Genomic DNA, 230,686 nt, shown 5'->3' with positions numbered 1-230,686 from the left:
GGGCAGGGCTTCCCGCCACTCGCCGTCCTCGCCGTCCTTCAGGGACACCGATGCCCAGCCGGCGCTGTTGCCCTTGAGGTACGCCGTGTCGATCTCCAGGGCCCGGACCTGGGCCTGGGCGGTCAGCCGGTAGCGGATCCAGTCGTGGCCGCGGTCGCGGCGGCGGCGGGTCTCCCAGCCGTCGTCCATCTTGTGGGAGCGGCCCGGCTGGATGGTGTTGGCGGCCGGGGAGTAGAAGCGGTCGGAGGCGTCCTCGACCCGGCCGCCGTTCTCCAGGGCGACCACGTCGAAGGTGCCCAGGACCTCCAGCCACCGCGGGTCCGGGACGACCTCGCCGTACACGCGCAGGCGCGCGATGCCGCCGTCGGGATGCTGGTTGACCCGCAGGTGGGTGATGCGCTGCTCCACCGACACGGAGAAACCATTCGCCGCGTGGCCGCCGACCGGCGTGCGCGGGACCAGCGTCGTCCACTTCACGTCGCCGGACAGCAGGTCCTCGGGGGACGGGGAGCCCGGCACCGAGGCGCCCTCGATCGACACGGCCTGCGGGTGGTTGCCGCGGAAGTGGGCGGTGTCGACGACGATGCCGCGGATCACGCCCGGCGCGCCGAGGCGGACCAGCGCCCAGTCGTGGTCCTCCGCCGTGGGCCAGGGTTGCTCGGCCGAGGCGCCGCGCCGGCGGCGGGTCTCCCAGCCGTCCATGATCTTGCCCTTGTGCCCGAAGCGTTCGGGGTCGAACTCGGCCCGGCCGGGGCGCAGCAGGTTCTCGCGCTCGGCGAAGAACTCGTCGTTGGCGGCGATGACACCGGCGCCGAGCCGCCGGTCGGCGAGGTCGGTGTGGTGGGTGAAGGGGAAGTCCGCGGTGCGGTAGTCCGCGTACGGGTCACCGCCTCCGTAGGGGTTCGCGTCGCCGGTGAAGCTCTCGATCGCCGTCACGTCGATCAGGGGTTCCTTTCGGGTCTCGGCCACTGCGGGTGCGGAGGCGGGTGTCAGGGGGTCCGGGTGAGCAGGCGGCCCTTCGGCTCGGTGAACTCGCCGTCCGCCACGATGCGTTCGCCGCGCAGCCAGGTGGACTTCACGACGCCGGTGAGGGTGCGGCCCGCGTACGCCGTGACCCGGTTGCGGTGCTGGAGCGCCGCCGGGTCCACGGTGAACGTCTCGTCCGGCGCGAGGACCGCGAAGTCGGCGTCGCGGCCCGGTGCGATGGCGCCCTTGCGGTCGAGCCCGGCCAGCTCCGCCGTGCGCTCGGACATCCAGCGGACCACGTCCTCCAGGCCGTGCCCGCGCCTGCGGGCCTCGGTCCACACGGCGGCCAGGCTCAGCTGGAGGCCGGAGATGCCGCCCCAGGCGGTGGCGAAGTCGTCGGTCTTGAGGTCGGCGGTGGAGGGCGAGTGGTCGGTCACCACGCAGTCGATGGTGCCGTCGGCCAGCGCCTGCCACAGCAGGTCCTGGTTGGCGGCCTCGCGGATCGGCGGGCAGCACTTGAACTCGCTGGCGCCGTCCGGGACCTCCTCGGCGGTCAGCGTGAGGTAGTGCGGGCAGGTCTCGACCGTGACGCGGACGCCGTCCGCCTTCGCGGCGGCGATCAGCGGCAGCGCGTCGCTGGAGGACAGGTGCAGTACGTGCACGCGCGCGTGCAGGCGCCTGGCCTGGTCGATCAGGCTCGCGATGGCCGTGTCCTCGGCGTGGCGCGGCCGGGAGGCGAGGAAGTCGGCGTAGCGGGGGCCGCCCTGCCGGGGGGCCGCGTCCAGGTGGTGGGGGTCCTCGGCGTGCACGATCAGCAGGCCGCCGAAGCCGGCGATCTCGGCCAGGGACCGGGCCAGCCGTTCCTGGTCGAGGTGCGGGAACTCGTCCACTCCGGACGGGGACAGGAAGGCTTTGAAGCCGAAGACGCCGGCCTCGTGCAGCGGGCGCAGGTCCTTGACGTTGTCGGGCAGGGCACCGCCCCAGAAGCCGACGTCGACGTGGGCCTTGCCGGCGGCGGCCTCCCGCTTGGTGCGGAGGTGGTCGACCGTCGTGGTCGGCGGGAGGGAGTTGAGCGGCATGTCGACGAGGGTGGTGATGCCGCCGGCCGCCGCCGCACGCGTGGCGGTCCAGAAGCCTTCCCACTCGGTGCGGCCGGGGTCGTTGACGTGGACGTGGGTGTCGACCAGGCCGGGCAGCAGCACGTGGTCGCCCAGGTCCTCCAGGCGGGCGTCCCCGGGTACGGGCTCGTCGTACGGCAGGACGGCCGTGATCGTCCCGGCGGACACCGCGACCGAGGCCGGGCGGGTCCCTTCCGGGGTGATGACCCGCGTCGAGCGCAGTACCCGTTCAGCCTCGGACACCCCGGACCCCTTTCCGTCGCCGTTCACTCGCGTGAAACGGGATTTACACCCACGTAACGGAATTCAACTTTCTGTTGAAGGAGTCTTCACTCCCACTTCCCCGCAGTCAAGAGGCACACTGCTCCCCGGTGCCGTCGAGGCGCCGCAATGGACTTTTCCGCAGAGCGGAATTAAGCTTCCGAAGAACAGAATACCCTTCGGAAGGGGAAACGCGCCGTGCCGACGTCCCGCGCCAGCACCACCGAGTCCGCCCGGTCCGCGGGCGGCGGTGGGGTCCAGTCCCTCGAGCGCGCCTTCGACCTGCTCGAACGGATGGCGGACGCGGGCGGCGAGGTCGGCCTCAGCGAGCTCTCGGCGAGCAGCGGGCTGCCGCTGCCCACCATCCACCGCCTGATGCGCACGCTCGTGTCCTGCGGATACGTGCGCCAGCAGCCCAACCGGCGCTACGCCCTCGGCCCCCGCCTGATCCGCCTGGGCGAGTCGGCCTCCCGGCTGCTCGGCACCTGGGCCCGCCCCCACCTCGCCCGCCTGGTCGAGGAGACCGGCGAGACGGCGAACATGGCGTTGCTCGACGGGGACGAGGTCGTGTACGTGGCGCAGGTCCCGTCCAAGCACTCCATGCGGATGTTCACCGAGGTCGGCCGGCGCGTCCTGCCGCACTCGACCGGCGTGGGCAAGGCGCTGCTCGCGACCACCCCGGACGAGGAGGTGCGCGCGCTGCTGGCCCGCACCGGCATGCCGGCCGCGACCGACAAGACGATCACCACGCCGGAGGGCTTCCTGGCGGCCCTGGCGGACGTGCGCCGGCAGGGCTACGCGGTCGACGACAACGAGCAGGAGATAGGCGTCCGCTGCCTCGCGGTGTCCGTCCCCGACTCCCCCACCGCCGCCGCCATCTCGATCTCCGGCCCGGCCGGACGGGTCACCGAGACGGCCACGGAGCGGATCGTGCCGGTCCTTCAGCAGGTGGCGGCGGAACTGTCCCAGGCACTGTCATCCTGAGCCGGTGCACCGGCACTGCGACCCGAACGTCAGCCGCGCGGCGGCTCGCCGAACAGGTCCACGGCGTCACGGACGTCCGACAGGCCCCGCGAGAGGGCGCTGACGGAGCCGATCGCGCTCGCGATCAGTAAAAGGGAGCGGCGCAGCCGCGGTATCTCGGGGATGCCGCCGGCCGTCATCGCGGCCAGCGCGGCGAGTTCGTCCTCGGCGATCCCCCGGTCGGGGAACTCGGCCGGGTGCGCGGCCAGTTCCCGGCGCAGGCGGGAGACCGCTGTCCGCAGTTCCGCCACTCTCGGATCCTCGTCGCTGCCGGTCACTGGCCTCTGCCCCAAGCTCCGCAACACAGCCCTCCCCCTCACACTCCGTCGCGCGCCCACACTCCCCGTCTCCCCCCGGCGCACGCCCCCCATGGCACTGGCCGGGCGTCGGGGACGCGGGCCAGTAAACGCCACCCGGTGCGGGGTGCGCCAGCGTGCGGACGGAAATTCAGTCCACGGAAACCGGCCGCTCCGCCCGGCGTCGGGTATGCAGGACGCATGACGGACAACCAGCACCGGATCGCCGGGCTGCTCCTCGCCGCGGGGGGCGGAAGACGGCTCGGCGGACGACCCAAGGCACTGCTCGAACACCGCGGCCGGCCCCTGGTGGAGCACGCGGCCGGGGTACTGCGCGCGGCCGGCTGCGAGCGGGTGCACGTGGTCCTCGGGGCCGGCGCGGACGTCGTACGGGAGCGGGTGCGGCTGGCCGGATGCGTGCTCGTCGAAAACCCGGGGTGGGAGGCGGGCATGGGCACATCGCTGCGGGCGGGGCTGGACTCGCTGGCCGGCACCGGCGCCCCGGCCGCGCTGGTCTCGCTCGTCGACCAGCCGGGCATCGGACCGGAGGCGGTGGCGCGGGTGCTCGCCGCGTACCGGGACGAGCGGTCCCTGGTCTCGGCGGCCTACGACGGGGTGCGCGGCCACCCCGTGCTGCTCGGCGCCGCGCACTGGGCGGGCATCGCGGCGACCGCGACGGGCGACCGCGGGGCACGCGCGTATCTGAGGGAGAACGCCGGGGCGATCACGCTCGTCGAGTGCGGGGACGTGGCCCGGCCCTACGACATCGACACCGAGGCCGACCTCGCACACCTGGAATGAGCGGGCGGCCGAGAGAGGTGGCTTCAACATCAACAAACGATTGAAGTTCCACGATGAGGAAACTACTATCCACTGACACCCGGTGCCACCGCTGAAGGAAGTGACAGCTCATGTCCGCACCAGCGCCGTCTCCGCTGGCCATCGTCGACGCCGAGCCCCTGCCCCGGCAGGAGGAGGTCCTGACCGACGCGGCACTCGCCTTCGTGGCCGAGCTGCACCGGCGGTTCACCCCGCGCCGTGACGAACTCCTCGTGCGCCGCGCCGAGCGCCGCGCCGAGATCGCCCGCACCTGCACGCTCGACTTCCTCCCCGAGACGGCCGCGATCCGCGCCGACGACTCCTGGCGGGTGGCCCCGGCCCCGGCCGCCCTGAACGACCGCCGGGTGGAGATCACCGGTCCCACCGACCGCAAGATGACCATCAACGCGCTCAACTCGGGCGCCCGGATCTGGCTCGCCGACTTCGAGGACGCCTCCGCGCCCACCTGGGAGAACGTGGTCCTCGGCCAGCTCAACCTGATCGACGCCTACACCCGGAACATCGACTTCACCGACCCGGCCTCCGGCAAGTCGTACGCCCTGCGCCCGGACGAGGAGCTGGCGACCGTCGTCACGCGCCCACGCGGCTGGCACCTGAACGAGCGCCACCTCGTCGACGCCGACGGCCGCCAGGTTCCCGGCGCCCTCGTCGACTTCGGCCTGTACTTCTTCCACAACGCCCAGCGCCTCCTCGACCTCGGCAAGGGCCCCTACTTCTACCTGCCGAAGACCGAGTCGCACCTCGAGGCACGCCTGTGGAACGAGGTGTTCGTGTTCGCGCAGGAGTATGTCGGCCTCCCGCAGGGCACCGTCCGCGCCACCGTCCTGATCGAGACGATCACCGCCGCGTACGAGATGGAGGAGATCCTCTACGAACTCCGCGACCACGCCTCCGGGTTGAACGCGGGCCGCTGGGACTACCTGTTCTCCATCGTCAAGAACTTCCGTGACGGCGGCGCGAAGTTCGTCCTGCCGGACCGCAACGCGGTCACGATGACCGCTCCGTTCATGCGGGCGTACACCGAACTCCTCGTCCGCACCTGCCACAAGCGCGGCGCGCACGCGATCGGCGGCATGGCGGCGTTCATCCCCTCGCGCCGGGACGCGGAGGTCAACAAGGTCGCCTTCGAGAAGGTCCGCGCCGACAAGGACCGTGAGGCGAACGACGGTTTCGACGGTTCCTGGGTCGCCCACCCGGACCTCGTGCCGATCGCCATGGAATCCTTCGACCGGGTGCTCGGCGACCGGCCGAACCAGAAGGACCGCCTGCGCGAGGACGTCCACGTGACGGCGGCCGACCTGATCGCCATCGACTCCCTGGACGCCCGGCCCACGTACGACGGGCTCGTCAACGCCGTCCAGGTGGGCATCCGCTACATCGAGGCGTGGCTGCGCGGCCTCGGCGCGGTCGCCATCTTCAACCTGATGGAGGACGCGGCCACCGCCGAGATCTCCCGCTCGCAGATCTGGCAGTGGATCAACGCGGGCGTCGAGTTCGAGCACCACGGGTCCATGGTGAAGGCCACCCCGGAGCTGGCGCGGGACGTGGCCGCCGGGGAACTGGACGGCATCCGGAAGGAGATCGGCGAGGAGGCCTTCGCCGCCGGACACTGGCAGCAGGCCCACGACCTGCTGCTGAAGGTCGCCCTCGACGAGGACTACGCCGACTTCCTGACGCTGCCGGCGTACGAGCAGCTCAAGGGCTGACGCTCACGCGGGCGTGTCCGAGTGGCCCAGGGACCTGCCCGGGGCCACTCGGTCGCGTACGGCCCGCTTCACCGCCGTCGGCTCCGGAAAGCCCTGCTCCCGCCGGTCCCACACCACCTCGTCGCCGACGCGGACCGTGAAGACCCCGCCCTTGCCGGGCTTCAGGGACAGCTCGGTCAGCTCGTCCTCGAAGGTCGTCAGCAGCTCCTGCGCCAGCCAGGCCGCGCGGGGCAGCCAGCGGCACTGGGTGCAGTACTCGATCTCCACACGGTGGCTCATCCCAGGTGCACCGACCAGTCCTGCTCCGCGGCCGGTTTGCCGTGCAGGTCGGGGACCCGCTTGAGCCAGTTCGGCCGGCCCTGCTGTGTCCGCGCCGCGCGCCGGGCCTCCTCGGCGGCGAGTTCGTCCCGGCCGGGGAAGTCGGTGGGCAGCCAGGTCCCGGAGGCCCGCACGCGCGTGTGGAGGTAGTCCACGTACGCGCCGCGGATGTCGTCCGGCGTGGCGAAGCCCTCCTCGCCGGCCAGCCAGGCGTCCGGGACCTCGGCCACGATGTCCCGCAGCAGTTCCCGGGTGACCATGGGGGCGAGCTCGGCGTCGGCGGCCCGTACGTCGGGGGCGTAGTGGCCGAGCGCGTGGTGACGGAAGTCGTACGCCTTCGTGGGGTCGGAGGCGTCCCAGCGGTGGTGGAAGATCAGGGCGGCACCGTGGTCGATGAGCCACAGGCGTGGCGGGACCGTCCCGAAGGTGGGCCAGATCATCAGGTTCGAGCTGTGGACCGTGCGGTCGACGTTCACGGTCAGGGCGTCGAGCCAGACGATCCTGCCCGCCTCCAGCGGGTCCACCGCGAAGGTCTTGGCGATCTCCGGGGTGAAGTCCTCGGCGCCCGGCAGGTAGTCCATGCCGAGGTTGACTCCGGCGCTGGCGCCGTGCAGCTCCCGTACCTCCTGGTGGGGCTCGTGGGCGGCGATCGCCGGGTCGAAGTGCACCAGGACCAGTTCGGGGAAGCGCAGGCCCAGCGCACGGGCCAGTTCACCCACGATCACCTCGGCGACCAGCGCCTTGCGGCCCTGCGCGGAGCCGGTGAACTTCACGACGTACGTGCCGAGGTCGTCGGCCTCGACGACCCCGGGGACGGAGCCGCCGGAGTGCAGAGGGGTCACGTATCGAACAGCAGTCACGTCGCGCAGCACACCGGCCAGGGTAATTCAGATCATGTACGGGGCCAGTGGGTTCGGCAGTGGCAGGTAGCGGGCGTCGGCGCCGTCCGCGCCGGTCCAGCGCAGCAGCAGGTTCGTCTTGCCGGGCAGGGTGGGCGAGGCGAGCAGGGCCGGGATCTCCGGGAGGGGGTGGGCCGCGAGGGCGCGGCGGGCGGCGGGCCAGGGGTCGAGGCCCGGGTGGTGCTCGGCCAGGGCGGCGGCGATCTCGGTGAGGTGGTTGACGACGAGGCAGTACACCAGTCGTTCCCAGCCGGCCGCGCGGGAGACGTCCGGCAGCAGCTTGACGCCCTCGGCGTCCCGGAACAGCGCCTGGACGGGCATGCCGGACGCGTCGACGGCGACCAGGGTGTTCTGGAGGTGCGCCTCCAGCACCACGCCGTGGTCGGCGAAGGCGGTCAGGGCCGGGGGGACGACCTGGCGCAGGTACGCCTCCCACCAGGCCGCCGGGTCGGTGGCGTGGGCGAGGGGGTTGCCGTCGAAGCCTTCCACGAGTCCGGCGGCGAGCAGGGGGGTGGCGCCGGGCAGCAGGTGGCCGCGCAGGCCGTCGCGGACCAGGACGGCCAGTTCCTCGAAGGCGAAGGCGGCGGTGCGGTAGCCGCGGTCGCCGAGCCAGGCCGCCGGGCCGTCGCCCGCGGCGAGGGCCCGGGCCGCAGCCGTGTCGTTGCGGCGCAGTTTCACCAGGTCGTGGCGCCACAGGCGGCGGATGTCGTTGGTGATGCGCACGTCCAGGCTGAACTTCAGGTGCAGGTCGCGGCGAGGCTCGTACAGGGTGCGTACCGCCGCCGTCGGCCAGGCGACGAACGCGGTCGTGCCCAGACGGACCAGGCGGCCGTCGGCGAAGGCGGGGGCGAGGGCGGGTCCGGCGAGGTCGAGCTGCCAGGGGTGGGCGGGCAGCAGCCGGTAGCCGGGCGGGGCGGTGCCGAGGGCGTCGAGGGCGGAGGTGTCGCCCTCCTCGGCCACCTCGTCCTCGCGCACCCCGAGCAGTACCAGCGGGAAGCGGGCGTGTGCCTCGGGGGCGTACGGCAGCCAGCCGGTGACGGGGCCGCCGCCGCGTGCCTTGGGCGCCGGGTGGTGAGGATGTCCGGTGATGAGGGACTGTTCGGAGCGCAGGTACGGGTCGTCGGGCGGCGTCGCCAGGGCGCGCGCGGTGAGCAGCGCGGCGACCGCGTCCCGGCTGTCGGTCATCTCGACGGGCAGGTCGTCGTTGGAGATCCCGGTGTGCCGGCGCAGTTCCTCGGCGACCAGCTTCACCAGCTCGGGGTGGCCGACACGCTGCCAGACGCCCGCCGTGCGCACCTCGGGTTCGGCGGGCCGCCGCCGGCCGCGCACCCGCAGCAGGCGGTCGGTGCCGGGCAGCCGGTACGTCCGCCGTTCCCCGGACACGGTGAGCGGCTCGGCCACCTCCCGCAGCAGACAGTTGAGCAGGGGGGCGGCCGCGTACGCGTCGGCGCGGTCCGCGTCGCGGTCGCTCGGGGGCATGTGGTCCACGCGATCCATTCGTTCTTCGTCCGGGATCCGATCGCGATCAGTATGTCTGTCGTGCCTGGCAATCGTGCCCGTCAACCACTGCGTACCCGAGGAGCCGACCGTGTACCGCCCTCCCGTCTCCGACCACCACCCTTCCAAGGAAGGCCCTGCGGGCCCCTCCACTGCCGACGCCGAGGTCGAGGTCGCGGAGGAGCTGGCCGCCGTCCGGCCCGACCTGGTACCCCGGTACACGGCCGCGCTGCCGGGTGCGCGGGCGGCCGTGCTGACCCGTCTGTGGCGGGCGCTCGCCCATGAGCCGCTGCCGTGGATCACCGGCAGGACGGCCGGGCCGGGGGGCCTGCTCCTGCGGCTCGCCGACGGCCGGGTGCTGCGCGGCCCGCACCCGGATCCGTACGCGACCGACGCCTACGTCACCGCCGTCCACCTCGACGCCACGGCCCACGACGATCCGGCCCGGCTGATGACGGACCTCGCGGTGGAGCACGCCACGGCCTTCGCCGCCGAGCTCGGGCACAGTGTGGCCTCGCTGGCGCTCTCGCGCGCCGGGCAGCCGGATCAGCTTGATCATCCGAAAGAGTGGCCGGACCGGGACTGGGAGTGGGAGCAGCGGGTGGTCGACGGACACCCCTTCCACCCCAACTGCCGTTCCCGGCCCGGGTTCTCGGTGGCCGAGCAGCTCGCCTACGGGCCGGAGCACCGGCCGGTGGTGCGGCTGGGGACGGCCCCGGTCCCGGCGCGGGAGTGCCTGGTCACCGGGGACTGGCCGGACGAACTGCGAGAGGGGGAGCACCTGTTGGTCCCCGTGCACCCGTGGCAGACGGCGCACGTGCTCACCCGCCCCTGCGACGCATGGTCGGACGCCCATCCCCTGATGTCGCTGCGCACCCTCGCGCTGCCCGGCGGACCCCACGTCAAGACCGCGCTGAGCGCCCGGCTGACCTCCTCGGTGCGGGACATCTCGGCGTACTCGGTGGGCGCCTCGGCGACGCTGTCGGCGTTCGCGGAGGAGCTGGCGGCCCGCACGGACGGTCTGCTGCACGTCACGCGCACCCTCGGCGCGGTGTCGGCCGGCTCCCCCGATCTGGCGGCCCTGCTGCGCGAGTCACCGCGGCTGTACGTCTCCGGTGACGAGCACGTCCTGCCCGTGGCCGCCCTCGCCACCACCGACCTGCCCCGCTCCCCCGCCTGGCTGGCCGACTTCACCCGGCTCGCCCTCCAAGTGGGCCTGCGCCTGCTGGAGCTTGGTGTCGCCCTGGAGGCCCACGGCCAGAACCTCCTGGTGGTCCTGGCGCAGGACGGCACCCCCCGCCGGCTGGTCTACCGCGACCTCGCCGACATCCGGATCAGTCCCGCCCGCCTCACCCGTCACGGCATCAAGCCCCCCGACCTGACCGGCCGCCTCATCACCGATGACGAACTCGCCCTGCGCCGCAAGCTGTTCGGCTCCCTGGTGGCCGGCGCCCTGGCCGCGACGGCCGGTTCCGGACCGGCCCTCGCCACGGCCCTGGAGACGGCCGTACGGGATCTGCGGCCGGGCCCCGACCTGACGGCCCTGCGCGAATACCCCCTGCCGACGAAGGCGTTGACGCTGATGCGGCTGTCGCCGGGGACACCGGGCGACCAGTGGACCACCCTGCCCAACCCGCTCGTTTTGGAGCCCGGCACCCGAGATCAATAAGATCCGCCGATGATCAGAAGACAACGGCTGGCGGCGGGGGTCTGTGCCCTGCTCGCCGCGCTGACGGCAGGGCTCGCGTTCCCCGCCGGGGCGGTCGCCGACGAGACGGACGGCAAAGCCGCTCCCAAGGTGGAACTCGTGCTGGACGTCAGCGGTTCCATGCGGGCGCGGGACATAGACGGCGGGTCGCGGATGGCCGCGGCGAAGCAGGCGTTCAACGAGGTGCTCGACGCGACGCCCGAGGAGGTCCAGCTCGGCATCCGCACCCTCGGTGCCAACTACCACGGCAACGACCGGAAGACGGGCTGCAAGGACACCGCGCAGCTCTACCCGGTCAGCACGCTGGACCGCACCGAGGCCAAGACCGCGGTCGCCACGCTGACGCCGACCGGCTGGACCCCCATCGGTCCCGCGCTGCTGAAGGCGGCCGACGACCTCGACGGCGGTGACGGCACCCGCCGGATCGTCCTGATCAGCGACGGCGAGGACACCTGCCAGCCGCTGGACCCCTGCGAGGTGGCCCGCGAGATAGCCGCCAAGGGCATCGGGCTGACCATCGACACCCTCGGCCTGGTGCCGGACGCCAAGACCCGCGACCAGCTCAGCTGCATCGCGGACGCGACGGGCGGGACCTACACCGACGTCCGGCACAAGGAGGAACTCAGCGACCGGGTGGGCCAGTTGGTCGACCGGGCCGCCGATCCGGTGGTGACGCCGGTGGCCACGCAGGGCGCGACGCAGTGCTCGGACGCGCCCGCGCTGAAGTCCGGCCTCTACACGGACCGTGAGGAGTTCGGGCAGCAGCGCTGGTACAAGGTGGACGTCAAGCCCGGTCAGGAAGTGCGTGCTTCGGTGAGCGTGGCGGCCGACCGGGCCGTGGGCCCGGACTACGGGGTGCTGCTGCGGGCCGTGACGGTGCACGACCGGGAGATCGTGCGCGGTGAGGCCGCGGGCGACGGCCGTACGGACGTCATCTCGACGGGTCTGCGCTACCCGAGGCCGGAGAGCGACGACGACAACGCCCCCGCCGAGACCGTGTGCCTCCAGGTCACCAACTCCTTCTCGCCGGCCTCCGGGGTGAAGACCACGCCCGGTCTGCCGCTGGAGCTGACCGTGGACGTCGTGGACGGACCGGACAAGGCGAGCGACGTGGCCTCCTTCGGCCTCGGGCGCGGCTGGTGGCTGCTCGGCGCGCTGGTGCTGACCGGCTTCCTCGCGGGTCTGCTGTGGGGCTGGGTGTCACGCTGGCGGGTCGCGGTCTGGAGGACCAACTGATGCGTATCACACGTGCGTTCGGCGCCGCGCTGCTGGCGCTCGGGGCCGCCCTCGGGCCGGCCGCGGGTCCGGCCGTCGCCGACTCCTCGCCGTCCCCGAGCGCCTCGGACGACAGCAAGGCGCCCACCCAGGCGGGCACTTCGTTCCGCACGGCGACCGAGATCGACCAGGGCGAGCAGGCCACGGCCAGCGGTTCCACCGGCGACTACATGTACTGGTCGTTCCCGGCGGACTCCGGCCAGCGCCCCACGGTGAAGGCGACCGTGAAGCTGCCGGGCTCGCACGCCACCCAGACCTGGCAGATCGACGTGTACGACGGTCTGCGGCGCCGCCAGTCCTGCCAGTACGGCGCCCAGACCCGCACCGCCGCCCAGGGCACGACCTCGGTGGACCTGGCCTGCGTCCTGCGCACGGTCCGCGCCTGGTCGGAGCCGTGGGCCAACGACCCGCTGCCGGGCACGTACTACATCCGGCTGACGGTCCTCGACCTGACCTCGGCCGACCTCGGCAAGCCCGTCAGCGCCGAGGTCCGGGTCGACTCCAAGGACATCGGCGGCGCGGCCGCGGTGGACGGCTCGCTGGCGAAGCCGCTGGTCCCCGGGATCGCCGTCAAGTCCCAGAACGGCGAGGACGGTACGGGCAAGTCGGCCGTGCTGTCCGCGATCGAACCGGACGACGGCTGGTCCTCCGGCTGGTGGACAGACCGCTGGGTGTGGACCGCGGTCGGCGGTGTGCTGGCCGCGCTCGCCGGCATCGGCGGGTACGCGCTGACCCGCGGGTCGGGACGCCCGCGAGGGGTGCCGCCGAACGCCTGACGTGACAGAAGGCCCGCCGGATTCGACGCCCGGCGGGCCTTCGCCTTTTCCCGCCCCTTCTCACGTCTCCCGCAGCGCCTTGGCCACGGCCCCGTCCCCGGTGACCTCGACCCGCCCGTCCCGCACCGCCTCCCGCAGCCCCAGTTCGCCGCATGCGAGGGCCGTGCTCGTCCCGGCGTCCGTCACGAGCCGGGCGTCGGGCTCACCAGGAGCCGGTCCGTCGCCGTACACCGGCCCGTCCCCGGCACCGAGACACAGGTGGAAGTCACCTTCTTCCAGCCGGACTTCGACAACCCCTGTCTCCCCCTCAAGCTCCCGCAGCAGCGGCAGCGCGAACCAGTGGGCGCGCACCGCGTCGGTGGGCCGCCGCTCCCCCAGCTCGGGCCGGCCCCACTCGCCCAGCGCCTGGAGCACCGGCAGCAGTTCCTGTCCCCTGGCGGTGAGTTCGTACACGAACGCGGCCCCGGGCGGAGGCAGCCTGCGCCGGGTCGCCAGCCCGTCCCTCTCCATGTCCTTCAGCCGCGAAGCGAGTACGTCGGTGCTCACGCCGGGCAGGTCCGCGTGCAGGTCCGTGTAGCGGCGCGCGCCGGCGAGCAACTCCCTGACGATCAGCAGGGTCCAGCGGTCGCCCACCAGGTCGAGGGCGCGGGCGGCGGAGCAGTACTGGTCGTAGCTTCGGCGAGGTGACATGCCCCGCAGTCTAGACATGTCGTTGGACTTTCCAAGCTCGAACTTGGTAAAACCAAGCAACACATCGAACCGGAGGGGCGAGCGCGCATGGAGTTCCGGCAGTCGAACAAGCTCAGCGAGGTCTGCTACGAGATCCGCGGCCCGGTGATCGAGCACGCCGACGCACTGGAGGCGGCGGGCCACAGCGTGCTGCGCCTGAACACCGGCAACCCCGCCGCCTTCGGTTTCGAGGCGCCGGAGGAGATCCTCCAGGACATGATCCGGATGCTCCCGCAGGCGCACGGCTACACCGACTCGCGCGGCATCCTCTCCGCCCGCCGGGCGGTGGCCGGGCGCTACCAGTCGCGGGGCCTGGAGGTCGGCGTCGACGACGTGTTCCTCGGCAACGGCGTGTCCGAGCTGGTCTCGATGGCCGTACAGGCGCTGGTGGAGGACGGCGACGAGATCCTCATCCCGGCCCCGGACTTCCCCCTCTGGACGGCGGTGACCACGCTCGCCGGCGGCAAGGCGGTTCATTACCTCTGCGACGAACAGGCCGACTGGTACCCGGACCTGGACGACATGGCGGCGAAGATCACCGACCGCACCAAGGCCGTCGTCATCATCAACCCCAACAACCCCACCGGCGCGGTGTACCCGAAGGAGATCATCGAGGGCATCCTCGACCTGGCCCGCCGGCACGGCCTGATGGTGTTCGCCGACGAGATCTACGACCAGATCCTCTACGACGACGCCGTGCACCACTCGGCCGCCGCCCTCGCCCCCGACCTGGTCGTCCTCACCTTCTGCGGCCTGTCGAAGACCTACCGCGTGGCGGGCTTCCGCTCCGGCTGGCTGGTGGTGACCGGCCCCAAGCAGCACGCCAAGGACTACCTGGAGGGCCTGACCATGCTGGCCTCCATGCGGCTGTGCGCCAACGCGCCCGCGCAGTACGCCATCCAGGCCGCGCTCGGCGGCCGCCAGTCCATCCGCGAACTGACCCTGCCCGGCGGGAGGTTGTACGAGCAGCGCAACGTGGCCTGGGAGAAGCTCAACGAGATCCCGGGCGTGTCCTGCGTGAAGCCCAAGGGCGCCCTCTACGCCTTCGCCCGCATCGACCCCAAGGTTCACCCCATCCACGACGACGAGAAGTTCGTCCTCGACCTGCTCCTCCGCGAGAAGATCCAGGTCGTCCAGGGCACCGGCTTCAACTGGCCGACCCCCGACCACTTCCGCATCCTGACCCTGCCGTACGCGGAGGACCTGGAGGCGGCGATCGGGCGGATCGGGCGGTTCCTGAGCGGGTACCGGCAGTAGCCACGACGGTCACGTCAGGACGACCTCGCACCAGACCGTCTTGGTGTACGGGTCCTGGCAGGTCGTCCCCCAGTGGGTGGACAACGCCTCGACGAGGAGGAGGCCCCGGCCGGACTCGCTTTCGGACGCGGCCGGCGAAAGGGTGCCAGGAGCGGGTGGACGGCGATCGGCTCGGGCGTCGGTCACTTCGATGCGGAGCGTGGGGTCCTGCGGGTACAGGGTGAGGCGGAGGCGGAAGTCCCGGCCCTGCACCCGGCCGTACAGCACCGCGTTCGTCGCGAGTTCGGCCACCAGCAGCGTCGCCGTGCGATTGGCCTCGCCGTCATACGGCCAGCCCCGTGGAGCCGCTCGGCCGCGAGGTGCCGGGCGAGGCGGGCGCCCTTGGGGGTGGCCGAGAGACGGATCGTGAAGTGGTCCGTGGGAGCGGGGCGTTCACCCGTCGCGGTGGCGATATCGGCGTTCATGTCACTCAGCGTGCTCGGCTGTCCCTACTGTGAACAGCAACGACGACAGTACGCAGCGTCACCGTACGGTCACCGTCCGGGCCTGTCCGGAGGGTGCCGCGTGACGCGGCGGGCCGGTGGGGCGTTGGGCACCGGCGGCACGTGGAGGTGGGCGGATGGAGTCATACGGCGGCGAGGACGAGGAGTCGGCGGCCGTACTGCGGACGGTCGGCAAGGTCGTCAAGATGTGCCGGGAACGGAAGGCACTCACCCAGGCCGAGTTGGGGACGGCCATCGGTTACAGCGAGGAGCAGGTGTCCTCGGTCGAGCGGGGGCGACGGGCGCCGAAGGCGCAGTTCCTTGAGGCGGCCGACCGGGTGCTGGACGCGGGCGGGATGATCGCCGGGCTGACGAAGGACGTGGAGGAGGCCCGGTATCCGAAGAAGGTGCGGGATCTGGCGAAGTTGGAGGGGGAGGCGGTTGAGATCTGCGCCTACGACAACTCCGTCGTCAACGGCCTCCTACAGACGGAGGAGTACTTGAGGGCCGTGTTCGGTTCACGGCGGCCCGCCTTCTCCGAGGAGGAGGTGGAACAGCGTGTCGCCGCGCGGCTGGCACGGCAGACGATCGTCGATGCAAAGCGGATGATCCCCGCCTTCAGCTTCGTTCATGATGAGGCTGCCCTGCGGAGGCGGGTCGGGGGCAGAATGGTGCTACGCCGACAGCTCGAACGGCTGTTGGACATCGGGCAAAGGCGAAACGTGGAGATCCAGGTACTGCCCATGGATCGCGAGGACAACGCCGGTCTCGGTGGACCTTTCCACCTGCTGCGGCTCAGGGAGGGCACCACGGTGGGGCACAACGAGGTACAGCGCACGAGCCGACTGATCTCGGAGCCCAAGGAGGTCCAGATCCTGGAGTTGCGCTATGGAGTCATCCGAGCCCAAGCGCTTCCGCCGCGAGAGTCGCTGGCCTTCATCGAGAAAGTCCTTGGAGAGACATGAGCGTGAAGCCCTCGGCCGGTCACGGCTCCGAGTTGCAATGGTTCAAGAGCAGCTACAGCACCGACGACGGGCCCGCCTGCGTCGAGGTCGCAACAGCCCCCGGCACCATCCACGTACGCGACTCGAAGCACAACCACGGCCCCCAACTCGCCTTCGGGACACAAGGATGGACCGCCTTCATCTCGTACGCCGCCGATCACTGACGTACAACATGCTGGCGCCCCGCGTCTGGTCCCGCACCGGGCGCGGCCGTAGTCAGCAACGGCTCGATCTGGTCCCATGAGACACGCCTCGGCCGTCCATGGCCCGGACGTTGATCAACTACGGCCCGCCTGACCGCATGTCGAGAAGCCGGAGCCGTCTGGCTCGAAGATGTGGCCCCACACCATCGATGATCCTGCCGGCCGCAGACTTCGAGATCCCAAACAGCGGCGCCAGCTGCCGCAGCGTCAGATTCGTTCGTCAGTACGCTGCCACCAACAAGACCCGGTCCTCCAACGGCAGGCCCCACGGTCGACCTCGCTGAACGCCATCAACCCCTTGCCTGCGAACAGTCGTGACCAACTTGCTGAAGCTGCGAGGGCTCAACCCGGTAAACGGGCCTATCCAAGACGGCTGCGACTGCGACGCCGTGATCACTCCAGCCACGAAGAGATCATCCCAGGACCGTCACAGGCGTGGGCCGACTCCCACCGTCACAGCTCCCACCACAAGTCCATGTTCGAGTGGACGCGCTCGCGCAAACAGCTTGAGTTGGAGTACACAAGCTGCCCCACGTTGCTGGAGTGTGCGGGACCAAGCCGGAGCTCATTCGCATCGTCGTCCTGCTCGAGATCGACGACGAGCCAGCAGAAGCAACAGGTGGGGTTCCGATCCAACGACGCACTCCCTCGTGGTCCCGCCAACGGCGCAGAGCACGTCACACCTTACGTCCCGAGCGACACGCCAAAGCGGGACAGCCTTTAGACAGACGCTCGGCTGAGGTTCCCCAGCCGAGCGTCTTGCGGGGGCGGACGTTGCGCCACTCACGGCCGATCCAAAGGTTGACCCCGACTCGTCTGGACGCCTCAAAATTGCCGAACCCGAGCTGCATGAGCCGGAAGTATTCCTCTCCCTCCCGTTGCAGCTTGCGGGGCCTTTGCTCCTTGCGCCTCTTCCGGATCTCGAAGTCCATCGCATCCCCTGAACTGGGGTGTTGCGAAGACCACTAGAACGGAAGTACCACCTGATGGGGTTTCACTCTGCAGGGCGGAATGACGCAGGAAGGTCGATGTACCGCCCAGCGGAACGCCGACCTCATGCCACGTGCGAGAAACTGGCGAAATACACGAATAGATCCTCGCCCGTTCCTTCAAGCGTTAAGAAACCACTTTCCCCTCTTCCCGCAACAAGATCTGCACCTTCGACGGAAATTGCGGATCATCCACCATTACCGAGCAGATCACAGAATCGCGGAACCCCACGAATTGCATTCGGGCATAGTCGTTCGGGTCGTGCAATACGAGCCACCCAGACGGACAGGGGCGCATCAGCGCAGGCGGGCTCACCACGCTCCCCACCAAGACCCGGGCCTCCGAACGCCGCATCGCCCTGCCTACCCGCTGTGCCCAGTCGCTGAAGCTCCACCGCGAGCAGCAGCAACGCGAACGGGAGGCCGCAGGCACCACGCGGCAGGACAGCGGGCACGTGTTCACCACCGCGCAGGGCGGAGCGATCGACCCGACCAACCTCACCCGCGCGTTCACCGCGCTCCTCCGCCGCGCCGGCCTCCGCCGAATCCGCTTCCACGACCTCCGGCACTCGACCGCGACCCTGCTCCTGGAGCAGGGCGTCGAGCTCGTCGTCATCAAGGAACTCCTCGGCCACGCCCACATCGGCGTCACCGCCACTGTCTACGCCCACGTCCGACTCCGCCTCCAGCGCGACGCCATCGACACCCTCAGCACCGCGCTCGGCAGCCGGGAGACCACCGAGACGGCACGTTCCGGCGGCGCTGAACCGCCACCCTGCGCCGCCCCCGTCCGCTGACGTTGCCGTCAACTACTGCCGTCATGGCCCACGGGAGCCCCATCCACGGGGCTCCCGTTTTGCTACAGCACTTTGCAGATCAACCCACGTCGACGCCTGGCGTATAGCGCATAATGTCTCACATGAGCTCTCTCACCCCCACGGACAATCAGGGCCTGCTGCGATTTCTGCGGAGATGGTATGGCGCCCCGAAAGCACCTAATGCGAGACTGGAAGAATCCCCCGAAACGCCCAAGGAGCTTGTTGAGTGGCATGAAATCTCCGCCCAGTGGGGTGAGATGATCACGTCGCACAACTACGCCATTCCCCTCCCGGAACTCGCGACAGAAGACGGAAAGATTCCATTCTGGGTCGAGAATCAGGGAACTTGGGTCTGGGCATTCGACCCGAATGATGAAGATCACCCCGTGTACGAGCGAGAGCCATCTGACGAACCGTCCCCCTGGAAGCGGACTGGCGAGCGGCTCTCAGAATTTCTGATTCACGCCACAGTCCTGGAAGCCATACTGGGTGCTCCTATAACGAAAGTCGCGCAAGAAGTCCAAGCGGATTGGCTCTGGTCTCAGGAAGGAAGTCGCGAGTCCCCCTTCACTGCATGGAACTGGCCGACCCGCGATTCACGCATCGTCTCCGGTGAGAACTGGCTGGCTCTCGTCCACCCGAGCGATGATCCCGAGGCAGGCCATGACATCACACTGGCGGCGATCACCCCAGAGGATCTCGCCTGGGCGGAGAAAATTCCGGGAATAAAGTGGCGCACGTACTCTGGCGTTCAGGACTACACAACCGATGAGCCACTCCCTTGGTAGGTAGCCAAAACATGAATCGGCGGCCGATCCCTCCGGATCGGCCGCCGATTCCGTTCCTGAATCAGTCAGGAAGCCCGACGAATTTCTCAGTTTTCCGTGGCGATATCACCCACAATTGAGCGCCCTCGGGCAGCATGTCAGGCAGGGTGCTTCTACATGTCCCACATGCCCCAGTCGGATAGTCGATATAGAGCACGGCCTTTCTGACACCTGGATTCATGCGCAAGAATGCTGCTGCATGCGTCTCCACGTGCTCTGCGTTGGCCTTGGTTCTACCCGGAAGATTCTTGAGGAGCCCGGACTGGCCGCCAGGACCACTGATCATCGGAAGCTGATCGCCGCCGACATCAAGAATCCCCACTGTGCGCCGTGGGTAGTCCTTCTGCAAATCCTTCAGAGACGGGCCGCAATTTGCATTGTGAACGAGGACCGGAGTCCTACCCGCCAGCACATAGTACGTGTGGAGTTCGCTGACGGTCAGGTTGTACATGTCGGCGGCGCCGGCAATGACCTTGACCTCGGCGAGGACGACGTGTCCGTCGGTGGCCGTGCTGAGGGTGTGCCCTGGGGTCAACTCGCCTGCGCTGATCCAGGCGTGTTCGGTGTCGTCCCAGACGGGATGGAGGGAAGTCGTGTGCAGAGTGCCGTTCTTGCCGTCCTTTTTGCGAATTTTGAGATCGATGAGATCGTCGTCGTGGTTAACGAAGCGGGCTGTGACTCGACGAGCGCCCCGGTGCTTCCCTGTTTCCGGGTCAGCCGCTTCGACTTTGTCGCCAGGCTTGATCTTTCCGATCTTCTTGGTTTTGCCGTCTTCCAGTAGAACTTGAGTATCAGGGCTGAAGCTGCACGGCGAGCCCATGCCCAGCCGTTCTTCAGCAGCCGCCGCAGTACCTCCGCGGAAACGGAGCTCAAGCGACGCTTCGAGGGGCATCAGGAGCTTGGCAGCGTCCGCCATCCGCCGGGCGAATGACTGCTGACCGCTGCACACGACTCCGGGGATATTGCAAATGGTGCGGAAGATCACCGTCTGGGCAGTGTCATCCCAAGGGATCTTGGCGCAGCCCGATGCCCCCATCTCGCAAGTGGGCAGGTTCCTCCACACGTTGTAGAGGCCCTTTTCTCGCCTCTCGAGGGCCTTTGCCGCCTTCCAGTAGGCCTCCGGGGTGTCGAAGAGTGCCTGGCCCGTTCCCACTGGGGCGGTGAACGGTGTTGAGCCGCCGTAGTAAGTCGGGTTGACACCCCCGGTTCCTGTGTTCCTCTTGTTCCGGGAGATGACCTCGGGAGCTTTATCGGGGGCGGCTTCGGTCCAGCCGGTGTTGTCTCCTTCGTAGTACTTCAGTCCGGTCGGGTCGGAGAAAGTGAGGGGGTTGTTTCCCGCGTAGCTGTAGGCGTTGAGCGAGTTCGGCTGATCGGGGGTGAGGAGCGGGTCGACGCTGAGGAACTGGCCGGTGGCGGGGTCGTATTCGCGGGCGCCCAAGTGGGTCAGGCCGGTCGACTTCGTGTCGTCGGTGCCGCCGACGAAGCCCTTGGTTCCCGGCCAGGCGGTCGGCTTGGTTCCTCGTATGTCGCCGAAGGGCAGGGTGCGGCGCTGGGTGAGCTTCTGTGTGCCTGCGTTGACGGCGAGTTGGGTCGTGCCGTGGTGATCGGCGAGGGTGAAGGTGACAGTGCCGTCGTCCTGTTGGACGGCCAGGTTGCCGCCGCCGAGGTCGAAGTAGCGGGTGGCCTTGGGCGTGGTGGTGCCCTTGGGCAGAGTGATCTCGGTGGGGCCGAGGTAGAGGGTGGTCTCGGTGGGGGTGCGGGCGATCAGGCGGTTGCCGTCGGTGTCGTACAGGTACTCGGTGGTCTTGCCTGCCGCGGTCACCTTGGCGAGGTGCCCTTCCGGGTCCCAGGTGAGGTTCTGGGCGTCGCCGTTCAGGGTGCGGGTCGTGGTGTTTCCGGTCTCGTCGTACTTGTAGCTGTCCTGGATGGTGCTGGTGGGACCGGTGGTTGTCACCGAGGACAGGGCGTGCGGGTGAGCCTTTCCGGGATCGGGGTAGGCATAGGTCCGCTTGGTGTCCTTGGAGGTGTCGCCGGCGGGGTTGTGGAGAGTCTCGGTGCGGCGGTTGCCGACCAGGTCGTAGGTGTACGACTGCCAGTAGGGGGCGGGACCGCCCGCGATGCCGCTGCTGGGGGTGGTGGCGCAGGCGGTCGTGTTCTGGGCCCAGGCTTCGGTCAGGCGGCGCAGGTAGTCGTAGGTGAAGCACTGGGCGTCGGTGCCGTCGCGGGAGACGTCCGCTACGGACAGGACGTTGCCCGCGTCGTCGTAGTGGTAGGTGCTGTTCTGGTCGACGCCCGCGATGTTCTCGCGGTCCACGCGAGAGCTGGCCAGGCGCTGGGTGCCCCACTCATAGGTGTTAGTGGCCCAGGTCTTCTTGCCGCCGCTGTTGGACAGTTCGAACTGCAGGGGCTTGCCGGTGAGGCTGTAGCTGGTGGTCGCCTTGATGCCCTGACTGCCGTCGAGGACCGTAGGACGCAGGGTCTCGTCGTCGTAGGTGTAGGCGACGGTCGCCGCAGGCAGGGCGCCGGCCTTGGGATAGCCGGTGCCGGCTGTGAGCCCCGATGTCTTGTACGACGTTGTGGAGTCGTAGGTGCCGGCCAGTTCCTTCTCTACGGCCGGAATGGTGACCGATGTGCGCAGCGGCCGGTAGAGCCGGTCGTAGGAGACGACCTTGCTGGTGTAGGCATTAGTGCCGACGTAGCGGGTGGACTCCGCGAGCTGGCCCTTGGCCCCGCTCACGGTGTCGTACACCCATGCGGCGCGGAGGGTTCCGGTGGAGGACTTCTCTCTCACCTCGGTCTTGCGGCCGAGGTTGTCGTAGCCGTTCCAGAGCAGCGGCGTGTCGGGGCGGGCGTCGTCGATGGTGGTCAGCTGACCGCGGTCGTCGTAGGTGCTGAGGGTGGTGCCCTTGTCGGGGTCGGTCGTCCTGGTCTGCCGTCCGAGAAGGTCGTAGGTGTACGTCCAGGCGTTGCCCGCCGGGTCGGTGACCTTTTTCAGTTCGCCGCGAGGTGTGTAGTCGTAGGTGGTGGTGTCGTAGGCGGCGTCGACGTTGCGCGCGTGGAGCTGGTGCAGTGCGGTGGTACGGCCCCGGGCGTCGACAAGGGTGGTGGTGGCGGTGCCGCCCTCGGGTGGGATCACGGTGGTGCGGTCGCCGCCGTAGACGGTCCTGGTGGTGGACAGTACGGCTCCGCCATCGCCATTGCCGGCGATCTGCCTGGCTTCGGTCTGTCGTCCGAGGCCGTCGTAGCTGTAGCGGTTCTGGGTCTCGACGTTGAGGGCGTCTGCCGGCTTGGACAGAGCGGTCGTCGGCGGCTTCTCCGCGTAGTACGTCGCGAATTCCTTGGCTACCAGGCCTCGTTCGTCGTAGAAGGTGTCGGCCAGCAGGCTGCCGCCCTTCGGCCCGGGGGCCTGGGTCTGGCGTGGCCGCAGAAAGCCGTCGTAGAGGGCGTAGGAGGTGCGCTGCCCACCGCTGTTGCCCAGCGTCTTCGTGCCGACCGCGACCGGCTGGTTGTCGCTCTGGCTGTAGGTGAACTCATAGGTGGGTGTCTGGCTGGTGCGCCGATCGGCCAGCCAGACCTTGGCGGAGCGGCCCAGCGCGTCGTAGGCGAAGCTGGTTACCTTGCCGTTGGTGTCGGTCTGGGTCTGCGGCAGGTCGCGCAGGACGTCGTACGTGACGCTCGTAGTCTGAGCGGTGGTCGAGTCACCTGCCTTGGCCGGCGGTGTGGTGATGCTGACCTTGGTCGCGAAGCCGGTGGTGGGGTCCGGTGCAGTGGTGGTGGTCCTGCCGTCGGAGCGCGTGGTGCGAGTGAGTGCACCGGCCGCCGTTACCTTGACGTCCGCGGTCAGGTCAGTGCTGGTGCGCTGGCGCCCGTAGCTGTCGTAGGTGGCGCCGGATTCCAGGTAGAGGGCGGTCGTGCCGTCGTACTGCTTGAGCGTCGCGGTGCCGGTCGGGTCTCCCTTGGTGGGAGCTACCTCGTAGGCGCCGCCGTCGTAAGCGGTGCGCGCGTCTGAGATCACGTCGTCAGGCCGGCTGGGGGTGTCGGAACAGGACGTCGCCACAGTCTCGACGCGGGAGGGGAGGATGAGGATGTTGTCCTTGGTGTTGGTGGCGTAGGTGGTGCGGGTGCAGGTGTTGTCGGCCTTCGTGCTGTTGTCACCGAAGTCGTCGACCTGCGTGACGCGTCCAGCGACGGTGTCGTAGGTCGTGTCCGTGGAGGTCGTGCGCCAGGACGTGCCGGCACCGTCGTCGAGGGAGGTCCAGGTCTTGGAGCTGGACGTGCCGGTGAAGTTGGCGGTGACGGTGCCCCAGGCTCTTTCCTTCTTCGCCGTCTCGTGGTGCCAGGGCCGGCTGACGGTCTTTGCGAGGACCTTGCCGTCGGGGCCGGAGTAGGTGGCCGTCTTGTAGGTGAAGCCGGCCGCCGAAGGGTCATCGGTGATCGGGTCGCCTTCGCCGTCGCCGAGGGTGGCGGAAACGGTCTTGGTCCCGCCGCTGGTGTTCTTTCGGTCGCCGTCCATGCCGCGCAGGAAGTAGCTGTCCTGCTGGCTCTTCATGGCGGAGGCGCCGCCCTGGCCGCCCGTGCGAACCCGGACGTGCCCGTAGCCACGCCACTGGGACCAGGTCTTGGACTTTTCCTTGGTCAGTCCGTCGTCATCGTCGTAGTGCCAGGCAGCGCCGTCGAGGTAGTCGTAGGCGGTGACCTGGTCGGGGGCTCCACCGGTGCGGTCGGTTGCGGTGACCGAGTCAACGACGTACTTGTTGAACCATTTCAGCTCAGGGTCGTCTGTTGAGTCACCCCCGATGTACTGCGGGAAGCAGCGGGTGGTGTTTGTCTCAGGTGTAGGCAGCGCGTCCCAGTCGCAGGCCGGCTTTGAGTAGTTGACGTCGATCTGGCCGCCGGACTCGTCGGCGACCGTGGACAGGCGGTCCTTGACGAAGGGCGGGTAGCCGTCGCCGGTCCGGTCCAGCCGGTTGGCCAACTGGGTGTAGACGAAGGTTGTCTTCGGCAGGCTGATCGCCGGGGTGGCGCTTCTTCCGGTGTGCTGGACCGAGTCGAGGAGCAACTGGTAATCGGTGTCGGCCTTGCCCCAGCTGTGGGTCAGCTTCCAGGAGTCGACGTCGTGGGTGGTGCCGTCGTAGACCTGGGTGGTGACGTCAGTCAGCCGCTTACGGGTGAAAAATGCCGGCGAGAAACGGCCCTTGTCGCAGTCCTTACCGGTGTCACAGTTCAGGTCCCACGGTGTGTCGTACCAGTAGGCGGCGTCGGCCGAGATGTCCGAGCAGGTGGTGTGATCGTCCGGCAGGCACCGCTCGCTGCTGGTGAAGTTCACCTTGGCCAGGGCCTTGGTGCTGTACATGGAGGTGGACTTCAGCCCGTATTCGATGCGGTCCAGGGTGCCGCCGCGGACGTAGCGGGTGTTGTCCTTTGCCTCGAGGTTGCGGCCGTAGGAGTTGGTCTCTTTGTCGTAGTAGTAGGCGATGGCGTTGCCGTGGACGTCGACCGCGTAGTCGAGGTTCCAGCGCCATCCTTGTTGGCACCATGAGTCGGCGAAGGTAGAGGCGTGGCAGTACTCGTCGGCATCGTCGCCGAAGACGGGGACGGTCCAGGTCGAGTCGGTGGTTTCCTTGCCGTCCGTCCATCCGGGCAGGCGGTTGTAACCGAAGTAGTACTGGGTGCCGTCCGGCGTGGTCACCACCCAGTACTCGCCGTTGTCGTCACCGTTTCCGCGGTCACTGGACGTCAGGTGGTCGATCTTCGTGCCGTCGTCGTCCTTGAGCTTCCAGGAGTCCTTGCCGTTGGGGACGAGTTCACCGGCCTTGCCGTTGAAGGAGATGTAGGCGTTGTCGTAGCCCCAGCACAGGTCACCCGGCTTGCCGCCGTCCGCATGCTTGACGCCGTCGTCGGAACATGGCTTGTAGCGGCGCTCGATGAACCCGGACCACAGGTCGAAGCCGTCTCCCACCCAGGATGCCTGGTTGTTGGTGTTGGCTGTACGCCCGTCGATCGATCCGGAGGAGTAGGACAGGCCTACCTTGGGAGTCATCCCTCCGGGGACGTCGGGCACCGGCATGTCGTACGACCAATTGAAGTCACCGGTGTTGAGGTTCGTGTTCCAGGTCCCCGAAGGGGACAGAGAGGTCGCCTTGTAGTCGCTCTTCGCACTCTGCGTGTCCGACACGGCCGCGAGCACCGTGGCGGAGCCGGCGTTCAACGCCACGTTCTGCGCGGTCAGAGTCTGCTTTTCGCCGTCATTGACGGTTGTGACCGGCTTGCTGGAGCGGCACGATGCCTTTCCAGGGGTGGTGAGCGCGCAGGCGGGGAGTTCGACGATTCTCAGGCGGGAGGCGTAGCCGCCGCCGTAGGCGCCGGCGAAGCCGGAGTAGTCCAGATGGGCACGTACGTGGCCCTCGTCTCCGGACTTCTCCTTCGCCGTGGATCGCAGGGTGAACAGCAGGCCGTCTATGCCAGCCTGCTGCGCCGCTTTGCGGCTCAGCACCCGTGCCTCGACTCGCCCGTGGGCAGGACTCTTCCCCGCCTTGCCCTGAATATCGAGCGTCAGCGGCAGGCCCCTGGCATGGACAACGGCCTTGGGGCTTTTGGCGCCGGCCGCAGGCAGCTCGAGCACCGCGGTTGCTGCCTTGGGCCAGGCGGTATGGGGCGCTGCCTCGGGGGTGCGGGGCCCCTTCCTCACAGGGCGCGGCCTCACCTTGGCTGTTGTGACGGAGACCGGTCGCTCGGAACGGGGCAGGGCTGGTCGGCCCTTGCCGTTGTCCGCGGCGAGGGCCGGTTGCGTTGCTCCTTGCAGAAGGGTGCCGATCATGACTGCGGCGGAGGCCAGCGCAAGGCGTCGCCGCTGCCTTCCGAGTCCCCTGCTCGATCTGCCGTTCATCCTGTCCTTGGTCCTTCGCTGCGTTGCTCCGCCGCGCGCGTCTGGACGCGGGGCGGGCAGAAGTGTGAGTACCGGGCGGCGGGGCCTGGCGGGTCTCGCGGACGGGACCCGCCAGGGTGGTCAGTCGGCGCCGGGGACGGCGGTTTCCATGCCGCGCTGCCCGACCGCCAGCAGCTCGACCTGAGCGTCTGTCAACGCTCCCTGAAAGGCCCATACGTCGGAGACCTGACCGGGCCAGTACTCGCCCCAGGTGCTCGTTCCGGTCTTGCACCTGCCGAGTTGCATCGGCTGCGCCGACTTGAACGCCAGGACGTCGTCCGCCCACGAGAACCTGTCCGTGCAGGTCGAGTCGTCTGATGTCCCGTCGCCGTCCGTGTCCTTGCAGGCGACGATTTCCGGTTCACCGTTGACATACAGCGTCAGGTGCTTGGAGAAGCCGTCGTAGACCAGTGCCAGATGTGTCCAGTCCGTGGGGGTGTAGAACTGGCCGTTGTCCACTTGCGTGACAGTGGCGCTGCCGCTGTCCGCCGAGGACATCACTATCTGCCACCTGCCCGGGTCCGTGTCCGGGTTGGAGCTGGGCTCGTAGCGGACCGTGAACGCGTTCTTCGTCGTTCCGGGCACGCTCAGCAGGGTCACACCCTTTTTCGGTATCGCCGACGCCTGAGCCCAGGCGGTGACGGTGAAGCTGGCGCTGGTGTCCACCGGCACGGTCGACGTCTCCCCGTAGTCGTTCACCCCGTCCAGAACCACACTGCCGTCGACCCCGTCGGAGTTGAGGCGGGCATCGCCCTTGAGCGCCATGCTGTTGCCCGACGTTGATGCGTCAGGGGTGCTGGGTGGGGTGCCGGGCGCCATGGGGAAGGTCCAGCGTCCCTTGACCACCGGCCGCTGCCGGAACATCTGCTGAACCTCTTGCGCAGACACCGGCCGATCGAAGAGCCGGACATCGTCGATCTGCCCGGCGAAGAACGAGCCCGGCTGGGCGTCATAGGAGCTTGCGCCGATCTGAACGGCGCCGCCCGCGTACCAGTTGGCCTGCAGATCCGTCTCGCCGGCCTTGACCCCGTTGACATACAGGATCAGCTTGTTGGCGACCGTGTCGTGTACACCGACCAGGTGCGTCCAGGTGTCGCCGTAGGCGATCTGGCCGTCGGCCTGCATCGCCCGCATCGGAGTGGCATCCGAGGAGTCGGCCGAGTACTCGTTGACCGCCCACCGGTCGAACGCCTTCGAGTAGTACAGCTCCAGACCCGCGCGATGCGTGCCCGTCTGAGCGGCGACGACAGCCGTATGGTCCGGCTTGGTCTTGGGCAGTTTCGCCCAGGCCGAGATGGCGAAGCTGCTCTGGTTGTTCAGCAGCGGCCGCCCCACAGTGGCGTAGTCGTCGACTCCGTCGAATTTCAGTGCCCTGCCTGCGATTCCAGGCTGTCCCGCACTGACGCCGCCGACGAAGGTGGCATTCGGGACCTCTGCGTGGCCGGTCAGCTGCCTGGTGACGTTGCCGTCGGCGTCGGTGGCGGGATCGTCCATCGGGAACGCCGCCCGAGCGGGACGGCCGGCAGTGAGCGACTGCTTCCCGTACAACTGGGTGACCTCGCCCGCCGAGAGCGGCTTGTCGAAGATCTGCACCTCGTCGATCACGCCGGGGAAGTAGTTCGTCCTGTTCCCGTTCAGGCTTGCCGCGCCGAACTGCAGGCCGCGCCGGGCGTCCCACGGGGTGCTGTAACTGGCTGTTCCTGCAAGCTCATTGTCGATGTACAGCTTCAGCTCGTCACTGCCGGAGCTGTACGTGCCCACCAGGTGTGTCCACTGGCCGACCTTGACGCCGCCCGCCGAGGGGGCCATGGCCTTGACACTGCTCGCATCGGGCGTGTCGGAGGTGTGCTGGCTGAACACCCACCGTTCGTAGCCTTTGGAGTAATAGATCTCGAAACCAGGGGAGTTGTTGCCAGGCTGTGTCACCACGACGGCCGTATGGTCGGGCAGGGCGGGCAGCTTGACCCAAGCCGAGACGGAGAAACTCCCCGAGGTGTCGATGACGGGTATGTCTGTGGCCGCGTAGTCGTCGACGCCGTCGAACGAGACAGCCTTACCCTTCACCCCTTCCGCACCAAGGGTAGGGCCGTGCAGGTCAGCGGTGCGGTCGGGTGCAGTCCCCCGTGCCGCGCCTGCGCCGGCGGCGTCGTCCATCTGCCACATCGCCCTCTCGGGCTGCCCGGACTTGACCCTGAACCTGTATCCGGCGGGCGCGGAGACATTGCCGGCCGCGTCGACAGATGACACGTACAGGGTGTTCACACCGACGATCGGTGGCAGCACCTTGAGTGCCTTGGATGCCCCGCCTGAGGTGGTGATGGCGTTGTTCGTCGACGGGTTGACGTTGATGCCCCAGAGGTACTTCACCGTCTGAGAGTCGTTGCCGCCGACCGTGAACGTGCCGTACTTGCCGATGCCGTCGTACCAGGGGTCGTCGGGGTTCTCGTCGTCCGCGCGGGGGTAGTCCCCGGAGGAGATTGTGGGCTCCGCCGGTGCGTGCTTGTCGTAGGTGAAGTAGCAGGCGGTTGCGTTCCCGGCCCATGACCATGGCGAATACTGGGCGCCGTCGTAGGCACGGACGAACCAGTGGATCTGCTTGCCCTCAGGGAGTGACGACGGCAAGCCGATCGAGAACTTGGAGCCTGACCCCTTGAATTTGGTCAGGTCCGGCTTCCACGCCCCTCCATCCCATTCCGCCCGGAACTGGACGGCGACAGCCTCGTCGTCCGGGTCGGTGACATCATCGGCGTGAATCTGGCCAAGACTGCGCACCCTGGGCGCGGCCTCCGGTTTGTGGCAGGTGCCGCCGTAGTCCATGCTCAGCTGCGACATACGGATCTGCGACGGAGGCCGGTTGTACGTCACCCGCAGGAAGGCGTCGTCCGAGAACCGCTTCCAGCCGTACGCGTCGGACTCGTCGCCGGCGCGCAGGCCGAACGTCATCGTCGACCACTTCTTGTCCGCCGCCTGCTGCACGGCCGACTTCACATTGAACTCGGCGTCCTTGGACGCGCACCCGTCGAAACCGTAGGCGAAGGAGTCGGTCGCAAGGTGGTCGATCCAGAAGCCGGAGTCGTTCTGAGAGTTCCATGTCGTGGACGTCGAGATGCCTTTGGTCCGCCACAGCTGCACGCTCCTGGCACTGCAGGACGCGGACCACGTGTTGCGGACGACGAACTCCGCTTTCAGGATGTCCTTGCCCGCGTACTTCGAGACCGGGAACTGGTAGAAGAGCCGCTTGGTGTCATAGGGCTTGCAGTAGTACCAGGCGCAGTCGCCCAGGCCGGCGTCCGGATCGCCGTTGAACTTCCACTGCGGTGAGGACGCCCAGTACTTCGACGCCACCGTCCACGATGTCGCCTTGGGTGTGTCGAACTTCGGGTCGATGAACACCGGATACACCGTGTCCTCGCCGTGGAGGATATTGCTGTCCGGGGTCAGGACCAGTTCGTCCTGGCCGGCCGGAACATCCACCCCGACCGGTGCCAGCTTGCCCGACTCCGCCGCGCCCGGCTCGCTGTCGGCCCTGGGGCTGTTCGCCGCCTTCGCGGCCGAGGGCTTTCCGCTCGCCGCCTTCTGCGCCGAAGCTCCCGTGCTGGAATCCCACATGAGCGGCTGCGGCGCCTCGAACACCGCACCGCCGGCGCCTTTGTCCACGGCTTGCAGACCGCCGCCGTCGGTCTCTTTCACGTCCATGCCGTCGGCATCGAGCTTCAGGCGCAGCTGGGCCAGTTCCTTGCTGGCAGCGGCCTGGGCCGACTTCACGACCAGCAGTTGCGTGAAGCCGTCCTGCTGTGCGCCCAACCGGAGGTCGACGCCTGGCAGGACGTCGGGATAGGTCGCGGTGGCACCCTGAAGCTGCGGAGCAGGCAGCTTTCCAGGCCATGACAAGGCCAGTTCCCGTCCGGCCTTCGTCATGCGCACCATCGGCGCGTCCCCGCCGCCCGAGAACTCCAGTCCGATGGCGGCGGCCTTCGGGGCCACCATCCCGTCTCCCGACTGGGCCAGGTCGGTGTCGATGGCCTTCCAAACGCCATCCACACGCGCCCGTACCGGACGCAGGTGCTCCCGCGCCTCCAGTCTGCCGTCAGGATTCGCGAAGACCTCGCTGCTCTCCCCTCGCAAGGAGGTGATCTCCACGGGGTGGCCCGACCGCTTTGCCAGGGCTATCGCCTCTGCATCGGTCCCGGCGGTCCCCGTACCGGCATCCGGCGAGCCTTTGATGTCCGATGCCGCACCAGCCGAGGTCCCGCTACGTGCAGCTCCCAGCGCGTGCGTCGACGGAAGCACACTCAGAGCGATCGCGGCACAAGCGGCCACACCCGCGAAACGCCATTGTCTGCCCACAGGCATGACACGTCCTCCCCCACGAGGTCTCCCCAGACCCCGCCCACTGTGATCGGTCATTCACAGGTCGTGCACATGACGTAAACATGAGATCAAGGAGAGGTCTAGGCCTGCACAAACGGACATCGCGGCCCGGAAAAGCCAAATAGACCCATAACTTTAAGTGATATGCACCACAAGCGTTTCGAGAGTCACGTCAGCTCCGAAGGCAGCAGCACGGCCATGACATCCCTGACCACCGAAATCAACGCGCCCGTAGCCGAGTTGGCTGCGGAGACAGATGAGGCCGGGCGGCGACTGGTGGCGTGCGACCGCCGTCGACGGCCCCGCACGGTGACAGCACCGCCGCAGGTCCCGTCGAGTTCACGATCCCGCGCGCGGATGACATCCATCCAGTCCGTGGGCAAGCGGATCCGCGTCAACCCGACGTCCATCGCCGGAGTTTCTCGGGGTTGCGTACCACCCAGATGTGCTTGATCCGGTCGTCCGCGACCTCGAACGCGAACACCGTAACGGTGACGCCGTCCAACTGAGCCACCAGGCCTGGCTGGCCGTTCACCGTGCGTTCCAGGAGCGTCATGTCGGCGGGGCGGCGGCGGGCGAGTTCGATCCAGGCGTGGGCGATCTGCTCGCCGCCTTCGATCGGGTGCAGGAAGGTGACGGCGAGGCCGCCGCCGTCGGCGGTCGCCGTGGCGTCGGGGTCGAGCAGGCCGATGAGGGCGTCGATGTCCTTGGCTTCCCATGCCTGCTTGAAGTCCCTGACGATGTCGGCGCGCTGGACCGCCGGGGTGGCGGGAGGCTGCGCGGCCCGGATGCGGCGGCGGGCCGAGGAGGCCAGCTGGCGGCAGGCCGCCGGGGTGCGGCCGACGATCTCGGCCACTTCGGCGAAGGTGTGGCAGAAGACGTCGTGGAGGACGAACGCGACGCGCTCGGCCGGGGTCATCGATTCGAGCACGACCAGGAAGGCCAGGCTGACCGACTCGTCCAGGGTGACCCGGTCGGCCGGGTCGGCGGCCGCACCGCCCGGCCGTCCGCTGATCCACTCCGTACGCTCGGGCAGCGGCTCGGGGATCCATTCGCCCACGTAGGTCTCCCGCCGGACCCGTGCGGAGCCGAGCAGGTTGAGGCAGACGCGGCCGGCGACCGTCGTCAGCCAGGCGCCGGGAGACTCGATGGCGTCCTGCTGCTGCCGGGACATGGCGTACCAGCGGGCGTAGGTCTCCTGGACGGCGTCCTCGGCCTCGGCCAGGGAGCCCAGGAGCCGGTAGGCGAGGTTGATCAGCCGACGCCGCTCGCTCATGATCGCGTCCAGGCCCGGATCGGGCCGGTCCTGCTCTGACTCGGATCGGGTGGTCATGGTGCCGACTGCTCCCTCGGTCGCATCCGCTCTCACCGGTTCGACAGGACAGCGCACCGGAATGTGAGGCCGGGGCGTCGCCTCACATTCCCGGGGTCTGTGTTGTCGAACCGCTGGGAGCAACACATCGTCCAGCGAACAGGGAGCTCAGAGACATCATGACCACCCCACTTCCGGCGACGCCGTTCGCCGACCCGGCGCCCGCACGGTCACTGGAGCGGGCGGCCGCCGCGCTGACCGCACACGGTTTCGCCGTGGAGATCCTCGACGACGTCGCCGCCGCGCGTACCCGCGTCAAAGAGCTGATACCGGAGGGCGCCGGTGTGTTCACCGGGGCCAGCGAGACGCTTCGCCTGTCCGGCATCGACGAGGACATCAACACCGGTGGGCGGTACCGGGCCATCAAGCCACGCGCCCTGGCCATGGACCGCGCCACCCAGATGGATGAGATCCGGCGGCTGCTCGCCGGCCCGGACGTCGTCGTGGGAAGCGTCGCCGCGGTCACCGAGACCGGGTCCCTCGTGGTGGCCTCGGGCAGTGGAAGCCAACTGCCAAGCTATTCCGGCGGCGCCGCCCGCGCGATCTGGATCGTCGGGGCGCAGAAGGTCGTAGCCGACCTGCCCGCCGCACTGCGCCGCGTCGAAGAGCACTGCCTCCCCCTGGAAAGCGCCCGCACCCAGGCAGCGCACGGGTGGCCCAGCGCCGTCAACCGCCTCCTCATCCTCAACGCGGAGCACCAGCCCGGACGCGGCACCGTCCTGCTGCTCCGCGAAGCCATCGGATTCTGAAGAATCTCAACCACCAGACGCGCCCTGCCGAGACCGCACCGGCGTCGTGCGTGTGATGCCGCCGAGTGTGAGCATCCCGCCCCTAGCCTGTCCGCATGGGTGATCTCTTTCTCGTCCGGCACGGTGAGACCGAGTGGTCGCGGTCCGGGCGGCACACCGGCTGGACGGACGTGCCGCTGACCGAGCACGGGCGGGCGCAGGCGCGCTCGCTGGTGCCGTTGGTCCGGGAGCAGCGGATCGGGGTGGCCTTCGTCAGTCCGTTGCGGCGGGCGCGGGAGACCGCCGAACTCATCGGGGCGGATGACGCCCGCGTCGATGCCGATCTGCGGGAATGGGACTACGGCGGCTACGAGGGGGTGACGACCCCGGAGATCCACGAGACCCGCCCGGGCTGGTTCCTGTTCACCGACGGGGTGGCGCCGGGGCCGCCCGAGCATCCCGGGGAGACCCCGGAAGAGGTCGGCGAGCGCGCCGACCGGATGCTGGCCAAGGTGGACGCCGCCGACACCCAGGCCGGCGTCCTGCTGGTGGCGCACGGTCACTTCCTGCGGGTGCTCACCGCCCGCCGGCTGGGGCTGCCGCCGCGGGACGGGGCGCTGTTCCAGTTGGCGACCGGGACACTGTGCCGGCTGGGCACGGAGCACGGGCGGCCGGTGATCGCGGGGTGGAACCTCCGGGCTCAGGCGTAGGGGCGGTCGGGGCGCGGCCCGTTGTCAGTGCCCGGTCGTAGTCTTCGAAGCATGCCGACCGTCAGGGCCATCAGGGAGGAGCACGCCGTGAGCCGACCGCCGACCGCCGCGCAGCGGCGTGTGATCGATGCCGCCGACCCCGTCACCGGACGGCTGAGGGGGACGGAGGCCCAGTTGGCGGCGCTGGTCAGGCGGGGGCTGGCGTTCCGGCATCCGCGTCCGCCGCACGACCACTTCCTGACGCCGGCCGGGCACCGGATACGGGAGGCGGTGCCGGGGGCGACCGACGAGCCGGGAGCGACCGCCGAGCCGGTGGTTCGGCCCGTGACCGGTGGCGTCTTCGCGGCGCGCGTCGGAGGTGACGACGAGGAGGCCGCCGGGCCGTCCCGGGCGCGCGAGGTGCAGAGCGCCTGGCAGGGGCTCCTGGAGCTGCGCCGGATGACCAACCCGGACGGTGCCACGGACCGGCCGTGCTCCTGGGAGCGGACGCATCTGGTGCGGGCGGCCGCGCTCGCGCTGGAGGCGGCGGGGCACCGCCCCGAGGGCGGGGGCGCCGACGGCTACCGGGTGCGCGCGACCCCGCAGCCGGAGGCGGTCGCCGTGTACGCGCCGGACGGGGCGGCGCTGCGGGCCTGCGCGGCCACGCTGGAGGGGGCGGGCTGGCAGGCCGGGGAGTACACCGAACCCAGGTCGAGAGCGCGGTATCTGCTGGCATCGCCACGACGGGTGTGAGGCGCGTGCCAAGATCGGGGATCCCAGAGAAATCGCTGAGAAACCGAACGCGAGAAGGGAAAGCAGTGGCCGAACCGTTTTCCGTCCGGGTGACCGTCCGCGGCTACGAGACCGACGTACAGGGTCACCTCAATCAGGCGGTGTACCTCAACTACGCGGAGCACGCCCGCTGGACGCTGCTGAAGGCGGCCGGGATCAGCCAGGCCGAGCTGATCGGCCGGGGTGTGGGCCCGGTGGCGCTGGAGACCACCATCCGCTACCGGCACGAGCTGCTCGCCGGTGACGAGGTCGACGTGACCTGCGAGTTCGAGTGGGGTGGCGGCAAGACCTTCCGGATACGGCAGGAGATACGCAAGACCGACGGCACGGTGGCCGCCGAGGTCGTGGGGGTGGGCGGAATACTGGACCTCCAGGAGCGGAAGCTGGTCGCGGATCCGCGGGAGATCTTCAAGGAACTCGCCTCCGACCTCAGCCTGTTCGGGCTGTAGGACGCCCGCGCCCCGCGCCGCCTACGCGTCGAGCAGCTCCGGCTGGTGCTCGGCGTCGTAGGTCGCCCGTGACTCGGCGATGTACACGCGGTTGCGCTCGGCCCAGTCGGTCAGCCGTTGCAGGGTCTCGTGCAACTCGCGTGCGACCGGGGTGAGTTCGTACTCCACCCGCGGTGGCACCGTCGGATGCACCGTGCGCGTCACCAGGCCGTCCCGCTCCAGGTTGCGCAGGGTGAGGGTGAGCATGCGACGGCTGATGCCCTCGATGCTGCGTTCCAGTTCGGTGAAGCGGATCGGCCCGTGCGCGGCTGCCACGAGGATCTGCACGCTCCACTTCCCGGAGACCCTGTCAAGAACTTCCCGGACCGGGCACGCGTGCGCGTTCACGACCTGGGCGGTAACACCGGTGTTCCTCTGGGACATCGGACTGCCTCCTTACGCCGTCGCCCAAGGTTACTCACGATGGACCCCGTTACAAGTCGTGCACCAAGGGGCCGAGAGGCCAAGGGGAGGCCTGAAGAGCATGTCGACCATGCCGACCACGATCGAGTCACCGCCACGGGTGACACCGTCCCGAACCCACTCCCGCTGGGCGTCCCTCGTCGTCCTGTGCGCGGGCACGCTGATGACGATCCTGGACGGCAACATCGTCACGGTGGCGATGCCCGCCATCCAGAGCGACCTCGGCTTCAGCGGGCCGGGGCTCGCCTGGGTGGTCAACGCGTATCTGATCCCCTTCGGCGGGCTGCTCCTGCTGGTCGGCCGGCTCGGGGACCTGGTGGGCCGCAAGCGGATGTTCACCGCGGGGCTCGCCGTGTTCACGGCCGCCTCCGTCCTGGCCGGGGCAGCCACGAGCCAGGGGGTGCTGATCGCGGCGCGGGCCGTGCAGGGCGTGGGTGGCGCCATGGCGTCGGCGGTGGTGCTGGGGATGCTGGTCGCGCTCTTCCCCGAACCCCGTGAACAGGCCCGAGCCATCGCGGTGTTCAGCGCGGTCGGGGCGGCGGGCGGGGCGCTCGGCACGTTCCTCGGCGGGGCGCTGACGCAGGCCGTCGGCTGGCACTGGATCTTCCTGATCAACCTGCCGATCGGCATCGCCGCCTGGCTGGCGGCCGTCCGGGTCCTCGCCCCGGAGCGCGGGGCCGGGCTCGGCAGGGGCGCCGACTACCCCGGTGCCGCGCTGGTGACGGGCGCGCTGATGCTGACGGTGTACGTCATCGTGGGCGCCGGCGACCGGAGCCTCACCGCCACCCTCCTGCTCGCCGGCGCCACCCTCGCCCTGTTCGCGGCGTTCACCGTCCGTCAGGCGCGGACCGCACGGCCGCTGCTGCGGCTGCGGCTGTTCCGCTCCCGGCTGCTGGCCGGCGCCAACGCCGTGCAGGTGCTGATGATCGGGACGATGTACGGCTTCCAGTTCATCGGCGCGCTGTATCTGCAACGTGTCCTCCGCTTCAGCGAGTTGGCGACCGGTACGGCGTTCCTTCCGGCGCCGGTCGCGATCGGGCTGCTGATGATGGGCCTGTCCGCGCGGGTCGTCGGCCGGTTCGGCCCGTACCGGGTGCTGCTGGCCGGGCTGGTGCTGATCGTCGGCGGCATGGCGCTGCTGAGCCGCGCCCCGGCCGACGGCTCGTACGCCGCCGACGTCCTGCCCGCGCTGCTCCTGCTGTCCGCCGGTTTCGCCGCCGCGATGCCGGCCCTGACCGGGACGGCCATGTCGGCGGCGCGGGAGGAGGACGCGGGCCTTGCCTCCGGGTTGTTCAACACCACGCAGGTCGTGGGCGGTTCGCTGGGGCTGGCGGTGCTGTCGACACTCGCGGCGGGCCGGACGGAGGGCCTTGTCGGCCGGGGCGCGGAGCTGATACCGGCCACGGCCGAGGGCTACCGGCTGGCGTTCCGGGTGGCGACGGGGATCGCGCTGGGCGCGCTGGCGCTGGCTGCGGTCGTGCTGCGAACGCGGCGCCAGGAAGGGAACCGGTAACGGCGGGTCGGGGCGGTAGCGGCGGGTCGGGGCGGTAGCGGCGGGGCGAGGCGGGGCGGTCCGGCCAGGATGCCCGCCGCCCCGCCCCGGGCGTCAGGCCGGCCGCCCGAGGCCACGCCCTGCGCGATGCCCCGCCGCGGACGGTGACCGGCGCCCGGGGCGCGCGAGTCCACGCGCGCCCCGGGGTACCGCCGCCGTGGACCGCGTCGGGTCCACGGCCGCCGGCCGGGAGCCGTCCCTCCCGGCCGGAGTCCATCCGCTGCTCAGCCCTCGAACGCTCAGCCCGCCGGCGCGGCCCTCGGCAGCTCAGCCCCCGGCGGTGATCCGTGCCAGGCGCTGGGCCTCCTGACGCGTCGAGCGGGCGATCTCGTCCTCGTCGACGGTGAGCAGCCGGCCGTCCTCCACGATCTGCCGGCCGTTCACGAACGACGCGGTGACCGGGGCCGCCGCGCCGAGGACCAGCGCGGTCACCGGGTCGGCGATGGAGGCGTGGGCGAGGGTGTCCAGCTTCCACAGCACCAGGTCGGCCAGCTTGCCCGGCTCCAGCGAGCCGATCTGAGCGGCGCGGCCGAGGATCTGTGCGCCGCCGTACGTGCCGAGCCGCAGCGCCTGCCGGGCGCTCAGCGCGGCCTCGCGGTGGGCGCCGAGGCGGTTGATGAGCAGGGCGTTGCGCAGTTCGGTGTGCAGTTCGCCCGACTCGTTGGACGCCGTGCCGTCGACGCCGAGGCCGACGGGGACGCCGGCCGCGAGCATGTCGGGGACCCGGGCGATGCCGGCCGCGAGGCGGGCGTTGGAGGACGGGCAGTGCGCGACACCCGTCCTCGTACGGGCGAAGGCGGCGATGTCGGAGTCGTTCATGTGGACGCAGTGCGCCATCCACACGTCCTCGCCGAGCCAGCCGGTGGACTCGAAGTAGTCGGTCGGGCCCATGCCGAACAGCTCGTGGCAGAACTTCTCCTCCTCCACGGTCTCCGAGCCGTGGGTGTGCAGGCGCACGCCGAGGCGGCGGGCCAGTTCGGCGCCCTGCCGGAGCAGTTCGGTGGAGACGGAGAAGGGCGAGCAGGGGGCGACGGCGACCTGTGTCATCGCGTCGAAGGAGGCGTCGTGGTGCCGCTCGACGGTCTCCTCGGTCGCGGCGAGGGCGCCGTCGAGGGTCTCGACGGCGAAGTCCGGGGGCAGGCCGCCGTCCTTCTCGCTGCGGTCCATGGAGCCGCGGGCGAGGGTGAAGCGTACGCCCGTCTCCTGGGCGGCGCGGATGATCGCGCCGGAGAGGTCGCCGGAGCCCTCCGGGAAGACGTAGTGGTGGTCCATGGCGGTCGTGACGCCGCCGCGGGCCATCATCGCCAGCGAGCCCCGGGCCGCCGCGCGGACCATCGGTTCGTCGATGCGCGCCCAGGTCGGGTACAGCGCGACCAGCCAGTCGAAGAGGTTGTGGTCCGTGGCCAGGCCCCGGGTGATCCACTGGTAGAAGTGGTGGTGGGTGTTGACCAGGCCGGGGGTGACCAGGTGCCCGGAGGCGTCGATGCGGCGTACGACGTTCTCCAGGCCCTCGGGGGCGCGGCCGGGGCCGAGCGACTCGATGCGGTTGCCGGCGATGACGAGGTGTCCGGAGGCGTACTCGGTGTCCTCCGCGTCCACGGTCGCGATCGCCACGTTCTCGATGACGGTGCGCTGGGCTGCTGCCATGGTTCGTCCTTCAGAGGTTGGTGAGGTCCGCCGGGATCTTCGCCTCGCACCCTTCCCGCAGAACGGTGGCCTCGATCAGGCCGTAGGGCCGGTCGGCGGCGAAGTACACCGCTCCGTCGGCGGTGTCGTTCTTGAGCCCGAAGGGCTCCAGGTCGACGAGGAAGTGGTGCTTGTTGGGGAGGGAGAAGCGGATCTCGTCGATCTCGGGCCGGTGGTCGATGACGCGGGCGCCCATTGCGTACAGCGTCTGCTGGAGCGAGAGCGAGTAGGTCTCGGCGAAGGCTTGGAGCAGGTGCCGCCTGGTCTGTGCGTACGACTCCTCCCAGTCGGGCTTCGGCTGCCCGTCGTCGCTCCAGCCGAACCGCCAGCGGCCGGAGACCTCGGTGGCCAGGACGCGGTCGTGGGCCTCGGGGAGGGTCGTGTACTTGTCCTTGACGTAGCCCCAGAACTCGGAGTCCGTCGAGTTCATCACGACGAGGTCCTTCAGGCCGGAGACGGCCTCCCAGGTCGCACCGTCGTACGTGATCTGCGTCAGCCGGGTCTCCTGGCCCTTGCGGACGAAGGAGTGCGCGCCCTCCCCCGCGTGCTCGATCCGCTCCCAGGCGTACTCCTCGATGCGGATGCGCGCCCGGTGGATGGGCTCCTGCGAGGTCACGAAGTGCCGGGCGAGGTGGATGCCGAACTGCTCGGGCGACTCGATGCCGTGCTCCTTGGCGAACGCGTACACCGTGTTCTTGGTGGTGTCGGTCGGCAGGACGTTGGCGTTGGAGCCGGAGTAGTGGACGTCGTCCATGTCGCCGGAGAGCGACACGGACACGTTCAGGTCCCTGATGTGGTGGACGGCGCCGTCCCGCGTGATCTTGACGACCCGGTTCTCGGCCTTGCCGTACTGGTTCTGTCCCAGGATGGGCATGTGTCTGCTAGCTCCCTCGGTAAACGGAGTAGCCGAACGGGTTGAGCAGCAGCGGTACGTGGTAGTGCTCGCCCGGCACGACGGCGAACGTGACCGCCACCTCCGGGAAGAACACACCGGGGCCGCTGTCCCGATTCGCGGGGGCGTCCTGCTGCGCCTCGGCTTGCCTCTTCGCGGACTTCTCGAAGTACGCCTCGACCGCGAAGTCGAGCCGTACGTGGGTCGTTCCCTCCGGCAGGTCCGGGAGGTCCTTGCACCGCCCGTCCGCGTCGGTCGCGGAGCCGCCGAGTGCCTGCCATGCGGCGTCCCTGCCGCCGCGGGCCGCGAGGTGGACGGTCACCGAGCCGGCGGGGCGGCCGGCGCTGGTGTCCAGGATGTGCGTGGACACGGAGGCGGTGGTGCGGGTGCTCATGGTGTCAGGCGTCCTCTTCGACGAGTCGGGCCAGGCGGATGCGGTTGATCCTGCCCAGCTCGGTGCGGACGATCTCCCGCTCCTGCTCCGGCGGGTTCCCGATCCGCGCCTGAAGGGCGTCCCGCATCTGCTCGCCGGTCCGGCCGGTGGCGCAGATGAGGAAGACGTGGCCGAACTTCTCCTGGTAGGCCAGGTTGAGTTCGAGCATCTCCGCCCTGAGCTCCGCGGAGGCGCCGGCCATGCCGCGCTGCTCCCGGGCCGAGGCGGGGTCGCCCGGCTTCGGCCGGCCGATCGGCGGGTGCCCGGCCATCGCCTCGTCGAGGTCCTCGGTGGCCAGCTCCGCCATGGCGGCGTCGCTCGCGGCGTAGAGGTCGTCGGCGGTGGCGTAGGGGCGGGCGGCGAGCAGGCGCCCGGCCCACACGGTGGAGGCGCACGCGTCGTGGAGGGCGGCGAAGGCCGCGTGCTCCTCCAGGGCGTTGAACCGGGCCAGGCCCGGGGGCGGGGAAGTCGACGTCACGGGAGCCTCCGTGGCCGCGGACGGCCTTCGTGCTGAACGGGCTGCCGCCAGCTAACGCCCTGCGCGACACCGCGTCAACACTTTGTTGAAAATTCCGCCCCGGAGGAACACTCAGGGATGCTTCTCGCGGTTGAGGTAGTTGTAGACGGTGAAGCGGCTGACGCCGAGCGCGCCGGCCACGGTCTCCACGCCGTGCCGGACGGCGAAGGCGCCGCGCGCCTCCAGCATCCGTACGACCTCCTGCTTGGCCTTGCGGTCCAGGTCGGCCAGCGGCTTGCCCTGCTTGCGCTCCATGGCGGCGAGGATGTGGTCGAGGGAGTCGGCGAGCTGGGGCAGGCGTACGGCGACGACGGCGACGCCCGCCCAGGCGAGCACGACGTCGTCGGGGCCGGCCTCGTCCGGCGGCAGCATCTCCCCGCCCATGGCGTCGACCAGCGGCTTGACCGCCGTGATGAAGGGCTCGTCGCCGTTGCCGCTCACTCGCCCTCCCCGATGACGTTGACCTGGAGCGTGATCCGGGTGGCACCGGCCTCCAGAGTCCTGCGCAGCAGCGCGTCGACGGCCGCGAGCACCGTGCCGACGTCCCCCTCCGCCGTGTTGCCGAACGGGCCGACGTCCACGGCGTCCAGTTCGGCGGACTCGACGACCTCCCGTGCCACCAGGGCGTGCGCGGGCGCCTCGTCCAGGTCGAAGGGTTCGGTCGTGAACTCCACTCTCAATCGCACAGTGCCCCCAAAACACGCGTCCGACCTGCAGTTCTACCTCGATCACCCACCGCGAGGGCACATCAGGGCACAACGGGGAGCGTCACCCGTCACGAGGCGACCCTAGCCGAACAGGCCTTGACTCCACAGTGCATTTCAGCCGAATGTAAATCAAGCCGAGTTTTGTATTACTATCCATGAGGCGGGTTTGTCTATCTTCTCGCGCGGCAAGGAAAATTCTGGCCGCAGGACGGGAGGGGGTAGAAAAAATGGGGGCACTCGGCCTGCAGGAAAGCATGCACGAACACACCTACTAAGCGCATTTCAGTCGTTCGATCATTGGTGACGTGCATGCAACCATCTGACAATTCCTCCTGGCGCGATGTGATCCAGCATCGTGAGCGCCTTATCCGCCTGGTGCGCCGTCGGCTGCCCAATCTCCATGACGCCGAGGACTGCGTCCAGGAGACGCTGCTGCGCGCGGCGGCCCACCGCGATCTGGACCCCGACCGGCTGGGGGCGTTCCTGACCTCGGTCGCCCTTCGGCTGTGCGTCGACTATCACCGGGACCGCGAGCGATGGTCGCGCCTGCTGCAACGCACCGCCGCCGCCCGGGAGCCGGAGATGGTGGAGGAAGCCGTCTGTGACCGGGAGTTCGGCCGCTGGCTGCTCGGGCAGGTCCATCAGCTCCGCGGCAGGGAGCGGCAGGTCATACTCGCGCGGGCCGACGGGATCTCCGTCGCGGAGTTCGCCCGCATCAACCAGATCTCCGTAAAGGCCGCCGAGGGTGCTTTCACACGTGGCAGGGCGAGGCTCCGTCATATGTGCAGCAAAACCCTGGGCTAACCCTGCGGACAACCGGAGGAAAAGGTTCGGCATCCTGGGCGACACCATGATGCCAATTCAGGAAGGAAATCCGTAAGAATGGCCGACAAGCCGAGCACGCAGGACACCATCAAGAATTTCCTCAGCGACATCGCCGACAGCTCCAACAGGGCCTTCAACGAAATTCTGGATCCGCCGAGCAAATCCAGGAAGTCCGACCTCCCGGACTGGTTCCCCGCCGGCCTTCCCCTGGCGGCCCTGGCCGGGACGCCGGTCGGTGCGCTCCAGGCGCTGGCGGCGTTCGGCGGCGCCGCGAACCCCATGGCCGCGCTCGCGGGTGCCAACCCGTTCGCCGCCCTGGCCGACACCTCGGACCGCAACTCCGGGGCGGTGAACCCCCTGGCGGCGGCCCTCGCCGGGGCGGCCAACCCGCTCGCCGCCCTGGCGGGCGCCGTCAATCCCGTGGCGGCCCTCAGCGGGTCGTCCGCCCCGGCCAATCCGCTCGCGGCCTTCGGTCAGCTCGCCGGCGCGGCAGCGGCTCTGCCCGCCTCCGCGGGGGAGTTGGGCGGCCTGGCCGAGTCCCTGACCAAGCTGCCCCAGCAGATCGCCAGGCTGACGGAACTGCTCGCCACGCTCGTCGGGGCCCTGGACGCCGTCCAGGAGATCGCGGAGACCACCACGGTCCGCCCGCCGGCCAAGAAGGTGTGACCGCCGCCGTTCCTGCCGCTGTGTTGTCGCCCCACTGACCGCTGACCGTGCCCGGTACGCCGGGCCGGCCACCGCAGAACCCGAGGAGTGAGCCCGCGTCGTGAGGGCCTTGGTCGGCGACCGGCTCCGGCTGGTCGTGAAGGTGCTGGGCAGTCTGATCGCCGACGAGGTCGGTCGTACGGCGCGGGAACGCGGCAGATCCAGAAGGGACGGCTGGTCCCCGGCGGAGGCCGACGAAGCCTCCGCCGGGGACGCGCGGCGGCGTGCCCGAGCCGTACGGCACGCTCTGGAGAGCCTCGGGCCGTTCTACGTGAAGCTGGGCCAGATCCTCTCCACCCGGCCGGACATGGTCCCGCCGTCGATGATCGCCGAGTTCCAGAACCTGCACGACCAGGTCGACGTGCAGCCGTTCGCCACGTTCGAGCCCGTCCTGGAGCGTGATCTCGGCGCCGACTGGAAGCTCAGATTCGACGACATCGACACCGAGCGGCCCCTGGGAGCGGCGTCGCTGGCCCAGGTCTACCGGGTCACCCTCCCCGGGGGACGGCCGGCGGTCGTGAAGATCCAGCGGCCCGCGATCCGTGAGGCGGTGCGGGCGGACATGGCTCTGCTGCGCAGGGCGGCCCGGATCGTGGCACGTGTGGCACCGCGGTTCAACGAGGTCATCGACGTCGAGGCGATGCTGGGCTCGATCTTCGACGCCATGGAGCCCGAACTGGACTTCACCGGTGAGGCGCGCAACATGGAGGAGGCCCGGGAGGCCGTCCGGGACTTCCGCACGCTGGCGGTCCCCGAAGTGCTGTCGGCCACGCCCAGGGTGCTGGTGCAGTCGATGGCTCCCGGCATGTCCGTGCGGCATCTGGAGCGGACGGCGTTCAGCGACAGCGAACGCACCGACATCGGCAAGGACCTGCTGCGGTTCATGTACCGCGGTTACTTCGTCCAGCGGACGTTCCACGCGGATCCGCACGCGGGCAATGTCTTCGCCCTGCCCGGCGGGCAGGCGACCCTGATCGACTGGGGCATGGTGGGGCGCCTGGACAAGCGGACCAGCCTGCAACTGCTTCCGCTGCTGATGGCGCTGGCACAGAACGACGGACACGGCCTCGCCCGCGCCTGGGCCGACATGGGGAAACTCACCGCCTGGGCGAACCTCCCGGCGTTCGCCGCCGACATGGCGGCGCTGGTCCCCAAGATCGCCAACGCCTCGCTGGACGAGCTCAATTTCGGCGTGTCACTGACCACCGTGCTGGAGAAGGCCACCAAACGGGGCATCGGCTCCGCGCCCGCGATCTCGTTGCTGGGCAAGTCCTTCGCCAATCTGGAGGGCTCGGTCCGCTGCCTGGCGCCCGAGTTGTCGCTGGCGGAGATCTTCAAGGGCGAGGTCCGGGGCATCGTGCTGTCGCTGCTCGGCGAGTTCCTCTCGCTGGAGCAGCTGGCCCGTACCACGATGGACCTGATGGTCACCGCCAGCACCAGCCCCGAGCAGCTGCGCGGACTGCTGGCCGACACCGCCAACCGGCGGTTCGCGCTCCAGGTCCACCAGCCGAGGACGCCGCCCTCTCTTGGAGGCGAGCGCCGATCCCACCGGGGCCTGCTCGCCCTGGGCGCCATGGCTCTGCTGCTGGATCACCGCCGCCGCAGACCCCGGTGAGACGCCGCCGGACCCGGCGCCCGGTCCGCACCCGTCTCAGCCGCCGCTCTCCAGGGCCGCCCGGAGCCCGGCGAGTGTCGTCCTCATCGTCGCCCGGTTGCGCTCACGACGCCGGACCACGCCCGTGACCAAGGGCGCGACCGCCGTGAGCAGTCGTCCGGCGGCTCCCGACCGCAGATCCAGCCACTCCTCCGTCACCTCGCATCCCCCGGGTACCTCCGTGAACCGGTACGTCCACCGGGAGAGGGCCACTCCCGGAAAACCGGCCTCGAAGGAGAAGCGGACTCCCGGCTGGGCGGAGACCACGGTGCACAGGGTGGCCCAGGGCAGCCACGAAGCGCGGTTGATGCCCACGAAGCGGGTTCCGACGCGGGCGGGCCCGCGGCCGCCCGGCACCCAGGCGCCGCGCGCCTCGGGACTCCACCGGCCCATCCGGGTCACGTCGCTCACGGCGGTGTACGCGGTGAGCGGCGGGACCCGGACCGTGATGCGCTCGGTGAGCGGAGCCGGGCCGGTCACGCGCGGATGGTGATGCCGTGCTCACGGTCGTCCGTGAGGATCTCCAGCAGAGCCCGGTCGTCGGTCCTGAGTTCGGTCCGCTTGCCGGTCATCCGGTTGGCCACCGTCACCGTGCAGGAGCCGATCTTCGTGTTGAGGCAGTGTTTGATCCCGCCGGGCGGGTTGTAGTAGTTCAGACCGACGAACCGCTCCGCCGGGGCCGTCATCCGCCCGCGGATGTCGACGGTCTCGTCGGACGTGGCGAAGTCCCAGTAGAAGTAGCCGAAGTCCGCCTTGGCGGTCAGCGCCTGCCGCAGCGACACCAGGGAGTACTCGCGGTCCTGGTGGCGCAGGACGAGGAAGGTGACCTGCGGAACGCGCAGCGGACCGATCCTGGCGCGCGCGGTGACGACCTCCAGGAAGCTGTCGGGTTCCCCGTCGAAGCCGGCGACCTGCCCGAACGCGTAGTGGTCGGTGTGCCGGCTGCCCCAGTTGTGGTTCTGGCTGCCGGTCCAGCCGTCGACGGCGATGGTCTCGCCGCCCACGTGCAGGCTGCCGCTGTACCGGGCGAGCGGCGTGCCGACCAGGCTCTTGGCCTTGGGGAACCCGCCCGTGTACATCCTCGGCGGCAGCAGGAGGAGCGGCGGGTGGTCCCCGGTGTACGTCAGGTCCCAGCCGATGGCGCCGTCCGGGCCGGTCGCCTCACCCTTGAGGCGCCCGGGCTCCAGCAGCCGGTCGCCGATCCGGGCGCCGAACGAGTCGGGGCTGAAGTGGCAGTCGGCGATGGGGTGTTCCTCCTTGGCCACGACATGCCGTCCGGTCACCCCGTCGAACCAGACGGCCCAGAGCTCGCCGATGGCGGCCTCGGGCATCTTCGCGGGGCTGAACACGGTGTACCTGATCCAGAAGGCGCGGGGCTCCGTGGGGTGGTTGCCGCGCTGGTAGAAGCTCTCGTAGTGGCCGGCTCGCCGGCCGGGCCGGTACCGGGTCCAGTTGAGGCGCTCGGGGTCCAGGATCCCAGGGTCAGCGTTCATGAGGTCCGTTCTTCGTGACGAGGTCGGCCGAGGACGTCCGCTGATGCATCGTCATCAGCATCCCGTACCGCGGCCTCAGAGTGATGGTGGCGTGGTTCACCACCCGGTGTGAGGGGACATGCCGGAACTCCCAGCGGCGCACCAGGGCGGTCAGCAGCAGATGCGCCTCCATGAGCGCGAAGTGCTTCCCGATGCACAGATGGGGCCCCGCGCCGAACGGCAGGTAGGCGAACCGGTGGCGCTCCTTGCTGGCGTCCGGCAGGAAGCGGTCCGGGTCGAAGCGTTCGGGGTCCGGCCAGTGGCGTGGGTGGCGGTGGACGTCGTACAGGTTGACCAGGACCCGTGACCCGGCCGGTACCCGGTAGCCGCCCAGTCCGGTGTCCCGCTGTACCAGCCGGGGGACGATCGGCGCCGACGGGTACAGCCGCAGGGCCTCCTCGAAGACCCGCAGGGTGTACGGCATGGCCGCCAGGTCGTCGGGGGTCGGCAGTTCGTCCCCCAGCACGCCGTCCACTTCGCGCTGCACCCGCCGCAGCACCTCGCGGTGCCGGGACAGCAGGTAGAAGGCCCAGGTGAGGGTGATCGCGGTGGTCTCGTGCCCGGCGGCGAAGGTGGTGATCACCTCGTCCCGCAGCTCCCGGTCGGTCATCCCCCTGCCGGTGTCGGCGTCGCGGGCGGCCAGCAGCATGTCCAGCAGGTCCCCGCCGCCGGCGGGGCTGCCGGACCGCCGGCGCTCCGCGATGATCCGGTGGATGAGGTCGTCGAGTCCCCGCATGACCTGGTGGAAGCGCCGGTTGCGCGGGGTCGGCCAGTGGGTGGGCGGGCTGAACGGGTTCTGGAGCCGGTCGAAGGCGTAGTTGATCGCGACGTCCACCGCGTCGGGCCCGAGCCCGGCCAGGGTGCGGCTCACATCGGTGCTGAACATGCAGCGGCTGACGATGTCGAGGGTGACCCGCATCATCTCCTTGTGCAGGTCCAGGGCCGCGCCCGTCCGGTAGCGGGCGGACATGTGCGCGATCTGCTCGGCCGCCGCGACACCCATCATGGCGTACATGCCGGAGAGGGACTGCTTGGTGTAGATCGGCTGCATCATCCGGCGGTTGCGCAGCCAGCTCTTGTGGTCGTCGCTGGTCAGCAGGCCCTCGCCGAGGACCAGCCGCAGCGGGTTGTCCGGCCCGAGTTTGCCGAACCGGTCGGTGTCGGTGAGTACTTCGGCGGCCAGCTCCGGGCTGGACACGCCGTGCACCGTCACCGGGCCGAGCCGGTAGCGGACCAGGTCGCCGTGGGCGGCGCGCCCGCGGCCCATGGCCCGGAGGATGTCGCGGCGGAAGTCCAGGACGTTGCCCAGCACCGGGAGGCCCTCCGCCCTGGGGGCGGGCATCGCCGCGTGGGCGCGTGCCTCGGTCATCGGCCCGCCCTCACTTCCGGGCCAGGGCGCAGACCCAGCCCAGCGACCGGCGGGGCTCCGACACGAACCGGGCGTCCCGGAAGCCGGCTTTGGTGAGGCTGTCCACCAGGTCGTCGCCGGAGAGGATGTGCAGCCCCGCACGCTCCGAGCGCTCCGTGAAACGCCGGCCGAAGACCCGCTGCACCAGTGACGGATCGTCATCGGCCTCCCGGCTCATCTCCAGCGTGATCGACACCTGGCCGCCCGGTTTGAGCACACGGTGCGCCTCGGCGAGGCCGAGCACGGGGTCCGGCCAGAAGTAGTAGGTCTCGATCGCGCAGACCTGGTCGAAGGAGGAGTCCGCGTACGGCAGGTGCGCGCAGTCGCCGTGCCGGATCTCGACCCGGCTCCGCGCGATGCCCGCCTGGTTGCGGCGTACCGCCTGCTCGACCATCTCCATCGAGTGGTCCACCCCGGCGGTGAATCCCTGGCCGGCCCGCCGGGACAGCAGCTTCACCGCCATGCCGCCGCCGCAGCCGACGTCCAGTACCCGCTGGCGGGCGCGCACGTCCATGTGCTCGATCGCCCACACGGTGAGACTCCGGTGCTGTACGGCCATGAGGTTGCCGAAGAACCGCCCGGCCCGCCCGGTCGGCCTGCGGAAGTTCGCCTCCATGAGTTCCAGCGGCTTCGCCAGCAGCGTGCCGATCATCGTGGTGCCCCTTTCCCGGTCAGTACTGCGTCCGTGCTGCATGTGCGTCCCCTACCGCCGTGGACCGAGCTCGGGCCATGCCGCACGGCGTACGGTCCGGTCCGTCGAGGCCAGACAGGCCCGCAGCAGCGGCCGGGTGACCCGCGACACCGGCAGCCGCGGTGCCCGGGAGCGGTGCCAGGGCAGCGGCTCCGGCGTGTCCTCGGCACCCAGCAGGGCCGCGGCGAGGTGGGCGCCGTGCGCCACCGACATCGCCAGCCCGTGCCCGTTGCAGCCGCCCGCGTACCAGACGCCGCAGAAGCCCCGGACCGGCCCCACCACCGGAAGTCCGTCCGCCGTCACCGCGATCCGGCCCGCCCAGCGGTGCGTGACCTCGACCTCGGCCAGGGCCGGGTGCAGGGTCCGCAGCCACCGCTCCAGCCGGTCCCAGGCGAAGACCCGCAGCTCCGCGATGCGGCGGGGGGCGGTCCCGTCCGGGTGGAGGGCGGTGCCGCCCCCCACGACCAGCCGGCCGTCGCCGGTGAGGCGGAAGTACGGGGCCAGCGGCACGGCGTCGATCACCGCCGGGCCGCCCCCGCCGAGGAGTGCGCGCGCCTCGGGGCCCAGCGGCCCGGTCGCCACCGCGTGCACCTCCAGCGCGAGCACGGTGCCCACCGGCAGCCCGAGCCCGGCCACCCCGGCGTTCACCGCCAGCACCGCCTGCGGCGCCCGTACCGTGCCGTGCGGGAACACCAGCTCGGACATCCGTCCGTCCCGGTCGTGGACCTCCCGCAGCGGGCTGCCGCCGTACAGCCGCACGCCCTTGGCCGCGCAGGCCGTCGCCAGGGCCCGCGTCAGCGCGGCCGGGTCGAGGGTCGCGGCGTGCCGGTGCAGCAGACCCGCCTGGTACGGCACGTCCACCCGCCGCCGGATGTCGGCGGCGCTGAGCACCGGCACGTCCAGGCCCAGGGCGCGATAGGCGGTGGCCTGCCGTGCCAGCGACACCAGGCCGGCACGGGAGCGCGCGGCGACGATCTGCTCCCCGTCCGTGCAGGGGACGCCGAGCCGGGCACACAGGTCCACGGTGTGCCGTACCGCCTCGACGCCGGCCTGGTGCATCCGGTGCGCGGTGGCCGGACCGTGGCGGCGCACCGCCCGGTCGAGCGGCGGGCCCACCCGAGGGCCCAGCAGCCCGGTGCCGCGCCCGCTCGCGCCCGCCGCCGGCCGCCGCGCGTCCATCACGGCGATGTCCAGCGAGGGCCGGCGCTGCGCCAGGTGGTACGCCGTGGACAGCCCCACCAGGCCGGCGCCCACCACCGCGACATCGGCGCCGAGCCGGCCGCGCACCTCGGGCAGCGGGGTCTCGTCGCCCTGCCCGGCCGGGTCACCGGGCGCCCAGCAGGGCGTGCCCCCCGCGAACAGGCTCACCGGGGCGCTCCTTCCCCGGCCGTCGGCTCACCCGGCTCCGACAGAGCGCAGAATCCCCGGTCGTGCCAGAGCAGCGGCCGTCCCGAGGCGACCTGGACCGCGGCCACCCGCCCCACCACCGCGCAGTGGTCGCCGTACCGGCGGATGTCCTCGACCAGGCAGACCGACCAGCCCAGCGCGTCACCGAACACCGGCACCCCGAGGACCCGGCGGACCGGGACCTCGCGGAACCGCTGCTCCGACGAGGCCGCCGGATCCGCGAAGCGGGCCGCCCGCGGTCGTTGCTCCTCCCGCAGCAGGTTCACCGCGAACACGCCCCGCGCCCGGACCGCCGTCAACGTGTGCGAGCCGTCGCGCAGACAGGCGAGCAGCAGTGGGGGGCTGGCCGACAGCGAGGTGAGGGAGGAGACGGTCATCCCGGTGGGTCCGCCCGCGTTCTGTGCGGTGACCACGGTGACGCCCGAGGCGAGTTTCGCGTACAGGCGCAGGCAGTGCGCGGTGTCCGGGCCTGGTTCGTCCGGTAGCTGCCGTAGCTGCCCGCCGGGGCGGAGCGACTGTGCCAGGGCGAGGTCAGCCATGCTCGGCGTCCACGGTTTCGGCCGGCGTCACCGTGCCGAGCAGGCCCTGGAGGATCTGCCGGATGTTGGTGCGCAGGGTCGACTCGGCCACCGGGTCGAGGATCTCCGCCAGTGTGGGGATCCCCAGGTCGAACGCGGCGCGGAAGGTGACGGCGGTGCCGTCCTCGTGGTCCTCGCAGGTCCAGCTGCCCTCGAAGGTCTCGAAGTCGCCGCTGAGCTGTTCGAAGGTGATGGAGCGGGTGAGCGGCGAGAAGGCGTCACGTTCCGTCCAGCACATCAGCCCGTTGCGGAAGGAGACCGTCCAGTCGGAGACCAGCGAGCCGTCGGGGCGGGGAGGGTGCACGTTGACCTCGCGCACCGTTGTGGTGAGTTCGGGGTACCGGCGGAAGTCGCTGATTCTCCGGTAGGCGCTCTCGGGGTCGATGTCGTGGGCCGTCATACGTACTGTCACTTGGCGCATGGTGTTCGTCCAGACGGTCAGCCGAGGCGTGCGTGCACGGCCCGCAGGGCTTCGGCGAGGGTGGCGAGGAAGAGTGCGGTCTCGTCGGGTCCGGCGATCGCCGGGGGCGTCAGCCGGAGCACGCGCGTGGAGTTCAGCGAGTGGTTCACCAGGACGCCGCGGGCCACGAGTTCCAGCAGCGTCTCGCCGACGGCCTGCGCCCGGCCGAACTCGACGCCGATCAGCAGTCCGCGGCCGCGGACGTCGTGCACGAGGCGGCCCCGGTAGGGGGCGCAGGCGTCGCGGACGCCGGCGAGCAGTCGCCGGCCGAGCGAGGCGGCCCGGCCCACGATGTCCTCGCGGTCCATGGTCTCCACCGCCGCCAGGGCCGCGGCGCAGGCGATCGGCGAGGCGCCGAAGGTGGAGGTGTGGAGGTAGGGGTCGCGGGAGAACGGGCCGTAGGCGTGCTCGGTGGCCACCATCGCGGCCACCGGCACGACGCCGCCGCTCAGCCCCTTTCCGACGAGGAGGACGTCCGGCACCACGCGCTCGGCGTCCACGCCCCACCAGGTGCCGAGCCGGCCCAGGCCGGTCTGCACCTCGTCCACGATCAGGAAGGCCCCGTGGGCGCGGCACAGCCGGGCCGCCTCCGCCAGGTATCCGGGAGGCGGAACGCGTACCCCTCCCTCGCCCTGCACCGGCTCCAGGATCACGCACGCGCGGTCGCGGCGCTCGGCGAGCACGGCCTCCAGCCCGGCCAGGTCCCCGTAGGCGACCTGTGCGGTGTCCGGGAGCAGCGGCTCGAAGGGCGCCTGGTACGTGGTGTTGGCGGTGGCGCTCAGCGCCCCCAGGGTCTTCCCGTGGTAGCCGGACACGGTGGTCACCAGGGCGTTGCGGCCGTGGGCGCGGGCCAGTTTCAGGCCCGCCTCGGTGGCCTCGGCGCCGGAGTTGACGAAGTGGACGTGGTCCAGCCCGGCGGGTGTGCGGGCGGCGAGCGCGGCGGCGGCCCGGGCGGCGACGGGTTCCAGGAACACCCGGGTGGCCAGGGGGTGCGCGTCGAGCTGCCGGTGCACGGCCTCGACCACCGCGGGGTGGCGGTGGCCCAGGATGAAGACGCCGTAGCCCCCGAAGTCCAGGTAGCGGCGTCCGTCGTCGGTGTGCACCCAGGCGCCCTCGGAGTACGTCTCGACCATGCCGCCCAGCACCGTGCCCATGATGGCCCGGCCGGAGCCCAGATGGCGTCGGCAGAGTTCGGCGGTGTCCCCCGGTGACCCCACGGCCGCGTGCCGGGCGGCCGGTACGGCGGTCATGACGCCAGCTCCGCCGGGGCCGGCGCCGTCGGCAGCCGGCGCAGCCGGCGCAGGCCTTGGCGGCCGACCGCCCAGCACTCCACGTTGCGCACCAGCGCCGACCGGATCGCGGCGCGCGTGGGGGCCGTGCCGCAGTGCGGCGTCCCCAGGTGGGACACGAAAGGCAGCTCCCGCTGGAAGACCAGCAGCAGCTCCGCGTAGTCCTGGAGCCGGCGCCGCACCGACTCGGGGAAGGACGGTCCTTCGAGAAGCGGGAGCAGCAGCCGGTGCACCGCCTCCAGGGGGATCAGCCGCGGCGGGTGCGGGCGCTCGCCGTGGCGTTCGGCGAACTCCAGGCAGACGTCGACCACTTCCCGCTGGAGGATGGCCGCGGCCCCGGCGGTCAGCCAGTACTCGCCCTCGGTGACGCCGGCCCTGACCAGGTCGCCCACCGCGCGGGCCACCACGTCCTGCGGCACCATGTCGATCCTCGTCCCGGCCGAGCCCGGGAGCACCGGGACCTGCCCCTTGACGATCCCTCCCAGCGCCCGGGTCAGGCCCTGCACCCGGGCGATCCGGCCGGTGGCGGAGTCGCCCATGACCACGGACGGACGCAGGACGACTCCGGGGACCGGAGCCGACCGCACGGCTTCCTCGGCCGCCGCCTTGGAGGCGAGGTAGGCCGCCGCCCCGGGAAAACGCTGCCGTTCCTCGGCTCCGACCGGGTTCGCCACGAAGGCCGTGCTCATGTAGAAGAAGGGGGCTTCGGCGCGGGCCGCCAGGTCGAGCATCGAGCGGGTGCCGTCCAGGTTGGTCCGCCAGATGTCGGCCGGTGCCGCCCGCCAGTTGGTGGCCGCGGCGCAGTGCACCACCACGTCCACGGCGGCGGTGAGGCCGGACCGCTCGGTGGCCGGGAGTCCCAGGCCGGGGGTGTTCAGGTCCGCCGTCACCTCCCGTACCCGGGGGTCGTCCAGCGATGTCCGGTGGCGCAGGCAGATCACGTCGTAATCGTCGCAGAGCTCGTCGACCAGGGCCCGGCCGAGTACGCCCGCGGCGCCGGTGAGCAGCAGGGTCGGGCGTTGGTTTCGGGGGCGGGGCTGGTCGCTGGGTTCGGGCGGCATGGTCGGGTGACTCCCATCGGGCGCGATGTGGTGCGGTGCGGTGCGGCCTGCTGAGTGCGGGGACCGGGTCGGGTCAGGCGATGGTGAGCGGCTCGCCGGCCAGGTGGGCGGCGAGCGGGCCGGTCATCCGGGACCGTGCGGGCGGGTGCAGGGACAGCCCGCTCGCCGAGGCGGCGAGATGGCCGACCTCGTCGGAGCTCATGAAGTTGAGGCCGCCGAGCAGTTCCACCGCCCGTGGGACCATGCGTGCGAGGGCGTCCTGCACGCAGTAGCGGACGCACAGCGAGTCGGCCAGCGCGGACTCGTCCGGGCGGCCCTCGTCGATCCGGCGGGCGACGCCCTCGGCGGCGGACATCGCGCCCTCGGCCTCCACCAGCAGCCGCACCCGCTCGGACTCGGGCACCCGCTCGTTGCACAGCACCCGTTCCACCAGCGCGCTGGCGACCCCCAGGTAGCTGCCCGTCATCAGCAGCTCGAACCAGACGAAGCCCGCGGTCTGGAGTTCGTCCAGCCCGCCGGCCGGGGCCGAGGTGCGCAGCAGCAGCTCCGGCGGTACCAGGACGTCCGTGAGGGTGACCTGGTCGCTCTCCGCGCCCGCCAGGAACGAACTGGACCAGAAACCGCTGACGCTGAGGCCCTCGCTCTCGGCGGGCACCAGCGCGACGGCCAGTTCCTCGCCCGTCCCGTCCGCGCGGGGCACCAGGACGCTCGCGGTGAGCAGGTCCATCGACCGGGCCAGACTGCACGGGCGTTTCACCCCGCTGATCCGCACCCCGTCGGGCCCCACCGTGGCGGTCATCGACGGGGACAGGATGCCAGCGCCGGGGCGTCCCTCGGCGAAGCCGGAGGCCACCAGGCGGTTGGCGGAGGCCACGCCTTCGACGAGCATCCACTCCAGGCCCTCGCCGCCGTCGATCAGGCCGACCAGGGTGGCCATGGAGAAGTGGTGCATGGTGGTGGCCACCGCCAAGGACGGCGACCTGCTGCCCAGGGCGCGCTGCACCCGCAGGGCTTCCAGGGCGGTGGCGCCCCTGCCCTGGCAGGACTCCGGCGCCACCAGGCCGGGGCCGCCGCTGTCGCGGAAGAGCCGGATGCCGGGGCCGCCCGGGCCCTCCAGCTCCATGAGGGGCACCGCCCGCAGGCTCTCGTCCAGCCCCGGCAACAGCTTGGCCAGAATGGCGCGTTCGCGCTCCAGAAACCTCATGTCCTCCCCTGTTCTGAACAACCCGGTCGGGGGCCTCTGACCTCCGGCCGGCTTACAACGCCCGCGTGGCGCGCAGCAGTTGCCACACCGCCTTCGGTCCCGGCCGCCCCTGGAAGGCGATGTACTCGGGAAGCACCGCGTGGGGCGCCCATTTCTGCTTGTAGTCGAGCTGTGAGGCGGCTGGGTAGATCCGTTCGCCGTGCTCGGCGAGCAGGCGGACACAGCGCGCGAACGCATGGCTGGCGCACGGCAGTTCGTGCTCGTCGGAGAGTCCGGTGAAGGGGGTGAAGCCGAAGTGCAGCCAGCCCTCGCCGTCGGCCGACATCCGCTCCATCGCGGTCGCGTTGAGCGCTTCCATCACTCCTGGCGGGGCGTCCGGGGAGCGCCGGCTCAGGTCGTGGAGCCAGCCCGGCCGCCTGCCGAACACGGGCGAGTAGCTGATGTACCCGACGGCCACCCCGCCGATCCGCCCCAGGAACAGTCGTCGGTACCGCTGGGCCGCTCCGCTCCGCTCTCCCACCAGGAACCGCAGCTCCTTGGTACGGCGGCCCTTGCCACGGAGCCAGGCCCGGTCGACCGAGTCCAGTTCCCGCTCGGTGGCCGGGTCGACGGGGCCCGTCTCGACCACCTCCAGGCCTGCGCGGCGGGCCCTGGAGATCTTGTTCCGCAGCCGGACGAAACGTGAGCCGCGGAGCGTGAACCGGGCCAGTTCGACCGCGTACGACGCCCCCAGCTGATTGACCGTGAAACCGTGCGCCGCGTACAGCTCGGCGTCCGACCGCTGCAACTGCACCGCCACCACCCGGCGTGGACGGGCGTGCCCCACGAAGGCGTCGAGCAGATCCGCACGCTGCTCGGCCACCGCGAAGGGGCCCGCGAACTGCAGGAGGTGGCGTCCGGACCGGCGGAAGACGCAGGCGCCGTCGAAACGCGGGTCCTGGAAGTATTCATTTCCCTGGTTGAGAGCGAGAAAAGAGCTCGGATTGTCACTGTGGCGAACCAGGGCATCAAAGACGGACGGCGTCCGCGTCCCTTCGGGAGGCATCGCATCTCCTTCCGGTCGAAGTGGAATACTTCCTCTCGAAATCGGCGTATTCCGGATGCGATTCCGGTTCGAAACTCACACCGAACGGCTTGAGCGAATTACCGAACAGGGCGCGGTCCCCCAGCAGGTGCAGAGGAAGCGCCAGCAGCGCCCATTCCGGTTTCACCAGCACCGCCCACAGCCCGGCGACCACACCCGCGGTCACCAGGCTGTGCATGGTGTTGTACGCCACGAAGTACCAGCGCGAGATACGCCCGTCGCGGCTCCGCCGGAAGGCCACCGCTCCGGGGATGTAGCCGATGACGTCGATGACGGCGAACAGCCCGGCGAAGACCGCCCAGCGCATCTCCGAGAAGTGCCGAACGGTGAGCGCGGCGCATATCGCCAGACCGCCCAGCCATTCCAGCCGCAGCAGGAAGAAGGTGGTCCTTGTTTCGAACCTGTTCTTCGCGTCCATGTGCCTCCGCCCTTCACCCTTGTTTACGGGGGATGCGCAGGAAACCCTCGCGAGAAAAACGATGTGTCCGCGACGGACGCGCCGCCCTCCCGCGTAGAGCGGACGACAGCAGCCCACAGGGAGGGATCACGACGTGGCAGGGCACAGAGTCAGGGGCGTGCGGGGTACGGCGGTCGCGGCGGCGGCGATGGCGGCGCTGACCGCGTCACAGGCGCCGGGTGCGGTGCCGGCGCGGGCCGACGCACCGGTGGAGCGGCCGGCCGGGCCCGGACCGGGCGTGTCCGGTGACAGCCCGTACCGCACGGACCTGCCGCCGCTCACGCGGAAGCACCCGGGCGGCGCGTCGGTGCCGGGCGCCGTGCTGCCCGCGACCGTCTTCGCCGCCTACCGGCACGCAGAGTCGGAGCTTGCCCGGACCGCGCCCGGCTGCCGGCTCAGGTGGCAGTTGCCGGCGGCGATCGGCCAGGTGGAGTCGGGGCAGGCGGACGGCGGCCGGGTGACCGCGGACGGCACGAGCGTGACACCGATCCTGGGCCCGCGGCTGGACGGCGGCGCCTTCGCCGTCGTACGGGACACGGACGGCGGGGTGTACGACGGGGACCGGGTGTACGACCGCGCGGTCGGGCCGATGCAGTTCATCCCGTCGACATGGGACCGCTGGGGCGCCGACGGGAACGGCGACGGTCGGGCCGACCCGGACAACGTGTTCGACGCGGCGCTGGCCGCCGGGCGCTATCTGTGCGCCGGCGGGAGGGACCTGTCCGACCCGGCCGGGCTGGACGCGGCGATCCTCGCCTACAACCACTCGGAGGCGTATCTGCGGACGGTGCGGGCCTGGTACGCGTACTTCCTGAACGGTCACCGGGTGGTTCCGGACGGCCCCGCCACGGCGTCGTCCCGGCCCGCGGGCCGCCCCGGCACCCCTCGGCCGAAATCCACCCCGAAACCGGCGCCGGCACCGCGACCGAGGGACACTCCGACCCCGTCCCCACCGCCGCCCACGCCCGCCTCGCCGACCCCCTCCAACTCCCTTCCGCCCACCGGGAAATCGGCGGAACCGCTGGTCCCGGTACCCGACCCGGCGACCGCTCTGCCCACCGCCGACCTGCTGCCCAGCGGCGGTCCGCCGCCAGTAACGGCGGGGACTCGATGACCTCCACCCCCTCCACAACCGCGACTACCGGGCGGTAATGTCGCCACCCGCCGGACGGGACGACACCGGCGGGAGAGCGTGAAGGGGCCCTCATGGCGAGTGACGTGCCTGCGGAGACACCGGCCGCCGACGAGCGCTGGCAGCGCATGTGGAGCCACCGCGAGCAGCTGCTCAAGGTGGCCCGGCGCCGGTCGATGAGCCAGGAGGACGCCGAGGACGCGGTGCACGAGGCGATGCTGCGCGCGGCGGAGCGGCCCGACCTGGACGACGAGCGGCTCGCCGCCTGGCTGACGACGGTCACGATGCGGCTGTGCGTGGACCGCTACCGGCAGGTCAACCGCGAGGCCGAGGTCCGCACCCGCCCGACCCTTCTCGCGCCCGCACCGGTGCCGGTCGAGGAGGCCGTGTGCGACCGGGCCGAGGCGAGGTGGCTGGCCGTGCGCAGCGGGGAGCTGCCCGCCCGGCAGGCGGAGGCGCTGCGGCTGAAGTCCGAGGACCTGGACGTGAGTCAGGTCGCCGTCCGGATGGGCCTGAGCTACCGGACCGTCGAATCGCTCCTCGCCCGGGCCCGGCGAACGCTTCGGAGCTCGCTGGCCGCGACCCTCGGGTTCGCCGCGTTCCTCGTCGGGCGGCTGCGGGCCGGCGGCAAGGCACAGGCGGTGGCGGCCGCGTCGACGGCGGCGACCGTGGCGGTGGCGGGGCTCGTGCTGCCGTACGCGCTGGACCGGGGACGGCCGGACGCGGCGCCCGTGCCCTCCGCCACCGCCGTGTCCGGGACCACCGCCGGGACCGTACGGCCCGACCGCACGGACCGGCTGTCCGCCCCTGCCCCGGCCGTCCGCGAACTGTCGGCCACCTCGTCCGGCGGGGCGGCGCCGTCGGCCGGCGCCCACGACCGGTCGCTGCTGCCGCTGTCGGTGCCGCCCCTGCCCGCGGCCTCGCTGTCGCCGGTGCCGACGGTCCCCGAGGTGCCGTCGGAGGTCCCGAGCGTGTCGAAGCTGCCGGGCGTGCCGAGCCTGCCCGCTCTGCCGGATCCCTCCACGACCCCGACGGCGTTGCCGTCCATCACCGGAGCTCCGGTCGGCGTACCGACCCTGAGCCCGCTGCCGTAGGCCCTCGAAAAAAGTTCCCCTCCCCCGCGACGGACCCCCGCCCTCCCCCCGTAGAGCAGATGTCGGAGCTGCTCCACGGGCCGAAAGGTGAACCGGATGGGTGTGGAGATCTGTGTGGAAGGGCTGACCAAGTCCTTCGGCCACCAGGTCGTCTGGCAGGACGTCTCGCTGACGCTGCCGGCCGGGGAGGTCTCGGTCATGCTCGGCCCCTCGGGCACGGGCAAGTCGGTCTTCCTCAAGACGCTCGTGGGACTGCTGAAGCCGGACCGGGGATCGGTGAAGATCGCGGGGCGGGACATCACCAGGCTCCGCGAGCACGAGCTGTACGAGGTGCGCAAGCTCTTCGGCGTGCTGTTCCAGGACGGCGCCCTGTTCGGCTCGATGAACCTGTACGACAACATCGCCTTCCCGCTGCGCGAGCACACCCGCAGGTCCGAGAGCGAGATCCGGCGCATCGTGCTGGAGAAGATGGACATGGTCGGGCTGATCGGCTCCGAGGGGAAGCTGCCCGGTGAGATCTCCGGCGGGATGCGCAAGCGGGCCGGTCTCGCCCGCGCCCTCGTCCTCGACCCCGAGGTCATCCTGTTCGACGAACCCGACTCCGGCCTCGACCCGGTACGCGTCGCCTATCTCAACCAGCTCATCGTCGACCTCAACGCCCAGATCGACGCGACCTTCCTGATCGTCACGCACGACATCGCCTCGGCCCGCCAGGTGCCGGACAACATCGGCCTGCTGTTCCGGCGCGAGCTGGTCATGTTCGGGCCGCGCGAGGAACTGCTGACCAGTGACGAGCCGGTGGTCCGGCAGTTCCTGAACGGCCGGATGCAGGGCCCCATCGGCATGGCGGAGGAGAAGGACGCGGCCCAGGTCGAACAGGAACTGGCCGCGCTCGGCGACGGGAACACCGCACAGACCCTCGGCAGCCAGGCGCTGACTCCCCGCCTGCTGCCGGGACCGGGCATCATCCGGCCGCCCCGCTGGGATGCGATCGCACTGCACGAGGCCGAGCTTCGCCGCCGGAAGGCGGTGGCCGGCGCATGAGACTGTCACCGACCGGAGCGCTGCGGCACTCGGGGAACCTGTTCGCGATGGCCCTGGACGTCGTTCGGACGGTGCCCCGACGGCCCTTCCAGGCACGGGAGTTCATCCAGCAGGCCTGGTTCGTCGCGAGCGTCACCATCCTCCCCACGGCCCTGGTGTCCATCCCGTTCGGCGCGGTGATCGCGCTCCAGATCGGCAGCCTGACCCGGCAGCTCGGCGCCCAGTCCTTCTCCGGGGCCGCCTCGGTGCTGGCGGTGCTGCGGGAGGCGTCGCCGATCGTCACCGCGCTGCTGATCGCGGGCGCCGGCGGCACGGCGATCTGCGCGGATCTGGGGGCGCGGAAGATCCGCGAGGAGATCGACGCGATGCGGGTGCTGGGCATCGACCCGATCCACCGGCTGGTCGTGCCGCGCGTGCTGGCCTCGATGGTGGTGGCGGTGCTGCTCAACGGCCTGGTGTCGGTGGTCGGTGTGGCAGGCGGCTACTTCTTCAACGTCGTGCTCCAGCACGGCACGCCCGGCGCCTACCTGGCGTCCTTCACCACCCTCGCCCAGCTCTCCGACCTGTGGGCGGCGGAGATCAAGGCGCTGGTGTTCGGGGCGATCGCGGCCGTCGTCGCCTCGTACAAGGGGCTTGACGCGAAGGGCGGGCCGAAGGGTGTGGGCGACGCCGTGAACCAGTCGGTGGTGATCACCTTCATGTTGCTGTTCGTGACGAACTTCGTGATGACCGCCGTGTACTTCCAGATCGTCCCGCAGAGGGGCTGAGTCATGGCACTGCTGAAAGAGCTGGAGGAACTGGGCGAACAGCTCTCCTTCTACGGCCGCTCGCTCGCGTGGACCGGCCGGACGGTGCGCCGCTACAAGAAGGAGGTCCTGCGGCTGCTCGCCGAGGTGAGCTTCGGCCGGGGCGCCCTCGCCGTCGTCGGCGGCACGGTCGGTGTGATCGCCTTCCTGTCGTTCTTCACCGGCACGGAGGTGGGCCTCCAGGGGTATGCCGCGCTCAACCAGCTCGGCACCTCCAACTTCGTGGCGTTCCTGTCGGCGTACTTCAACACCCGGGAGATCGCCCCGCTGGTGGCCGGACTCGCGCTGTCCGCGACCGTCGGCGCGGGGTTCACCGCCCAGCTCGGCGCGATGCGGATCAGCGAGGAGACGGACGCCCTGGAAGTGATGGGCGTGCCCTCGCTGCCGTTCCTGGTGACCACCCGGATGATCGCCGGCTTCGTCGCGGTGATCCCGCTGTACGTGATCGGGCTGCTGTCCTCGTACCTCGCCGCCCGCACCATCACCACCGGCTACTACGGGCAGTCGGCGGGCACCTACGACCACTACTTCCAGCAGTACCTGCCGCCGGTCGACGTGCTGTGGTCCTTCGGGAAGGTCCTGGTCTTCGCCGTCCTGATCATCCTGGTCCACTGCTACTACGGCTACTCGGCGAGCGGCGGCCCGGCGGGCGTCGGCGTCGCGGTGGGGCGCGCCGTGCGCACCTCGATCGTCGCGATCAACGTCCTGGACTTCTTCCTGTCGCTGGCGATCTGGGGCGCCAACACGACCGTGCGGATCGCGGGGTGAGCCGGGTGAGCCGTAGAAGAGCGCTGAGGCTGCGGTTGTACGGCGTGCTGTTCATCGCCGTACTGGCCCTGCTGCTGTCGCTGTCGGTCGCCGTCTACCGGCAGGTGTTCACCCCGGCCGTGCGGATCGAGCTGGAGGCCGACAGCCTCGGCAACCAGCTCGACCCGATGGCCGACGTCAAGCTGCGCGGGCTGCTGGTCGGCGAGGTGCGCGCGGTGCACGCCGACGGGCGGAAGGCGACGCTCGACATCGCTCTGAAGCCGGAGTACGTCGCCGGCATCCCCTCCGACGTGCATGCGCGCCTGCTGCCCAAGACGCTGTTCGGTGAGAAGTACGTCGATCTGGTCGTGCCCGCGCACACCGATGCCTCGGCCGTTCCTCCCATTCGTGCCGGTGACGTCATCACCCAGGACCGCACCCGCGTCGGCATCGAGGTGCAGCGGCTGATGAACGACCTGCTGCCGCTGCTGCGGACCGTGCAGCCCGGCAAGCTCAACGCCACGCTCTCCGCCTTCGCCACCGCCCTGGAGGGGCGCGGCGACCGTATCGGCGACAACCTCACGCGAGTGGAGGCCTATCTGCACCGCCTCAATCCTCATCTGCCCACCCTCACCGAGGACTTCGCCCGTCTCGCCGATGTCGCCGAGGTCTACGGCGACGCGGCACCGGACCTGATGGCGATCCTGCGGAACACCGTCACCACCAGCCGCACCCTGGTCGAGCAGCGGGAGCACATCGCCTCCGCGCTGACCACGACGGCCGGCGTGGCCGGCACCGCGCAGGGCTTCCTCGACGCGAACGGCGACCGGCTGATCACCCTCGGCCGGGTCTCCCGCCCCACGCTGGAACTCTTCGCCCGCTACTCGCCCGAGTACCCCTGCCTCCTCGCCGGCCTGGTTCACGAGGAGCAGGCCTCCGAACAGGCGTTCCGCGGCGGCACGATGCACATCACGCTGGAGGTGGTGCGCCCGCAGGAGGCGTACCAGCCCGGTGAGGAGCCCCGCTACGCCGACCGGTCGGGGCCCGACTGCCGTGATCTGCCGCATCCGTCCGTGCCCGCGCCGGGTGTCCGTCTCGACGACGGTTCGAGGAGCCCGGGTTCGTCCGCGCCGCCCGGCGTCTCCGCCACCCGGGCCGAGCAGCACGCCGTCGGCTCGCTCGTGTCGCCCGTGCTGGGTGTGCCCGCCGACGAGGTACCGCCGGTCGCGACGCTGCTGTTCGGGCCGATGGCACGCGGAACGGCGGTGAGCGTCGCATGAGAACGTCGGGAGCCCGGCGGACCGCCGCACCACTGATCAAGTTCAGCCTCTTCGCGCTGGTGACGATCCTGGCGACGGCGCTGCTCGCCGCGACCATCGCCGGCTTCTCCCACACCCCCGAGCACACCTACCGCGCGGTGTTCAGCGACGTCACCGGCCTGGAGACGGGCGACGACATCCGGGTGGCGGGGGTGCGGGTCGGCGAGGTCGAGGGCATCCGGATCAAGGACCGGACGCTGGCGGAGATCACCTTCAGCGTCGGCGCGGACCGGCCGCTGCTCACCAGCACACACGCGGTCATCCGGTACCGGAACCTGGTCGGGCAGCGGTACGTCGCCCTGACCGAGGGCGCGGGCGACGGCACCCGGCTGAGGCCCGGCGCCACCATCCCGCTGAAGCGCACCCGGCCCGCCCTGGACCTCAACGCACTGCTCAACGGCTTCAAACCGCTGTTCGCCGCGCTCAGCCCCGGGGACGTCAACCAGCTGGCCACCGAGATCATCAAGACGCTCCAGGGCGAGGGCGGCACCGTCGACAGCCTTCTGGTGCACACCGCCTCGCTCACCACGACCCTGGCCGACCGCGACAAGCTGATCGGCTCGGTGATCGACAACCTCAACACGGTGCTGAAGACGCTGGACAGGCGTGGCACCCGCTTCTCCCAGCTACTCAGGGAGCTGCGCCGGGTGGTCTCGGGGCTGTCCGCCGACCGCGAGCCCATCGGTCGGTCGCTGGTGGGCATCGGCGACCTGACGGATGCCACCTCCGGGCTGCTGAAGGACGCGCGGCCGCCGCTGAAGGACGACATCGCCGGGCTGGCCGGTCTCACCGGAACGCTCAACGACAACGAGAAGACCGTGGAGGGTGTGCTGAAGCGGCTGCCGAACAAGCTCAACGCACTGACGGGGGCCGCGTCCTACGGCTCGTGGTTCAACTTCTACCTCTGCGACTTCGACGGCCGGATCGTGCTGCCGAAGACGAAGCAGGTGCTCACCCCCGATCTGCACGTGGCGAGGGCGAGGTGCGGCGCATGACCCGCCGGAACCGCCCGGAACCGCTGTTCACGGTGCGTATCGACCCGCCGAGGCTGCCGAGGCCACGGCTGCCCCGCAGAGCGGTCCGCCCCCGGAAACCGCAGCCGCTGGTGAAGGTGCGCATCGAGCCGCCCCGGATCAGGCTTCCGCGGATCCGGCGTCCCCGCCCGGTCCCGTTCCGCGACCGCAACCCCGTGGTGATCGGTGCCGTCGGCCTCACCGTCCTCGCGCTGCTGACCGTGGCCGCGTTCAACGCCGACAGCCTGCCGTTCATCGGCGGCGGCAGGACGTACAGCGCGGCCTTCTCGGAGGCGGGCGGCCTCAGGCCCGGGGACGAGGTGCGGATCGCCGGGGTGAAGGTCGGCAAGGTCGAGGACGTCGACCTGGACGGCGACCACGTCAAGGTCACCTTCGAGGTCAAGGGTGATCCGCGGTTCGGCACGCGGACCGGCGCGTCGGTCCGGGTCAAGACGATCCTCGGCGCCAAGTACCTCGCGCTGTCCCCCAAGGGGCCGGGGCAGTTGCAGCCCGGCAGCGAGATCCCGCTGGGGCGGACCGTCGCGGCGTACGACGTCGTGCAGGCGTTCAGCGACCTGACCACCACCTCGGAGAAGGTCGACACCGGCCGGCTGGCGAAGGCTTTGGACACGATCTCCACCACCTTCCAGGACTCGCCCGCCGAGGTGCGGGCGTCCATCAAGGGCCTGTCGCGGATCTCCCGCACGGTGGCCTCGCGGGACAAGGCGCTGAGCGAACTCCTCCGCCACGCGAAGGGCACCACGGGCGTACTGGCCGACCGCTCCGCGGACTTCACCGCACTGGTCGACGACGGCGACAAGCTGTTCCAGGAGATCAGCAAGCGGCGCAAGGCGATCCACAACCTGCTCAAGACCTCCGCCGCGCTCGGCATCGAGCTCTCCGGACTGGTCGAGGACAACGACAAGGAGATCGGGCCCGCGTTGGGGGGCCTGAACCACGTGGTGCAGATGCTCGAACGCAACCAGGCCAGTCTCGACCGCAGCGTCAAGCTGCTCGCCCCCTATGTGCGGGTCTTCACCAACACCCTCGGCAACGGCCGTTGGTTCGACTCCTACGTCCAGAATCTCGTCGCCGTTCCGGTGGCGCCCCGGACGGGAGGTGCGCGATGAGGACCGTGCACAGACGCCTGGCCCTGCTCATCGCGCCGGTCCTGGTCGCCGCTCTCGGCTACGTGCTGTGGCCGCGCCCCGAGCCGGTGCGTGTCACCGCGTACTTCCCGCGCACCGTGGGCATCTACCCCGGCTCGGACGTCCGCGTCCTCGGCGTGCGGATCGGCGAGGTCGAGAAGATCACGCCTGAAGGCGGCCGGGTCCGGGTGGAGCTGGAGTACGACGCGGGGCGCAGGGTCCCCGCGGACGCCAAGGCCGCGATCATCAACTCCTCGGTGGTCAGCGACCGTTACGTGCAGCTGCTGCCGGTGTACCGGAAGGGCCCGGTGCTGCGGGACGGCGCCGTCATCCCCGAGTCGCGCACCGCCGTACCCGTCGAACTCGACCGCGTCTTCGACAGCCTGCACACGACCGCCGACGCGCTCGGTCCCCGGGGCGCCAACAAGGACGGCGCCCTGTCGCGGCTGCTCGGGGTGAGCGCCGACAATCTCCACGGGCAGGGCCAGAACCTCAACCGGACGGTCCATGACCTCTCACTGGCGGTCACCACCCTGTCCGACGGCCGCACCGACCTGTTCGGCACGGTGCGCAACCTCCAGGTGTTCACGGCGGCGCTCGCCGCCGACGACAAGGACGTGCGGTCCTTCGACACCAGCCTCGCCGGCGTCGCGAAGCAGCTCGCGGGCGAGCGCAAGGACCTCGCGGCGGCGCTCACCGACCTGGGAACGGCCCTCGGCGATGTCGCCGCCTTCGTGAAGAAGAACAAGAAGTCGCTGACCTCCGACGTGCAGGGCCTCAGCAAGGTGACGAAGGTGCTCGTCACCCAACGGGCCGCGCTGGACGAGCTGCTGCGGGTCGCACCCACGGGCCTGTCGAACCTGAACAACGCCTACAACCCCTCCTCCGGCACCCTCGACACCCGCGACAACGCCCAGCGGGCGCAGGACCCGGCGTCGCTGCTGTGCTCCGTGCTGAAGACCACCGGCGACGAGGGCGGCAAGAACCCCGACTGCAAGGAGCTGAGGGAACTCTTCGACTCCCTGCCCGAGCTGCCCGCGTCCTCCGCGGTGACGGGCACGACCGACCGGACGCTCGGCGGGATCCTGGGGGCGAGCGCATGAACCTGCGACGCGAGGGCGGGGCGATCGCCTGGGCGGCGGTCGGTGCGCTGCTGCTGTCCGGCTGCGAGTTCCACGGCTGGTACGACATCCCGCTGCCCGGGGGCGCCGCCTCGGACGGCGACGCGTACCACGTCACCGTCGAGTTCCGTGACGTCCTCGACCTGGTGCCGCAGTCGGCGGTGAAGGTCGACGACGTCACCGTGGGCGCGGTCGAGAAGGTGCGGCTGGACGGCTGGCACGCGCGCGTGCGGCTGCGGGTCGCCGGCTCGGTGAAGCTGCCCGCCAACGCGGTCGCCGAGCTGCGGCAGTCCAGTCTGCTCGGCGAGAAGTACGTGGCGCTCGCCGCCCCGGCCGGCGCCGCCGCGGTGGGCCGGCTCCGCGACGGCGACCGCATCCCACTGTCCCGCAGCGGCCGCGACCCGGAGGTCGAGGAGGTGCTGTCCGCGCTGTCCGCCCTGCTCAACGGTGGTGGCGTGGCCCAGCTCAAGACGATCACGGTCGAGCTGAACAAGGCGCTGGACGGCCGGGAGAACCGGGTGCGGTTGCTGCTGAAGGAGCTGAACACCTTCATCGGCGGCCTGGACGACCAGCGCAGGGACATCGTCCACGCGATCCAGGCCGTCGACCGGCTCGCGGGGCGGCTCGGGAAGGAGAAGAAGACCATCGCCGAGGCCGTCGACACGATGCCACCCGCGCTGAAGGTCCTCGCCGGGCAGCGGCGCGATCTGACGAAGATGCTCACCGCCCTGGGCAAGCTCGGCACGACGGGCTCCAAGGTGGTCACCGCCTCGCACGACGACACGGTGGCCGACCTGGAGCAGCTCCGCCCGATCCTGCGGCAGCTGAACAAGGCGGGCGCCGACCTGCCAAACTCACTTGAGCTGCTGACCACTTACCCGTTCCCACGCAACGCCGCGGACGCGACCAAGGGCGACTACGTCAACCTCCACATCACCGCCGACCTCGACCTGGCCGACCTCTACGGCAACGAGACCGGCGGCAACCCCGGGAAGAGCAAGGGAGGTTCCAAGACCCCAGGTGCCCCCGGTGTGCCGGATCTCCCCCATGTTCCGGACCTGCCGAGCGTCCCGGCGCCGACCGCGCTGCCGAGCGCACCGGGCCTGCCGTCGTCACCCTCCGTGCCGTCGGCCCCCTCGGGTGGCGGCGGGCCACTGTGCCCGCCGGTGTGCACCAGCGCCTACACCAACGGCGCGAAGGCGCCCGAAGGGATCGACCTCGCGCTGGCCGAACTTATGCTGAAGGGGGTCCAGCCGTGATCACCCGTACGGTCAAGGCGCAGTTGCTCGCCTTCGCCACCATCACCGCCGTCGGGGTGTCGTACGTCGGCGCCGAGTACACCGGCCTGGTGGACGACGTCCTGGACCGCGGGTACACGGTGCGGGCCGACTTCGCCGACTCCGGCGGGATCTTCCCCGGCGCCGAGGTCACCTACCGCGGGGTGCCCGTCGGCCGCGTCGGCGCCCTGCGGCTGACCGGCGCCGACGGCGTCTCGGTCGCCCTCGACATCGACGACGGGGCGCCGCGCATCCCCGCGGACACCCTCGCGGTGGTGGCGGACCGTTCGGCGGTGGGCGAGCAGTACGTCGACCTCCAGCCGCGTACGTCCCAGGGCCCGTACCTCCTCGACGGCAGCACCATCCCGCGCCGCAGCACCCGCGTGCCCCTGCCCGCCACGGACCTCGTACTCAGCCTGGACCGGCTGGTGAACTCGGTCGGCAAGGACGATCTGCGGGTCACCGTCGACGAGTTGGGCAAGGCGTTCTCCGGCACCGGGCCGGACCTGAGCCGGCTGGTGGACTCGGGCGACGCGCTCGTCGAGTCGGCGTCGAAGTCACTGCCGCAGACGGTCTCGCTGATCGACGACTCGCGGAAGGTCCTGAAGACACAGGCCGACCAGGGCTCGTCGATCAAGTCGTTCGCACACGACCTTTCCCTGCTCACCGCGCAGTTGAAGTCGAGCGACGGCGACCTGCGCAAGCTGATCGGCAACGCCACGCCGGCCGCGCAGCAGGTCGACTCGCTGCTGCGGTCGACCGGGCCCCGGCTGTCGGTCCTGCTGGCCAACCTGATCAGCGGCGGCCAGGTCACGCTGGCCCGCCTGCCCGGTGTGGAGCAGGCCCTCGTCACCTTCCCGGCGCTGGTGTCGGGCAGCTACACGGTCGTACCGGGCGACGGCACCACCCACTTCGGGCTGGTGGTGAACGCCGACGACCCGCCGCCGTGCACCCAGGGGTACGGCACGAGCCGGCGGGATCCCTCCGACACGAGCACCCGCGAGGCGAACACCGATGCGCGCTGCACGGCCCCGCGCGGTGGCAGGACGTCGGTGCGGGGCGCGCAGAACGCCCCCGGGGCGGGGGACGCGTCCGGCGGTGCGAACCAGGCGGCGTACGTCACGCCGTACGACCCGGAGACCGGCACCGCGACCGGTCCGGACGGAAGGCCCGTCGAGATCGGCTCGGCGGGCGGCCAGCAGACGGTGTTCGGAAAGGAGTCGTGGCAATGGCTGCTCGTTGGACCGATGGAATGAGCAGGGCCCTGTCGGGCAGAGCGGTGCAGGTGGGGCTCGCCCTCGCGGCCGTGCTCACGACCGCGCTGACGGTCTGGCTGGGTCTGCGCCTGGACCAGCAGCACGAGACGGCACAGCGGCGCCAGGACGTCCTGGCCGCGGCCCGCCAGTCGGCGCTGAACTTCACCTCGCTCGACTACCGGCACTACGCCCGGGACAGCGCGAACGTCCTCGAGGGCGCCACCGGCGACTTCAAGAAGCAGTTCACCGCGCAGACGGCACAGCTGACCAGGCTCGTCGCCGAGAACAGGTCCGTGTCCCAGGGGCAGGTCCTCGACGCCGGCATCGTCCGGTCGGACACCCGCTCGGCACGCGTCCTGGTGGTCGCCGACAGCAAGGTGACCAACACCGCCGTGCCCAAGGGGGAGGCCCGCACCTATCGGCTCCAGCTCGACCTGGTGCGGCAGGGCGGGCGCTGGCTGACGTCCGACGTCGAGTTCGTGGGCTGACAGGCACCACCGGATAAGGAGTACGACCATGGCGAACCCGACCGCCCGCAGCCGCGGCGCGGGCGCCCCCGCCCGCCGGAGGATGACCGCGGCCGCCCGTGCGGCGGCCAAGCGGGTGGAGCACCTCAAACAGCCCGAGGAACAGCGCCCCGCGGCGGAACCGCCCGCCGGGCGGACGCTGGTGATCGAGAACCCGGACGGCTGGGACGACCCGCCGGAGCCGTCGCCGGAGTCCCCCGAGGACGGGACACCCCCGCCTCCGTCCCGACGGTGGCTGCCCGGTGCGGTGCTCGGCGCCCTCCTCGTGGTGGGCCTGGTCGCGGCCTTGCTGCTCGGGTGGCAGTACCGGGAGGGGCGGCGTGCGGAGGCCGCGCGCGGCGCGGCGCTCACGGCCGCGCGCAAGGCCGCGCCGGTCGTGCTGTCGTACGACTACCGGCATCTGGACCGGGATTTCGCCCGGGCCCGGGCGCGTTTGACCGGGCACTTCCGTGACGAGTACCGCAGGACCACGGCGAGCGTGGTCGGGCCGACGGCCAGGAAGTACCACGGGGTGGTGAAGGCGACGGTCGCCGGACCCGCGAGCGGTGGCGTCCCCGCGGCCTCCGTCGTGTCGGCCTCACCGGACCGGGCCGTGGTGCTGCTCTTCGTCAACCAGGTCACGCAGAGCACGCAGGTCTCGGGTTCCCGCCTGGATCTGAACCGGGTGCGGATGACGATGACCCGTACCTCCGAGGGCTGGAAGGTGAGCGCCGTCGACGCACTCTGATCAGCGACTTTCCCATGCCCCCGCGCATTCCGCGCGGGGGTTTCGCTGTGCGGGCGGTCTTGACAGCGCTCCCCGACCCCGGGCAGTCTTCCGTCTAGCAGAAATGAGTTTCCACAATACGAAATACATGAGCCAGTGTCGCCACGGAAGGGAGCGTCGGCCCCGATGGGATTCGCAGAGGAGCGCTACAACGTCAACCTGTCGATCCTCTTCACGGAGCTCCCGCTCCTGGAACGCCCCGCGGCCGCCGCCGCGGCCGGCTTCACCGCGGTCGAGCTGTGGTGGCCCTGGGTCGGCTCCCCCACCCCCGAGCGCTCCGAACTCGACGCCCTGAAGCAGGCGATCGAGGATGCGGCCGTGCGGCTGACGGGCCTGAACTTCTACGCCGGACAGCTGCCAGGACCCGACCGCGGCGCCCTGTCCGTCCCCGGCGAGGAGTCGGAGAGGTTCCGCGCCAACATCGACGTGGCCGCCGGCTTCGCCGAGTCCCTGGGCTGCAAGGCGCTCAACGCGCTGTACGGCAACCGTGTCGAGGGCGTCGACCCGGCCGAACAGGACGCGCTCGCGCTGGAGAACCTGGTCCTCGCCGCCCGGGCCGCCGACCGCGTCGGCGCGATCCTGCTGATCGAGACGCTCAACAACCGGGAGTCCCCGCTGTACCCGCTGGTGTCCGCCCCGGCGGGCGTCGGCGTCGTCGACAAGGTCAACGAGGCGACCGGTCTCGGCAACGCGCGGTTCCTCATGGACCTCTACCACCTGTCCATGAACGGCGAGGACCTGCCGTCGGTGATCGAGCGGTACGCGGCGAAGACCGGTCATGTGCAGATCGCCGACAACCCCGGCCGCGGTGCACCGGGAACGGGCTCGCTGCCCCTCGAGGACCTCCTCGACCGGCTGAGGAAGGCGGGCTACGACGGCTGGGTCGGCCTGGAGTACAAGCCGGGCGACCGGCCGAGCACCGAGGCCTTCGACTGGCTGTCCCGCTGACCCACCTCACCGAAAGGCACCACACCATGAACACCATGCCCAAGATCGCCTGGATAGGGCTCGGCATCATGGGCTCCCCCATGTCCGAGAACCTCATCAAGGCCGGCTACGACGTCACCGGCTTCACCCTCGAACAGGAGAAGCTGGACCGCCTGGCCGCCGCCGGCGGTACCGCGGCCGGTTCGATCGCCGAGGCCGTCCGGGACGCCGACGTGATCATCACGATGGTGCCCGCCTCCCCGCAGGTCGAGGCGATCGCCTACGGCCCGGACGGCATCCTGGAGAACGCCAGGTCCGGCGCCCTGCTGATCGACATGTCCTCGATCACCCCGCGGACCTCGGTCGACCTCGCGAGGGCCGCCGGCAAGAAGGGCATCCGCGTGCTGGACGCGCCCGTCTCCGGTGGTGAGGCGGGTGCGACCGAGGCCGTGCTGTCCATCATGGCCGGCGGCGAGCAGGCCGACTTCGACCTCGCGAAGCCGGTCTTCGACGCGCTGGGCACGACCGTCGTGCTGTGCGGCCCGCACGGCGCCGGCCAGACCGTGAAGGCCGCCAACCAGCTGATCGTCGCCGTGAACATCCAGGCGTGCGCCGAGGCCGTGGTCTTCCTGGAGAAGTCGGGCGTGAACCTCCAGGCCGCACTGGAGGTGCTGGACGGCGGCCTCGCCGGCTCGACCGTGCTGACCCGCAAGAAGGACAACTTCCTGCGGCGCGACTTCCGGCCGGGCTTCCGCGTCGACCTGCACCACAAGGACATGGGCATCGTCACGGACGCCGCCCGCGCCGTCGGCGCGGCCCTGCCGGCCGGTGCCGTGGTCGCCCAGCTGGTCGCCTCGCTGCGCGCACAGGGCGACGGCGGCCTGGACCACTCGGCCCTGCTGCGGGCCGTGGAGCGCCTGTCGGGCGCGCGGGTCTGAGCGTCCCCCGTCTCCTACGGACACACCCGGAGACTTCCGGGCCGTGGCGCCGCCGACATCTGTCCTGTCGCGCCCAGGCGGCGCCGCGGCCCGGAACCGAGGAGGAGTGCGCGGCGGTCCTCGTCGTTTAACCGGTTGAGCCCACCGGCCCGAGGCATGTTGGCTGGCCCGCATGGTGCTCGGAGAACTGGTGAGACTGCGGCCGCTGGAACCGTCGGACGCGGAGGCGATGTGGCGGTGGCAGAACGACCCCGACGTGATGCGCTGGATGAGCGACGGTTACACCCCGTCACTGGCCCAGGTCAGGAAGCGGATGGAGGAGCGGCCGCCCAACGGGTACGGCCAGGTGCTCTTCGGGGTCGAGGTGCCCCCCGACGGGAAACTCATCGGCGTGGTCCGGCTGCGGGACGCCGAACCGGAGACCGGGTGCGCCGAGCTCGACCTCTACCTCGGTGAGAAGGACTACTGGGGGCGCGGCTACGCCACGGACACGATGCGGACGATCTGCCGCTACGGCTTCCAGAAGATGCGGCTGCACAAGATCAGACTGACCGTCGTCACCGAGAACCACGCGGCCCACCGCGTCTACCAGAAGGTCGGCTTCGTCGACGAGGGCAGGCTGCGGCAGGAGTTCCGGCGCGACGGCCAGTGGTACGACATGTTCACGATGGGCCTGCTGGAGGACGAACTGCGCTGACGCCCGCGGCGCTCCCGTTCCCCGGGGTGCGGATCGGTGCCGGCCGCAGCAGCCTGAAGGCATGACACATCCACCGACGCGGCATCCGCACATCGTGGTGCACTCCCCGGCCCTGGACGGCTCCCGGCGGGTCACTGAGGGTGAGGTGACCCTGGGCATCGCCTCCCATCTGGACGACGTGATCGAGATCCTGCGGCTGGCCGACCTGGACCGGATCGAGGTCGAGGAGAGCGACCTCATCGACTGGCAGGGCGGCGGACCGGACGACTGGCCGGGGCTGTCCGAGCACACGGAGCCGTGAGGGCGCGTACGGCTCGTGTACCGCGCCGGGCGTATCCCGGGTACGCAAGCCTCAAATGAAGCTCTGAACAGCGCCCCACAGGCTTCGACCGCCCCCGGAGGTGGGCACATACCCCTCACGCGGGGCCCGCCGGCACGGGGGCGGCTGGCCCCGCACGGGGGTGTGGCATGAGCGCTACGACGACGATCCCGCTGCGACCGCACGAGATGGCGCTGATCCGGGGCGGGCCCCGCGCGGCGCTGACGGTCGCCGTGCTGGACCTGCATCTGCGGAGCGCCGCGGAGGCGGGCCGGGCCGGCACGATGCGTGCCTGCGGCCCGGCCGAGCGGGCGGACCTGCCGCCGCTGCCTGCGCTCACCAAGGCCGTGCACGGGGCGCTGTACCGCGCCGCCGGCATGCGGCAGTTGCTGGACCGCCAGGGCGTGCGCCGGGCGCTCGCCGACCTGCGCGGCGACCTCACGGCCGCGGGCCTGCTGCGCGCCTTCCCGCCGGGCCGCCCGCGGGCCGCCCGACGTGCGCTGAAGGACCTGCGTGCCCGGCATCCGCTGCCCGTCCGCCGCTCGGGCCTGTCGGCCGAGGACAAACTCCTCCTGGTCGCGCTGTACGGCGACGAGGCGCTGACCCTGCTGGCACGGCGCTTCGCCCAGGAGGCCGGCCTGATGGGCCGGGGCGGCACCACGGAGCTGGAGCTCAGGCAGTCCTGGGGCGGCTCGGGCGGCGGGGGCTTCAGCTGCGGGACGGTGTGAGGGCGGGGCGGCTCGCCGGGGTGCCGGGGCCGGTCGGCTTCGGCACCGTGTGTCAGACCTTGAGCGGACGGATCGCCGTCGGCGCGTGGCCCGGCTCGGTCGCCGGCTCCTCGAACTCGGTCACGTCGCCGATGTCGTTGGTGACGGACATCGCGATGTCGGTGACGCGTTCGAGGATCACCTCCACCACGACCGGCACCCGGAACTCGGCGGCGAGCTTCTTGGCCTGCTCGAAGGCCGCGCCCAGTGCGGCCGGGTCGGTGACGCGGAGCGCCTTGCAGCCCAGGCCCTCGGCGACCTTGACGTGGTCGACGCCGTAGCCGCCCGGCTCGGGCGAGTTGACGTTCTCGAAGTCCAGCCTGACCTGGAAGTCGATGCCGAAGGCCCGCTGTGCCTGGCGGATGAGGCCCAGGTAGGAGTTGTTCACCAGGACGTGGATGTAGGGGATCTTGTGCTGCGCGCCGACCGCCAGCTCCTCGATCAGGAACTGGAAGTCGTAGTCGCCGGAGAGGGCGACGACCTGTGCCTCGGGATCGGCCCTGGCCACGCCGAGCGCGGCCGGGACGGTCCAGCCCAGCGGGCCCGCCTGGCCGCAGTTGATCCAGTGCCGTGGCCGGAAGACGTGCAGCAGCTGGGCGCCGGCGATCTGTGAGAGGCCGATGGTGGAGACGTACCGGGTCTCGGGGCCGAAGGCCTTGTTCATCTCCTCGTAGACCCGCTGCGGCTTGATCGGGACGTCGTCGAAGTGTGTCCGGCGCTGGAGCGTGGCCTTCTTCTCCCGCGCGGCGGCGGCCCAGTGGGAGCGATCGGGCAGGGCGCCGCGTGCCTCGAGTTCGCGGGCCGCCTCGACGAGGAGTTCCAGTGCCGCCCCGGCGTCGGAGGCGATGCCGTGGTCGGGTGCGAAGATCCTGCCGATCTGGGTGGGCTCGATGTCGATGTGGACGAAGGTCCGGCCGGCCGTGTAGACGTCCAGCCGGCCGGTGTGGCGGTTGGCCCAGCGGTTGCCGATGCCGAGGACGAAGTCGGACTCCAGGAAGGTCGCGTTGCCGTAGCGGTGCGAGGTCTGGAGGCCGACCATGCCGGCGTTCAGCTCGTGGTCGTCGGGGATGGCTCCCCAGCCCATCAGCGTCGGGATGACCGGGACTCCGGTCAATTCGGCGAACTCGACGAGCAGTTGGGAGGCGTCCGCGTTGATGACCCCGCCGCCCGCCACGATCAGCGGTCGCTCGGCGGCGTCGAGGAGGGCGATCGCCTTCTCGATCTGGGCGCGGGTGGCGGCCGGTCTGTGGACCGGGAGCGGCTCGTACGTCTCCGGGTCGAACTCGATCTCGGTGAGCTGGACGTCGACCGGCAGGTCGATCAGCACCGGGCCGGGGCGGCCGGAGCGCATCAGGTGGAAGGCCTGCTGGAAGACGCCGGGGACCTGGGCGGCCTCCAGGACGGTGACGGCCATCTTGGTCACCGGCTTGACGATGGAGGTGATGTCGACGGCCTGGAAGTCCTCCTTGTGGATCACGGCGGTCGGCGCCTGGCCGGTGATGCACAGGATCGGGATCGAGTCGCCGATGGCCGAGTACAGGCCGGTGACCATGTCGGTGCCGGCCGGGCCGGAGGTGCCGACGCAGACGCCGATGTTGCCGGGGCGCGCGCGGGTGTAGCCCTCGGCCATGTGCGAGGCGCCCTCGACGTGCCGGGCGAGGGTGTGGGTGATGCCACCGGAGGCCTGGAGGGCCGCGTAGAAGGGGTTGATCGCGGCGCCCGGCACACCGAACGCGTCGGTGACGCCCTCGCGCCTGAGGATCTCGACTGCCGCGCGGGCAGCGGTCATACGAGCCATCGAGTACTCCTTCGAAGGTCGGACTCGCACTCCCGTCGCGCCCCGCGGGTGAGCAGCCATTCCGTTGATTCCGCATAGTGGAATATTTCTTCTGCTATACAGAAGCAATCTAAGCGGGTGCGCGAAAGCCGTCAAGACAGGGGCAAGTGAGGGACAAGGAGGGTCCGCCTGGACGACGATGGGGGGCATGCCCGAGAGCGTGCCGGTGCGCTGCCCGGCCTGTCGGCGTGAGCACGTCTACACCGCGCCGTCGTATCCCTGTGCCTGCGGAGCCCCGGTGAGCCCGCCGCTGGACCGCAGGACCGCGCCCACCGCCGTCGTGCACCGGGCCTGGGACGAGGACTGGGTCACCGTGGCGTGCGCCTTGTGCGGCCGCCGCGACCAGTGGCCGCACCCCGAACTGGGCTGCTCGTGCGGGACGGTGCTGCGGCTGCCGGTCCGCGGGGCACCACCGGCGGCCCGCCCCGCCGCCGGCCCCGGGCCGGTCCCGCGCCCGGCGCGCCGTCCGCCCTTCCACCCGGTGACCATCCGCACCGCGCGCGACGCGGTCACCGCCGCCGCGCTCTACCTGCGCTGGCTCGGCTACCGGGACATCCGCCGCGCCGACCAGCGGCCCCCGTCCGGTATCGGCCTGGCCGCGCGCGGACTGCTGGCCCAGGTCGACCCCTCCGTACGGCCGGCCTCGCTGCGGGACGTGGAGTGCCTGTGGCTGACGGCCATGACGGAGTCCGCGGGGTGTGTCTACTTCTCGCTCGCCGGGTACGCCGAGGCCGCCCGCGTCCGCGCCGACGGCCTCGGCATACCCCTGTTCGTGCTGGACCTCACGGGCACCCCGCAGCCGGTGAACGCCGTCGCCGACGACCTGGACGCCACCGGCGCCTGAGCACGCGGGGACCCCTAACGCCCGTACTTCTCCCGCAGTTCCACCTTGCGGACCTTCCCGGACACCGTCATCGGAAAGGCGTCGAGGATCTCCATCCGGCTCGGCACCTTGTAGTGCGCGAGCCGTCCGGCGCAGAAGCCGCGCACGTCCTGAAGCGTCGGCGGGTCGGCCGGGTCGCGCGGCACGACGCAGGCCAGGACCTCCTCGCCGTACGTCTCGTGCGGCACGCCGACGACCTGGACGTCGCGGATCTTCGGATGGCCGTAGAGGAACTCCTCGATCTCACGCGGGTAGACGTTCTCCCCGCCCCGGATGACCATGTCCTTGATGCGGCCGACGATCTCGACGTACCCGTCCTCCCGCATCACCGCCAGGTCACCGGTGTGCATCCAGCGCCCCGCGTCGATCGCCTCGGCGGTCTTCTCCGGCTCGTTCCAGTAGCCGAGCATCACGCTGTAGCCGCGGGTGCACAACTCCCCCGCCGTGCCGCGCGGTCGGGTCACGCCGCTCGCCGGGTCGACGATCTTCACCTCCAGGTGCGGCAGCACCCGGCCGACCGTGCCCGTGCGGTGCTCCAGGTCGTCGTCGATCCGGGTCTGGAGCGACACCGGGGAGGTCTCGGTCATGCCGTAGCAGATGGAGACCTCCGCCATGTGCATCTCGGCGACCACCCGTTTCATCACCTCCACCGGGCACGGCGAGCCCGCCATGATGCCGGTGCGCAGCGACGACAGGTCGTAGCCGGCGAAGTCGGGGAGGTTCAGCTCCGCGATGAACATCGTGGGCACGCCGTACAGCGAGGTGCAGCGCTCCCGCTGGACCGCCTCCAGCGTGTCCCGCGGGTCGAAGGACGGCGCCGGGATCACCATGCAGGCGCCGTGCGAGGTGGCCGCGAGGTTGCCCATCACCATGCCGAAGCAGTGGTAGAAGGGCACCGGGATGCAGATCCGGTCCTGCTCGCCGTAGGCGACGGCCTCCCCCACGAAGTAGCCGTTGTTGAGGATGTTGTGGTGGGAGAGGGTGGCCCCCTTGGGGAAGCCCGTCGTGCCCGAGGTGTACTGGATGTTGATGGGGTCGTCGCAGGACAACTCGGCTGCCCGCGCGACCAGTTCCGCGTGCCGGTCCGGGGTGCCGCGTCCGAGCAGCGCGTCCCAGCTCGGGTCGCCGATGTAGACGGTCTCCCGCAACAGCGGGCACCTGCCCCGCACTTCCTCGACCATCGCCCGGTAGTCGCTCGCCTTGTGGCTGAGGGAGGCGAACAGCAGGGAGATCCCGGCCTGGTTGAGTACGTACTCGACCTCGTGCGTGCGGTAGGCGGGGTTGATGTTCACCATGACCGCGCCGATGCGGGCGGTGGCGTACTGGACCAGCACCCACTCCGCGCAGTTGACCGCCCAGATGCCCACCCGGTCGCCCTTCGCGACCCCGCTCGCCAGCAGCGCGTACGCCAGCCGGTCGACGTCGGCGGCGAATTCGGTGTACGTCCAGCGCCGCCCGGACGGCACGTCCACGAGTGCCTCGCGGTCCGGCCAGGCCGCGACCGCCCGGTCCAGGTTGGCCCCGACGGTGTCACCGAGCAGCGCGGTGGCGCCGGTCCCGTGCGTGTACGACAGTTCGCTCACCGGAAGTCCTCCTCGCGGTACTCCTTCTGCGAGCCCGCCGCCGTGGCCTCGCGCAGCTCGATCCGGCGGATCTTGCCGGAGACGGTCTTGGGCAGCTCGCCGAACTCCAGCCGGCGGATGCGCTTGTAGGGGGCGAGGACCTCGCGGGAGTGCTCGAAGAGCACCTTGGCGGTGTCGGGGCCGGGCTGCCAGCCCTCGGCGAGGACGACGTACGCCTTGGGCACGGCCAGGCGCAGCTCGTCCGGCGCGGGCACGACGGCCGCCTCGGCCACGGCCTCGTGCTCCAGCAGGGCGCTCTCCAGCTCGAACGGGCTGATCTTGTAGTCCGAGGCCTTGAAGACGTCGTCGCTGCGCCCGATGTACGTCAGATATCCGTCCTCGTCCCGGGCGGCGACGTCTCCGGTGCGGTAGTAGCCGCCCGCCATCGCCTCCGCCGTGCGGTCCGCGTCACCGTGGTACCCGGCCATCAGTCCCACCGGCCGGGCGGACAGATCGAGCGCGATCTCGCCCTCGGCCGCGCCGGGGGCGCCGGAGACCGGGTCCAGCAGTTCGACCCTGTAGCCGGGGCTGGGCCGCCCCATGGAGCCGGTCTTCAGCGGCTGTCCGGGGCTGTTGGAGACCTGCACGGCGGTCTCCGTCTGGCCGAAGCCGTCCCTGATGGTGACGCCCCAGGCGCGCCGCACCTGCTCGATGACCTCGGGGTTGAGCGGCTCACCGGCGGCGAGGGCCTCGCGGGGCGGGGTGGCGAGGCCGCTCAGGTCGGCCTGGATGAGCATGCGCCACACGGTCGGCGGGGCGCAGAACGTGGTCACCCCGGCCCGGTCCATCTCGGCCATCAGCCGGGCCGGGTCGAAGCGGGTGTAGTTGTGGATGAAGACGGTCGCCTCCGCGTTCCACGGGGCGAAGAGGTTGGACCAGGCGTGCTTGGCCCAGCCGGGCGAGGAGATGTTCAGGTGCACGTCGCCGGGCCTGAGCCCGATCCAGTACATGGTGGCCAGGTGCCCGATCGGGTACGAGGTGTGGGTGTGCTCGACCAGCTTGGGGCGGGCGGTGGTGCCCGAGGTGAAGTAGAGCATCAGCGGGTCGTCGGCCAGGGTGGGGCCGTCGGGGAGGAACTCGGCGGGTGCGGTGTACGCGTCCTCGTACGGCTCCCAGCCCTCCTCGGGCAGGCCGCCGACGGCGATCCGGGTGTAGGCGCCGGGCACCTCGGCGAACTTGGCGGTGTCCTCCGCGCGCGCGATCACATGCCTGACCCGGCCCCGTTCGACGCGGTCGCGCAGATCGGCGGGGCCGAGCAGCGGGGTGGCGGGGATGACGACCGCGCGCAGCTTCATCGCGGCCAGCGCCGTCTCCCACAGCTCGGCCTGGTTGCCGAGCATGACCAGCACCCGGTCCTCGGCCTCGACCCCGCGTTCCCGCAGCCGGTTCGCGACCCGGCCCGAGCGTTCGGCGAGCTCCGCGAAGGACAGCCGGGTCTCGGTGCCGTCCTCCTCGACGATGTGCAGGGCGGTGCGGTCGTTGCCGTCCGCGATGACGTCGAACCAGTCCAGCGCCCAGTTGAAGTGCTGGGGGCGCGGCCAGTCGAAGCCCTCGTACGCCGTGGCGTAGTCCTCGCGGTGTTCCAGCAGGAAGTCCCGCGCGCTGCGGAAGAGCTCCGTCGCCGTCGTCATCTGTCCTCCTAGGTGCCGGACCATTGCCGGGCGGCTCTCTGGCATCGTGTAATCCGTGATGCAGGTCTCACTACCCCCGAACGGGGGTGTGGGCAGCACGAAGCCGGGATGAAGGGGCGAAGAGGTGACAGCAGACGCCGCCGGGGTGGTGGAGATACGCAGTGCGCTGGCCCGGCTGCGACGCACGACCGGGCTCCCGGTCGCCTTCGGCGGCCTGGTCGAGGCCGGCCGGCCGCAGATGCGGATCAGCGAACTGAGCGGCACCGCGACCGTGGCGCTGCGCTCGCTCGCGGTGACCTCCGGCAACGGGCTGGGCGGCAAGGCGGTGGCGCTGGCCCGGCCGTGCGCGGTGACGGACTACTCCGCCTCCCGGCAGATCAGCCACGAGTACGACGTCCCGGTGGCCGCGGAGGGCCTGCGCTCGGTGGTGGCCGTGCCGGTGGTGGTACGGCGCCGGGTGCGGGGCGTGCTGTACGGCGCGCTGCGCTCGGCCCAGCCGCTGGGTGACCGCACCCTGAGCGCGGCGGTGGCGGCGGCGCGGGACGTGGAACAGGCGCTGGTGGTCCGGGAGGAGGCACGGGGCCTGCTCACCGCGGTCCGGCCGGAGCCCGCCCCGGGTGCGGTGGCCGCGGGCCGGGAACGGGTGCGCGAGGCGCACGCCGCGCTGCTCGCGCTGGCCCCGCGGATCGGCGACCCGGCACTGCGGGCCGAGCTGCTGGCGGCCTGCGGCCTGCTGACCGGCCCGGGCCCGGCCGAGGGCCCGAGCCTGGCCCCTCGTGAACTGGACGTCCTGGCCTGCGTGGCGGACGGCGCGACCAACGCGGCGGTGGCCCGGCGACTGGGTCTGCGCCCGGAGACGGTCAAGGGGTACCTGCGCTCGGCGATGCGGAAGCTGGGCGCGCACACCCGGGGGGAGGCGGTCTCCTCGGCGCGCCGCGCGGGCCTGTTGCCTTGAACGCCTTTCATTCATGCGGCCGCGCTTTGAATTTGCATATGCACGTGTCCCTGTTATTTCCCTCACCACGGCTTCCGTCCGAATTTCGGTCTTCATTGCCTAGAATTTGGCCCGGACACGACACAGGAGGGGAGCGGTGACCGTGCGACGGGACTTCCAGGAGCCTGCGAGATGCCGCCCCGACCTGGTCATCGGCCGGGAGGAGCTGTTCACGGCCGCCCACGAGCAGCTCACCCGAGGCGGCAGCGTCCTGCTGCACGGCCCCGCCGGAATAGGGAAATCCACCGTACTGCGGGCATTGGCAGCGGAATACGCCGGTGCCGCCCACACCGTGTTGCGCTGCTCGGCCACCGAGTCCGAATCGCACCTCCCCTTCCTCGCGCTCGCCGACCTCCTCGGCCTGGTGCTCGACCGGGTGTCCGCCCGGCTGCCCTCCGCCCAGGCCACCGCCCTGGAGTCGGCGCTCACCGGCCGCGGCGAGTCCAGCCTCCAGCGCGACGGGCTCGCGCTGCGCCTCGCCGTGCTGTCCGCGCTGCGCGCGCTGGCCACCGAGGGCACCGTCCTCGTCGTCGCCGACGACCTTCAGTGGCTGGACCCGGCCAGCGCCGAACTCCTCGGCTTCGCCGCCCGCCGCCTGGGTGACACCCCCGTCCAACTGCTGTGCGCGGTGCGCACCGAGCACCAGGAGTACGACCGCCATCTACGCGCGTCCCCGCCCGACACCCTCGCCGTCCGGCTCGGCCCCCTGACCCGCACCCAGGTCTCCGCCCTGCTCGACCACCGCGGCCACACCGGCCTGACCCGCTCCACGGTCCGCGAGATCCACCGCACCAGCGGCGGCAACCCGCTCTTCGCGCTGGAACTCGGCCGTGCCCTCACCGAGAGCCCCACCCCGCCGCGCCCCGGCGAGCCGCTGCCGGTGCCCACCTCGCTGCGGGCGCTGGTGCTCAGCCGCCTGGACATGCTCTCCGTCGAGGCCCGCCGCACCCTCCTGGTGGCCAGCGCGGGCGCCCGCCCCACCCCGGCGCTGCTGCACGCGGCCGGCCGGGAGAACGCCGAGGCCGAGTGCGCACAGGCCGCCGAACTCGGGCTGCTGGCCACCGAGCCGGAGGGTCCCGCCGTACGGTTCGCGCACCCGCTGATCTCCGCCGCCCTGTACGCCGAGGCCCCCGTCCACGAACGGCGGGCCGCGCACGCCGCGCTGTCCACCGCCGCCCCCGACCCGATAGAGCGGGCCCGCCACCTCGCGCTGGCCACCACCGGCACCGACCCGGAGGCCGCCGCCCGGCTCGCCGAGGCCGCCGCGCTGGCCCGGGACCGCGGGGCGCCGTCCGTGGCCGCGCAGCTCGGACTGCTCGCCGCCCGGCACACCCCGGCCGGCAGCGTGCCCGGCCCTGACGAACGCCGGCTCCAGGCCGCCGAGGACGCCATCACCGCCGGGGAGGTCGACCTCGCCCGGGACATCGCCCGCGAGGTGCTGACCCGGGCGACCGTGCCCGCCGAGCGGGTGCGGGCCTGGATGGCCGTGATCGAGACGGCCGGCCACACCATGACCGAGGTCGACGCCGTCTTCCCGCAGGCCCTCGCCGACGCCGGCGACGACCCGCGGCTGCTCGCCCTCGTCCACTACCAGATGGCGTGGCGTGCGCTGATCGTGGAGGGTGACTTCACCGAGGCGCGCGAGGCCGCCGCGCACACGGCGGAGCTCGCCGAACGCGGCGGCGACCGGCGCACCGAGCTCCTGGCGCTGGCCTTCCTGGCCCAGATCGAGACCCTGATGGGTCATCCGGCGGCCCCCGCCACCATCAAGCGCGCGATGAAGGAGCCGCAGGACCCGAGGGTGGCGTGCCATCACAACGGCGCGGGCAGCGCCCGGTTCCGCTGGCTGGTCATGGGCGACCAGCTGGCCGAGGCACGGGCCACCGTCACCGCCCTGCTGCGCGAGGTGCGTCGGCGCGGCTCGGTGGAGAGCGAGGTGCACTTCCTGCGCGGCCTCGCCGAGACCGAACTGCGCTCCGGGCACTGCGGCCGGGCGCTGGAGCTGGCCCGCGAGAGCCTCGCCCTGGCCCGGGACTCCGGGATCGGCGAGACGGCCTCCGGCATGCTCACCTCCCTCGCGGAGGCATCCGGCGGCGACGTGGACCGGGCGCTCGCGCTGGCCCGGGAGGCGGTCGAGCACGCCGAGCAGGACGGGGACCAGATGTACCTCTCCCGGGCCCTGGGCGCGCTGGGCTACGCCCAGTTGGTGGCCGGGGACCCGGCGGGCGCGGTGCGCTCGCTGCGCCGGGTGCGGGAACTGGAGCAGCACCTGGGCATCACCGACCCGGCGCGCGGCCGCTGGCACGGAGACCTCGCCGAGGCCCTCGTCAGGGTCGGCGCGCCGGACGAGGCGCAGGACGTCATCGACGTCACCCGTGAGCACGCGCTGCGGCTCGGCCGGGAGAGTGTGCTCGCGGTCCTGGACCGCGCCGAGGCCCTGGTCCGCGCCGCCCGCGGGCAACTGGAGGCGGCCGTATCCCAGTTGACGTCGGCCCAGGACCGGCTCGCCAAACTCGGCTACGGCCTGGAGGAGGCCCGCGCCGCCTTCGCGCTGGCCCAGCTGCACACCGAACGCCCGGGACCGACGGCGTACGACGAGGCGGCCCGGCTGTTCCGCCGCTGCCGGGCGCTGCCCTGGCTGCGTCAGGTGGAGGCGGCCGTCACGGCACCGGAGCCCGACCCGGAGCCGGTGGTCACCGCGCCCGCCGCCCTGGACGCGCTGGAGGGACTGGCCTCGATGGAGCGTCAGGTGGCCGCGCTGGTCATGGAGGGCGCCACCAACCGGGAGATCGCCGCCCGTCTGTTCATCAGCGTCAAGACGGTCGAGGCGACCCTGACCCGGGTCTACCGCAAGCTCGGGATCCGCTCGCGGGTGGACATCGTCCGATTGGCGGCAGGCCGCCGCGCACACTGAGCAACGCTCTTGTTTACTGGGCCGGACCGAGGGTTTTCCCTGCCCCACTCCACTAGGGGGTTCCCTCATTGGGAGGAGGCCGATCCGGGTCCTAGCTTGAACCCATGCCGCTCGCCCGGGCATACGGGGGTCGGTCCCGCGATCCCCGTGCTTCACCCCCACACCCGCGCGTCCCCCCACCGGCAACCCCACTGAGGAGACTCATGTTCGGGCCAAACCGCGCAAAGAGAACCGCCGCCGCCGTCGCGGCGACCGCTGCCGCCGCCGCGACCGCACTGCTCGGCTCCCCCACCGCGCAGGCCGCCCCCCAGCCCATCGTCGGCGGCACGACGACCACGACGACCGCGTACCCGTTCATGATGCAGATCACGGACGCCTCCGGTAACCAGTTCTGCGGCGGCACCCTGGTGGCGGCGAAGAAGGTGGTGACCGCGGCCCACTGCATGGTCGGCGAATCCACCAGCGGTGTCCGGGTGGTCGGCGGCCGGACCTACCTGAACGGCACCAACGGCACGGTCAGCAAGGTCAGCAAGATCTGGATCAACCCGGACTACACCGACGCCACCAACGGTGACGACGTCGCCGTGCTGACCCTGTCGTCGTCGATGTCGTACACCCCGGCGTCGTACGTCTCCTCCTCGCAGACGAGCGTGTACGCGGCCGGCACCACGGCCCGCATCCTCGGCTGGGGCACCACCTCGGAGAACGGCAGCTCCTCCAACCAGCTGCGGACCGCGACCGTACCGATCGTGTCCGACTCCAGCTGCAAGAGCTCCTACGGTTCGGACTTCGTCCAGACCGACATGGTTTGCGCCGGATACACCTCCGGCGGCGTAGACACCTGCCAGGGCGACAGCGGCGGTCCCCTGCTCATCGGGGGCGTCCTGGCAGGGATCACTTCCTGGGGAGAGGGGTGCGCGGAGGCCGGTTACCCGGGTGTGTACACCCGGCTGACCACCTTCTCGAACCTGGTGACCACGCAGGTCAACTCGTAACCGGCGAAGCCTCCCGAGCATCCCTCGGGTAGATGCCAGGGGGGCGTTGCGGGCCTCCACGAGCGGCCCGCAGCGCCTCCCTTTCCATGTTTCCGGTCGTCCTCACCGCCGTACGACGCTGCCGAACCGGATGTCGTACGACGCCCCGGGGTGCATCGTCTCCAGCATCCGCCGTCCCTCTTCCCGCACTTCCTCCCGCTGGGCCGGGGTCAGCCGGGTGAAGGTCTCCACGACCAGCGCCTCATCCTCCAGCTTCCAGACACCCGCCAGGAAGCCGTCGACGAGGAGCGTGCGGTGGGCCTGGTTGCCCTGCCAGCTGCGGCCCCAGTACTCGGGGGGTATGACGCGGGCGCGGTCGGCGTGGGACAGGAGCAGGTTGTCGAACTCGGGCAGGAAGCGGGGCGGGGCCGGGGTGTCCGGGTCGGGGCGGGGCGCGTCGGGCAGGTCGAACAGCTCGACGCCGTTGCCGTCCCGGAAGGTGACGAGTCGTGGGCGCAGGCGTTCGAAGGCCGCGCGCAGCCGGGTGAGGCCCGCCCAGATCTGCATGTCCTTGACGGAGGCCGGGCCGAAGGCGGCGAGGTAGCGCAGCACGACGGCGTCCGGTGCAGGGGCCGGCTCGGCGGGGCGGCCCAGCCACCGCTCGGCGGTGGTCAGGGCGACCTGGCCGCCGCGGTCCCAGAGCCCGCGCGGGGTGACCTGGACCAGCGGCAGTCGGCAGCGGGCGGCGACCGCGAGGGCCTGCGGATCGGCCTCCGGCCACTTGACGGACAGCTCCTGACGCAACTGCGCCATGGTGCGCGGCTCGGCCTCCACGAGCTCACGGGTGAGCGCGGCGAGCCGGTCGAGGTCGACGCCGGTGAGCCCCTTGCGGAAGGCGTTCAGCTCCCGGTCCCTGGCGGGCTGGACGAACGGGCGCAGGGTGAGGCAGTCGTCGGCCGTGTGGGTGTGGATGGTCGAACGCATCGTGACGATACGGACGGCCGTGCGGTCGGCCATGAGCCGGGACAGATCCTGCGGCACGAAGCGGTCGAGGCGGGCGGCGAGCGCGTAGTACGGCGGCTTCACGTTCTGCGCCTGGAGCCCGACCAGATGCTCGACGGCGGCCTTGGCCGACATCGCCGAGCGGCGCAGCAGCAGCTGCCGGCCGAGGGTCGCCCGGTTCAGGGCCCGGAGCGAAAGCACCGGCGCGCAGGCCGCGCCGGGGCGAGAACTCCTGGCTCCGGGGCTCTGCTTGCGGGGGTTCGTCGCGCGGGAGTGTTCCGGGCGGGGGTCTGCCGACTGCGAGCCTTCCGGGCGGGGGCCGGAGCCCGCCGGGCGCCTGATCATCGCGACGGGATCCTGGGGGCTCGGGCTGCCCGGGTCACCGCCGTCCGTGCTCCGCACGCCGCGCGTCCGCTCCCCACGCTCTTCAGCGCCACGGCTCTCCCGCCGATCGCTGCCCGCGCGTGAACCCACCGCCCCACCGCCTTGCCCTCCGCGGCTCCCCGCACCCCGATCCGCCACGCCACCGCTCCCCATCCCGGTCCTCACGCCTCGGTCCACGAGCCCCGGTCCCCACCCCTCGGTCGCCACACCGGTGCCGGCCGGCCGAACTCCCGCCTGGGTGTTCCTTGTGCGGGCGTCGGCGCGCGACGGATCCGAGCTGTCATGACCGCACGCTAGTGCCGCTTGCGGACATCTTCGGTCCGCAACTCTCACCGGATCCCGGTCCGCGCACCCGGGACGGGCCGGGTATGCCCCGTATATCCTGCGGGTGATCATGCCGACGCCGGCCGACCGAGAGGCAGCACTCGATGCCCGAGCGACGCGCCCTCCCCGCCTCCAGGAAGAACCTCCGCGAATCCGTCTGGCGGCGCACCCTGCCCCCGGCGCAGCCGCCCGCGGCCGAGCCCTCCGCGCCGCCCGCGGAACCGCCCGCCGCGGCAGCGGCCGAGGCCGCGAGCATCGTCCAGGCGGCCCTGTACCGCGACGGGGTGCGCGTCGCCGACCCCGCCACGCTCGCCGACACCTACCGGGAGCTGCGCGAGCAGTCGGCCGGCATGGCGTGGATCGGTCTGGCCCGGCCCACGGAAGGTGAACTCCTCTCCCTCGCGGCGGAGTTCGGTCTGCATCCGCTGGCCGTCGAGGACGCGATGGAGGCGCACCAGCGTCCGAAGCTGGAGCGGTACGGCGACACCCTCTTCGTCGTGCTGCGCGCCGCCCGCTACCTGGACGCGCCCGAGGAGGTCGACTTCGGCGAGCTGCACGTGTTCGTCGGAACCGACTTCGTCATCACCGTCCGGCACGGCGCCGCCCCCGACCTCTCCGCAGTTCGCCGCCGCATGGAGGACTCCCCCGAGCTGCTCAAACTGGGCCCGGAAGCGGTCCTCTACGCGATACTCGACGCGGTCGTGGACGGCTACGCGCCCGTCGTCGCGGGCGTCCAGAACGACATCGACGAGATCGAGACGGAGGTCTTCCGCGGCGACCCCGAGGTCTCCCGCCGTATCTACGAACTCTCCCGCGAGATGGTCGAGTTCCAGCGCGCCACCCGCCCCCTGGTCGGCATGCTGCACGCCCTGATGGCCGGCTTCGCCAAGTACGAGACGGACGAGGAACTCCAGCGCTACCTCCGCGACGTCGCCGACCACGTCACCCACACCAGCGAACGCGTCGACGGGTTCCGCCAGGCCCTCACCGAGATCCTCACGGTGAACGCGACCCTGGTCACGCAGCAGCAGAACGCGGAGATGCGGGCACTGGCGGAAGCGGGCTTCGAACAGAACGAGGAGGTCAAGAAGATCTCCTCGTGGGCGGCGATCCTGTTCGCGCCGACGCTGGTCGGGACGATCTACGGGATGAACTTCTCCCATATGCCCGAGCTGCACTGGACGTTCGGATACCCCTTCGCGATCGGGCTGATGGGGGTGGTCTGTGTGAGCCTGTACCTCATCTTCAAGCGGCGGGACTGGCTCTAGGGAGCCTTGCGGCCCAGGCGGACAGCCGAACCGGGGAAGGTGTACCGGCCGTACGACTGTGCGCACGGGAGATTGCGCCGTCCGCGTGATCCGGCGGTGGGCGTGCCGATCCTCCGGCCCGCTTCCCTACGATCGTGCTGTGGTCAACTTCCTCCTCGAACGTACGGCACCGCTTCCCATCGACGAGGCGTGGCGCCGGCTCACGGACTGGTCCCGGCATGCCGACGCCGTCCCGCTGACCCGGATCACCGTGGTCACGGACCCGCCGACCCGTCAGGGCACGGTGGTCGTGGCCCGTTCGGGGATCGGGCCGCTCGCTTTCGACGACCGCATGGAGGTCACCGTCTGGCGCCCGCCGCGAGACGGCGAGCCCGGACTGTGCCGCCTGGTCAAGCGGGGCCGCGTGGTGCTCGGCTGGGCCGAACTGGAGGTACGGCCGGGACCGGGCGGCCGTACCCGCGTGGTGTGGCGGGAGGAGTTGCGGGTGCGCCGGCTGCCCTCGGCCTTCGACCGCCCCCTGGCCGCGACGGCCCGGACGGTGTTCGGACGGGCCGTCAACACACTGCTGCGCAGCCCCTGACCGGTCGGCCGCGACGGCAGAGGAGAGCCGCGCCTCCCAGCCCACCCGCACGGGTGGTGGGTACGCCCGCCGCCCGCCGGTCCGCGGTGGCGCTCAGGCCACCGAGTCGATGCGTCCCGGCGGGGCGGGGTCGTGGTGGATCGGGGTGTGCGCGCCGGTCAGGGGGACGCCGCTGCCGCCGCGACGGTCGGCGACGATCTCCGCGGCGATGGACAGGGCGGTCTCCTCGGGGGTGCGGGCGCCGAGGTCGAGGCCGATCGGCGAGCGCAGGCGGGCCAGTTCCAGCTCGGTGACGCCTGCTTGGCGCAGGCGTTCGTTGCGGTCGAGGTGGGTGCGGCGGGAGCCCATCGCGCCGACGTACGCGACCGGCAGGCGCAGCGCCAGCTTCAGCAGCGGTACGTCGAACTTGGCGTCGTGGGTCAGCACGCACAGGACCGTCCGGGCGTCCACGGACGTGCGCTCCAGGTACCGGTGGGGCCAGTCGACGACGACCTCGTCGGCCTCGGGGAAGCGGGCCGGTGTCGCGAAGACGGCACGGGCGTCGCACACGGTCACGTGGTGGCCCAGGAACTTGCCGACGCGGACCAGCGCCGAGGCGAAGTCGATCGCGCCGAAGACGATCATCCGGGGCGGCGGGACCGACGACTCGACCAGCACCGTCAGCGGAGCCCCGCAGCGGGAGCCCTGTTCGCCGATCTCCAGGGTGCCGGTACGGCCCGCGTCCAGGAAGGCCGCCGCCTCGGCGGCCACCGTGCGGTCCAGCCCGGGATGTCCGCCGAAGCCGCCCTCGGACGAGCCGTCGGCGCGCACCAGGAGGGCCCGGCCCAGCAGTCCGGCCGGTCCGGAGACGATCCGCGCCACCGCCGCCGCCTCCCCTCGCGCGGCGGCGGCGAGCGCGGCGGCGGCCACCGGACGGACGGGGTCGCCCGCCCGTACCGGCACGACGAGGATGTCGATGACGCCGCCGCAGGTCAGGCCGACGGCGAAGGCGTCCTCATCGCTGTACCCGAAGCGCTCCAGGACGGTTTCGCCGTCCCTGAGGGCCTGCCGGCACAGCTCGTACACCGCGCCCTCCACGCAGCCGCCGGAGACCGAGCCGATCGCCGTTCCGTCGGCGTCCACCGCGAGGGCGGCGCCGGGCCGGCGCGGGGCGCTGCCGCCGACGGCCACCACGGTGGCGACGGCGAAGTCACGGCCCTGCTCGACCCACCGGTCCAACTCCTCGGCGATGTCCAGCATCTCTCGGTCTCCTTAGAACGCTCGTGCGGCGGGTGCCCCGACGGACCGGCTAGTGCACGCCCAGCCGGCCCTCGATGGGATGGAGGGCGAAATAGACCAGGAAGATGCCTGTCAGGCCCCACATGAATGCCCCGATCTCCCGGGCCTTGCCCTGGGCGGCCCTGATGGCCGTCCAGGAGACGACGCCGGCGGCCACGCCCGTGGTGATCGTGTAGGTGAACGGCATCAGCACGACCGTCAGGAACACCGGGACGGCGGTCGCCCGGTCGGCCCAGTCCACGTGCCGGGCGTTCATCAGCATCATCGCTCCGATGACGACCAGGGCGGCGGAGGCGACCTCCTGCGGCACGATCGCGGTGAGCGGGGTGAAGAACAGGCAGGCGGCGAAGAGCAGCCCGGTGACGGCGGAGGCCAGTCCCGTGCGGGCCCCCTCACCGACCCCGGTCGCGGACTCGATGAAGACGGTCTGGCCGGAACCGCCCGCCGCACCGCCGATCGCGCCGCCCGCGCCGTCGATGAACAACGCCTTGGACAGGCCCGGCATACGGCCCTCTGCGTCGGCCAGCCCGGCCTCGGTGCCGACGCCGATGATGGTGGCCATGGCGTCGAAGAACCCGGCGAGGACGAGGGTGAAGACGATCATGCCGACCGTCATCGCGCCGACCTGGCCCCAGCCGCCGAAGTCGACGTGCCCGAAGAGCGAGAAGTTGGGCATCGACACCGCGCTGCCGTGGAGTTCGGGGGCGCCGCCCGCCCACTGTCCGGGGGCGATGACGCCCAGGCCGCCCAGGACGGCGGCGACGACCGTGCCGCTGACGATGCCGATGAGGATGGCGCCGGGAACGTTCCGGGCCTGGAGCATGAAGATCAGCAGCAGCGTGCCGGCGAAGAGCAGCACGGGCCGGCCCGCCAGCTCACCCGCGGGTCCGAGGGTGAGCGGGGTGGCCTTGCCCTGGTGCACGAAGCCCGACTTGTAGAAGCCGATGAGGGCGATGAACAGGCCGATGCCCATGGTGATCCCGTGCTTGAGCGCCAACGGGATCGCGTTCATGATCATCTCGCGCAGTCCGGTGACGACCAGCAGCATGATGACCGCGCCGTACACCACGCACATCCCCATGGCCTGCGGCCAGGTCATCCGCGGCACGACCTGCGAGGACAGGACACCGGAGACGGAGAGGCCGGCGGCGAGCGCGAGCGGCACCCTGCCGACGAACCCCATCAGCAGCGTGGTGCAGGCCGCGGCGAACGCCGTCGCGGTGATCAGCGCGTGCTGCCCGAGCGTGTTCCCCGCCGCGTCCTTGCCGGACAGGATCAGCGGGTTGAGCAGCAGGATGTACGCCATCGCCATGAAGGTGGTGACGCCGCCGCGGACCTCGCGCGCGACGGTGGATCCGCGCCGGGATATGTGGAAGTACCGGTCGAGCCACGACCTGCCGGCCGGTACGCGGATTCCCGCGCCCGCGTCCTCGGCGGTGGTCGTCGGCTCCAGTGACCGCTGGGCCATGGGTCATCTCCCAAGGTTCATAGGGGCACCCGCGAAGCCTCCCGGGATCACGGGATTTGGGATGTGGACGACCCGGGGGACGGCCCGAGGCGAACAAAGGGGCCCGGGGGGACGAAGCCCCCCGGGGGTCACGCGGTTCCGGTGAGGTGCTCGGGCCGGACCGGTGTGCGGTTCAGCTCCAGCCCGGTCGCGTTCCGGATCGCCGCGAGGACGGCCGGGGTCGACGACAGGGTCGGGGCTTCGCCGACGCCGCGCAGCCCGTACGGGGCGTGGTCGTCGGCGAGTTCGAGGACGTCGACCGGGATGGTCGGCGTGTCGAGGATGGTCGGGATCAGGTAGTCCGTGAAGGAGGGGTTTGTGACCTTCGCCGTCTTCGGGTCGACGATGATCTCCTCCATCACCGCGATGCCCAGGCCCTGCGTGGTGCCGCCCTGGATCTGGCCGATGACCGACAGCGGGTTGAGCGCCTTGCCGACGTCCTGCGCGCAGGCCAGCTCGACGACCTTGACAAGGCCGAGCTCGATGTCGACCTCGACGACGGCGCGGTGCGCGGCGAAGGAGTACTGGACGTGGCCGTTGCCCTGGCCGGTGCGCGGGTCGAAGGGCTCGGTCGGGCGGTGCCGCCATTCGGCCTCGACCTCGACGGCCTCCCCCTCCAGCACGTCCACCAGGTCGGCGAGGACCTCGCCCGCGTCGGTGACGACCTTGCCGCCCTCCAGGAGCAGTTCGGCGGTGGCCCAGGCGGGGTGGTACGAGCCGAACCTGCGGCGGCCGAGTTCCAGCACCTTCTCGCGCACCAGCTCGCAGGAGTTCCTGACGGCGCCGCCGGTGACGTACGTCTGGCGGGACGCGGAGGTCGAACCGGCGCTGCCCACCTGCGTGTCGGCCGGGTGGATGGTCACCTGGGCGACGCCCAGCTCGGTGCGGGCGATCTGCGCGTGGACGGTGACGCCGCCCTGGCCGACCTCCGCCATCGCCGTGTGCACGACGGCGACCGGCTCGCCCGCGACGACCTCCAGGCGGACCTTCGCGGTGGAGTAGTCGTCGAAGCCCTCGGAGAAACCGACGTTCTTGATGCCGACCGCGTAGCCCACACCGCGTACGACGCCCTCCCCGTGCGTGGTGTTGGACAGACCGCCGGGCAGCTGCCGTACGTCGGCGCCCTCGCTGCTCTCCCACTGGCGCTCCGGCGGCATGGGCATCGCCTTGACCCGGCGCAGGAGTTCGGCGACGGGGGCGGGCGAGTCCACCCGCTGCCCCGTGGGCATGATCGTGCCCTGCTCCATGGCGTTGAGCTGTCGCAGCTCCACCGGGTCCATGCCGAGCTTCTTCGCCAGTTTGTCCATCTGCGCCTCGTAGGCGAAGCACGCCTGGACCGCGCCGAAGCCGCGCATGGCGCCGCAGGGCGGGTTGTTGGTGTAGAGGGCGATGGCCTCGATGTCGACGTCGTCGACCCGGTACGGGCCGATGCCGAGGGAGGAGGCGTTGCCGACCACGGCCGGGGAGGATGACGCGTACGCGCCGCCGTCGAGGACGATCCGGGCTTTGACGTGCGTCAGCCTGCCGTCCTTCGTGGCGCCGTGCTCGTAGTACAGCTTCGCCGGATGGCGGTGGACGTGCCCGAAGAAGGACTCGAAGCGGTTGTAGACGATCTTGACCGGTTTCCCGGTGCGCAGGGCCAGCAGGCAGGCGTGGATCTGCATCGACAAGTCCTCGCGGCCGCCGAAGGCACCGCCGACGCCCGACAGGGTCATCCGGACCTTGTCCTCGGGCAGACCCAGCACGGGTGCGATCTGGCGGAGGTCCGCGTGCAGCCACTGGGTCGCGATGTAGAGGTGGACGCCACCGTCCTCCTCAGGCACGGCGAGGCCGGACTCGGGGCCGAGGAAGGCCTGGTCCTGCATGCCGAAGCGGTACTCGCCCCTGACGATCACGTCCGCCCGCCCGGCGGCCCGAGCCGCGTCGCCGCGCACGATCGGCTGACGGTGGACGATGTTCGGGTGCGGGACGTGGCCGATGTGGTGGTCGGTGCGGTTCTCGTGGACGAGGACCGCGTCCGGGGCGGTCGCGGAGGCCTCGTCGGTGATGACGGGCAGCTCGCGGTACTCGACCCTGATCTTGGCGGCGGCGCGGCGGGCGGTCTCCGGGTGGTCGGCGGCGACGATGGCTACGGGCTCGCCGTGGTGGCGGACCTTGCCGTGGGCGAGTACCGGGGTGTCCTGGATCTCCAAGCCGTAGTTCTTCACGTCGGTCGGCAGGTCGTCGTACGTCATGACGGCGTACACGCCCGGCGTCGCGAGGGCCTCGCCCGTGTCGATGGAGACGATCTCGGCGTGGGCGACCGTGGAGCGCAGGATCTGGCCCCAGAGCATGTCCTCGTGCCACATGTCGGACGAGTACGCGAACTCGCCGGTGACCTTGAGGGTGCCGTCGGGGCGGAGGGTCGACTCGCCGATACCGCCCTTGGTCGGGGTGCCCTGGGTGAGCTTGGTGGGAGCGCCGTTGGTGGGCATCAGACCGCCTCTCCCTGCCGGGCGGCCGCCAGGCGGACCGCGTCCATGATCTTCTCGTAGCCCGTGCAGCGGCACAGGTTCCCCGACAGGGCCTCTCGGATGTCCTCGTCGGTCGGGTCCGGGTTGCGCTCCAGCATCTCGTCGGCGGCGACCAGCAGGCCCGGGGTGCAGAAGCCGCACTGGACGGCGCCGGCGTCGATGAAGGCCTGCTGGATCGGGGAGAGCGCCGCGCGCGGGGACGAGCCCGTGCCCTCGCCGGCCTCGGAGTCGGTGCCCTCGGCCCGTGACGTACCGCGGGCACGCTGCCCGGCGTGGTCGGCCAGTCCCTCGACCGTGACGACGTCCCGGCCCTCCACCTGACCCGCCGCCACCAGGCAGGAGCACACGGGCACACCGTCGAGCCGGACCGTGCAGGACCCGCACTCTCCCTGTTCGCAGGCGTTCTTGGACCCGGGCAGGCCGAGCCGCTCGCGCAGCACGTACAGCAGGGACTCGCCCTCCCACACGTCGTCGGCCTCCTGCGGGCGTCCGTTGACGGTGAAGTTGACACGCATTACGCGACTCCCTCCGAGGTGCGGCGGGTGCCGCGGTACGACTCCCAGGTCCAGGTGAGCGTCCGGCGGGCCATCACGCCGACCGCGTGGCGGCGGTAACTCGCGGTGCCCCGGACGTCGTCGATCGGGTTGCAGGCGGCGGCGCACAGGTCCGCGAACCGCTTGGCGACCGACGGGGTGATGATCTTTCCGTTGTCCCAGAAGCCGCCCTCGTCGAGCGCCGCGTTCAGGAACTCCTCGGCGGTCTTCGCGCGCACCGGGGTGGGCGCGGCCGAGCCGATGCCGGTGCGGACCGTGCGGGTCCCGGGGTGCAGGGCGAGCCCGAAGGCGCAGACCGCGATGACCATGGCGTTGCGGGTGCCGACCTTCGAGTACTGCTGCGGGCCGTCGGCCTTCTTGACGTGGATCGCGCGGATCAGCTCGTCGGGCGCCAGGGCGTTGCGCTTCACGCCGGTGTAGAACTCGTCGATCGGGATCAGCCGGGAGCCGCGCACGGACTCGGCCTCGACCTCGGCGCCCGCCGCGAGCAGCGCGGGGTGGGCGTCGCCGGCCGGGGAGGCGGTGCCGAGGTTGCCGCCGACGCCGCCGCGGTTGCGGATCTGCGGGGAGGCGACCGTGTGCGAGGCGAGGGCCAGGCCGGGCAGCTCGGCGCGCAGGTTCTCCATGATCTTCGTGTAGGGCACCGAGGCACCCAGCCGCACGCTGTCCTCGCCGACCTCCCATTCGTAGAGATCACCGATGCGGTTGAGGTCGAGGAGGTACTCGGGCCGGCGGTGGTCGAAGTTGATCTCGACCATCACATCGGTGCCGCCCGCGATCGGCACAGCGGTGGGGTGCTCGGCCTTCGCGGCGAGCGCCTCCTCCCAGCTGGCGGGGCGAAGGAAGTCCATGACCGGCTCTCTTCCTGGTCTCGAGGTCATACGGGTTCGAGCCAGATCGGGTGCGGCGGGCCCGGCTCGTTCATGTGGTGTTCACGCTGAACGCGCCCAGTACACAGCGCTGTGCTCCGACGGGGTCAGTCACGGAAACCATGAAGGAGTTACCTGGCCACGGCGGGCATCTTGTAGATTCGTATGAACGGAGGCTCTCGGTAACCTCTTCGTTTTTCCGAGGAAACGCCAGGGGAGCCGCGCCCTACGGGACGCTCCGGGATTCATCGTAGATTTCGAGACAGAGAACGGCGGACGAGAATGCGGCTGCGCGCACTGCTGGACACCGATGCGCTGGGCCTGCGGCTGCTCGGCGGCGAGGACGAGCTGGACCGCACCGTCCGGGGCGTGATGACCACCGACCTGCGCGACCCCAGCCGCTACCTCTCCGGCGGCGAGCTGGTGCTGACCGGGCTGGCCTGGCGCCGGGACGCCGCGGACTCCGAGCCGTTCGTACGGATCCTGGTGCAGGCCGGCGTGGCCGCGCTCGCCGCCGGCGAGGCCGAGCTCGGGGACGTCCCGGACGACCTGGTCGTGGCCTGCGCGCGGCACCGGATGCCGCTGTTCGCCGTCCACGAGTCGGTGGCGTTCGCCACCATCACCGAGCACGTCGTGCGGCAGGTCTCCGGCGAGCGGGCCGGAGATCTCGCGGCCGTGGTGGACCGGCACCGCCGGATGATGACCGCCGGCCCGGCCGGCGGCGGCCCGGACGTCGTCCTGGACCTGCTCGGCTCGGACCTCGACCTGCGGGCCTGGGTGCTGTCGCCGGCCGGGCGCCTCATCGCCGGCCCCAAGACCGCGGGCCCGGCGCTGCCCGCCGAGACGTGCGGCCGGCTGGCCGCCGAGCACCTGGCCGCCGTGCGCACCGGCCGCCGGGGGCCGCACCGGCTCACGCTGGGCTCCACGACGTACTCCCTCTTCCCGATCCGCAGCAGCAGCCGCTCGCCGCAGGCCGCCCGGGACGTACGCGAGACGGTGCTGTCGGACTGGCTGCTGGCCGTCGAGGCCGACGCCGGGGACTGGCCCGGGGAGCGTCTGGACCTGTTGCAGGGCGTCACCCAGCTGATCGCCGTGGAACGGGACCGGCGGGACGCGGCCCGCACGGTACGGCGCAGGCTCGCCCAGGAGGTCCTGGAGCTGGTGCAGACGGGTGCGGCACCCGCCGAGATCGCCGCCCGGCTGAGGGTCGCGGCGCCCGTCCTGCTGCCCGGCCTCGGCGCCGCCCCGCACTGGCAGGTGGTGGTGGCCCGGGTCGAGTGGGAGGGCGGGGACGTCGAGGGCGGGCCGGTGGCCCAGTCGCTGCTGGAGGAGATCCTGGTGGACCCCCAGGCGACCGGCCCCGAGCCCTCCGACCGGATCGCCGTCGCGCACACCGGTGACGAGGCGATCGCGCTGGTGCCGTTCCCGGCCGTGTCCGCCGAGCACGACGGCTCCGAGGCGGGGATACTCGCCGACGCGCTGCTGGAGTCCGTACGGGCCCCGCTGTCGGCCGGGCTCGAGGACGACGGGCGGGTCACGCTCGGCGTCAGCGCGGCCGTGCACTCGGCGGAGGGGCTGCGCGGGGCGCTGGAGGAGGCGCGGCACGCGCGGCGGGTGGCGGCGGCCCGGCCGGGCCGGGTGTGCGCGGCGGGCCACCAGGAACTGGCCTCCCATGTGCTGCTGCTCCCCTTCGTCCCGGACGACGTCCGCCGGGCTTTCACCGCGCGGCTGCTGGACCCGCTGCGGGACTACGACCGCCGGCACCGGGCCGAGCTGATCCCGACGCTGGAGGCCTTCCTCGACTGCGACGGCTCCTGGACGCGCTGCGCGACGCGGCTGCACCTGCACGTCAACACGCTGCGGTACCGGGTGGGCCGGATCGAGCAGTTGACGGGGCGTGACCTGTCCCGGCTGGAGGACAAGCTCGACTTCTTCCTGGCACTGCGGATGAGCTGAGTGCGGGAAGCGGTCGCGGAGGAGATCACTCCCGTCACTTTGTGAAAAGTTTCACCCAGCCCCTTGGCCCGGCACGCCGATCGGTGCTGGAATGCGGCCACCACTCACAAGCTCGATGGCGTGCTCGGGGAGGGCAACGTGGCGCATTCCGCCATGTCTGGTAACGGAACGACCGCCGGTGACGATCCCCTCCAGACCGCGGTATGGCGGTTGCGCTCGCGGGCCTGCTGGGCCGACGCGGCGGCCCTGCTCCCGCCGGACAGCGCGACCGCCGCGCTCCAGCGGGCCGGGCTGTTCGTCGAACGGTGCCTGTACACCGAGCGGGGGTGGGAGGAGGCCGAGGACGCGCTGCGCACCGCCGAGGCGCTGGCGGGTGGCGACGAGGAACGCGGGGCCGCCGCCTGCGAGCGCGGGCAGCTCGCCTACGCGGCCACGCTGCACGGGGTGCGCGACCGGGCCGACGAGGCGCGGGCCGCGCTCGGGCGGGCCGCCGCGCTGATCGCGCCGGACGCTCCCGGGCGGGCCCTGCTGGACTTCCGGCGGGGGCTGCTCGCCGAGAACCTGGCCCGCTCCCCGCAGGCGGCCCGCGCCGCGTACCGCCGCGCCCACGCGGGCGCCGCCGCGCACTCCGATCCGCTGCTGCTGTCCTTCACCTGGCGGCACCTGGCCGGACTCGCCCTGCGGGAGGGGGAGCTGGCGGAGGCCCGGCACGGCTTCGCCGAATCCCTGCGTATCCGTGAGGAGCTCGGCTACCTGGTCGGCACCGCCCCGGCGCTGGCCTCCCTGGCCGACACGGAGACCGAGCCGGAGGCAACGCGTCTGCGGGACGAGGCCCGGCGGTTGTTCCGGCTGCTCGGTGGTGTGCCGACGTGGCTGGCGCGACAGCTGGCCCCGCCCACGCCGGGGGCGGCCACGGCGTAGGCGCCTTCGGTGTGAACGGCCTCGTCCTCGGACTCCCCGGCAGGGGGCGCCCCGGACGGGCCGCACCTCGACGCGCCGTGCCGTTGGCGCCGGGCGGCCGCGGCCTGAGCGGCAACCCAGAGGAAACTGAGAGGTTCCTGTGCCAGGCTGGCGCGCCCGACCGGCGGAGGAACCCCCCGATGAGCCTTGTCAACGGCCTGCCCGCGCACGTCCTGCTCGTCCATGTCGTCGTCGTACTGGTCCCGCTGACCGCGCTGGCCCTGGTGGCCTGCGCGGTATGGCCACGGGCCGCCCGGCGCCTCGGCCCGCTGCTGCCGCTGCTCGCCCTCGTCTCGCTCGTCGGCGTGCCGCTGACCACGCAGGCCGGCGAGTGGCTGGAGCGGCACGTCGACAGCAACGCCCTGGTACGGCGACACGCCGAACTGGGCGACGGGCTGCTGCCCTGGGCGCTGGGCCTCTTCGTCCTGGCGACGGCCGTGTGGTGGGCGGCCCGAAGCTCGACCCCCGCGGCCGGGACCGGCACGCCGGAAACCGCCTCGGCGGGCACCGGCCGCTGGTCCGCCCTGCCCGTGCGGACAGCCGTGGCGGTGCTGTCCCTGGCCGTGGCCGCGGGCGCGGTCGTGGACGTCTACCGCATCGGAGACTCCGGCGCGAAGGCGGCCTGGCACGACGGCTTCTCGAAGACGGCCAGCGACGGCAACTGACCGACCGGCCCCGCTCGCGACCGACGACACTTCGGCCCACACCGACCGCCGGCCGGCCCTGCCCGTCCGGATCGCCGTGGCCATACCGTCGCCGGCCACGGGCGACGGCCCTGCCGGACCAGGGCCCGCCCTCATAACCCCGCCCGCGACCGACGACGCTCCGGCCCACACCGACCGGCGGCCGGGCCTCCGGGCGGATCGCCGTGGCGGTGCTGTCGCCGGCCACGGTCGTCGGCGTCCACCGCATCGGAGGTCCCGGCGCGAAGGCGGCCTGGCACGACGGCTTCTCGAAGACGACCAGCGACGGCAACTGACCGACCCGGCGCCGCCCACCCCGGCCCGCGACCGACGCTTCGGCGGACACCGACCGCCGGCCGGGTCTCCGGGCGGATCGCCGTGGCGGTGCTGTCGCCGGGCGCGGTCGCCGGTGTCCAGCGCATCGGAGACCCTTGGGCCGACACCGACCGCCGGCCGGGCCTCCGGGCGGGTCGTCGTGGTCATGCCGTCGCTGGGCTCGGGCGTCGGCAGCTGGCCGGCCAGGGCCCGCGCACTCCCGCCCGTGGCGGGCGTCGTGCGGTGGGCGGCTCGCGTCCCGGTTCGGGCCGTTCAGGCCGCGCCCGTGAAGTGTTCCCCCACCAGCGACCGTACGACGGGCAGGTCACGTGCGATCAGCGCGTCCAGGAGGGCCTTGTGCTCGGCCGCGTCCGCCAGGAGGTCGGCGCGGGCGGGGCGGGCGGGGCCGCCGACCAGGGGCCACTGGGCCCGCCGGTGCAGGTCCTCCGCGATCTGGACGAGCTGCTCGTTCCCGGAGAGGGCCAGCACCGCCCGGTGGAAGGCCCGGTCGGACTCCGCGTACGTCGCCCGGCAGCCGGAGGACGCCGCGCGGACCGTGCCCTCGGCCAGCGGCCTGAGCTCGGCCCAGCGCTCCACGGGCACCGTGCGGGCGAGCCGCAGCATCACCGGCACCTCGATCAGCGCGCGCACCTCGGCGAGTTCCGCGAGTTCCCGCGCGCCCCGCACCACGACCCGGAACCCCCGGTTGGGCACGACCTCCACCGCGCCCTCGATCGTGAGCTGCTGCATGGCCTCCCGCACAGGCGTCGCGGAGACCCCGAACCGTTCCCCGAGGGCGGGCGCGGAGTACACCTCGCCGGGCTTCAGGTCGCCCCCCACCAGCGCGTGGCGCAGGGCGTCGAGGATCTGGCCGCGGACCGAGGACCGCTGCACGGCGGGCCGGGAGTCCGGGACGGACGGCTCGCCGTGCGTGTGCTCGCCGCGCGCGGCCGGGGAGGCAGGGGCGGCCGGGGTGCCGCGCTCACGGTCCACGTCCCGCGAACCGGGCTGCCGGGGTACCCGGACGTCCGCCCGGAGCCCCCGGAGGTCCTCGGTCCCCGTGCCGCCGGAGTCCTGCACGCCCTGCTTCACGGGGTCCTCCTCCGGCTTGTCGGCACTTGGGGTCATTACGACGGGTTGTTACTCGTCCGTCAAGCACATTAGGCGCAAGAAGCGACAGTTCAAACTTGACCCGAGAGCGGGTAAGGTAAGCCTTACCTTTGATACTTCCGATCGGTGGTCACCCATGCCCGTCCCGGCCTCGCCCCTCTCCGACGCCTACGCCCGCCTCACCGAGGCCTACCCGGGCCTGGCCGTCACGGAGCTGGGCCCCGAGGACCCCGCCCCCAGGGGCGGCGACTGGATCCGGGCCGCCTCGCTCGCGCAGGGCGGCGCGGGCCTCGCGGACTTCCTGGCCTGGGACGAGGCCCAGGTGCTGCGGGACTACGGCCGGCGGGCCCGGCCGGACGTGGTGGCGAGCTTCGGACTGCACCGCTACGCCTGGCCCGCCTGCCTGCTGATCACCGTGCCGTGGTTCCTGCACCGGCGGGTGCCGCGCCTGCCCGCGGCCCAGGTCTCGTACGACCGCACCGCCGGCCGCATGGCCGTCCGCGCCGCCTCCTTCGCCTGCCTCCCCGACGACCCGGCGGCGGCGCTGCCCGGCGCGGTCGTGGTGCCGGACGAGGAGGCGCTGCGGGACCGGGTGCGGGCGGCGGTGGCCGAGCACCTGGAGCCCGTGCTGGCCGGGTTCGGGCCGCGGATGCGGCGGCGCGGGCGGGCCCTGTGGGGCATGGCGACCGACGAGCTGGTCGAGGGGCTGTGGTACGTCGCCCACCTGCTCGGCGAGCAGGACCGGGCCGTGCGGGAGCTGGAGCTGCTGCTGCCGGGCGCGACCCGGCCCTACGTCGGCTCCGCCGCCTTCCGCACCCTCACCGGACCGGACGGCGAGCCGCTGCCCACCCGGGACCGGGCGAGCTGCTGCATGTTCTACACACTCCGCCCCGAGGACACCTGCGCCACCTGCCCGCGCACCTGCGACACCGACCGCGTCGCCAAACTGCTTGCCGCCACTGCCGCTTGATGCCCCCTCAGGTACGCAGCGGTCCCCGCGTCCACTAGGATCGCGGCGGCCGGAACACCGGTGCGCCTCCCATCCGGGGACAGCGGGGACAGTGAATTCACAACTTCCTCACCTGCCGCGGGAACTTTCCCAGGAACCATCCGTACCGGTACTCTTATTCGAACTCAACTCCCGCCCCTCAAGCGGCAGTTCGAGCAGAACGCCGCCCTGGGCATCCCCTTGCACTTCCTTGGCGGCCTCTTGCCCCGAAACCCCCTGAGGGCCGGTGGGGTTGGGCCACTATGGCGGGCGTTACGCCCTATCCCAATGCAAGGGACCCCAGATGAGACTGACCGACATATCGCTGAACTGGCTGCTTCCCGGCGCCGTACTGCTCCTGGGCATGCTGGCGGCGGTTGCGGTGCTCGCGCGCGGCAAGCGCTCCTCGGGGGAGAGCGCGAGCGCGGACGACTCGTGGGAGCGCAGCGAGGAGCGCCGCAGGCGCAAGGAGGCCATCTACGGCACCGCCTCCTACGTCCTCCTGTTCTGCTGTGCGGCGGTCGCCGCCGCCCTCTCCTTCCACGGCCTGGTCGGCTTCGGCCAGCAGAACCTCGGCCTGACCGACGGCTGGGAGTACCTGGTCCCGTTCGGCCTGGACGGCGCGGCGATGTTCTGCTCCGTGCTCGCGGTGCGCGAGGCCAGCCACGGTGACGCGGCGCTCGGCTCCCGCATACTCGTATGGACGTTCGCCGGCGCGGCCGCCTGGTTCAACTGGGTGCACGCGCCCAGGGGCATCGGTCACGCGGGCGCCCCGCAGTTCTTCTCCGGCATGTCGCTGTCGGCGGCCGTGCTGTTCGACCGCGCCCTGAAGCAGACCCGCCGGGCCGCGCTGCGCGAGCAGGGCCTCGTGCCGCGTCCGCTGCCGCAGATCCGTGTCGTGCGCTGGCTGCGGGCCCCCCGCGAGACCTACAAGGCGTGGTCGCTGATGCTCCTGGAAGGCGTGCGCAGCCTGGACGAGGCGGTCGAGGAGGTCCGCGAGGACCAGCGCCAGAAGGAGCAGACACGCCAGCGCCGCCGCGAGCAGCAGCGGGTGGAGCGTGCCCAGCTGAAGGCGATCAGCCGCGGCCACCGGGGCTTCGTCGGACGCGGCGGCGGCCGTCAGGTGGAGGTGCAGGCGGTGGAGCGCGGCTCCGCGCCGGCCGCCGCCGAACTCACCGCGGAGCCTGCCATATCCGCGCCGGAGCAGCTGCCCGTACGCTCACGGCCGTCCCTTGAGCCGGTGCGCAAAGGGTCCGACCCCGTGACGGTCGACCTGACCGCGGAGGACGACACCATGGCGCTGCCGCGCCTGGACTCCCTGGAGCGCAAACTCAAGGACCTCGAGCAGCAGTTCGGCTAGGTTGCGGTCGCGAGCAGGCCGGAAGACGGCCCTCTCGCGAAGCGGTCCGGCCGGGACCGGACGCCACGGGACGGGGGCGTGACCTTCAGGGTCACGCCCCCGTCCCGTTCACGCGGCCTCCGCGTCGAGCTCGAACCAGACCGACTTCCCCACCCCGTGCGCCCGTACGCCCCACGCGTCCGCGAGGGACTGCACCAGCAACAGGCCCCGGCCGTGCGTGCCGTCGTCGGCGTCCGGCACGCTGAGGCGGGGTCTGCGGGCGACGAAGTCCCGTACCTCCACGCGCAGTCCGTGCGGTTCGACCACGGCCGTCAGGACGGCGTCGTGGTCGGTGTGCACGAGCGCGTTGGTGACGAGTTCGCTGGTGAGCAGTTCGGCTATCTCGCAACGCCCCGGCTTCCCCCAGTGCCTGAGGACTTCGCGCAGTGCCCTGCGGGCCTCGGGCACCGCCCGCAGGTCCGCCCGTCCCAGTCTCCGCCTCAGCTGGGGCGGTCGCGTCCGTTCCGTGTTGTCGGCATCTTCCCCCGCCTGCTTCGCCGAGGAGGCCCCGATGACCACGGGACCGCCCCCTCGTGCCTGCCTCTTCATGTCCCCCGCCCGCACGCCGTTGCCGTTGCCCCTCCTGGTCGAACACGTTCACGGGGATCCATGCCCCATGTGCCGGTGGGCAGTCATGCCGGGTCGGCGACGACCACCGGTTCGGCCACGGGTCCAGCGCGCCTGAGACGCGGCTCGAGCACCGTGGCAACCGCGTTCCGGGCGAATGGGCCGCCGCAGTACGTCACGGGCGTCCCGTCACACCGGAAGGAGTGCACCCGCTTCCCGTCCCGGCGACCGCGGCCGGCCGCGCGAATCTGGCCGGAATCCACCGGTCCCCGGAGTGGCCGGTCAGGGCCGGGGTACGTTGCGCAGGTTGGAGCGCGCCATCTGGAGCATGCGGCCCACTCCGCCGTCCAGCACCATCTTCGACGCGGACAGCGCGAACCCGGTGACCATCTCGGCGCTGATCTTCGGCGGGATGGACAGCGCGTTGGGGTCGGTGACGACGTCGACGAGGGCGGGGCCCTTGTGCTGGAAGGCCTCCTTCAGCGATCTGGCGAGCTGCTTGGGCTTCTCGACCCGGATCCCGAAGGCGCCGCAGGCGCGGGCCACGGCGGCGAAGTCGGGGTTGGTGTTGGCCGTGCCGTGCGCGGGCAGGCCCGCGACCAGCATCTCCAGCTCGACCATGCTGAGCGAGGAGTTGTTGAAGAGCACGACCTTCACCGGCAGGTCGTACTGCACCAGGGTCAGGAAGTCGCCCATCAGCATGCTGAACCCGCCGTCCCCGGACATCGACACCACCTGGCGGCGGCGGTCGGTGAACTGGGCGCCGATCGCCATCGGCAGCGCGTTCGCCATGGACCCGTGCGAGAAGGAACCGATCACGCGGCGACGGCCGTTGGGCGAGATGTAGCGGGCGGCCCACACGTTGCACATTCCGGTGTCGACCGTGAACACGGCGTCGTCGGCGGCGAGTTCGTCCAGTACGGCGGCCACGTACTCGGGATGGATCGGCACGTGCCTGTCCACCTTGCGGGTGTAGGCCTTGACGACCCCCTCCAGCGCGTCCGCGTGCTTCTTCAGCATCCGGTCGAGGAACCGCCGGTCGTCCTTGAGCCGCACCCGCGGGATCAGGCAGCGCAGGGTCTCGCGTACGTCGCCCCACACGGCCAGGTCCAGCCGGGACCGGCGGCCCAGCACCTCGGGCCGCACGTCGACCTGGGCGATCCGCACGTCGTCCGGGAGGAAGGCGTTGTACGGGAAGTCGGTGCCGAGCAGGATCAGCAGGTCGCACTCGTGGGTGGCCTCGTAGGCGGCGCCGTAGCCGAGCAGTCCGCTCATGCCGACGTCGTACGGGTTGTCGTACTGGATCCACTCCTTGCCGCGCAGGGCGTGTCCGACCGGCGACTTGACCTTCCCGGCGAACTCCATCACCTCGGCGTGCGCGCCGGCCGTGCCGCTGCCGCAGAACAGGGTGACCCGGCCGGCCTCGTCGATCATCCGGACGAGTTCGTCGATCTCGGCGTCGCCGGGCCGGACGGTGGGCCGGGAGGTGACGAGGGCGGCCGAGGCGGCCTTCTCCGGGGCGGGCCGGTCGGCGATGTCACCGGGCAGGGACACGACGCTCACCCCGCTGCGGCCCACCGCGTGCTGGATCGCGGTCTGGAGCAGCCGGGGCATCTGCTGGGGGCTGGAGATCAGCTCGCTGTAGTGGCTGCACTCGGTGAACAGCCGGTCGGGGTGGGTCTCCTGGAAGTAGCCCAGGCCGATCTCGCTGGACGGGATGTGCGAGGCGAGGGCGAGGACCGGGGCCATGGAGCGGTGGGCGTCGTACAGCCCGTTGATGAGGTGGAGGTTGCCGGGGCCGCACGAGCCGGCGCAGGCGGCCAGCTTCCCGGTCACCTGGGCCTCGGCGCCGGCCGCGAACGCGGCGGTCTCCTCGTGGCGTACGTGGATCCAGTCGATCGCGGAGTTGCGGCGTACCGCGTCCACGACCGGGTTGAGGCTGTCGCCGACGACGCCGTACAGACGGCGCACGCCGGCCCGGACGAGGATGTCGACGAACTGCTCGGCGACGTTCTGCTTGGCCATGGTTTCCATCAATCCACAGCGGCGCCGGTTACGCCTCCCACACGGCGGCCACCGTCCGGTCGTCGGCGTAGCCCTTCACCCTCACCTGGGTGTCCCCGAGGAACGCGGCGAGACCGGGCGCGGTGCGGCCGGACCAGCGTCGTGCCAGGTAGGCGCAGAGGGCGGCCTCGCCGCGCAACGGGTCGGCGAGGCCCGCGGTGCACATCAGCAGAGCGTCACCCGGTCGGGCGACGGAGGTGCGGAAGCGGAAGGGTTCGCGGGGCGGCTCGGGGGCCGGCTCGAAGGGGCTGGGAGGTGTCGGGATGCCGAAGTCCATGGTGAGCCGGTCGCCCTCGGGCGTCTCGGCCGGCGGCGAGCCGAAGCCGACGACGGGCTCGCCGGTGGCGGATGCGGCGGCGACCTGTGGCTCTATGTCCTGCCACTCGCCGCCGCGCAGCCGGAACAGTCCGCCCGCGCCGACGCCGAAGAACACACGTGTACGGCAGTCGGGGTGGGCGGGCAGCAGCAGGCAGCGCAGGGTGGCCGTGTACTCCTCCGGGTCGATGCCCTGTTCGGTGGCGCCGGCGCGGAGCTTGCCGAGGCTACGGTCGGTGAGCCGGTGCAGGCCGGACTTGAGGTCGCCGCGACGGCCCGCCCGGATGTCCTCGACCAGGCGTGCGTGGCTGCGCCCCACGGCCCGTCCGATCCACTGGCAGGCCTCGGCCGCCACCCGGTGCGCCTGGGGTGTGGCCCGGGCCCCGGTCGCCATCGCCACCAGCACCAGAGCCTGCTCCCCGCTGCCGAACCGCGCGGTCAGCAGCGAGTCGCGGCGCGGCTCCCCCCTGAACCGGGCGGAGTCCCCGCGCACGGAAGCGGCCCGCAGCGTGCAGGGCCCGTAGCGCGCCCCGTCCAGCACGGTGTCCGCGACCAGCTCGTCCAGTTCCTCCGGGTCGGCGGCCGGCAGCGCGGTGGGCTCGGGATCGTAGGTCGGCGGGCCGGACCCGACGTAGTCGACTCCGGCGGGGGGCGGTGGCAGGGCGGGCAGATCCAGGTGGGTGACCGGGTGGACGGCCTCGGGCTCCGGGGCGGCGGGGGCCGCGGCCGGTTTCGGCGGTACGGAGGGGCGCGGCGGCGCGGACGCCGCGGGGCTCTCCTCGCGCGGCGGTCCGGTGTACTCCGAGGGCTCCGCGGCCTCACCCGCGGGCTCGAACCCCGGCGGCCGCGGACCGGGGGGAACCACGGCCGGGGACGGGGGTGTGGCGGGGGGCGGTCCCCAGGGAGCGCCTTGCGACGGAGAACCCCCGGCCGGAGCGGCGGCGCGCTGCGCGGGGACCGTGCCCTCGGCGGGCGGCGCCGACGGCGCGGTTCCCGTGCCGACCGCGCCCGCCGCCGAGGCGAACCGGTCGTCCAGGGACTCCGCCTCGGCCGTGGGACCCGTGTCCGGGGTCGGGTCGTCGTACAACTGCCGCCACCAGTCGTCCTCGTGACGGATGGGCTTGCCCCCCTGCTGGTTCATGCCCCTAATTGTCCACCGCGCGGGCCGTGTGAAAACGGGGCATCCGGAAAATCCGGCGCATCTTCTCGTCTCGAACGGCGTGCCGAGTACTCCGTCGAACGGCCGTACGGGGCACTGGAGTTGCCGATGGTGTTCGTCGTAGCAGGGCGGCCAGGTCGACCGAGTCGGCCAGCGCCCGCGCGCCCTCGTCGTCGAAGTGCAGGTGGTCGCCGCAGTCGTAGGCGGGCAGGATCCGCCGCGGCCGGTCCGGGTCGCGGACGGCCGCGTCGAAGTCGGCGACGGCGTCGAAGGCGCCGCTCGTCCGGATGAACGCGTTGACCTGCTCCCGCACGGTCTCCCGTGCCGCCGTGAAGGTGCCGTGGCCGCCGAACGGCGTGAGGGTGGCCCCGACGACCCGGATCCCGCGGGCGTGCGCGCGGGCCACGATCGTCCGGTAGGCGTCCTCGAAGGCAGGGACGTCACCGGACTGCGGGGTGCCCTTGATGATGTCGTTGATGCCCTCCAGCACGATCAGCGCCCGCACCCCGGCCCGTGCCAGGGCGTCGTCGTCGAGCCGGGTCAGGGCGCCGGGGCCGGTGCCTTCGCGGAGCAGGCGGTTGCCGGCGATCCCGGCGTTGAGGACGCCCGGGCGGTGGCGCGGGGGCAGTGCGCGCAGGCGTTCGGCGAGCCGGTCGGGCCAGCGGCGGTTGGCGTCGGGGGTGGTGCAGGTGCCGTCGGTGAGGGAGTCGCCGAACGCGACGACGCTGCCGGCGGCGGGGCCGCGCACGTCGACACCGGTGACGTAGTACCAGTGGCTGGTGGCCACCGGATACGCGCCGCCGTCCTCGTCGGCGGCCACAGCGTCGCCGTCGTCCCCGGGGGCGACATAGCCGGTCTGGAGGGCGGTGCGGTGGTAGGTGGCGGGGCCGGCGGCGGTGGGTGTGCGGACCGTGACGAGCAGGTCGGCGGCGGCCGGTGCGGCCAGCGGCACCGGGTCGGTGACCAGGTCCCGGCCCGGCGGCACGGTGACGGTCGGGGCGCCGTCGAAGGTGGCGGTGCGCATCGTGCCGGGCACGGCGTCCGGGCCGTCCGCCCGGCGCAGGGCGACCGTGACCGCGCCGAGCCTGAGGGGCGCGGTGCCCAGCCGGTTGCTCAGGCGGACCCGCAGCACCCGCCCGCCGACGCTGAGGTGCACCACGTTGCGGATGGTGGCGCCGGGCACCGCGGACGCGGTACCGGAGGGGGCGGCCTCCCAGCTGCCGGTCCAGGCGGGCCGCGCGTGCGCCTTCGCGGGTACGGCGGGACCGGCACCGGGCGCCGTCGCGCCCGCCAGCGTCAGCAGCGCCGCCGCGAGGATCCGCCAGGAGTCGACCATGTGCGCCCGCCTTTCCGCAGATCCGCCGGAGGCGAAGGTGTCACACACGGAACGGACGCTGACGGAACATCACCGACGGACCACCCGCACGGCCGAACCCGGAACAGGCCGACAGCCCTAGGTCCAGGAGCCGATGCGCCGGGCGGGCGGGCGTGTTTGGCTGCCGGCATGACCGAATTCAGCGCGGCCGAGCGCGCCTACCTCCGATCGCAGCGGCTGGGACGGCTGGCCACCGTCGACCCGCACGGTCAGCCGCAGGCGAATCCCGTGGGCTTCTACCCGCAGGACGACGGCACCATCCTGATCGGCGGCCATGCGATGGGCCGCAGCAAGAAGTGGCGCAACCTGGAGCAGAACCCCAAGGTCGCCCTCGTCGTCGACGACATCGTCAGCGTGGACCCCTGGCGGGTCCGCGGTGTCGACATCCGCGGGGAGGCCGAACTCCTCATCGGGCCGCACGACTTGGGCCCGCACCTCAGCGAGGAGGTGATCCGCGTCCATCCCCGGCGGATCCACAGCTGGGGGCTGGAGGAGAGCTAGGGACCGGGCTCCCCCGCCACCGCGAGGTGCTGGACGGCGTACGACCGCCAGGGCCGCCAGTCGTCCGGGAGGTCGGTGCCCGGCGGGGCCACGTCGGGGTCGCCCAGGGCGCGGGCGCGGACGACGGCGACGACGGCCGGGTCGAGGCCGGGCAGGGCGAGCAGTGCCGCCTCGGTGGCCTCCCGGTCGGCACCGGGGTCCAGTCGTACGGTGCCGTCGGCGAGCGCGGCGGCCAGCGCGCCCAGGGTGCCGTGCGGCTCGGCCTCGGCGAGTACGGCGGGCTCCGGGAAGAGGTGGGTGAGGCTGCCGCAGGGGGCGTCCAGCGCCTTGCCGTACCGCTGGACGAGACACTCGGCCTCCGCCCGCCCCACCAGCGCCCGCACCGCGAGCTCGGCCGGGTCGGCGGTGCCGGGCGAGCGCAGGCCCGGCCGGGCGGCGACCAGCGGGGCCAGCCGCGGGTCGGCGCCGAGCCGCTCGTCGACCGCGTACGGGTCCGCGTCCAGGTCGAACAGCCGCCGCAGCCGCTGTACGGCGGTCGTCAGGTCCCGCAGGTCGGTGAGGTGCAGCCGGGCGTCGAGCCAGCCGCCCGGGTGGGCGCCCGGCCCCGTCCTCGGCGCGCCCGTGCGCTCCTCGACGGCGACGATCCCGGTGCCGTACGGCAGCCGCAGCGTGCGCCGGTGGGTACGGCGACCGGGCGGGCCGCTCACCTCCTCGACCCCGGGTACGGCCTCCCGCTGGAGCAGGTCGAAGACGGCGGCGGACCGGTACGGCCCCCGGTACGCGAGCCGCAGCGGGATCCCGGCACCGGGGGCGGCGGCCCGTCGGCCCCGGCCCGAGCCGCCGGGCGCGGCGGCCCGCAGCCCGCTCGGCGTGGCGGCGTACACCGCGCGGATGGTGTCGTTGAACTGCCGCACACTGGCGAACCCGGCCGCGAACGCGATTTCCGTGACCGGCAGTTCGGTGGTCTGGAGCAGCACCCGCGCGGTGTGCGCCCGCTGCGCCCGGGCCAGCGCGACGGGGCCGGCGCCGAGCTCGGCGGTGAGCTGCCGCTGGACCTGCCGCGCGCTGTACCCCAGCCGCGCGGCGAGCCCGGCGACGCCCTCCCGGTCCACCACGCCGTCGCCGATCAGCCGCATCGCCCGGCCCACGGCGTCCGCGCGCACGTTCCACTCGGCGGACCCGGGCACGGCGTCCGGCCGGCACCGCCGGCACGCCCGGAACCCCGCCCCCTGCGCGGCGGCGGCCGTCGCGAAGAACCGCACGTTGTGCCGCTTCGGCGTCACCGCCGGGCAACTGGGCCGGCAGTAGATCCCGGTCGTCTCGACGGCGAAGAAGAACTCCCCGTCGAACCGCGCGTCCCGGCTGCGAACGGCCTCGTACCTGGTGTCTTCGTCCGTCATGCCATCCAGTGTGGGCGAGGACGGCGGCTCACGACTGGCGGAAATCGGACATGAGCCTCACGAGGCCGTTCAGGCCGAAGCGGGGGCCTGGGGGCGGCAGCCCCCAGCAGACGGCAACGACAGCCCCGCCCCCTACCGCCACCCCCTCCGCTTGGCCTCCATCGCGGCCTTACCGGCGGCGCCCCTCCGCTTCCAGTCCCGCCGAAGCTCCGCACGGACCCGCGCATCGGTCTTGGCGACGATCCACTGGTTCTCCCGCATGAGCTTGCGGTAGCTCTCCAGCCGCCGCGGTGGCAGCTCCCCGGAGTCGACAGCGGCCCGCACCGCGCACCCCGGCTCGCTCTCGTGCGCGCAGTCCTGGAACCGGCACCCGTCGGCCAGCTCCTGGATCTCGGAGAACACCTGCCCGACGCCCGTCTCCGCGTCGAACAGCCCCACTCCGCGCAGCCCCGGCGTGTCGATCAGCACGCCCCCGCCGGGCAGCGCGAGCAGGTTGCGCGTGGTGGTGGTGTGGCGCCCCTTGCCGTCCACGTCCCGCGCGGCCCGGACGTCCATCACGTCCTCGCCGAGCAGCGCGTTCGCGAGCGTGGACTTGCCGGCGCCGGACTGCCCGAGCAGCACGCACGTACCGCCGCCGACCATGGCGGCGAGCACGTCGAGCCCGTCGCCGTGCAGCGCGCTGACGGTGAGCACCGGTACGCCCGGCGCCGTCGTCTCCACGTCCTGGACGAGATACGACAGCGTCACCGGGTCCGGCACGAGGTCGGCCTTGGTCAGCACGACCACGGGCTGCGCGCCGGACTCCCAGGCGAGCGCAAGGAACCGCTCGACGCGGCCCAGGTCGACTTCGACGGCCAGTGAGACGGCGATGACCGCGTGGTCGACGTTGGCGGCGAGGATCTGCCCCTCGGACCGCTTGGAGGAGGTGGACCGCACGAACGCGGTACGGCGTGGCAGCAGTGTCCGCACGTACCGCGGATCGCCGCCTTCGGGGTCGACGGCGACCCAGTCCCCCGTGCACACGACCTTCATCGGGTCACGCGGAACGACGAACTCGGTGTCGGCGCGGACAGTGCCGGCCGGGGTGACGAGGTCGCACTGACCGCGGTCGACACGTACGACACGACCGGGCAGGAGGCCCTGCCCGGCATACGGAGCGAACTCCGCTTCCCATCCCTCGTCCCAGCCGTACTGGGCCAGAGGGTGCGACGAAGTGGAAGAAGCCGAAAGAGAAGAGAGATTCAAGGGGAACCCTTCACAGGGCGGCCCCGGCCGCGCGCCCGCACGGGCGCGAAAAGAGCAGGAAGGATCAGCCGGAGGCCACGGAGGTGGAGTGGATGAACTTCTGGTTGCGGGCAGCGCCCACCACAGAGACAGCCATCGGTCACACCTCCCGTTTCTCATTCGGCCGACGGCAGCGGCCGACGGCCACTGCGTGAAGCGGATCTCACCCTAGGGGCGCCTCCATTCCGGCGCCACCGGTTTTCCGGCCTGGTACTCCGTTTCCCGCGAGATTCGACGCCGTAGGCGATGAAAGGAATACGATGACGCGGGTGGGGTGCTGCCGGCGCCCGGACGGTTCACGCCACCGGGAGGGGGCAGCCGATGGCCGCGCAGGACGCCGCCACCGAACTGGTCGGACTGTGGCCGCGGTTACCGCAGCTGGTGGGTCCGGACTGGCCGCAGGTGCGCTCACAGACCCTGGGCCTGGTCGGCCAGATCCGTGAGGCGGACACCGACGAGGAACGCGTCACCCACACCGAGTCCCTGCTCGAACTCCTGCTGCCCTACCCTGCCGTGGCCGAGATCCTGGGCGCGGCGTACCACCGCGGCCGCAGATCCACCGGTTCGGTGACGCAGACCCCCGACTGGGCCGATCTGTGCCGGCTGCTGAACGCCATGGAACACGAGCAGTGGATCACGGCCCGGTTCGGCGAGGACTCCCCCGGCGGCGCCTCGGCGGGACGGACCCGCCGGCTGGTTCTCGGCATCGACCGGGCCGCCCATCCGTACGCCTTCGACTCCGCCCAGCTCGGACTGACCGTCCCGGCCACCGAGGAGGCCGGCGTCCTCACCGTGGACGTGTACGGAGCGCCGGAGACCGTCGAGGTCGTTCCGGTCCAGCGATCGCTGGCCGTACGGCGGCTCATGCCCGACCCGGCGGCCGCCCCGTCCGAGGCGCTCTTCGACGTCACGCTCCTCACCGACCGGCCAGTGCACCTCGTGGCGGTGACCCGCACGGCGGACGGGCGCACACCCCAGCAACTGCGCCTCACCGTCGACCCGTCAGGCCTGCTGCGACAGGACCTCCTGCTCGCTTTGTGGCGGACGCCTGCCACCACCGCGGCACCTTCGGTCGATCTGCACATCACCCTGACCTCGACCGGGGGCTCCCATGTCCTCACCGTGCGCGACGGGACGGGCAGCGCCACGGCCCAACTTCCCCACAGTCACGAGCAGTTGGAGAGGCTGGTGGTCGAGGCGAGAAGCGGGGTCGAGGCGCTGCTGGTGGGGCCGGGAGGCGAACTGTACGAATCGGGTCTCAGGATTCCCAAGGAGGTGTACGAGCTCGGCCTGGACCGGCTGACCCAGTCCGGCTTCGATTTCTTCCACGCGTTGTTCCGACCCGACGACGGCAGTCCGCAGCTGCGCAGGACCGGCGACATCATCATCGACGCCCTGGCGTCCGCCGGACCGGACTCGGCACCGACCGTCGAGGTCGTCAGCGACGGGCTGAACCTGCCCTGGCATCTCATGTACGCGGTCGACCGCTACGACGACGAACGGCTCTCCCCCTACCGCCTGCTGGGCCTGGGGACGCGGCTCACCCTGGTTCCGCTGCGCTCCGCCCACCACCACCGCCACCGCATGGAGTACGTTCCCCGGACGTCGTCCGAGGCGACGGCTCTCATCGCCGTCAACATGGACATCGACCGCGCCTCGACCGAGGATCCCCGCGCCCTCGCGGCGGGACAGGTCGAGTACTGGAAGCAGCGGATCGCCGACCGCGCCGAAGTCGTCGTCGACGCGGAGAGGGTCACCGAGGCCCTGCGCAGACCGCGACGGCCCGACTCCCTCTGGTACTTCTACTGCCATCTCATCGGCGGCGAGGAGCAGTCGGCGCTCGGAGACGCCGCTCTGGCGTTCACCGAGGGCCGGCAGGTGGGACTCCGGGACGCGAGACGCCACGCCCCACCCGATGTCCCCCTGCCGGGCGCTCCGCTCGTCGTCCTCAACGCCTGCGCCACGGCCGCCCGCGGCTCCGCGTTACGCGCGGGCTTTCCCTCCTACTTCCTCAGCAAGGGCGCCCGTGCCGTGGTCTGCACCGACATCGAGGTACCCACGGAACTCGGTGCCGAATGGGCTCGCCGCTTCTTCGACCGTCTGCTCACCGGTGACACCGTCGCCACCGCGCTGCACCTGACGGCCCGAGAGCTGTACAAGGAGCACCAGAACCTGCTGTGCCTGCTCTACACGGCGTTCGGCACCTCGGAGGCACGCCTGGTGACTCCCCGGTGATCAGCGTCGAGGCGCTTCCCGCGGCGCACGGCGACTGCCTGTGGGTCGAGTGGGACGACGGCCCCCACCGGCGCCGCATGCTCATCGACGGCGGTCCTGGCAGCGCTCGGAGCCTGCCCGCCGGACTGGCGGCACGCTTCGCACGCCAGCCGGAGGACCAGCGGGAGTTCGAGCTCGTCGTGTGCAGCCACATCGACGACGACCACATCGTCGGGTTGCTGCCGCTGCTGACCGCTCCCCCGAAGGGCTTCAGGGCGCGCGAGGTCTGGTTCAACGCCCTCGAACACACCGGCCCCAGGGACACCCTCGGAGTGCGCAGTGCCGAGCGGCTCACCCAGGTCCTGCGCGAAGGCCGGTTTCCCTGGAACACCCGGACCGGCGGCGGGCCGGTCGTCGTACCGGACACGGGCCCGCACACGTTTCCGTTGCCCGGGCTCACCCTCACCCTGCTCTCCCCCTGGCAGAAGCAGCTGACCGCGTTGCGCACCGACTGGCACAAGAAGACGGCCGTTCACCGGGAGCGGGACGTCCTCGGCGGCTCCGCCGCTCCCGAGGCGTTCGACATGCGCTCCCTCAAGGAACTGGCCGCCCGCCCCTGCCGGGCGGACCGGAACGCGGCGAACGGATCCAGCATCGCCTTCCTGGCCGAGCACACGGACGGCAGCAGGGTCCTGTTCGCCGCCGACGCCCACGCGGACGTCCTGGCCCGGTCGCTGCGCCGGCTGTGGCACGGCAACGGCCACCCCGTCTCCCTGGTGAAGGCACCCCATCACGGCAGCGCGCACAACGTGAGCGCCGGGCTGGTCGCCGCGGTCACGTGCGGAGACTGGTTGTTCTCCACCAACGGCGGGCGCGGCCATACCGCCCGCACCCGGGCGGGACACTCGACGCACCCCGCCCCTGAGGCGGTCGCCCGGATCCTGCTGCGCAACGCCCCCGCCGAGGACGGTCCGCCCGAGCCGCGCACCACCTTCTGGTTCAACCACCGCACGCCGAGCACCGAGCGCTACGCGCATCCGTCGCTCGCGGCGCTGGGCCTGCGGACCGAATACCCGCCGTCCGGCACCGACGGCATCACGGTCACCGTCTCGGCGGGCGGTGTCGTCCGGGGGACGGGAGCTGACCGGTGGCGGACCGGTCACACCCCCACGTAGGCGAAGCCCGCCCAGTGGTCAGGGTGGTGGTAGGAGCGTGCTTCGACACCGCCGGGCGCGGTCTTCAGGGCCAGGCGGAAGCGGCGAGCGGCCGCCGGAGGAAGCCAGGGAGCGTTGTCGGCAGTGGCCTTCTCGTACCCGGTGAGTTTCTCCGCGTTGGTGGTGTCCCGCATCCACGCCTGTGCCCGGGCGAGCGCCTCAGGAGGCGACACGGGCTCCTCCGCATGGCGCCAGAGCCGGTAGAACTCCGTCATCAGCATCGCGGTGGCCACGTCGCCGACCTCCCAGAGCGAGGCGAGCACACCGGCCGCCCCCGCCTGGAGCAGTCCGGTGGGCAGGGCGACCACCTCGTCGGGCAGGTCGGTGCCGGGCACCAAGGTCTCACAGGCCGACAGCACGGCGAGCCGCAGGCGCAGCCGTCGCGTCAGCAGGTCGCGCAGCCGCAGGCTGTCGGTGCCGGCCAGCAGCAGCCGGCTCTCCAACGGCGCGGTCAGGTCCGCTTCGCCGTGGCAGGCCAGATGGGCGACGTCGGCCTCGCGCAACTCCTCCGCGACGGTGGCCGCGTCGGCCGCCGCTCCGGCCAGCGTCACCGGTTCCTCCGGGAAGGCGGCGCAGGCGACCGCCGCCTCGGTGCCCGCGTACTCCAGCGGCCGGCCTGGCGGTGTGCGCAGCGGTGCGGCCACGGCGACCAGCCGCCTCGGCGGGATGCTGGACAGTTCCCTGGCCGCGCTGAGGGCGCGGGCGTTGGGCACGTGGTTGAGCGTGCGGTGGTCGAGGGCGTAGCGGCGCCCGGTCACCCGGTCCGCGTCCTCGGTCCACGCGGCGTGCAGCGGCAGCAACCCCAGGAGGCCGCCCGCGACGAGTGTCGCGGCGCCGGGGCCGGGCAGCCGTCCCAGCACGGGTTCCATGACCGCCGGCCACAACCAGCGGGTGATCTCGTCGAGTGCCGCGCGCCAGCTCTCCCCGTGCTCCGCGGACGAGTCCTTGTCGCGGGCGTGCGCCGCGAGATACGGGGTCACCCGGTCGCGCAGCGCCTGCGAGGTGAGCTTCGGCAGTGGCACGTGCTCGACGTCGGGGCCGCGCACGATCAGCGCCAGGCCACCCGGCTCGGCCGCGGTGAGGTAGACGAGCGGGGGGCCGCAGGCGGCGTCCGCGATGTCGTCCATGGTGGGTGGCGCGAGGAAGGAGGCGAACTCACGCACTCCGTCGACCTCGACGTTCTGGATCTCCCGTACTACGTCGTCCAGTTCACGGCGGGCGGCCCTGATCTCCTCGACGCGGTCGTCGTACGTCACGCTCGTCCTCTCCCTGCCGCCGGTGACGCGTCCGCCTCCGGTCGGCGCTTCATGTGCCGTCGTAGGTCTCCGCGGCCCGGGCGAGCCGTTCCGCGGCGCGCGTGTACCGGTCGGCCAGTTCCGGCCGGACGGTCCGCAGCCGGTCCAGGGCGAGGCGGTCACGGTCGAGGGCCTCGGCGAGGGTGACGGCACGCACCGTCTCCAGGGCCAGGGCGGCGGGGCCCGGGGCGCCCACGGCCGCGTGGGCGTGCGCGGCGCGCCGGCCGGCGGCGGAGGCCTCGGCGAGCACGGTCTCCTTGTCGTCACGGGTGATCTGCGTGACCGTCACCCGGTACAGGAGCCGCAGCGTCCAGTCGAGGGCCTCGGCCGCCTCGCGCACTCTGCGGCTCTTCCACGTCCAGTGCGCCCAGATACGGGCCGAGCCCAGGGCGGCGTACGGCATGACCTGTTCCAGGGCGCGCACCGTGCGGCGCGCGCAGGCGGTCGCCTCGGCCCAGTGGTCGCTCAGGCCGGTGCCGTCCGCGCGGATGAGGAGCACCTGCGCGAGGGACGCGTCGGCACGCGCGCGCCGCACGGTGCCCCTCGGCAGCCGTCGGGACGCCTCGGTGCGCAGCTCCAGCGCCTTGGCGAAGTCCTCGTGGCTGCTGTTCCTGGCGGCGCGCAGCAGCAGGGCGTCCGCGTAGTCGTCGCGGGCGGTGGGGAGGATGTCGGGCCGCCGGTCGGGCGAGCGCAGGACGCTTTCGAGCAGCCGGACGGCCTCGTCGAGATCGCGCGGATCGCGCGGGGCGATCTCGAGGTACCGGTGGATCAGGCACTCGGCGAGCAGGGTGCGGGCGCCGGCGACGTGGACTCCCACGGCCACCCCGGTCGCCTCGCGCGCCAGGGCGAGGGCGGCCAGGACGTCCTCGTTCGCGCGGTCCGGGTCCGCACGGCGGTACCGGTGTGCCCGCCCCAGCCTGCCGTGGGCGGCGTCGCACAGCAGGGGCGCCCGCGAGGGGCTGTGCGGCGGGACCCCCTTCAGGGCGCGGTCGGCCAGGGCCACGGCCCGGTCGCCCTCGTGGAGTCTGCCGGTGACCGCCGCCGACACCGCGGCCCGGGTGGCGGACAGCTGGTCCTGGTGGCCTGCACCGCCGAGGCCGGGCAGCGGCCCCGGGCCGGCCTCGGGTTCCGGCATCCGGTCCAGCGCGCCGGGGTCGCTCTCGGCCCGCACCCGGAACGACTCCTGCCGTGCCGCCTCCAGGTTGGTCCGCAGGGCCTGCTCGAAGCCGACCACCGCCCGGACCGCGGCGGTGCCTACGAGCCCCTCCAGCAGTCGTACGGCGCGCGCCGCGTCCTCGGGGTCGGCGCTGCGGCGGCGGCAGCGCTCCATCAGGGCGCAGCCCAGTCCCATGGTGAGGACGGCGTGGACGGACTCCGGCAGGCGCGGTCCGGTGAGCGCCGCGTCCAGGTGGGTGACGGCGTGTTCGAGGTCCGTCGGATCGGTGCGCATCTCGTGCAGCGCGAGGAAGGCGAGTCCGCTGCTGCCCAGGGCCTCCGCGTGCGCGGTAGACCCCTCACGCAGGCCGTCCAGGACGTCACGCCACAGCCGTACGGTCTCCTCCTGGGCGGCGACGGTCCTCCCGTACGACAGGCAGTTGGCGAGGTTGGCGGTCAACCTCCGCCGCTCGGGCCGTCCTTCGGGCACCAGCTCCCGTGCCTCGCGGCCGGCCGCCACCGACGCTTCCCAGTCCGGGTGCTCCCCGGTGCAGCGGTAGCTCGCCAAGTAGGCCCCCGACAAGTCCGACAGGGCCACCGCGCGGCGCAGTTTCGAGGCGTCCGGGCCCGGCTGGGCGGCACGGGCGCGGCGCAGCAGCTCCGGGACCCGCGCGCAGGGGACCTCCTCGGCCGGGAGCCGGCTGACGTCCAAGTCGGTTCCTCTCCCGTGGACGGAGCGAGCCTCTCAGTATGGACCGGACCCGGCTCCGCGCGCGGCTTGATCGGGCAACTGCCGTCAATTCGGGGATTGTTGGTCGGTTTCCCGGACAGCCGGGCATTCGAGACGGCTACAGTGCCCGCCGGGGAAGTACAAGTGGGGATCACCGCGCCGATCCGTGACGATCACGGCGAACGCGGGCAGGGGGGCCATGACAGACGAATCAGGGGCGGGTCGTGCGCCGGACGGCGAACCCTCGGGCGACGAGAACCTGACCAGAAGAGACCCGGTCGACCACGACGACGAGGGCGCGCGCGACGCCACACGGCGCGACACCCGGCCCGGCGCGGGCGCGCGGCACACCGACGCCACGCGGGCCGACACCCGGTCGCACGACCCGGGAGCCACCACCGGGAGCGGCCGGGGCAACGGATGGAACCAGGTGCCCGCCGCGATCACCGAGCGGTACGAGGTGGTGAGGGCGCTGCCGGCCGGCGGCGAGGCGTACCGGGTGCTGCTCGTGCGCGACGAGCAGGACGGCACCGAATGGGTCGTGAAGCTCTACCGCGGATCCGAACGTCGTACGGACGAGGTGATGCGGGGGCTGCGGGAGGCCGACCACCCGCACATCGTCCGGATGCGGGACTTCGGAGCGGAGCCGGACACCTTCGGCGGTGACGAATGGCCCTGGGAAGTACTGGAGTACGTCCCCGGCGGCTCCCTGGACAACCTGCTGCGCACCCGGGGAGCGCTGCCCCCCGAGGACGTGCGGACCGTGCTGGAGCAGGTCGCCGACGCGCTCCACCATCTGCACACCGAACTGCGCATCGGTGAGCGCCGCGGGGCCGCGCACCGCGACGTGAAGCCGGCGAACGTCCTGCTGCGCCGTGCGGACGGCCCCGTCGACGTGGTCCTGGCCGACTTCGGGCTGGTGGCCGAGGCGCGGGAGACGCGGCAGACCGATCTGAAGGCCGGCAGCGGGTCGTACCAGGCACCCGAGACCTTCCACCGGGCGGACCGGCGGCCCGCCCAGGACTGGTGGTCCCTCGGGGTGATGGTGGCCGAGATGCTGACCGGCGAGAATCCCAACCACGCCGGTACGAACGGCTGGAGCAGCAACACCGCCCTGCACGAGTACCTCACCACACACGACGTGGACCTCTCCGGGATCACCGACGCCCGCTGGCAGCTGCTGTGCCGGGGACTGCTGACCCGCGAGCCCGAGCACCGCTGGGGTCATGAACAGGTGGACACCTGGCTGCGCGGCGGCAGCCCGAAGGTGCACCGGGAGGCGGCCCGGACCGGTTCGGGCGAGCCGTTCCGGCTCGACGGGCAGACCTACTACGACGTGCCGAGCCTGGCCGAGGCGATGACCGGACCGTCCTGGCCCGCCGCCCGGGACCTGTTCCTCTCCGACACCCGGCTCTCGTTCCTGCGCACCTGGCTGAAGAAGGAGTTCGACGGCGGCGGCATCCCCGGCGACCTGGTCGCCGCGCGCGCCCAGGACGCACGGGAGGCTGCCGTGCGCATGGCGGCGTTCCGTGCGGCGGTCCTCGCCGACGCACCACCGAGGTTCGCGGACCAGCCCGCGGACGCCGCGGGGCTGTGCGCTCTGGCGGTGTCCCCGGCCGCCCAGGACCGGCAGGTGGTGGCCCTCGTCAGCGGGGAGCTCCTCCGGGTCCTCGCGGCCCACCCGTGTGCCACGCCGACCGCCGCCGGCCATCGGCGCTGCGGGGCCCGTTGCGAGGTGCTGGCCGCCGCGGCGGAGGCCCTGCCCGAGACCGAGACCCAGCTGTGGCGGGCGATCACCGGTCTGCGTTCGCGGCTGGGCCCCGGCGCCCCGCCCGCGGTGCAGGAAGCCCTGGGCTCGCTCCAGCACGACCGCGATCTGCGCATGCTGTGCCTGCGCAGCGTCCTCGACCCGGCCGCCGTGGGCCGGGAGCGGTTCCGGATGTACGTACGCCGTTTCAGACCGCGCATGCGAGCCTGCGGCTGGTGGATGCAACTGTCCGCCGAGGCGCTGCGGGACAAGGACTCGCCCGCCCGTCTGCTGCTCGCGCAGATGCTCCTGCGCTTCGCCGCCGCCGAGGGGCTCAAGGAACTCCGCAGACCGGACGGGCGCGGTGACCGGTGGCGCGCGGGAATCAGGGACCTCTCGAAGCGGACGGCGTCGGTCACCGCGGCGCTCGTGGTCGATGTGGCGACTGCCGCCGCGTTCTTCGTCGCCTCGCTCGTCGCGCTGAACGCCGCGGCGGTGGCCTGGCTCACCTGGGGCGGGGACACACCCGAGCCGAGGACGGACGTGTACGCGCAGCTGGCCGCGACCATGCAGTACCGGCTCGCGGTGCCACTGGCGGCACTGCTCCTGGCGGTGGTGCTCCGGCGCAACCGGCCCGGCCCGGCCGCGCAGCTGGCCGTCTGGTGCGTCGTGCTGACGGGTGTGCTCGTCGCCGCGACGCTGTGGAGCGGCCACGGCGGTGAGATCCACTTCCCCTACGTCCCCGGCACCGACTTCAGGGACACCCTGCTGACGACCGACCGGCGGGCGGGGGAGCATCCGGGGGCCACGGCCTTCTGGGCCGCGGTGTTCTCGGTGATCGGCCTGGTGGCCGTCGCGAAGGCGGCGGGCGGCCGGACCGAGCGACGGCTGCCGGGCGGCGACGCGGTGTGGGCACGTGTCCTCGTGGGCGCGGCCGTCCTGGTCCTGCTCGTCCTGCCCGCTCTGGGCGTGTGGCTGCCTCTGGTGCCGGACCAGCCGCAGGCGCTGTGGTGAACCCGGCGCGGGATCCGGCGTCCGGCGGCTACCTACGGGAGATACGGCCATGAGTTCGATGGGAGCGGCCTCCTACCGCGTGGAGACGCCCGAGGAGATCGAGGCGCGCCGCCGCAGGGCGGCCCGCGAGCGTTACCGGCAGGCCGCGGTCCGCCATGCGGCGCTGGTGACCGAGACCGCGGCGTGCCGGGCCGCGCACGGCAGGGCGGTCTCCGCACTGCGCCGTTCGTCCGAGCCTTCGCAGCACGCCACGGCGGACGAGCTGGAGGCGGCGGCGCAGCGGCTCGACGCGGAGGCGGCGCACGCCCGCGGCCTGCTCGACGCACAGTTGGTCCAGGTCTTCCGCGACGAGCTGACGGCCCTGGCGGCGCGGCCGGCCCCCAGGGTGCAGCGCCGGGAGTCCACGGCACGGACCGGCGTCACCGGCGAACAGGCTGAAGCGGCACGCGCCCGTGAACGGGCGGAGAGCGCGGAACGCCGCCGCGTGCTGGCGGAGCGGGCCGCCGGTCTGCTGGCCCGGCTGCCCGCCGGCACCCCCGCCCAGCTGCGGGAGCGTTGTGCCACGGACGCCAGAGACGTGGCGTCGGCCACCGGCGAGGAGAAGGCACGTCGGATCCTGATGTCCCTCGAGGACCGGGTACGGGCCGCGGAACGCAGCCGACGTGCCGTCGAGGCGGCCGCCGAGCAGGCGGCGGCGCTGCTGGCACGGCTGGAGGACGTACCGGGCGCGCGGGCCGCGGAACTGGCCGACAGGCTGACGGCGGTGATCGAGGAGGGACGCACGCGGGTGCCGCCCGACCTCGTCGCCGAGGCCGAGCGGGCGGTCGCCGAGGCCGACACCGAGCGGGCCCGCCGGATCGCCGCACGGGCCCTCGCCAAGGTCCTGGCCGATCTCGACTACCACGTCGGCGAGGGCTTCGAGACGGCTCTGGTGGACCGGGGCACGGCCCATGCCGCGCTGCCGGGCGACACCGGTTACGGGCTGAAGGTCCTCTTCGACCGGGGCGGTTCCGTGCTGCGCCACATCGTCGTACGGGACGCGGAAGCCGACGGCGGTCAGGGCGCCGACCGGCGCGCGCAGCGGACGTTCTGCGACGCCCTGCCCTCCTTGGTCGCCGGGTTGGGGCAGTACCACGTACGACTGCGGACCGGAGAGACGGAGGAACCCGGGCGGCGCCCGGTGCCCCGGGTGGGCGCGGGAGTCGTACCCCGGCGTGAACGCGGTGGCGGTCAGGAACGGGAGGCACAGGCATGACCGGTGCGCAGGGCTTCGGAGCGGCCTACGAAGGCGTCGGCCCCAAGGGCGAGGAGGATCCCCGGCCGGCGTGGGTGCGGGAGGTGGCGCTGGCCGTCGGCGCACACCCGCAGATCCTGCTGACCGGGAACGTCCACGACCAGTACCTGCTGCCCGATCCCGAACTCGGCGGGCGGCCGCGCTACATGGAGCTGGTCGACGTCCTGGGAACCGTCCTGGCCGAGCGTCACTACGCGGCGGTGCTGAGCTCGGCCGGCGGGGAGGGGTTGCGTGTGGTCCGGCCGGAGGGCTCGATCCCGCCGGTGGTGGCCGAACTCCTGAACCGCACCGACGCCGAGCTGGGGCAGCACCTGTCGCTGGGGCAGCTGCGGGACGTCATGATGGCCGTCGCCGGTGACCGGCCCCCGGGCGCCCCGCCCGTCGCGCTGATCCTCACCGACGCATCCCGGCTGCTGTCCGGGGAACAGGCCACGGCGGAGGAACGGCTGTTCCTGTCGGTCGCGGACCGGCTGGCCTACCAGGCCCTGCCGTCAGCCGTCGGCTACCCGGTGATCTTCTGGGTGCTGGACCGGATCAACGACCTGCCCAGCTGGTTCACCACGGGCAACCACACCCTGCGGGTGACCGCGGTGCCGGAACCCGACCTCGGCACGCGGGAACGCGCGGCGGCGGAGTACACGCCGCGGATGCTGGGTGCCCCTGCCGATCCCGTGGCGCGCTCGGCCCTGGCCCGCCGCTTCGCCGAGGCCACCCACGGCATGCGGCTGCGGCAGATGCGGGACGTGGTCGAGCTGGCGCGGGTGGCCGGCATCCCGGCGGAGCGCATCGAGGACGCCGTACGCACCTTCCGCGTGGGCGTGCCCGACAACCCCTGGCAGCACCCGACCCTGCGCACCCGGCTGGCCGAGGCCGAGGACGTGCTGGGGCGCCGGGTGCTGGGCCAGCCGGACGCCGTGCGCCGGGCGGTGGACCTCGTCGCGCGGTCCGTCACGGGGCTCGCGGGGGCCCAGACCGGCGGCACCGGCACCAGGCCACGCGGCGTGCTGTTCTTCTCCGGGCCGACGGGCGTGGGCAAGACAGAGCTGGCGAAGGCCCTGGCGGGGCTGCTCTTCGGCGACGAGAAGGCCTATCTGCGCTTCGACATGAGCGAGTTCTCCGCGGAACACTCCGAGGCCCGGCTGATCGGCGCACCGCCCGGCTACGTCGGCCACAACGCGGGCGGCGAACTGACCAACGGGATCCGCGAACAACCCTTCAGGGTCGTCCTCTTCGACGAGATCGAGAAGGCGCACCCGCGGCTGATGGACAAGTTCCTCCAGATCCTCGACGACGGCCGGCTCACCGACGGACGCGGCGCCACCGTGTACTTCACCGAGACACTGCTGGTGTTCACCACCAACCTCGGCGTGATCACGGCGGACGACGAGGGCAAGCCGAAGGAGAACGTCACTCCGGACGACGATCTGGAGACCATCGAGGAGCGCGTACGCGAACATCTCCAGCTGTACTTCCGCTACCTGCTGGGGCGACCGGAGCTGTACAACCGCATCCAGCAGAACATCGTCGTCTTCGACTTCCTGCGCCCGCCGGTGACCGGGCAGATCGCCGACCGCGCCCTGGACCGGGTGGCCGAGACCGTGCTGCGCGTACAGGGCGTCACCGTGGAGTACACGCAGGAGGCGCGGGAGCGGCTGCGTGAGCTGGCCACGTTCGACCTGCGCAACGGCGGGCGCGGCATCGTCTCGGAGATCGAGGCCATTCTCGTCAATCCCCTGGCCCGGGAGCTGTTCCTGAACCCCCGGCAGCCGGGAAGCTCCCTGCGGGTCACGGGGCTGAAGCAGGAGGGCCAGAACTGGAGGCTGGTGACCGAATGATCATCGAGGTGGCGCGACTGCACCATCCGGTGACCGCGCTCGGGCCGGGCACTCGGCTGGGGATCTGGACCCAGGGCTGCACGCTGGCCTGCCCCGGTTGTCTGTCCCGGGACACCTGGGAGTCCGGGCCCGAGTACGCGGTGGACGTCCGGACGGTCCTCGACTGGTGCGACGCCCGGCCCCCGGCAGAGATCGACGGCGTGTCCGTCAGCGGTGGCGAGCCGTCCCGACAGCCGCTCGCGCTGGCCGAGTTGTGCCGGGGGCTGGCCGAGCGCCGGGAGCGCCACGGGTGGGACCTGCTGTGCTGGACGGGCCTGGAGGAGGAGGAGTTCGCCGCCCGCTGCCCGGACGCGTACGCGCTGCTGGACGGTCTGGTGACCGGCCCCTATGTCGCCGCGCGGGCGGGCGGCGGCCGGTGGCGCGGATCGGCGAACCAGCGGCTGGTGCCGCTCACCGGGCTCGGACGGGAGCGCTACGACCAGTGGGCCGAGGACGGGCCTGCGGGCGGGCCGGAGGGCGGCCACCCGGCCGAGCTCCAGTTCCAGGTCGAGGCGGACCGGATCTTCCTGATCGGCGTCCCCCGTCCCGGCGATCCCGCCCGCATCCAGCGTGCGCTCGCCGCGCAGGGCATCCCGATGAAGGGTGTGACATGGCGACCCTGATCTGTCCGCGCGGCCACGACGACCCGGGGGACGGCTCCCTGTGCGTGCACTGCGGCGAGTACCTGCGCAAGGCACCGCCGCCGGATACGGGCGCGAGCGCCGGACGACCTGCGGCGTCACCGGCACCCGAGACCTGCGCGGAGCCGGGGTGCGGTCTCGAACTCGACGAGTCGGGCTGCCCGTTGCACGGCGCCACCGTCCCGCTGCCGCATGAACGGGAGGGCGGGGCCGGTGCCTCGTGGACCGGTACGTCCCGTGACTTTGGGGCGCCGGGCCTGGCGGTCGTCTTCCCGTGGGCCTCCTACCCGCTCGGCGTCGAGCCACTGGTCGTCGGCCGCTCGGTCGGCGCGGCGGGGGAACTCGCCGAGCGGATGCTGGAACACGGGCGGTGGACCGGCCGTGACTACGGCAACGTCTCCCGCAGCCACGCCGTGGTCTGGTCGGACGCCGAGGGCACCTGGATCCGTCACCTCAGCACGACCAACGACACCCTCGTCAACGGCCACGCACTCCCTCACGACGAGCCCCGCCGGCTCCGCGCGGGCGACGTCCTCACCTTCGCGAAGGGGCTGCGTGCGCATGTGGCGGCGCAACCCGAAGGGCATACGGCCGGGAGCTCGTGAAGGACGTCTCGTGTGCCGAGACCCGGTGGGCGGCCCGGCGGAAGCGGACCGCGAGATCGGGGCGTGCGGCTTCCAGCGCGGTGAGATCGGCCCGGTCGCGTTCGAGGGCGCTGGAGAGGGTCCGGGCCCTGCCCTGTTCCAGGCTCAGCGCGGCGGCGTGGACGTCGCCGACGGCGGCCTGTTCATGGGCCGCGTGCGGGGGGATCTCGGCGAGCGCGGACAACCAGGTCTCGACGAAGGCCCGCGTGCTCTGCGTCCGTACCAGCCGTTCCATCGCGTCGGCCGCGTGCCCGAAGGCTTCGACGGCCTCGGTGTGCCGGGCACGTGCGCAGGCCCACATCCCCCAGGCCCGTGCGGCGGCCATCCGTACCTCCTGTGCGCCTGTCTCCGCGAGAACACAGCTACGGCGGTACGCGGCCACGGCCGCCGCCAGGTCTTCGGCGTTCCCCGTCCGGTCGTGGCGGGTGCGCAGGCCGTGGGCGAGATTGCACAGCCGTCCCGCGAGTTCCGGGGAATCCGGCTCGGTGCCCGCCACCGCACGGCCCAACACCTCTATCGCCCGGTCGAGTTCGGCGGTGTCACCGCTCGTCGTGGCCTGATCGAGCATGCCGATGCCGAGGTTGGCGAGCACCGCCCGCCCGCGCGGGGTGTCCGGTCGCACGAGTGCGAGCGCCTCGCCGTAGGTGGCGACCGCCCGCCGCAACGCCGCGGGGTCCTGGGCGAGTTCGGCGAGCAGCCGCAGCGCCCCCGCGAGGTTGTTCAGGGCGGCGACACGCTCCGGCGCGCTCGCTCCGGTGAGCGCGACGGCCCTGTCGTGCACCCGTACGGCCTCGGCGGCCTCGGTCGCGTCGCCGGTACGCCGGGCGCGGCCGCGCAGGCTGGTACCGAGCTGGTCGAGCCGTACGGCCAGGTCGCCTCGTTCGTAGACCGGGGCCTCGACGGCACGTCGGTGGGCCGCGACGGACAGATCCAGGTCCGCGAGGTCCGCGGTGTCCTGGTAGAGGGCGAGCAGGACCGTGCCCAGGTCGCCGTCGCGGGTCGCGCGTTCGGGTGAGGTGGCGGGGGTCGTCTCCGCGGCGAGCCTGAACTGCGCGACGGCCAGCCGCAGGTCCTCCGGGGAGCCGAGCCGGTCGTGGCGGTCGACGAGCAGTCCCGCCAGGTGGGCCCGTCGGGCGGGCGCCTCGGGCGCCGCGGCGGGCGTCAGCTCCACGGAGCGCTCCGCCGCCTCGATCGCGGCGTCCAGATCGCGCTCGTCGCCGCGCAGCTGGTAGCGGTCTGCCAGGGCCACGGCGAGGTTGCCGCGGGCGCGTGCGAAAGAGAGTTCCTCGCTTCGGGGTACGCGGGCGAAGGCGGCGACGGCGGCGTCGAGGTCTTCTGCGGTGCCGCGGTGCGTGAAGCGCATGTGCAGGGCCGATCCCAGGTTCGTCAGCACGGCCGAGCGCTCCACGGCGTCGTCGGGAGGGGCGGCGTCGGCGGCTCGGGACAGCAGGCCGACGGCGCGGTCCAGGCACGCGGCCTCGCCGTCGATGTCGTACCACTGGAGCAGGGCGCGGGCGTGGTTGACGGTGAAGAGGCGTCGTTCCGCAAGCCCGGGCGGTGTGGCCGTGACCGCCTCCTCCAGGACGGCGACGGCGCGCCGTACGTCGTCGGGTCGGCCGTCCCGGTCGCCCCGGGCGATGAGCGCCAGCCCCAGGGTGTTCTGCACCACGACGCGGGTGGGAACGGCCACCGCACGGCCGGCGGCCTCCTCCGCGTCGCACAGGGCGGCGTCCAGATCCGCCGCGTTCCCGCCGGTCTCGTAGCGGCGCAGGGCTTTCCCGGCCCGGTTGACGAGTTCGACCAGTGCGGCGTCGGTCTCGTCGGTGGTCAGCTCCCGGAATGCCCGCGCGACGCCCACGGCCCGGCAGCGACGCAGCAGTCCCTGGTGATAGCGGTAGGAGTCGGCGATGTCGTACTCGCCGATCTGCTCGGCTGCGTCGGCGAGCTCCTCGACCAGCTGGTCGAGGGCGGGATCGAGGAGGACCGGGCGGCGGTCGACGAGCCGCCGGGCGGCCGTCCAGGAGTCCGCCGCCCTGAACCGGTCGAACAGCCGCTCGTGACGGCGTTCGCGCAGACGGGCGAGGACGGCGACCACGGTCATACCGCACCTCGCCGGACGGCGGAGGACCTTGGGGCACCCGCTTCGAGGGACGGTTCACGACCACGTGCCGCCGCCATGCGCTCCGCTGCCGCCCGGTACCGCTCGCCGAGGTCGTCCTCCCGCCCGGCGAAGGACAGTCGGTCCAGATCCGTCTCGGCGGCCCGCGGTGCCTCGGTCAGGAGCACGGCCCGGCCCCGTTCCACCGCGAGCACCGCACGCGCGGGATCGTCACGCCGGACGTGCGCGTAGCCGACGCGGCCCGGAAGCTCCTGGGCCTCACTCAGCCGGATCTCCTTTCCGTGCCTGGTCAGTTGGGTCCCGAAGAGGGTGTCAAGCACGTCGAGGGTCCCCCGTGCCCGTGTGGTCGAGGGCCCTGCGCAACTGCCGGACGGCACGGTCGAGATGGCGCCGGTCGCCGGTCAGGGCGGCCGGCCTCATCAGGGTGCTGCCGTGGTTGCTGAGCCGCTGCGCCCGCTCGGCGGAACCACGCGGCAGGCGGCGCGGTGAGGCGCGGTGTGCGGCCGAGGCGCGGCGGGGTTCATGGGCGTCATGGGTGAGTTCGTGCCGCTGCCTCAGTGCCGTCGCCAGGTTGTCGAGGTGTATCGCCCGCTGCCGGGCACGGCGCGGCGCGCTCCGTGCGGCGTCCTCGAAACACGAGATCGCTCGACCGTGCCCGGCGTGACCGCCAGGCCCGATGCGCCGGGCGAGCCGCGCGCGCCGCGCTGTCACGGTCACGTCGCCCCGGAGGCGGGGCCCGCGGGCAGGACCTCGGGGCCGGGCAGCGCGGAGGTTTCGAGCAGGCGCTCGGCGTACGCCCAGGCCGCCGACTCCACCCATCGGGCGCGTACCAGCAACGCCTGGAAGGCCACCAGCAGCGACTCCGTCACCACGAGCGCGATCAGCAGCGGCAGGGCCGGACGCCCCAGAAACCCGGGCGCGGTGAACATCCAGGCCGACACGGCGAGCAGCCCCGCCACGGCGACGGACAGGGCGTACGGGCGCAGTCCGAGCGCATTGCGCCGGAAGCCGTATTCGCAGTTCTGCTCGTGGACCAGCTCGGCCCCTGGCAGTCCCCGCGCTCTGACCCGCAGGGCGAGTCCCGCGGCGTCGTAGATCTGGTCGGCTCGCTGCGGGTCGGCGGTCTCCTCCTGTTCGGTCGGCAGCCGTAGCGAGGGGCCGGTGATCTCCTGGATACGGGCGTGCAGAAAGCCGAGTTGCTGCCTCCCGGTCGGTCCACGCCAGCGCAGCACCTGCACGCTGGGTTTCCCGCCCCAGGCGCGGAAGAGGAACTGCTCGATGCGTTTGCCCCTGCTGCGCCCCAACTGGTCGGCGAACAGGGGCAGTCCGCTCAGGAGGACCAGCGACCACAGCCACTGTGTCCTGGGCAGGACCGGTATGCCCGCGGCGAGGGGCAACGCCAGCGGAAGCAGCATGATCAGGACCGGCCTCAGGCGGGCCCGCCGGCTGTACTTGTCGAACAGGACGAACAGCGCGCCATGTCCCATGGTCCCCTCCCCCCAGGCCTCCGTACCGGCCTCGCGGTGCCCGCACGGATCCGTCAGCTGAGATACCCGCCCGGCTTTCCGGTCATGCGAACCCCGCCCACGCCCGGCCGCCGGCGGGGCGCATGGCCGCGAGCGGGCGCCTCCCCGTGAGGCGGTGAGCCGGGTGACCACGCCGAAAGACGGGCACATCTGGATGTATGCCTCCGATCGAGGCCATCCACTCGCCACATCGGCCGGCTCTCGGGGAGGCCGTATGAGCGCACAAAGGCGATGCCGGCGTTGCTCCCACGTGTACGGCGGGTACGCCTGCCCGCACTGCCCACCCACGCAGTGGCGGTGGTGCGCCTACTGCCAGGGCACCGGTTGCCACGCGTGCGGACGCGTCCCCGATCCCCCGGTCGGACTGGGCTGCTGCCTGGCGTCGTGCGGCAGCTGGATCGGCGTGTTCGTGATCGCGATCCTGCTCATGCCGCTGATCACGATGGTGGCGCACGGCAACCCGCTCGCCGGGATCCTCCACTGGCTGAGCAATCTGAAGGCGCCCGGCAGCCGTTGACCACGAAGCGGAGGCTTCCGGCTGGATCACGGGCCGGCCTGCGGGCGGTGTCGTACCGGGCACGGAATGATTGCGGCTCGGGCTTCCCGACGCGACGGCGCCGGGGCTGCGCCAGCATGACGACCATGAGCAGAGACCGCTACGTCGACTTCCTGCGCGCGTGGGCGATCGTGCTGGTGGTCCTCGGCCACTGGCTGATCACGGCCCTGGTCCGGGAGCCCGATGGACGGATCACCGCCCCGGAGCTGCTGGCGACCGTTCCCTGGACCCAGTGGTTGACCCTCGCGTTCCAGATCATGCCGCTGTTCTTCCTGGCCGGGGGCCATGCCGCGGGCGGTTCCTGGTCGCGTGCCCGGGCGGCCGGGGGTACGGCCGCCGGGTGGCTGGGGCGGCGGGCGCTGCGGCTGCTCCTTCCGGTGGGCGTCTACAGCTCTCTGGTGCTGCTCGCCGTCGGTATCTGCTCGGTGGCCGGCGTGGACGCGGGCACGCTCGCGCTGGTGGGGTGGGCGATGGCCATGCAGTTCTGGTTCCTTCCGGTGTATCTGCTGCTCAGCGCCCTGACGCCGGCGCTGCATGCGGCACACCGGCGCTGGGGGCTCCGCGTCCCGCCGCTGATGGGGGCGGTCGCCCTGGTGGCCGACGCGCTCGTCGTGACGGTGCACGCGCCGTATGTCGGGCTGCTCGACTACGTGCTCGTGTGGGGTGTCGCCTACCAGTTGGGCTTCTGCTGGCGGGACGGTCTGCTGACCGGGCGCCGGCTGGTGCCGCTCGGGATGGCGGCGGGCGGCGGGGCGGCGTTCGCCGCGCTCGTGGCCCTGGGACCGTTCCCGGTCAGCCTGATCCTGGTGACCGGGCAGAACCCCAGCAACACCGATCCGCCGTCGGCGGCGATGCTGGCGTGGGTGGTGGCCCAGGCCGGGCTGTGCCTCCTCGCCGCGCCGCCGGTGCGGCGACTGCTGGAGCGGGACCGGGCATGGCGCGTGGTCCGCCCCGTGGGTGCGGCCAGCATGACGCTGTATCTGTGGCACATGCTGCCGGTGCTGGCCGTCGCCGCCGCGTTCTACCTGACCGGCCTCGCGCCCGAGCCGCCGCTCGGATCCGCCGCGTGGTGGGGGCTGCGCGTGCCGTGGCTGCTCGTGCTCGGCGTCGTCCTGGCCGGCGTCGTATCCGCGCTGGGGCCGTTGGAACGGGGGCTCGCCGTGCTGTACGAGCGGACCAGTCCGGACGCCGGCCTGCGCCGGGCCTGGCCGCTGTGGCTCGGGCTGGCCATGAGCGTCGCCGCGCTGGGCCGCTTGGCCGTGCGGGGCTTCGCACCCGACGGCCGCCTCCCCGTGCTGCCGGCGGTCGGCCTGGCGCTGGGCACCGCGCTGGTGATGCTCACCGGGTGGTCGTCGGCACGCCGGCTCGAACAGCCCGAGGCGGGGCGAGCTCCGGAGCGTGTGTGACGGTGGCGGGCCGGGCGCACAGGTGCGCCGGCCCGCCACTCCCCCGTCCCCGGGTCGCGGGCCCCGGGCACGGCGTGTCGAGGAACGTGCCCTGTCCGTGCGGATCAGGCGGGGTGTGCGGGGCCGTTGCCCAGGTCGATGACCAGGCGGACGACGAGTTCGCCGTCGACGGTGCGGGTGCGGTCGCCGATGATCCGGTTGAGGTGACGGACGCCCGGCTCCAGGGCCATGACATGGGTGAGGAGCGGGTCGGCGGTGCTGTCGGTGCGCAGGGCCTCGGCGGCGGTGAGGAGCTGGGGGCTGGTGACGCCGCGGTTGCCGCTGAGGGTGAGGCTCAGGCCGGGGCGGGTGAAGGTGGTGACGGCCGGGGGCCAGGGGCCGCCGGTGTTGGCGCGGCGGACGCCGTCGAGGTCGACGCCGGGCAGCAGGGGGGTGGTGGCGCGGGGCGGGACGCCGCCGAGCGGGTGGACGGCGACCAGACGCTCGCCCAGGGCGGTGAGGGCGGCTTCCACGGCGGGGACGGTTCCACCGCGATGGGTGGTGACGAGGAGCGCGACGGTGCCGGTGACATGCCGGTCGAGGGGATCGGTGGCAAGGACGCTCACCGCGTGCGGGACATGGGCCCGGGTCCATTCGAGGCCGGCCTCCGTGCGGTGGACCACGACGACACGGACGGTGGGGAAGAGGAAGCGGGGCGCGAGAAGGGCGGCGAGATTGCCGGTCAGGCCGTCGCCGTGGACGACGAGGGTGCCGGGAGCCGAGGTGGCCAGGCAGGAGAGGGCGTAGCGGACGACGGCGTACGGTTCGACGAGGGTGGCGCGGGCGGCGGGGAGGTCTTCGGGCAGGTGGGAGACCAGGCCGCCGCGGACGGCCGGGGCGCCGATGAGGACGCGCTGCTGGAAGAGGCCCGGCACGTTGTGGCCGAGGAGGAACGAGGGGTCGCCGGGGTGGGTCGGGTTGACGACCACCCGGTCGCCGGGGGCGAAGCCGTCGGTGTCCGGCCCGGCGGCGACGACCCGGGCGGCGCCCTCGTGCCCGACGACGGGTGAGGGGTCGTCGCGGTCGCCCCGCAGGATCTGGATGTCGGTGCCGCACAGGCTCACGTGCTCGGGTGCGAGCAGGAGTTCGCCCTCGCCGGGGTCCGGGGTGGGGACCTCTTCGATGCGGCAGGTGGTGCCGTGGCGGACGATCGCGCGGTGGGTGGCCGTGGCCGGCATGGGGTCCTTCCCGGGTGGTGACGGTTGAACGGAGCTGGTCTCAGCGTTTGGTGACGGTCAGTGCGCCGTGGGAGAGCGCGACGGCGCCCGCCATCGGGTCGACCTCGCCGGGGCGGCAGAGCCGCAGCAGGTGTCCGGTCCGGTCGGGGCCGGTGTCGCGGTCGGCATAGCTGCGTACCTCGCTCACCTGGCGGACCAGTTCGGCGTGGTAGGGGTGGCCGAGGCCTTCCGCGTAGCCGCCGCCCACGCCGATGAGGTCGATACGGGGATCGAGGCAGCGCAAGGTGCGCACGATTTCGGCGACGGGTTCCACGACGGTGCTGAGCAGGCGGCGGGCGGCGGGGTCCGCGGACCGCAGCAGGACGGGCAGGACGTCGCGGATGCCCTCGGCGCGTTCGATGCCGAGCGCGGCCGCGACATGCTGCAGAGCGGGTCCGGCGGCCAGCGCGGCGACGTGGCCGGTGCCGCCGCAGGGGCAGCTCAGTGCGCGGACGGCGGCGGGTGCGGTGGAGACGGCCGGAAGGTGGCCGACCTCGCCCTGCATGCCGTGGGCGTCGACCGGGACGGAGCGTTCGGTGAGGTCGGCGGTGCGCAGGGCGATGCCGCTGCTCACCGTGACGTACACGACGCGGCGGTGGTGGGGGCCGGCGAACCGCTCGACGAAGCTCGCGAGGCCGGCGGTGACGTCGTTGAACAGGTGCCAGCTGACGTCCGGGCGACGGGCGGTGAGCAGGGCGCGCAGCGGGACGGGCCGGTCCGGGCCACCGCCCCAGAGCGGGCCCGAGCCGTGCAGCACGCCGTGCTCCTCGTCCATGGCGGCACCGCAGGACATCGCCACCCGCGCGTCTGCCGGCACCACCTCGGCCAGGGTCTCGATCAGCTGGTCGAGGAGCACCGCCGGATCCTCGCCCGGCCGGTTGAGGATGCTCGGCGCGGGGAGTCGTACGGTCTCCCCGGCCCCGGTCCGGATCCGCAGCCAGGTCCCTCCGAGGTCGACGGCGACCTCGGTACGCACCCGGTCGGCGCGGTCCTCCGTCACGGCCCGCGGGCTCACAGCCGTATCCCCTCTGCCGGTTCGGCGTGTGCTCGGGGCTGCCGGATCTCCAGGTGGACACGGCCGCCTCGGGCGTGGGCGGTGACGGCGGTCAGGTCGTCGACGCGGTACGGGACCGGTTCGGCGACGTGGGCGCCGACGGCGACGGGGGTGCCGCCGGAGCGGCGGGCGGCGAGCAGGCCGGGAGCGGAGTCCTCGAAGAGGAGGCAGTCGGCGATGTCCACGCCGAGGATGCGGGCGGCGGCACGGAAGCCCTCGGGGTCGGGTTTGCCGGTCCGGACGTCGTCGGCGCAGACGGTGACGCGGGGCAGGGGCAGTCCGGAGGCGGTGAGGCGGCGTTCGGTCATGGTGCGGGAGGCGGAGGTGACGACGGCCCAGGTGTGCGCGGGCAGGGAGGTGAGCAGCCGGCGGGCGCCCGGTATCTCGGTGACGGTGTCGGCGGTGGCCTCCTCGCGTGCCCGGATCCAGGCGACCTCGGCGGTGATGCCGGAGAAGCCGGCTGCGGGGAGGAGCCCGGCGACGATGTCGTGCGCGGTGCGGCCGGGCAGCGCGGCGAGCACGGTGTCGGGGTCGAGCCGGTGGCGGGCGGCGAACTCCCGCCAGACACGGTCGATGGAGTCGGCTGAGTCGACCAGGGTGCCGTCCATGTCGAAGAGCAGGGCGCCGGCCGTCACGGCGTGCGGGGAGGTCATCCGGTCTCCAGAATGCGTGCGGCGAGCCTGACCAGTTCGAGGTCTTCCTTCCAGTGCCTGCGCAGACGCTGGTCGCCGGGGTCGGTGTCGAGGATCACGTGGTCGGCACCGAGGTCGCGGAGGAAGGCGATGTCGGCGCGGATCTGGTCCGGTGTGCCGTAGCCGAGAGGCCGGGAGTCGGGGTCGGCGGGGGTGGTGGTGGGGAGGAAGAAGATCCTCGGGGCGAACTGCTTGCCGTCCGCGAGGACCCCGGCGGCCCGGGCGCACAGCTGCCGGCTGGGGTGGAGCGGGTGCCAGGCGGTCCCGACGCGGTTGACGCGTTGCAGGGCGCGCGGTCCGTTGCCGCCGATCCACAGCGGCGGGTGCGGGTCCTGTACGGGACGGGGTGCGGTGTGCACCCGGTGACCGCGGTGGGTGACGGTGTCGGAGGTCCATGCCTCGACCAGGACGTCCAGGGTGTGGTCGGTGAGGGCGCCGCGCCTGCGGAAGTCCACGCCCAGGACGTCGAAGGCCCGCGGGGCCCAGCCGACGCCGACGCCGACGACGAGGCGGCCGCCGCTGAGCCGGTCGATGGTGGCGGTGGCCCGGGCGAGCGCGATCGGGTGGCGGTGGGAGGCGATGAGGACACCCGCGCCGAGCCGGACGGTGTCGGTCTGCCCGGCCAGCCAGGAGAGGGTCGCGAGGCTCTCGTGGAACGGGGCGGGCGAGCGTCGGTGGGCCTCGTCGGTGAGGGCCAGGTGGTCGGAGACCAGGACGGTGTCGAAGCCCAGCCGTTCGGCCTCGCGGGTCCAGGTGAGCATGCCCTCGGGGGTCATCTGGGGGCCGAAGTTGGGCAGGTTGATGCCGAATTTCACGTGGCCACCGGCCCGGGGAGAGTGAGCCCGAAGGGGGCGTGGTGGGCTGTGGGGGCGGGTTGCGGTGCGGCGTGCAGTTCGAGCAGGTTGCCGCCGAGGCGGTCGAGGGGGCGCGGCGGTTCCTGGCCGGGGACACCGTGTTCGAAGAGCTCGAGGTTGAGGGCGTCGTCGACGACGAGCATGGCCATCGCCGAGGTGCCCTCGACGTCGAGGTCGAACTGGCGTCGCATGAAGGCCCGGTCGGCGGCGATCTCGGTGCGCAGGACGAGCCGTGCCCGGTGGTGGGCGACCAGGTGGTCGACAGCGGCGTCGAGGTTCTGGACGCTGTAGCCGGTGTGGTCCAGGCCGAGCAGGGTCGGCAGGGGCGCGTCGTCGGCCGGCCGCTGGGCGTGGTGGAGCCGTTCCGCGGTGGTGCCGGCGTATCCGGGGGTGTCGGGCCACTGCTGGAGTTCGAAGAGGGTGCCCCAGGGGGAGCGGAAGTAGATCCAGCGGTTTCCGCGGATCGGGCCCTCGGGGACGGTGACGATGTCGCCGAGGACGTCGACCCCGGGGAGCTCTTCCAGGTGCGCGACGGCTGCCTCGATGTCGCCGACGCGGAGGCAGAGGTGGTTGGTGCCGATGTCGACCAGGCGGGGCGGGGTGTCGGGGGCGCCGGCGGGCGCGGTGGGCACGAGTCGCACCTCGATCCCGGGGGAGAACGAGACGACGCCGGCCCCGCCGGTCCTTTCCACGGTCGAGGGCCCGGCCAGTTCCGCGAGGAAGGCGGTGGCCTCCTCGACGTCGGGCACCGCCACCGTGATCCGGTGGACCGGCCGGAGGGTGCCCGGGGAGGGGGTCAGGGAGGTGTCCGGGGCCGTGGTCATGCGGGGATCCCTTCAAGGTGGGGGGCCGGATCGACGACCCGGACGGGGCGGGGACCGGAGGCCGGGGGCGTCACCGGCAGGGGGTGCGGGCCGGGGGCCGGGGCCGGGTAGGGGCCGGTGGCGGGGTACGAGTGCCTGCCGGTGGCCGGGGCCGTGGCCGGGCTCGGGACTGTGCGCGGCCCGGGGACCGGGCGCGTGGCCGGCATGGGGTGCGGGTGCGGGCGGTTCACGGCAGGAGCAGGACCTTTCCGCGCAGGCCGCCCGCGGCGAACGCGTGGTGGGCGCGGGCGGCGTCGGCGAGCGGGAAGCGGCGGCCGGCCGGGACCGTGAGGCGGCCGGCGGTGATCAGGTCGCTCAGGGTCTGGAGCTGGTCCCCGTTCTCGTCGACGTAACTCTTGCCGGGAGTGATGCCGCGCTCGGGCGCGGGCTGGGGGTTGTCGTCGATGGCGACGAACTGGCCGCCGTCGACGACCGCTCGGATCGCGGCGGCCACGCCCGCGGTGTCGACGACGGCCGTGTGGGTGGCCTCGGGAAGATCCGCGGGCCGGGTGTGGACGGTGCCGACGCCGAGGGCCCGCAGGGGTTCGGTGTCGCCGGGCCGGGCCAGGGCGTCGACCGTGTGTCCGGCCGCGAGCAGCAACTGGACGGCGATCCGGCCGACCGCACCGGCGGCGCCGGTGACGAGCACCGGTGCGCCGGGCCGCAGGGTGAGCTTGGCCAGGGTCTGGACGGCGGTGAGGCCGGCGAGCGGGAGCGCGGCGGCCTCCTCCAGCGGCACTCCGGCCGGGGCCCGGGCGAAGAGCCGGGCGTCGGCGGTGACCTGTTCGGCATAGGTGCCGTAGCGGTGGACCGGTTGGGCGACCATGGCGATGACCTGCTCGCCCACGGTGAACCGGGTGACCTCGCTGCCGGTCTCGGTGACGACACCGGAGACGTCCCAGCCGGGGACGGCCGGGTAGGTCAGGTTCATGGTGAGGAAGCCGGAGCGGGTCTTGAGGTCGACCGGGTTCACGGCGGCCGCGGTCACGGTGACGCGGATGTCCCGTGGTCCGAGCGGCAGTTCGGGCACGTCGGCGAGGGTCAGGACGTCCGGGTCGCCGGTGCGGTGGAAGGTGACGGCTTTCATGCCGGTGGGTTCTCCCTCGGGGCAACTGTGGTGAAGGCGTGGCGGGCGTTGGCCTCCGCCGCGGTCAGGGCGAGTCCGCCGTCGGCGAGGACGGAGGCGCCGGTGAGGTAGCCGGAGCCGGGCCCGGCGAGATAGGCGATGAGCGAGGCGATCTCCTCGGCTCCGGCCGGACGTCCGAGCGGAATGTCGGGACGGGAGATCTCCCGGTAGGCGGCCTCGTCGTGGACGCCGTTCATGGCGGTGGCGGTCTCACCGGGGGCGACGGAGTTGACCCTGATGCCGAACCGGCCGAACTCCAGCGCGAGTACCTTGGTGATCATGCCCAGGGCGGCCTTGCTGGCGCAGTAGAGCGCGCCGCCGGTGATGGGCACGCTCTCGTGGACGGAGGTGACATTGACGATGCTGCCCCGGACACCGCCCCGGATCATGTGGTGGCCCACCGCGGAGGCGAGCGCCATGGGCGCGAGGGCGTTGATCGCGAACACCTCGTCGGCCCGCTTCAGTTCCAGGGCGTCGGCGGCGGTGCGGTCGTTGACGCCGGCGCTGTTGACCAGGCAGTCGATACGCCCGGCCCGCTCGACGGCGGCCATGCAGCTGTCGACGGCGGCGTCCGGGTCGCGCAGATCGGCCCGGACCGGGACGCACTCGGCGCCGGTGGTGCGCCGGAGTTCTCCGGCGACCTCGCGGATCCGGTCCTCGCCGGTGGCGTAGCCGAGCAGCAGCCGGTGGCCGGGGCGGGCGAGCGCCCGGGCGGCGGCCCGGCCGATGCCGCTGCTGGCACCGGTGATCAGTGTGGTGTGGCGGTCAGGCAACGCTCAGCACCACCTTGGGCCGGGTCCGGCCGTGCTGGAGCACGTCGAAGGCGCGGGCGACCTCGGCGAGCGGTATCACCTGGTCGACGAGACCGGCGGCGAGTTCGTCGACCAGTTCGACGGCGCGGGCGTAGTGGTCGACGCCGTGCCGGACTCCGGCGATGCGGAGGCCTGCGAGGGCGATCCGGCCGGGGTCGACGGTCTCGGTCCCCGCGGGGACACCGACCAGGAGGCACAGGCCGCCGGGTCGCAGACGGTCCAGCGCGGCGGTGAGGGTGCCGGGGGCGCCGGAGCACTCCAGGACGAGGTCGTAGCCGGTGGGGGCGTCGGCGGCGTGCGTGAACCGGTTGCGGTGGCTGCCGGGCGGGAGGTGGCCGACGGTGCCGGGTTCGGCGATGTCGACGGTCACCGGGTGGCGGGCGAGGACGGCGGCGGCGAGGCTGCCCATGGTGCCCGCGCCGACGACCAGGATCCGGTCACCGGGCCCGAGACCGGCCGCGTGGACCGCCTCCAGCACCGTGACCAGGGGTTCGACCAGGACGTGTTGCGGGCGCGGGTGCTGCGTGCCGGGGCCGAAGGGGACCAGGGCGTGGCGAGGCATCACCAGGTACTCGGCGGCGGCGCCGGCCCAGCCGTACAGACCGACCTCGCGCAGTTCGGTGCAGAGGTTGCGGTGGCCAAAGGCGCAGGAACGGCAGGACTGGCAGGGGATCATGGTGGAGCCGGTGACCACCTCACCGTGGCGCAGTCCCGTGACGCCGGGGCCGTACTCCTCGACGGTGCCGACCCATTCGTGGCCGAACCGGTGCGGGAAGGCGGCCCGCCCGTCGGCGAGGTAGGCGGAGGTGCCGTGGAGGAGCTCCAGGTCGCTGCCGCACAGGCCGACGTAGGCGATCCTGACCAGGACCTCGCCGGGTCCGGCGGCCGGGCGGGGGGTCTCCACCAGGGTCGCGGTGTGCGGTTTGTCGATGACGGCGGCCCGCATCAACGGCCCTCACCTGCCCTCCGGGTGCGGCGGGTGCCCACGGCGAGGGCGAGTACGGCTGCCAGGGCCAGGGCGGCGCCGACCGCGGGCAGCGAGGCGAGGGACGCGCCGAGCGAGAGGGTGGCCGAGCCGATCCAGGCGCCGGCGGCGTTGGCGAGCTGGAAGCCGGCGATGTTGACCGTGGCCGCGAGGTTGGGGGCCTCGCTCGCCGCGTTGATCAGCTTGGAGGCCAGCGGCGGGATGATCGAGAAGCCCGCGGCGCCGAGCACGAAGAGCCAGGGTGCGGTGAACCAGGTGCTCGAGCCGAAGAGCGCGAGCAGGCCGAGCGCGACGGTGAGCGCGCCGAGCGCGACCAGCAGGGTGCGGTCGATGGAGCGGTCGGCGAAATGTCCACCGAGCTGGTTCCCGGCCACCGAGCCGATGCCGAAGACGAAGAGGAGCAGGGTGATGTGGCCGGCCGAGAAGCCGGTGTAGTCGCGGAGGTAGGGCGCGATGTAGGTGAAGACGACGAACAGGGCGGCCTGGCTGAGCGCGGTCAGGGTGAGCGCCGCCCACACCGAGGGGCGGGTGAAGACGGTGAGTTCGGCGGAGATCGACCCGGCCGGGCGGGCGGGGGCGTGCCGGGTGACGGCCACGAGTCCCACGGTGACCAGGGTCTGGAAGACCGCGACCACCACGAAGGAGGTCCGCCAGCCGAACTGACCGCCGATCAGGGTGCCGAGCGGCACGCCGAGCACGGTGGCCAGGTTCAGGCCGAGCGAGACCCGGGCGATCACCCGGCCCTGGAACTCCGGCGGCACCAGCGAGGTGGCGAGGACCAGGCAGAGGGCGAAGAAGGTGGCGTGCGGCAGCGCGGTGACGATCCGGAAGACGACCAGGAGCGCGAAGCTGTGCGCCAGTGCCGTGCCGAGGGTGCCGATGACGAAGACCGCCATGGAGCCGATGATCAGGGCGGTGCGCGGCACCCGGGTGGTGACGATGGTGAGCAGCGGACCGCCGATCATCACGGTGACCGCGTAGACGGTCACCAGGAGGCCGGCGGTGGCGTCGGACACATGGACGTCACCCGCGATGTCCGGCAGGACGCCGGCCACGAGGTATTCGACGGTGCCGACGCCGAAGACGGCGAGCAGCATCCATAACACGGCGGCGCCGGCGCCCGCCGCTGGTACGGGTGTCACGGTCTCGGTCCTGGCGGTGGCGGTCAACGGACGCCCTCCTTCGTCTCGTTCGTCTCGTCGGTCTCGTACGTTTCGGTGGTGTGCGCGTGCGCGCCGGTGTACTCCACGACCGCGCAGCCCCAGGTGAATCCGACGCCGATGCCGGTGAGCAGCAGCCGGTCGCCCGGGGTGAGGGCACCGGAGCGGCGCAGCAGGTCGAGCCCGAGGATCGGGTCGGCGGCGCCGGTGTGCCCGATCTCCCAGCCGCGTTCGGCCAGCGTCTGCCCGGCGTCGATCTTCAGCGGGACGAAGCACTGCTTGCGCAGCAGGACCCGGCCGAAGTTCGGCACCAGCCAGTGGGCGATGTCGCAGTGTGCGGTGCCGGCGTCGGCGAGCGCGGTCTCGGCGCAGCGTGACAGCGCGGCGGTGTTCCGGGTCCAGAACTCCTCGGTACTGCGGGTCTCGGCGAATGCGGCGACCCGCCGGCGCAGGTCGATGGGGGTGCCGGAGCCGTAGTACGGCATCGCCATCGAATCGTTGCCGCGGTGCATCCGCTCGAGCAGCGGGTCGCTGACCACGGAGGTGGACAGGACCCGGAAGGGGCCGCCGTCGTGGCCGAGGACCAGGGCACCCGCGCCGTCGCCGTAGACCAGTCCGCTGTCGGAGGCCCAGCGGTCGAAGAGCGGCAGCTGCCAGGCGTCGGAGGCGGTGACCATGCCCTTGCCGGAGCCCGCGCTCCAGCGGCCGACGAGTTCCATGCCGACGACGGCGCCCGCGCAGGCGGTGCGGATCTCGATCGGCACGCATTCCTCCACGCCGAGCTCGCTCTGCAGATAGGCGCCGCAGTTCCAGCCCTCCAGGCCGTTGTGCAGCACCACCGCGTGGACCAGGACATCGATGTCGGCGGGGTCGGTCCCGGCGTCCGCGAGCGCGGCGCGTCCGGCGGCCACCGCCATCTCCGGGGCGGTCTCGCCGCGTTCGGGGCGGGCCACGGCGGCCGACACCTGTCCGGTCTTCTGGTGTTCGACCTGGTCGTAGCGGCCGGTGGCCACCATCTCGGCGGCGAACTCACGCTCTTCGGGCAGATAGGAGCCGAAGCCCTCGATGTAGAGGCTGTCCCACTTCACGCGGCGTCACCGGCCCTCACGAGTCCGGCGGCGGCTCCGAAGTCCCGGCCGGTCCGTCGTCGTGCGGTGTCGAGCTCCTTGAGCGCGGTGTCCAGTTCCTCGGTGGTGACGTCGTTGACGAAGCGGTGGTGGCCGATGCCGACCGGCAGCGGCAGCCGCTGCTGCCCGTCGCGGTGGCGGACCGTGTCGGCGAGTGCGCCGTCCAGGATTCCCGGGCGGGCCAGGACCTCGGTCCACAGCGGGAGTCGCAGCCGGTCCATCAGCGCCAGTACGCGCTGGGTCTGGTGCTCGGTGACATCGCCGCGCATCCGTCCCATCACGGTGGTGAGGGCCATGTCGACGGCGACCGCCTCTCCGTGCAGCAGCTCCGGCAGCGCCTCCATCTCGATGGTGGGGCTGAAGGTGTGCCCGTAGTCGACGCACCGTTCCAGGCACTGTTCCCACAGGTTGGGCTGGAGTTCTTCCAGCATCAGGTGGATGGCCTCGGAGACGACCCGGCGGGCCGCCGTCTCCAGTGCGGGGGTGCTTCCCTGGAAGCGGTCCTCGATCAGCAGCGGTCCGAAGTCCTCCAGCAGACGGAAGAGTTCCGCCGACTTGATCAGCGCCATCTTGAGGATCTCCGCCAGCCCGTTGGAGAGGTGACGCGCGTCGAGGGTGCTCAGGAAGGAGCGGTCCACGAAGGTCGCCACGGCCGGCGCGTAGGTGCCGAGCCGGTTCTTGCCCTGCCCGTAGTTGACCCCGGTCTTCACGCCGACCCCGGCGTCGACCAGGCCCACCAGCGTGGTGGGTATCCGCACGTAGGGGGTGCCGCGCCGGTACAGGCTGGCGGCGAGTCCGACGACGTCGAGGAGGACACCGCCGCCGATCGCGATCACCGGTTCGCGCCTGCGGTCGATACCGAAGTCGTTCATCGCGTCGACCACATCGGTCACCAGGTTCCACCGCTTGACGCTCTCGTCCGCGCGCAGGGGGACGAGGGTGACCACTATGCCGTGGTGGTCGAAGTAGCGGGTGATGCGCCCGCCGTGGAGCTGGTGGACGGTGGCGTCGATCACGACGAGACGGCGGTCGCCGGGACGCAGCGGGGCGTCCGCGCAGCCCGATAACAGCTGGGTGCTGCCGGGCTCGAACAGGCCGGACGCCTCGACGACGTGGTACCTGACCTGTTTGACGGCCTCCACGGTCCAGGACGGGGAGGCGGAGTGACGGCGCGCCAAGCCATCGGTGTATGACGCACTGTTGTGCATGTCGAGTCCTCACGGTGTGCACGCTGGATGTGTGGTGGCCGGGCGACCGCTCTGTCGCCGTGCCGCGCTACACATGAAGATGTGGCGAGGAACCACGCCAGTTCGGCGAACCGGTTCCTCTCACCGGCCCGGCGACACTATCATTCGTTTATCGATCGCTACATGAATTTTGGATCACACCGGCGTGAAGCCATGCCCCGGCCCGCGCCTCGACAGAGCACGCTCACCGACGACGTGGGAGCACCCGATGGCAGGCGTACGCGGCCAGGGCCGTAAGTTCGATCTCGAAGACGTCCTGGAGAAGGCCATGTTCGTCTTCTGGCGCCACGGTTACGACGGCGCCTCGGTCGCCACCCTCTCGCGGGAGATGGGGATCAACGCCCCCAGCCTCTACGCGGCCTTCGGCAGCAAGGAGGGCCTCTTCTTCGCCGCCGTCGACTACTACAACAACGGCAGAGGCAGCTTCATGCAGCGCGCCTTCGACGAGGAGGACCGCTCCCCCGCCCTGATCCAGCGTCTGCTGCGGGAGGCGGCCGACACCTACACCCACTCCGACGGTCCCGGCGGCTGCCTGGTCATCGGCTCCGCCACCCGGGTCTCCGACACCGCCCAGCAGGTCGCCGACCGCCTCCGCGACCTCCGCAACGCCAACATCGACCGTCTGGAGGCCCGCATCGGAGCGGACATCGACGCGGGCACCCTCCCGGCCGGCACCGACGCACGCGCGGTCGCCGAGTTCGCCGGGGTGATCATCCAGGGCATGTCGCACCGGGCCCGCGACGGCGCGACGACCGAGGCGCTGCGGACGGTCGCGGGGACGGCCTGGGAGTCGCTCCGCGTCCTGCTGGGCGAGACGAAGGGTGACGCTTCCCCCTGATCGCCCCCGCCGGTCCCTTCACCGGTGTCACAGATCTTGCCGCCACACCGGACTCACCCGTTCGCACACGACCCTTGACGCCCAACCACAGGCTGCCCAGAATCGCAGGACCGTCAACGACCAACCAGAAGGCACACATGGCCTCTGCAAGGGAACCACTTCTCACGGCATCCGGCATCTTCAAGCGATTCGGCCACGTCCAGGCGCTCCAGGGCGCGGACTTCACTGCATACCCCGGCGAGGTCGTCGCCCTGATCGGTGACAACGGTGCCGGCAAGTCGACTTTGGTGAACGTACTGTCGGGTGTCGTCGCCCCGGACGGCGGCGAGGTCCGCCTGGAGGGGGTGCCGGTCCGGTTCACCGGGCCGATGGACGCGCAGCGCCACGGCCTGGAAACCGTCTACCAGGATCTTTCGCTGGCGCCCGACCTCGACGCGGCCGCCAATCTGTACCTCGGCCGGGAACTGGTGCGCGGTGGCGTCCTGGGCCGCCTGGGTGTACTGGACCGGCCCGCCATGCGGCGGGAGGCGGTCAGGGCGTTCGCCGAGCTCGGTGTGGAACTGAAGGACGTGACCGCTCCGGTGACAACGTTGTCGGGCGGCCAGCGGCAGTCGGTGGCCGTGGCGCGCGCGGTCGCGTTCGCCAACAAGGTCATCTTCATGGACGAGCCGACCGCCGCGCTGGGCGTCGTGCAGCGCGCCCGCGTTCTGGAGACCGTGCGCAGGGTTGCCGACCGGGGCATCTGCACGGTGCTGATCAGCCACAACATGCCCGAGGTGCTGTCGGTGGCGGACCGGGTCGAGGTGCTGCGGCTGGGCCGGCGGGTCGCCTCGTTCACCGCGGCCGGCACCACGATCGAGGAACTCGTCGGGGCCATGACCGGATCGCTGGACGAACCCGCGCGGCAGGAGAAGGCCCTCGGCCCGGCCGCGGCGAAGGAAGCGGAGGACGGGAGATGACCGCCGACAGCCACAAGACCCGGCCGCCCGCTCCGGCGCAGGACCCGCCCGTTCCCCCTCGCACGGGGGTGGCGGTCCCCGGGTGGCTGCGGCGGGCGGCCGGCATCAGCGAGGTGTGGACGTTCGTGATCCTCGCGGCGCTGGTCGCGTTCTTCACCATCGCCGCGCCCGGCAAGTTCTTCACCACGTACGACCTCACGCAGATCGCCGTGAACGCCTCCATCTACCTGGTGCTCGGCGTCGGCATGACGTACGTGATCATCACGGCGGGCATCGACCTGTCCATCGGCTCGGTCCTCGTCCTGGCCGCGGTGGCCGCGGGCGAGTACAACATCCACCACGGCGGGGCCGAAGCGGGCTGGGGCACGGTCGCGGTGTGCGTACTGATCGCCCTCGCCGTCGGCACCGCGTGGGGCGCCCTCCAGGGAGCGGTGGTGGCGACCGGGAAGGTGCCCCCGCTGATCGTGACGCTCGGCGGGCTCGGTGCGGCGCTCGGTCTGGCCGAACTCGCCACGGGCGGCCAGGATCCGGCCGGGGCGGCCGCCACCCACCTCCAGAACAGCCTCGGCTTCGGCAAGGTGCTCGGCATCCCGTGGATGGTGGTCCTGGCCGCCGTGGTCACCGCCGTGTTCGGCGCGGTGCTGGCCGGTACGAGGTTCGGCGAGCACACCCTGGCGATCGGCTCCAACCCGGCCGCCGTACGGCGCGCGGGCGTCTCGGTGGGGCGGCACCTGATCAAGGTGTACGGGCTGATGGGGCTGCTGGCCGGACTGGGCGCGGTGATGTGGCTGGCCTCGTACGGCACGACGTCCATCGCCGGGCACTCCACCGACAACCTCAAGGTGATCACCGCGGTGGTCCTCGGCGGTACCAGCCTGTTCGGCGGGCGCGGATCGGTGCTGGGCACCGTGATCGGCGTGTTCATCCCCGCCGTGCTCACCACCGGGCTGATCGTCATCGGCGTCCAGCAGTACTGGCAGGACGTGGCGGTGGGCGTCGTGCTGGTGGCGGCCGTCTACATCGACCAGATGCGCAGGAAGACCCGGGAGCGCTCATGACCCCGAGAGCGTCCAGACCCAAGGAGAGCACCGTCATGTCCAAGTCGAGTATGTCGAGCATGCGCGGCAACCGCAGGCCGCTGGTGGCCGCGGGCGTCGTGCTCGCCCTGACCGGCGCGGCCGCGTGCGGTTCGTCGGACAGCGGCGGTTCCGGGTCGGGCGGTGCCGCCCACAAGAAGGTCCGGCTGATCACCGGGGTGAAGAGCGACCCCTTCTACATCACCATGACCTGCGCCGCCAAGGCCGAGGCCAAGGCCAAGGGCATGGACTTCACCGCCGACGGATCCGCGCAGTGGGACGTGTCGGTCCAGCGGCCCCTCCTCGACTCCGTCGCGGCGGCCCGCCCCGACGGGCTGCTGATCTCGCCGGTCGACACCAGCGCGCTCACCCCCTCGCTCAAGCAGATCCAGTCGTCCGGGACGAAGGTCGCGCTCGTGGACACCACGGTCAGCGACTCGTCGGTCGGCATCACCCGCGTCTCGTCCGACAACGAGAAGGGCGGCCGGGTCGCCGCCGACGCGCTCGCCAAGCTGATGAACGAGAAGGGCTCGGTGATCGTGATCAGCGTCAAGCCCGGCGTCTCCACCACCGACGCCCGGATCAAGGGCTTCACCGAGGAGATGGCCAAGTACCCGGACATCAAGGTGCTGCCCACCCTCTACGACAACGACCTGCCGGCCACCGCGGCCTCCCAGATCCAGTCGACGCTGGCGGCCCACCCCGATCTGGGCGGCGCCTTCGCGGGCAACACCAACACCGGCCAGGGCATCGCCACCGGCCTCAAGCAGGCGGGCAAGCAGGGCAAGGTGAAGGTCGCCGCCTTCGACGCCGAGCCCGACGAGATCGCCGCGCTCAAGGCGGGCACCCTCCAGGTCCTGGTCGCCCAGGATCCGGCGGGTATCGGCAGGCAGGCCGTCGACCAGCTCGCCGCCGCGTTCGAGGGCAAGTCCGTCGAGAAGTCGGTGGGCACCGGCATGGTCGCCATCACGAAGGCCAACATGAACCAGCCGTCGGTCAGCAAGTACCTCTACAAGTCGGGCTGCTGACGGGGCCGCCCGCGAAGGGCCGGTGGGCCCCCTCGCTCGTCGGGGGCCCACCGGCCGTACTACTTCGCGCAGCGCTCGCCGTTGAGCGTGAAACCGTAAGGCTCCGAGTTGTCGCCGTGCCGGGAGGCGAGGAAGCCGAAGGAGAGACTGCCGCCGGCGGCGACGGACTTGTTGTAGTCGGCCGCGACGGCGGTGACGCGGGAGCCGTCCTGGGTGACGCTCGCGTCCCACATCTGGCCGACCGACTGGCCGTCCCGGAAGGACCAGGCGACGCGCCAGCCGGACAGGGGCTCGTCGGTGGTGACGGTGACGGTGGCCTGGAAGCCGTCGGGCCACTGGTTGACGAGGTTGTACTCGACCCGGCAGACGGCCGAGGTGCCGGTGCCGTCGCCGGCGGTGGCGCTGCCGCCGGCGGTCTCGTGGGCGGTGGAGGAGGAGGTGCCCTGCGGTTCCGGGTCGGAGTCGGAGCCGACGGGATCGGCGGGGTCGGACTTGCTCACCGGACCGCGCGAGGACGGGCCGGTGGAGCGGGACGCCGAGGCGGAGGGCAGCGGGGCCGCGGTCGGCAGGGAGGGGCTGGGGTCGGCGACCGGCTGGCGGCCGTCGCGGGCGGCCACGGTCTCGTCGCCGGAGCCGTACGGCATCATCGACACCCCGAGCGCCAGCAGCGACAGCAGTACGGCGGTGCCCAGCAGCCCGTTGCGCACGACCCGGTGGCGGTGCGCGGCGTCCTTGGGCTCCCCGGTCTCCGGGTCCTGCTGGGGGCGCGCCTTGCCCTGACGCACCTCCACCGCCCGGCGGCGACGCTCGAGGTAGGCGAGGCCGCCCCAGCCGATCACGCCGCCGGCCAGGGCCGCGGGTATGCCACCGCCGTGCAGTCGCAGGCAGGCGGCGGCCTCCGCGCACTGCACGCAGGTGGCGAGGTGCCGCGAGAGGTCCTCGGGGGTGTCGGCGGCGGACGAGCGGGTGACCGCGTCGAGGAGACGCGCGTAGCTGCGGCACTGCGCGTCCATCGGCGAGTCGACGTGGGCGCGGTGGCAGCGGTCCCGGAACAGGCCGCGCACCTGGTCCAGTTCGCGGGCCGCGTCGGCCGGGTCGAGGCCCAGGCGGCGGGCGACGGCGGGCAGCGGCAGCGCCTCCACCTCGGCCAGCCACAGCAGCGACGCGTCCGCGTCCTGCATGTCCCGCAGGCCGCGCAGGGCGACCGGGCGCAGCAGGGGCGGTCCGGTGTAGCGGGCGGCCTTGTCGGAGTTGAGCCACAGCCTGAGGTCGGGGTCGAGCTTGTGGCCGAGGCCGTCGGCCTCCCAGGCCGCCGCCGTGCTGCGTACGGCGGTGAGCAGCAGGGGGGTCATGGGCAGCCGGGCCGGCCGGCGGCCGGCGCCACGCCCGGGGGCGGCGTCGGCGGCTCGGGCCTCCCGCAGGCCGAGCTCGAAGGCCTCCGTGGCCAGCTGGTTGGCCGAGGTGGCGCCGGAGGTGCACAGATCGGCATAGGAGAGCACCGCGTCCCAGTACTCGGAGAACAGCGCGGCCTCGGCGGCGTCCTGGGGCTTCGGCAGGTCGGGCATGGGTCTCCTGCATCCACGAGCGAGGTCAACTCACCATATTGGTAAGGGAGTTGGGGGGAACCTCGCGGCAGGGCCAGAGCCTTTCACGTCTCCGACACAACTGACAAGCGGCATATTCAAATCCAGTTGCCGGCAGCCCCAGGACCGTGCTCCTGCCCCACGCGCCAGCCCAGATGATACGGACATGACGACCGGGGTGGGCACATGCCTGCCCACCGTGCCCCACATCTCCGGCCTCTTGTACGGACGGGACCCCGTTCGCGTTCACCGTCCGTCGCGGGAGGATCACACCTGCGCCGGTTCCTCCTCCGGGTCCCGCGCCGGAAGGCTGTCCATGAAGGAGCTGACGGAGAACACGGCGCGGCCGGGTCCGGGCGGGCCGTAGCCGGGGGGCGAGGAGAGACCGAAGTCGTCCATGGTCTGGCGGTAGGCCTGGAGCAGCCGGATGTGGTACTCCAGCGGCGCGCCCTGCGGGTTGGCCTTGCCGAGCGGCGTGGTGGGCTCGGGGCACCAGGTGGTGAAGCGGGGCGTGATGCCGTGCGACATGAAGAAGCGCAGGCCCTCGGTGGTGGAGGCGATGGCCTCGTCGACGGTGGTGAAGCCGAACGGCTCGGCCATCTCCACACCCGCGACGAAGTTGGGGATGACGTTGCGGGCGCCGAAGATCTCCGCCGAGTCGAGGATCCGCTTGTGCCACTCGTCCCGGCCGACGTAGCGCTCCTTTCCCGGGCAGTACAGCTCGAACAGGCGGCGGTCCCACACCTCGTAGTTGGGGTGGTAGATCTGCACGCCGTAGTCCTTGAACCGCTGCACGTCGTCGCGCGGCAGCGCCTGGGCGACGACCTTGCCGATCCAGCGGCCCGGGAAGCGCTCCTCGATGGCCTTGGCGTAGTGGCCGTAGAAGTCGGCCTCGTCGCGCCCGGCGACCGTCTTGGTGATGGCGCCACCGGTGAGGGTGTAGGCGGTGGACGCCTTCTGGGTGTCGTACCGGTCGATGATCTCCAGCGCCTCCAGGACCTCCTCCACGTCCTTGACACCGGTGTAGGGGCGCCCGGCCGCCTTGTGCTGGCGCCAGTTGTGGTTGATGTCGCAGTACTGGCACTCCTCCTTGGCGCCGAAGTACTGGCAGACCCGGAAGACGGTCAGGTAGATCAGGTAGCCCCACTGGATGGTCGGGGCGACCTCCATCACCGACTTCCCGTTGGACAGGGTGTGCCGGTAGTACTCGGGCATCGGGGGCACGCCGACGTCCGCGATCCGCTTCCCGTCGAGGTACAACCCGAGCAGCCCCTCGCCGTCGGCGGCGACCCGGTAGGGCGAGGCCGGGTTGACCCGCACCGAGACGACGGTGCGCCGCAGGTCGTACGGGCCGCCGGTGAGGATGATCTCCTCGGGGGGCCGGCGCAGCGCGGCCTCGCCGAGCTCGGGCAGGGTGCCGTGGTCGAAGGAGAAGATGAAGTACGACTTCGGCTTCACCTCGCCGCCCTCGTTGTCGGACAGCGCGGACGCGTCGAAGGCGACCCCGCCCCGGAGCAGGTCCTCCTTGAAGACGGCTTCCCGTGGTACGTGCGGGAACCTCTCCATCAGATCCTCGACCAGTGCGGTACGGCTGCCCATCCCGTGTCTCCTCCCGGCTCAGGCGTTCGACTCCTCACGGTATGCCCCCGCCTGTACGACTGCCCGGCCGGGTCCCCCCACGGGCGAGTCGGCCGCCGCGGAGCGACGGGTCAGTCACCCGCCCGCCGCGTCGACTCCCGCAGCACCACATGGGTGCCCAGCACCAGATGCTGGCCGTCGGGCAGCTCGTCGCGGTGCAGGGCCAGGCGTACGGCGGCGCGGCCCAGCTCCTCCTGGGGGACGTGCACGGTGGTGAGCGCGGGATACACGTCGCGGGCGACCGGGATGTCGTCGTACCCGGCGACCGCGACATCGTCGGGGATGCGCCGGCCCGCCTCGCGCAGGGCCTGGACGACCCCGGTGGCGATCATGTCGGTGGCGGCGAAGACCGCGGTGAACTCTCCTCCTCCGTCGAGGAGTTCGCGGGTGGCCCGGTAGCCGTAGGAGCGGGAGAAGGCGCCGTCGAGGATCAGGGCGGGATCCGGGGTCAGCCCGAGGAGTTCATGGGCCCGGGTGAAGCCGCGGACGCGCCGGCCGCTGGTGGACAGGCCGGGGACCCGGCCCAGGTAGGCGATGCGCCGGTGGCCGGCGGACAGCAGATGGGTGGTCAGGGCGAAGGCGCCGCCCTCGTTGTCGTAGTCGACGACCGTGGCGGGCACGCCCGGTCCCAGGGGCGGGCGGCCGACCAGGACCAGCCGGGAGCCGGCCCGGTCGAGGGCGTGCGCGAAGTGGGTCATGCGGTCCTGGTAGGCCTTGTCCTCCCAGGCCCCGCCGACCACGATCACCGCGTCCGCGCGCTGCTCGCGCATGGTCTCGACGACGGCGAGGATCCGGCGCGGGTCGCCGTGCGTCGTGCACAGCATGCACAGCCGGCCCTCCGCGGAGGCCTGCTCCTCCACCCCGCGCGCGATGTGGGCGTAGAAGGGTCCGGTGACGTCGTCGACCACGAACGCGACCGTCTTGTTGGTGGCGCCGCCGAGGGCCCGGGCGTGCGCGTTGACCACGTAGTCCAGTTCGCGCATGGCCTTGAGGACCCGGGCCCGGGTGGACTCGGCCACCGGGTAGGTGCCGCCGAGGACGCGGGAGACGGTCGAGGCGGAGACGCCGGCGCGCGCGGCGACGTCCCGTACGGTCGAGGCGTCACCGCCCGCCGTCTGCGTCCGCCTGGCCGTGGTCACGCCGCCCGCTCCAGCACGGTGTGGTCGATCGCGTACTCCAGCCGGCTCCCGTTCACGAGCCGTTCGGCCTCGTCCGCGACCGTCTGTCCGAGGCGGGCCACCTCGTTGCCCTGGGAGCCGGCGAGGTGGGGGGTGACGAAGGCGTTGGGCAGGTCGAAGAGCGGCGAGTCGGCGGGCAGCGGCTCGGGGTCGGTGACGTCGAGGACGGCGCTCAGGCGTCCGGCGCGCAGTTCGGCGACCAGGGCGTCGTGGTCGACGAGCGAGCCGCGCGCGGTGTTGATCAGGACCGAGCCGCTCGGCATCAGGGCGAGTTCGCGGGCGCCGACGAGGTGCCGGGTCTCCGGGGTCTCGGGGGCGTGCACCGTGACGATGTCCGAGGCGCGCAGCAGTTCGTCGAGCGTGACGAGGGGGACGCCGAGCCGGGCGGCCTCCGCCTCGTCGACGTAGGGGTCGGCGAGGCTCACCCTGAGGTCGTAGGGGCGCAGCAGCTCGATCAGCCGGCGGCCGATGCGGGAGGCGCCGACGACGCCCACGCGGCGGCCGTAGTTGCCGATCCCGGGCAGGATGTCGCCGTAGGGGAATTCGCGGCGGGTGCGCAGCTGGTCGCGGTAGCCGAAGACGTCCTTCCCGGCGAGCAGGATCATGGCGAGGGTGTACTCGGCCACGGGCAGCGCGTTGGCCGCGGCGGCCGAGGAGACCGCGATGCCGCGCCGCCAGACCTCCTCGGTGGTGAAGCCCTTGACCGAGCCGGCCGCGTGCAGCACCGCGCGCAGTCTGGGGGCCGCGTCCAGGGAGGCCGCGTCCAGGCGGGGGCAGCCCCAGCCGGTGATCAGGACCTCGGTGTGGGCGAGCGTCTCCCGGATGCGTGGGTCGGTGAAATCCCGTGCCACCAGAGTGGGATCGATTTCTACGTACTCGCGCAGCCGGGCGAGCACCTCCGGCGGGAAGATGAGCGGCACGTTCTGGTCCGTCATGGCGAACAGTGCCTGGGGACGCTCGGGCAAGGAAGTGACCTTCCGGCTCGGTGACGCATGGATAGCAACCGGTCTCTACGGTAGGCGGCGGCGAATGAGAGGGTCAATGGACACGCAGTCATGGACAGGCAGTCACCGGGAGGGGCAGGGATGACTCAGGTGGTCACCAACTGGGCGCGCAACATCATCTACACGGCCAAGGAGTTCCACCGTCCGCAGTCGTCGGACGCGCTCCGGGCCCTGGTGGCCGGGAGCACGAAGGTGCGGGTGCTGGGCAGCGGGCACTCCTTCAACGCGATCGCCGACCCGGGCGCCGACGGTGTCCTGCTGTCCATCGCCGGTCTCCCGCCGGTGCTCGACGTGGACACCGCGGCCCGTACGGTACGGGTCTCGGGCGGCGTCCGGTACGCGGAACTGGCCCGCGCCGTACACGCGCACGGCCTCGCACTGCCCAACATGGCGTCGCTGCCGCACATCTCGGTGGCCGGTTCGGTGGCGACCGGCACACACGGCTCGGGGGTCGGCAACGGGCCGCTGGCCGCCGCGGTGCGTGCGGTGGAGCTGGTCCTCGCGGACGGCTCGACGGTGACGATCGCGCGCGGGGAGGAGGGCTTCGACGGTGCGGTGACCTCCCTGGGAGCGCTGGGTGTGGTCACCGCGCTGACCCTGGACCTGGAGCCCCGCTACGAGGTGGAACAGCACCTGTTCACCGAACTGCCACTGGACGGCCTGGACTTCGAGGCGGTGGCGGGGGCCGCGTACAGCGTGAGCCTGTTCACCGACGCCCGGGCGGCCGGTTTCCGGCAGGTGTGGGTGAAGCGGCGCACCGACCAGGCGCCGGTGGACTTCCCGTGGGCCGCGCCGGCGACCGTGGCTCTGCATCCGGTGCCGGGCATGCCGGCGGAGAACTGCACCGAGCAGTTCGGGGTGCCGGGGCCGTGGCACGAGCGGTTGCCGCACTTCCGGGCGGAGTTCACGCCGAGCAGCGGTGCGGAGTTGCAGTCGGAGTACCTGCTGCCGCGGTCGTCCGCCCTCGATGTGCTGCATGCGATCGACGGGATCCGGCAGACAGTCGCCCCCGTGCTCCAGACGTGCGAGGTGCGGACGGTCGCCGCCGACCGGCAGTGGCTGAGCCCGGCCCACGGGCGGGACTCGGTGGCCGTCCACTTCACCTGGGTCGAGGACGCGGCGGCGGTGCTGCCGGTGGTGCGGCGGGTGGAGGAGGTGCTGGAGGCGTTCGGTCCGCGGCCGCACTGGGGGAAGGTGTATGCCATGTCCGCATACGATGTTCGTCGACGGTATGCACGCCTCGCCGACTTCCTGGCGCTGGCCCGCTCATTGGACCCCACCGGCAAGTTCTCCAACGCCTTCGTGCAGGATGTCCTCGGCACCTGAAGAGCGGCGGACTTTATAAAGCCCCTTTCCTAACCCCTTGTCGAAAGTCCTCGGCACGCCATAGCCTTGCGCCGCGCCGGTGCCCGTCACGCCCGGCACGGCCTGGCAGCGATGGGAGGGGCAGCCTTCGTGAAGCGCACATCACGGGACATCCGCACCGCGAACCGCTACGAGGTGCTGCGCCAGATCATCGCCGAGTCGCCCACCTCCCGGCAGGAGCTGGCGGCCGCCACCGGGCTGAGTCTGGCCACGGTCGCCACGCTCGTCGGCGAGCTGCTGGACCTGCGGATGATCACCGAGGTCGGCTTCGAGGACTCTGCGGGCGGCCGCCCCCGGGGGCTCGTGGCCGTCAACGCCTCGGGGGGCGCGCTGATCGGCGTCGACATCGCCGAGACGTATGTCCACGTGGAGCTCTTCGACCTCGCCCTGAACGTGCTCGCCCGCGCCGACGAGGAGATGCGTCCCGGTGAGAGCCTGCCGGAGCAGGTGGTCAGCCATGTCGCCGCCGCCGTCGGCTCGGTGGTCGCGCAGGCCGGTATCGAGGGCGCGCGGGTGCTGGGCGTCGGGGTGAGCGTGCCGGGGCAGGTGGACCGGGACACCGGTGTCTCGGAGTACGCGCCCAACTGGGACTGGCACGACGTACCCCTGCTGGACCTGCTGTCCGAGGTCATCGCCTACCCCCTCTACCTGGACAATCCGCTGCGCGCCGGCGCGGTCGCCGAGATGTGGTTCGGGGCGGCACGCGGGCGCGGGGACGCGGTGGTGGTCAACCTCGGGACCGGCGTCGGCGCGGGGCTCGCCCTCCACGGCGGGCTGTACCGGGGGGTGAGCAACAGCGCCGGCGAGTGGGGCCACACCACGCTCGTCCTGGACGGGCGGCTGTGCCGCTGCGGCAACCACGGCTGTGTGGAGGCCTACGTCGGCGCGCCCGGCATCATGCTGAACCTGCGGGAGCTGAGCCCGCAGAGCCCGCTGCTGCACCCCGAGGACCAGACCGCCACCATCGACGCGCTGGCCCGCGGCGTGGACGCGAACGATCCCGTGGCCCTCAAGGTCGTCCGGGAGACGGCCCGTTACATCGGCGCGGGCATCGCCAACCTGGTCAACGTCCTCAACCCCGAAGTGGTCGTGCTCAGCAGCTGGGTCGCCCGCAGGCTCGGCGAACCGCTGCTGCACGAAGTGCGCGAGGCCGTCGGACGGCACGCGCTGAGGCGGCCGTTCGCCGCCACCGAGATCGTCCTCTCCCCCATTCCCACCGACCCGGCCTGCCTGGGCGCGGCGACGTTCGCGCTGGAGGGTGCCCTTCAGTCGGTGGGACAGAGGACCGCGAAACGCACCACCACCGCAAGGAGCCGTACCGCACCGCCTTCATGACGACGGAAGGGATGCACGTGCCTCACCCCCGCACCACCGGAATCCGCACCAGAAGATCCCTGGCCCTGACGGCCGCAGCCGCGTTCGCTGTCACCGGCCCCCTGATATCCGCCCCCGCCGCCTCGGCCGCCACCCCCACGGCGGCCGAAGTCTCCCCGCACGCCGCCCAGGCCATCGACGACATCGGCGCCTCGGGCGCCTGGTGGGTCAACGACCTCCAGCACTTCTCACCCAAGGTCCAGGCCCGGGTCGCCAAACTCCTGTTCTCCGCCAAGGGCCTGGACCTGAGCTCCTACCGCTACAACATCGGCGGCGGCGGAGTCGCCGTCACCACTGCGGCCCGGGCCCCCGAGGACTTCCTCGACCCCGACGGCGGCTACGACTGGAGCAAGGACAAGGGCGGTCGCACGTTCCTCCAGTACGCCGCGAAGTACGGCGTCGAGGACCTGATCGGCTTCGTCAACAGCGCACCCGCCCGGTGGACGACGAACGGGCAGAGCTGCGGCGGCCAGTTGAAGGCGGAGAACCAGTCCGACTTCGCCAAGTACGTGGCCGACGTCACCGACCACTTCGCCCGCACCGGCGCCCGGCTGGACTACATCAGCCCCTTCAACGAGCCGGACAACGACTTCGGTTCGTGCGGCCAGGAGGGCATGAAGGTCACGCCCGACCAACGCGACGACATCGTAAGGGCGTTGGGAGCCGAACAGCGGGCCCGGCACCAGAAGACCTCCGTCATCGCGGACGAGTCCAGCCAGACCACCCAGTTCGTGTCCGAGGTCCCGCAGTGGATCTCGCAGCCGGGCACCGCACAGTACGTGTCGGCGCTGGCCCACCACACGTACAACAACCCGAACGACGGCCAGCTCGGCAACGTCTACGAGACGGCGAAGACGGTCGGCAAGAAGTCCTGGGCGACCGAGATCTGCTGCTTCGGCAAGGGCAGCACGGGCTGGAACCAGGAGTACGACCCGACCATCGACAACGCCCTGCTGATGTCGAGGATCATCTACAAGGACTTCGCGAGCTCCCACGACTCGGCGTTCCAGTGGTGGGTGGCGCTCGCGAGCGGGTACGGCAGCGACCCGTCGGCGAAGAACGACGAGGGCTGGAACGACGGCCTGATCTACTACGACCCCGACTACGCGACGAACGGCAACCAGACGCTGTACTTCACCAAGCGGTACTACGCGCTCGGCCAGTACAGCAAGTTCGTGAAACCGGGCTCGGTCGCGCACGACGTGACCGGGGCGCCGGCCGGCGTGGAGGTGTCGTCGTACGACCGGGACGGCAAGTGGGTGGTCGTGGTCAACAACCACAACACCACGGACACCGCCCTGAACCTGCACTTCAACAGCGAGGCACCCAAGCGGGCCAGGGAGGCGGTCCGCACCTCCGCCACCGAGAACTGGGCGGACGTCGCCAAGCCGTCCGTCAGCGACGGCACGGTGTCCACGACGCTCGCCGCGCGCTCCGTCACGACGTACGTCTTCGACCAGAAGGGCCACGGCGGTTCGGCAGTGACCGGCGCCTGGCAGGGCAAGCAGTCCGGCAAGTGCCTGACGGCGGACGCCTCCGGAGCCGCGATCGGCACCTGCACGGGTGAGGCCGGGCAGTCGTGGTCGTACGACGCCAAGGGCGCCCTGAAGGGCGCGAACGGGTACCTCACCGCCGGTGCTTCGGGCCTGACGACGTCCCCCGGGTACACCGGTGACGCGAGCCAGCGCTGGCTGCTGAACGCCAACGGCCAGATCCTGAGCGAGGCGTCGGGCAAGTGCCTGGACGTCAGCGGGCAGGCGACCGCCGACGGCGGCAAGGTGATCCTCTACAGCTGCACCGGTGGCTCCAACGAGGTCTGGAACAAGGCCTAGTCACCCTCCCCTCCCCTGACCGAGGGCCGTCGGCCGGCCCCCTGACCCGGCGGCCCTCACTCCTCCTGCGCCGTGCCCCTGTTCGTGATTCCGAACCGGACACAACGCTTCGAACAGACTTCGTCCAACCCCTTGCCGAAGCCTTAGCCGAAGGTTAACGTCCCGCACCGCAGCAGCATTTCGAGCCATCGAGCCGCTCCGGCACCGAAGCGAAGAGCCACAGCACCACTCGACAAGACAAGGACGTCAGCATGTCGGCAATGAGCAGCAGTAACTGGGACCGCCGATCCATATTCCGGGCCGCCGCGGGCCTGGCCGCCGCCGGCACGCTGGCCGCGTGCGGCAGCAACAACGGCCGGAGCGGCGGCAGCGGTTCGGGCAAGCAGCTCACCCAGTACTTCCACGCCTACGGCGAGGCGGGCACCCAGCAGGCCCTCAAGCGGTACGCGGCGGCCTACAAGGACGCGAACGTGACCACGCAGTGGATCACCAGCGCCGACTTCGAGAACAAGCTCTTCGCGACGCTGCTCACCAAGAACGCGCCCGACCTGTTCGAGTTCCACCCGCAGATCCAGATGGTCAAGAGCGGCCAGGTGGCGGACCTGAGCGACATCATCGACCCGGTCAAGGACGACTTCAACGCGGCCGACATCAAGTCGCACACGGTCGACGGCAAGATCTACGGCGTCCGGATGATCGACGACCCCCAGTTCTTCTTCTACCGCAAGTCGATGCTGGAAAAGGCGAACGTCAAGGTCCCGACCACGTTCGACGAGCTGATGGAGGCCGCCGCCAAGCTCACCACCGGCAAGGTCAAGGGCCTGTACATCGGCAACGACCTGCACGCGGTCATCAACCCGATGATCTGGTCGGCGGGCGCCGACACCCTCGACGACAAGAACCAGATCGCCTACCACACGGACGGCGTCGTCGAGGGCATCAAGAAGATGCGCAAGCTGTTCACCAGCGGCCACCTCCTGCTCGGCGCCCCGACCGACTACTGGGACCCGTCCGCGCTCAACCAGGGCCTGTGCGCCATCCAGTTCTGCGGAATGTGGGCGATGCCGCAGTTCCAGCAGGCGCTCGGCGACGACTGGGGGATCTTCCCCTTCCCGAAGGTCACGGACAACGGCAAGCAGTCCGTCTACAACGGCGGCTGGTCGATGTTCGTCAACGCCAAGGGCAAGAACGTCGACGCGGCCAAGGAGTACGTGAAGTGGCTGTGGATCGACCAGAAGAAGTACCAGGAGGACTGGGCCACCTCGTACGGCTTCCACATCCCGCCGCGCAAGTCCATCGCCGCCACCGCCACCAAGCTCAAGTCGGGCAACGCGGCCGAGGGCGTCAAGCTCTTCAACGAGTTCGGCCACTTCGACAACATCGGCTGGACCCAGGCCATGATCACGGCACTGGAGGACGTCTTCGCCGACTCCGTCCGCAAGGGCGGTGACCCGGAGGCGGCCCTCGACAAGGCCGACAAGGCGGTGGGCCGCGAGCTGAAGAAGCTCTTCGGATAGACCGCGGACGGAAACGGCACCATGTCGACGACCACGACGCGCGACCTCGCGAGCCCCGCCCCGGCGAAGCCTTCCAAGGCCAAGCCGCGGCGGGGTCTGCGGGCCAGCAGCACCTTCAACTTCTGGCTCTTCTCCGCACCGTTCCTCATCGGGCTGGCGATCTTCGTCTATGTCCCGATCGGCTGGAGCGTCTACCTCAGCTTCTTCGACGCCCGCTTCACCGTCACGCCGAGCAAGTTCATCGGCTTCGACAACTACCACTTCATGCTGACGAACGACGACTTCGTCGGCTCCCTGGGGACCTTCACCGTCTTCGCCGCGTTCATCGTGCCCACCACCTGGGCGCTGTCGCTGGGCCTGGCCCTGCTGGTGAACCGGCTCCGGTTCATGCGGGCGTTCTTCCGCTCGGTCTTCTTCCTGCCCACCGCGTGCAGCTATGTCGCCGCGTCGCTGATCTGGAAGATGTCCATCTTCAACGGAGTCCGCTTCGGCCTCGCGAACACGGTCCTCGGCTGGTTCGGGATCGACAACATCGCCTGGTTGATCACCCCCGACCCGCCCTGGTACTGGCTGGTCATCGTCACCGCCCGCCTGTGGCTCCAGTCCGGCTTCTACATGATCCTCTTCCTGGCCGCGCTCCAGAACATCCCGCAGGAGCTGTACGAGGCCGCCGCCATCGACGGCGCCAAGCCGGGCTGGCAGACCTTCCGGCACATCACGCTGCCCCAGTTGCGCGCCACCTCGACCGCGGTGATCCTGCTGCTGCTCGTCGCCGCCTACCAGGCCTTCGACGAGTTCTTCAACCTGCTGTCGAAGACGACCTGGGGCCGTCCGCCGCTCGTGGAGCTGTACTACCGCGCCCTGGGCGAGAACCAGGACTACGGGGCCGGCAGCGCCGGCGCCGTCATCCTGACCGTGCTGATCTGCGTGGTCACCCTGTTCCAGGGCAAGATCATGGGCTTCGGAAGGGGGGAGGAGTCCAAGTGACCACCACCGCACCAGAGACGAGCAAGACCGCGCCGCCGTCGGGCAGGCCCCGCCGCACCAGGCGCGGGGGCGGCGTCATGGGCAACACCGGCCTCTACATCGCCGTCAGTGTCGCCGCCTTCCTGTTCCTGATCCCGTTCTACATCATGGTCCGTAACGCTCTCACCACGGACCCCGAGATCACCGGGGAGCACTGGGAGATCTTCCCCACGCACCTTCAGTGGGGAAACTTCAGCGAGCTGTTCAACGACCCCATGGTGCCCTTCGGCCGGTCGCTGCTGAACTCCGCGGTCGTCGCAGTCCTGCACACCAGCGGCGTCCTGCTGATCTGCTCCCTCGCCGGCTACGCCCTGGCCCGCATCCCCTACAAGCACGCCAACAAGGTGTTCTACGCGGTCCTCGGCACCCTGATGGTCCCGACCGCCGTGACCTTCGTGCCCAGCTTCGTGCTGGTGTCGTCGCTCGGCTGGGTGGACAGTTACCGGGGTCTGATCATTCCAGGGCTGTTCAGTGGTTTCACCTGCTTCCTGTTCCGGCAGTACTTCCTGGGGTTCCCCAAGGAACTGGAGGAGGCGGCGCGTGTGGACGGGCTCGGCTACTGGGGTGCGTACTGGCGTGTCGTGGTGCCGAACTCGCTGAACTTCTTCGCGGCGATCGCCACCATCACCTTCATCAGCGGCTGGAACTCCTTCCTGTGGCCGCTGGTCATCGGTCAGAGCCCGGACGCGTGGACCGTCCAGGTCGCGCTGTCGAACTACATGACCAACCAGACCGTCGTCTTCCACACGATCTTCATGGCCACCGCCATTTCCATCCTGCCCCTGCTGTTCGTGTTCCTCTTCCTCCAGCGCTGGCTGGTGCAGGGGATCGCGCAGACCGGTATCAAGGGATGAGCTAGGAGACCGATGTCTTTCCGCACCACAGCCGTCGACTACGTCGAGGACGTCTCACCCGGCAACGGGGCGCTGCCGCCCCGTGCCCGGTACGCCACCTCGGACGCGAGAACCCTGTCCCTGAACGGCAGTTGGCGGTTCCGTCTGTCGGCGACGGCGGGCGCCGAGGACGACGCCTTCGCCGAGCCGGGGTACGACGCCGACGGCTGGGCGGAGGTGTCGGTCCCGGGCCACTGGGTGCTCCAGGGCGGCGGCCGTTTCGGCTCCCCCGCCTACACCAACCACCTCTACCCGTTCCCGGTCGACCCGCCCCGGGTCCCGACCGAGAACCCCACCGGTGACCACCTGCGCGTCTTCGACCTGCCCGAGGACTGGGACCTGGATGACGGCGGCGCCGTACTCCGCTTCGACGGCGTGGAGTCCTGCGCCCGGGTCTGGCTGAACGGCACCGACATCGGCGAGTTCAAGGGATCCCGGCTGCCGCACGAGTTCGCGGTCGGCCATCTGCTGAAGACCGCCGGCAACGTACTGGCCGTCCGTGTCCACCAGTGGTCGGCGGGCTCGTACCTGGAGGACCAGGACCAGTGGTGGCTGCCCGGCATCTTCCGTGACGTCACCCTGCTGCACCGGCCGGCCGGCGCCGTCCTGGACCACTTCGTCCACGCCTCCTACGACCACGCCGGCGGGCTCGGCACCCTGCGCGTCGACTCCGACGTGGACGGCCGGGTCACCGTGCCGGACCTCGGCATCGACGTCGCGACCGGTGAGTCGGTGACGGTGCCGGTCGAGCCGTGGTCGGCGGAGACCCCGAAGCTGTACGACGGCGTGCTCGCCACCGAGGGCGAGCGCGTGCCGCTGCGCATCGGCTTCCGCACGGTCGAACTGGCCGACGGCCTGATCAAGGTCAACGGGAAGGCCGTCCTTTTCAAGGGCGTCAACCGGCACGAGTGGCACCCGGAGAAGGGCCGCGCCCTCGACCTGGAGAGCATGCGCGAGGACGTGCTGCTGATGAAGCGGCACAACATCAACGCCGTCCGCACCTCCCACTACCCGCCGCACCCGGCCTTCCTCGACCTGTGCGACGAGTACGGGCTCTGGGTGATCGACGAGTGCGACCTGGAGACCCACGGCTTCACCGAGCAGGACTGGCGGGACAACCCCGTCGACGACGACCGCTGGACCCCGGCACTGCTGGACCGCGCCGCCCGCATGGTGGAGCGCGACAAGAACCATCCGTCCGTCGTCATCTGGTCCCTCGGCAACGAGGCCGGCACCGGCCGCGGCCTGACCGCCATGGCCGAGTGGATCCACGGCCGGGACGCCTCACGCCTCGTGCACTACGAGGGTGACGTCGACTGCCGTGACACGGACATGTACTCGCGGATGTACGCGGGCCACGCCGAGGTCGAACAGATCGGTCAGCGTCTGGACGGTGGCACGCACAAGCGCCGTGAACTCCCCTTCATCCTCTGCGAGTACGGCCACGCCATGGGCAACGGCCCCGGCGGCATCGCCGACTACCAGCAGATCTTCGAGTCCTACGACCGGCTCCAGGGCGGCTTCATCTGGGAATGGATCGACCACGGCGTCAAGGACGAGCGGTACGGCTTCGCGTACGGCGGTGACTTCGGGGAGGAGCTGCACGACGGCAACTTCGTCTGCGACGGACTGCTCTTCCCCGACCGGCGGCCCTCCCCCGGTCTGGTCGAGTACAAGAAGGTGATCGAGCCGGTCCGGATCGAGGGCGACCTCGCCGACGGAACCGTACGGATCACCAACAGGTACGACTTCGCCGATCTGTCGGCGCTGGCCTTCGAATGGTCGTACCAGGTGGACGGCGAGACGGTCGAGTCGGGCCCGCTGTCCGTGCCGGTGCTCGCGCCGGGCGAGTCGGCCGACGTGAAGCTGCCCGAGCCGCCCGCGGCCGGGAGCGGTGAGACGCAGTGGACGGTACGGGCGTTGCTCGCCGCCGACACGGCGTGGGGGCCCAAGGGCCATGTCGTCGGGTGGGGACAGTCCCCCGTCTCGGCGAGGCGGGCGCCGTCCGTCGCCCCGACCGCCGGACCGGTGTCCGACGACCGGCTGATCACCCTGGGCCCGGCCTCCTTCGACGCCCGCACCGGAGCGCTGCGGTCGGTGGGCGGGGTGGAGGTCACCGGGCTGCGCCTCGACGTGTGGCGGGCGACCACCGACAACGACGACGGCGCGGCCTGGCAGACCGACATCCGCTACAGCGAGGTGTGGCGCAAGTTCGGCCTGCACCGCATGCGGCACCGTCTCGACGGGGTGGAGGCCGGTGCGGACGCGCTCACCGTGCGGACCCGGGTGGCGCCGGCGGCCTGGGAGGTGGGGCTGTCGACGGTGTACCGGTGGACCTCGGACGGAGAGCGTCTGCGGCTGACCGTGTCCGTGACGCCGGAAGGCGACTGGACGGCGTTGCCGCTGCCCCGGCTCGGCATCCGCTTCGGCCTGTCCGGCGCGGACACCGACTCGGTGACCTGGTTCGGCGGCGGTCCCGGCGAGGCGTATCCGGACACCCGGGCGGCGTCGATGGTCGGCCGCTGGCAGTCGACGGTCGACGGTATGCAGACACCGTATGTCCGTCCGCAGGAGAACGGCGCCCGCGCCGACGTACGCTGGGCGGAACTCGGCGGGCTGCGCGTCGAGGGCGACCCGGAGTTCTGGTTCAGTGCCCGTCGCTGGACCACCGAGCAACTGGACGCCGCCGCCCACCGCAGCGATCTCGTCCCCGGCGAGACGGTGTGGGTCCACCTCGACCACGGCCAGCACGGCATCGGCACCGCGTCCTGCGGCCCTGGCCCGCTGCGGCAGTACTACCTGCTCGCAGAACCCACCGAGTTCTCGTTCGTCTTCTCGCAGGCAGGTGGACCTGCAGGGTCCTGACGAGCCCGCGGAGTCCTGGCGCACGACCCCACGCCCGCGTACGACCACGCGCCCGTAAAACCAGTGGCGCAGGTGACGTACGCGGGTGTGGGCTTGTTCCATCCCGTCCTCCGTCGCCCCTTGCGTCACCCCACCGTCCCGTCCCACCCCTCCCGCCCGCCGAAGGAGACACGTCTGGCCATGAGTGTGACCGGTAACATCGAGGTCCGCGGTCTCTCCCGCACCTTCCACACCACCGTCCGCCGCCCCGGTTTCGCGGGGGCCCTCAGGTCCCTGGTCAACCCCGAGCGGGTCGCCAAGCACGCCGTCTCCGACATCTCCTTCGACGTGGCCCCCGGTGAACTCCTCGCCCTGCTCGGCCCGAACGGCGCGGGAAAGTCCACCACCATCAAGATGCTGACCGGCATCCTCACCCCGACCGCCGGCGAGGCGCGCGTCGCGGGCGTGGTGCCGTACGAGGAACGCGAGCGCAACGCCCGCAACATCGGGGCGGTGTTCGGGCAGCGTACCCAGCTGTGGTGGGACCTGCCGGTGCGGGAGTCGTTCGCGATCCTGCGGGACATCTACGAGGTGCCGAAAGCCGAACACGCCGTGAGGCTGAAGGAGTTCGACGAGCTGCTGGACCTGTCCTCCTTCTGGGACACCCGGGTGCGCCACCTCTCCCTGGGGCAGCGGGTGCGCTGCGACCTGGCGGCGGCGCTGCTGCACGATCCGCCGGTCGTCTTCCTCGACGAGCCGACGATCGGCATGGACGTCGTGGTCAAGGAGCAGGTCCGCGAGTTCCTGAGGTACCAGGTCGCCGAGCGCGGCCGTACCGTGCTGCTGACCACGCACGACATGACCGAGGTGGAGCGGCTCGCGGAGCGGGTGGTGCTGGTCAACCACGGGCGGCTGGTGCTGGACGGCACGCTGGACGAGATCCGCCGGAGGTTCGGCTCGACGTGGCAGGTGCGGGTGACGCTCGCCGATCCGCACGCGGGGATCGTGCCGCTGCCGGGCATCACGGTGGTGCGGCGCGAGGGCCCGCAGGTGGTGTTCGGCCCGGAGGACCCCGAGAGCTCCGCCGCGCCGACGGTGCACCAGGCGCTGAAGCTGGTCGTCGAGCGGTACGAGGTGACGGACATCGCCCTCGACGAGGCCGATCTGGAGGACGTGATGCGGGCCGCCTACGTGCACGCCGAGGCGGTCTGACATGGCCTTCCCCGTCGCCTGGCGCGCCGCCCGCGTCACCCCGCTCGGCGAGCTGTACACCCCGCCCCGCGTCACGGCCGCCCTGCTGCGGCTGACCGTCCAGGTGGTGCTGGTGGCGTCCCTGTGGCGCGGCCTGTACGCACACACCGGTACGACGGCCGGACTCACCCGAAACCAGGCGGTGACCTACGCCGTCCTGGCCGTACTCGCCTCCCGGCTGCGGGAACTGGACCAGTACGCGGCCCGGGACACGGTCGTGCAGCACCTGCACTACGGCACGATCGTGTACTGGTACCTGCGTCCGCTGCCGCCCCACCGCTACTACGCGCTGCGCGCCCTGGGCGAGCAACTGTACGGATTCGCCTGGGCGTTCGCCGGATACGTGATCTGCCTGGCGGCCGGTGTGGTGGCGCCGCCCGGGTCGGCCGCGGTGGCCGCCGTGTTCGCGCTCAGCCTGCTGCTCGGGCAGTGGGTGCTGCACTACGTCATGCTGCTCATCGACCAGTTGTGCTTCTGGACGCTGCGCAACGACGCCGCCATCCTCATCCTGATCTTCGCGCAGAACCTGCTGTCCGGGGTGTACGCGCCGCTGTGGTTCTTCCCGCACTGGTTCGTGGTGCTGAGCGGCTTCCTGCCCTTCCAGGCCACGCTGAGCGTGCCGCTGTCGCTGTACGTGGGCCGCATCCCGCTGGCGGACGCGGGTGTGCAACTCGCTGTCCAGGCGGGCTGGGTGGTGGCCCTGCGGTTCCTGACCCGGTTCCTGTGGCGGCGGGCCGGCCGCCGTGTCGTCTCGCAGGGAGGCTGATGCCCGTGAACGCCGTCCGGATCGCCTGGCGCGTCACGCGTCTCAACTTCCGCGCCCAGCTGGAGTACCGCACCGAGTTCCTGATGATGATCGCGATCGGGGCGGTCTGGCAGGTGTCGGTGATCGTCTTCGCGACGGTGCTGCTGACCCGGTTCACCGGCATGGGCGGCTGGGACAGCTCCGACGTCCTCCTCATCCCGGCCACCCGCATGCTGGCGCACGGGCTGTTCGTGCTGTTCCTGGGCCGGATGCACGGCCTGGGCCGGCACATCCAGGAGGGGAAGATCGACGGGTACCTGCTGCGGCCCATGCCGGTGCACCGCCAGATCCAGCTCCAGTTCTTCCCCACCAACGCCATCGGTGACCTGACAGTGGCCGCGGGCCTGATGGGGGGCGCCCTGGGCCGCAGCCACCTGGACTGGACGGCCGGCCGGACCAGTTACCTGATCGCGGCCGTCCTCGGCGGAATGCTCCTGGAGGCGGCCCTGTTCACGGTGGTCGCCGCGGCCTCGCTGCGCTTCCCGGCGGCCGGCTACTGGGGCCGCTGGCTGGAGGAACTGCTCGGCACCTTCGGCAGCTACCCGCTTAACGTCCTGCCGAAGATGGTGGGCGGTTTCCTGACCTACGGCCTGCCACTCGCGTTCGTCGCCTACTTCCCGGCCGCGGTGCTCACGGGCCACGGCCACCAAGCCGGGGCCCCGTACTGGCTGGCCGCCGCGTCACCGCTGCTCGGTGCCGTCGCGTACCTGCTGTCCCGGCTGCTGTGGCGGTGGAGCCTCGACCACTACACGGGGGTGAACGGGTGAAGGCTGCCGCGGGGGCGGCACTGTCGGCGGGGTGTGCGACAGTCCTGGCATGACCGGGACACCCTTGCCGCCTCCGTACGCCGACGAAGCCGCCCTGTGGAGCCGGCTGGCCGCTCTCCTGCCCGATCCTGTGGATGTAGACGAGGTGCAGGGCTGCTGGGACATCGGCGAGCAGGAGGGCGGCCTCACGGTGCTGGTCGAGAGGATCCACGAGCAGGGCCTGTCCGTGAGCGAGTCGGCGCGGGCCGAGCTGGCGGTGATGGCCGAGCAGTGGGGCGTGTGGGACCAGCTCGGACCGGACATCGCCCGGTGCGGACCGGTGCCGGACGCCGCCCGGCTGCGGGTGCTCCCGGACGACGCCGGCGACCCGCTCCCCGCCTCGTCCGTCCTGCCCGGCCCTCCGGCTGCGGACCTGTTCCTGGTGCCGTGGATCCGCTGCGCCCGCTGCGGCCGGGTGCTGGCCCGGGGCCACCGGATGGAGTGGTGGGGGAAGCTGTCGTACCTCCCCCTCCGCTACGTCGTGTACGCCCCCGGCGACGCCCCCGCGCCCCAGGTGTTCGATCCTGAGGAGCGCGGAGCCGCCTGGTCGGCCCTGACCGCCCTGCGGACGTGCTGCCGGCCGGACCCGGCGTGACGCAGACGTCGGCAACGGGAGGTCACGCACAAAACTTGAACAGTTTTCTCAACCACCCTTCTAAAACACGGTCGTTGACATGAACATGGGCCTCATGCGACCCATGAGACAACTCCTCGGCACCCTCGCGGCGGGCGCGCTCGCGCTCGCCGGGCTCTCCGCCTCCGCCGGCACCGCGCAGGCGGAGAGCGCCACCTCCGGCACCTTCAACGTGCTGACGTACAACGTGGCCGGCCTCCCCGAAGGCCTCAGCTCGAGCCACCCGGCGACCAACACACCCCTGATCTCCCCCCGGTTGGCGCCCTACGACATCGTGAACGTCCAGGAGGACTTCAACTACCACGCGGCCCTGTACGCGGGCGACGACCACCCCTACCGCACCGCGACCAGCGGCGGCGCGGCCTTCGGTGACGGTCTCAACACCCTGTCACGCTACCCCTTCGACGACTTCGAGCGCGTCAAGTGGAACAACTGCACGGGCACCAACTGCCTGACGCCGAAGGGCTTCACACTCGCCCGGGTACGGCTGGCCGAGGGTGTCTACGTCGACCTCTACAACGCCCATCCCAACGCGGACGACACCGACGACGCGCTCGCCGCCCGCCGCGCCAACATCGCGCAGCTCTCCGCCTTCATCCAGGCCAACTCCGCGGGCAACGCCGTCATCGTCATGGGTGACACCAACACCCGCTACACGCGCACCGGCGACAACATCCGCACGCTCGTGAACGACAACGGGCTCACGGACGCCTGGGTGAAGCTGACCAAGGGCGGTACGGCCCCGGCGCAGGGCGCGGACCCGCTGCTGTGCCCGACGTCGGCCCCGACGAACGACTGCGAGGTGGTCGACAAGGTCCTCTACCGGAGCAGCCCGCTGGTGTCCCTGACCGCGACCCGCTACAACGACGAGTGGGCGTCCTTCCTGGACTCCTCCGGCGGCAACCTCTCCGACCACTTCCCGCACACCGTCGACTTCTCCTACACCCTCAACTCCAGGCTGCGGGCGAGCGACTTCTTCGGCGGTCCGCACGGCACGGCCTTCAACGACGCCGACGACCTGCCGTCCGCCGTCTCCCCCCGCACCCTGACCCTGCGCGGCGGCGCCCGTCTGGACGCGGTGTCCCTGACCCACAACGGCGGTACGGTCCTGTCCCACGGCGGTACGGGCGGCACGGCGGCCTCCCTGACCCTCGCCTCCGGCGAGCACCTCACCTCCGTGAAGCTGACCGAGGGCCAGAAGGACGGCCGTACCCGGATCTTCTCGGCCGCGTTCACGACGGACAAGGGCCGCGGCCTCTCCTGCGGCACGGCGACCACCGACGCCACCACCTTCACGGCCCCGTCCGGCTGGCAGATCGTCGGCTTCACCGGCCGCTCCGGCGACGAGATCGACAAGCTGGGCGTCCTGTACGCGCCGATCGGCTGAACCCGCCTGGCCTAGGTGCCCTAGGATTGCTCCTAGGAGACCTAGGAGGTGTCGTATGGCTCGCGTCGGACTCACCGCCGACCGCCTGGTGGCGGCCGCGGCCGAGCTCGCCGACGAGGCGGGGTTCGAGAACGTCACCCTGTCGGCGCTGGCCCGCCGCTTCGGCGTGAAGGACGCGAGCCTGTACTCGCACGTCAGGAACCTTCAGGACCTGCGCACCCGGCTCGCGCTGTACGCGGGCGCCGAACTGGTCGAACGGATCGCGGCGGCCGTGGCCGGCCGGGCCGGGAAGGAGGCGCTGGCCGCCTTCGCGGGGGCGTACCGGGAGTACGCCCTGGAGCGGCCCGGCCGGTACGCTGCCACCCAGATCCGCGTCGACCAGGACCTCGTCGCCGACTCCCCCGCCATGCGCCGCACCGCCGAGGTCACCTACGGCATGCTGCGCGCCTACGGCCTCGAGGAGCCCGACCTCACCGACGCCGTACGCCTGCTGCGCAGCACCTTCCACGGCTACTGCGCCCTGGAGTCCACCGGCGGCTTCGGCGCCTCCCGTGACGTACAGGCCTCCTGGGACAGGGCGGTCGACGCCCTGCACGTCGCCCTCGCGCACTGGCCACGGTAGAGGAACAGCCATGACCGAACCGCACTACGACGTCACCGGCAGCGGGCCCGTCCTGCTCGTCGTCCCCGGCGGGGCCGGGCATCCGATGGGGCTCGGCCCGGTCACCGAACGGCTGGCCGAGCGGTTCACGGTGGTCACGTACGACCCGCTCGGCCTCGCTCACGGACGGCTCGGCTCGCCGGTCGCCGACCAGCGGCCGGCGGACTGGAGCGAGGGGGCGCACGCGGTGCTGGAGGAGGTGCTCGCGGCGGACGAGTCCGCGTACGTCCTCGGGACCAGCTCCGGCGGGATCGCGGTCCTCGACCTGCTCGCCCGGCATCCCGGGCGGCTGCGGCACGTGGTGGCGCACGAGCCGCCGTGCGTGACGCTGCTGCCGGACGGCGCGGGGCAACGCGCCCGGCTGATCGAGGGGTTGCGGGCCGGGCAGACCTCGGCCGAGGGGCCCATGGCGGTCTTCCTCGCCCATGTCCTGGAGCCGTTCACCTCGTACGCGCCGGCCTTCACCGCCTCCCCCGGCCGCCTCACGCTGGCCGCCGGGACCGATTCCCGGGGTCAAGTCCTGTACGACACGGCCGTGTCGGTGGCCGAGCGCACCGGCGGTGCCTTCACCGAGTTCCCCGGCGGGCACCTCGGCGCGCTCGAACATCCCGTGGCGTTCGCCGACCGCCTCGCGGAAACACTGATTCAGGTGGACGCCCCAGGGGCACCGTTGACCACTTAGAATGGAAGCTTCGCGGGTGCCACGTGCCGCCCTGGGGGAGGGAGCGCGCCTTGTCCCGACAGCAGCTCGGACACGGGCCCTTGACACCCCCCGGCGCCGCCCCCGTGCCCCCGGACGGCACCGGCACGCCCCCGGCGCGTTTCGTCGGCTGGCTGGGCAGTCTGGGCTGTGCGGCCGCCGGATACGGGGTGTTCCAGTTCCTGTTCGGGGTGCTGCCCGACTCCCTCGGCGGTGAGCTCGCCAAGTGGCTGGTCTCCGGGGTGAGCGGGGTCGGTACGGGGCTCGCGGCCTGGCTGGCGGCGGCCCTGCTGAAGGCGCGCTCCACCCGGCCGGGACTGGCCGCCCCGGTGACCGTGCGGGCGGCGACCGCCGCGTCGGGCCCGCTGCCCGGGGTGTTCGCCGCCGCCTACGAGGCGCTGGCCGATCAAGTGAGGGTGGTCGACGACCCGGCCCGGGGGCGGCTGACCGGCTGGACGCACTCGCTGGGCGAGACCACCCCGTGGCCGCCCACACCCGTCGGTACCGCCTACGGCCTGCACATCATGCTCGACCTGGGCGTGCCGGACGGGCGGCTGAGCACCGGCGACCTGGTGGACACGCTGTGGCGCCTCCGGCTGCCCGGCGGTGGCTGGTCGGCGCGCTCGCAGGGCTCCCAGGCGCGTCCGGAGGTGACGGCGCTGGTGCTGGGCGCGCTGGCCCGGGCGGGCTCCTCCGGGGAGCGGCTCGCCGCGGAGGTGACCCGGTGCGGCGCCGCGTTCACCCGGGAACTCGACCCGGCCGGGCGGGAGTCCACGCACGTCCTGACGACCGTACTGCGCGGACTGCTGCGCGCGGCGCCCCGCTCGGCGCTGCTGCCGCCGCTGCGGGAGGCGCTGGTGGACGGCGCGATCGACGACGAGCGCCGCGAGCACCTGCGCTGCTGGGGCTACCGGCTCCACCCGCCCTACGGCCCGCCGTCACCGCTGCACACCGCGCAGGCGGTGGTCGCCCTGGACCGGGCGGCCCGGGTGCTCGGCGAGACGGCCGGGGCGCGGGCGGCCCGTCAGGACGGGGTGCGCTGGCTGCTGGCCTGCCCGGACGCGCCGCACCACGCCTGCCTGGACGTGGAGAACCTGCGCGAGGAGGTCCGCCGGACGCGCACCGACGACCCCACCCGCCAGGAGGTGCTGAACGTACGGCACTTCACCGCGTCCTGGATGGTGCGTGCCCTGCTCACCCCGGGCGCCCGCGAGGTGGCCCGCGCGGACGGGCTCCAGGCGCAGTGGCGGGAGCGGCTGGACGGCGCGGTCGCCGCCGTGTGGGCCGGGCAGTCGGGCGGCATCTGGAGCTGGGACCGGGGTGACGGCACCGAGCTGCGCCGGCCCATGTGGATGACGTATCAAGGGCTTTCGGCGCTGCGGGCGCATGCCGTATGGATGTATCAGCCGGTCGAGTGACCGTTGGCGAAGTGGGGTGTGCATGGGCGGTCGGCAGGTCCTGGCGGCGCGGCGGCTGCTGGCCGAGACGCTGGACGGTGAGCTGACCGAGCAGGCCACGGTGGGCGCCGCCCGCGCCGTGGTCGCCGAACTCGGCTCACACGAGCGGCTGTTGGAACTGGTCGCCGAACTCGCCTCGGGCGAGGGCGATCCGGAGGGCTGCGCCGGGCTGTCGTACCGGCACGTCCTCGGCTTCGACAAGCTGCTGCTGATCGACGCCGGCCCCCGGCACAAGGTGCGCGCCCATGTGTGGCATCCGTCGGCGGCCGGGCCAGGCAAGGAGGACGTGCACAACCACCGCTCGCCGCTGGCCTCCCACATCGTGCGGGGCAGGCTCGCGATGGAGCTGTACGAGGCCGGGACCGGGGAGGGCGGGATCGGCGCCGACCGCTACGAGGAGTCCCTCGCGGACCGGTCGGCGGACTGGCTGCTGCGGCCGGCCGGCCGGGCCCGGCTGCGGCTGACGCACGTGGCGCAGTACGCGGCGGGCAGTTCGTACGCCCTGCCCGCGCGCACCCTGCACCGCGCCTGGTGCGACACGGACGCGCCGACGGTGACGCTGTTCCTGGAGACGGGCGCCGGCCGGCGGTGCCACACCGATGTGTTCACGGCGGCCGGTCCGCATCCTGGGGCGGTGCCCAAGGTGCCCATGGACGTGGCCGACTACCTGGCCGCGCTCGGCGATCTCGCGGAGCTGCTCAGGAGTTCGTGAGTGCCTGGCTCGTCAGGGCCTGGCGCACGACGTCGAGGTTGTAGTCGTCGATGTCGACCGTGGACAGCGCGGCGGGTGCCAGCCAGGCGTACGCCTGGTCGGCCTCGGGCAGCGTGACGAGCCGGGTGAGCGGCCTGACCAGGAAGTTGGCCTGCCAGTTCTTGACCTCGTGCCCGCGGTAGTCGCTGACGAAGGACGACTCGCCGACCCGGCGGACGACCTCGCCGAGCAGCCCGGTCTCCTCCTTCAGCTCGCGCAGGGCGCCGTCCCCCGGGCTCTCGCCCGGCTCCAGCTTCCCGCACGGCACGCCCCACACCCGCGGCAGGAACCGCTCCCGCTCGCTGCGGCGCACCAGGAGCACCCGCCCCTGTTCGTCCATCACGACGGCGGCCGCCAGTCGCCTCTCGCCGGGGGTCTCCATGTCCATGGTTCCTCGGTCCCTACCGGGTGATGAGTCCAAAGGGTCTGATACCCCGGAAAGCTTCCACCGTACCAGGACGGGGCGAACGGGGCTGTGTTGTCGCTCTCAGCCGGGCCGGCGCCCCAGCGCCTGTACGGCGTCGTACGAGGGCGTCGTCCCCTGCGGTGTGCGCCCGCCGGCGATGTCGGCCATCGCGTCCAGCGCGGCGCCCAGCGCGCGGCGGTACAGCAGGGAGCCGAGGCTGATCCGGCTCACCCCGAGTCCGGCGAGGCGGGTGACGGAGGGCCCGGCCGGCGAGTAGAGGACGTTGAGGGGGACGTCGAGGTGCCGTACCAGGGCGGTGATCCGCCCGGGGTCGGTCAGGCCGGGCACGAACACGCCGTCGGCGCCGGCCTGTCGGTAGGCGTCCAGGCGGGGCAGGGTGCCCTCCCCGTCGGCCAGCCAGTACGTGTCCGTGCGCGCGTTCACGAACAGGCCGGGCGCGGCCGACTTGGCCGCCGCGATCTTCGCCGCGTGCCGGTCGGCCGGGCCGTTGCCGTCCTCCAGGTTGATCCCGACGGCGCCGACGGCCCACAGCTCGCGCGCCAGCTCCCCCACCTCGTCCGGGTCGTCGCTGAAGCCGCCCTCCGCGTCCACGGACAGCAGGAACGGCCCGCTGCCGAGGGTGAGGGCGAGCCGCAGGGTGTGCTCCCGGGTGGCGGCGGCACCGTCGGGCAGTCCCGCCGCGGCCGCGACGGCGAGGCTGGTGGTGCCGATCGCGGCGTGGCCCTGGGCCGCGAGGGCCGCCGCCGAGGCGTGGTCCCAGGCGTTGGGCAGGAGCAGGGGCTCGCCCGGGCGGTGCAGATCGGCGAACCCCGTCATGCCGGTCGTGGCCGTCATGACAGCTCTCCCACGGCGTCGGCGTAGTAGGTGGAACCGCTCAGGTGGTGGGCGAGTTCGCGGAAGCTCCAGCCCTCACCGGGTGAGGCGTCGAGCTGCTCGTCGGTCAGCGCGTCGAGGCGGTGTGCCCAGATGCGGGCGAGGCGGGTGAGGCGGCTGCGGGCCTCGTCGAGGTCCTCGGCGGTGAAGGGCGCGAGATCGGCGGCGGTGGTGATCGCGGAGGCGTGCCAGTGGTCGGGCTGGGGCTGGGCACCCGCCAGCCGGGACTCCAGTTCCGCCAGGTGGTCGACGAGGTGGTCGGCCACCCGGCGGATCGCCTTGTGCGGGGTGTGGACGCGGTCGTCGACGGGGGCGGGGGTGCCGTCCCAGGAGGTCCAGGTGGCCGCCAGGGCGAGGACGTGGTCGACCATGGCGGTGACGGACCGGGCGGGGCTGTCGGGCGCGGTGGCGGGTGCGGTCTCGGGTGCGGTCTCGGGTGCGGTGGCGGGTGCGGTGTCGGGTGCGGTGTCGGTCATGCTCCGAACGCTAGGCGTGGATCTCTTCGGTGCCGGCCGAAGTGTCCGCGCCAGGTCTCCCCGCCGGGCCGTGCCTACCGGGCGCGTTCGGCCGCGCTGCGCTCCACGCAGAACTCGTTGCCCTCCGGGTCGGCGAGGAGGGCCCAGCCCGTGCCGTCCTCCTTGCGGTGGTCTTTCACGAGCGTGGCGCCGAGGGCGAGCACGCGCTCCACCTCCTCGTCGCGGGTGCGGTCCTGCGGCTGGAGGTCGAGGTGGACACGGTTCTTGACGGTCTTGGGTTCCGGCACGGTGACGAAGAGCAGGCCCGCGCCCTCGATCAGCGCCTCCGGGTCGCCCGGGTGGTCGTCGTCGTGCAGCGGCAGGTCCAGCACCTGGGACCAGAAGGTCGCCAGCGCGTACGCGTCGGCGCAGTCGACCGTGATGTGACGGATCTTGGAAGTCATGGGCGTGATTCTTGTGGACGTCCGGGAAAAACGTGACCGGATTTCGGCAACCTTCCCGGGTCCGGCGGCGACCCGGGGTCATGACATCTGTACGACGCACGACACGTCACCGCCGGGTCCGCGCGGCCCGCAAGCCCGCGATCGGCGCGCTGGCGGCGGCCGGGTTGCTCGCCGGGGCGTGGTACGCGACCGCCGGGGCGGCGACGACCTCCCTCACCATCACCACCACAAAGGTCAGCCTGCCGGCCAAGTACCCCTACCTGTCGGCGGGTTACAACGGCACCCGGGAGTGGAACCGCACCGCCACGGCGGTCGCGCCCAACGGCACCCTGCGCGTGGCCTGGCCCGCCTCGGACGGGATCCACGTCACCCCGTTGAGCGCGGCCGGAAGCCGTTCGGGCGCGGACACGGTCGTCAAGGGTGCCAAGGAGGTCGGCGGACTGGTCGCGCACAACGACGGCTTCGCACTGCTCACCCGTGTCGCCGACACCAACAAGTGGCACGAGACGGCCGCCGCGATCGTCCGCTACAAGGGCGGCGCGAAGAGCTGGACGACCAAGCTCACCGGCACCGCCTCCCACGACACCGCCCCGCTGCTGGACGGCCGGCTGACCTGGAACGGCAGCAAGTACGGCGCCTACTTCGTGGTGCACGGCGCGGGCGGCTTCGCCGACGGGCACTACGGCGACAAGCTGTCGTACGTCAGCCCGAAGGGCAGCGAACTGAGCGGCGGCTGGAGCTGGGGGTGCAGTCACAACGAGGGCATCGCGCTGCACGCGGAGACCTCCGGCGCCTTCACCTCCCTCTGCTTCGACGACTGGCGTTCGGGCCTGTTCGTGTCCACCGGGATCGGCGCCCCGGACGTGGCGCCGGTGGTGCAGCGCGAGCAGTGCTGGGCCGGGTACTGCGGGGGCACCTTCCCCGGCCGTACCGGTGACCTGGTGAAGTCGGCCACCGGCCGCTACGCCACCGCCTTCGCCTCCCGTGGCGCCGCCTCCGCGAAGAAGAACCCGGACGACTCCAGCGGACGCGGCTGGACGGTCACGCCGAAGACGTCCACCCACCAGGTGGCGATCGCCTTCCTCAAGAACCGCGACTCCGGCCCCGGCAAGGCGGTCTACCTGTCCAGCACCAAGGGCACCGAGCACGTCAACGTGCACCTCGCCCCGTACGGCGAGGACAGGCTGCTGCTGTCCTGGGAGTCGCTGAAGAGCGCCAAGTGCGCCGCCGGCACCTGCACCGGCACCTTCACCGGCACGCATCTGCGTCTCGTCGACTGGAGCGGCAAGTTCCGATCCGCGGACAAGGTGGTGAGCGCCCGGATCACCGGGGACGTCGCGGTCCTCAAGGACGGGACGCTCACCTGGGCCTACGCGCCCGTCACCCCCTCCTACAGCACCAGGCTCACCGGGGCGTCACCGACCACGACGAGCCTGCGGATCGCCCGTCTGACGCCGTGAACCGGAAGGCCCTCGGCGGGCCCGCCGCCCACCGGACCACCAGCTCATGACTCCCCCGCGCCTCCACGGTGACCAGTCCCGTGAGGCGCGGGGGTTCCAGCTCGGCACTGAGGCGGGCCAGGGCGACGAAGAGGGTCGCCTCCTCGCCGGTCACGCCTTCGAGGTCCTCCGACAGCCCCGCGACCGCGGCGAGTTCGGCCCGTACGCCCTCCGGTGCCGCCCAGCCGGTCACCCGCACCGGCGTCCCCGGAGCCGCGCCCGCCACCAGGTGCGCCCGCACCTCGGCCGCGCCCTCGGCCACCACCAGGGTGGTCACCGTGATCCCGTCCCGGACGGTGTGCCGGGAGGCGGCCCAGCCGTCGCCGACGCCCAGCGGCACGATGTCCGTACGGCTCGCGTCGCCGCCGACGATCACACTGTTGTCCGGCACGCTGTTGTCCGGCCGGTCGCCCTGGGCCCCGGCGGGCGCCGTCGCGGTGGAGTAGGCGAGCCGCGTGTAGTACGGGTCGTAGCGGACGTCCTCACTGCCGTGGTTGTGCAGGCGGACCAGGCCGTCCGAACGCGTGGACTGGAGCAGCCAGTTGGGGGCGGCGACCGGGGTGACCGCGTCGGCGCGCTCCGCCGGGCCCGGCTCCTCGGCCGCCGTCCACACCGGGTGCTCGGGTGGCAGGAGCAGGCCGAGGAAGCCCTTGCTAGCCCAGTAGGGGGACGCGGGCCCCGAATAGCCCTGGAGGACCGCCTCGTCGGGGCCGTGCCAGCCGAGGGTCAGCAGACCCCGGTCGTCGACCGCTCCCCGGTCCAGGAAGTACTTCAGCGCGCCCGACGCCAGCCTCCGCGTCTCCCCCGGCGCCAGCGGCGTACGCCCGGTGAGCGCGCCCAGCCACAGCGGGGCCGCCGTCGCGAAGCGGTAGGTGAGGGAGCGGCCCTGGTGCATCGGGGCGCCGTCGGAGCCGAACAGCCCTGCGTAGTCGGCGAGATGGGTTTCGAGGCGGCCGCCGTAGAGGTCGAGGAGGCCGGGGTCGTCCGCGAGCCAGGCGTGCAGCACCGGGTAGAGGTGCATGGCCCAGCCGTTGTAGTAGTCGAACTTGCGGCCGTCGCCGTCGGTGTACCAGCCGTCCCCGACGTACCACTGCTCGATGCGCTCCAGGCCGTGGTCGACGGCCTTGCGGGCGGCGTCGGGCTCGTGGCCGATCTCCGCGAGGAAGCCGCCCACGGTGACGGGGAACAACTCCCAGTTGCACGGCCAGGGTTCGGCGGTGAGGGCGTCGGCGAGCCAGTCCGCGGCCCGCTGCCGTACGGCGTCGTCCAGGCGGTCCCACAGCAGCGGGCGGGTCAGGCGCAGCGCGAGCGCGATCGACGCGGCCTCAACCAGGGGCTGGCCGCGGTCCTCGATGCGGGGCCAGACGCCCGCGGTGCCGGCGGCGAGGCCCTCGGCGTAGCGGCCGAGCGCGGTCTCGTCGCGGCGGAAGGCGGCCAGCAGGAGGGTGCGGGCGTACCCCTCCAGGCCGTCGGAGAGACGGCCCGACCAGCTCTGGCGCTCGCCGGGCAGGTGGTAGAGCGCGCGGTCGGGGGTGGCGTACGGCTCCACGGCGGCGAGCAGGGCGTCGGCGGCGGCCTCCCAGTGCGCGCGGGTGTATCCGGTGCGGGGGCTGCGGGCGTGGTCGTCGGCGGGCAGGTGCATCAGGTTCCTTCCAGGGCCCGGGGAGGGGGCCTGGGACGCCCCGGTTCCGGTCGGGGCGCCCCAGGGTCACTGTCCCACCCGCACCTTGCCCTTCGGGACCAGATGCTGGGCGAGGAGTTCGTCGCGGACCAGGCCGGCGTAGACCGTGGCACCGTGCGCGGAGGTGTGCGTGTTGTCCTTCTTCTCGTTGTACAGGTACAGCGCCTTGGAGCCTTCCACGCCCAGCGACTCCACCAGCGCCTTGGTCTTCGCGGTGAGGTCGATCAGCGGGACGTCCTCGGCGGCGGCGACCTGGCGGATCACCTCCGGGTGGTTGACGCCGAGACCGTTGACCAGGAGGGCCGTGTCGTTGTTCAGGGTGCCGTCGGCGTTGAACCAGCGGCGCACGATCGGGGTGACGAGGACCGGTTCACCGCCCTTCTCGCGCACGCCCGCCACCAGTGTCTCCAGGTTCCCCCGGTACGTCGTCTCATCCGTCGTCTTGTCGTTGTGGGCCAACTGGATGAGCACCAGGTCGCCGGGGCGGATCAGCGGCTGGACGGTGCCCCACAGCTGCGGGCTCTGAAGGTAGGTGACCGTACTCTCCCCGGAGTCCGCGTAGTTGGCGACGGACAGGCCCTTGCCGAGGTACTGCGGGAGCTGCTGGCCCCAGCCGGTGTAGGGGTCGGCGGGCTGGTCGCAGACCGTGGAGTCGCCGACGAGGAGGATCTGGCGGGGGTGCCTGGCCGGGGTGACCCGGATGCCGGCCAGGGCGGGTGCCGAGCCGCCGAGTGCCAGGTCGAGACCGGGGGTGCCCTCGGGGCCGGTCGGCTCGCCCTCGGGGGTGCGGACGTTCACGGTGAACGCGCGGGTGACGTGCCGGCCGGCAGCGACGGCGGTCTCGGGGAGCAGGGCGCGCCGGGTCTCACCGGTGACTGCCGTGCTGGACGCCGTCTCGCCGCCGAGGACCACCCGCACGTCGTAGGTGCCGGGCGGGACGTCGAAGTGGCAGGCGGTGGCGGTGCAGTTGTCGAGGCCGAGGGGCGGCCGCCGGTCGTGGGCGTGGGCGGGCGCGGCCGACAGGACGGCCGTCAGCGTCGCCGCCGCCAGCGCGGCCGTACGCACACCGGTGAAACGTCTCACTCCTGGCTCCTCCGTCATGACGACATACGTGGCGGCTGGACGGTACCGCTCATGACAAGCGCTTTCTAGTCCTTGTGTCTTTTTCACAAGACTGCCATCTGTCTCTCGGTGAAAGCCCTTTCGCGAAATCGATTCAACTGTCACTCTGCCTGACACCCGCACCCCCACATCTCCGAAGGAGGCACCCCCATGTCCGGGTCCGTGAACAGACCGGTCGGACGCCGCACCTTCGTCCTCGGCACGGCCGCGGCCGCCGGTTCGGCCGCCCTCGCCGGACCGCCGGCGACCACCGCGTCGGCCGCATCGGCCGCGAGCTTCGGCTACAGCGACGACGGCTCCGACTACGTCGTCGACACCGGCGCCAACCTGGTCTTCAAGGTCAGCAAGACCAACGGCGACCTGACCTCGCTGGTCTACCGCGGCACGGAGTACCAGGGCTACGGCGGCAAGAACTCGCACGTGGAGTCCGGCCTCGGCACGTCCACGGTGACCGTCGAACAGTCGGGTACGACGATCCTGATCTCGGTCTCCTACGGCACGCTGAAGCACTACTACGCGGCCCGCAGCGGCGAGAACAACATCTACCTGTGGACCAACAAGGCGGACTCCTCGGTCAGCGCCACCCGGTACATCGTGCGCGTCAAGGCGGGCCTGTTCCTCAACGACGAGCCCGACTCCTACACGTACACCGGCAGCACCGTCGAGGCCTCGGACGTGTTCGCGAAGTCCGACGGGCAGACGCGGTCCAAGCACTACTCGAAGCTGCGGGTGATGGACTACGACTACATCGGCTGGCGCTCCGGCGGCGTCGGCCTGTGGATCGTCCGCAGCAACCACGAGAAGGCCTCCGGCGGCCCGTTCTACCGCTCGCTGCTGCGCCACCAGAGCGCGGACGGCGGCGGCCTGTACGAGATCCTGTACTACGGCGAGAACCAGACGGAGGCCGAGCGCTACGGCCTCCAGGGCCCGTACGTCATCGCCTTCACGGACGGCGGGGCGCCCTCCTCGTCGCTGTTCCCGGGCACCCTGACCACCTCGTGGGCGGACTCGCTCGGCATCTCCGGCTACGTTCCGGCGAGCGGCCGGGGCCGGGTGGCGGGCGTAGGCATCTCCGGGCGGAACACGGCGCACCCGTACACCGTGGGGCTCGCGAACCCGACGGCGCAGTACTGGGGTTCGGCGCGGGCGTCGGACGGCTACTTCTCGGTCGGCGGCGTACTGCCGGGTGTGTACACGCTGACTGTCTACAAGGGTGAGCTGGCTGTACACAGTACGTCGGCGACCGTATCCGCGGGCGCGACGACGACCCTGAACACCATCACCGTCCCGTCCTCCAACGACCCGGGCAACGCCACCGCCATCTGGCGGATCGGCGACTGGAACGGCACCCCGAGCGGCTTCAAGAACGCGGACCTGATGACGTACGCCCATCCGTCCGACGTCCGGGCCGCCGCCTGGACCGGCAACGTGGTGATCGGCAGCGGCAGCGAGACGTCCGCCTTCCCGTGCTACCTCTGGAAGGACGTCAACAGCGGCATCGTCGTCTACTTCAAGCTGACGGCCGCCCAGGCCGCCGCCGCGCACACCCTGCGCATCGGCGTCACGACGGCGTACGCCAACGGCCGCCCCCAGGTCGTCGTCAACGACACCTGGACCTCCGCCATCCCCTCCCCGCCCAGCCAGCCGAGCACCCGGTCGCTGACCGTGGGCTCGTACCGGGGCAACAACCACACCTTCACGTACAGCGTCCCGGCGTCCGCCTGGCAGACGGACACCAGTGCCTACAACACTCTGAAGATCTACGTGGCCAGCGGTTCGGGGACGACGTCCTATCTCAGCGCGGGCACGTCGGTCGACGCCATCGATCTGCTGGCGTGATCCGCCGGCGGCTCGTCATGTTCCGTGCGTCCACTGCTGGTTGGTGCCTCCGTTGCAGGTGTAGGTGATGATCGCGGCGGAGTTGGCGGTGGACGCGCCGGACACGTCCAGGCATTCGCCGGTGGTGCGGGCCTTGACGGTCACGTAGGAGCCGGAGGCGGTCAGCGACCACTGCTGGCCGGTGGCCGAGTCGTCGCAGTTCTCCTGGGTGACGGTGGCGGCGTTCTCCTGCACGCACAGGGAGCTGTTCCTGACCACCAGCTGGTAGTAGCCGCTGCCGACGGACCTGAACCAGTACTTCTGGTTGCCGCCGCCGTTGCAGTCGTACTGCTTGATCTGGGCGCCCTGCCACAGCGACTGGCCGGTGACGTCGGCGCACTTGCCGCTGTGCCGGGCGACCAGCGTGTTGTACGTGGCGGCGGTGCCGGTGACCGTCCCGGCGGCCGTGTCGACGGTGACCTCCGGGTACCAGGACATGGACATCGTGGTGGAGGTCGGGAAGGTCAGCGGCAGCCACACGTAGCGGGAGTCGTCGACGGTGCCGCCGAACGAGTTGCCCCAGCGGTCCCCCATGTAGAGGTACGACGTGCCGGACGTCCCCTGTACGGGAAGAACGTACGCGGTCTGCGATCCGTAGGCGGTCGAGTCACCGACGTTCGTCATCGACGTCCACGGGCCGGCGAGGGAGGTCGCGGTGGCGTACTGCTGCTGGTTGGGGCTCCAGCCGGTCGCGCCGGAGGTCAGCATGAAGTAGACGCTGCCGCGCTTGAACAGCGCCGGGGCCTCGCGGTGGCCGCCCGGCCAGGGGTTGGCGACCAGGCTCGCGATGCCGGTGTAGTCGGCGGTGAGCCTGTAGATGTGCAGGTCGTAGTTCTCGTTGGCGGCGGAGACCATGTAGGCCGTGCCGTCGGTGTCGACGAACGTGGTGATGTCCCGGGACATGTACTGGCCGAGCGGGCGGAAGCTGCCCCGGTAGGTGTAGGTCCCGTCGACCGTGTCGGAGACGGCGACGGCGGCGCGGGCCTCGCTGTAGTCGGTGCCGTTCTCCTTGTGCATCCACATGACGAACTTGCCGGTGGAGGCGTTGTAGATGACCTTGGGCCGCTCGATGTAGGCAGTGGTCAGCTCCGAGGCGCTGGACTGGCCGAGGACGTGGCCCCGGAACTCCCAGCTCTTGAGGTCGGTGGACCGGTAGGCGTCCACGTACCGGAACGTGTTGTCGGAGTTGCGGTCCTCGCCGAACCAGTAGTAGTAGGACCCGACCTTGATGACACCGCCGCCGTGCGCGTGCAGGACGGCGCCCGAAGTGTCCGTGAAGCCCGTGCCGTTGGTGACGGTCCTGGCCGCGGCCTGGGCGGGCCCGGCGGTCGCCAGGGCCGCGGCGAGGGAGCAGCACAGGGCCAGGAGGATCGCGTACACACGTCTCATGTCAGGCACTCTCCTTCACGGTGTCGGCGACGGGTACGCCGAAGTCCGGGGTGCCGTCCGGGTGCCAGGCGAGCTTCTGGATCCGGGTGTGGCGGTTGGGGTCGTTGAGCGGGTCGCCGGTGATCTCCTTGTACTGGCGGGCGTGGTAGACGAGGACGTCGGTGCGGCCGTCCTCGGCGACCGTGAAGCAGTTGTGGCCGGGGCCGTACTGCTTGGTGGTGTCGTTGCTGGTGAAGACGGGGGTCGGTGACTTGGACCAGGTCGCCGGGTCCATGAGGTCGCCGCGGGCGTCGGCGGTGAGCAGGCCGACGCAGTAGTGGTGGTCGGTGGCGCTGGCCGAGTAGGTCAGGAAGAGGCGTCCGTTGCGTTTCAGGACGTACGGGCCCTCGTTGACCTTGTAGCCGACGCACTCCCAGTCGTACTCGGGTGTGGAGAGCCGGATCTGAGGTCCCGTCAGGGTCCAGGGGTCGGCCATCTCCGACAGCCACAGCGCCGTGTTGTTGTCCATGCCGGGCTCGTGCTGGGCCCAGGCGAGGTAGCGGGTGCCAAGGTGGGTGAAGGTGGTGGCGTCCAGGGAGAAGGTCTCCCAGGCCGTCTTGATCTGGCCCTTTTCGGTCCAGGTGCCCTTGAGGGGGTTGGCGTGGGAGTTCTCCAGGACCCAGATGCGGATCGCCCACACGTCCTCGGCGGGCGCGGAGGCGAAGTAGATGTACCACTTGCCGTCGATGCGGTGCAGTTCCGGCGCCCAGATGTGCGCGCCCATCGGGCCGGTGGTGTGCGCCCGCCAGATCACCGATTCGGTGGCGGTGGCGAGGCCGTTCAGGGTGCGGGAGCGGCGCAGGATGATGCGGTCGTACTCGGGGACGGTGGCGGTGAAGTAGTAGGAGCCGTCGGTGTGGCGGGTGATGTGGGGATCGGCCCGCCGGGGGACGAGGGGGTTCACGTACGGGGCCGCCTTCCGGGGCGCGGACGCGGCGTACGCCGGGGACATCGCGGGGGCGCCGGACACGGCGGTCAGGGCGACACCGGCGGCGGCGCCCTTCAGCACCGCTCTCCGGCTGGGGACTCGGGGCAGGTCGTGATCGCGGCTCATGCGGACTGCCTCTCGATGGGGGAGACATGAGGGAGCGTTCGATATCACGTACATCATCTGTGATTACGAACGCCGAAAAGGTAAGGGTGAGCCACGGCGGGGTCAACGGGTCTGACGGGACAAGGGGGTAAGCGATTTCTGGAAGCTGGACGGATTTCTGTTATCGGCCGCCTCCCCGTCCGTCTCCCAGTACGTGCGCAGCCATATCCACAGGACAGCAGCGACCGTCGGCGCCCTCGCGACGGTCGCCCTCATGATCGGCGCTCCCCCGGCCGCGGCCGGCACCCGTGACGTCACCGCCGACGTGCTCGCGGGCCGGGACGTCACGCTCAGCGGCGACACCGTGATCACCGTGCCCGCCGGGACCACGACGTACGACGGCGTCCTCCACGGCGAGGGCACTCTCACCGTGCGCGGCACCGGAACGCTGATCCTCACCAGGGACAGCGACTTCACCCTGCCGAAGCCCCGGCAGCGGCAGGCGGTACGGACCCAGGGCGGCAACCACCCGTACGTCACCGTCACCCGCCCGGACCCGCCGGCGATCACGGTCGCGCGCGGGGCGACCCTCCAGTACGGAAACGGCGGCACGACCGGCCTGATCGGCCACTTCCCCTACGCCACCCCGGCGTTCCGGCTCAATCAGGACAACATCCGGGTCGACGGCACCCTGCGGCTGTCCCTCAGGAGCGCCTACAACCTCGGCACCATCAGCGGCTCCGGTCTGATCACCCAGCCGAGGTTCCTCTGGGGCACCTGGGACCTCTCCGGCACCCAGCCCTTCTCCGGGGTGATCGACAACGGCACCGGACTCAACGCCGGACGGCCGGAGTACGCGACCTCGCTGCCGAACGTGCGCAAGGTCCTCAACCAGGGCACCTGGACCGTCGACACCCCGCTGGGCCGGACCGTCACCATGGGGATGGACTTCTACCAGCGCGAGTACGGCAGCGACATCAACGTGCAGTCCCGGCCGGGCGGCAAGGTCGTCCTCACCGGCCAGTACAGCTGGTCGGACCGGGGCGGCGACACCGACCCCTCGCTCAGCGACCCCGCCCTCAACTGGACGCCCGCGCGGAAGAACGTCAACAAGCGCGGCACCAACATCAAGGGCGCGAACGTCCAGTGGGGCGACGGCACCACGCACAGGATCTTCATGCCGGGCACCGCCGAGACCGTCTACATCAATCTGCTGGCCGCCCGGTCCCGTTCGCTGCTCACCTTCGACTACGACGGGCCCGTGACGCTGGGCGCCCCCATCGGCGGCGGCAAGTACCACGACACGCTGGCCGCGCCCGGCGCCGGCGACGTCGTCGTCAAGGGCACGAAGGGCAACGACGTCACCTTCGCGGCCATCCAGTACTACGACGGCTCGACGACCGTCGAGAAGAACGCCGTACTGCGGCTGGGCAGCGGCAAGTACGGCGGCGACGGCGGACTGTACACAGACGGCGAGCTCTGCCGGATCGTGGACAACGGCTCGCTGGTGCTGAACAACAAGTACACCGGCCTGACCCTGTCCCGGATCAGCGGCAGCGGCTCCCTCACCCAGTCGGGCGCGGCGCCCCTGACGCTCACCGGCGGCGCGGTGACGTACACCGGCACGACCACCGTCACCAGCGGCATCCTGGCCCTCCGCGCCGGGGCCGGCCTCACCCGCAGCAAGGCGATCCGGCTCACGTCGGCCGACGCACGGCTGGACGCGGGTCCCGCGGCACTGCGCGTGGCCACCGCGCTCACCGGCGCGGGCACGGTGCGGGGTTCGGTGACGAACGACGGTGTGGTCGCCGGGGGGCTGACCGTGACGGGGGACTACACCCAGCGCGCGAAGGGCGGACTGGTGCTGAGCGGACGGCCGTTGAAGGTGGGGGGCGGGCTTCGGCTGGCCGGTGCCTTCGACATGTCCGCGGCCGGTGGCGACCCCGCGCCGGAGATCACCGTCGTCGATCACCAGGGACCGTCCCGGACCGTCGGCGCCTTCGACGGCCTGGCCGAGGGCGCCGAGGTGAAGCTGGCCGACACCGTCTACCGGATCACCTACCGGGGTGGCGACGGCAACGACGTCGTCCTCACCGCCGTCGAGGACAGCCCGGCGGCGAGCGCCCGCGCCGAGGCCGCGGCGGGCCCGGAGGCGGCCGGCACCCGGAGCACGAGCAGCGCGGCCGAGGGGTTCGGCTGGTGGCCGTACGTCCTCGCGGTCGGCCTGCTGGGCGGGCTGATGCTCCCCGCGAGCGTGCGCGGTCGGGGCAAGGGGCGGCGCGGGGGCGGGCGGCACACCGCGGGGTGAGCCGCCTAGGCGGGCTCCTCCGCCGGCCCGCGCCGGCCGCGCAGCCACACGTACACCGGGATGCCCGCGAAGAGGAACAGCACGCCCTGGTAGACGGCCGCGTAGCCGGCGCCCGCGATCAGCCAGAAGGAGAAGGCGAAGGAGAGGGCGGCGACGATCAGGTCGCGGGTGAGACCGGCCGGGCGGACGCGGTCGCGGCTGCCGCGGGCCAGCCAGTACAGCTGGGCCGCCGCCGAGAGCAGGTACGGGACGCAGCCGGTGAAGGTGGTGATGAGGACGAGGACGCGGAAGGTGGTGTCCGGGCCCGCCGTGTAGTTGAGGGCGATCAGGACCGTGCCGAGGACCACGCAGGCCCACACGCCGAACGCGGGCACCCCGCCCTTGCCGGCCTTGGCGAAGGGCGCGGGGAAGAGTCCGTCGCGGGCGGCGGCGTACGGCATCTGCGCGGCCATCAGGATCCAGCCGTTGAGGCAGCCGGTGATGGAGGCGACGGCGACCAGGGCGATCGCGTTGCCGCCCCAGTGGCCGCCGGTGATCGCGTTCACCGCGTCGGCGAAGGGCGCGCCGGAGTTCACGAGCCTGTCGTGCGGGACCAGACCGAAGACGGCGACCGTGCCGAGGAGGTAGACGAGGGCGGAGCCGAGGGTGCCCAGCACGCTCGCGCGGCCGACCGTGCGCTCGGGGTCGTCGACCTCGCCCGCGCTGACCGCGGCCGACTCCACGCCGAGGAAGCTGTACAGGAGCAGCGCGGCGGAGGCGGCGACGGCACCGGGAACGCTGCCGCCGGAGGCGTTGAAGGGGCCGAAGTTGTCGGTGTCGACGAAGAACAGGCCGACGGTGGCGACGAGCAGCAGCGGTACGAACTTCAGGACGGTGGACACGATCTGCACCGCGCCGACCCAGCGGGTGCCGGCGAAGTTCGCGGCGGCGGGCAGCCACAGCGCGGCGAGGGCGACGAGGCCTTCCGCGAGGTGGTTGCCGTGCAGGGGCACGAGGACGTCGACGTAGCCGACGACGGCGACCGCGAGGGCGGCGATGCTGACCCAGCACATCGTCCAGTACGACCAGGCCGACAGGAAGCCGGCGAACGGGCCGAAGGCGTCGCGTGGATAGACGTACAGCCCGCCGGTGACCGGGCTGCGCCGGGCCAGCCTGCCGAAGAGCAGCGCGAGCAGCACGGCGGCGACGGACAGGACGAGGAAGGCGAGCAGGCTGACCGTGCCGTACGGGGCGACGGTCGCGGGCAGCGCGAAGATGCCGCCGCCGATGATGTTGCCCATGACGAGGGCGGTGGCGGCGGTCAGGCCGAAGGCGCGGCGGCGCGGAGCCGGGGAGAGCTCCGACGGGGTGGCCTTGGCGGGGCTGGGGGAGGTCATGGCGGTTCCGGTGTGAACAGGGGCGGGGAGGGGCGTGATCGTAACCCGGTATCCCATATGGTGGGCAGTCTGTTCATGTACTGGACACACTCGGCTGTCCGCACCCGTGTGGACTAGCGTCGGGGCATGACCAGCGACACCCCTCCCCCGCTCGCCGAAGCCCTCGCCGCCGGCACCGTCGTGCTCGACGGCGGCATGTCCAACCAGCTCGAGTCCGCCGGGCACGACCTGAGTGACGAGCTGTGGTCGGCGCGGCTGCTCGCGGAGCGGCCCGAAGCCGTCACCGAGGCACACCTCGCCTACTTCGAGGCGGGCGCGAACGTGGCGATCACCGCCAGCTACCAGGCCACCTTCGAGGGTTTCGCGAAACGCGGGATCGACCGGGAGGAGGGGGCCCGGCTGCTCACGCTGAGCGTGGAGCTGGCCCGGGAGGCGGCGCGACGGGCCCACGCCGGCGGGGCGGCGCGCCCGCTGTGGGTGGCGGCTTCCGTCGGCCCGTACGGGGCGATGCTCGCGGACGGCTCCGAGTACCGGGGGCGGTACGGGCTGAGCGTGGCCGAGCTGGAGCGGTTCCACCGGCCCCGTCTGGAGGTACTGGCGGCGGCCCGGCCCGACGTGCTGGCCCTGGAGACGGTCCCGGACGCGGACGAGGCGGCGGCGCTGCTGCGGGCGGTGCGCGGATTGGATACACCCGCCTGGCTTTCGTATACCGTCGACGGCGGTCGCACCCGTGCCGGACAACCGCTGGAGGAAGCGTTCGCCCTGGCCGCCGACGCCGACGAGGTGATCGCGGTCGGCGTCAACTGCTGCGCTCCCGAGGACGTGGAGCACGCGATCGTGACCGCGGTCCGGGTGACCGGCAAGCCGGTGGTGGTCTACCCCAACAGCGGCGAGGCCTGGGACGCCGGGGCCCGCGTCTGGAACGGCCGCTCCAGCTTCTCCGCCGAGCAGGTCGAGGCCTGGCGGAAGACGGGCGCCCGGCTGATCGGCGGTTGCTGCCGGGTGGGCCCGGAGGCGATCGCGTCGATCGCTCGGACGCTGGACGCGGCCTGAACGGGCCCGCCGCCTCACCGTAGGGGGGTGGCCGCGCTCCTTCGGGCTCGGCCACGACGAGCACCTGCTGCTGGGCACGCACGTGGTGGTGCGGGATTCGGTGGCGAGGCCGGCGGACCGGGCGGCTTCGGCTGACCGCTGACGCCGCGGACCGCTGTCGGCCGGCCGCGGTGGACCGCGGCCGGATCGGGCCTTCAGTGCAGACGGGCCCCGACCGAGCGGCGCAGCCTGCGTACCGTCGCCGCGAGTTCGGCGCTGCGGGCGGCGTGCGCGCCGTCGACCGCGCCCGGTGTCCCGGCCGTACCGGCTGCCCCGGCGGTGGCCGGCCACAGGCCGAGTTCGGGATCCCGCGGACCGTACGCGGTATACGGTTCGCCGTCGCCGAGGATCCGCACGGGGCGGGCGGTGTCCCACGGCTCCCATCCCGGATCCCCGCCGGTCACGAACCGCACCCAGGCCGAGTGCATTGTGTCGGCCAGTTCCTGCGGCGCGCCCTCCCCGGCCAGCCGGGCGGATTCCGGGGTCTGCCCGGTGTCGAACACGAAGCCGAGCTCCAGGGCGTGGCAGGCGCCCAGCCTGGGGAGGTTCGAGGGCCACGCGAACTCGTAGACGTACGACGATCCGGGCCGGGCGTCGGCCAGGCGGTGCATCGGGATCCGCAGCAGATGGTCGGTGACCATCTGGCCGACGAGTTCGGCGGGTGAGGCGTCCGGGTGCAGGTCGCGGTAGCCGCGGGGCACCTCGTGGCCGCAGTGGCAGCGGGCCATGGCGCCGGCCAGGGCCACCGAGCCGAGCCGGTCGACGCGCTCGACCAGCCCGCCCGGTACCAGCCACAGCCGGTACTCGTCCCGGGTCCAGCCCATGAGCAGGTCGACGTCGCGTGCGGCCTCGCCGTCGATGAGGGCCTGGAGCGGGTCGCGCGGGACGAGATCGCCGTCGACGACGATGCCGAAGGAGGGGCCGCCCAGCACCGGGCTGCTGAGCCGGCCGGCCTCGGCCTGGGTGTGCAGCAGCAGGTCCCGGTCGACGGCGGCGAAGGCCTCGGCGGTTGCGGGGATCCTCAGCCGGTTCGCCATGCGGCGCACCATCCGCCGTACCTTGTCGCGTTCCACGGCCTCCGGGGCCCCGCTCTGGAGTACGGCGCGCCGGACGAGGCCCTGTGCCTGGGGTGCGGCGATCAGGGCGCCGGTGCTGATGGCGCCGGCCGACTGCCCGGCCAGGGTCACCCGTTCGGGGTCGCCGCCGAAGGCCGCGATGTTGGTGTGCACCCAGCGCAGGGCGGCCAGTTGGTCGCGCAGTCCGGGGTTGGCGGGCGTGTCCGGGAACAGTCCGTAGCCCTCCGTTCCCAGCCGGTAGTTGACCGAGACGAAGACGACGCCGTCCCGGGCGAAGGCGCGCCCGTCGTACACGGGCACGGCCGAGGAGCCCCTGGTCAGGGCGCCGCCGTGCAGCCATACGAGGACGGGGAGGCGGGCTGCGGGGCCCGGCTCGGGGGTCCATACGTTGAGGTTCAGGCAGTCGTCGCCGGGGACGACCGGGTCGGACAGGTACTGCGCGAACGCCTCCGAGTACGGCGGTTTCGGTGCCGTGGGTCCAAAGGCCCCCGCGTCGCGCACCCCGTCCCAGGGTTCGGGCGGCTCGGGCGGGCGGAACCGGAGCGGTCCGAAGGGCGGGGCGGCGTACGGGATGCCGCGGAAGACGGCGGTCCCGTGCTCGTACCTGCCGCGCACCGCCCCGTACGGCGTTCTGACGACGGGGTCCGTCCGGTCTGCCGTCATGTGACCACCAGCCCTTCGCGGTGCTCGTCCACCGGTAACACCACAGCACCACATCACTGCCGGGTATTCCGCCGCACGTACACGCGGTGAGGGCTGTTCGGCGTGCATGCGGGCGTACAGGAGGGTGCCGACGCCCGGCTGGTCGTAGCGTCTCTGATCAGCTGGGCGTCGCCGGGGAGAGCGCCCTGCGTCGCCGGGGCGCGGGGCGTGCGGTGCGGGGTGTGACGCCGGGTCGAACTCCCGGCAGGCCGATCCCGCTGTTCGAGGTTTCGAAAGTTCCCCGTGCTGTGATCCTGTGAATTCCCATGTCTTCCCGCCGTGTTGACGCGCACCTATCGTAGGAAGCGCTTTCTTCCCGGTCGGTGCCCGGGATGCGGAAGCAGCGTTGGTCGCAACTTTCGGAGGCCCTCGGGCGGGCTGGGAAGGCGGGTTCGGCGATGGTCCGTACGGGGAGCACGAGTGTGGCGGCCGGTCCGACACTGGCTGTGGTGGCGCGCGAGGCGGGGGTGTCGGTGCCGACCGCGTCCAAGGTGGTCAACGGGCGCGAGGACGTGGCGCCGGAGACCCGCCGCCGGGTCACCGAGGCGCTGGACCGGCTCGGTTACGTCCGCAGACCCCGCTTCGACGCGGGAAAGACGCCTGGCCTGGTCGACCTCGTGGTGCACTCGCTGGACAGCTCCTGCTCGGGCGCGGTGCTGCACGGCGTGGAGGAGGCGGCGCACGAGGCGGGCTTGGAGGTGGTGGTCTCGGCCGGGCTCAACCGGACCCGGGGCGGGCGGCCGGAGCGGGGCTGGCTGGACAAGCTCACCGCGCGCGGCTCCTCCGGGGTGCTGTTCAACCTGGCCGAGCTGTCCGCTTCGCAGTACGCCTGGCTCGACCAGCACCGCATTCCGTACGTGATGATCGACCCGGTGCACGAACCGCCGCCGGGTGTGGTCTCGGTGGGAGCGCAGAACTGGCAGGGCGGGGTGACCGCGACCGAGCACCTGCTGGGGCTGGGCCACGAGCGGGTCGCCGTGATCGCCGGGCACCGGCGCAGGATGTGCAGCAGCGCCCGGGTGGCCGGCTACCGCTCGGCGCTGGCGTCGGCCGGGGTGCGGCAGCGCGCCGAGTACATCCGCCACGCGGGCTTCGACGAGGCCACCGCGCGCCTGCACACGCACGAGCTGCTGGATCTGCCCGAACCGCCGACGGCCCTGTTCGTCTGCTCGGACCGGATGGCGCTCGGGGTGTACGCGGCGCTGGCCGAGCGAGGAGTGCGGGTGCCGGACGAGATCAGCGTGGTCGGTTTCGACGACCTCCCCGAGGCCCGCTGGGTCACCCCGCCGCTGACCACGGTCCGCCAGCCGCTGGCGGAGGTGGCGGCGACGGCCCTCAGGCTGCTGGTGCGGATGATGCGCGGCGAGCGCCCGGAGGGGACGCGCACCGAGCTGTCGACACGGCTGGTACGGCGGGCGAGCACGGCACCGCCGCCCGGCACGGACTGAGCACGGGCGGCGACGGGGGCGGCCGGGCACCTCCCGCGCGGGGTGCCCGGCCGCCTCGTACCTCGCGACGCGGTCAGTCGTCGTCCTGGTGCGGGGCGCCGACGAGGGCCTCCATCAGGTCGACGGCGCTGCCGTCGTGGTCGCTGCCGGCGGTGCCGCTGCCGGTCGAGATGTTGTTGGTGCGGTCGACCTCGACGATCGAGTCGGCGTGCGAGTTGTCGATGACGGTGACCAGGCTGCCGCCGTTCGCGACGGCGGGCCCGGCGGCGGCCCCGAGGACGGCAGCCGCGATCACCGTCGCCGTACGCAGCCCGGGGAGGGCACGGCTCACACGCCCACGCCCTCGGGGGCGGGCCGGCGACGGGCGATGTTGCGCTCCAGCAGGCGGGTGGACGCCCTGACGCCGATCCCGCTGGCGGCGTCCACCTCGGGCAGCCGTCCGTCGGCGGCCTTCAGGTCACCCAGCGCGGAGTCCATCGCCTCGTGCGCGGCGAACAGGCAGGGGGTGCTGTAGATCGCGACGTCCACACCGAGGTCGGACAGCTCGCTCAGGGACAGGCGTGGCGACTTGCCGCCGGCGATCTGGTTGAACAGCAGCGGCTTGTCGCCGACGACCTCGCGGATCCTGCGGATCCACGCCACGCTGCGCACCCCGTCGACCAGGATGACGTCGGCGTCCGTGGCGGCCAGCCGCTCGGCCCGGTGCAGGATGTCGTGCTCGTCCGTGGCGTCCGTGCGGGCGACCACCACCAGGTCCTTGCGGGTGGCGAGGACCTTCTGGAGCTTCTCCAGGTACTCGTCCAGCGGCAGCACCTGCTTGCCGTCGGCGTGCCCGCAGCGGCGGGGCCGCTTCTGGTCCTCCAGGATCACACCCGAGGCGCCGATCCGCTCCAGTTCCTCGACGACGTGACAGGCGACCTCCGGATCGACGTACCCGTCGTCGATGTCCACCAGCAGGTGGTGGTGCGGGAACGCGCCCCGCAGCCGCTGGACGAACGCGACCATGTCCGGCCAGGCGATGAACCCGATGTCCGGCAGGCCGTAGTACGAGGCCGCGAAGCCGAAGCCCGAGACGAACATCCCGTCATAGTGCTCGGCCGCGATCGATGCCGAGTACATGTCATAAACACCGATCAGTGGGGTGGTCCCCGGCTCGGCGATCTGCTCGCGCAGCTTCTTCCCGTGAGTCAAGGTCCGGCTCCTCATGTGGGTGGGTGGCGCGGCCGCCGGGAGCGGCGCCGCGTCGCGACAGCCCTTTACCAAGACAAGAGCTTCTCTAGATATTCACGTGGGATCACCTGTAGGAGACCTTTACTCACTCCGATGGAGTAGCCGGTTCACCGCAGAAACGTCACGCGACCCGGTAGACCCGGCCCGCGCCCTGCTCCCGGCACCAGGCCAGCGGGTGGTCCTCCCCCATGCCGCCGCCCTCGTACGACGACTCGTCGGCGCGCAGCAGGACCCGCACGGCGTCGCGCGGGCTGGTCTCGAAGTCGTACCACTCGTCGGTGAAGTCCCAGACGGCGGGCAGCCGCCGGGTGGCCGGGTGTGCGGGGTCCTCGACCACCGCCCGCCCCGGCTGGTACGCGGGGTGCCGGGCGAAGCGGGCGCCCAGCAGGTCGCCGTAGTACGGCCAGCCGTACTCGGTGCAGGCCGCCGCGTGCACCCCGGCGAAGCCGCCACCCGCCTCGACGTACCCGGCGAGCCGGTCCCGGCCGGCGGGTGTGAGCACCTCGCCGCTGGTGGAGAGGAAGACGACCGCCGCGTACCGCTGGAGCGGCTGCTCGAGGGCGGCGGGGTCCTAGGTGGCGTCCACCGCGAAACCGTCGAAGGAGCGTACGGCGGCGACGGCGTCCGGGATGGAGTCGTGGCGGTAGCCGGCGGTACCGGTGTAGACGAGCAGTCGGGCGGCCATGGCGGGACCCTGACGCCGCCGGGCGGCACCAAGGCCCTTGACGGGGGGCGGGGATGACCGTGGCCGGCTTCACCCGGCGCACGGGTGCGACGCCCGCGCTGAAGGCGTGACCGGGTCCCGCGCGTGTCCGATTCGTTCAAGACCGGCCGGGCGGGCGCCGCCTAGCGTGCTCGCATGACTCCACGATGCGCAGTGATCGGCGTGGTGGCCTCCGACCTGGCCGCCTCGCTCGCCTTCTACCGCCGCCTCGGGCTCGTCTTCCCCGACGGCGCCGAGGACCAGCCCCACGTCGAGGCCGAGCTGCCGGGCGGGCTGGTCCTCGCCCTGGACACCGAGGACACCGTCCGCTCCTTCCACCCTGGCTGGCGGCCGCCGGCCGGCGGCGGCCGGGTCTCGCTCGCCTTCCGGTGCGGGACGCCCGCCGGCGTCGACGCCGTGTACGAGGACCTGGTGGGCGCCGGGTACCACGGGGAGCTCAAGCCGTGGGACGCCTTCTGGGGGCAGCGGTACGCGACCGTGCACGACCCGGACGGCAACGGCGTCGACCTGTTCGCGCCGCTACCGGCGGCCCAGTAGCTCCCCGAGCGTCGCCCCCGCCAGTTCGCGCACGTCCCGGGCCAGGTGCGGCTGGTCGGCGTAGCCGGCCCGCACCGCGGTCTCGGCGAACGGCACCCCGGAGCGGGCCAGCGCGAGCGCCCGCTGGAGCCGCAGCACCCGGGCCAGCGTCTTGGGACCGTAGCCGAAGGCGCTCAGGCAGCGGCGGTGCAACTGGCGCGCGCCGAGACCGAGTCCGTCAGCCGTGGCGGCGACCGGACGGCCCGCGTCCAGCGCCGCGACGAGCCGCCCGAGCACCGGGTCCTGCGGGCCCGCCCCGGCCGCCCGCTCCAGCGCGATGTCCTCCAGGGCCGTCGCGGGTTCCGGCGCCGCCTCGACGCGGGCGCGCAGGCGCCGTACCTCGGCGGCGGGCCACAGATCGGCCAGCTCCACGCGGCGGTCGCGCAGCTCGTACGCCGGTACGCCGAGGAAGCCGGGCGCGGTGCCGGGGCGGAAGCGGACGCCGGCCCAGTGGCGGGGCGGGCCTTGCGAGACGTACGCGTGCGTGTCGGGCCCCGCGACCAGCAGGCGTCCCTCGCTCCACAGCAGGTCCATGCAGCCGTCGGGCAGCACCGGCCGCACCGCCGGGTCCTCCAGGGTGCGGCGCCACACCACCGCGCCGCTCAGCCGGGACACCCGCTCCTGGTACACGCCCGCCAGGCTACGCCGACGGCGCCCGGCGGATCCGCGCGCGCCGTCCCGTCAGCTCTCCGGCCGTTCCCTGTCGTCCCCCGGCTTGTGGTGCGCGTTGTGCCGGTCCTTCACATTGTGCTGGCTCTTCACATGGGCGCGGAGCCGCGCCGTCACGTCCTCCGGGGGCAGGAAGCGGGACCAGCGCTCGGGGAACTCGGACGGCATGTCGGGGTCGTCCGGGTCGACCTCGCGGGCCGCGGCGGCCCGGGCGACGTACTCGGCGACCTGGACCTCGCGCAGCCGCTCCTGGGCGGCTCGGGCGGCGGACGTTGCGGCGGCCGGCCAGACCCGGTCGATGGCCGCGTTCACGGCGGCCCCGACCAGCACGGCGAACGCGGACACACCGATCCACAACAGGACCGCGACGGCCGCGGCGAGCGAGCCGTAGATCGTGGCGCCCTCGATGGTGTGGGTGAGGTAGATGCGCAGCAGGAAGCTGCCCAGGACCCACATGGCCAGCGCGACCAGGGCGCCGGGCACGTCCTCGATCCACGGCGAGCGGACGGGCACGGACACGTGGTAGAGCGTGGTGAGGAAGGCGATCGACAGAATGATCACCACCGGCCAGTACAGGACCTGCACCAACGTCTCCGACCACGGCACGATCCGCACCACCGCGTCCGGCCCCGCCACCATCAGGGGCAGCGCCACCGAGCCGATCAGCAGCGCCACGATGAACAGCAGGAAGGCCATGATCCGGGTCCGCACGATGCCCCGGACCCCGTCCAGGCCGTACATCACGGTGATCGTGTCGATGAAGACGTTCACCGCGCGGGAGCCCGACCACAGGGCGAACACGAAGCCGATGGAGATGACGTCCGGGCGGCCCCCCTTCATCACGTCGTTCAGGATGGGCTCGGCGATCTCCTTGACGCCCCTGTCGGACAGGACGGTCCGGGAGGCCTCCAGGAGGTTGTTCTCCAGGGACTGGATGGTGTCGGCGCCGGTCCAGGCGTCGACGTAGCCGAGCAGCCCGATCAGGCTCAGCAGCAGCGGCGGCACGGACAGCAGCGTGAAGAACGCCGCCTCGGCCGCCAGGCCCAGGATGCGGTACTCCATGCACGAGTTGACGGTGTCCTTCAGCAGCAGCCACGCGGTCCTGCGCTTGGAGACGTTCCGGTAGAGGGCTCTGGCACGGTGGAGCCGGCCGCCGGGCCGCTCGGGGGGTTCACTTGCTGGCTGCACGACCCAAAGGTATCCGCCAGGGGCGATCCGACTCATCTCGCGGGCGACGGTAGGGGCGGCGGCCCGGGGACGGTACGGGGGCGGCCCCCGACCGGAGGCGCCCGACGACCCTGCCTGTGTCACTCTGGGGCCATCACCGCCGTCGCCCCGGGTAGGTTCGCTGACATGGCAGGCACCAGCACGCACACCGTGACGAACCAGCCGCCCCCGCTGGTCGAGTACGACCTCTTCAGCGCGGACCGGGCCCTCTTTGAGGCGGTCGAGCGGCACACCGATCCCGAGCTGATCGACGAGGTGCGCGACGAGCTGTCCGGGCTCGGCAAGACCTCGGGCTCGGCGCAGGTGCAGGAATGGGGGGTGCTGGCCAACGAGAACCCGCCCCGACTGCACACCCACGACCGTTACGGCCACCGCGTCGACGAGGTCGAGTTCCACCCGGCCTGGCACCGGCTGCTCGGCAAGGGCGTCTCGGCGGGGCTGACCACCGCATGGGTCCGCCCGGCCGGGCACGTGCGGCGGGCGGCCGGCTTCCTGGTCTGGTCCCAGGTCGAGGCGGGCAACGGCTGCCCGCTGTCGATGACCCACGCCGCGGTGCCCGCGCTGCGCACCGACCCCGAACTCGCCGCCGAGTGGGAGCCCCGGCTGACCTCCACGATCTACGACCGTGAGCTCAGGCCCGCCCACCTCAAGGCCGGGGCGGTCTTCGGGATGGGCATGACCGAGAAGCAGGGCGGCAGCGACGTACGGGCGAACACCACGACGGCGACACCGCTGGCCGAGGCGGGGACGTACACGCTGACCGGGCACAAGTGGTTCTGCTCGGCGCCGATGTCGGACGGCTTCCTGGTACTGGCCCAGGCCCCGGGCGGGCTGACCTGCTTCCTGGTGCCCCGGGTCCTGCCGGACGGCAGCCGCAACGTGTTCCTCCTCCAGCGGCTCAAGGACAAGCTGGGCAACCGGTCGAACGCCTCCGGTGAGGTCGAGTTCGACGGGACCTGGGCGCGCCGGGTCGGCGAGGAGGGGCGCGGGGTGCGGACCATCATCGAGATGGTCGCCGCGACCCGGCTGGACTGCGCGCTCGGCTCGGCGGGACTGATGCGGCAGGCGGTGGCGCAGGCCGTGCACCACACCGCCCACCGGGAGGCCTTCGGCGGCAAGCTGATCGACAAGCCGTTGATGCGCAACGTCCTCGCGGACCTCGCGCTGGAGTCCGAGGCGGCCACCGCGCTGGCGATGCGGCTCGCGGCCGCGTACGACGACGGGAGCGAGCGGGAGCGGGCGCTGCTGCGCCTGGCGGTGCCCGCCGCCAAGTACTGGGTGACCAAGCGGTGTGCGCCGGTGGTGGTGGAGGCCGCGGAGTGCCTGGGCGGCAACGGCTACGTCGAGGACTGGGGCATGCCGCGGCTGGTGCGCGAGTCGCCGCTCAACTCCATCTGGGAGGGCGCGGGCAACGTGCAGGCACTGGACGTGCTGCGGGCGCTGCAACGCGAGCAGGGCGCGCTCGACGCCTATCTGATCGAGGTCGGCCGGGCGCGCGGCGCCGACCACCGGCTGGACGCGGCGGTGAAGAACCTGCTGTCCGAACTCGGCGAACTGGAGGGCGTGGAAGGACGCGCCCGCCGGCTCGTGGAGCGGCTGGCCCTCGTCCTCCAGGGGTCACTGCTGGTCCGGTTCGCGCCACCGGAGGTCGCCGACGCGTTCTGCGCCTCCCGACTGGGCGGCGACTGGGGCACGGCCTTCGGCACCCTGCCGTACGGACTGAATCTGGCCGCCGTGGTGGAACGGGCCCGCCCCGTGTCCTGAAGAGCGGCCGCCCCTGGTCCCCCAAGGGCCGCTGCCCGTCCGGTTCGCGCCACCGGAGGTCGCCGACGCGTTCTGCGCCTCCCGACTGGGCGGCGACCGGGGCACGGCCTTCGGCACCCTGCCGTACGGACTGAATCCGGCCGCCGTGGTGGAACGGGCCCGTGCGGTGTCGTGAGGGGCGGTGTCGCCTCCCCGGACGGATCAGCGCGCGTCGTCGGTGCGTGTGATCGCGAGGCGCCGGAGCGCCCTCGTGGCGGAGCCCTGGGTGGTTCGGTAACGCGGCGAGCGTGCGTGCGGGACGGCGCACGCCTGGTCGCGGAGGTGACGCAGGCCCTGAGGGCGGCAGGCGGCCGGCGGCTGGAAAGCGGTCGCGGCGGATTCCTATGCGGGGGTGGTGCTGCGCCGACACGGCACCACCCCCGCCCACGGCCCGTTGCAGGCCACGGCGTCGCCTGGACGACGCTGCTCAAGTTTCGGCCACCGCCGGTCCGTTCACCAGGGTTGCAAGGGGTTGCAACTTGTCGTTGGCTGTGCGCGGACTGTGTGTTCGTGAGGCGTCCCAACGGGCACCATGGGACGCACACTCGGACCGGAAACCGCCGCCCCGGACCGCTTGACAACCGCTTGCTCGCGCTCCCGGGAGGACTCATTGACCGACTCGTCGATGGACGTGGCGAGGCTCGCCGCCATGGACGTGACGCGGGCGGCGCGGGTGCTCAGCGAGGTGCGCGCGGCCGCGCTCGCGGGCCGGCGCACGCCCCTCGCGCCCCGCCCGGTGATCGAGCAGTCCTGGGGGCGCATGCTGCGGGGCGGTCTCGATCCCGACCGCGGTTACCAGGGCGGGCTGCTGTCCGCCGAGGAAGTGCGGCGCAGACGGGAGGAGTCGCCGCTCGGGCAGGTCCTGCCGGTGCTGCGGCAGGGGCTGTTGTCGGTCGCGGACGTCGCCCGGCACATCATGGTGGTCGCCGACGCCGACGGGCGGGTGCTGTGGCGCGAGGGCAGTGCGGCCGTGCTGCGCAAGGCCGGCGGCCTGGGCCTGGAAGTGGGCGCCGACTGGCGGGAGGACGTCGTCGGCACCAACGGCGTGGGCACCTCGGCGGTGGTGCGCCGGCCCGTCCAGGTCTTCGCCGGCGAGCACTTCGTCCGTTCGCACACCTCCTGGACCTGTACCGGCGCCCCGGTCACCGACCCCCGGGACGGCCGGCTGCTGGGCGTGGTGGACATAAGCGGCCCGCTGGAGACGATGCACCCCGCGACGCTGGCCTGGGTGGACTCGGTGGCCAAGCTCGCCGAGGCCCGTCTGAGGGAGCTGCATCTGACCTCGCTGGAGCGGCTGCGGGCCGAGGCGGCACCGGTGCTGGCCCGGGTCGGCGGGCGGGCGGTCGTGGTGGACCGGGACGGCTGGACGGCCGCGGTGACGGGGCTGCCGTACACCCCGCGCGTGGGACTGCCGACGGCCCTCTCGGCGGGCCACCGGTGGCTGCCCGTGCTCGGCCTGTGCTCGGTGGAGCCGCTGGCCGGGGGCTGGCTGGTGCGTGCGTCCGACCAGCCGGCGCCGGGCGCCGCGCGGATCGTGCTGGACCTCACCCGGCCGCGCCGCTGGACGGTGACGGTCGCCGGGCAGGCGGGCTCCTGGTCGCGGGAACTGAGTCCCCGGCACGCCGAGTTGCTGTATGTGCTGGCGCTGCGGCGCACCGGTCGCAGCGCCGCGGGGCTGGCCGCGGACCTGTTCGGCGACCCGTCCCGCACGGTGACGGTGCGGGCCGAGATGTCGCGGGTGCGGCGGTACCTCGGGGCGTTCCTGCAACACCGGCCGTATCGTTTCTGCGACGAGGCGGAGGTCGAGGTGCTGCTGCCCGAGGACCCGCACGGGTTACTGCCCCACTCGACGGCACCTGTGGTGATCACAGGCCGGACATCGTCACCCACGACCTGAAAAGCGGCAAACTGCACCCTCATTTGGCATATTCGGCGCATCCGAGGGTGCATCTTCCGCATATTTGCGAGGTCTTCGACCTGAGCCGCCCTCGACTGCCGTAGCATCCGGTTACGGGCCTCCCCACCTGCTCCTCGGTCAACGCACGGACCATCAGGAGCAGTTGGCCCGCCTCGGGAGGAGACATGAAGCAACGCGGCAGACACCGTCGGCGCAGACGGGGCGCGGCGCTCCGCGCGGTCCTGGCCGGGACCGCCCTCGCGCTCACCGCGGCGGCCACTCTGATCAGCGCCTCGCAGGCCACGGTCGCCGACGACCCGGGCGCCCTGAAGCCGCTGGCCACCTCCGCCGAGACCGGCGTACTGCGGCTCCAGGAGCGCATGACGCCGGCCCGCTCGCTCGACCGGCTCGCCTCGGCCATGGGCCGCCCGGTCGGCGTCGGCACGGTCCTCGAGAGCGCCGACCGCACCCTGCGCGAGGCCGCCGACTGCACCTCCGGGGAACGGGAGTCGCTGCCCGTCGCCCCGGCGGCCACGGCGGCGTACTGCTGGGACCCGGCGGACACCACCGGCACCGCCGGCGCCGACTGGCGGCCGGCCTCGGTGACCACGTCCGGTGACGCGGACGACGACGGCATATGGGGCGCCCACCGCGTGATACTCGCGGGCTGGACGCACAGCACGACGACCGGGCCGGCCGCCGAGCGGGGCCTGGCCCGGGTCGCCTTCGTCGACGCCGACGACCCGCGCCACCCGGTCTACCGCTGGGTGCTGCTGGTCGTCCCGGACGACGGGGGCCGCGACTACCGCGGCCTGACCTCGCCCGTCTCCGGCATGGTCTGGTACCAGGACAAACTGCTCGTCACCGCGGGCACGGGCGCGGCCGAGGCGCTCTACGTCTACGACGTGAACCGCATCCAGCGCACCACCGTCGACGGTCCGGCGGTCGGCCGGGTGCCCGGGGGCTGGTCGGCGGACGGCTACGGCTTCGTGATGCCGGCCGTGGGCTCCTACCGCTTCCCGGCCGGACACTGCTCCGCCGCGCGGAGCGGCACCCCGTGTCCGGGCAGCCTCTCCCTGGACCGGGCGTCGGCACCCGACAGTCTGGTCGTCGGCGAACGGACCCCCGCCGGGGGCGACCGGGGCGCCCGCCTGTGGCGGTACGCCTTCAGCGTGGAGCCGGCGCGCGGCGGCCTGCTCGCCGCGGACCCGCTGGGCCGGGTGGACGCGGTCGAGGCGTACCGGACGGGGGCGGCCGGCATCCGCGGCGTGCTGTCGTACCGTCAGGCCGGCTCGGAGCGGTCCACGTGGTACGTCCAGCACCCGCCCGGGGATCTGGACGGCCACGGCACGCTCTGGCGCCAGGACACCGACGGCGCGAAGGCGGCACACTGCGGCTCGGACGACACCCACCACTGCTGGGCGGAGGGCGCCGGGTCCCTGTCCTACTCGCAGGCGACGGGCGAGGTGTGGTCGGTCACGGACCGCATGCTGTTCTCCCTGCCCCTGGCCTCGATCGACAGGTCCCTGGGATAGATGATTCTCTGACCCCCATGAGCAGCGTCATGGTCACCACCTGGTCCCTGGAGCAGACGTCCCCGGCGGACCTCCTCCCGGCCGCCGCCCCCGACGGCGACGTACGGATCGTCCGCTCCGAGGTCCCCTCCCCCGAGTTCAGCCGTTTCCTGTACGCCTCGGTCGGCGGCGACATCCGCTGGACCGACCGGCTGACCTGGAGCTACGACCGGTGGCGGGAGTTCCTGGACCGGCCGGGCGTGGAGACGTGGGTGGCCTACGACCGGGGCACCCCGGCCGGGTACGTGGAACTGGACCCGCAGGACGAGGGGGTCGTGGAGATCGCGTACTTCGGGCTGATCCCCGCCTTCCGCGGCAGGCGCATCGGTGGTCATCTGCTGGCCCACGGCACGGCCCGGGCGTGGGACCTGGCCGACCGGTGGCCCGGGCGGGCGCCGACGAAGCGGGTGTGGCTGCACACGTGCAGCAAGGACGGCGAGTTCGCCATGGACAACTACCTGCGGCGCGGCTTCCGGCTCTTCGACACCAAGGTGGAGGAGGAGCGGGAGGTGCCGGCGCCGGGGCCCTGGCCGGGGGCGTAGCGGCCGGTGTCGATCACTCATGACGCACTGCGCCTGACCATGAGGCAGGGCACATGACGCAGATCACAGCGTCCATCATTCGGGACATGCGTGTCCAACATGCGGATCACGGTGGACTGGCCAGAGATCCGCATGACACGCTTCCGTCATGTCTGGAACTGGGATTGCCTTGGTGAGTCGGCGGCACGTCGACCTCGGCCGCATGTCCAGCGCCATCTGTCCGGCGAGCTGACCGCTCCAGCGACGCCGACAGTCCTGACTTCCCTCTCCTCCTGCGCGACGATGCGCACGTATGCCCGTATGCGCCCATACGCGCAGGTCAGAGCCGCTTTCCGCCTGTCCCGAAGGACGTAACAACCATGGCCGCCACCCCGCAGAACCCTGCCGCCTCCGCGCCCCGCCGCAAGGTGAGTCGTCACCGCGGTGAGGGTCAGTGGGCCGTGGGTCACTTCACCCCGCTCAACGGCAACGAACAGGTCAAGAAGGACGACGACGGTCTCAATGTGCGGACACGCATTGAGACGATCTACTCCAAGCGCGGCTTCGACTCGATCGACCCCAGCGACCTGCGCGGGCGTATGCGCTGGTGGGGGCTGTACACCCAGCGCAAGCCCGGGATCGACGGCGGCAAGACCGCGATCCTGGAGCCGGAGGAGCTGGACGACGAGTACTTCATGCTGCGCGTCCGTATCGACGGCGGGGCGCTGACCACCCGGCAGCTGCGGGTCATCGGTGAGATCTCACAGGAGTTCGCGCGCGGCACCGCGGACATCACCGACCGGCAGAACGTCCAGTACCACTGGATCCGGATCGAGGACGTGCCCACGATCTGGGAACGCCTGGAGGGCGTGGGCCTGTCCACGGTCACCGCCTGCGGCGACACCCCCCGTGTGATGATCGGCTCCCCGGTGGCGGGCATCGCCGAGGACGAGATCATCGACGGCACCCCCGCGCTTGAGGAGATGAAGCGCCGGGTCCTGAACAACAAGGCGTACTCGAACCTCCCGCGGAAGTTCAAGACGGCCATCTCCGGGTCGCCGGTGCTGGACGTGGTGCACGAGATCAACGACGTCGCCTTCGTCGGCGTGCGCCACCCCGAGCACGGCCCCGGCTTCGACGTGTGGGTCGGCGGCGGTCTGTCCACCAACCCCAAGCTCGGCGTGCGGCTCGGCGCCTGGGTGCCGATCGACGAGGTCCCGGACGTCTACGAGGGCGTCGTGTCGATCTTCCGTGACTACGGCTACCGCCGGCTGCGCAACCGGGCCCGCCTGAAGTTCCTCGTGGCCGACTGGGGCCCGGAGAAGTTCCGGCAGGTGCTGGAGGAGGAGTACCTGGGCGGCCGCAAGCTTCTCGACGGGCCCGCTCCCGAGCAGCCCGTCCAGCGGTGGCGCGACCACATCGGCGTGCACCGGCAGAAGGACGGCCGGTTCTACGTCGGCTTCGCCCCGCGCGTGGGACGCGTCGACGGCGCCACGCTCACGAAGATCGCCGACCTCGCCGAGGCCCACGGCTCGGGCCGGGTGCGCACCACCGTCGAGCAGAAGATGATCGTCCTCGATGTCGAGGAGGACCAGGTCGACTCGCTCGTCGAGGGTCTGGAGGCCCTGGACCTCAGCGCCAGGCCGTCCCCGTTCCGGCGCGGCACCATGGCCTGCACCGGTATCGAGTTCTGCAAGCTCGCCATCGTGGAGACCAAGCAGCGCGGCTCGCAGCTGATCGACGAACTCGAGCGCCGGATCCCGGACTTCGACGAGCCGATCACCATCAACCTCAACGGCTGCCCGAACGCCTGCGCCCGCATCCAGACGGCGGACATCGGCCTCAAGGGCCAGCTGGTCCTGGACAAGGACGGCAACCAGGTCGAGGGCTACCAGGTGCACCTCGGCGGCGCGCTGGGCCTGGAGCCCGGCTTCGGCCGCAAGGTGCGCGGTCTGAAGGTCACCGCGGAGGAGCTCCCCGACTACGTGGAGCGCGTCCTCAAGCGCTTCCAGGCCGAGCGCGAGGACGGCGAGCGGTTCGCCGTCTGGGCGGCCCGTGCCGACGAGGAGGCCCTCTCATGAGCGAGCGGGCCGCCCCCTTCTACTGCCCCTACTGCGGCGACGAGGACCTGCGTCCCAGCGAAGCCCCTCAGAGCGGTCACGGCGCCTGGGAATGCGCGGCGTGCAACCGCGCATTCCAGCTGAAGTTCCTCGGGCTGCTCGCCCGGGGGCTTCAGCGAGCCGACAACGGAGGGGATGACCGGACATGACGACGGCTCAGGAAGAACGTTCGACCGAGGAACTGAAGGCGCTCGCCGAGCAGGCGGGCCGTGAGCTGGAGGACGCCTCCGCGCTGGAGATCCTCCAGTGGGCGGTCGACACCTTCGGCAAGGGCTTCTGCGTCACGTCCTCCATGGAGGACGCGGTGGTCGCCCATCTGGCGTCCCGTGTCCAAAAGGGCGTGGACGTCGTGTTCCTCGACACGGGCTACCACTTCCCGGAGACCATCGGCACCCGCGACGCGGTCGAGGCCGTGATGGACGTCAACGTCATCACCCTCACTCCGAAGCAGACGGTCGCCGAGCAGGACGCCGAGTACGGCCCCAGGCTGCACGACCGCGACCCCGACCTGTGCTGCAAGCTCCGCAAGGTCCAGCCCCTGGAGGAGGGCCTCGAGGGCTACCGGGCCTGGGCGACCGGCCTGCGCCGCGACGAGTCCCCGACCCGGGCGAACACCCCGGTAGTCGGCTGGGACGACAAGCGCCAGAAGGTGAAGGTCTCCCCGATCGCCCGCTGGACGCAGGACGACGTGGACGCCTACGTCGCCGAACACGGCGTACTGACCAACCCGCTGCTTATGGACGGCTACCCCTCCATCGGCTGCGCGCCCTGCACCCGCCGGGTGCTCGAGGGCGAGGACGCGCGCGCGGGCCGCTGGGCGGGCCGCGCCAAGACCGAGTGCGGGCTGCACGGCTGACCATGACACAGACATTGGAGACCCACGTGACGACCGGAGCCACCGTCTGGCTCACGGGCCTGCCGAGTGCCGGCAAGACCACCATCGCCCACGAGCTGGCGGGCCGGCTGCGCGAGGAGGGCCACCTCGTCGAGGTGCTCGACGGCGACGAGATCCGCGAGTTCATCTCGGCGGGCCTCGGCTTCAGCCGCGAGGACCGGCACACCAACGTGCAGCGCATCGGCTTCGTCGCCGAACTGCTGGCCCGCAACGGCGTCAAGGCGCTGGTACCGGTCATCGCGCCGTACGCGGACAGCCGGGACGCGGTACGCAAGCGGCACCAGGAGAACGGCACGGCGTACCTGGAGGTGCACGTGGCGACCCCGGTCGAGGTCTGCTCGGTGCGCGATGTGAAGGGGCTGTACGCCAAGCAGGCCGCGGGCGAGCTGACGGGGCTCACGGGCGTCGACGACCCCTACGAGGAGCCCGAGTCGCCCGACCTGCGCATCGAGTCGCAGCACCAGAGCGTGCCTGAGTCGGCGGCCTCCGTGTACGCCCTGCTCAGCGAAAGGGGACTGGCATGACGACCACGGTGAAGGCCGAGGGGGGCGTCGACAGCCCGTACGCCCTCAGCCACCTGGACGCGCTGGAGTCCGAGGCGGTGCACATCTTCCGCGAGGTGGCGGGCGAGTTCGAGAAGCCGGTGATCCTGTTCTCCGGCGGCAAGGACTCCATCCTCATGCTGCACCTCGCGCTGAAGGCGTTCGCGCCGGCCCGCGTGCCGTTCTCCCTGCTGCACGTGGACACCGGGCACAACTTCCCCGAGGTGCTGGACTACCGGGACCGGACGGTCGAGAGGCACGGGCTGCGCCTCCACGTGGCCTCCGTGCAGGACTACATCGACCGCGGTGTGCTCAAGGAGCGCCCCGACGGCACCCGCAACCCCCTCCAGACGGTGCCGCTCACGGAGAAGATCCAGAGCGAGCGGTTCGACGCCGTCTTCGGCGGCGGACGCCGCGACGAGGAGAAGGCCCGGGCGAAGGAGCGGGTGTTCTCGCTGCGCGACGAGTTCTCCCAGTGGGACCCGCGCCGGCAGCGCCCCGAGCTGTGGAACCTGTACAACGGCCGGCACGCGCCCGGCGAACACGTCCGCGTCTTCCCGCTCAGCAACTGGACGGAACTGGACGTCTGGCAGTACATCGCCCGCGAGGGCATCGAGCTGCCCGAGATCTACTTCGCGCACGAGCGTGAGGTCTTCCAGCGGGGCGGCATGTGGCTGACGGCGGGCGAGTGGGGCGGCCCCAAGGACGGCGAGACCGTCGAGAAGCGGCTGGTCCGCTACCGCACCGTCGGCGACATGTCCTGCACCGGCGCCGTCGACTCCGACGCCACGACGCTGGACGCCGTCATCGCCGAGATCGCCGCGTCCCGGCTGACCGAGCGCGGCGCCACCCGCGCCGACGACAAGCTCTCCGAGGCCGCGATGGAAGACCGCAAGCGCGAGGGGTACTTCTAAGCATGAGCACGACGACGACCGAGGCTCTCTCGGCCACCACCCTGCTGCGGTTCGCCACCGCGGGCTCCGTCGACGACGGCAAGTCCACCCTCGTCGGCCGCCTGCTGCACGACTCCAAGTCGGTCCTCACCGACCAGCTGGAGGCCGTCGAGCACGCCTCCCGCAGCCGCGGCAAGGACGCGCCCGACCTTGCGCTGCTGACGGACGGTCTGCGGGCCGAGCGCGAGCAGGGCATCACCATCGACGTGGCCTACCGCTACTTCGCCACGCCCAAGCGCCGCTTCATCCTCGCCGACACCCCCGGCCATGTGCAGTACACCCGCAACATGGTCACCGGCGCCTCCACCGCCGAACTGACGGTGATCCTGGTCGACGCCCGCAACGGCGTCGTCGAGCAGACCCGCCGGCACGCCGCGATCGCCGCGCTGCTGCGCGTCCCGCACGTCGTCCTCGCCGTCAACAAGATGGACCTGGTCGGCTACCAGGAGTCCGTCTTCGCCGCCATCGCCGAGGAGTTCACGGCGTACGCGCTCGAACTGGGCGTCCCGGAGATCACCGCGATCCCGATCTCGGCGCTGGCCGGCGACAACGTGGTGGACCCGTCCGCGAACATGGACTGGTACGGCGGGCCGACCTTCCTGGAGCACCTGGAGACGGTCCCGGTCAGCCACGACCTGAGCCACTGCCACGCGCGGCTGCCCGTGCAGTACGTGATCCGGCCGCAGACGGCCGAGCACCCGGACTACCGGGGCTACGCGGGCCAGATCGCCGCCGGTTCGTTCCGCGTCGGCGAGGCGGTCACCGTCCTGCCGTCCGGCCGTACCTCGAGGATCTCCGGCATCGACCTGCTCGGCGAGCCGGTCGACGTCGCCTGGACCACCCAGTCGGTGACGATCCTCCTGGAGGACGACATCGACATCTCGCGCGGCGACCTGATCGTGCCGACCAAGGACGCCCCGGCGACCACCCAGGACATCGAGGCCACGGTCTGCCACGTCGCCGACGCCCCGCTGACCGTCGGCCACCGGGTGCTGCTCAAGCACGGCACCCGCACGGTCAAGGCGATCGTCAAGGACATCCCGTCCCGGCTCACGCTCGCCGACCTCTCCCTGCACCCGCACCCGGGGCACCTCGTCGCCAACGACATCGGCCGGGTGAAGATCCGTACCGCCGAGCCGCTGCCGGTCGACTCCTACTCCGACTCGCGGCGCACCGGCTCCTTCATCCTGATCGACCCCAGCGACGGCACCACGCTCACCGCGGGCATGGTGGGCGAGTCGTTCGCGTCCCCCGAGCCGGTCAAGGACGAGGCCGCGGACGACGGGTGGGACTTCTGACCATGAGGACGACCGACGTCTACTCGACGTTCGCGAAGGAGGGCGGCCGTGTCGGCAGCGGCGCCCTCGGCAGCGGGCAGGGCGGAGTGGCGCGATGTGTGCGCTGACGTACGCGCACCGCTTGCGCGCCCCGTCCCCCCACCCGACGTCCCGGAAGCGACGAAGACCTGCCGACCTCCCGGCCACGACCTGAGAGACCGTGACCGCCGGGCCTCCGAGAGGAAAACCTCCCGTGCCTGTCAACCGCTCACCCCGTTCGACGTTTCTTCGCCGCGGCGCAGCCGTGGTGGCAGCGCTCCCCCTGCTCACGCTCGCCGCTTGCGGCTACGGGTCCAAGTCCACGACCGACAACGCCAAGGAGAAGGTCGCCGCCGGGGCGTCCAAGATCGACGGTCTCGGCTCCGTCAAGATCGGCTACTTCGGCAATCTGACCCACGGCACCGCGCTCGTCGCCCGTCAGCAGGGCCTGTTCCAGAAGGAACTGGGCGCCACCAAGGCGGGCTACCAGATCTTCAACGCCGGTCCTTCCGAGATCGAGGCGCTGAACTCGGGCTCCATCGACATCGGCTGGATCGGCCCGTCCCCGGCGATCAACGGTTACGTCAAGTCCAGCGGCAAGGGCCTGAAGATCATCGGCGGTTCGGCCTCCGGCGGCGTGAAGCTCGTCGTCAACCCCAAGAAGATCAAGTCCCTGAAGGACGTCAAGGGCAAGAAGATCGCCACCCCGCAGCTCGGCAACACGCAGGACGTGGCGTTCCTCAACTGGATCGCCGACCAGGGCTGGAAGGTCGACGCGAACACCGGGAAGGGCGATGTGTCGGTGGTCCGCACCGACAACAAGATCACTCCGGACGCCTACAAGTCCGGTGCCATCGACGGTGCCTGGGTGCCGGAGCCGACCGCGTCCAAGCTGGTCGCCGAGGGCGGCAAGGTACTGCTCGACGAGTCGACGCTGTGGCCGGACAAGAAGTTCGTGATCACGAACATCATCGTGCGGCAGGACTTCCTCAAGAAGCACCCGAAGGCCGTCGAGGCCGTGCTGAAGGCCTCGGTCGAGGCCAACAAGTGGATCAACGCCAACCCCGACGAGGCCAAGGCCACGGCGAACAAGCGGCTGGAGGCGGACTCCGGCAAGGCGCTGCCGGCGGCCGTCATCGACCCGGCGTGGAAGTCGATCCAGTTCACCAACGACCCGCTGGCCTCCACCCTCGACACCGAGGCGGAGCACGCGGTCAAGGCCGGCCTGCTGGACAAGTCGAACCTGAAGGGGATCTACGACCTCACCCTCCTCAACAAGGTCCTCAAGGCCGAGGGCGAGAGCACGGTGGACGACGCCGGTCTCGGCGCCAGCTGATCGACGACCCGAGTTCCCAGGAGGTGGCGACCATGGCAACGACCCTCGCCAAGGCCGAAGAGTCGGTGGAGTACGCCGCTCGCCTTGAGCATGTCTCGAAGTCCTTCGCAGGGCCGGGCGGGCAGCAGCTCGTCCTGGACGACATCAGCCTCGATGTCGCGCCGGGCGAGTTCGTCACCCTCCTGGGGGCCTCGGGCTGCGGCAAGTCCACACTGCTGAACCTGGTGGCGGGGCTGGACAAGCCGACCGTCGGCTCCATCGCGACGGACGGCCGGCCGGCCCTGATGTTCCAGGAGCACGCGCTCTTCCCGTGGCTGACCGCGGGCAAGAACATCGAACTGGCCCTCAAGCTCAGGGGGGTTCCGAAGAACGAGCGGCGCGGCAAGGCCGACGAGCTGCTCGAACTCGTCCGGCTGAAGGGCGCGTACGGCAAGCGCGTCCACGAGCTGTCGGGCGGTATGCGCCAGCGTGTGGCCCTGGCCCGGGCGCTCGCCCAGGAGAGCAACCTGCTGCTGATGGACGAGCCGTTCGCGGCGCTGGACGCCATCACGCGGGACGTGCTGCACGACGAACTGACGCGGATCTGGGCGGAGACGGGCGTGTCCGTCCTCTTCGTCACGCACAACGTGCGCGAGGCGGTACGGCTCGCGCAGCGCGTCATCCTGCTGTCGTCCCGCCCGGGACGCATCGCCCGGGACTGGTCGGTCGACATCCCGCAGCCGCGTCGCATCGAGGACGCGCCCGTGGCCGAACTGTCCCTCGAGATAACCGATGTACTGCGTGGGGAGATCCGCCGCCATGGCCAGCACTGAGACGACACCGGCCCAGGACGCCGGGAGCGTCGAGGCGGGCCTCGACGCGCTGGAGACCACGGCCGCCGGCCGTACGCCCTTCAGCCAGACCCTCAAGAACAAGATCCTTCCGCCCATCATCGCCATCGCGGTGGTGCTGGTGGCCTGGACGCTCCTCTACCCGGCCGTCGACAACCCGTCGAAGCTGCCTTCTCCCGGCGACGTGTGGGCCGAGGTGGAGGACCAGTGGGTCAAGGGGACCCTGCTCGACTACATCTGGGGCAGCGTCTCGCGCGGTCTGCTGGGCTTCCTGCTCGCGCTGGTCATCGGCACGCCGCTGGGCCTGCTGGTGGCGCGGGTGAAGTTCGTGCGTGCGGCGTTCGGCCCGATCCTGTCCGGTCTCCAGTCACTGCCCTCGGTCGCCTGGGTCGCGCCGGCGGTGATCTGGCTGGGCCTGGACAACTCGGTGATGTTCACCGTGATCCTGCTCGGTGCCGTCCCCTCGATCGCCAACGGTCTGGTCTCCGGCGTGGACCAGGTGCCCCCGCTGTTCCTGCGCGCGGGCCGCACGCTGGGCGCGACGGGGCTGCGCGGCACCTGGCACATCGTGATGCCGGCGGCGCTGCCCGGTTATGTCGCCGGGCTGAAGCAGGGCTGGGCCTTCTCGTGGCGTTCGCTGATGGCCGCCGAGATCATCGCCCAGTCGCCGGACATGGGCATGGGTCTCGGCCAGCTGCTGGAGGTGGGCCGCACCAACAGCAGCATGGCGACGGTCTTCCTCGCCATCCTGCTCATCCTGTTCGTCGGTATAGCCATCGACCTGCTGATCTTCAGCCCGCTGGAGCGGTGGGTGCTGCGCAGCCGCGGCCTGCTGGTGAAGAGCTGAGTCCCATGCGCCATGCGAAGCCGGTCCTCCTCGTGATCGCCCACGGCAGCCGCGACCCGCGGCACGCCGCGACGGTGCACGCCCTGGTGCGTCGCGTACGGTCGCGGCGGCCGGGGCTGCGCGTGGAGACCGGCTTCCTCGACTTCAACGTCCCGTCCGTGCAAGGGGTGCTGGAGTCGCTTGCGGCGGAGGGCGTCCGTGACGTGGTGGCCCTCCCGCTGCTGCTCACCCGCGCGTTCCACGCGAAGGCGGACATCCCGGCGGTCCTGCGGGAGGCGCCGCCGCGGCTGCGGATCCGGCAGGCGGAGGTGCTGGGCCCGTCCCCGCTGCTGCTGTCGGCGCTGGAGCGCCGGCTGTACGAGGCGGGGCTGACGCCCGCCGACAAGTCCTCGACCGGGGTCGTGCTGGCCTCGGCGGGGTCCACCGACCCGGAGGCGATCGCAGTGATCGCAGAAATCGCGCGGGAGTGGCGGCACACCGGTTGGTGCGCCGTGCGACCTGCGTTCGCCTCCGCATCCCTGCCGCGCACGGAGGACGCCGTACGGGAGCTGCGGGCGCTGGGCTGCGCGAAGGTCGCGGTCGCCCCGTACGTCCTGGCCCCCGGCTTCCTCCCGGACCGCATCGCGCGGGGTGCGGCACAGGCGGACGTCCTGGCCGATGTCCTCGGTCCCGCGCCGGAGGTGGCCCGGCTGCTGCTGGAGCGCTACGACGCGGCACGCCACCCGGCGCTGGCGGCTGTGGGCGCCTAGGCCCTGGGGGGTGAGCCGGTGCGGCGGGCGGTGTCCGCGGTCCGGCGTTCCCCTGTGACGCCGGTCCGCGGACGCAGGGCCGGGGCACGGTGTCCGGCTGTGGCCAACCTTCCTGCCGTGCCCGGCACTTGGTACTGCGTCTCGTGCGGTGGAAGTGTCACAGGGGTGGGGATTCCGCCTGCCGTCAGGGTTTCGTGGTCGCCTTCACGGTTGCCGCGGGACCGGTGCCCGCCGCCGTCACCGCCGCCACGGTCACCGTGTAGGAGGTGCCGGGCCGCAGTCCGCCGAGCACCCGGAACATGCCCTTGGCGGAGGGCTGGGTGACCAGGACGTCCCGGCCGGTGACGTCGACCGGGTCGCGGCCGTCGGAGACGGTCACCCGGTAGCCGGTGATCTTCGCGTCGCCCGTCGCGGTGGGCGGGGTCCAGGCGAGGGTGGCCGCGGTGGACGCGGTGCGCAGCTTGGGTGCGGTCGGGGCGTCGGGCAGGACGCCCGGGGCCGTCGGGGTCAGCGGCGCCGAGGCCAGGGACGGGGCGCTGGCGCCGTACGCGTTGCTCGCCGTGACCGTCACCGTGAACGGCCCGCCGGACGAGGGCAGTCCGCCGATGCGGACGAGCGCGGTGCGCCTGAAGTCGGCGGCGGAGACGGTCTGTTCACCCACCTGGCGGCCGGCCGGGTCGTAGGCGCGCGCCGTGTACGACGTCACCGGTGAACCGCCGTCCGCGAACGTCGGGTTGAAGGTGGTGTACAGGGCGTCCGCGCCGGCTGTGCTCGTGCCGACCCGGGACGGCGGCTCGGGGACGGAGCGGGCGCCGACACGGCGGTCGAGCAGATTCTTGTAGGCGGGCTCAAGTCCGGCGTCGGCCAGCACCTCTGACGGTACGTCGGACGGTGCCGCCATGATCTTGTTGCCGGTCGTCACCAGCCCTTTGTTGTCGCCGTCGGCCGTGCCCTCCTCCCACCAGTTGTCCTTGATCAGGGTCGGGTCGTTGTTGCCGAGGTCGTCGCGGTAGTCGGTGTGGCGGGAGGCGACGTTGGCGTAGGAGGCGTTGTAGAGGACGTTGCCGTCGACGGTCTCGTAGGTGCAGCCGTTGTCGGTGTAGACGCTCTTGCCCAGGCCCCACTGGTCGTGGACGACGTTGCCGGTGACCTTCTCGCCGTCGGCCAGGGAGGTGCCGGTCAGGCCCTGGGTGTAGATGCCGCCGCCGTCGTCGAGCATCTGCATGTAGTCGTGGATGAGGTTGTCGCGTACGGCGTTGTCGTGGCTCGGGTTCGGGGTCGCGGGATCGCCGATCTTGTCGGGCCAGCCGCCCCAGCCCATCGAGATCGCGGAGTAGCCGACGTGGTCGATCTGGTTGTGGGCGATGGTGTCGTGCTGGGTGTAGCCGTTCAGGATCGCGACGCCGCCGTGGTACTCGCGGGGCAGGCCGTAGAGGTGGTTGTCCGTCACCTGCACGCCGGAGGCCGGGGTCCGGCCGTCCACCGAGCCGATCTCCAGGCCGTTGCCGGAGATGTCGGTGAAGACGCTGCCGCTGACGGACGAGTCCTGGCTGCCCGCCCCCAGGTCCAGCCCGGAAGCGCCGAGGTGGGCGAAGACGTCGTCGGCGAACTCGATGCGCTGCCCGTAGGCGAAGGACACGTTGCCGGGCATCTTCGTCCACGACGCGAAGGGGCAGGTGCCGCCCTCGACGTACTGGCACAGGCCTTGCGTGGCCCAGCCCTTGTCGCCGGTGATGGTGTAGCCGGCCTGGATCTCGGAGAAGCCCTCCGGTCGCGAGGGCGTCAGCCAGGTCGCGTAGCTGAACTGGATGCCGCGGAAGGTGATGTCGTGCACGGGCGCGTCCGCCGTGCCCCGCCCGTCGACCAGTTTCTCGGCCGCGGCGGCCTCGATGTCGGCGCGGGCGAGGTCCTCGCCCTTGCGGGGCAGGTAGTAGACCCTCCGCGCGGTCCTGTCGAGGTACCACTCTCCGGGCTGGTCGAGGAGTTCGTAGGCGTTCTCGACGTAGGACGCCTTGCCGCCGTTGGTGAGGTGGCCCGGGCCGACCATGCTGACCGTGCGGCCGGGGATGTCGGGGAACTCGACCCGCTTGTTGGAGTTGTCCCAGCAGGGCTGCGCCATGGTGATGGTGGTGCCCTCGGCGGAGGCGATCCGGCAGCGCGGTTCGGTCCACTGGCCCAGGCCGTCGCGTTCGATGTTCCACAGGGCCTCGCCGCTGGTGTAGACGAACTCGGCGTCGGAGGGGTGCTTCCAGTGGGCGATGGCGTCGGAGGACGCGTCGTAGCCGGTCGCCGTCTGGGTGAGGGTCACCGGCACGGCCCCGCGGGCCCGCTGGGCGCGCACCCCGTCGACGTACAACTGCCGGGTGTCGGTGAGCCCTTGGGGGGCGGGTGCGGACCACAGGCCGGCGCGGCCGGCGACCGGGCGCCAGCCGGTGACCCGGCGCCCGCCGCTGACGACCGTGCCGTCGCCGCCCTGCCAGACGACCCGGTGGCCGCCCGTGCCCGAGTCACGGGCGTCGAGCACCAGCGGTTCGGTCTGGCGGTACGTTCCGGGCGCGAGGTGGACCGTCAGGTCGCCGTGGAGGTCCGCGACCCTGGCGCGGACCAGGTCGCGGGCGCGCTTCAGGGTGCGGACGGGGTGCCGGGCGGTGCCGTTGGCGTGGTCGTCACCGACGGGCGACACATATACATCGGAGGTCACTGCCGCTTGTGCGATGGCCGTGAGCGAGGGCGCCCCGAGTAGCATAGCTGCGTAAAGCAGGGCATACAGGGTGCGTCTGGGATGTGCGGGCATATACCTCTCCCATGCGGGAAGCGTGTGCCGACCCGGGAAAGGTAGGAGCATTGATGAGTCGTCGTCAATGAGGCGGACCCAGCCGAAAGAGCTCAGTCGAAGGACAGGGAGCCGGTGCGGGTGCGCTTGAGCTCGAAGAAGCCGGGGTGCCTCGCCAGCACCCGGAAGCTGTCGAAGAGTTCGGCCGCCGCTTCCGAGCGCGGAACGGCGCGCAGTACCGGACCGAACCACACCGTGCCGTCGACGTGCAGGGTGGGCGTGCCCACGTAGCCTCCCGAGTCCGGCTCGGCCCAGGCGTCGTGGCTGCGGCGCACCGCCTCGTCGTACGCCGGGTCGTGGGCGGCGTCGGCCAGATCCGCGGGGAGTCCCAGGTCGGCGAGGGACTCGGTGACGACCGCGTCGAAATCCTGGGCGTACTCGGTACCGCGCTCGTGGATGCGGGTGCCGAAGGCGGTGTAGAGGTCCCGCAGCACCTTCTCGCCGTGCCGGCCGGCGGCGGCCACCGCGACCCGGACCGGGCCGATCGACCGGTCGACGAGATCCCGGTACCAGTCCGGGAGTTCGTTGCCGAGATTGTGCAGGTACAGGCTCATCGCGTGGAAGCGGAGGTCGAGCGGGCGCAGGCGCTCGACCTCCAGCAGCCAGCGGGAGGTGATCCAGGCGAAGGGGCACGCGGGGTCGAAGGCGAAGTCGACGCGGACGGGCGCGCCGGTGCGGTCGGTCTCGGAAGGCGTCACACCGACGACGCTAGCCGCCGAATGGCGCAGGGTCCCGGCCCAATCGCCCGCTGTTTCAGTGGCCCATTCAGCTGTCCGCGGCGGGCGCCTGGGCGGCGGCCTCGCCTATGGCCAGTTGCAGGGAGTCGCCCCTGAAGATCCTGCTGCGCAGCGGCCCCTCGACGATGACGCCGTTCACGGCGAACGTCGGTGTGCCCGGCGCGTGGTCGTGGGTGTAGGCCCGCTGGGAGGCGGTGACGAAGTCCGCGTACTTCATGCCCCGGACGGCGGCGTCGAAGTCCGGGCCGCGCAGGCCGTGCACCCGGGAGGCGACGCGCAGCAGGAACGCGTCGGTGTAGCCGTCGGTCTCCTCCGGCGGCTGGTGGGCGTAGAGGGCGTCGTGGTACTCGAGGAACTTGCCCTTGTCCAGCGCGGCGCGCAGCGCGTTGGCCGCCTTGCGGGAGCCCTTGCCGCCGAGCCGGCCGTCGAGGAAGGACGCAAGCGTGTACTCGGTCCTGACCTCGCCGGAGACGGTGATCCCACGCAGGGCCTTGCCCCCGCCGTCCTCCTCGAAGTCCCGGCAGACGGGGCAGCGCGGGTCCTCGTAGAGGTGGACGGTCGTGGCCGCGTGCGGGGCGCCGACGACGATCGTGGTGCCGTCGGCGGCGAGCCGCTCGGGGAGTTCCCCGGAGTTCTTGTAGGAGACGGCGGTGGCGGCCCCGTCCGCTTTTCCGCTCCCCCGGTCCCGGCCGCCACCGCAACCGGTGGCCGACGCGCCCACCAGCACTATCCCCGTGATCACCGCGACCGCGCGGAGTCTCCCGCTTCCCTGCATCGGATCTTCCCTCCCCTGAGTGCGAAGGAGACCCTATGCGAAGGACCCTGTGCGGCGGGTCACGCTCGCGGAGCCGTCATATCCACCAGCTTGACCACGGTGTTCCAGTTCCGGCTCGTGGCGATCAGGCCCTTGGTGAGCCGCGGCCGGGACAGGGCCTCGGCGAGCTTGGAGCGGCCGAGGCCGTCCGGGGCGTACAGGTACAGCGACCGGTCGCCGAGGCGGAACTCCTCGGGGAGGTGGGCGGCCCGGTCGATCTCCGCGAAGCGTTCCGCCGTGACGGCCGCGGAGAAGTACGTGATGTGCAGCTGCTTGGCCTCCAGGTCGGCGGCGGGGAACGGGCAGGCCTCCGCCACGGCCTTCAGGTAGGCGTGGGTGCGCACGATCACGTCCACGGAGAAGCCGAACTGCCGCTCGATCGCCCGGGTCAGCTCGTCGGCCAGGGACTCCTCGTCGCCGTGGCCGGAGGTGAAGACGGCCTGGCCGCTCTGGAGGTGGGTGCGCACGCCTTCGTGGCCGAGGCCCGTCATCAGCTCCCGCAGGTCGGCCATTGGCAGTTTCTTGCTGCCGCCCACGTTGATGCCCCGCAGCAGCGCCGCATACGTCGTCATCCCGACACCCTAGAGCGGCCGTCGTGCCTGGGGGGTCACACCCTGATCACGGCCCCCGAGACGCGCGGATAGATGTAAGGGCCCGTTGTCCTCCCCGGCGACGAGAGGACGTCGTCCTACTTCACCGGGCAGCACGACGATAAGGCCTTATCCGGCCCATACCTTCGTAGCGAGTCCACGTACGGAGCAGAACAAGGGGGATGGCCCGTCATGGGTAACGGAGACACGCGGGTGCGGGGCCTGGCCGCCCGCGCCGGCGGCTGGAGCGCCCGGCATCGCTGGGCGGCCGTCGGCATATGGGTGCTGTTCGTCGTCCTGGCGATGGGGCTCGGTTCGGCGGCGGGCCGGGTCGACGTCGACGACAGCGACCAGCTCAAGGGAGAGACGCACACCGCCGCCCGGATCATCGACGACGCGGGGATCAAGGAGCCGGCCGGGGAGACCGTCCTGATCCAGTCGAAGGACGGTTCCCTGAAGGCCACGGACCCCGAGTTCAAGGCCACCGTCGCGGACGTGGTGAAGGCCGTCGGCGCCACCGGCAAGGTCACCGGTGTCAGCTCCCCCTACGACACCCGGACGATCTCGAAGGACGGCCGCAGCGCGCTGGTGCAGTTCGACATGCGCGGCGACGCGGACACGGCCGCCGACCGGGTCGAGCCGGTACTGAAGGCCGTCGACGGGGTGCAGAAGAAGCACGGGTCGCTGCGGATCGAGGAGATCGGCGGCGCCAGCATGCAGAAGCAGTACAAGGACGCCTTCGGCGACGACTTCCAGCAGGCCGAGTACTCCGCCGTGCCGGTCGCCCTCGGCATCCTGCTGATCGCGTTCGGGGCGCTGGTGGCGGCGCTGCTGCCGGTGGCGCTGGCGATCACCGCGATCATGGCGACGATGGGTCTGATGGGCATCGTCAGCCATCTCCAGCCGATGAGCGACACCGCCAACTCCGTGATGCTGCTGGTCGGCATGGCGGTCGGCGTCGACTACTGCCTGTTCTACCTGCGCCGGGAGCGCGAGGAGCGGGACGCCGGGCGGGATGCGGGCACCGCCCTGCGGATCGCCGCCGCCACCAGCGGCCGGGCGATCATCGTCTCCGGTGTCACGGTGTGCGTGGCGATGGCGGGCATGCTGTTCACCGGACTCGCCACGTTCGAGGCGATGGGCCTGGCCTCGCTGATCGTCGTGGCGGTCGCCATGGTCGGCTCCGTGACCGTGCTGCCCGCACTGCTGTCGCTGCTGGGCGAGCGGGTGGAGAAGGGACGGATCCCGTTCCTGCGCCGGCGCCGGACCGGCGGGAGTTCGGAGAGCCGCTTCTGGACGGCCGTGCTGCGCGGTGTGCTCGCCCGGCCGCTGGTCTCCGTGGTCGTGGCGGTGGGCGCGCTGCTGGCCGTGGCCGCGCCCGCGCTGGGCATGAAGACCGCGCAGCTCACCCTGGACCAGGAGTTCGGTGACTCGCTGCCCATCGTGCAGACCTACAACCGGCTCAACGACGCCTTCCCCGGCGGTTCCGAGCCGGCCGAGGTGGTCGTGAAGGCCAAGGACATCAACGCACCCGAGGTGCGGCGGGCACTGGCCGACTTCAAGGAGCAGGCGGTCGCCTCGGGCGCCTCGCTCGGGCCGGTCGACATCAAGCTGCACGACGCGCAGAACGTCGCCCTGGTGTCCGTACCGCTGGTCGGCGGCTCGGACATGGACAAGGCGACCAAGAGCCTGGAGAAGCTGCGGGACGAGGTACGGCCCGCCACGCTCGGCAAGGTCGACGGCGTCCAGGCGCCGGTCACCGGAAACGTCGCGGGCAACCACGACTTCAACGACCAGCTGATGGGCTCCGTCGCCCCGGTCTTCGCGTTCGTGGTGGTCTTCGCCTTCCTGCTGATGCTGCTGTCGTTCCGCTCGCTGACCGTGGCGATCACCTCGATCCTGCTGAACCTGCTGTCGGTGGGCGCGGCGTACGGCATCCTCGTCGCCGTCTTCCAGCACGGCTGGGGCGCCTCGCTGGTGGGTGCGGAGGGCGTCGGCGCGGTCGTCACCTGGCTGCCGCTGTTCCTCTTCGTGATCCTGTTCGGTCTGTCCATGGACTACCACGTGTTCGTGGTCTCCCGGATCCGCGAGGCCCGGATGCGCGGCCGCAGCACGAGGGACGCGATCCAGCACGGCGTGGTCACCACGGCCGGTGTCGTCACCAGCGCCGCCGTCATCATGGTCGCCGTGTTCGCGATCTTCGGCACGCTGTCCATGCAGGACATGAAGCAGATGGGTGTGGGCCTGGCCACCGCCGTGCTGATCGACGCGACGGTCATCCGCGGTGTGCTGCTGCCGGCCGTGATGGCGCTGCTGGGCGAGCGCAACTGGTACCTGCCCAAGTGGATGAACCGGCTGCCCGACCTCACCCACGACGAGTCGCCGGAGGCGGTGGCCGCACCGCCTCGTCCCGAGGGCGACCGGCTGAGCGTCTGATTCCGCCCGTTGACAGAGGGCCCGTTGGTATCCCGGGGGAACCAACGGGCCCTCTCCCGCGCGCGTCGTTCAGGAAGGGCTCGACGTTGTCCAGCAGGGTGGTGCCCCAGGCCTCCGGGTCGGCGTCCGGGCCGGGCAGCGTGAGGTGGAGGGCACGGGCCGGGCACCGGTCTGGGCGATCTTCTCGGCGAACCCCGGCGGGATGGCTCAAGTGACCCGGTGTCCGCGGGCGACGAGCTCGCGGATCACCTCCAGGCTGGGGTTGACGTGGCCGTGGAGGGCGATCGAGAACATGGCGATGTGGGCGGGGTCGGTCATGACGGTGACAGCATGCGAGACGAGACATCTCGTTCGCACCATTTCCCCGCTCAGCGCTGGTACCGGGCCAGCACCAGGTTCCCGTCCTTCTCCAGGCGGTGGCGCAGCTCGTCGAGTCCGATGGCGCCGCTGTAGTACTCCTGGAAGGCCGGGGTGGCCACCTTGTCCTTCCACTCGGGATAGCCGCGGACCGACTGGGCGGGGGCCGGGCTGAGGTGGGCGGCCAGGGCGGTACCGGTGGCCCAGCCGTCCTTCGCGGTGTGCAGGGCGGGGTCGGCGAGGGCCCGGGTGCCGGTGGGCAGCATCCAGTCCCCGAGGGCGAGCCGGACCATGTTCCTGGGCCTCAGCAGGAAGTCGACGAACGCGGCGGCCTCCTTCTGGTGCGGGCTGTCGGCGGCGACGGACAGCGTCTGGGGGCTCACGCCCTGGGTGAGTCCGGCGGCGCCCGCCGGGGCGGGCAGCACCTGCCAGTCGAAGCCCTTGGGTGCCTGCTGGACCACCTGCTGCCGGTAGGAGAAGCCGAGCGGGACCATGGCGTACCTGCCGGCGAAGAAGCCGGGCAGCGTGTCCGAGCCGCCGCTGCCCAGGGTCGAGACGGGCGCGCTGTGGTCGGTCCCGGTCTGGTCGTGGACGGTGCGCGGCACCACCTGGTCGGCGGCCTCGAAGCGGACGGTCACCTTGCCGTCGTCACCGGCACCGTCTCGGTGGAACAGCCGGCCGCCCGTCGACAGCGACAGGTTGAGGGTGGCGGAGACGGGCTCCTTCAGCGGCCAGGCCACGCCGTACTTCCCGTCGCCGCTGAGCCGCCGCGTGACCTGCCGGAACTCGGTCCAGCTCCAGGGCCGTTCCGGGGTCGGGATCCGCACCCCGGACCGCTTCAGCCAGGCCGCGTTGGCGATCAGTACCCGGGGCTCCTGGAGGAACGGCACGCCGTAGATCCCGTCACCGAAGGTCGTCGTCTCCCAACTGCGCCGCGGGATGTCGGACTTGAGGCGGGGGGACAGCAGGCCGGTCAGGTCGGCGAGGTAGCCGCCGTAGGCGAAGTCCGCGAGGTCGTCGGAGGCGTCGTGGATGACGTCGGGGGCCTCGCCGCCCTCGAAGGAGGTGAGCAGCTGGTCGTGGACGCTGTCCCAGCTGCCCTGGACGTACTCGACGTGGACGTCCGGGTGGGCCGCGTTCCACTCCTTCACCAGTTCCTTGTTGGCGGCGACGGACTCCTCCTGCCAGGCCAGGGACTCGAAGCGCAGGGTGATCCGGCCGCCGGTGTCCGTGCCGCCCGAGGAGCAGCCGGCCAGCAGCAGGAGGAGGGCGACGAGGACGGTGGCGGTCCGGGTGCGCATCAGCTCTTCACCGCCCCGGCGAGCAGGCCGCCCGTGATCCGCCGTTGGACGAGCGCGAAGACGATCAGCGAGGGCAGGGTGGCGAGGAACGCGGCCGCCGCGAGCGGGCCGAGGTCCGCGACTCCCTCCGCGCCGATGAAGTGCGTGAGGACGACGGGCAGCGTCTGTCTCTCCGGGGTCTTCAGCAGCACCAGGGCGAAGAAGAACTCGTTCCACGCGGTGACGAACGCGAACAGGCCGGTCGCCACGATCCCCGGCGCGAGCAGCGGCGCCGTCACCGACACCAGCGTTCTGAGCCGTCCCGCGCCGTCGACCGCCGCGGCCTCCTCCAGTTCGACGGGGACCGCGCGTACGTATCCGACGAGCATCCACAGCGCGAACGGCAGCGCCCACACGACGTACACCATCACCAGCCCCGGCAGGGAGTCGATCAGACGCAGGTTCTTCAGCACCAGGAACAGCGGGATGATCACCAGGACGAACGGGAACGCCTGGCTGACCACCACCCATCCGGTCGCGGCCCGGGACAGCAGGGTGCGGCGGCGGGCCATGACGTACGCCATGGGGGTCGCGAGCAGGACCGCGATCACGGCCGCGGCGAGCGCCGCGAGCAGCGAGTTGAGTCCGGCGCGCAGCAGCGGCTGCTCGTCGAAGGCCTGCCGGAAGTTGGCGAGGGTCGGTTGACTCGGGATCCAGGACGGGTGCGCGCTGCCCAGCTCGCGCGGGGACTTGAACGCGGTGGACAGCAGCCACAGGAGGGGGAAGGCGAGGAAGACCAGATACGCCAGCAGTGCGGCGTACTGGCCCACGACGACGCCGGTACGGGTCCTCACGCGTCCTCGCCTCCCCGCAGCCGGCCCACCAGGAAGGCGGCGAGGAGCACCGAGATCACCGCGACCATCACGCACCCCATGGCCGCCGCGTAGCCGAACTGGCCGTAGCGGAAGGCCTCTTCGTAGGCGAACAGCATCGGCAGCCGGGTCTTGCCGCCCGGGCCGCCGCTGGTCAGCACGTAGACCAGGGCGAAGGAGTTGAAGTTCCAGATGAGGTTGAGCGCGGTGATGGCGAGCGCGATCGGTCTCAGGGCGGGCCAGGTGACCGTGCGGAACCGGCGCCAGGCGCCCGCGCCGTCCACCGCCGCCGCCTCGTGCAGTTCGCGCGGGGTGTTCTGGAGCCCGGCGAGCAGGGCGACCGTCGTCTGCGGCATCCCGGCCCACACCCCGACGACGATCACGGCGGGCAGGGCGCTGGCCAGGCCGCCGAGCCAGTCCCGGCCGTCGCCGAGGCCGAGGTCGCGCAGGGTCTCGTTGAGGACGCCGGCGTCGGGGTTGTAGACCAGGCGCCACATGATGCCGACCACGACCTCGGGCATGGCCCACGGGACGATGGCGAGGGCGCGGGCCAGCGGGCGCAGCCGTAACCGCTGGTTCAGCAGCAGGGCGAGGCCCAGCGCCAGCAGGAACTGCGGCACGGTCACCCCGACGGCCCACACCAGTCCGATCCGGAACGACTCCCAGAACAGCGTGTCGTGCAGCAGATCCCGGAAGTTGAGGGCGCCGGTCCACCGGGTGGGCGCGGTCCGGCCCGACTGGGCGTCCGTGAAGGCCAGCAGGATGCCGTACAGCAGGGGCCCGACGCTCAGGACGAGGATGGGGATCAGTGCGGGCAGGACGAGGAACCAGGCGCCGCGGTCGGGGGCGCGACGCGGTGACCGCCGGGCCTCTACCACCAATGTCACGTAACCAGCCCCTTTGCGCGACCCGGTTGGCGTGTTCATGTTCGTGAAGGCGTGGTGTTCCGTCAAGGGACCGCGCACACGGCTCCACCTGTGGGAATGCGAGACTGGCCGGGACCGGACAGGACACGGAGGCGGACGATGGACGAGGCACGGGCGCGGGACGTACTGGCCGCGACGGGGGTGCTGCCCGGGACGGCCGGGGACGCGCGGCTGCTCGCCCTGGGCGAGAACGCGGTGTTCGCCGCCGGTGACCTGGTCGTCAAGGTGGGGCGCGACGCCGAACTACTGGACCGGGCACGGCGGGAGGTGGCCGTCGCCGCCTGGCTGGCCGAGGCGGACGTGCCGGCGGTACGGGCGGCCGAGCCCGAGGCCCTGCTGACCGAGGGGCACCCGGTGACCGTGTGGCACCGCCTGCCCGACCCGGTACGGCCCGCCGAGCCGCGGGATCTGGCCGAACTGCTGCGGATCGTGCACGCGCTGCCCTCCCCGCCCTTCGCCCTTCCGCCCCGCGAGCTGCTGGGCGGTGTGGAACGCTGGCTGCGGCTCGCGGGCGACGCGATCGACCCGGCGGACGCGGCGTACCTGCGTGAGCGGCGGGACGGGTTCGCGGCGGCCGCGGCCGCGCTGACGCCCCAGCTGCCGCCCGGGCCCATCCACGGCGACGCGCTGCCCCGCAATGTCCACATCGGCCCCGACGGGCCCGTGCTGGTGGACCTGGAGACCGTCTCGGCCGACCTGCGCGAGCACGACCTGGTGGTCATGGCCCTCTCCCGCGACCGCTACGGCCTCGCCGCCGAGGCCTACGACTCCTTCACCGACACCTACGGGTGGGACGTGCGGGAGTGGGATGGCTGCCCGGTGCTGCGCGGCGCCCGCGAGACGGCCAGCTGCGCGTGGGTGGCCCAGCACGCCCCGGCCGACCCCAAGGCGCTGGCGGAGTTCCGCCGCCGGGTGGCGTCACTGCGGGACGGGGACGAGACGGTGCGCTGGTACCCGTTCTAGGCCGTCGTCTGTTCGCCGGTGTCCCGGTTCTGGATGCCGCGCGCCGCACGGCGCAGTTCGGCCAGCACCGTGCGCACGGCCGACCGGGCCGTGCGTTCCGGGCGGTACAGCGCGTCGATGTGCCGTCTGGCCTGTACCCCGCTGAGCGGTCTGAGGGCCAGCGCGGGATGCGGGCGCATCGTCCAGCGGGGCATCAGGGCGATCCCGCCGCCGGCCGCGACGGCCTCGGCGACCACCGCGAACTCGTTGACGCGGTGGGCCAGATGGAGTCGGCGCCCGGCCGCGGCGGAGATGGCCTCGATGACCGCCAGGACCGGGAAACCGTCGTGCACGGTGATCCACGGCTCGCCGGCCACGTCGCGCGGTGTCACCCGGCGCTTGGCGGCGAGCGGATGTCCGGCGGGCATCGCCACGTCGAGCGGCTCGTGCAGCAGCGCGGTCACGTGCACCGTGCCCGGCCACGGCGGGGCGTGGTCGAGACGGTGGGCGAGCACGAGGTCGTACTCGCGGGTGAGCGGGGGGAAGTCCTGCTGCGGAACGTCCTCGTCGGCCAGTGAGAGCACGGGGCCGCCGGGTCCGGCCAGGGCCCGCAGCAGCGGTGGGAAGAACGCGGCGCCCGCGCTGTGGAACGCCGCCACCGACACCTCGCCGTCCGGTCTGGCGACGAAATCGTCCACGGCGTGCCGGGCCCGCGCCAGGGCCGTCTCCACCTCGACGGCCGCGCCCGCCAGGGCCTGCCCGGCATCGGTCAGCACCAGTCGGCGCCCGTGCCGCTCGGTGAGCGGCACGGGGACCGAACGCTGGAGCAGCCGCAGCTGCTGCGAGATCGCCGACGGCGTCACCAGCAGCGCCTCGGCGACCGCGGTGACGCTGCCCAGCTCGCCCAGCTCACGCAGGATCCGCAACTGCCGTTCGTCCATGCCCGCAGCCTAGGGGCACGATGAAGGAAAGCTAAAAGATCGTTTAAGGAAGTGGTTCTGTGCTACAGGGTCACCGGTGGTGCACGGTGGGCGGGTGTCCGACGCCCGCCGTACCGACGCGGTACTCCTCCTGGTCGCGCTCGTCTGGGGTTCCAGCTATCTGTCCGCCCAGACGGCCACCTCCGCCCTGCCCGTCATGACGGTCCTGCTGGCGCGGTACGCGCTCTCCGCGGCGGCCTGTCTCGGCCTCGTGGCCGCCCGCCGCGGGTCCCGCCGGTGGACCCGGGAGGAGGTACGGGCCGGTGTGCCGCTGGGTGTGACCCAGGCCGCGGTCCTGGTCGTGGAGACGTACGGCGTCACCCACACCACCGCCGCGAACGCGGGCCTGATCATCAGTCTGACCATCGTGCTCACCCCGCTGCTCGACCGCTCCGGTCACCCCGGCGGCCTGCCGCGCTCCTTCTTCGCCGCCGCCGGCGTGTGCGTCCTCGCCGTCGGCCTGCTGATGTCCGGCAACGGCTTCCACGCTCCCCGCAGCGGCGACCTGCTGATGCTCGCCGCCGCCGGCGTCCGGGCGGTCCACGTCGCCCTCGTGGGCCGGCTCACCACGGGCCGCGGAATCCGCCCGCCGCACCTGACGGTGCTCCAGACGCTGGTGGGCACGGCGCTGTTCCTCCCCCCGTCCCTGACCGGCCTGCCGGACCTGGCCCGCGCGAGTGCCGCCACCTGGACGCAACTGCTGTACCTCGCCCTGTTCTGCAGTGTGTTCGCCTTCCTCGCGCAGACCTGGGCGGTCCAGCGCACGTCGGCCAGCCGGGCCAGCCTGCTGCTCGGCACGGAGCCGGTCTGGGCGGCGACCGTGGGCGTCGCCCTCGGCGGCGAACACCTCACCGCGCTCACCGGCCTCGGCGCGGCCCTCATGGTCGCCGGGACCTACTGGGGCCAGGCGGTGGAACGCGCCCACCGCGCGGGCCGCTCCGCCACGACACCACACCCGGCGCACGACACGGAAAGGGAACCGGGCACCACATGCCTGACCACGACACCTACCAGCACCTGATCTCCCTCCTCGACGCCTCCCGCGTCGACTACCGCCTCATCGACCACGAACCCGAGGGCGCCACCGAGGCCGTCTGCGCCCTGCGCGGGCACGACGCGTCCGAGGCCGCGAAGTGCATCGTCCTGCGGGTCAAGGTCGACCGCCGCACCACACGTCACGTCCTGGCGGTCGTCCCGGGTGACCGGCGGGTCGACCTGGACGCCGTGCGCGAGTTGTTCGGGGCCCGTTACGCCGGCTTCAGCGACGCGGAGACCGCCGAGCGGCTGGCCCGCTCGGTTCCCGGCACGGTCCTGCCCTTCAGCTTCGACCCCGACCTCGAAGTCCTCGCCGACCCGGATGTCGTGGCCCGGCCCCGGCTGTACTTCAACGCCGCCCGCCTGGACCGCTCCCTGGTCATCTCCGGCACCGACTACGCCAGGCTCGCCCGTCCTCGGGTGGCCCGCATCGCGGTCCCGGCCCCGGCCCCCGCCCAGGAGGGCGGTCCGCCGGGCGCGTGACCGCCTCACACCCGGTCGTCGGCCAACTCCCGCATCGGCCACCTGCCGTCCACCACCGCCTCCGCGTCGCCCTTGCCGCGCAGGAAGTTCTGGAAGTCCGCCGCCCAGGCCGCGTACCACTCGATCTGGCGCCGGTGCAGCAGGGCCGGTCCGAGGGCCGCGATCTTCGGGTGGCGGTCGGCTATCGCGGTGGCCAGGCGGGCCGCGGCGAGGGCGTCGGCGGTGGCGTCGTGGGCGGAGTCGAGCACGACGCCGTACTCGGCGCAGACCGCTTCGAGGTTGCGTTTGCCGCGGCGGTAGCGGTCGACCTCTCGGTCGATGGTGTACGGGTCGACGACCGGGGCGGGGTCGAGGCCGCCGAGGCGGTCGGAGAGCGACGGCAGGCCGTGGCGCCGCAGTTCGGCGGAGAGCAGGGTGAGGTCGAAGGCCGCGTTGTAGGCGACGACCGGCACCCCCGTCCGCCAGTACCCGGCGAGGACGTCCGCGATGGCGTCCGCGACCCGGTCGGCCGGCGCTCCCTCGGCCGCCGCGCGTTCGTTGCTGATGCCGTGCACCGCCACCGCGTCGGCCGGGATCTCCACGCCCGGGTCGGCCAGCCACTCCCGGCGCCCTATGGGCTGCCCGGCCCTGACCTCGATCACGGCCCCCGTGACGATGCGCGCCTCGCGCGGATCCGTCCCGGTCGTCTCCAGGTCGAAGCCGATCAGCAGCTCCCGGTGCCAGCCCATGGGCGGCCCCCCTTCTTGGTGGTGCGTTCCCCCGGTGATCTCTCAGTGGCTCCACCCTCGCACGCGCCACTGACAATCCGAGGTCAGTGTTCCGCTTGCGGCCCGGGACGGTTCAGGACACCGGCCGCGAATCCGCCCAGGCCAGCTCGAATTCCTCGCGGTATGTCGTGAAGAGTCCGCCTTCACCCACGTCGCCCGACTTGACCACCCGGCCGCCGTTGCGCAGCACCAGCACCGGCGACTCCATCCCCCGCGCCCCGCGCAGATAGGACTGCACCACGGCGATGCCGTCGGCGCCGTCCCCGTCGACGAGGTAGGCCGTGAAGCGCGGCGTCTCGTCGTAGACCTGGATGGCGAAGGCGTCCGGGTCCCGCAGCCGGGACCGCACCCGGCGCATGTGCAGGATGTTCATCTCGACGGAGCGGCTCAGTTCGCCCCGTTTCATCCCAAGTTCCCGCTCGCGCCGCTTCACGGCGCTGGAGGCGGGGTTGAGGAAGAGCAGCCGGACCCGGCAGCCGGACTCGGCCAGTCGCACCAGCCGCCGTCCGGAGAAGTTCTGCACGAGCAGGTTGAGGCCGATGCCGGTGGCGTCGAGCCGACGGGCGCCACCGAAGAGGTCCTCGGCCGGGAACTGGCGCATCAGCCGCACCCGGTCGGAGTGCACGGCGACCACGTCCGCGTACCGGTCGCCCACCAGGCTCTCGACCGCGTCGACGGGCAGCCGCCGCGCGGACGGCACGTCGCCCCCCGCGCCGAGCATCTCCAGCAGCCGGGCGGAGGCCCGCTCGGCCTGGTTCAGGACGGCCTCGGACAGGGCCCGGTTGCGGGAGACCACGTTACGGGTGACCTCGAGCTCGTCCAGGGCGAGTTCGACGTCCCGCCGCTCGTCGAAGTACGGCTCGAAGCACGGCCAGTGCTGCACCATCAGCTCGCGGAGCTGGGGCAGGGTGAGGAAGCTGAGGACGTTGTCGTCGGCCGGGTCGAGCAGATAGCCCTTGCGGCGGCTGACCTCGCGCACGGCGACCGCGCGCTGCACCCATTCCTGTCCGGCGGGGCCGGCCGCGGCGACCACCCAGTCGTCGCCGTGGACGGGTTCGTAGATGGGCCGCAGCACGGCGGCCACCACCGCGCGCAGCCGCTGTTCGACGAGGTTCAGCCAGATGTAGGCCCGCCCGGCCCGCTGGGCGCGGGTGCGCACCTCGAGCCAGGCGTCGGCGTCCCAGTCCAGTTCCGGCCCGATGGACCCCGTCGCGTCCATCGGCCGCGCCAGGGACACCGCGCCGGGCGGGACGTCCGTGGAGTTCCCCTCGTGACCCTCGTCACCAGGGGGCAGCTCCAGCCCTCCCGAGCCCACCCGTGCACCGCCTTCCGCTCCCCCGAGCTCTCCCCGTCTCAACGATCAAGGAAGGGTACTCCGCAAGCGGTCGACGGTGCAGCCGGATGGACAGGTCGTTTCTCAACTGCGCGGGCGCCAGTGCCCGTTCTGCCACGCGAGCTCGTCCGGGGTGAGCGGATTCATAGCCGTGACGTCACGCGGGGCGATGGAGAATCCCTGCCAGTGGACCGGCATGGGCTGCTGGTCCTCGTCCCGGGCGATGTGGTGGAAGCCCACGTTCATCCAGACGATGGGGTGCGTCAGCGTCTGGCCGTTGACCCATTTGTCGACCGACTTGCCCGCGCCGGCGGGGCAGTTGCCCGGGTTGTTGCTGGCGAACTGCTCGCACTTGTTGTACTCGGTGAAGTACACGTCGTGCTTGGTGAAGCTGCGGCCCGGGTACTTCGTGGTCGGGCCGGGCACGATCTCGTAGGAGCGCGCGTGGCCGTCCTTGTTCTTGCCGGTCGCGCTGACCATCCGCCACCAGCGGTAGGTCTTGTAGTCGCCCGCGAGTTCCTTGGTGACCTTGGTGCGGGTGGTCTTGTTGGTCGGGGCCTCCTGGCCGTGCGCGGGCGCGGTGACCGCCGAGTCGTACTGCTCGACCTTGCCCTTGGAGGAGCCGTCGAGGCCGAAGTCCAGCCGCCAGAAGACGTTGTGGCTGTGGCTGGTGGCGTAGGCCTTGGCGCCCTTGCCGATGGGCCAGCCGCGGCCGTCGCCGGCGTCGTAGTCGTTGTAGGAGAGGCTGCCGGTGGCGCCGACGTTCATGTTGACGGTGCCGTCGTCCTGGAAGCGCCACTCGGTCATGTACTCGTACCAGCCGACCTGGTTGACCGTGTAGACGAGCAGGTCCTTGCCCTGGGCCTGGAAGACCTTGTTCGCGGTGTCGCCCTGCATGCGGTAGGCGTGGCCACGGGAACGGGTGGTGGTGCACAGGCCGTTGACGTTCGGGTGCTGCGGGTCCCAGGCGTCGGGGACCTTGACGGACTTGATGGTGCCGCCGGGGCACTCGCCCGGCGCCAGGTTCACCAGGCCCTGGGCGAAGCCGAAGCCGGTCAGGTCGTCGTACTCGACGCTGCCGTCGTCGTAGGGGACGTCGATCTGGGCGAGCCGGGCGCTGTTGAGGACCTTGATCGGCTGGGCCTCGCCCTTGGGCTGGTAGGAGACGTTCTCCAGGACGAGGCCCGCCTTGCTGTCGTAGCGCCAGCACATGCTCCAGGTGGTGCCGCTGGAGAGCTTCTGCTCGATCTTGTAGGCGGCGCTGCAACTGGCGGCCGCCGCCGGGGCGGCCTTCGGCTGGGCGACGGCCGGTCCCGCACCGGCCGTCGCGCCGGCGGCCAGCGCGGCCACGGTCACGCCGACGGCCGCCCGCTTACGGGCACGGCTGATTCTCTTGACGTGCATGAAGAGGTGACTCCCTTGCAGGAAGGAGCAAGTTGGAAAGGTGAACGGACTGCGTGTCCGGAGGGCGGATCAGCCGCGGCCGAGCTTGGCGACCTTGCGGGCGCTCAGGTCGATGATCAGCGACCTGGCGTCGATCCACGGGCCGTTCTTGACCTTGGGGAACAGCCGCACGCAGCGGTGTTCGCCGCACTTGTCGAGCACGGCGGGCTGGGCGCCCGGCGTGGCCCGGTAGACCGCGCCGTTGAACAGCAGCTGGTCGGGAGAGGTGAGCTCGTGACCGGTCGCGTCCTTGTAGTCCGCCTTGAGGCCCGCGCCCAGCGGGTCGGCGATGAGGATCTTGGCCGCCTCGACGTTCTCGGCCCGGCTCAGCGGCGGCTGGACGCCGTGCTGGGTGCCGGTCTGCTCGACCTTGCCGGTCTCCAGGTTGACCGTCTTGGTGATCAGAGCATCGCTCTTGTAGTCGTAGAACGTCACATCGGCCCGGCGCGGTGCGTTCGGGTCGTCGAGCTCGTCGGCGTTCTCCGGATCGGCGAGATCCACGGTCAGGCGCTGCGGCCCGCGGCCCCCGTCGACGTTCTTGGCCGCGCCGAGCTGCCCACCAGCGGCGATCTTCCCGGCCTGCTGGATCTCGTCGTCGGTCAGCGGGTCACCGCCGGTGCCCTTCTTGCCCTCGGCCGGGGCCTGCTGGACGACACCCGGCTGGGCGGCGCCGTTCGCCTGGCCCTGACCCGACTGCTGGGCGGACCGGGTGCCGCTGCCGTTCGTCCCTCCCGACTCGTCCGCCCCCGCCGTGCCCGGCAGGGTGATCCCGACCATCACGGCGGTCCCGGCCACCGCGATGGCCGTGCCGGCCACCACCTTGCCCAGATGGCGGCGCACTATCTCGCGCACATCTTCCCCCTACTCCCCCTGGTCCACGGGAGTACGTCTTTGCCCCACTGTTTCGGCATACGGGCTCACTCACGTCGCTGTATGCACTGGTCGCCCGGTAAGAGGGACGTAAGTCATAGGTGGTTCCATGACTTTCCGGGAGACTCGGGGGCCAAGGCAGTCCCGGCCGCGCGGCACACCTGGGAGAGTCGTATCCATGCAGGTCTGGCCTGGAGAGGCGTATCCGCTCGGCGCCACGTACGACGGCGCCGGGACCAACTTCGCGGTCTTCACCGAAACCGCGAACCGAGTAGAGCTGTGTCTGCTGCACGACGACGGCTCGGAGACGGCGGTGGAACTGCGGGAGAGCGACGCGTTCGTGCGGCACGCGTACCTGCCGGGTGTGATGCCTGGGCAGCGGTACGGGTTCCGGGTGCACGGACCGTACGACCCCGCGCGCGGGCTGCGCTGCAATTCGGCGAAGCTGCTGCTGGACCCCTACGCGAAGGCGGTGAGCGGTTCGGTCCGGTGGGGCGAGGAGGTGTACGGCTACCACTTCGGCTCGCCCGACAGCCGCAACGACCTGGACTCGGCGCCGCACACCATGACGTCGGTGGTGGTCAACCCGTACTTCGACTGGGGCGACGACCGGCGGCCGCGCACCGAGTACCACCACACGGTGATCTACGAGGCCCATGTGAAGGGCCTGACCATGCGCCACCCCGGCCTGCCGGAGGAGCTGCGCGGCACGTACGCGGCGCTCGCGCACCCGGCGGTCATCGAGCACCTGACGGAGCTCGGGGTGACGGCCCTGGAGCTGATGCCCGTACACCAGTTCGTCAACGACCACCGTCTGGTCGACATGGGCCTCAACAACTACTGGGGCTACAACACCATCGGCTTCTTCGCCCCGCACAACGCGTACGCCTCCTGGGGCGACCGCGGCCAGCAGGTCCTGGAGTTCAAGTCGGCGGTCCGGGCGCTGCACGAGGCCGGGATCGAGGTCATCCTGGACGTGGTCTACAACCACACCGCGGAGGGCAACCACCTCGGCCCGACGCTGTCCTTCCGGGGCATCGACAACCCCTCGTACTACCGCCTGACGGACGACCCCCGCTACTACATGGACACCACGGGCACCGGGAACTCCCTGCTCATGCGGTCCCCGCACGTGCTCCAGCTCATCATGGACTCGCTGCGGTACTGGGTCTCCGAGATGCACGTGGACGGGTTCCGCTTCGACCTCGCGGCGACGCTGGCGCGGCAGTTCCACGAGGTGGACCGGCTGTCGTCGTTCTTCGACCTGGTGCAGCAGGACCCCGTGGTCTCCCAGGTGAAGCTGATCGCCGAGCCGTGGGACGTGGGCGAGGGCGGCTACCAGGTGGGGAACTTCCCGCCGCTGTGGACGGAGTGGAACGGCAAGTACCGCGACACGGTCCGCGACCTGTGGCGGGGCGAACCGCGGGCGCTCGCGGAGTTCGCCTCCCGGCTGACCGGCTCCTCGGACCTCTACCAGGACGACGGGCGGCGCCCGCTGGCCTCGATCAACTTCGTGACCTGCCACGACGGGTTCACCCTGCACGACCTGGTCTCCTACAACCACAAGCACAACCGTGCCAACGGCGAGGACAACCGGGACGGCGAGGGCCACAACCGGTCCTGGAACTGCGGGGCGGAGGGCGAGACCGACGACCCCGGCGTGCTGGCGCTGCGCGGGCGGCAGATGCGGAACTTCATCGCGACGCTGCTGCTGTCCCAGGGCGTGCCCATGATCAGCCACGGCGACGAGTTCGCGCGCACCCAGCGCGGCAACAACAACGCCTACTGCCAGGACAACGAACTGTCCTGGGTGGAGTGGCCCGAGGCCGGGTCGAGCGCCGACGGGCTGCGGGAGTTCACGCGCGCGCTGGTGTGGCTGCGCAAGGAGCACCCGGTCTTCCGGCGGCGGCGCTTCTTCCACGGGCGTCCGGTGGAGGGCACCCACGACGACCTGTCCGACATCGCCTGGTTCACCCCGGACGGCCGGGAGATGACCCAGCGGGACTGGGACTCGGCGCAGGCCTCGGCGCTGACCGTGTTCCTCAACGGCAACGCGATCTCCGAGCCCGGCGCGCGCGGGGAGCGCATCTCCGACGACTCCTTCCTGCTGATGTTCAACGCCTCGCCCGAGCCGCTGGAGTTCGTGGTGCCGGTCAACCACGGGCGGCAGTGGCAGGTGGTGGTCGACACGGCCCGCACGGACGGGGCGCCCCCGGGCACGGACGCCAAGATCCAGGCCGGCGACCGGCTCACCCTCCCGGACCGCAGCATGACGGTGCTGCAACGGCCCGCCTAGGGCGGTGTCCACGAGCCCCCGGCCTCTTCAGGGGCGGGGCCGGGGGTGGGGCAGGGGCAGGAGCGGTGACACTAAAGGCGGCGGGGTGGGTACGTAGGTCTCCATGACATCCGATCGACCCGACCCGGCGGTGCCGACGGCCACCTACCGGCTTCAGCTGCAGCCCGATTTCCCGTTCGCGGCCGCGGCGGCGGCCGTTCCGTACCTGGCGTCGCTCGGCGTCTCGCATCTGCACCTGTCCCCCGTCCTGGAGGCCGTCCCGGGCTCCGCGCACGGGTACGACGTCGTGGACCACGCGCGCGTGCGCGAGGAACTGGGCGGCGAGGAGGGGCTGCGGGCGCTGGCGTCGACCGCGCGCGGGCACGGCCTCGGCCTCGTCGTGGACATCGTGCCGAACCACATGGCCATGGTCCCGCGGCACAACCGCGCCCTGTGGGAGGTGCTCCGGGAGGGACCGAAGTCGCCGTACGCGCGCTGGTTCGACATCGACTGGGACGCGCAGGGCGGACAGGTGCTGCTGCCGGTGCTCGGGCGTCCGGTCGGTGAGGAACTGGGCCACCTGGTGGTCGACGGGGACGTCCTGCGCTACCACGACCACGCCTTCCCGCTCCGCGAGGGCACCGAGGACCTGCCGCTGCCCCGGCTGCTGGACGCGCAGTGGTACCGGCCGGTGTGGTGGCGGCTGGCCCGGACCGAGCTCAACTACCGGCGCTTCTTCAGCATCTCGGAGCTGATCGGGGTGCGGGTGGAGGACCCGGAGGTGTTCGACGCCACCCACGGCAAGATCCTCCAGCTGCTGCGTGAGGGCGTGGTCGACGGGCTGCGGATCGACCACCCGGACGGCCTCGCCGACCCCGACGGCTATCTGCGGCGGCTGCACGAGGCGACCGGCGGGCGCTGGACGGTCGTCGAGAAGATCCTCTCCGACGGTGAGCACCTGCCGGCCTCCTGGCCCGTGGCGGGCACCACCGGCTACGACGCCCTCAGGCACGTCGACGGCCTGTTCACGGATCCGGCCGGGGCCCGGGAGCTGGCCGAGCTGTACCGGCGGTTCGCGGCCCCGCAGACGGACCGGGGCGGCAACTGGGCGGCCACGGCCCGGCGGGCGGCGTACAAGGTGCTCACGCACGAGCTGGCCGCCGAGACGGACCGGCTGACCCGGGTGGCGAGCCGGCTGTGTTCGGGCTCGGCGGACCCCGCGCTGCGCGACCGCGCGCCCTGGGCGCTGCGCACCGCGCTGGAGGAACTGCTGGTGCGGCTGCGGGTGTACCGGCCGTACGCCTCCGGGGACGCGGCCGACGTCGTCACCGAGGAGGCCGCCGAGGAGGCCCGGCGCGCCTTCGTCGTGCCCGAGGAGGGCGAGGTGGTCGACCTGGTGCGCGGGCTGCTGCTCGGGCCGGCCGGGGTGGATCCGGTGCTCACGGAGTTCCGCGCGCGGTTCGCGCAGACCGCGTCGGCGCTGCGCGCGAAGTCCGTGGAGGACACCGCGTTCTACCGGTACGTGCCGCTGCTGTCGGCGACCGAGGTGGGCGGCCAGCCGGACAGCCCGGGCGTGTCCCCGGAGGACTTCCACGCCTTCTGCGCGCGTGTGCAGCGCGACTGGCCGGCCACCGGGACCGTGGTGTCGACGCACGACACCAAGCGCAGCGCCGATGTGCGCGCGGCGCTGGCCGTGCTCACCGAGTGCCCGCGGCGCTGGGCGGGCCTGCTCGCGGAGCTCACCCCGGAGGGGGGCGCGGCCGTACCGGACGGGCAACTGGCCTGGGCGGCCTGGCAGACGGTGTTCGGGCTCGGCCCGGCGGACACCGGGCGTGTCCAGCAGGCCCTGCTGAAGCACGCCCGGGAGGCCGGGCTCTACACCAGCTGGACGGAGCAGGAGCCGCCGTACGAGGAAGCGGTGGCCGCGTTCGTGGCGGCCGGGCCGTGCGGGGCGCCCGGTGAGCTCGTGGCGGCCTTCCGGGACTCCCTTCAGGCCCACATCCGGGCCAACGTCCTGGGGACGGCCCTGGTCCATCTGACGATGCCGGGTGTGCCGGACCTCTACCAGGGCACGGAGGACGAGTACCGGGCGCTGGTCGACCCGGACAACCGGCGGCCGGTGGAGTTCCCGCCCGAGGCCGCCGTGGCGGACGGGGAGAAGGGCACGCTGACGGCGGCGGCACTGCGGCTGCGCGCGCGGCGGCCGGACGTCTTCGGCGCCGGGGCGGGGTACGCGCCGCTGCCCGCGGAGGGCACGGCCGCGGACCACTGCCTGGCCTTCACGCGCTCCGGCCAGGTGATCACCGCCGTCACCCGGCTCCCGCTGCGGCTGGCCGAGGCGGGCGGCTGGGGCGACACCCGGCTGCCGCTGCCACCGGGCCGGTGGGCCGACGCACTGGACCCGGGCCGGGCGTTCGAGGGGCACGCACGCGTGGCGGACCTGTTCGCACCCCTGCCGGTGGCGTTGCTGGAGCGGGTCGCGGAGAACTGAGCCACGCCGCCCACCGGGCCTCGCGCTGGAGGGCGACGAAAGCCGGTCGGCTGTGTCGGGCGGGTGGCGGAGCTTTTCGCGGCGCTGCCGATGGCGCCGCCGGCGCGGGCCGGGGAGGCCGGCCGGATGCCGCGCGCCGGTCATCCGCAGCCGCTGCTCACGCGGCCGCGCGGCTCGTCGGACGAGGTCGGGCTCCCCGGGCCCGGCCACATCGCCCGTAAGGGGATGACGAAGGCCCGGCGCCTGCGGGGGCGCGCGTGGCGGAGCCTGTCGCGGCACTGCCGACGGCGCCGCCGGCGCGGGCCGGGG

197 protein-coding genes and 5 pseudogenes (1 of these 202 running past the window's edge) are annotated in these 230,686 nt (G+C 71.8%); 106 read left to right on the top strand and 96 right to left on the bottom strand.

All coding sequences use genetic code 11. From position 1 onward, the window contains the following. Together alc and allB are read right to left on the bottom strand one after the other, a co-directional pair. Positions 1-936, bottom strand: partial view of an allantoicase gene (gene alc, locus ACFY01_RS12895; RefSeq protein ID WP_390735759.1) — the 5' portion only. It extends 180 nt beyond the left edge of the window; only the first 936 of its 1,116 coding nucleotides appear in the window; it begins with the start codon at positions 934-936; its stop codon lies beyond the left edge, outside the window. Positions 937-989: 53 nt separating this feature from the next. Further along, positions 990-2,327, bottom strand: coding sequence for an allantoinase AllB (gene allB / locus ACFY01_RS12890; protein ID WP_390735738.1), 1,338 nt, complete (start codon positions 2,325-2,327; stop codon positions 990-992). A gap of 216 nt (positions 2,328-2,543) precedes the next feature. On the opposite strand from allB, the gene ACFY01_RS12885 reads away from it, so the two are divergent. Beyond that, the gene (locus ACFY01_RS12885; protein WP_390735737.1) at positions 2,544-3,329 is read left to right on the top strand and encodes an IclR family transcriptional regulator; all 786 of its coding nucleotides are present in this window, start codon (positions 2,544-2,546) and stop codon (positions 3,327-3,329) included. 29 nt (positions 3,330-3,358) lie between these two features. On the opposite strand, the gene ACFY01_RS12880 is transcribed toward ACFY01_RS12885, so the two are convergent. Next, entirely contained in the window at positions 3,359-3,673 is a 315-nt protein-coding gene (locus ACFY01_RS12880; RefSeq protein ID WP_390735736.1) for a DUF5955 family protein, read from the bottom strand. Between the two features lie 192 nt (positions 3,674-3,865). On the opposite strand from ACFY01_RS12880, the gene ACFY01_RS12875 reads away from it, so the two are divergent. Together ACFY01_RS12875 and aceB are read left to right on the top strand one after the other, a co-directional pair. Continuing rightward, positions 3,866-4,465, top strand: a complete 600-nt coding sequence (locus ACFY01_RS12875) for an NTP transferase domain-containing protein (RefSeq protein WP_390735735.1) — start codon at positions 3,866-3,868, stop codon at positions 4,463-4,465. Positions 4,466-4,575: 110 nt separating this feature from the next. After that, complete coding sequence (gene aceB, locus ACFY01_RS12870; RefSeq protein WP_390735734.1) at positions 4,576-6,210, top strand: malate synthase A; 1,635 nt, start codon at positions 4,576-4,578, stop codon at positions 6,208-6,210. 3 nt (positions 6,211-6,213) lie between these two features. On the opposite strand, the gene ACFY01_RS12865 is transcribed toward aceB, so the two are convergent. From ACFY01_RS12865 to ACFY01_RS12855, 3 genes are read right to left on the bottom strand one after another with little or no spacing between them, the layout of a single operon-like run. Then, entirely contained in the window at positions 6,214-6,489 is a 276-nt protein-coding gene (locus ACFY01_RS12865; protein WP_390735733.1) for a SelT/SelW/SelH family protein, read from the bottom strand. Continuing rightward, positions 6,486-7,400, bottom strand: coding sequence for a HipA family kinase (locus tag ACFY01_RS12860; RefSeq protein WP_390735732.1), 915 nt, complete (start codon positions 7,398-7,400; stop codon positions 6,486-6,488). The genes ACFY01_RS12865 and ACFY01_RS12860 overlap by 4 nt, the downstream gene beginning before the upstream one ends. Before the next feature lie 15 nt (positions 7,401-7,415). Further along, positions 7,416-8,924 (bottom strand): IucA/IucC family protein, encoded by a 1,509-nt coding sequence (locus ACFY01_RS12855; protein ID WP_390735731.1) that lies wholly within the window; start codon positions 8,922-8,924, stop codon positions 7,416-7,418. A 184-nt stretch (positions 8,925-9,108) separates the two neighbouring features. On the opposite strand from ACFY01_RS12855, the gene ACFY01_RS12850 reads away from it, so the two are divergent. Genes ACFY01_RS12850 through ACFY01_RS12840 form a run of 3 tightly spaced genes read left to right on the top strand, consistent with a single transcriptional unit; the run spans position 9,109 to position 12,683 of the window. Continuing rightward, positions 9,109-10,593 carry an IucA/IucC family protein gene (locus tag ACFY01_RS12850; protein ID WP_390735758.1) on the top strand — a complete coding sequence of 495 codons (1,485 nt, stop codon included), beginning with the start codon at positions 9,109-9,111 and terminating at the stop codon, positions 10,591-10,593. A gap of 9 nt (positions 10,594-10,602) precedes the next feature. Next, positions 10,603-11,868, top strand: a complete 1,266-nt coding sequence (locus tag ACFY01_RS12845; RefSeq protein WP_390735730.1) for a VWA domain-containing protein — start codon at positions 10,603-10,605, stop codon at positions 11,866-11,868. Continuing rightward, positions 11,868-12,683 (top strand): hypothetical protein, encoded by an 816-nt coding sequence (locus tag ACFY01_RS12840; protein WP_390735729.1) that lies wholly within the window; start codon positions 11,868-11,870, stop codon positions 12,681-12,683. The genes ACFY01_RS12845 and ACFY01_RS12840 overlap by 1 nt, the downstream gene beginning before the upstream one ends. 60 nt (positions 12,684-12,743) lie before the next feature. Here ACFY01_RS12840 and ACFY01_RS12835 read toward each other — a convergent pair whose 3' ends face one another. After that, entirely contained in the window at positions 12,744-13,373 is a 630-nt protein-coding gene (locus ACFY01_RS12835) for a winged helix-turn-helix transcriptional regulator (RefSeq protein ID WP_390735728.1), read from the bottom strand. A gap of 87 nt (positions 13,374-13,460) precedes the next feature. Here ACFY01_RS12835 and ACFY01_RS12830 point away from each other — a divergent pair, with 87 nt between their 5' ends. Next, positions 13,461-14,669, top strand: coding sequence for a pyridoxal phosphate-dependent aminotransferase (locus ACFY01_RS12830; protein ID WP_390735727.1), 1,209 nt, complete (start codon positions 13,461-13,463; stop codon positions 14,667-14,669). A gap of 9 nt (positions 14,670-14,678) precedes the next feature. On the opposite strand, the pseudogene ACFY01_RS12825 reads toward ACFY01_RS12830, so the two are convergent. Further along, a pseudogene (locus ACFY01_RS12825) lies at positions 14,679-15,133 on the bottom strand (ATP-binding protein). Between the two features lie 155 nt (positions 15,134-15,288). On the opposite strand from ACFY01_RS12825, the gene ACFY01_RS12820 reads away from it, so the two are divergent. Together ACFY01_RS12820 and ACFY01_RS12815 are read left to right on the top strand one after the other, a co-directional pair. Beyond that, complete coding sequence (locus ACFY01_RS12820) at positions 15,289-16,116, top strand: helix-turn-helix transcriptional regulator (RefSeq protein WP_390735726.1); 828 nt, start codon at positions 15,289-15,291, stop codon at positions 16,114-16,116. Further along, positions 16,113-16,319 carry a DUF397 domain-containing protein gene (locus ACFY01_RS12815; protein WP_390735725.1) on the top strand — a complete coding sequence of 69 codons (207 nt, stop codon included), beginning with the start codon at positions 16,113-16,115 and terminating at the stop codon, positions 16,317-16,319. Before ACFY01_RS12820 ends, ACFY01_RS12815 begins: the two co-directional genes overlap by 4 nt. Positions 16,320-16,485: 166 nt before the next feature. Here the strand turns inward: ACFY01_RS12815 and ACFY01_RS12810 are convergent. Next, a pseudogene (locus ACFY01_RS12810) lies at positions 16,486-16,764 on the bottom strand (transposase family protein); the annotation flags it as partial. Between the two features lie 876 nt (positions 16,765-17,640). Here ACFY01_RS12810 and ACFY01_RS12805 point away from each other — a divergent pair. Further along, positions 17,641-18,144 (top strand): annotated as a pseudogene (locus tag ACFY01_RS12805) (tyrosine-type recombinase/integrase); the annotation flags it as partial. A 122-nt stretch (positions 18,145-18,266) separates the two neighbouring features. Next, positions 18,267-18,953: a hypothetical protein gene (locus tag ACFY01_RS12800; RefSeq protein ID WP_390735724.1), complete on the top strand. Its 687-nt coding sequence runs from the start codon at positions 18,267-18,269 to the stop codon at positions 18,951-18,953. A 61-nt stretch (positions 18,954-19,014) separates the two neighbouring features. On the opposite strand, the gene ACFY01_RS12795 is transcribed toward ACFY01_RS12800, so the two are convergent. The 3 genes from ACFY01_RS12795 to sigJ form a co-directional block, all read right to left on the bottom strand. Then, positions 19,015-25,809 (bottom strand): polymorphic toxin-type HINT domain-containing protein, encoded by a 6,795-nt coding sequence (locus ACFY01_RS12795; protein WP_390735723.1) that lies wholly within the window; start codon positions 25,807-25,809, stop codon positions 19,015-19,017. 189 nt (positions 25,810-25,998) lie between these two features. Continuing rightward, entirely contained in the window at positions 25,999-30,057 is a 4,059-nt protein-coding gene (locus ACFY01_RS12790; RefSeq protein ID WP_390735722.1) for a LamG-like jellyroll fold domain-containing protein, read from the bottom strand. Between the two features lie 625 nt (positions 30,058-30,682). Next, the gene (gene sigJ / locus ACFY01_RS12785; RefSeq protein WP_390735721.1) at positions 30,683-31,621 is read right to left on the bottom strand and encodes an RNA polymerase sigma factor SigJ; all 939 of its coding nucleotides are present in this window, start codon (positions 31,619-31,621) and stop codon (positions 30,683-30,685) included. Positions 31,622-31,779: 158 nt separating this feature from the next. Here sigJ and ACFY01_RS12780 point away from each other — a divergent pair, with 158 nt between their 5' ends. The 4 genes from ACFY01_RS12780 (at position 31,780) to ACFY01_RS12765 (ending at position 34,318) form a co-directional block, all read left to right on the top strand. Further along, positions 31,780-32,409, top strand: a complete 630-nt coding sequence (locus tag ACFY01_RS12780; RefSeq protein WP_390735720.1) for an LUD domain-containing protein — start codon at positions 31,780-31,782, stop codon at positions 32,407-32,409. A gap of 95 nt (positions 32,410-32,504) precedes the next feature. Next, the gene (locus tag ACFY01_RS12775) at positions 32,505-33,098 is read left to right on the top strand and encodes a histidine phosphatase family protein (RefSeq protein WP_390735719.1); all 594 of its coding nucleotides are present in this window, start codon (positions 32,505-32,507) and stop codon (positions 33,096-33,098) included. A gap of 87 nt (positions 33,099-33,185) precedes the next feature. Further along, on the top strand, positions 33,186-33,830 hold the full coding sequence (locus tag ACFY01_RS12770; protein WP_390735757.1) for a hypothetical protein: 645 nt from the start codon (positions 33,186-33,188) through the stop codon (positions 33,828-33,830). A gap of 65 nt (positions 33,831-33,895) precedes the next feature. Then, positions 33,896-34,318: an acyl-CoA thioesterase gene (locus ACFY01_RS12765; protein ID WP_390735718.1), complete on the top strand. Its 423-nt coding sequence runs from the start codon at positions 33,896-33,898 to the stop codon at positions 34,316-34,318. 21 nt (positions 34,319-34,339) lie between these two features. Here ACFY01_RS12765 and ACFY01_RS12760 read toward each other — a convergent pair whose 3' ends face one another. Continuing rightward, entirely contained in the window at positions 34,340-34,741 is a 402-nt protein-coding gene (locus ACFY01_RS12760) for a winged helix-turn-helix transcriptional regulator (RefSeq protein WP_390735717.1), read from the bottom strand. Positions 34,742-34,850: 109 nt separating this feature from the next. Here ACFY01_RS12760 and ACFY01_RS12755 point away from each other — a divergent pair, with 109 nt between their 5' ends. Continuing rightward, positions 34,851-36,293 carry an MFS transporter gene (locus ACFY01_RS12755; RefSeq protein ID WP_390735716.1) on the top strand — a complete coding sequence of 481 codons (1,443 nt, stop codon included), beginning with the start codon at positions 34,851-34,853 and terminating at the stop codon, positions 36,291-36,293. A 306-nt stretch (positions 36,294-36,599) separates the two neighbouring features. Here the strand turns inward: ACFY01_RS12755 and ACFY01_RS12750 are convergent, their stop codons facing one another. The 6 genes from ACFY01_RS12750 to ACFY01_RS12725 form a co-directional block, all read right to left on the bottom strand. Further along, positions 36,600-37,979: an 8-oxoguanine deaminase gene (locus ACFY01_RS12750; protein ID WP_390735715.1), complete on the bottom strand. Its 1,380-nt coding sequence runs from the start codon at positions 37,977-37,979 to the stop codon at positions 36,600-36,602. A 10-nt stretch (positions 37,980-37,989) separates the two neighbouring features. Next, the gene (pucL, locus tag ACFY01_RS12745) at positions 37,990-38,892 is read right to left on the bottom strand and encodes a factor-independent urate hydroxylase (RefSeq protein ID WP_390735714.1); all 903 of its coding nucleotides are present in this window, start codon (positions 38,890-38,892) and stop codon (positions 37,990-37,992) included. A 7-nt stretch (positions 38,893-38,899) separates the two neighbouring features. Beyond that, on the bottom strand, positions 38,900-39,304 hold the full coding sequence (gene uraH / locus ACFY01_RS12740; protein WP_390735713.1) for a hydroxyisourate hydrolase: 405 nt from the start codon (positions 39,302-39,304) through the stop codon (positions 38,900-38,902). Between the two features lie 4 nt (positions 39,305-39,308). Next, the gene (gene uraD / locus ACFY01_RS12735) at positions 39,309-39,821 is read right to left on the bottom strand and encodes a 2-oxo-4-hydroxy-4-carboxy-5-ureidoimidazoline decarboxylase (RefSeq protein ID WP_390735712.1); all 513 of its coding nucleotides are present in this window, start codon (positions 39,819-39,821) and stop codon (positions 39,309-39,311) included. Positions 39,822-39,932: 111 nt separating this feature from the next. Next, a complete protein-coding gene (locus ACFY01_RS12730) occupies positions 39,933-40,301 on the bottom strand; it encodes a helix-turn-helix domain-containing protein (RefSeq protein WP_390735711.1) in 369 nt (122 codons plus the stop codon). Next, positions 40,298-40,546 (bottom strand): hypothetical protein, encoded by a 249-nt coding sequence (locus ACFY01_RS12725; protein ID WP_390735710.1) that lies wholly within the window; start codon positions 40,544-40,546, stop codon positions 40,298-40,300. The genes ACFY01_RS12730 and ACFY01_RS12725 overlap by 4 nt, the downstream gene beginning before the upstream one ends. A gap of 330 nt (positions 40,547-40,876) precedes the next feature. Between ACFY01_RS12725 and ACFY01_RS12720 the strand changes: the two genes are divergently transcribed. The 3 genes from ACFY01_RS12720 (at position 40,877) to ACFY01_RS12710 (ending at position 43,712) form a co-directional block, all read left to right on the top strand. Beyond that, positions 40,877-41,371, top strand: coding sequence for an RNA polymerase sigma factor (locus ACFY01_RS12720; protein ID WP_390735709.1), 495 nt, complete (start codon positions 40,877-40,879; stop codon positions 41,369-41,371). Between the two features lie 78 nt (positions 41,372-41,449). Further along, positions 41,450-42,058, top strand: coding sequence for a hypothetical protein (locus ACFY01_RS12715; RefSeq protein ID WP_390735708.1), 609 nt, complete (start codon positions 41,450-41,452; stop codon positions 42,056-42,058). A 100-nt stretch (positions 42,059-42,158) separates the two neighbouring features. Next, positions 42,159-43,712, top strand: coding sequence for an ABC1 kinase family protein (locus tag ACFY01_RS12710; RefSeq protein WP_390735707.1), 1,554 nt, complete (start codon positions 42,159-42,161; stop codon positions 43,710-43,712). 36 nt (positions 43,713-43,748) lie between these two features. Here ACFY01_RS12710 and ACFY01_RS12705 read toward each other — a convergent pair whose 3' ends face one another. The 12 genes from ACFY01_RS12705 to ACFY01_RS12650 form a co-directional block, all read right to left on the bottom strand. Further along, positions 43,749-44,231, bottom strand: coding sequence for an SRPBCC family protein (locus ACFY01_RS12705; RefSeq protein WP_390735706.1), 483 nt, complete (start codon positions 44,229-44,231; stop codon positions 43,749-43,751). Next, positions 44,228-45,244, bottom strand: coding sequence for a hypothetical protein (locus ACFY01_RS12700; protein ID WP_390735705.1), 1,017 nt, complete (start codon positions 45,242-45,244; stop codon positions 44,228-44,230). Before ACFY01_RS12700 ends, ACFY01_RS12705 begins: the two co-directional genes overlap by 4 nt. After that, a complete protein-coding gene (locus ACFY01_RS12695; protein WP_390735704.1) occupies positions 45,234-46,652 on the bottom strand; it encodes a cytochrome P450 in 1,419 nt (472 codons plus the stop codon). The genes ACFY01_RS12700 and ACFY01_RS12695 overlap by 11 nt, the downstream gene beginning before the upstream one ends. Positions 46,653-46,662: 10 nt before the next feature. Beyond that, a complete protein-coding gene (locus ACFY01_RS12690) occupies positions 46,663-47,343 on the bottom strand; it encodes a class I SAM-dependent methyltransferase (RefSeq protein ID WP_390735703.1) in 681 nt (226 codons plus the stop codon). A gap of 51 nt (positions 47,344-47,394) precedes the next feature. Next, complete coding sequence (locus tag ACFY01_RS12685; protein WP_390735702.1) at positions 47,395-48,750, bottom strand: NAD(P)/FAD-dependent oxidoreductase; 1,356 nt, start codon at positions 48,748-48,750, stop codon at positions 47,395-47,397. After that, on the bottom strand, positions 48,747-49,328 hold the full coding sequence (locus ACFY01_RS12680; protein ID WP_390735701.1) for a flavin reductase family protein: 582 nt from the start codon (positions 49,326-49,328) through the stop codon (positions 48,747-48,749). Before ACFY01_RS12680 ends, ACFY01_RS12685 begins: the two co-directional genes overlap by 4 nt. Continuing rightward, positions 49,321-49,788 carry a type II toxin-antitoxin system RatA family toxin gene (locus ACFY01_RS12675; RefSeq protein ID WP_390735700.1) on the bottom strand — a complete coding sequence of 156 codons (468 nt, stop codon included), beginning with the start codon at positions 49,786-49,788 and terminating at the stop codon, positions 49,321-49,323. Before ACFY01_RS12675 ends, ACFY01_RS12680 begins: the two co-directional genes overlap by 8 nt. Before the next feature lie 17 nt (positions 49,789-49,805). After that, on the bottom strand, positions 49,806-51,077 hold the full coding sequence (locus ACFY01_RS12670; protein ID WP_390735699.1) for an aspartate aminotransferase family protein: 1,272 nt from the start codon (positions 51,075-51,077) through the stop codon (positions 49,806-49,808). Further along, positions 51,074-52,177 carry an SDR family oxidoreductase gene (locus ACFY01_RS12665; protein WP_390735698.1) on the bottom strand — a complete coding sequence of 368 codons (1,104 nt, stop codon included), beginning with the start codon at positions 52,175-52,177 and terminating at the stop codon, positions 51,074-51,076. Before ACFY01_RS12665 ends, ACFY01_RS12670 begins: the two co-directional genes overlap by 4 nt. Positions 52,178-52,250: 73 nt before the next feature. Next, on the bottom strand, positions 52,251-53,381 hold the full coding sequence (locus ACFY01_RS12660; RefSeq protein WP_390735697.1) for an acyl-CoA dehydrogenase: 1,131 nt from the start codon (positions 53,379-53,381) through the stop codon (positions 52,251-52,253). A gap of 52 nt (positions 53,382-53,433) precedes the next feature. Next, on the bottom strand, positions 53,434-54,426 hold the full coding sequence (locus tag ACFY01_RS12655) for a bifunctional lysylphosphatidylglycerol flippase/synthetase MprF (RefSeq protein ID WP_390735696.1): 993 nt from the start codon (positions 54,424-54,426) through the stop codon (positions 53,434-53,436). Next, positions 54,389-54,883, bottom strand: coding sequence for a hypothetical protein (locus ACFY01_RS12650; RefSeq protein WP_390735695.1), 495 nt, complete (start codon positions 54,881-54,883; stop codon positions 54,389-54,391). The genes ACFY01_RS12655 and ACFY01_RS12650 overlap by 38 nt, the downstream gene beginning before the upstream one ends. A 133-nt stretch (positions 54,884-55,016) precedes the next feature. On the opposite strand from ACFY01_RS12650, the gene ACFY01_RS12645 reads away from it, so the two are divergent. From ACFY01_RS12645 to ACFY01_RS12560, 18 genes are all read left to right on the top strand, one after another. Next, entirely contained in the window at positions 55,017-56,036 is a 1,020-nt protein-coding gene (locus ACFY01_RS12645) for a lytic murein transglycosylase (RefSeq protein ID WP_390735694.1), read from the top strand. Between the two features lie 92 nt (positions 56,037-56,128). Then, positions 56,129-57,148, top strand: coding sequence for a sigma-70 family RNA polymerase sigma factor (locus ACFY01_RS12640; protein WP_390735693.1), 1,020 nt, complete (start codon positions 56,129-56,131; stop codon positions 57,146-57,148). Between the two features lie 96 nt (positions 57,149-57,244). Next, the gene (locus ACFY01_RS12635) at positions 57,245-58,192 is read left to right on the top strand and encodes an ABC transporter ATP-binding protein (RefSeq protein WP_390735692.1); all 948 of its coding nucleotides are present in this window, start codon (positions 57,245-57,247) and stop codon (positions 58,190-58,192) included. Continuing rightward, positions 58,189-58,959: an MlaE family ABC transporter permease gene (locus ACFY01_RS12630; protein WP_390735691.1), complete on the top strand. Its 771-nt coding sequence runs from the start codon at positions 58,189-58,191 to the stop codon at positions 58,957-58,959. Before ACFY01_RS12635 ends, ACFY01_RS12630 begins: the two co-directional genes overlap by 4 nt. A 3-nt stretch (positions 58,960-58,962) precedes the next feature. After that, positions 58,963-59,766: an ABC transporter permease gene (locus tag ACFY01_RS12625; RefSeq protein ID WP_390735690.1), complete on the top strand. Its 804-nt coding sequence runs from the start codon at positions 58,963-58,965 to the stop codon at positions 59,764-59,766. Positions 59,767-59,771: 5 nt separating this feature from the next. Beyond that, positions 59,772-61,025 carry an MCE family protein gene (locus ACFY01_RS12620; RefSeq protein ID WP_390735689.1) on the top strand — a complete coding sequence of 418 codons (1,254 nt, stop codon included), beginning with the start codon at positions 59,772-59,774 and terminating at the stop codon, positions 61,023-61,025. Then, the gene (locus tag ACFY01_RS12615) at positions 61,022-62,059 is read left to right on the top strand and encodes an MCE family protein (protein WP_390735688.1); all 1,038 of its coding nucleotides are present in this window, start codon (positions 61,022-61,024) and stop codon (positions 62,057-62,059) included. The genes ACFY01_RS12620 and ACFY01_RS12615 overlap by 4 nt, the downstream gene beginning before the upstream one ends. After that, positions 62,056-63,207 carry an MCE family protein gene (locus ACFY01_RS12610; protein ID WP_390735687.1) on the top strand — a complete coding sequence of 384 codons (1,152 nt, stop codon included), beginning with the start codon at positions 62,056-62,058 and terminating at the stop codon, positions 63,205-63,207. Before ACFY01_RS12615 ends, ACFY01_RS12610 begins: the two co-directional genes overlap by 4 nt. After that, positions 63,204-64,328 (top strand): MCE family protein, encoded by a 1,125-nt coding sequence (locus tag ACFY01_RS12605; RefSeq protein WP_390735686.1) that lies wholly within the window; start codon positions 63,204-63,206, stop codon positions 64,326-64,328. Before ACFY01_RS12610 ends, ACFY01_RS12605 begins: the two co-directional genes overlap by 4 nt. Beyond that, a complete protein-coding gene (locus tag ACFY01_RS12600) occupies positions 64,325-65,605 on the top strand; it encodes an MCE family protein (RefSeq protein ID WP_390735685.1) in 1,281 nt (426 codons plus the stop codon). The genes ACFY01_RS12605 and ACFY01_RS12600 overlap by 4 nt, the downstream gene beginning before the upstream one ends. After that, entirely contained in the window at positions 65,602-66,879 is a 1,278-nt protein-coding gene (locus ACFY01_RS12595) for an MCE family protein (RefSeq protein WP_390735684.1), read from the top strand. Before ACFY01_RS12600 ends, ACFY01_RS12595 begins: the two co-directional genes overlap by 4 nt. Then, entirely contained in the window at positions 66,852-67,367 is a 516-nt protein-coding gene (locus tag ACFY01_RS12590; protein WP_390735683.1) for a hypothetical protein, read from the top strand. Before ACFY01_RS12595 ends, ACFY01_RS12590 begins: the two co-directional genes overlap by 28 nt. A 28-nt stretch (positions 67,368-67,395) precedes the next feature. Then, positions 67,396-68,133 (top strand): hypothetical protein, encoded by a 738-nt coding sequence (locus ACFY01_RS12585; protein WP_390735682.1) that lies wholly within the window; start codon positions 67,396-67,398, stop codon positions 68,131-68,133. 165 nt (positions 68,134-68,298) lie between these two features. Beyond that, the gene (locus ACFY01_RS12580; RefSeq protein WP_390735681.1) at positions 68,299-69,120 is read left to right on the top strand and encodes a TIM barrel protein; all 822 of its coding nucleotides are present in this window, start codon (positions 68,299-68,301) and stop codon (positions 69,118-69,120) included. 26 nt (positions 69,121-69,146) lie between these two features. Next, the gene (locus ACFY01_RS12575; protein ID WP_390735680.1) at positions 69,147-70,037 is read left to right on the top strand and encodes a 2-hydroxy-3-oxopropionate reductase; all 891 of its coding nucleotides are present in this window, start codon (positions 69,147-69,149) and stop codon (positions 70,035-70,037) included. 172 nt (positions 70,038-70,209) lie between these two features. Beyond that, positions 70,210-70,734: a GNAT family N-acetyltransferase gene (locus tag ACFY01_RS12570; protein WP_390735679.1), complete on the top strand. Its 525-nt coding sequence runs from the start codon at positions 70,210-70,212 to the stop codon at positions 70,732-70,734. 61 nt (positions 70,735-70,795) lie between these two features. Continuing rightward, the gene (locus tag ACFY01_RS12565) at positions 70,796-71,035 is read left to right on the top strand and encodes a hypothetical protein (RefSeq protein WP_390735678.1); all 240 of its coding nucleotides are present in this window, start codon (positions 70,796-70,798) and stop codon (positions 71,033-71,035) included. A 167-nt stretch (positions 71,036-71,202) separates the two neighbouring features. Continuing rightward, positions 71,203-71,781, top strand: coding sequence for a TIGR04222 domain-containing membrane protein (locus tag ACFY01_RS12560; protein WP_390735677.1), 579 nt, complete (start codon positions 71,203-71,205; stop codon positions 71,779-71,781). A 52-nt stretch (positions 71,782-71,833) separates the two neighbouring features. Here the strand turns inward: ACFY01_RS12560 and gcl are convergent, their stop codons facing one another. Continuing rightward, on the bottom strand, positions 71,834-73,618 hold the full coding sequence (gene gcl, locus ACFY01_RS12555; protein WP_390735676.1) for a glyoxylate carboligase: 1,785 nt from the start codon (positions 73,616-73,618) through the stop codon (positions 71,834-71,836). Between the two features lie 178 nt (positions 73,619-73,796). On the opposite strand from gcl, the gene ACFY01_RS12550 reads away from it, so the two are divergent. Beyond that, a complete protein-coding gene (locus ACFY01_RS12550; protein ID WP_390735675.1) occupies positions 73,797-74,501 on the top strand; it encodes a hypothetical protein in 705 nt (234 codons plus the stop codon). Positions 74,502-74,515: 14 nt separating this feature from the next. Here ACFY01_RS12550 and ACFY01_RS12545 read toward each other — a convergent pair whose 3' ends face one another. Both ACFY01_RS12545 and ACFY01_RS12540 read right to left on the bottom strand, forming a co-directional pair. After that, positions 74,516-76,123: an AMP-binding protein gene (locus ACFY01_RS12545; RefSeq protein WP_390735674.1), complete on the bottom strand. Its 1,608-nt coding sequence runs from the start codon at positions 76,121-76,123 to the stop codon at positions 74,516-74,518. Beyond that, positions 76,120-77,793: an AMP-binding protein gene (locus ACFY01_RS12540; protein ID WP_390735673.1), complete on the bottom strand. Its 1,674-nt coding sequence runs from the start codon at positions 77,791-77,793 to the stop codon at positions 76,120-76,122. Before ACFY01_RS12540 ends, ACFY01_RS12545 begins: the two co-directional genes overlap by 4 nt. Positions 77,794-77,917: 124 nt before the next feature. Here ACFY01_RS12540 and ACFY01_RS12535 point away from each other — a divergent pair, with 124 nt between their 5' ends. The 3 genes from ACFY01_RS12535 (at position 77,918) to ACFY01_RS12525 (ending at position 82,696) form a co-directional block, all read left to right on the top strand. Continuing rightward, entirely contained in the window at positions 77,918-78,748 is an 831-nt protein-coding gene (locus tag ACFY01_RS12535) for a response regulator transcription factor (protein WP_390735672.1), read from the top strand. Between the two features lie 136 nt (positions 78,749-78,884). Further along, a complete protein-coding gene (locus ACFY01_RS12530; protein ID WP_390735671.1) occupies positions 78,885-81,701 on the top strand; it encodes an AAA family ATPase in 2,817 nt (938 codons plus the stop codon). Between the two features lie 203 nt (positions 81,702-81,904). Continuing rightward, the gene (locus ACFY01_RS12525) at positions 81,905-82,696 is read left to right on the top strand and encodes a S1 family peptidase (protein ID WP_390735670.1); all 792 of its coding nucleotides are present in this window, start codon (positions 81,905-81,907) and stop codon (positions 82,694-82,696) included. 102 nt (positions 82,697-82,798) lie between these two features. Here the strand turns inward: ACFY01_RS12525 and ACFY01_RS12520 are convergent, their stop codons facing one another. After that, positions 82,799-84,022: a winged helix DNA-binding domain-containing protein gene (locus ACFY01_RS12520; RefSeq protein WP_390735756.1), complete on the bottom strand. Its 1,224-nt coding sequence runs from the start codon at positions 84,020-84,022 to the stop codon at positions 82,799-82,801. 467 nt (positions 84,023-84,489) lie between these two features. Here ACFY01_RS12520 and ACFY01_RS12515 point away from each other — a divergent pair, with 467 nt between their 5' ends. Further along, the gene (locus ACFY01_RS12515; protein WP_390735669.1) at positions 84,490-85,653 is read left to right on the top strand and encodes a magnesium and cobalt transport protein CorA; all 1,164 of its coding nucleotides are present in this window, start codon (positions 84,490-84,492) and stop codon (positions 85,651-85,653) included. Positions 85,654-85,792: 139 nt separating this feature from the next. Beyond that, positions 85,793-86,233 carry an SRPBCC family protein gene (locus ACFY01_RS12510; protein WP_390735668.1) on the top strand — a complete coding sequence of 147 codons (441 nt, stop codon included), beginning with the start codon at positions 85,793-85,795 and terminating at the stop codon, positions 86,231-86,233. 93 nt (positions 86,234-86,326) lie between these two features. On the opposite strand, the gene ACFY01_RS12505 is transcribed toward ACFY01_RS12510, so the two are convergent. The 5 genes from ACFY01_RS12505 to ACFY01_RS12485 all read right to left on the bottom strand — a co-directional run bounded on the left by ACFY01_RS12505 (position 86,327) and on the right by ACFY01_RS12485 (position 92,936). Continuing rightward, a complete protein-coding gene (locus ACFY01_RS12505; RefSeq protein ID WP_390735667.1) occupies positions 86,327-87,472 on the bottom strand; it encodes an XdhC family protein in 1,146 nt (381 codons plus the stop codon). Positions 87,473-87,521: 49 nt separating this feature from the next. After that, complete coding sequence (locus tag ACFY01_RS12500; protein WP_390735666.1) at positions 87,522-88,979, bottom strand: NCS2 family permease; 1,458 nt, start codon at positions 88,977-88,979, stop codon at positions 87,522-87,524. A gap of 128 nt (positions 88,980-89,107) precedes the next feature. After that, the gene (locus ACFY01_RS12495) at positions 89,108-91,492 is read right to left on the bottom strand and encodes a xanthine dehydrogenase family protein molybdopterin-binding subunit (RefSeq protein ID WP_390735665.1); all 2,385 of its coding nucleotides are present in this window, start codon (positions 91,490-91,492) and stop codon (positions 89,108-89,110) included. Next, complete coding sequence (locus ACFY01_RS12490; protein WP_390735664.1) at positions 91,492-92,046, bottom strand: (2Fe-2S)-binding protein; 555 nt, start codon at positions 92,044-92,046, stop codon at positions 91,492-91,494. Before ACFY01_RS12490 ends, ACFY01_RS12495 begins: the two co-directional genes overlap by 1 nt. Then, the gene (locus tag ACFY01_RS12485) at positions 92,046-92,936 is read right to left on the bottom strand and encodes an FAD binding domain-containing protein (RefSeq protein ID WP_390735663.1); all 891 of its coding nucleotides are present in this window, start codon (positions 92,934-92,936) and stop codon (positions 92,046-92,048) included. Before ACFY01_RS12485 ends, ACFY01_RS12490 begins: the two co-directional genes overlap by 1 nt. A gap of 300 nt (positions 92,937-93,236) precedes the next feature. Here ACFY01_RS12485 and ACFY01_RS12480 point away from each other — a divergent pair, with 300 nt between their 5' ends. From ACFY01_RS12480 to ACFY01_RS12470, 3 genes are all read left to right on the top strand, one after another. Further along, on the top strand, positions 93,237-94,910 hold the full coding sequence (locus tag ACFY01_RS12480; protein WP_390735662.1) for a PucR family transcriptional regulator: 1,674 nt from the start codon (positions 93,237-93,239) through the stop codon (positions 94,908-94,910). A gap of 138 nt (positions 94,911-95,048) precedes the next feature. Next, entirely contained in the window at positions 95,049-95,831 is a 783-nt protein-coding gene (locus ACFY01_RS12475; RefSeq protein WP_390735661.1) for a hypothetical protein, read from the top strand. A 179-nt stretch (positions 95,832-96,010) separates the two neighbouring features. Beyond that, positions 96,011-96,535, top strand: a complete 525-nt coding sequence (locus ACFY01_RS12470) for a DUF2231 domain-containing protein (protein ID WP_390735660.1) — start codon at positions 96,011-96,013, stop codon at positions 96,533-96,535. 606 nt (positions 96,536-97,141) lie between these two features. Here ACFY01_RS12470 and ACFY01_RS12465 read toward each other — a convergent pair. Next, positions 97,142-97,960, bottom strand: a complete 819-nt coding sequence (locus ACFY01_RS12465) for a GntR family transcriptional regulator (protein WP_390735659.1) — start codon at positions 97,958-97,960, stop codon at positions 97,142-97,144. A gap of 154 nt (positions 97,961-98,114) precedes the next feature. Here ACFY01_RS12465 and ACFY01_RS12460 point away from each other — a divergent pair, with 154 nt between their 5' ends. Next, a complete protein-coding gene (locus ACFY01_RS12460; protein WP_390735658.1) occupies positions 98,115-98,948 on the top strand; it encodes a (2Fe-2S)-binding protein in 834 nt (277 codons plus the stop codon). 322 nt (positions 98,949-99,270) lie between these two features. Further along, positions 99,271-100,326 carry a DUF2637 domain-containing protein gene (locus ACFY01_RS12455; protein WP_390735657.1) on the top strand — a complete coding sequence of 352 codons (1,056 nt, stop codon included), beginning with the start codon at positions 99,271-99,273 and terminating at the stop codon, positions 100,324-100,326. 108 nt (positions 100,327-100,434) lie between these two features. Here ACFY01_RS12455 and ACFY01_RS12450 read toward each other — a convergent pair whose 3' ends face one another. The 4 genes from ACFY01_RS12450 to ACFY01_RS12435 form a co-directional block, all read right to left on the bottom strand. After that, complete coding sequence (locus tag ACFY01_RS12450) at positions 100,435-100,884, bottom strand: ATP-binding protein (RefSeq protein ID WP_390735656.1); 450 nt, start codon at positions 100,882-100,884, stop codon at positions 100,435-100,437. A gap of 330 nt (positions 100,885-101,214) precedes the next feature. Continuing rightward, a complete protein-coding gene (locus ACFY01_RS12445; protein WP_390735655.1) occupies positions 101,215-102,957 on the bottom strand; it encodes a pyruvate dehydrogenase in 1,743 nt (580 codons plus the stop codon). Positions 102,958-102,985: 28 nt separating this feature from the next. Further along, positions 102,986-104,452: a protein phosphatase 2C domain-containing protein gene (locus ACFY01_RS12440; RefSeq protein WP_390735654.1), complete on the bottom strand. Its 1,467-nt coding sequence runs from the start codon at positions 104,450-104,452 to the stop codon at positions 102,986-102,988. A 4-nt stretch (positions 104,453-104,456) separates the two neighbouring features. Continuing rightward, positions 104,457-105,806 (bottom strand): SGNH/GDSL hydrolase family protein, encoded by a 1,350-nt coding sequence (locus ACFY01_RS12435; protein ID WP_390735653.1) that lies wholly within the window; start codon positions 105,804-105,806, stop codon positions 104,457-104,459. A 168-nt stretch (positions 105,807-105,974) separates the two neighbouring features. Here ACFY01_RS12435 and ACFY01_RS12430 point away from each other — a divergent pair, with 168 nt between their 5' ends. Beyond that, the gene (locus tag ACFY01_RS12430; protein WP_390735652.1) at positions 105,975-106,346 is read left to right on the top strand and encodes a PPOX class F420-dependent oxidoreductase; all 372 of its coding nucleotides are present in this window, start codon (positions 105,975-105,977) and stop codon (positions 106,344-106,346) included. On the opposite strand, the gene ACFY01_RS12425 is transcribed toward ACFY01_RS12430, so the two are convergent. After that, positions 106,343-107,746 carry an AlkA N-terminal domain-containing protein gene (locus ACFY01_RS12425; protein WP_390735651.1) on the bottom strand — a complete coding sequence of 468 codons (1,404 nt, stop codon included), beginning with the start codon at positions 107,744-107,746 and terminating at the stop codon, positions 106,343-106,345. The two genes, ACFY01_RS12430 and ACFY01_RS12425, sit on opposite strands and share 4 nt — an antisense overlap. A gap of 132 nt (positions 107,747-107,878) precedes the next feature. Further along, a complete protein-coding gene (gene rsgA, locus ACFY01_RS12420; RefSeq protein WP_390735650.1) occupies positions 107,879-108,991 on the bottom strand; it encodes a ribosome small subunit-dependent GTPase A in 1,113 nt (370 codons plus the stop codon). A gap of 360 nt (positions 108,992-109,351) precedes the next feature. Here rsgA and ACFY01_RS12415 point away from each other — a divergent pair, with 360 nt between their 5' ends. Beyond that, positions 109,352-111,265, top strand: a complete 1,914-nt coding sequence (locus ACFY01_RS12415; RefSeq protein ID WP_390735649.1) for a CHAT domain-containing protein — start codon at positions 109,352-109,354, stop codon at positions 111,263-111,265. Continuing rightward, positions 111,262-112,419, top strand: a complete 1,158-nt coding sequence (locus ACFY01_RS12410) for a hypothetical protein (protein ID WP_390735648.1) — start codon at positions 111,262-111,264, stop codon at positions 112,417-112,419. The genes ACFY01_RS12415 and ACFY01_RS12410 overlap by 4 nt, the downstream gene beginning before the upstream one ends. Here ACFY01_RS12410 and ACFY01_RS12405 read toward each other — a convergent pair. Continuing rightward, positions 112,404-113,714 carry a CHAT domain-containing protein gene (locus tag ACFY01_RS12405; protein ID WP_390735647.1) on the bottom strand — a complete coding sequence of 437 codons (1,311 nt, stop codon included), beginning with the start codon at positions 113,712-113,714 and terminating at the stop codon, positions 112,404-112,406. The two genes, ACFY01_RS12410 and ACFY01_RS12405, sit on opposite strands and share 16 nt — an antisense overlap. A gap of 49 nt (positions 113,715-113,763) precedes the next feature. After that, complete coding sequence (locus tag ACFY01_RS12400) at positions 113,764-115,620, bottom strand: hypothetical protein (protein WP_390735646.1); 1,857 nt, start codon at positions 115,618-115,620, stop codon at positions 113,764-113,766. A gap of 217 nt (positions 115,621-115,837) precedes the next feature. Between ACFY01_RS12400 and ACFY01_RS12395 the strand changes: the two genes are divergently transcribed. The 5 genes from ACFY01_RS12395 to ACFY01_RS12375 are packed head-to-tail and all read left to right on the top strand — an operon-like array spanning position 115,838 to position 122,813. Next, positions 115,838-118,399: a protein kinase gene (locus ACFY01_RS12395; protein WP_390735645.1), complete on the top strand. Its 2,562-nt coding sequence runs from the start codon at positions 115,838-115,840 to the stop codon at positions 118,397-118,399. Between the two features lie 49 nt (positions 118,400-118,448). Further along, positions 118,449-119,654 carry a hypothetical protein gene (locus ACFY01_RS12390; RefSeq protein ID WP_390735644.1) on the top strand — a complete coding sequence of 402 codons (1,206 nt, stop codon included), beginning with the start codon at positions 118,449-118,451 and terminating at the stop codon, positions 119,652-119,654. After that, entirely contained in the window at positions 119,651-121,528 is a 1,878-nt protein-coding gene (locus ACFY01_RS12385) for an AAA family ATPase (protein ID WP_390735643.1), read from the top strand. Before ACFY01_RS12390 ends, ACFY01_RS12385 begins: the two co-directional genes overlap by 4 nt. Continuing rightward, entirely contained in the window at positions 121,525-122,190 is a 666-nt protein-coding gene (locus ACFY01_RS12380) for a 4Fe-4S single cluster domain-containing protein (RefSeq protein ID WP_390735642.1), read from the top strand. Before ACFY01_RS12385 ends, ACFY01_RS12380 begins: the two co-directional genes overlap by 4 nt. Continuing rightward, complete coding sequence (locus ACFY01_RS12375) at positions 122,178-122,813, top strand: FHA domain-containing protein (RefSeq protein ID WP_390735641.1); 636 nt, start codon at positions 122,178-122,180, stop codon at positions 122,811-122,813. The genes ACFY01_RS12380 and ACFY01_RS12375 overlap by 13 nt, the downstream gene beginning before the upstream one ends. On the opposite strand, the gene ACFY01_RS12370 is transcribed toward ACFY01_RS12375, so the two are convergent. Genes ACFY01_RS12370 through ACFY01_RS12355 form a run of 4 tightly spaced genes read right to left on the bottom strand, consistent with a single transcriptional unit; the run spans position 122,743 to position 126,458 of the window. Beyond that, positions 122,743-124,953, bottom strand: a complete 2,211-nt coding sequence (locus tag ACFY01_RS12370) for a hypothetical protein (protein WP_390735640.1) — start codon at positions 124,951-124,953, stop codon at positions 122,743-122,745. The genes ACFY01_RS12375 and ACFY01_RS12370 overlap by 71 nt on opposite strands. After that, on the bottom strand, positions 124,950-125,291 hold the full coding sequence (locus ACFY01_RS12365; RefSeq protein WP_390735639.1) for a hypothetical protein: 342 nt from the start codon (positions 125,289-125,291) through the stop codon (positions 124,950-124,952). Before ACFY01_RS12365 ends, ACFY01_RS12370 begins: the two co-directional genes overlap by 4 nt. Continuing rightward, positions 125,284-125,682, bottom strand: a complete 399-nt coding sequence (locus tag ACFY01_RS12360; protein WP_390735638.1) for a hypothetical protein — start codon at positions 125,680-125,682, stop codon at positions 125,284-125,286. The genes ACFY01_RS12365 and ACFY01_RS12360 overlap by 8 nt, the downstream gene beginning before the upstream one ends. Before the next feature lie 2 nt (positions 125,683-125,684). After that, entirely contained in the window at positions 125,685-126,458 is a 774-nt protein-coding gene (locus tag ACFY01_RS12355) for a hypothetical protein (RefSeq protein ID WP_390735637.1), read from the bottom strand. Positions 126,459-126,711: 253 nt separating this feature from the next. On the opposite strand from ACFY01_RS12355, the gene ACFY01_RS12350 reads away from it, so the two are divergent. Continuing rightward, positions 126,712-127,014 (top strand): hypothetical protein, encoded by a 303-nt coding sequence (locus ACFY01_RS12350; RefSeq protein ID WP_390735636.1) that lies wholly within the window; start codon positions 126,712-126,714, stop codon positions 127,012-127,014. A gap of 125 nt (positions 127,015-127,139) precedes the next feature. Beyond that, on the top strand, positions 127,140-128,459 hold the full coding sequence (locus tag ACFY01_RS12345; protein ID WP_390735635.1) for an acyltransferase: 1,320 nt from the start codon (positions 127,140-127,142) through the stop codon (positions 128,457-128,459). A gap of 104 nt (positions 128,460-128,563) precedes the next feature. On the opposite strand, the gene ACFY01_RS12340 is transcribed toward ACFY01_RS12345, so the two are convergent. The 11 genes from ACFY01_RS12340 to ACFY01_RS12290 all read right to left on the bottom strand — a co-directional run bounded on the left by ACFY01_RS12340 (position 128,564) and on the right by ACFY01_RS12290 (position 139,566). After that, the gene (locus ACFY01_RS12340) at positions 128,564-129,676 is read right to left on the bottom strand and encodes an alcohol dehydrogenase catalytic domain-containing protein (RefSeq protein ID WP_390735634.1); all 1,113 of its coding nucleotides are present in this window, start codon (positions 129,674-129,676) and stop codon (positions 128,564-128,566) included. Between the two features lie 40 nt (positions 129,677-129,716). After that, positions 129,717-130,715 (bottom strand): ROK family protein, encoded by a 999-nt coding sequence (locus tag ACFY01_RS12335; protein WP_390735633.1) that lies wholly within the window; start codon positions 130,713-130,715, stop codon positions 129,717-129,719. 11 nt (positions 130,716-130,726) lie between these two features. After that, positions 130,727-131,422: an HAD-IA family hydrolase gene (locus ACFY01_RS12330; RefSeq protein WP_390735632.1), complete on the bottom strand. Its 696-nt coding sequence runs from the start codon at positions 131,420-131,422 to the stop codon at positions 130,727-130,729. Continuing rightward, complete coding sequence (locus tag ACFY01_RS12325; RefSeq protein WP_390735631.1) at positions 131,419-132,276, bottom strand: TIGR03619 family F420-dependent LLM class oxidoreductase; 858 nt, start codon at positions 132,274-132,276, stop codon at positions 131,419-131,421. Before ACFY01_RS12325 ends, ACFY01_RS12330 begins: the two co-directional genes overlap by 4 nt. Then, complete coding sequence (locus ACFY01_RS12320) at positions 132,273-133,139, bottom strand: VOC family protein (protein WP_390735630.1); 867 nt, start codon at positions 133,137-133,139, stop codon at positions 132,273-132,275. Before ACFY01_RS12320 ends, ACFY01_RS12325 begins: the two co-directional genes overlap by 4 nt. A 226-nt stretch (positions 133,140-133,365) precedes the next feature. Continuing rightward, positions 133,366-134,265: an NADP-dependent oxidoreductase gene (locus ACFY01_RS12315; protein ID WP_390735629.1), complete on the bottom strand. Its 900-nt coding sequence runs from the start codon at positions 134,263-134,265 to the stop codon at positions 133,366-133,368. Next, positions 134,262-135,077, bottom strand: coding sequence for an SDR family oxidoreductase (locus ACFY01_RS12310; RefSeq protein ID WP_390735628.1), 816 nt, complete (start codon positions 135,075-135,077; stop codon positions 134,262-134,264). The genes ACFY01_RS12315 and ACFY01_RS12310 overlap by 4 nt, the downstream gene beginning before the upstream one ends. Next, positions 135,070-136,062: a zinc-binding dehydrogenase gene (locus ACFY01_RS12305; protein WP_390735627.1), complete on the bottom strand. Its 993-nt coding sequence runs from the start codon at positions 136,060-136,062 to the stop codon at positions 135,070-135,072. Before ACFY01_RS12305 ends, ACFY01_RS12310 begins: the two co-directional genes overlap by 8 nt. Then, a complete protein-coding gene (locus ACFY01_RS12300; protein ID WP_390735626.1) occupies positions 136,062-137,270 on the bottom strand; it encodes an MFS transporter in 1,209 nt (402 codons plus the stop codon). Before ACFY01_RS12300 ends, ACFY01_RS12305 begins: the two co-directional genes overlap by 1 nt. Continuing rightward, the gene (locus ACFY01_RS12295) at positions 137,267-138,349 is read right to left on the bottom strand and encodes a 3-oxoacyl-ACP synthase III family protein (RefSeq protein ID WP_390735625.1); all 1,083 of its coding nucleotides are present in this window, start codon (positions 138,347-138,349) and stop codon (positions 137,267-137,269) included. The genes ACFY01_RS12300 and ACFY01_RS12295 overlap by 4 nt, the downstream gene beginning before the upstream one ends. Beyond that, entirely contained in the window at positions 138,346-139,566 is a 1,221-nt protein-coding gene (locus ACFY01_RS12290) for a sedoheptulose 7-phosphate cyclase (RefSeq protein WP_390735624.1), read from the bottom strand. The genes ACFY01_RS12295 and ACFY01_RS12290 overlap by 4 nt, the downstream gene beginning before the upstream one ends. A gap of 277 nt (positions 139,567-139,843) precedes the next feature. On the opposite strand from ACFY01_RS12290, the gene ACFY01_RS12285 reads away from it, so the two are divergent. From ACFY01_RS12285 to ACFY01_RS12270, 4 genes are all read left to right on the top strand, one after another. Continuing rightward, positions 139,844-140,473: a TetR/AcrR family transcriptional regulator gene (locus ACFY01_RS12285; RefSeq protein WP_390735623.1), complete on the top strand. Its 630-nt coding sequence runs from the start codon at positions 139,844-139,846 to the stop codon at positions 140,471-140,473. A 137-nt stretch (positions 140,474-140,610) separates the two neighbouring features. Further along, positions 140,611-141,432 (top strand): ATP-binding cassette domain-containing protein, encoded by an 822-nt coding sequence (locus tag ACFY01_RS12280; RefSeq protein ID WP_390735622.1) that lies wholly within the window; start codon positions 140,611-140,613, stop codon positions 141,430-141,432. Then, on the top strand, positions 141,429-142,490 hold the full coding sequence (locus ACFY01_RS12275) for an ABC transporter permease (RefSeq protein WP_390735621.1): 1,062 nt from the start codon (positions 141,429-141,431) through the stop codon (positions 142,488-142,490). Before ACFY01_RS12280 ends, ACFY01_RS12275 begins: the two co-directional genes overlap by 4 nt. Positions 142,491-142,525: 35 nt before the next feature. Next, on the top strand, positions 142,526-143,536 hold the full coding sequence (locus ACFY01_RS12270; protein ID WP_390735620.1) for an ABC transporter substrate-binding protein: 1,011 nt from the start codon (positions 142,526-142,528) through the stop codon (positions 143,534-143,536). 59 nt (positions 143,537-143,595) lie between these two features. Here ACFY01_RS12270 and ACFY01_RS12265 read toward each other — a convergent pair whose 3' ends face one another. The 4 genes from ACFY01_RS12265 to ACFY01_RS12250 all read right to left on the bottom strand — a co-directional run bounded on the left by ACFY01_RS12265 (position 143,596) and on the right by ACFY01_RS12250 (position 148,900). Continuing rightward, the gene (locus ACFY01_RS12265) at positions 143,596-145,101 is read right to left on the bottom strand and encodes a cellulose-binding domain-containing protein (protein ID WP_390735619.1); all 1,506 of its coding nucleotides are present in this window, start codon (positions 145,099-145,101) and stop codon (positions 143,596-143,598) included. Between the two features lie 285 nt (positions 145,102-145,386). Further along, complete coding sequence (locus tag ACFY01_RS12260; protein ID WP_390735618.1) at positions 145,387-146,718, bottom strand: radical SAM protein; 1,332 nt, start codon at positions 146,716-146,718, stop codon at positions 145,387-145,389. A 110-nt stretch (positions 146,719-146,828) separates the two neighbouring features. After that, entirely contained in the window at positions 146,829-147,896 is a 1,068-nt protein-coding gene (locus tag ACFY01_RS12255; protein ID WP_390735617.1) for a LacI family DNA-binding transcriptional regulator, read from the bottom strand. After that, positions 147,893-148,900, bottom strand: a complete 1,008-nt coding sequence (locus ACFY01_RS12250; protein WP_390735616.1) for a hydroxyacid dehydrogenase — start codon at positions 148,898-148,900, stop codon at positions 147,893-147,895. Before ACFY01_RS12250 ends, ACFY01_RS12255 begins: the two co-directional genes overlap by 4 nt. Before the next feature lie 120 nt (positions 148,901-149,020). On the opposite strand from ACFY01_RS12250, the gene ACFY01_RS12245 reads away from it, so the two are divergent. The 16 genes from ACFY01_RS12245 (at position 149,021) to ACFY01_RS12170 (ending at position 168,203) form a co-directional block, all read left to right on the top strand. Continuing rightward, complete coding sequence (locus ACFY01_RS12245; RefSeq protein WP_390735615.1) at positions 149,021-150,265, top strand: FAD-binding protein; 1,245 nt, start codon at positions 149,021-149,023, stop codon at positions 150,263-150,265. 129 nt (positions 150,266-150,394) lie between these two features. Beyond that, positions 150,395-151,639: an ROK family transcriptional regulator gene (locus ACFY01_RS12240; protein ID WP_390735614.1), complete on the top strand. Its 1,245-nt coding sequence runs from the start codon at positions 150,395-150,397 to the stop codon at positions 151,637-151,639. A gap of 11 nt (positions 151,640-151,650) precedes the next feature. Next, the gene (locus ACFY01_RS12235; RefSeq protein WP_390735613.1) at positions 151,651-153,510 is read left to right on the top strand and encodes a glycoside hydrolase; all 1,860 of its coding nucleotides are present in this window, start codon (positions 151,651-151,653) and stop codon (positions 153,508-153,510) included. Between the two features lie 251 nt (positions 153,511-153,761). After that, positions 153,762-155,027, top strand: a complete 1,266-nt coding sequence (locus ACFY01_RS12230) for an ABC transporter substrate-binding protein (RefSeq protein ID WP_390735612.1) — start codon at positions 153,762-153,764, stop codon at positions 155,025-155,027. 21 nt (positions 155,028-155,048) lie between these two features. Next, positions 155,049-156,014 (top strand): carbohydrate ABC transporter permease, encoded by a 966-nt coding sequence (locus ACFY01_RS12225; RefSeq protein WP_390735611.1) that lies wholly within the window; start codon positions 155,049-155,051, stop codon positions 156,012-156,014. After that, positions 156,011-156,907 carry a carbohydrate ABC transporter permease gene (locus tag ACFY01_RS12220; RefSeq protein WP_390735610.1) on the top strand — a complete coding sequence of 299 codons (897 nt, stop codon included), beginning with the start codon at positions 156,011-156,013 and terminating at the stop codon, positions 156,905-156,907. The genes ACFY01_RS12225 and ACFY01_RS12220 overlap by 4 nt, the downstream gene beginning before the upstream one ends. Positions 156,908-156,919: 12 nt before the next feature. Beyond that, positions 156,920-159,811, top strand: coding sequence for a glycoside hydrolase family 2 TIM barrel-domain containing protein (locus tag ACFY01_RS12215; RefSeq protein ID WP_390735609.1), 2,892 nt, complete (start codon positions 156,920-156,922; stop codon positions 159,809-159,811). A 186-nt stretch (positions 159,812-159,997) separates the two neighbouring features. Beyond that, complete coding sequence (locus tag ACFY01_RS12210) at positions 159,998-161,002, top strand: ATP-binding cassette domain-containing protein (RefSeq protein ID WP_390735755.1); 1,005 nt, start codon at positions 159,998-160,000, stop codon at positions 161,000-161,002. 1 nt (position 161,003) lies between these two features. After that, complete coding sequence (locus ACFY01_RS12205; protein ID WP_390735608.1) at positions 161,004-161,807, top strand: ABC transporter permease; 804 nt, start codon at positions 161,004-161,006, stop codon at positions 161,805-161,807. After that, positions 161,807-162,613, top strand: coding sequence for an ABC transporter permease (locus ACFY01_RS12200; RefSeq protein ID WP_390735607.1), 807 nt, complete (start codon positions 161,807-161,809; stop codon positions 162,611-162,613). The genes ACFY01_RS12205 and ACFY01_RS12200 overlap by 1 nt, the downstream gene beginning before the upstream one ends. 49 nt (positions 162,614-162,662) lie before the next feature. Next, positions 162,663-163,247 (top strand): hypothetical protein, encoded by a 585-nt coding sequence (locus tag ACFY01_RS12195; protein ID WP_390735606.1) that lies wholly within the window; start codon positions 162,663-162,665, stop codon positions 163,245-163,247. A 103-nt stretch (positions 163,248-163,350) separates the two neighbouring features. Next, positions 163,351-164,673 (top strand): jacalin-like lectin, encoded by a 1,323-nt coding sequence (locus tag ACFY01_RS12190; protein ID WP_390735754.1) that lies wholly within the window; start codon positions 163,351-163,353, stop codon positions 164,671-164,673. A 55-nt stretch (positions 164,674-164,728) separates the two neighbouring features. Next, a complete protein-coding gene (locus ACFY01_RS12185) occupies positions 164,729-165,295 on the top strand; it encodes a TetR/AcrR family transcriptional regulator (protein ID WP_390735605.1) in 567 nt (188 codons plus the stop codon). Positions 165,296-165,305: 10 nt separating this feature from the next. Continuing rightward, entirely contained in the window at positions 165,306-166,016 is a 711-nt protein-coding gene (locus ACFY01_RS12180) for an alpha/beta fold hydrolase (RefSeq protein WP_390735604.1), read from the top strand. A 50-nt stretch (positions 166,017-166,066) separates the two neighbouring features. Continuing rightward, positions 166,067-167,452, top strand: coding sequence for a hypothetical protein (locus ACFY01_RS12175; RefSeq protein WP_390735603.1), 1,386 nt, complete (start codon positions 166,067-166,069; stop codon positions 167,450-167,452). 22 nt (positions 167,453-167,474) lie between these two features. Beyond that, the gene (locus tag ACFY01_RS12170) at positions 167,475-168,203 is read left to right on the top strand and encodes a hypothetical protein (protein ID WP_390735602.1); all 729 of its coding nucleotides are present in this window, start codon (positions 167,475-167,477) and stop codon (positions 168,201-168,203) included. Here the strand turns inward: ACFY01_RS12170 and ACFY01_RS12165 are convergent. The 4 genes from ACFY01_RS12165 to ACFY01_RS12150 all read right to left on the bottom strand — a co-directional run bounded on the left by ACFY01_RS12165 (position 168,190) and on the right by ACFY01_RS12150 (position 170,461). Then, entirely contained in the window at positions 168,190-168,624 is a 435-nt protein-coding gene (locus ACFY01_RS12165; RefSeq protein ID WP_390735753.1) for an NUDIX hydrolase, read from the bottom strand. The genes ACFY01_RS12170 and ACFY01_RS12165 overlap by 14 nt on opposite strands. A gap of 105 nt (positions 168,625-168,729) precedes the next feature. Beyond that, positions 168,730-169,485, bottom strand: coding sequence for an isocitrate lyase/phosphoenolpyruvate mutase family protein (locus ACFY01_RS12160; protein WP_390735752.1), 756 nt, complete (start codon positions 169,483-169,485; stop codon positions 168,730-168,732). Between the two features lie 14 nt (positions 169,486-169,499). Then, the gene (locus tag ACFY01_RS12155; RefSeq protein ID WP_390735601.1) at positions 169,500-170,018 is read right to left on the bottom strand and encodes a hypothetical protein; all 519 of its coding nucleotides are present in this window, start codon (positions 170,016-170,018) and stop codon (positions 169,500-169,502) included. Positions 170,019-170,092: 74 nt separating this feature from the next. Beyond that, positions 170,093-170,461 carry a VOC family protein gene (locus ACFY01_RS12150; RefSeq protein ID WP_390735600.1) on the bottom strand — a complete coding sequence of 123 codons (369 nt, stop codon included), beginning with the start codon at positions 170,459-170,461 and terminating at the stop codon, positions 170,093-170,095. Between the two features lie 80 nt (positions 170,462-170,541). On the opposite strand from ACFY01_RS12150, the gene ACFY01_RS12145 reads away from it, so the two are divergent. Beyond that, positions 170,542-171,921, top strand: a complete 1,380-nt coding sequence (locus tag ACFY01_RS12145) for a hypothetical protein (protein ID WP_390735599.1) — start codon at positions 170,542-170,544, stop codon at positions 171,919-171,921. Here the strand turns inward: ACFY01_RS12145 and ACFY01_RS12140 are convergent. Further along, entirely contained in the window at positions 171,866-173,602 is a 1,737-nt protein-coding gene (locus ACFY01_RS12140) for a DUF2264 domain-containing protein (protein WP_390735598.1), read from the bottom strand. The genes ACFY01_RS12145 and ACFY01_RS12140 overlap by 56 nt on opposite strands. Before the next feature lie 66 nt (positions 173,603-173,668). Then, the gene (locus tag ACFY01_RS12135) at positions 173,669-174,742 is read right to left on the bottom strand and encodes a rhamnogalacturonan acetylesterase (protein WP_390735597.1); all 1,074 of its coding nucleotides are present in this window, start codon (positions 174,740-174,742) and stop codon (positions 173,669-173,671) included. Between the two features lie 171 nt (positions 174,743-174,913). Here ACFY01_RS12135 and ACFY01_RS12130 point away from each other — a divergent pair, with 171 nt between their 5' ends. After that, complete coding sequence (locus ACFY01_RS12130; RefSeq protein WP_390735596.1) at positions 174,914-176,602, top strand: rhamnogalacturonan lyase B N-terminal domain-containing protein; 1,689 nt, start codon at positions 174,914-174,916, stop codon at positions 176,600-176,602. Positions 176,603-176,617: 15 nt separating this feature from the next. On the opposite strand, the gene ACFY01_RS12125 is transcribed toward ACFY01_RS12130, so the two are convergent. Both ACFY01_RS12125 and ACFY01_RS12120 read right to left on the bottom strand, forming a co-directional pair. Continuing rightward, positions 176,618-178,030 carry an RICIN domain-containing protein gene (locus ACFY01_RS12125; RefSeq protein WP_390735595.1) on the bottom strand — a complete coding sequence of 471 codons (1,413 nt, stop codon included), beginning with the start codon at positions 178,028-178,030 and terminating at the stop codon, positions 176,618-176,620. A 1-nt stretch (position 178,031) separates the two neighbouring features. Continuing rightward, positions 178,032-179,123: a family 43 glycosylhydrolase gene (locus ACFY01_RS12120; protein ID WP_390735594.1), complete on the bottom strand. Its 1,092-nt coding sequence runs from the start codon at positions 179,121-179,123 to the stop codon at positions 178,032-178,034. 253 nt (positions 179,124-179,376) lie between these two features. Here ACFY01_RS12120 and ACFY01_RS12115 point away from each other — a divergent pair, with 253 nt between their 5' ends. Continuing rightward, positions 179,377-181,410 carry an autotransporter gene (locus ACFY01_RS12115; RefSeq protein ID WP_390735593.1) on the top strand — a complete coding sequence of 678 codons (2,034 nt, stop codon included), beginning with the start codon at positions 179,377-179,379 and terminating at the stop codon, positions 181,408-181,410. Between the two features lie 5 nt (positions 181,411-181,415). Here the strand turns inward: ACFY01_RS12115 and ACFY01_RS12110 are convergent, their stop codons facing one another. Continuing rightward, positions 181,416-182,786, bottom strand: a complete 1,371-nt coding sequence (locus ACFY01_RS12110; RefSeq protein WP_390735592.1) for an amino acid permease — start codon at positions 182,784-182,786, stop codon at positions 181,416-181,418. 126 nt (positions 182,787-182,912) lie between these two features. On the opposite strand from ACFY01_RS12110, the gene mmuM reads away from it, so the two are divergent. Then, positions 182,913-183,839 (top strand): homocysteine S-methyltransferase, encoded by a 927-nt coding sequence (gene mmuM, locus ACFY01_RS12105; RefSeq protein WP_390735591.1) that lies wholly within the window; start codon positions 182,913-182,915, stop codon positions 183,837-183,839. Positions 183,840-184,033: 194 nt separating this feature from the next. On the opposite strand, the gene ACFY01_RS12100 is transcribed toward mmuM, so the two are convergent. After that, positions 184,034-185,617, bottom strand: coding sequence for a carboxylesterase/lipase family protein (locus ACFY01_RS12100; protein WP_390735590.1), 1,584 nt, complete (start codon positions 185,615-185,617; stop codon positions 184,034-184,036). A gap of 437 nt (positions 185,618-186,054) precedes the next feature. On the opposite strand from ACFY01_RS12100, the gene ACFY01_RS12095 reads away from it, so the two are divergent. Next, the gene (locus ACFY01_RS12095; protein ID WP_390735589.1) at positions 186,055-187,104 is read left to right on the top strand and encodes a LacI family DNA-binding transcriptional regulator; all 1,050 of its coding nucleotides are present in this window, start codon (positions 186,055-186,057) and stop codon (positions 187,102-187,104) included. Positions 187,105-187,177: 73 nt separating this feature from the next. Here ACFY01_RS12095 and ACFY01_RS12090 read toward each other — a convergent pair whose 3' ends face one another. The 3 genes and pseudogenes from ACFY01_RS12090 to ACFY01_RS12080 all read right to left on the bottom strand — a co-directional run. After that, a complete protein-coding gene (locus tag ACFY01_RS12090; RefSeq protein WP_390735588.1) occupies positions 187,178-187,435 on the bottom strand; it encodes a hypothetical protein in 258 nt (85 codons plus the stop codon). Further along, a complete protein-coding gene (locus ACFY01_RS12085) occupies positions 187,432-188,295 on the bottom strand; it encodes an oxaloacetate decarboxylase (protein ID WP_390735587.1) in 864 nt (287 codons plus the stop codon). The genes ACFY01_RS12090 and ACFY01_RS12085 overlap by 4 nt, the downstream gene beginning before the upstream one ends. Positions 188,296-188,458: 163 nt before the next feature. Continuing rightward, positions 188,459-189,019: pseudogene (locus ACFY01_RS12080) on the bottom strand (ThuA domain-containing protein); the annotation flags it as partial. Between the two features lie 174 nt (positions 189,020-189,193). On the opposite strand from ACFY01_RS12080, the gene ACFY01_RS12075 reads away from it, so the two are divergent. Then, on the top strand, positions 189,194-189,595 hold the full coding sequence (locus ACFY01_RS12075) for a VOC family protein (protein WP_390735586.1): 402 nt from the start codon (positions 189,194-189,196) through the stop codon (positions 189,593-189,595). Here the strand turns inward: ACFY01_RS12075 and ACFY01_RS12070 are convergent. Beyond that, positions 189,578-190,264 (bottom strand): helix-turn-helix domain-containing protein, encoded by a 687-nt coding sequence (locus ACFY01_RS12070; protein ID WP_390735585.1) that lies wholly within the window; start codon positions 190,262-190,264, stop codon positions 189,578-189,580. The two genes, ACFY01_RS12075 and ACFY01_RS12070, sit on opposite strands and share 18 nt — an antisense overlap. 51 nt (positions 190,265-190,315) lie before the next feature. After that, the gene (locus ACFY01_RS12065) at positions 190,316-191,491 is read right to left on the bottom strand and encodes a YihY/virulence factor BrkB family protein (protein WP_390735584.1); all 1,176 of its coding nucleotides are present in this window, start codon (positions 191,489-191,491) and stop codon (positions 190,316-190,318) included. A 165-nt stretch (positions 191,492-191,656) separates the two neighbouring features. Here ACFY01_RS12065 and ACFY01_RS12060 point away from each other — a divergent pair, with 165 nt between their 5' ends. The 15 genes from ACFY01_RS12060 to ACFY01_RS11990 all read left to right on the top strand — a co-directional run bounded on the left by ACFY01_RS12060 (position 191,657) and on the right by ACFY01_RS11990 (position 206,913). Then, entirely contained in the window at positions 191,657-193,294 is a 1,638-nt protein-coding gene (locus ACFY01_RS12060) for an acyl-CoA dehydrogenase family protein (protein ID WP_390735583.1), read from the top strand. A gap of 664 nt (positions 193,295-193,958) precedes the next feature. Next, on the top strand, positions 193,959-195,230 hold the full coding sequence (locus ACFY01_RS12055; RefSeq protein ID WP_390735751.1) for a GAF domain-containing protein: 1,272 nt from the start codon (positions 193,959-193,961) through the stop codon (positions 195,228-195,230). Positions 195,231-195,415: 185 nt separating this feature from the next. Beyond that, positions 195,416-196,765, top strand: a complete 1,350-nt coding sequence (locus ACFY01_RS12050) for a hypothetical protein (RefSeq protein ID WP_390735582.1) — start codon at positions 195,416-195,418, stop codon at positions 196,763-196,765. Positions 196,766-196,782: 17 nt separating this feature from the next. After that, positions 196,783-197,346, top strand: coding sequence for a GNAT family N-acetyltransferase (locus ACFY01_RS12045; RefSeq protein WP_390735581.1), 564 nt, complete (start codon positions 196,783-196,785; stop codon positions 197,344-197,346). Between the two features lie 148 nt (positions 197,347-197,494). After that, positions 197,495-197,578 (top strand): putative leader peptide, encoded by an 84-nt coding sequence (locus tag ACFY01_RS12040; RefSeq protein ID WP_309486338.1) that lies wholly within the window; start codon positions 197,495-197,497, stop codon positions 197,576-197,578. 127 nt (positions 197,579-197,705) lie between these two features. Then, positions 197,706-199,406 (top strand): nitrite/sulfite reductase, encoded by a 1,701-nt coding sequence (locus ACFY01_RS12035; RefSeq protein WP_390735580.1) that lies wholly within the window; start codon positions 197,706-197,708, stop codon positions 199,404-199,406. Then, a complete protein-coding gene (locus ACFY01_RS12030) occupies positions 199,403-199,594 on the top strand; it encodes a hypothetical protein (RefSeq protein ID WP_390735579.1) in 192 nt (63 codons plus the stop codon). Before ACFY01_RS12035 ends, ACFY01_RS12030 begins: the two co-directional genes overlap by 4 nt. Further along, entirely contained in the window at positions 199,591-200,301 is a 711-nt protein-coding gene (locus ACFY01_RS12025) for a phosphoadenylyl-sulfate reductase (RefSeq protein WP_390735578.1), read from the top strand. Before ACFY01_RS12030 ends, ACFY01_RS12025 begins: the two co-directional genes overlap by 4 nt. Before the next feature lie 26 nt (positions 200,302-200,327). Then, the gene (cysC, locus tag ACFY01_RS12020) at positions 200,328-200,864 is read left to right on the top strand and encodes an adenylyl-sulfate kinase (RefSeq protein WP_361451671.1); all 537 of its coding nucleotides are present in this window, start codon (positions 200,328-200,330) and stop codon (positions 200,862-200,864) included. Then, entirely contained in the window at positions 200,861-201,796 is a 936-nt protein-coding gene (gene cysD, locus ACFY01_RS12015; protein ID WP_390735577.1) for a sulfate adenylyltransferase subunit CysD, read from the top strand. The genes cysC and cysD overlap by 4 nt, the downstream gene beginning before the upstream one ends. A gap of 2 nt (positions 201,797-201,798) precedes the next feature. Then, positions 201,799-203,133, top strand: coding sequence for a sulfate adenylyltransferase subunit 1 (locus ACFY01_RS12010; protein WP_390735576.1), 1,335 nt, complete (start codon positions 201,799-201,801; stop codon positions 203,131-203,133). Between the two features lie 232 nt (positions 203,134-203,365). Beyond that, complete coding sequence (locus ACFY01_RS12005; protein WP_390735575.1) at positions 203,366-204,487, top strand: aliphatic sulfonate ABC transporter substrate-binding protein; 1,122 nt, start codon at positions 203,366-203,368, stop codon at positions 204,485-204,487. Between the two features lie 32 nt (positions 204,488-204,519). Further along, positions 204,520-205,299 (top strand): ABC transporter ATP-binding protein, encoded by a 780-nt coding sequence (locus ACFY01_RS12000; RefSeq protein ID WP_390735574.1) that lies wholly within the window; start codon positions 204,520-204,522, stop codon positions 205,297-205,299. Further along, complete coding sequence (locus tag ACFY01_RS11995; RefSeq protein ID WP_390735573.1) at positions 205,286-206,164, top strand: ABC transporter permease; 879 nt, start codon at positions 205,286-205,288, stop codon at positions 206,162-206,164. Before ACFY01_RS12000 ends, ACFY01_RS11995 begins: the two co-directional genes overlap by 14 nt. 5 nt (positions 206,165-206,169) lie before the next feature. Then, positions 206,170-206,913 (top strand): sirohydrochlorin chelatase, encoded by a 744-nt coding sequence (locus ACFY01_RS11990; RefSeq protein WP_390735572.1) that lies wholly within the window; start codon positions 206,170-206,172, stop codon positions 206,911-206,913. A 184-nt stretch (positions 206,914-207,097) separates the two neighbouring features. Here ACFY01_RS11990 and ACFY01_RS11985 read toward each other — a convergent pair whose 3' ends face one another. From ACFY01_RS11985 to ACFY01_RS11970, 4 genes are all read right to left on the bottom strand, one after another. Further along, the gene (locus ACFY01_RS11985; protein ID WP_390735571.1) at positions 207,098-209,596 is read right to left on the bottom strand and encodes a fibronectin type III domain-containing protein; all 2,499 of its coding nucleotides are present in this window, start codon (positions 209,594-209,596) and stop codon (positions 207,098-207,100) included. Between the two features lie 203 nt (positions 209,597-209,799). Continuing rightward, the gene (locus tag ACFY01_RS11980; RefSeq protein ID WP_390735570.1) at positions 209,800-210,444 is read right to left on the bottom strand and encodes a DsbA family protein; all 645 of its coding nucleotides are present in this window, start codon (positions 210,442-210,444) and stop codon (positions 209,800-209,802) included. A gap of 67 nt (positions 210,445-210,511) precedes the next feature. Further along, complete coding sequence (locus ACFY01_RS11975; RefSeq protein WP_390735569.1) at positions 210,512-211,258, bottom strand: DsbA family protein; 747 nt, start codon at positions 211,256-211,258, stop codon at positions 210,512-210,514. Positions 211,259-211,317: 59 nt separating this feature from the next. Next, positions 211,318-211,869, bottom strand: coding sequence for a DUF1697 domain-containing protein (locus tag ACFY01_RS11970; protein WP_390735568.1), 552 nt, complete (start codon positions 211,867-211,869; stop codon positions 211,318-211,320). Positions 211,870-212,079: 210 nt separating this feature from the next. Here ACFY01_RS11970 and ACFY01_RS11965 point away from each other — a divergent pair, with 210 nt between their 5' ends. Beyond that, positions 212,080-214,323 carry an MMPL family transporter gene (locus ACFY01_RS11965; RefSeq protein ID WP_390735567.1) on the top strand — a complete coding sequence of 748 codons (2,244 nt, stop codon included), beginning with the start codon at positions 212,080-212,082 and terminating at the stop codon, positions 214,321-214,323. A gap of 61 nt (positions 214,324-214,384) precedes the next feature. Here the strand turns inward: ACFY01_RS11965 and ACFY01_RS11960 are convergent. The 4 genes and pseudogenes from ACFY01_RS11960 to ACFY01_RS11945 all read right to left on the bottom strand — a co-directional run. Further along, positions 214,385-214,683, bottom strand: a pseudogene (locus ACFY01_RS11960) (hypothetical protein); the annotation flags it as partial. Positions 214,684-214,691: 8 nt separating this feature from the next. Next, a complete protein-coding gene (locus tag ACFY01_RS11955; protein ID WP_390735566.1) occupies positions 214,692-215,981 on the bottom strand; it encodes an ABC transporter substrate-binding protein in 1,290 nt (429 codons plus the stop codon). Beyond that, complete coding sequence (locus ACFY01_RS11950; RefSeq protein WP_390735565.1) at positions 215,981-216,814, bottom strand: carbohydrate ABC transporter permease; 834 nt, start codon at positions 216,812-216,814, stop codon at positions 215,981-215,983. The genes ACFY01_RS11955 and ACFY01_RS11950 overlap by 1 nt, the downstream gene beginning before the upstream one ends. Further along, on the bottom strand, positions 216,811-217,758 hold the full coding sequence (locus tag ACFY01_RS11945) for a carbohydrate ABC transporter permease (protein WP_390735564.1): 948 nt from the start codon (positions 217,756-217,758) through the stop codon (positions 216,811-216,813). The genes ACFY01_RS11950 and ACFY01_RS11945 overlap by 4 nt, the downstream gene beginning before the upstream one ends. 99 nt (positions 217,759-217,857) lie before the next feature. Between ACFY01_RS11945 and ACFY01_RS11940 the strand changes: the two genes are divergently transcribed. After that, positions 217,858-218,721, top strand: coding sequence for a phosphotransferase enzyme family protein (locus ACFY01_RS11940; protein WP_390735563.1), 864 nt, complete (start codon positions 217,858-217,860; stop codon positions 218,719-218,721). On the opposite strand, the gene ACFY01_RS11935 is transcribed toward ACFY01_RS11940, so the two are convergent. After that, on the bottom strand, positions 218,718-219,641 hold the full coding sequence (locus ACFY01_RS11935; protein WP_390735562.1) for a LysR family transcriptional regulator: 924 nt from the start codon (positions 219,639-219,641) through the stop codon (positions 218,718-218,720). The genes ACFY01_RS11940 and ACFY01_RS11935 overlap by 4 nt on opposite strands. 94 nt (positions 219,642-219,735) lie before the next feature. On the opposite strand from ACFY01_RS11935, the gene ACFY01_RS11930 reads away from it, so the two are divergent. Next, a complete protein-coding gene (locus tag ACFY01_RS11930; protein WP_390735561.1) occupies positions 219,736-220,701 on the top strand; it encodes a DMT family transporter in 966 nt (321 codons plus the stop codon). Beyond that, positions 220,671-221,198, top strand: coding sequence for a YbaK/EbsC family protein (locus ACFY01_RS11925; protein WP_390735560.1), 528 nt, complete (start codon positions 220,671-220,673; stop codon positions 221,196-221,198). Before ACFY01_RS11930 ends, ACFY01_RS11925 begins: the two co-directional genes overlap by 31 nt. 5 nt (positions 221,199-221,203) lie before the next feature. On the opposite strand, the gene ACFY01_RS11920 is transcribed toward ACFY01_RS11925, so the two are convergent. From ACFY01_RS11920 to ACFY01_RS11905, 4 genes are all read right to left on the bottom strand, one after another. Continuing rightward, positions 221,204-221,926, bottom strand: a complete 723-nt coding sequence (locus ACFY01_RS11920; protein WP_390735559.1) for a 3'-5' exonuclease — start codon at positions 221,924-221,926, stop codon at positions 221,204-221,206. A gap of 112 nt (positions 221,927-222,038) precedes the next feature. Next, positions 222,039-223,280, bottom strand: a complete 1,242-nt coding sequence (locus ACFY01_RS11915) for an SAV2148 family HEPN domain-containing protein (protein WP_390735558.1) — start codon at positions 223,278-223,280, stop codon at positions 222,039-222,041. Positions 223,281-223,382: 102 nt separating this feature from the next. Then, positions 223,383-224,702: a copper amine oxidase gene (locus ACFY01_RS11910; protein WP_390735557.1), complete on the bottom strand. Its 1,320-nt coding sequence runs from the start codon at positions 224,700-224,702 to the stop codon at positions 223,383-223,385. A 69-nt stretch (positions 224,703-224,771) separates the two neighbouring features. Further along, positions 224,772-225,593, bottom strand: a complete 822-nt coding sequence (locus ACFY01_RS11905) for a Tat pathway signal sequence domain protein (RefSeq protein WP_390735556.1) — start codon at positions 225,591-225,593, stop codon at positions 224,772-224,774. A 196-nt stretch (positions 225,594-225,789) separates the two neighbouring features. On the opposite strand from ACFY01_RS11905, the gene glgX reads away from it, so the two are divergent. From glgX to ACFY01_RS11890, 3 genes are all read left to right on the top strand, one after another. Continuing rightward, on the top strand, positions 225,790-227,907 hold the full coding sequence (glgX, locus tag ACFY01_RS11900) for a glycogen debranching protein GlgX (protein ID WP_390735555.1): 2,118 nt from the start codon (positions 225,790-225,792) through the stop codon (positions 227,905-227,907). Positions 227,908-228,010: 103 nt separating this feature from the next. Next, positions 228,011-230,377 (top strand): malto-oligosyltrehalose synthase, encoded by a 2,367-nt coding sequence (gene treY, locus ACFY01_RS11895; protein WP_390735554.1) that lies wholly within the window; start codon positions 228,011-228,013, stop codon positions 230,375-230,377. Between the two features lie 63 nt (positions 230,378-230,440). Beyond that, positions 230,441-230,686: hypothetical protein (locus ACFY01_RS11890; protein ID WP_390735553.1), on the top strand; the 246-nt coding region annotated here is incomplete at its 3' end.

Source organism: Streptomyces sp. NPDC001480 (genome assembly GCF_042894725.1).
Taxonomy (GTDB): domain Bacteria; phylum Actinomycetota; class Actinomycetes; order Streptomycetales; family Streptomycetaceae; genus Streptomyces.
Note: the sequence above shows the minus strand (reverse complement) of the source record. Positions and strands in the feature narration are given on the sequence as shown.

Coding starts and splice junctions, on each gene's coding strand:
- ACFY01_RS12875 (WP_390735735.1), top strand. CDS start 3,866: ATGACGGACAACCAGCACCGGATCGCCGGGCTGCTCCTCGCCGCGGGG.
- aceB (WP_390735734.1), top strand. CDS start 4,576: ATGTCCGCACCAGCGCCGTCTCCGCTGGCCATCGTCGACGCCGAGCCC.
- ACFY01_RS12865 (WP_390735733.1), bottom strand. CDS start 6,489: ATGAGCCACCGTGTGGAGATCGAGTACTGCACCCAGTGCCGCTGGCTG.
- ACFY01_RS12855 (WP_390735731.1), bottom strand. CDS start 8,924: ATGGATCGCGTGGACCACATGCCCCCGAGCGACCGCGACGCGGACCGC.
- ACFY01_RS12845 (WP_390735730.1), top strand. CDS start 10,603: ATGATCAGAAGACAACGGCTGGCGGCGGGGGTCTGTGCCCTGCTCGCC.
- ACFY01_RS12840 (WP_390735729.1), top strand. CDS start 11,868: ATGCGTATCACACGTGCGTTCGGCGCCGCGCTGCTGGCGCTCGGGGCC.
- ACFY01_RS12835 (WP_390735728.1), bottom strand. CDS start 13,373: ATGTCACCTCGCCGAAGCTACGACCAGTACTGCTCCGCCGCCCGCGCC.
- ACFY01_RS12830 (WP_390735727.1), top strand. CDS start 13,461: ATGGAGTTCCGGCAGTCGAACAAGCTCAGCGAGGTCTGCTACGAGATC.
- ACFY01_RS12820 (WP_390735726.1), top strand. CDS start 15,289: ATGGAGTCATACGGCGGCGAGGACGAGGAGTCGGCGGCCGTACTGCGG.
- ACFY01_RS12815 (WP_390735725.1), top strand. CDS start 16,113: ATGAGCGTGAAGCCCTCGGCCGGTCACGGCTCCGAGTTGCAATGGTTC.
- ACFY01_RS12800 (WP_390735724.1), top strand. CDS start 18,267: ATGAGCTCTCTCACCCCCACGGACAATCAGGGCCTGCTGCGATTTCTG.
- ACFY01_RS12795 (WP_390735723.1), bottom strand. CDS start 25,809: ATGATCGGCACCCTTCTGCAAGGAGCAACGCAACCGGCCCTCGCCGCG.
- sigJ (WP_390735721.1), bottom strand. CDS start 31,621: ATGACCACCCGATCCGAGTCAGAGCAGGACCGGCCCGATCCGGGCCTG.
- ACFY01_RS12780 (WP_390735720.1), top strand. CDS start 31,780: ATGACCACCCCACTTCCGGCGACGCCGTTCGCCGACCCGGCGCCCGCA.
- ACFY01_RS12775 (WP_390735719.1), top strand. CDS start 32,505: ATGGGTGATCTCTTTCTCGTCCGGCACGGTGAGACCGAGTGGTCGCGG.
- ACFY01_RS12760 (WP_390735717.1), bottom strand. CDS start 34,741: ATGTCCCAGAGGAACACCGGTGTTACCGCCCAGGTCGTGAACGCGCAC.
- ACFY01_RS12755 (WP_390735716.1), top strand. CDS start 34,851: ATGCCGACCACGATCGAGTCACCGCCACGGGTGACACCGTCCCGAACC.
- ACFY01_RS12750 (WP_390735715.1), bottom strand. CDS start 37,979: ATGGCAGCAGCCCAGCGCACCGTCATCGAGAACGTGGCGATCGCGACC.
- pucL (WP_390735714.1), bottom strand. CDS start 38,892: ATGCCCATCCTGGGACAGAACCAGTACGGCAAGGCCGAGAACCGGGTC.
- uraH (WP_390735713.1), bottom strand. CDS start 39,304: ATGAGCACCCGCACCACCGCCTCCGTGTCCACGCACATCCTGGACACC.
- ACFY01_RS12720 (WP_390735709.1), top strand. CDS start 40,877: ATGCAACCATCTGACAATTCCTCCTGGCGCGATGTGATCCAGCATCGT.
- ACFY01_RS12715 (WP_390735708.1), top strand. CDS start 41,450: ATGGCCGACAAGCCGAGCACGCAGGACACCATCAAGAATTTCCTCAGC.
- ACFY01_RS12700 (WP_390735705.1), bottom strand. CDS start 45,244: ATGAACGCTGACCCTGGGATCCTGGACCCCGAGCGCCTCAACTGGACC.
- ACFY01_RS12695 (WP_390735704.1), bottom strand. CDS start 46,652: ATGACCGAGGCACGCGCCCACGCGGCGATGCCCGCCCCCAGGGCGGAG.
- ACFY01_RS12690 (WP_390735703.1), bottom strand. CDS start 47,343: ATGATCGGCACGCTGCTGGCGAAGCCGCTGGAACTCATGGAGGCGAAC.
- ACFY01_RS12680 (WP_390735701.1), bottom strand. CDS start 49,328: ATGGCTGACCTCGCCCTGGCACAGTCGCTCCGCCCCGGCGGGCAGCTA.
- ACFY01_RS12675 (WP_390735700.1), bottom strand. CDS start 49,788: ATGCGCCAAGTGACAGTACGTATGACGGCCCACGACATCGACCCCGAG.
- ACFY01_RS12670 (WP_390735699.1), bottom strand. CDS start 51,077: ATGACCGCCGTACCGGCCGCCCGGCACGCGGCCGTGGGGTCACCGGGG.
- ACFY01_RS12665 (WP_390735698.1), bottom strand. CDS start 52,177: ATGCCGCCCGAACCCAGCGACCAGCCCCGCCCCCGAAACCAACGCCCG.
- ACFY01_RS12660 (WP_390735697.1), bottom strand. CDS start 53,381: ATGAGGTTTCTGGAGCGCGAACGCGCCATTCTGGCCAAGCTGTTGCCG.
- ACFY01_RS12655 (WP_390735696.1), bottom strand. CDS start 54,426: ATGCCTCCCGAAGGGACGCGGACGCCGTCCGTCTTTGATGCCCTGGTT.
- ACFY01_RS12650 (WP_390735695.1), bottom strand. CDS start 54,883: ATGGACGCGAAGAACAGGTTCGAAACAAGGACCACCTTCTTCCTGCTG.
- ACFY01_RS12640 (WP_390735693.1), top strand. CDS start 56,129: ATGGCGAGTGACGTGCCTGCGGAGACACCGGCCGCCGACGAGCGCTGG.
- ACFY01_RS12635 (WP_390735692.1), top strand. CDS start 57,245: ATGGGTGTGGAGATCTGTGTGGAAGGGCTGACCAAGTCCTTCGGCCAC.
- ACFY01_RS12630 (WP_390735691.1), top strand. CDS start 58,189: ATGAGACTGTCACCGACCGGAGCGCTGCGGCACTCGGGGAACCTGTTC.
- ACFY01_RS12625 (WP_390735690.1), top strand. CDS start 58,963: ATGGCACTGCTGAAAGAGCTGGAGGAACTGGGCGAACAGCTCTCCTTC.
- ACFY01_RS12615 (WP_390735688.1), top strand. CDS start 61,022: ATGAGAACGTCGGGAGCCCGGCGGACCGCCGCACCACTGATCAAGTTC.
- ACFY01_RS12610 (WP_390735687.1), top strand. CDS start 62,056: ATGACCCGCCGGAACCGCCCGGAACCGCTGTTCACGGTGCGTATCGAC.
- ACFY01_RS12605 (WP_390735686.1), top strand. CDS start 63,204: ATGAGGACCGTGCACAGACGCCTGGCCCTGCTCATCGCGCCGGTCCTG.
- ACFY01_RS12600 (WP_390735685.1), top strand. CDS start 64,325: ATGAACCTGCGACGCGAGGGCGGGGCGATCGCCTGGGCGGCGGTCGGT.
- ACFY01_RS12590 (WP_390735683.1), top strand. CDS start 66,852: ATGGCTGCTCGTTGGACCGATGGAATGAGCAGGGCCCTGTCGGGCAGA.
- ACFY01_RS12585 (WP_390735682.1), top strand. CDS start 67,396: ATGGCGAACCCGACCGCCCGCAGCCGCGGCGCGGGCGCCCCCGCCCGC.
- ACFY01_RS12580 (WP_390735681.1), top strand. CDS start 68,299: ATGGGATTCGCAGAGGAGCGCTACAACGTCAACCTGTCGATCCTCTTC.
- ACFY01_RS12575 (WP_390735680.1), top strand. CDS start 69,147: ATGAACACCATGCCCAAGATCGCCTGGATAGGGCTCGGCATCATGGGC.
- ACFY01_RS12570 (WP_390735679.1), top strand. CDS start 70,210: ATGGTGCTCGGAGAACTGGTGAGACTGCGGCCGCTGGAACCGTCGGAC.
- ACFY01_RS12565 (WP_390735678.1), top strand. CDS start 70,796: ATGACACATCCACCGACGCGGCATCCGCACATCGTGGTGCACTCCCCG.
- ACFY01_RS12560 (WP_390735677.1), top strand. CDS start 71,203: ATGAGCGCTACGACGACGATCCCGCTGCGACCGCACGAGATGGCGCTG.
- gcl (WP_390735676.1), bottom strand. CDS start 73,618: ATGGCTCGTATGACCGCTGCCCGCGCGGCAGTCGAGATCCTCAGGCGC.
- ACFY01_RS12550 (WP_390735675.1), top strand. CDS start 73,797: ATGGGGGGCATGCCCGAGAGCGTGCCGGTGCGCTGCCCGGCCTGTCGG.
- ACFY01_RS12540 (WP_390735673.1), bottom strand. CDS start 77,793: ATGACGACGGCGACGGAGCTCTTCCGCAGCGCGCGGGACTTCCTGCTG.
- ACFY01_RS12525 (WP_390735670.1), top strand. CDS start 81,905: ATGTTCGGGCCAAACCGCGCAAAGAGAACCGCCGCCGCCGTCGCGGCG.
- ACFY01_RS12520 (WP_390735756.1), bottom strand. CDS start 84,022: ATGATCAGGCGCCCGGCGGGCTCCGGCCCCCGCCCGGAAGGCTCGCAG.
- ACFY01_RS12515 (WP_390735669.1), top strand. CDS start 84,490: ATGCCCGAGCGACGCGCCCTCCCCGCCTCCAGGAAGAACCTCCGCGAA.
- ACFY01_RS12505 (WP_390735667.1), bottom strand. CDS start 87,472: ATGCTGGACATCGCCGAGGAGTTGGACCGGTGGGTCGAGCAGGGCCGT.
- ACFY01_RS12500 (WP_390735666.1), bottom strand. CDS start 88,979: ATGGCCCAGCGGTCACTGGAGCCGACGACCACCGCCGAGGACGCGGGC.
- ACFY01_RS12495 (WP_390735665.1), bottom strand. CDS start 91,492: ATGCCCACCAACGGCGCTCCCACCAAGCTCACCCAGGGCACCCCGACC.
- ACFY01_RS12490 (WP_390735664.1), bottom strand. CDS start 92,046: ATGCGTGTCAACTTCACCGTCAACGGACGCCCGCAGGAGGCCGACGAC.
- ACFY01_RS12485 (WP_390735663.1), bottom strand. CDS start 92,936: ATGGACTTCCTTCGCCCCGCCAGCTGGGAGGAGGCGCTCGCCGCGAAG.
- ACFY01_RS12480 (WP_390735662.1), top strand. CDS start 93,237: ATGCGGCTGCGCGCACTGCTGGACACCGATGCGCTGGGCCTGCGGCTG.
- ACFY01_RS12470 (WP_390735660.1), top strand. CDS start 96,011: ATGAGCCTTGTCAACGGCCTGCCCGCGCACGTCCTGCTCGTCCATGTC.
- ACFY01_RS12460 (WP_390735658.1), top strand. CDS start 98,115: ATGCCCGTCCCGGCCTCGCCCCTCTCCGACGCCTACGCCCGCCTCACC.
- ACFY01_RS12455 (WP_390735657.1), top strand. CDS start 99,271: ATGAGACTGACCGACATATCGCTGAACTGGCTGCTTCCCGGCGCCGTA.
- ACFY01_RS12445 (WP_390735655.1), bottom strand. CDS start 102,957: ATGGCCAAGCAGAACGTCGCCGAGCAGTTCGTCGACATCCTCGTCCGG.
- ACFY01_RS12440 (WP_390735654.1), bottom strand. CDS start 104,452: ATGAACCAGCAGGGGGGCAAGCCCATCCGTCACGAGGACGACTGGTGG.
- ACFY01_RS12435 (WP_390735653.1), bottom strand. CDS start 105,806: ATGGTCGACTCCTGGCGGATCCTCGCGGCGGCGCTGCTGACGCTGGCG.
- ACFY01_RS12430 (WP_390735652.1), top strand. CDS start 105,975: ATGACCGAATTCAGCGCGGCCGAGCGCGCCTACCTCCGATCGCAGCGG.
- ACFY01_RS12425 (WP_390735651.1), bottom strand. CDS start 107,746: ATGACGGACGAAGACACCAGGTACGAGGCCGTTCGCAGCCGGGACGCG.
- ACFY01_RS12415 (WP_390735649.1), top strand. CDS start 109,352: ATGGCCGCGCAGGACGCCGCCACCGAACTGGTCGGACTGTGGCCGCGG.
- ACFY01_RS12395 (WP_390735645.1), top strand. CDS start 115,838: ATGACAGACGAATCAGGGGCGGGTCGTGCGCCGGACGGCGAACCCTCG.
- ACFY01_RS12390 (WP_390735644.1), top strand. CDS start 118,449: ATGAGTTCGATGGGAGCGGCCTCCTACCGCGTGGAGACGCCCGAGGAG.
- ACFY01_RS12385 (WP_390735643.1), top strand. CDS start 119,651: ATGACCGGTGCGCAGGGCTTCGGAGCGGCCTACGAAGGCGTCGGCCCC.
- ACFY01_RS12380 (WP_390735642.1), top strand. CDS start 121,525: ATGATCATCGAGGTGGCGCGACTGCACCATCCGGTGACCGCGCTCGGG.
- ACFY01_RS12375 (WP_390735641.1), top strand. CDS start 122,178: ATGGCGACCCTGATCTGTCCGCGCGGCCACGACGACCCGGGGGACGGC.
- ACFY01_RS12370 (WP_390735640.1), bottom strand. CDS start 124,953: ATGACCGTGGTCGCCGTCCTCGCCCGTCTGCGCGAACGCCGTCACGAG.
- ACFY01_RS12355 (WP_390735637.1), bottom strand. CDS start 126,458: ATGGGACATGGCGCGCTGTTCGTCCTGTTCGACAAGTACAGCCGGCGG.
- ACFY01_RS12350 (WP_390735636.1), top strand. CDS start 126,712: ATGAGCGCACAAAGGCGATGCCGGCGTTGCTCCCACGTGTACGGCGGG.
- ACFY01_RS12345 (WP_390735635.1), top strand. CDS start 127,140: ATGAGCAGAGACCGCTACGTCGACTTCCTGCGCGCGTGGGCGATCGTG.
- ACFY01_RS12340 (WP_390735634.1), bottom strand. CDS start 129,676: ATGCCGGCCACGGCCACCCACCGCGCGATCGTCCGCCACGGCACCACC.
- ACFY01_RS12330 (WP_390735632.1), bottom strand. CDS start 131,422: ATGACCTCCCCGCACGCCGTGACGGCCGGCGCCCTGCTCTTCGACATG.
- ACFY01_RS12320 (WP_390735630.1), bottom strand. CDS start 133,139: ATGACCACGGCCCCGGACACCTCCCTGACCCCCTCCCCGGGCACCCTC.
- ACFY01_RS12315 (WP_390735629.1), bottom strand. CDS start 134,265: ATGAAAGCCGTCACCTTCCACCGCACCGGCGACCCGGACGTCCTGACC.
- ACFY01_RS12305 (WP_390735627.1), bottom strand. CDS start 136,062: ATGCGGGCCGCCGTCATCGACAAACCGCACACCGCGACCCTGGTGGAG.
- ACFY01_RS12285 (WP_390735623.1), top strand. CDS start 139,844: ATGGCAGGCGTACGCGGCCAGGGCCGTAAGTTCGATCTCGAAGACGTC.
- ACFY01_RS12280 (WP_390735622.1), top strand. CDS start 140,611: ATGGCCTCTGCAAGGGAACCACTTCTCACGGCATCCGGCATCTTCAAG.
- ACFY01_RS12275 (WP_390735621.1), top strand. CDS start 141,429: ATGACCGCCGACAGCCACAAGACCCGGCCGCCCGCTCCGGCGCAGGAC.
- ACFY01_RS12270 (WP_390735620.1), top strand. CDS start 142,526: ATGTCCAAGTCGAGTATGTCGAGCATGCGCGGCAACCGCAGGCCGCTG.
- ACFY01_RS12265 (WP_390735619.1), bottom strand. CDS start 145,101: ATGCCCGACCTGCCGAAGCCCCAGGACGCCGCCGAGGCCGCGCTGTTC.
- ACFY01_RS12260 (WP_390735618.1), bottom strand. CDS start 146,718: ATGGGCAGCCGTACCGCACTGGTCGAGGATCTGATGGAGAGGTTCCCG.
- ACFY01_RS12245 (WP_390735615.1), top strand. CDS start 149,021: ATGACTCAGGTGGTCACCAACTGGGCGCGCAACATCATCTACACGGCC.
- ACFY01_RS12235 (WP_390735613.1), top strand. CDS start 151,651: ATGCACGTGCCTCACCCCCGCACCACCGGAATCCGCACCAGAAGATCC.
- ACFY01_RS12230 (WP_390735612.1), top strand. CDS start 153,762: ATGTCGGCAATGAGCAGCAGTAACTGGGACCGCCGATCCATATTCCGG.
- ACFY01_RS12225 (WP_390735611.1), top strand. CDS start 155,049: ATGTCGACGACCACGACGCGCGACCTCGCGAGCCCCGCCCCGGCGAAG.
- ACFY01_RS12215 (WP_390735609.1), top strand. CDS start 156,920: ATGTCTTTCCGCACCACAGCCGTCGACTACGTCGAGGACGTCTCACCC.
- ACFY01_RS12205 (WP_390735608.1), top strand. CDS start 161,004: ATGGCCTTCCCCGTCGCCTGGCGCGCCGCCCGCGTCACCCCGCTCGGC.
- ACFY01_RS12200 (WP_390735607.1), top strand. CDS start 161,807: ATGCCCGTGAACGCCGTCCGGATCGCCTGGCGCGTCACGCGTCTCAAC.
- ACFY01_RS12195 (WP_390735606.1), top strand. CDS start 162,663: ATGACCGGGACACCCTTGCCGCCTCCGTACGCCGACGAAGCCGCCCTG.
- ACFY01_RS12190 (WP_390735754.1), top strand. CDS start 163,351: ATGAGACAACTCCTCGGCACCCTCGCGGCGGGCGCGCTCGCGCTCGCC.
- ACFY01_RS12185 (WP_390735605.1), top strand. CDS start 164,729: ATGGCTCGCGTCGGACTCACCGCCGACCGCCTGGTGGCGGCCGCGGCC.
- ACFY01_RS12180 (WP_390735604.1), top strand. CDS start 165,306: ATGACCGAACCGCACTACGACGTCACCGGCAGCGGGCCCGTCCTGCTC.
- ACFY01_RS12170 (WP_390735602.1), top strand. CDS start 167,475: ATGGGCGGTCGGCAGGTCCTGGCGGCGCGGCGGCTGCTGGCCGAGACG.
- ACFY01_RS12165 (WP_390735753.1), bottom strand. CDS start 168,624: ATGGAGACCCCCGGCGAGAGGCGACTGGCGGCCGCCGTCGTGATGGAC.
- ACFY01_RS12160 (WP_390735752.1), bottom strand. CDS start 169,485: ATGACGGGGTTCGCCGATCTGCACCGCCCGGGCGAGCCCCTGCTCCTG.
- ACFY01_RS12155 (WP_390735601.1), bottom strand. CDS start 170,018: ATGACCGACACCGCACCCGACACCGCACCCGCCACCGCACCCGAGACC.
- ACFY01_RS12150 (WP_390735600.1), bottom strand. CDS start 170,461: ATGACTTCCAAGATCCGTCACATCACGGTCGACTGCGCCGACGCGTAC.
- ACFY01_RS12145 (WP_390735599.1), top strand. CDS start 170,542: ATGACATCTGTACGACGCACGACACGTCACCGCCGGGTCCGCGCGGCC.
- ACFY01_RS12140 (WP_390735598.1), bottom strand. CDS start 173,602: ATGCACCTGCCCGCCGACGACCACGCCCGCAGCCCCCGCACCGGATAC.
- ACFY01_RS12135 (WP_390735597.1), bottom strand. CDS start 174,742: ATGACGGAGGAGCCAGGAGTGAGACGTTTCACCGGTGTGCGTACGGCC.
- ACFY01_RS12130 (WP_390735596.1), top strand. CDS start 174,914: ATGTCCGGGTCCGTGAACAGACCGGTCGGACGCCGCACCTTCGTCCTC.
- ACFY01_RS12125 (WP_390735595.1), bottom strand. CDS start 178,030: ATGAGACGTGTGTACGCGATCCTCCTGGCCCTGTGCTGCTCCCTCGCC.
- ACFY01_RS12120 (WP_390735594.1), bottom strand. CDS start 179,123: ATGAGCCGCGATCACGACCTGCCCCGAGTCCCCAGCCGGAGAGCGGTG.
- ACFY01_RS12115 (WP_390735593.1), top strand. CDS start 179,377: ATGATCGGCGCTCCCCCGGCCGCGGCCGGCACCCGTGACGTCACCGCC.
- ACFY01_RS12110 (WP_390735592.1), bottom strand. CDS start 182,786: ATGACCTCCCCCAGCCCCGCCAAGGCCACCCCGTCGGAGCTCTCCCCG.
- mmuM (WP_390735591.1), top strand. CDS start 182,913: ATGACCAGCGACACCCCTCCCCCGCTCGCCGAAGCCCTCGCCGCCGGC.
- ACFY01_RS12100 (WP_390735590.1), bottom strand. CDS start 185,617: ATGACGGCAGACCGGACGGACCCCGTCGTCAGAACGCCGTACGGGGCG.
- ACFY01_RS12095 (WP_390735589.1), top strand. CDS start 186,055: ATGGTCCGTACGGGGAGCACGAGTGTGGCGGCCGGTCCGACACTGGCT.
- ACFY01_RS12075 (WP_390735586.1), top strand. CDS start 189,194: ATGACTCCACGATGCGCAGTGATCGGCGTGGTGGCCTCCGACCTGGCC.
- ACFY01_RS12060 (WP_390735583.1), top strand. CDS start 191,657: ATGGCAGGCACCAGCACGCACACCGTGACGAACCAGCCGCCCCCGCTG.
- ACFY01_RS12055 (WP_390735751.1), top strand. CDS start 193,959: ATGGACGTGGCGAGGCTCGCCGCCATGGACGTGACGCGGGCGGCGCGG.
- ACFY01_RS12050 (WP_390735582.1), top strand. CDS start 195,416: ATGAAGCAACGCGGCAGACACCGTCGGCGCAGACGGGGCGCGGCGCTC.
- ACFY01_RS12045 (WP_390735581.1), top strand. CDS start 196,783: ATGAGCAGCGTCATGGTCACCACCTGGTCCCTGGAGCAGACGTCCCCG.
- ACFY01_RS12040 (WP_309486338.1), top strand. CDS start 197,495: ATGTCTGGAACTGGGATTGCCTTGGTGAGTCGGCGGCACGTCGACCTC.
- ACFY01_RS12035 (WP_390735580.1), top strand. CDS start 197,706: ATGGCCGCCACCCCGCAGAACCCTGCCGCCTCCGCGCCCCGCCGCAAG.
- ACFY01_RS12030 (WP_390735579.1), top strand. CDS start 199,403: ATGAGCGAGCGGGCCGCCCCCTTCTACTGCCCCTACTGCGGCGACGAG.
- ACFY01_RS12025 (WP_390735578.1), top strand. CDS start 199,591: ATGACGACGGCTCAGGAAGAACGTTCGACCGAGGAACTGAAGGCGCTC.
- cysD (WP_390735577.1), top strand. CDS start 200,861: ATGACGACCACGGTGAAGGCCGAGGGGGGCGTCGACAGCCCGTACGCC.
- ACFY01_RS12010 (WP_390735576.1), top strand. CDS start 201,799: ATGAGCACGACGACGACCGAGGCTCTCTCGGCCACCACCCTGCTGCGG.
- ACFY01_RS12000 (WP_390735574.1), top strand. CDS start 204,520: ATGGCAACGACCCTCGCCAAGGCCGAAGAGTCGGTGGAGTACGCCGCT.
- ACFY01_RS11995 (WP_390735573.1), top strand. CDS start 205,286: ATGGCCAGCACTGAGACGACACCGGCCCAGGACGCCGGGAGCGTCGAG.
- ACFY01_RS11990 (WP_390735572.1), top strand. CDS start 206,170: ATGCGCCATGCGAAGCCGGTCCTCCTCGTGATCGCCCACGGCAGCCGC.
- ACFY01_RS11975 (WP_390735569.1), bottom strand. CDS start 211,258: ATGCAGGGAAGCGGGAGACTCCGCGCGGTCGCGGTGATCACGGGGATA.
- ACFY01_RS11970 (WP_390735568.1), bottom strand. CDS start 211,869: ATGACGACGTATGCGGCGCTGCTGCGGGGCATCAACGTGGGCGGCAGC.
- ACFY01_RS11965 (WP_390735567.1), top strand. CDS start 212,080: ATGGGTAACGGAGACACGCGGGTGCGGGGCCTGGCCGCCCGCGCCGGC.
- ACFY01_RS11955 (WP_390735566.1), bottom strand. CDS start 215,981: ATGCGCACCCGGACCGCCACCGTCCTCGTCGCCCTCCTCCTGCTGCTG.
- ACFY01_RS11945 (WP_390735564.1), bottom strand. CDS start 217,758: ATGAACACGCCAACCGGGTCGCGCAAAGGGGCTGGTTACGTGACATTG.
- ACFY01_RS11940 (WP_390735563.1), top strand. CDS start 217,858: ATGGACGAGGCACGGGCGCGGGACGTACTGGCCGCGACGGGGGTGCTG.
- ACFY01_RS11935 (WP_390735562.1), bottom strand. CDS start 219,641: ATGGACGAACGGCAGTTGCGGATCCTGCGTGAGCTGGGCGAGCTGGGC.
- ACFY01_RS11925 (WP_390735560.1), top strand. CDS start 220,671: ATGCCTGACCACGACACCTACCAGCACCTGATCTCCCTCCTCGACGCC.
- ACFY01_RS11920 (WP_390735559.1), bottom strand. CDS start 221,926: ATGGGCTGGCACCGGGAGCTGCTGATCGGCTTCGACCTGGAGACGACC.
- ACFY01_RS11910 (WP_390735557.1), bottom strand. CDS start 224,702: ATGCACGTCAAGAGAATCAGCCGTGCCCGTAAGCGGGCGGCCGTCGGC.
- glgX (WP_390735555.1), top strand. CDS start 225,790: ATGCAGGTCTGGCCTGGAGAGGCGTATCCGCTCGGCGCCACGTACGAC.
- treY (WP_390735554.1), top strand. CDS start 228,011: ATGACATCCGATCGACCCGACCCGGCGGTGCCGACGGCCACCTACCGG.